The sequence below is a fragment of the Pleurocapsa sp. PCC 7319 genome (assembly GCF_000332195.1).
In the GTDB taxonomy this organism is placed as follows: domain Bacteria; phylum Cyanobacteriota; class Cyanobacteriia; order Cyanobacteriales; family Xenococcaceae; genus Waterburya.
The window spans coordinates 5,813,504-6,044,189 of the sequence record NZ_KB235922.1 but is presented as its reverse complement, the minus strand read 5'-3'; the positions used below and the strand labels follow the sequence as shown (position 1 = coordinate 6,044,189).

General features: G+C 38.7%; 188 protein-coding genes, 1 tRNA gene and 3 pseudogenes (2 of these 192 cut by a window edge). 89 read left to right on the top strand and 103 right to left on the bottom strand.

Annotated elements, in window-relative coordinates; genetic code table 11:
• Positions 1-1,690: the 3' portion of an NAD(P)/FAD-dependent oxidoreductase gene (locus tag PLEUR7319_RS0131435; RefSeq protein WP_019509219.1), read on the top strand. 317 nt of this gene lie to the left of the window's left edge; 1,690 of the gene's 2,007 nt are visible here — the last part of the coding sequence; its start codon lies beyond the left edge, outside the window; its stop codon occupies positions 1,688-1,690.
• 439 nt (positions 1,691-2,129) lie between these two features.
• A complete protein-coding gene (locus tag PLEUR7319_RS38720; protein WP_019509218.1) occupies positions 2,130-4,115 on the top strand; it encodes an ABC transporter substrate-binding protein in 1,986 nt (661 codons plus the stop codon).
• A 24-nt stretch (positions 4,116-4,139) separates the two neighbouring features.
• On the opposite strand, the gene PLEUR7319_RS0131425 is transcribed toward PLEUR7319_RS38720, so the two are convergent.
• From PLEUR7319_RS0131425 to radA, 7 genes are all read right to left on the bottom strand, one after another.
• Positions 4,140-6,287 (bottom strand): EAL domain-containing protein, encoded by a 2,148-nt coding sequence (locus PLEUR7319_RS0131425; protein WP_237743649.1) that lies wholly within the window; start codon positions 6,285-6,287, stop codon positions 4,140-4,142.
• A gap of 128 nt (positions 6,288-6,415) precedes the next feature.
• Complete coding sequence (locus PLEUR7319_RS37340) at positions 6,416-6,712, bottom strand: hypothetical protein (RefSeq protein ID WP_019509216.1); 297 nt, start codon at positions 6,710-6,712, stop codon at positions 6,416-6,418.
• Between the two features lie 34 nt (positions 6,713-6,746).
• Positions 6,747-7,247 carry a DUF427 domain-containing protein gene (locus PLEUR7319_RS0131415; RefSeq protein ID WP_019509215.1) on the bottom strand — a complete coding sequence of 167 codons (501 nt, stop codon included), beginning with the start codon at positions 7,245-7,247 and terminating at the stop codon, positions 6,747-6,749.
• 34 nt (positions 7,248-7,281) lie between these two features.
• Complete coding sequence (locus PLEUR7319_RS0131410; RefSeq protein ID WP_019509214.1) at positions 7,282-8,526, bottom strand: glutamate-5-semialdehyde dehydrogenase; 1,245 nt, start codon at positions 8,524-8,526, stop codon at positions 7,282-7,284.
• Positions 8,527-8,535: 9 nt separating this feature from the next.
• Positions 8,536-8,949: a hypothetical protein gene (locus PLEUR7319_RS0131405; RefSeq protein WP_019509213.1), complete on the bottom strand. Its 414-nt coding sequence runs from the start codon at positions 8,947-8,949 to the stop codon at positions 8,536-8,538.
• Positions 8,950-9,112: 163 nt separating this feature from the next.
• A tRNA-Gly gene (locus PLEUR7319_RS0131400) sits at positions 9,113-9,184 on the bottom strand.
• A gap of 147 nt (positions 9,185-9,331) precedes the next feature.
• A complete protein-coding gene (gene radA / locus PLEUR7319_RS0131395; RefSeq protein WP_019509212.1) occupies positions 9,332-10,849 on the bottom strand; it encodes a DNA repair protein RadA in 1,518 nt (505 codons plus the stop codon).
• 273 nt (positions 10,850-11,122) lie between these two features.
• On the opposite strand from radA, the gene rpaB reads away from it, so the two are divergent.
• Together rpaB and PLEUR7319_RS0131385 are read left to right on the top strand one after the other, a co-directional pair.
• The gene (rpaB, locus tag PLEUR7319_RS0131390; RefSeq protein ID WP_019509211.1) at positions 11,123-11,851 is read left to right on the top strand and encodes a response regulator transcription factor RpaB; all 729 of its coding nucleotides are present in this window, start codon (positions 11,123-11,125) and stop codon (positions 11,849-11,851) included.
• 188 nt (positions 11,852-12,039) lie between these two features.
• Complete coding sequence (locus PLEUR7319_RS0131385; RefSeq protein WP_019509210.1) at positions 12,040-12,690, top strand: cofactor assembly of complex C subunit B; 651 nt, start codon at positions 12,040-12,042, stop codon at positions 12,688-12,690.
• 113 nt (positions 12,691-12,803) lie between these two features.
• Here PLEUR7319_RS0131385 and PLEUR7319_RS0131380 read toward each other — a convergent pair whose 3' ends face one another.
• Positions 12,804-13,952 carry an alanine--glyoxylate aminotransferase family protein gene (locus tag PLEUR7319_RS0131380; protein WP_019509209.1) on the bottom strand — a complete coding sequence of 383 codons (1,149 nt, stop codon included), beginning with the start codon at positions 13,950-13,952 and terminating at the stop codon, positions 12,804-12,806.
• Positions 13,953-14,259: 307 nt separating this feature from the next.
• Here PLEUR7319_RS0131380 and cysH point away from each other — a divergent pair, with 307 nt between their 5' ends.
• The 4 genes from cysH (at position 14,260) to PLEUR7319_RS0131355 (ending at position 19,112) form a co-directional block, all read left to right on the top strand.
• The gene (cysH, locus tag PLEUR7319_RS0131375) at positions 14,260-15,018 is read left to right on the top strand and encodes a phosphoadenosine phosphosulfate reductase (RefSeq protein WP_019509208.1); all 759 of its coding nucleotides are present in this window, start codon (positions 14,260-14,262) and stop codon (positions 15,016-15,018) included.
• Between the two features lie 507 nt (positions 15,019-15,525).
• On the top strand, positions 15,526-16,014 hold the full coding sequence (locus PLEUR7319_RS0131370; RefSeq protein ID WP_019509207.1) for a TerB family tellurite resistance protein: 489 nt from the start codon (positions 15,526-15,528) through the stop codon (positions 16,012-16,014).
• Between the two features lie 476 nt (positions 16,015-16,490).
• Positions 16,491-18,344: an extracellular solute-binding protein gene (locus tag PLEUR7319_RS38715; RefSeq protein ID WP_019509206.1), complete on the top strand. Its 1,854-nt coding sequence runs from the start codon at positions 16,491-16,493 to the stop codon at positions 18,342-18,344.
• Between the two features lie 168 nt (positions 18,345-18,512).
• Positions 18,513-19,112, top strand: coding sequence for a Uma2 family endonuclease (locus PLEUR7319_RS0131355; protein ID WP_019509205.1), 600 nt, complete (start codon positions 18,513-18,515; stop codon positions 19,110-19,112).
• Positions 19,113-19,270: 158 nt separating this feature from the next.
• On the opposite strand, the gene PLEUR7319_RS37325 is transcribed toward PLEUR7319_RS0131355, so the two are convergent.
• Positions 19,271-19,765 carry an arginase family protein gene (locus tag PLEUR7319_RS37325; RefSeq protein ID WP_019509204.1) on the bottom strand — a complete coding sequence of 165 codons (495 nt, stop codon included), beginning with the start codon at positions 19,763-19,765 and terminating at the stop codon, positions 19,271-19,273.
• Between the two features lie 104 nt (positions 19,766-19,869).
• Positions 19,870-20,076 carry a hypothetical protein gene (locus PLEUR7319_RS0131345; RefSeq protein ID WP_019509203.1) on the bottom strand — a complete coding sequence of 69 codons (207 nt, stop codon included), beginning with the start codon at positions 20,074-20,076 and terminating at the stop codon, positions 19,870-19,872.
• 190 nt (positions 20,077-20,266) lie between these two features.
• Between PLEUR7319_RS0131345 and PLEUR7319_RS0131340 the strand changes: the two genes are divergently transcribed.
• Positions 20,267-21,670, top strand: a complete 1,404-nt coding sequence (locus tag PLEUR7319_RS0131340; RefSeq protein ID WP_019509202.1) for a hypothetical protein — start codon at positions 20,267-20,269, stop codon at positions 21,668-21,670.
• 8 nt (positions 21,671-21,678) lie between these two features.
• Here PLEUR7319_RS0131340 and PLEUR7319_RS0131335 read toward each other — a convergent pair whose 3' ends face one another.
• Positions 21,679-22,008 carry a hypothetical protein gene (locus PLEUR7319_RS0131335; protein ID WP_019509201.1) on the bottom strand — a complete coding sequence of 110 codons (330 nt, stop codon included), beginning with the start codon at positions 22,006-22,008 and terminating at the stop codon, positions 21,679-21,681.
• A 325-nt stretch (positions 22,009-22,333) separates the two neighbouring features.
• On the opposite strand from PLEUR7319_RS0131335, the gene PLEUR7319_RS42315 reads away from it, so the two are divergent.
• Both PLEUR7319_RS42315 and PLEUR7319_RS43255 read left to right on the top strand, forming a co-directional pair.
• Positions 22,334-22,525 carry a hypothetical protein gene (locus PLEUR7319_RS42315; protein ID WP_019509199.1) on the top strand — a complete coding sequence of 64 codons (192 nt, stop codon included), beginning with the start codon at positions 22,334-22,336 and terminating at the stop codon, positions 22,523-22,525.
• Between the two features lie 115 nt (positions 22,526-22,640).
• A complete protein-coding gene (locus tag PLEUR7319_RS43255; protein WP_019509198.1) occupies positions 22,641-22,763 on the top strand; it encodes a hypothetical protein in 123 nt (40 codons plus the stop codon).
• Between the two features lie 153 nt (positions 22,764-22,916).
• Here the strand turns inward: PLEUR7319_RS43255 and PLEUR7319_RS0131320 are convergent, their stop codons facing one another.
• On the bottom strand, positions 22,917-23,186 hold the full coding sequence (locus tag PLEUR7319_RS0131320) for a TatA/E family twin arginine-targeting protein translocase (RefSeq protein ID WP_019509197.1): 270 nt from the start codon (positions 23,184-23,186) through the stop codon (positions 22,917-22,919).
• Positions 23,187-23,309: 123 nt separating this feature from the next.
• Complete coding sequence (psbH, locus tag PLEUR7319_RS0131315; RefSeq protein ID WP_019509196.1) at positions 23,310-23,513, bottom strand: photosystem II reaction center phosphoprotein PsbH; 204 nt, start codon at positions 23,511-23,513, stop codon at positions 23,310-23,312.
• 83 nt (positions 23,514-23,596) lie between these two features.
• Here psbH and psbN point away from each other — a divergent pair, with 83 nt between their 5' ends.
• A complete protein-coding gene (gene psbN, locus PLEUR7319_RS0131310) occupies positions 23,597-23,728 on the top strand; it encodes a photosystem II reaction center protein PsbN (RefSeq protein ID WP_019509195.1) in 132 nt (43 codons plus the stop codon).
• 56 nt (positions 23,729-23,784) lie between these two features.
• Here the strand turns inward: psbN and PLEUR7319_RS0131305 are convergent, their stop codons facing one another.
• On the bottom strand, positions 23,785-24,675 hold the full coding sequence (locus PLEUR7319_RS0131305; RefSeq protein ID WP_019509194.1) for an alpha/beta fold hydrolase: 891 nt from the start codon (positions 24,673-24,675) through the stop codon (positions 23,785-23,787).
• A gap of 640 nt (positions 24,676-25,315) precedes the next feature.
• On the opposite strand from PLEUR7319_RS0131305, the gene PLEUR7319_RS0131295 reads away from it, so the two are divergent.
• Complete coding sequence (locus PLEUR7319_RS0131295; RefSeq protein ID WP_019509192.1) at positions 25,316-25,498, top strand: hypothetical protein; 183 nt, start codon at positions 25,316-25,318, stop codon at positions 25,496-25,498.
• Between the two features lie 59 nt (positions 25,499-25,557).
• On the opposite strand, the gene PLEUR7319_RS0131290 is transcribed toward PLEUR7319_RS0131295, so the two are convergent.
• Complete coding sequence (locus tag PLEUR7319_RS0131290; RefSeq protein ID WP_019509191.1) at positions 25,558-25,845, bottom strand: cupin domain-containing protein; 288 nt, start codon at positions 25,843-25,845, stop codon at positions 25,558-25,560.
• A 179-nt stretch (positions 25,846-26,024) separates the two neighbouring features.
• Between PLEUR7319_RS0131290 and clpB the strand changes: the two genes are divergently transcribed.
• On the top strand, positions 26,025-28,799 hold the full coding sequence (gene clpB, locus PLEUR7319_RS0131285; RefSeq protein WP_019509190.1) for an ATP-dependent chaperone ClpB: 2,775 nt from the start codon (positions 26,025-26,027) through the stop codon (positions 28,797-28,799).
• A 20-nt stretch (positions 28,800-28,819) separates the two neighbouring features.
• On the opposite strand, the gene PLEUR7319_RS0131280 is transcribed toward clpB, so the two are convergent.
• Positions 28,820-29,485 carry a pyridoxamine 5'-phosphate oxidase family protein gene (locus PLEUR7319_RS0131280; protein ID WP_019509189.1) on the bottom strand — a complete coding sequence of 222 codons (666 nt, stop codon included), beginning with the start codon at positions 29,483-29,485 and terminating at the stop codon, positions 28,820-28,822.
• Positions 29,486-29,586: 101 nt separating this feature from the next.
• Here PLEUR7319_RS0131280 and PLEUR7319_RS0131275 point away from each other — a divergent pair, with 101 nt between their 5' ends.
• Positions 29,587-31,047, top strand: a complete 1,461-nt coding sequence (locus PLEUR7319_RS0131275; protein ID WP_019509188.1) for a PLP-dependent aminotransferase family protein — start codon at positions 29,587-29,589, stop codon at positions 31,045-31,047.
• 128 nt (positions 31,048-31,175) lie between these two features.
• Entirely contained in the window at positions 31,176-31,325 is a 150-nt protein-coding gene (locus tag PLEUR7319_RS41520) for a hypothetical protein (RefSeq protein WP_019509187.1), read from the top strand.
• On the opposite strand, the gene PLEUR7319_RS0131270 is transcribed toward PLEUR7319_RS41520, so the two are convergent.
• A complete protein-coding gene (locus tag PLEUR7319_RS0131270; RefSeq protein WP_019509186.1) occupies positions 31,317-31,778 on the bottom strand; it encodes a VOC family protein in 462 nt (153 codons plus the stop codon). The two genes, PLEUR7319_RS41520 and PLEUR7319_RS0131270, sit on opposite strands and share 9 nt — an antisense overlap.
• 123 nt (positions 31,779-31,901) lie before the next feature.
• Between PLEUR7319_RS0131270 and PLEUR7319_RS0131265 the strand changes: the two genes are divergently transcribed.
• A complete protein-coding gene (locus PLEUR7319_RS0131265; RefSeq protein WP_019509185.1) occupies positions 31,902-32,285 on the top strand; it encodes a hypothetical protein in 384 nt (127 codons plus the stop codon).
• Positions 32,286-32,495: 210 nt separating this feature from the next.
• Here PLEUR7319_RS0131265 and PLEUR7319_RS0131260 read toward each other — a convergent pair whose 3' ends face one another.
• The 3 genes from PLEUR7319_RS0131260 to coaE form a co-directional block, all read right to left on the bottom strand.
• A complete protein-coding gene (locus tag PLEUR7319_RS0131260; protein WP_019509184.1) occupies positions 32,496-32,894 on the bottom strand; it encodes a hypothetical protein in 399 nt (132 codons plus the stop codon).
• 132 nt (positions 32,895-33,026) lie between these two features.
• The gene (locus PLEUR7319_RS0131255; RefSeq protein WP_019509183.1) at positions 33,027-33,212 is read right to left on the bottom strand and encodes a DUF4278 domain-containing protein; all 186 of its coding nucleotides are present in this window, start codon (positions 33,210-33,212) and stop codon (positions 33,027-33,029) included.
• Positions 33,213-33,426: 214 nt separating this feature from the next.
• Positions 33,427-34,041 (bottom strand): dephospho-CoA kinase, encoded by a 615-nt coding sequence (coaE, locus tag PLEUR7319_RS0131250; protein ID WP_019509182.1) that lies wholly within the window; start codon positions 34,039-34,041, stop codon positions 33,427-33,429.
• Between the two features lie 104 nt (positions 34,042-34,145).
• Here coaE and PLEUR7319_RS0131245 point away from each other — a divergent pair, with 104 nt between their 5' ends.
• Positions 34,146-34,628 (top strand): flavin reductase, encoded by a 483-nt coding sequence (locus PLEUR7319_RS0131245; protein WP_019509181.1) that lies wholly within the window; start codon positions 34,146-34,148, stop codon positions 34,626-34,628.
• A 69-nt stretch (positions 34,629-34,697) separates the two neighbouring features.
• On the opposite strand, the gene PLEUR7319_RS0131240 is transcribed toward PLEUR7319_RS0131245, so the two are convergent.
• Together PLEUR7319_RS0131240 and lipB are read right to left on the bottom strand one after the other, a co-directional pair.
• Positions 34,698-35,486, bottom strand: a complete 789-nt coding sequence (locus tag PLEUR7319_RS0131240) for an HAD family hydrolase (RefSeq protein ID WP_019509180.1) — start codon at positions 35,484-35,486, stop codon at positions 34,698-34,700.
• 6 nt (positions 35,487-35,492) lie between these two features.
• The gene (gene lipB, locus PLEUR7319_RS0131235) at positions 35,493-36,170 is read right to left on the bottom strand and encodes a lipoyl(octanoyl) transferase LipB (RefSeq protein WP_019509179.1); all 678 of its coding nucleotides are present in this window, start codon (positions 36,168-36,170) and stop codon (positions 35,493-35,495) included.
• A 519-nt stretch (positions 36,171-36,689) separates the two neighbouring features.
• On the opposite strand from lipB, the gene hpf reads away from it, so the two are divergent.
• On the top strand, positions 36,690-37,298 hold the full coding sequence (gene hpf / locus PLEUR7319_RS0131230) for a ribosome hibernation-promoting factor, HPF/YfiA family (RefSeq protein ID WP_019509178.1): 609 nt from the start codon (positions 36,690-36,692) through the stop codon (positions 37,296-37,298).
• 363 nt (positions 37,299-37,661) lie between these two features.
• Positions 37,662-38,174, top strand: coding sequence for a hypothetical protein (locus tag PLEUR7319_RS0131225; protein WP_019509177.1), 513 nt, complete (start codon positions 37,662-37,664; stop codon positions 38,172-38,174).
• Between the two features lie 8 nt (positions 38,175-38,182).
• Here PLEUR7319_RS0131225 and PLEUR7319_RS37315 read toward each other — a convergent pair whose 3' ends face one another.
• From PLEUR7319_RS37315 to PLEUR7319_RS0131205, 4 genes are all read right to left on the bottom strand, one after another.
• A complete protein-coding gene (locus tag PLEUR7319_RS37315; protein ID WP_019509176.1) occupies positions 38,183-38,788 on the bottom strand; it encodes a hypothetical protein in 606 nt (201 codons plus the stop codon).
• Between the two features lie 20 nt (positions 38,789-38,808).
• Positions 38,809-40,023 (bottom strand): type II secretion system F family protein, encoded by a 1,215-nt coding sequence (locus tag PLEUR7319_RS0131215; RefSeq protein ID WP_019509175.1) that lies wholly within the window; start codon positions 40,021-40,023, stop codon positions 38,809-38,811.
• Positions 40,024-40,094: 71 nt separating this feature from the next.
• Positions 40,095-41,204, bottom strand: coding sequence for a type IV pilus twitching motility protein PilT (locus tag PLEUR7319_RS0131210; protein ID WP_019509174.1), 1,110 nt, complete (start codon positions 41,202-41,204; stop codon positions 40,095-40,097).
• A gap of 48 nt (positions 41,205-41,252) precedes the next feature.
• Positions 41,253-43,259: a GspE/PulE family protein gene (locus PLEUR7319_RS0131205; RefSeq protein WP_019509173.1), complete on the bottom strand. Its 2,007-nt coding sequence runs from the start codon at positions 43,257-43,259 to the stop codon at positions 41,253-41,255.
• A 246-nt stretch (positions 43,260-43,505) separates the two neighbouring features.
• Between PLEUR7319_RS0131205 and grpE the strand changes: the two genes are divergently transcribed.
• The 7 genes from grpE to ruvA all read left to right on the top strand — a co-directional run bounded on the left by grpE (position 43,506) and on the right by ruvA (position 51,899).
• On the top strand, positions 43,506-44,267 hold the full coding sequence (gene grpE, locus PLEUR7319_RS0131200) for a nucleotide exchange factor GrpE (RefSeq protein ID WP_019509172.1): 762 nt from the start codon (positions 43,506-43,508) through the stop codon (positions 44,265-44,267).
• A gap of 135 nt (positions 44,268-44,402) precedes the next feature.
• A complete protein-coding gene (gene dnaK / locus PLEUR7319_RS0131195) occupies positions 44,403-46,403 on the top strand; it encodes a molecular chaperone DnaK (protein ID WP_019509171.1) in 2,001 nt (666 codons plus the stop codon).
• A 161-nt stretch (positions 46,404-46,564) separates the two neighbouring features.
• Positions 46,565-47,701 (top strand): molecular chaperone DnaJ, encoded by a 1,137-nt coding sequence (dnaJ, locus tag PLEUR7319_RS0131190; protein WP_019509170.1) that lies wholly within the window; start codon positions 46,565-46,567, stop codon positions 47,699-47,701.
• Complete coding sequence (locus PLEUR7319_RS0131185; protein WP_019509169.1) at positions 47,698-47,979, top strand: sulfurtransferase TusA family protein; 282 nt, start codon at positions 47,698-47,700, stop codon at positions 47,977-47,979. Before dnaJ ends, PLEUR7319_RS0131185 begins: the two co-directional genes overlap by 4 nt.
• Before the next feature lie 56 nt (positions 47,980-48,035).
• Complete coding sequence (gene rsgA / locus PLEUR7319_RS0131180; protein ID WP_036801171.1) at positions 48,036-49,127, top strand: small ribosomal subunit biogenesis GTPase RsgA; 1,092 nt, start codon at positions 48,036-48,038, stop codon at positions 49,125-49,127.
• 485 nt (positions 49,128-49,612) lie between these two features.
• Entirely contained in the window at positions 49,613-50,962 is a 1,350-nt protein-coding gene (locus PLEUR7319_RS0131175; protein WP_019509167.1) for an FAD-binding oxidoreductase, read from the top strand.
• A 295-nt stretch (positions 50,963-51,257) separates the two neighbouring features.
• The gene (gene ruvA, locus PLEUR7319_RS0131170; RefSeq protein WP_019509166.1) at positions 51,258-51,899 is read left to right on the top strand and encodes a Holliday junction branch migration protein RuvA; all 642 of its coding nucleotides are present in this window, start codon (positions 51,258-51,260) and stop codon (positions 51,897-51,899) included.
• Here the strand turns inward: ruvA and PLEUR7319_RS0131165 are convergent.
• The 4 genes and pseudogenes from PLEUR7319_RS0131165 to PLEUR7319_RS43745 form a co-directional block, all read right to left on the bottom strand.
• Positions 51,885-52,121, bottom strand: a complete 237-nt coding sequence (locus PLEUR7319_RS0131165) for a type II toxin-antitoxin system Phd/YefM family antitoxin (RefSeq protein WP_019509165.1) — start codon at positions 52,119-52,121, stop codon at positions 51,885-51,887. The genes ruvA and PLEUR7319_RS0131165 overlap by 15 nt on opposite strands.
• 63 nt (positions 52,122-52,184) lie before the next feature.
• Positions 52,185-53,045, bottom strand: a complete 861-nt coding sequence (locus tag PLEUR7319_RS0131160) for a hypothetical protein (RefSeq protein ID WP_019509164.1) — start codon at positions 53,043-53,045, stop codon at positions 52,185-52,187.
• A gap of 313 nt (positions 53,046-53,358) precedes the next feature.
• Positions 53,359-54,906 carry a bifunctional pantoate--beta-alanine ligase/(d)CMP kinase gene (locus tag PLEUR7319_RS0131155; protein WP_019509163.1) on the bottom strand — a complete coding sequence of 516 codons (1,548 nt, stop codon included), beginning with the start codon at positions 54,904-54,906 and terminating at the stop codon, positions 53,359-53,361.
• Positions 54,907-55,006: 100 nt separating this feature from the next.
• Positions 55,007-55,288: pseudogene (locus tag PLEUR7319_RS43745) on the bottom strand (septal ring lytic transglycosylase RlpA family protein); the annotation flags it as partial.
• Between the two features lie 586 nt (positions 55,289-55,874).
• On the opposite strand from PLEUR7319_RS43745, the gene purM reads away from it, so the two are divergent.
• Positions 55,875-56,888 (top strand): phosphoribosylformylglycinamidine cyclo-ligase, encoded by a 1,014-nt coding sequence (gene purM / locus PLEUR7319_RS0131145; RefSeq protein ID WP_019509161.1) that lies wholly within the window; start codon positions 55,875-55,877, stop codon positions 56,886-56,888.
• Positions 56,889-56,902: 14 nt separating this feature from the next.
• On the opposite strand, the gene PLEUR7319_RS0131140 is transcribed toward purM, so the two are convergent.
• The 3 genes from PLEUR7319_RS0131140 to proS form a co-directional block, all read right to left on the bottom strand.
• On the bottom strand, positions 56,903-65,395 hold the full coding sequence (locus tag PLEUR7319_RS0131140; protein ID WP_036801169.1) for a type I polyketide synthase: 8,493 nt from the start codon (positions 65,393-65,395) through the stop codon (positions 56,903-56,905).
• Positions 65,396-65,964: 569 nt separating this feature from the next.
• Positions 65,965-66,639 (bottom strand): CDP-alcohol phosphatidyltransferase family protein, encoded by a 675-nt coding sequence (locus tag PLEUR7319_RS38705; protein WP_019509159.1) that lies wholly within the window; start codon positions 66,637-66,639, stop codon positions 65,965-65,967.
• Between the two features lie 121 nt (positions 66,640-66,760).
• Positions 66,761-68,563, bottom strand: a complete 1,803-nt coding sequence (gene proS, locus PLEUR7319_RS0131130) for a proline--tRNA ligase (RefSeq protein WP_019509158.1) — start codon at positions 68,561-68,563, stop codon at positions 66,761-66,763.
• Positions 68,564-68,812: 249 nt separating this feature from the next.
• Between proS and PLEUR7319_RS42995 the strand changes: the two genes are divergently transcribed.
• Positions 68,813-69,106: a hypothetical protein gene (locus tag PLEUR7319_RS42995; RefSeq protein ID WP_019509157.1), complete on the top strand. Its 294-nt coding sequence runs from the start codon at positions 68,813-68,815 to the stop codon at positions 69,104-69,106.
• The gene (locus PLEUR7319_RS0131120; protein ID WP_019509156.1) at positions 69,085-70,317 is read left to right on the top strand and encodes an alpha/beta hydrolase; all 1,233 of its coding nucleotides are present in this window, start codon (positions 69,085-69,087) and stop codon (positions 70,315-70,317) included. The genes PLEUR7319_RS42995 and PLEUR7319_RS0131120 overlap by 22 nt, the downstream gene beginning before the upstream one ends.
• 28 nt (positions 70,318-70,345) lie before the next feature.
• Here PLEUR7319_RS0131120 and PLEUR7319_RS0131115 read toward each other — a convergent pair whose 3' ends face one another.
• From PLEUR7319_RS0131115 to PLEUR7319_RS0131105, 3 genes are all read right to left on the bottom strand, one after another.
• A complete protein-coding gene (locus tag PLEUR7319_RS0131115) occupies positions 70,346-70,816 on the bottom strand; it encodes a phosphate-starvation-inducible PsiE family protein (RefSeq protein WP_019509155.1) in 471 nt (156 codons plus the stop codon).
• Positions 70,817-70,974: 158 nt separating this feature from the next.
• Entirely contained in the window at positions 70,975-73,668 is a 2,694-nt protein-coding gene (locus PLEUR7319_RS0131110) for a PAS domain S-box protein (RefSeq protein WP_019509154.1), read from the bottom strand.
• Positions 73,669-73,839: 171 nt separating this feature from the next.
• Positions 73,840-74,586: a phycobilisome rod-core linker polypeptide gene (locus tag PLEUR7319_RS0131105; protein WP_019509153.1), complete on the bottom strand. Its 747-nt coding sequence runs from the start codon at positions 74,584-74,586 to the stop codon at positions 73,840-73,842.
• Positions 74,587-75,130: 544 nt separating this feature from the next.
• Here PLEUR7319_RS0131105 and PLEUR7319_RS0131100 point away from each other — a divergent pair.
• Positions 75,131-75,811: a response regulator transcription factor gene (locus tag PLEUR7319_RS0131100; protein WP_019509152.1), complete on the top strand. Its 681-nt coding sequence runs from the start codon at positions 75,131-75,133 to the stop codon at positions 75,809-75,811.
• Between the two features lie 95 nt (positions 75,812-75,906).
• On the opposite strand, the gene PLEUR7319_RS0131095 is transcribed toward PLEUR7319_RS0131100, so the two are convergent.
• Positions 75,907-76,521, bottom strand: coding sequence for a class II aldolase/adducin family protein (locus tag PLEUR7319_RS0131095; protein ID WP_019509151.1), 615 nt, complete (start codon positions 76,519-76,521; stop codon positions 75,907-75,909).
• Between the two features lie 151 nt (positions 76,522-76,672).
• Here PLEUR7319_RS0131095 and PLEUR7319_RS0131090 point away from each other — a divergent pair, with 151 nt between their 5' ends.
• The 4 genes from PLEUR7319_RS0131090 (at position 76,673) to PLEUR7319_RS0131075 (ending at position 83,263) form a co-directional block, all read left to right on the top strand.
• Entirely contained in the window at positions 76,673-79,039 is a 2,367-nt protein-coding gene (locus PLEUR7319_RS0131090; RefSeq protein ID WP_019509150.1) for an ATP-dependent Clp protease ATP-binding subunit, read from the top strand.
• Between the two features lie 454 nt (positions 79,040-79,493).
• Positions 79,494-80,672 carry a hypothetical protein gene (locus PLEUR7319_RS0131085; protein ID WP_019509149.1) on the top strand — a complete coding sequence of 393 codons (1,179 nt, stop codon included), beginning with the start codon at positions 79,494-79,496 and terminating at the stop codon, positions 80,670-80,672.
• 327 nt (positions 80,673-80,999) lie between these two features.
• Positions 81,000-82,061 (top strand): PstS family phosphate ABC transporter substrate-binding protein, encoded by a 1,062-nt coding sequence (locus tag PLEUR7319_RS38700; RefSeq protein ID WP_019509148.1) that lies wholly within the window; start codon positions 81,000-81,002, stop codon positions 82,059-82,061.
• A 200-nt stretch (positions 82,062-82,261) separates the two neighbouring features.
• The gene (locus tag PLEUR7319_RS0131075; protein ID WP_019509147.1) at positions 82,262-83,263 is read left to right on the top strand and encodes a tyrosine-type recombinase/integrase; all 1,002 of its coding nucleotides are present in this window, start codon (positions 82,262-82,264) and stop codon (positions 83,261-83,263) included.
• Positions 83,264-83,283: 20 nt separating this feature from the next.
• Here PLEUR7319_RS0131075 and PLEUR7319_RS37300 read toward each other — a convergent pair whose 3' ends face one another.
• Positions 83,284-84,414 carry a DUF3352 domain-containing protein gene (locus PLEUR7319_RS37300; protein ID WP_019509146.1) on the bottom strand — a complete coding sequence of 377 codons (1,131 nt, stop codon included), beginning with the start codon at positions 84,412-84,414 and terminating at the stop codon, positions 83,284-83,286.
• Between the two features lie 546 nt (positions 84,415-84,960).
• Between PLEUR7319_RS37300 and PLEUR7319_RS0131065 the strand changes: the two genes are divergently transcribed.
• Positions 84,961-85,311 carry a rhodanese-like domain-containing protein gene (locus PLEUR7319_RS0131065; RefSeq protein WP_019509145.1) on the top strand — a complete coding sequence of 117 codons (351 nt, stop codon included), beginning with the start codon at positions 84,961-84,963 and terminating at the stop codon, positions 85,309-85,311.
• Between the two features lie 107 nt (positions 85,312-85,418).
• Positions 85,419-86,498, top strand: coding sequence for a heat-inducible transcriptional repressor HrcA (gene hrcA / locus PLEUR7319_RS0131060; RefSeq protein ID WP_019509144.1), 1,080 nt, complete (start codon positions 85,419-85,421; stop codon positions 86,496-86,498).
• Between the two features lie 4 nt (positions 86,499-86,502).
• Here hrcA and PLEUR7319_RS0131055 read toward each other — a convergent pair whose 3' ends face one another.
• Together PLEUR7319_RS0131055 and PLEUR7319_RS0131050 are read right to left on the bottom strand one after the other, a co-directional pair.
• Positions 86,503-89,181, bottom strand: coding sequence for a CHAT domain-containing protein (locus PLEUR7319_RS0131055; protein WP_019509143.1), 2,679 nt, complete (start codon positions 89,179-89,181; stop codon positions 86,503-86,505).
• Positions 89,182-89,257: 76 nt separating this feature from the next.
• On the bottom strand, positions 89,258-91,750 hold the full coding sequence (locus PLEUR7319_RS0131050; protein ID WP_019509142.1) for a CHAT domain-containing protein: 2,493 nt from the start codon (positions 91,748-91,750) through the stop codon (positions 89,258-89,260).
• Between the two features lie 258 nt (positions 91,751-92,008).
• Here PLEUR7319_RS0131050 and PLEUR7319_RS38695 point away from each other — a divergent pair, with 258 nt between their 5' ends.
• On the top strand, positions 92,009-93,298 hold the full coding sequence (locus PLEUR7319_RS38695) for an SGNH/GDSL hydrolase family protein (RefSeq protein WP_019509141.1): 1,290 nt from the start codon (positions 92,009-92,011) through the stop codon (positions 93,296-93,298).
• Positions 93,299-93,342: 44 nt separating this feature from the next.
• Here PLEUR7319_RS38695 and PLEUR7319_RS0131040 read toward each other — a convergent pair whose 3' ends face one another.
• The gene (locus PLEUR7319_RS0131040) at positions 93,343-97,272 is read right to left on the bottom strand and encodes a filamentous hemagglutinin N-terminal domain-containing protein (RefSeq protein ID WP_019509140.1); all 3,930 of its coding nucleotides are present in this window, start codon (positions 97,270-97,272) and stop codon (positions 93,343-93,345) included.
• 307 nt (positions 97,273-97,579) lie between these two features.
• Between PLEUR7319_RS0131040 and PLEUR7319_RS0131035 the strand changes: the two genes are divergently transcribed.
• Positions 97,580-98,266 carry a DUF928 domain-containing protein gene (locus PLEUR7319_RS0131035; protein WP_158441898.1) on the top strand — a complete coding sequence of 229 codons (687 nt, stop codon included), beginning with the start codon at positions 97,580-97,582 and terminating at the stop codon, positions 98,264-98,266.
• Between the two features lie 52 nt (positions 98,267-98,318).
• Here PLEUR7319_RS0131035 and PLEUR7319_RS0131030 read toward each other — a convergent pair whose 3' ends face one another.
• Positions 98,319-101,024, bottom strand: coding sequence for a CHASE2 domain-containing protein (locus PLEUR7319_RS0131030; RefSeq protein ID WP_019509138.1), 2,706 nt, complete (start codon positions 101,022-101,024; stop codon positions 98,319-98,321).
• Between the two features lie 534 nt (positions 101,025-101,558).
• Between PLEUR7319_RS0131030 and PLEUR7319_RS0131025 the strand changes: the two genes are divergently transcribed.
• The 8 genes and pseudogenes from PLEUR7319_RS0131025 (at position 101,559) to PLEUR7319_RS0130985 (ending at position 108,600) form a co-directional block, all read left to right on the top strand.
• The gene (locus tag PLEUR7319_RS0131025) at positions 101,559-101,825 is read left to right on the top strand and encodes a hypothetical protein (protein ID WP_019509137.1); all 267 of its coding nucleotides are present in this window, start codon (positions 101,559-101,561) and stop codon (positions 101,823-101,825) included.
• A 3-nt stretch (positions 101,826-101,828) separates the two neighbouring features.
• The gene (locus PLEUR7319_RS41740) at positions 101,829-103,790 is read left to right on the top strand and encodes a hypothetical protein (protein ID WP_019509136.1); all 1,962 of its coding nucleotides are present in this window, start codon (positions 101,829-101,831) and stop codon (positions 103,788-103,790) included.
• Positions 103,791-103,832: 42 nt separating this feature from the next.
• Positions 103,833-104,644, top strand: a pseudogene (locus PLEUR7319_RS43740) (PAS domain S-box protein); the annotation flags it as partial.
• Positions 104,645-105,146: 502 nt separating this feature from the next.
• Entirely contained in the window at positions 105,147-105,413 is a 267-nt protein-coding gene (locus PLEUR7319_RS0131005) for a hypothetical protein (RefSeq protein WP_019509133.1), read from the top strand.
• A gap of 3 nt (positions 105,414-105,416) precedes the next feature.
• Positions 105,417-107,528 (top strand): hypothetical protein, encoded by a 2,112-nt coding sequence (locus PLEUR7319_RS42990; protein ID WP_019509132.1) that lies wholly within the window; start codon positions 105,417-105,419, stop codon positions 107,526-107,528.
• A 114-nt stretch (positions 107,529-107,642) separates the two neighbouring features.
• The gene (locus tag PLEUR7319_RS0130995; protein ID WP_019509131.1) at positions 107,643-107,906 is read left to right on the top strand and encodes a type II toxin-antitoxin system Phd/YefM family antitoxin; all 264 of its coding nucleotides are present in this window, start codon (positions 107,643-107,645) and stop codon (positions 107,904-107,906) included.
• A gap of 1 nt (position 107,907) precedes the next feature.
• The gene (locus tag PLEUR7319_RS0130990; RefSeq protein ID WP_019509130.1) at positions 107,908-108,177 is read left to right on the top strand and encodes a type II toxin-antitoxin system RelE/ParE family toxin; all 270 of its coding nucleotides are present in this window, start codon (positions 107,908-107,910) and stop codon (positions 108,175-108,177) included.
• Positions 108,178-108,246: 69 nt separating this feature from the next.
• A complete protein-coding gene (locus tag PLEUR7319_RS0130985) occupies positions 108,247-108,600 on the top strand; it encodes a hypothetical protein (RefSeq protein WP_019509129.1) in 354 nt (117 codons plus the stop codon).
• Positions 108,601-108,666: 66 nt separating this feature from the next.
• On the opposite strand, the gene PLEUR7319_RS0130980 is transcribed toward PLEUR7319_RS0130985, so the two are convergent.
• The 20 genes from PLEUR7319_RS0130980 to PLEUR7319_RS0130885 form a co-directional block, all read right to left on the bottom strand.
• The gene (locus PLEUR7319_RS0130980) at positions 108,667-109,563 is read right to left on the bottom strand and encodes a lipase family protein (protein ID WP_019509128.1); all 897 of its coding nucleotides are present in this window, start codon (positions 109,561-109,563) and stop codon (positions 108,667-108,669) included.
• Positions 109,564-109,575: 12 nt separating this feature from the next.
• Positions 109,576-109,914, bottom strand: coding sequence for a DUF2853 family protein (locus PLEUR7319_RS0130975; protein ID WP_019509127.1), 339 nt, complete (start codon positions 109,912-109,914; stop codon positions 109,576-109,578).
• A 151-nt stretch (positions 109,915-110,065) separates the two neighbouring features.
• A complete protein-coding gene (locus PLEUR7319_RS0130970; protein ID WP_019509126.1) occupies positions 110,066-112,369 on the bottom strand; it encodes an alkaline phosphatase in 2,304 nt (767 codons plus the stop codon).
• Between the two features lie 134 nt (positions 112,370-112,503).
• Complete coding sequence (locus PLEUR7319_RS0130965; RefSeq protein ID WP_019509125.1) at positions 112,504-115,857, bottom strand: PatA/PatG family cyanobactin maturation protease; 3,354 nt, start codon at positions 115,855-115,857, stop codon at positions 112,504-112,506.
• Between the two features lie 431 nt (positions 115,858-116,288).
• Positions 116,289-116,486 (bottom strand): DUF5837 family cyanobactin class RiPP, encoded by a 198-nt coding sequence (locus PLEUR7319_RS0130960; protein ID WP_019509124.1) that lies wholly within the window; start codon positions 116,484-116,486, stop codon positions 116,289-116,291.
• 207 nt (positions 116,487-116,693) lie between these two features.
• On the bottom strand, positions 116,694-116,888 hold the full coding sequence (locus PLEUR7319_RS0130955) for a DUF5837 family cyanobactin class RiPP (protein WP_019509123.1): 195 nt from the start codon (positions 116,886-116,888) through the stop codon (positions 116,694-116,696).
• A 204-nt stretch (positions 116,889-117,092) separates the two neighbouring features.
• On the bottom strand, positions 117,093-117,290 hold the full coding sequence (locus PLEUR7319_RS0130950) for a DUF5837 family cyanobactin class RiPP (RefSeq protein ID WP_019509122.1): 198 nt from the start codon (positions 117,288-117,290) through the stop codon (positions 117,093-117,095).
• Between the two features lie 134 nt (positions 117,291-117,424).
• Positions 117,425-119,704 (bottom strand): TOMM precursor leader peptide-binding protein, encoded by a 2,280-nt coding sequence (locus PLEUR7319_RS0130945; RefSeq protein ID WP_019509121.1) that lies wholly within the window; start codon positions 119,702-119,704, stop codon positions 117,425-117,427.
• 128 nt (positions 119,705-119,832) lie between these two features.
• A complete protein-coding gene (locus PLEUR7319_RS41040; protein ID WP_019509120.1) occupies positions 119,833-120,297 on the bottom strand; it encodes a cyanobactin biosynthesis PatC/TenC/TruC family protein in 465 nt (154 codons plus the stop codon).
• 29 nt (positions 120,298-120,326) lie between these two features.
• On the bottom strand, positions 120,327-120,569 hold the full coding sequence (locus PLEUR7319_RS0130935; protein WP_019509119.1) for a cyanobactin biosynthesis PatC/TenC/TruC family protein: 243 nt from the start codon (positions 120,567-120,569) through the stop codon (positions 120,327-120,329).
• A 117-nt stretch (positions 120,570-120,686) separates the two neighbouring features.
• On the bottom strand, positions 120,687-120,884 hold the full coding sequence (locus tag PLEUR7319_RS0130930; protein WP_019509118.1) for a cyanobactin biosynthesis system PatB/AcyB/McaB family protein: 198 nt from the start codon (positions 120,882-120,884) through the stop codon (positions 120,687-120,689).
• A gap of 50 nt (positions 120,885-120,934) precedes the next feature.
• A complete protein-coding gene (locus PLEUR7319_RS0130925; protein WP_019509117.1) occupies positions 120,935-122,947 on the bottom strand; it encodes a PatA/PatG family cyanobactin maturation protease in 2,013 nt (670 codons plus the stop codon).
• An 846-nt stretch (positions 122,948-123,793) separates the two neighbouring features.
• The gene (locus tag PLEUR7319_RS41035; protein WP_026102892.1) at positions 123,794-123,988 is read right to left on the bottom strand and encodes a hypothetical protein; all 195 of its coding nucleotides are present in this window, start codon (positions 123,986-123,988) and stop codon (positions 123,794-123,796) included.
• Between the two features lie 803 nt (positions 123,989-124,791).
• Positions 124,792-125,184, bottom strand: coding sequence for an AAA-like domain-containing protein (locus tag PLEUR7319_RS0130915; RefSeq protein ID WP_083892539.1), 393 nt, complete (start codon positions 125,182-125,184; stop codon positions 124,792-124,794).
• Between the two features lie 360 nt (positions 125,185-125,544).
• Positions 125,545-126,666 (bottom strand): pyrroloquinoline quinone biosynthesis protein PqqE, encoded by a 1,122-nt coding sequence (gene pqqE / locus PLEUR7319_RS37280; RefSeq protein WP_019509114.1) that lies wholly within the window; start codon positions 126,664-126,666, stop codon positions 125,545-125,547.
• On the bottom strand, positions 126,663-126,950 hold the full coding sequence (gene pqqD / locus PLEUR7319_RS0130905; protein ID WP_019509113.1) for a pyrroloquinoline quinone biosynthesis peptide chaperone PqqD: 288 nt from the start codon (positions 126,948-126,950) through the stop codon (positions 126,663-126,665). Before pqqD ends, pqqE begins: the two co-directional genes overlap by 4 nt.
• Complete coding sequence (gene pqqC, locus PLEUR7319_RS0130900) at positions 126,943-127,665, bottom strand: pyrroloquinoline-quinone synthase PqqC (protein ID WP_019509112.1); 723 nt, start codon at positions 127,663-127,665, stop codon at positions 126,943-126,945. Before pqqC ends, pqqD begins: the two co-directional genes overlap by 8 nt.
• A 14-nt stretch (positions 127,666-127,679) precedes the next feature.
• Positions 127,680-128,588, bottom strand: a complete 909-nt coding sequence (gene pqqB / locus PLEUR7319_RS0130895) for a pyrroloquinoline quinone biosynthesis protein PqqB (protein ID WP_019509111.1) — start codon at positions 128,586-128,588, stop codon at positions 127,680-127,682.
• Positions 128,588-128,776 (bottom strand): pyrroloquinoline quinone precursor peptide PqqA, encoded by a 189-nt coding sequence (gene pqqA / locus PLEUR7319_RS0130890; RefSeq protein WP_019509110.1) that lies wholly within the window; start codon positions 128,774-128,776, stop codon positions 128,588-128,590. Before pqqA ends, pqqB begins: the two co-directional genes overlap by 1 nt.
• Before the next feature lie 70 nt (positions 128,777-128,846).
• Positions 128,847-130,058 (bottom strand): PQQ-dependent sugar dehydrogenase, encoded by a 1,212-nt coding sequence (locus tag PLEUR7319_RS0130885; protein ID WP_019509109.1) that lies wholly within the window; start codon positions 130,056-130,058, stop codon positions 128,847-128,849.
• Positions 130,059-130,388: 330 nt separating this feature from the next.
• Here PLEUR7319_RS0130885 and PLEUR7319_RS0130880 point away from each other — a divergent pair, with 330 nt between their 5' ends.
• Positions 130,389-131,630 (top strand): RNA-guided endonuclease TnpB family protein, encoded by a 1,242-nt coding sequence (locus tag PLEUR7319_RS0130880; RefSeq protein ID WP_019509108.1) that lies wholly within the window; start codon positions 130,389-130,391, stop codon positions 131,628-131,630.
• Positions 131,631-131,689: 59 nt separating this feature from the next.
• Here the strand turns inward: PLEUR7319_RS0130880 and PLEUR7319_RS37275 are convergent, their stop codons facing one another.
• Positions 131,690-131,872, bottom strand: a complete 183-nt coding sequence (locus tag PLEUR7319_RS37275; RefSeq protein WP_371265390.1) for a toxin-antitoxin system HicB family antitoxin — start codon at positions 131,870-131,872, stop codon at positions 131,690-131,692.
• Positions 131,873-132,140: 268 nt separating this feature from the next.
• Between PLEUR7319_RS37275 and PLEUR7319_RS0130870 the strand changes: the two genes are divergently transcribed.
• On the top strand, positions 132,141-133,106 hold the full coding sequence (locus PLEUR7319_RS0130870) for an NAD(P)-dependent oxidoreductase (RefSeq protein ID WP_019509106.1): 966 nt from the start codon (positions 132,141-132,143) through the stop codon (positions 133,104-133,106).
• Between the two features lie 217 nt (positions 133,107-133,323).
• On the opposite strand, the gene PLEUR7319_RS0130865 is transcribed toward PLEUR7319_RS0130870, so the two are convergent.
• Positions 133,324-134,661, bottom strand: coding sequence for an MFS transporter (locus tag PLEUR7319_RS0130865; RefSeq protein ID WP_019509105.1), 1,338 nt, complete (start codon positions 134,659-134,661; stop codon positions 133,324-133,326).
• A 626-nt stretch (positions 134,662-135,287) separates the two neighbouring features.
• On the opposite strand from PLEUR7319_RS0130865, the gene PLEUR7319_RS0130860 reads away from it, so the two are divergent.
• Positions 135,288-136,613, top strand: a complete 1,326-nt coding sequence (locus PLEUR7319_RS0130860) for a DnaJ domain-containing protein (RefSeq protein ID WP_019509104.1) — start codon at positions 135,288-135,290, stop codon at positions 136,611-136,613.
• Between the two features lie 39 nt (positions 136,614-136,652).
• On the opposite strand, the gene PLEUR7319_RS0130855 is transcribed toward PLEUR7319_RS0130860, so the two are convergent.
• The gene (locus PLEUR7319_RS0130855) at positions 136,653-138,500 is read right to left on the bottom strand and encodes a bifunctional serine/threonine-protein kinase/formylglycine-generating enzyme family protein (RefSeq protein WP_019509103.1); all 1,848 of its coding nucleotides are present in this window, start codon (positions 138,498-138,500) and stop codon (positions 136,653-136,655) included.
• 310 nt (positions 138,501-138,810) lie between these two features.
• On the opposite strand from PLEUR7319_RS0130855, the gene PLEUR7319_RS0130850 reads away from it, so the two are divergent.
• The gene (locus PLEUR7319_RS0130850; RefSeq protein WP_019509102.1) at positions 138,811-140,496 is read left to right on the top strand and encodes a hybrid sensor histidine kinase/response regulator; all 1,686 of its coding nucleotides are present in this window, start codon (positions 138,811-138,813) and stop codon (positions 140,494-140,496) included.
• Between the two features lie 43 nt (positions 140,497-140,539).
• Here the strand turns inward: PLEUR7319_RS0130850 and PLEUR7319_RS0130845 are convergent, their stop codons facing one another.
• Both PLEUR7319_RS0130845 and PLEUR7319_RS0130840 read right to left on the bottom strand, forming a co-directional pair.
• Positions 140,540-142,003 carry a cyclic nucleotide-binding domain-containing protein gene (locus PLEUR7319_RS0130845; protein ID WP_019509101.1) on the bottom strand — a complete coding sequence of 488 codons (1,464 nt, stop codon included), beginning with the start codon at positions 142,001-142,003 and terminating at the stop codon, positions 140,540-140,542.
• Between the two features lie 72 nt (positions 142,004-142,075).
• Positions 142,076-143,392 carry a glycoside hydrolase family 10 protein gene (locus PLEUR7319_RS0130840; protein WP_019509100.1) on the bottom strand — a complete coding sequence of 439 codons (1,317 nt, stop codon included), beginning with the start codon at positions 143,390-143,392 and terminating at the stop codon, positions 142,076-142,078.
• A 225-nt stretch (positions 143,393-143,617) separates the two neighbouring features.
• Between PLEUR7319_RS0130840 and PLEUR7319_RS0130835 the strand changes: the two genes are divergently transcribed.
• Positions 143,618-144,124 carry a GNAT family N-acetyltransferase gene (locus tag PLEUR7319_RS0130835; RefSeq protein WP_019509099.1) on the top strand — a complete coding sequence of 169 codons (507 nt, stop codon included), beginning with the start codon at positions 143,618-143,620 and terminating at the stop codon, positions 144,122-144,124.
• 519 nt (positions 144,125-144,643) lie between these two features.
• Here PLEUR7319_RS0130835 and PLEUR7319_RS0130830 read toward each other — a convergent pair.
• Together PLEUR7319_RS0130830 and PLEUR7319_RS0130825 are read right to left on the bottom strand one after the other, a co-directional pair.
• A complete protein-coding gene (locus PLEUR7319_RS0130830) occupies positions 144,644-145,204 on the bottom strand; it encodes a COP23 domain-containing protein (RefSeq protein ID WP_237743645.1) in 561 nt (186 codons plus the stop codon).
• 373 nt (positions 145,205-145,577) lie between these two features.
• Positions 145,578-145,844, bottom strand: a complete 267-nt coding sequence (locus tag PLEUR7319_RS0130825) for a hypothetical protein (protein WP_019509097.1) — start codon at positions 145,842-145,844, stop codon at positions 145,578-145,580.
• 128 nt (positions 145,845-145,972) lie between these two features.
• On the opposite strand from PLEUR7319_RS0130825, the gene PLEUR7319_RS0130820 reads away from it, so the two are divergent.
• Positions 145,973-146,773: a creatininase family protein gene (locus PLEUR7319_RS0130820; protein WP_019509096.1), complete on the top strand. Its 801-nt coding sequence runs from the start codon at positions 145,973-145,975 to the stop codon at positions 146,771-146,773.
• 9 nt (positions 146,774-146,782) lie between these two features.
• On the opposite strand, the gene PLEUR7319_RS0130815 is transcribed toward PLEUR7319_RS0130820, so the two are convergent.
• From PLEUR7319_RS0130815 to PLEUR7319_RS0130800, 4 genes are all read right to left on the bottom strand, one after another.
• Complete coding sequence (locus tag PLEUR7319_RS0130815) at positions 146,783-147,496, bottom strand: hypothetical protein (RefSeq protein WP_019509095.1); 714 nt, start codon at positions 147,494-147,496, stop codon at positions 146,783-146,785.
• Between the two features lie 153 nt (positions 147,497-147,649).
• Positions 147,650-148,834: a S8 family serine peptidase gene (locus tag PLEUR7319_RS0130810; protein ID WP_019509094.1), complete on the bottom strand. Its 1,185-nt coding sequence runs from the start codon at positions 148,832-148,834 to the stop codon at positions 147,650-147,652.
• Between the two features lie 153 nt (positions 148,835-148,987).
• Positions 148,988-150,271, bottom strand: a complete 1,284-nt coding sequence (locus tag PLEUR7319_RS37270; RefSeq protein ID WP_063822254.1) for an RNA-guided endonuclease TnpB family protein — start codon at positions 150,269-150,271, stop codon at positions 148,988-148,990.
• Between the two features lie 207 nt (positions 150,272-150,478).
• Entirely contained in the window at positions 150,479-151,282 is an 804-nt protein-coding gene (locus PLEUR7319_RS0130800; RefSeq protein ID WP_019509091.1) for a hypothetical protein, read from the bottom strand.
• Between the two features lie 386 nt (positions 151,283-151,668).
• On the opposite strand from PLEUR7319_RS0130800, the gene PLEUR7319_RS0130795 reads away from it, so the two are divergent.
• From PLEUR7319_RS0130795 to PLEUR7319_RS0130770, 6 genes are all read left to right on the top strand, one after another.
• Entirely contained in the window at positions 151,669-152,679 is a 1,011-nt protein-coding gene (locus PLEUR7319_RS0130795; protein ID WP_019509090.1) for a DnaJ domain-containing protein, read from the top strand.
• Between the two features lie 60 nt (positions 152,680-152,739).
• Complete coding sequence (locus tag PLEUR7319_RS0130790) at positions 152,740-153,957, top strand: ATP phosphoribosyltransferase regulatory subunit (protein WP_019509089.1); 1,218 nt, start codon at positions 152,740-152,742, stop codon at positions 153,955-153,957.
• 38 nt (positions 153,958-153,995) lie between these two features.
• A complete protein-coding gene (glcD, locus tag PLEUR7319_RS0130785; protein ID WP_019509088.1) occupies positions 153,996-155,477 on the top strand; it encodes a glycolate oxidase subunit GlcD in 1,482 nt (493 codons plus the stop codon).
• 169 nt (positions 155,478-155,646) lie between these two features.
• Positions 155,647-155,946, top strand: coding sequence for a putative quinol monooxygenase (locus PLEUR7319_RS0130780; RefSeq protein WP_019509086.1), 300 nt, complete (start codon positions 155,647-155,649; stop codon positions 155,944-155,946).
• 58 nt (positions 155,947-156,004) lie between these two features.
• On the top strand, positions 156,005-156,505 hold the full coding sequence (locus PLEUR7319_RS0130775) for an urease accessory protein UreE (RefSeq protein ID WP_019509085.1): 501 nt from the start codon (positions 156,005-156,007) through the stop codon (positions 156,503-156,505).
• A complete protein-coding gene (locus PLEUR7319_RS0130770) occupies positions 156,453-156,995 on the top strand; it encodes a nuclease A inhibitor family protein (RefSeq protein ID WP_202804270.1) in 543 nt (180 codons plus the stop codon). Before PLEUR7319_RS0130775 ends, PLEUR7319_RS0130770 begins: the two co-directional genes overlap by 53 nt.
• Before the next feature lie 309 nt (positions 156,996-157,304).
• Here the strand turns inward: PLEUR7319_RS0130770 and PLEUR7319_RS0130765 are convergent, their stop codons facing one another.
• The 5 genes from PLEUR7319_RS0130765 to yqeK all read right to left on the bottom strand — a co-directional run bounded on the left by PLEUR7319_RS0130765 (position 157,305) and on the right by yqeK (position 161,113).
• A complete protein-coding gene (locus tag PLEUR7319_RS0130765; protein WP_019509083.1) occupies positions 157,305-158,111 on the bottom strand; it encodes a DNA/RNA non-specific endonuclease in 807 nt (268 codons plus the stop codon).
• Between the two features lie 413 nt (positions 158,112-158,524).
• The gene (locus tag PLEUR7319_RS0130760; RefSeq protein ID WP_019509082.1) at positions 158,525-159,478 is read right to left on the bottom strand and encodes an asparaginase; all 954 of its coding nucleotides are present in this window, start codon (positions 159,476-159,478) and stop codon (positions 158,525-158,527) included.
• A gap of 36 nt (positions 159,479-159,514) precedes the next feature.
• A complete protein-coding gene (locus PLEUR7319_RS0130755; protein WP_019509081.1) occupies positions 159,515-160,018 on the bottom strand; it encodes a CGLD27 family protein in 504 nt (167 codons plus the stop codon).
• Between the two features lie 12 nt (positions 160,019-160,030).
• Entirely contained in the window at positions 160,031-160,447 is a 417-nt protein-coding gene (rsfS, locus tag PLEUR7319_RS0130750; RefSeq protein WP_019509080.1) for a ribosome silencing factor, read from the bottom strand.
• Between the two features lie 99 nt (positions 160,448-160,546).
• The gene (gene yqeK, locus PLEUR7319_RS0130745) at positions 160,547-161,113 is read right to left on the bottom strand and encodes a bis(5'-nucleosyl)-tetraphosphatase (symmetrical) YqeK (protein WP_019509079.1); all 567 of its coding nucleotides are present in this window, start codon (positions 161,111-161,113) and stop codon (positions 160,547-160,549) included.
• 195 nt (positions 161,114-161,308) lie between these two features.
• Here yqeK and PLEUR7319_RS0130740 point away from each other — a divergent pair, with 195 nt between their 5' ends.
• The 4 genes and pseudogenes from PLEUR7319_RS0130740 (at position 161,309) to PLEUR7319_RS0130730 (ending at position 168,788) form a co-directional block, all read left to right on the top strand.
• Positions 161,309-161,986 carry a TVP38/TMEM64 family protein gene (locus PLEUR7319_RS0130740; protein ID WP_019509078.1) on the top strand — a complete coding sequence of 226 codons (678 nt, stop codon included), beginning with the start codon at positions 161,309-161,311 and terminating at the stop codon, positions 161,984-161,986.
• A 229-nt stretch (positions 161,987-162,215) separates the two neighbouring features.
• A pseudogene (locus PLEUR7319_RS43735) lies at positions 162,216-163,394 on the top strand (ATP-binding protein); the annotation flags it as partial.
• A gap of 138 nt (positions 163,395-163,532) precedes the next feature.
• Complete coding sequence (locus PLEUR7319_RS43310; protein WP_371265407.1) at positions 163,533-167,111, top strand: LAGLIDADG family homing endonuclease; 3,579 nt, start codon at positions 163,533-163,535, stop codon at positions 167,109-167,111.
• A gap of 315 nt (positions 167,112-167,426) precedes the next feature.
• Positions 167,427-168,788, top strand: a complete 1,362-nt coding sequence (locus PLEUR7319_RS0130730; RefSeq protein WP_019509076.1) for an AAA-like domain-containing protein — start codon at positions 167,427-167,429, stop codon at positions 168,786-168,788.
• A 198-nt stretch (positions 168,789-168,986) separates the two neighbouring features.
• Here the strand turns inward: PLEUR7319_RS0130730 and PLEUR7319_RS0130725 are convergent, their stop codons facing one another.
• The 3 genes from PLEUR7319_RS0130725 to PLEUR7319_RS0130715 all read right to left on the bottom strand — a co-directional run bounded on the left by PLEUR7319_RS0130725 (position 168,987) and on the right by PLEUR7319_RS0130715 (position 174,434).
• Entirely contained in the window at positions 168,987-172,394 is a 3,408-nt protein-coding gene (locus PLEUR7319_RS0130725; RefSeq protein WP_019509075.1) for a filamentous hemagglutinin N-terminal domain-containing protein, read from the bottom strand.
• A 426-nt stretch (positions 172,395-172,820) separates the two neighbouring features.
• The gene (gene hemE, locus PLEUR7319_RS0130720; protein WP_019509074.1) at positions 172,821-173,882 is read right to left on the bottom strand and encodes a uroporphyrinogen decarboxylase; all 1,062 of its coding nucleotides are present in this window, start codon (positions 173,880-173,882) and stop codon (positions 172,821-172,823) included.
• A 156-nt stretch (positions 173,883-174,038) separates the two neighbouring features.
• Complete coding sequence (locus tag PLEUR7319_RS0130715; protein WP_019509073.1) at positions 174,039-174,434, bottom strand: two-component system response regulator; 396 nt, start codon at positions 174,432-174,434, stop codon at positions 174,039-174,041.
• 216 nt (positions 174,435-174,650) lie between these two features.
• Between PLEUR7319_RS0130715 and PLEUR7319_RS0130705 the strand changes: the two genes are divergently transcribed.
• Positions 174,651-175,733: an acyltransferase family protein gene (locus PLEUR7319_RS0130705; RefSeq protein ID WP_019509071.1), complete on the top strand. Its 1,083-nt coding sequence runs from the start codon at positions 174,651-174,653 to the stop codon at positions 175,731-175,733.
• Between the two features lie 46 nt (positions 175,734-175,779).
• Here the strand turns inward: PLEUR7319_RS0130705 and PLEUR7319_RS0130700 are convergent, their stop codons facing one another.
• The 4 genes from PLEUR7319_RS0130700 to PLEUR7319_RS0130685 form a co-directional block, all read right to left on the bottom strand.
• Positions 175,780-176,442, bottom strand: a complete 663-nt coding sequence (locus PLEUR7319_RS0130700; protein WP_019509070.1) for a hypothetical protein — start codon at positions 176,440-176,442, stop codon at positions 175,780-175,782.
• Between the two features lie 231 nt (positions 176,443-176,673).
• Positions 176,674-177,474: a hypothetical protein gene (locus PLEUR7319_RS0130695; protein WP_019509069.1), complete on the bottom strand. Its 801-nt coding sequence runs from the start codon at positions 177,472-177,474 to the stop codon at positions 176,674-176,676.
• Between the two features lie 43 nt (positions 177,475-177,517).
• Positions 177,518-178,171: a hypothetical protein gene (locus PLEUR7319_RS0130690; RefSeq protein WP_019509068.1), complete on the bottom strand. Its 654-nt coding sequence runs from the start codon at positions 178,169-178,171 to the stop codon at positions 177,518-177,520.
• Between the two features lie 104 nt (positions 178,172-178,275).
• Positions 178,276-179,667 (bottom strand): RNA-guided endonuclease TnpB family protein, encoded by a 1,392-nt coding sequence (locus PLEUR7319_RS0130685; protein WP_026102398.1) that lies wholly within the window; start codon positions 179,665-179,667, stop codon positions 178,276-178,278.
• A 56-nt stretch (positions 179,668-179,723) separates the two neighbouring features.
• Between PLEUR7319_RS0130685 and tnpA the strand changes: the two genes are divergently transcribed.
• Positions 179,724-180,212, top strand: coding sequence for an IS200/IS605 family transposase (gene tnpA / locus PLEUR7319_RS0130680; protein ID WP_019504823.1), 489 nt, complete (start codon positions 179,724-179,726; stop codon positions 180,210-180,212).
• A 92-nt stretch (positions 180,213-180,304) separates the two neighbouring features.
• Here the strand turns inward: tnpA and PLEUR7319_RS0130675 are convergent, their stop codons facing one another.
• The gene (locus PLEUR7319_RS0130675) at positions 180,305-181,999 is read right to left on the bottom strand and encodes a SulP family inorganic anion transporter (protein WP_019509067.1); all 1,695 of its coding nucleotides are present in this window, start codon (positions 181,997-181,999) and stop codon (positions 180,305-180,307) included.
• A gap of 247 nt (positions 182,000-182,246) precedes the next feature.
• On the opposite strand from PLEUR7319_RS0130675, the gene PLEUR7319_RS43250 reads away from it, so the two are divergent.
• The 3 genes from PLEUR7319_RS43250 to PLEUR7319_RS0130660 all read left to right on the top strand — a co-directional run bounded on the left by PLEUR7319_RS43250 (position 182,247) and on the right by PLEUR7319_RS0130660 (position 184,398).
• A complete protein-coding gene (locus PLEUR7319_RS43250; RefSeq protein ID WP_256380652.1) occupies positions 182,247-182,381 on the top strand; it encodes a hypothetical protein in 135 nt (44 codons plus the stop codon).
• 313 nt (positions 182,382-182,694) lie between these two features.
• Positions 182,695-182,889, top strand: coding sequence for a hypothetical protein (locus PLEUR7319_RS0130665; RefSeq protein ID WP_019509065.1), 195 nt, complete (start codon positions 182,695-182,697; stop codon positions 182,887-182,889).
• A gap of 306 nt (positions 182,890-183,195) precedes the next feature.
• Positions 183,196-184,398 (top strand): RNA-guided endonuclease TnpB family protein, encoded by a 1,203-nt coding sequence (locus tag PLEUR7319_RS0130660; RefSeq protein ID WP_019509064.1) that lies wholly within the window; start codon positions 183,196-183,198, stop codon positions 184,396-184,398.
• Positions 184,399-184,577: 179 nt separating this feature from the next.
• Here PLEUR7319_RS0130660 and PLEUR7319_RS0130655 read toward each other — a convergent pair whose 3' ends face one another.
• From PLEUR7319_RS0130655 to ispF, 11 genes are all read right to left on the bottom strand, one after another.
• The gene (locus PLEUR7319_RS0130655) at positions 184,578-185,027 is read right to left on the bottom strand and encodes a hydrogenase maturation protease (protein ID WP_019509063.1); all 450 of its coding nucleotides are present in this window, start codon (positions 185,025-185,027) and stop codon (positions 184,578-184,580) included.
• Positions 185,028-185,049: 22 nt separating this feature from the next.
• Positions 185,050-186,159, bottom strand: a complete 1,110-nt coding sequence (locus tag PLEUR7319_RS0130650) for a pentapeptide repeat-containing protein (RefSeq protein WP_019509062.1) — start codon at positions 186,157-186,159, stop codon at positions 185,050-185,052.
• A 98-nt stretch (positions 186,160-186,257) separates the two neighbouring features.
• Positions 186,258-187,682, bottom strand: a complete 1,425-nt coding sequence (locus PLEUR7319_RS0130645) for a Ni/Fe hydrogenase subunit alpha (RefSeq protein WP_019509061.1) — start codon at positions 187,680-187,682, stop codon at positions 186,258-186,260.
• 147 nt (positions 187,683-187,829) lie between these two features.
• Complete coding sequence (locus tag PLEUR7319_RS0130640) at positions 187,830-188,378, bottom strand: oxidoreductase (protein WP_026102887.1); 549 nt, start codon at positions 188,376-188,378, stop codon at positions 187,830-187,832.
• Positions 188,379-188,440: 62 nt separating this feature from the next.
• Entirely contained in the window at positions 188,441-189,157 is a 717-nt protein-coding gene (gene hoxU, locus PLEUR7319_RS0130635) for a bidirectional hydrogenase complex protein HoxU (protein WP_019509059.1), read from the bottom strand.
• 111 nt (positions 189,158-189,268) lie between these two features.
• Positions 189,269-189,676, bottom strand: coding sequence for a hypothetical protein (locus tag PLEUR7319_RS0130630; RefSeq protein ID WP_019509058.1), 408 nt, complete (start codon positions 189,674-189,676; stop codon positions 189,269-189,271).
• A gap of 66 nt (positions 189,677-189,742) precedes the next feature.
• The gene (locus tag PLEUR7319_RS0130625) at positions 189,743-191,356 is read right to left on the bottom strand and encodes a NuoF family protein (protein ID WP_019509057.1); all 1,614 of its coding nucleotides are present in this window, start codon (positions 191,354-191,356) and stop codon (positions 189,743-189,745) included.
• A gap of 181 nt (positions 191,357-191,537) precedes the next feature.
• Complete coding sequence (gene hoxE, locus PLEUR7319_RS0130620) at positions 191,538-192,065, bottom strand: bidirectional hydrogenase complex protein HoxE (protein WP_019509056.1); 528 nt, start codon at positions 192,063-192,065, stop codon at positions 191,538-191,540.
• 713 nt (positions 192,066-192,778) lie between these two features.
• Positions 192,779-195,823, bottom strand: coding sequence for a peptidase domain-containing ABC transporter (locus tag PLEUR7319_RS0130615; RefSeq protein ID WP_019509055.1), 3,045 nt, complete (start codon positions 195,821-195,823; stop codon positions 192,779-192,781).
• Positions 195,824-195,836: 13 nt separating this feature from the next.
• A complete protein-coding gene (locus tag PLEUR7319_RS0130610; RefSeq protein WP_019509054.1) occupies positions 195,837-196,577 on the bottom strand; it encodes a peptidylprolyl isomerase in 741 nt (246 codons plus the stop codon).
• A gap of 227 nt (positions 196,578-196,804) precedes the next feature.
• Entirely contained in the window at positions 196,805-197,281 is a 477-nt protein-coding gene (gene ispF, locus PLEUR7319_RS0130605; protein WP_019509053.1) for a 2-C-methyl-D-erythritol 2,4-cyclodiphosphate synthase, read from the bottom strand.
• A gap of 58 nt (positions 197,282-197,339) precedes the next feature.
• Between ispF and PLEUR7319_RS0130600 the strand changes: the two genes are divergently transcribed.
• A complete protein-coding gene (locus PLEUR7319_RS0130600) occupies positions 197,340-197,744 on the top strand; it encodes a hypothetical protein (RefSeq protein ID WP_019509052.1) in 405 nt (134 codons plus the stop codon).
• 328 nt (positions 197,745-198,072) lie between these two features.
• Here the strand turns inward: PLEUR7319_RS0130600 and PLEUR7319_RS0130595 are convergent, their stop codons facing one another.
• The 3 genes from PLEUR7319_RS0130595 to PLEUR7319_RS0130585 form a co-directional block, all read right to left on the bottom strand.
• Entirely contained in the window at positions 198,073-199,632 is a 1,560-nt protein-coding gene (locus tag PLEUR7319_RS0130595) for a hypothetical protein (RefSeq protein WP_237743643.1), read from the bottom strand.
• Positions 199,614-200,270 carry a TetR/AcrR family transcriptional regulator gene (locus tag PLEUR7319_RS0130590; RefSeq protein WP_019509050.1) on the bottom strand — a complete coding sequence of 219 codons (657 nt, stop codon included), beginning with the start codon at positions 200,268-200,270 and terminating at the stop codon, positions 199,614-199,616. The genes PLEUR7319_RS0130595 and PLEUR7319_RS0130590 overlap by 19 nt, the downstream gene beginning before the upstream one ends.
• Positions 200,271-200,452: 182 nt before the next feature.
• The gene (locus tag PLEUR7319_RS0130585) at positions 200,453-201,706 is read right to left on the bottom strand and encodes an RNA-guided endonuclease TnpB family protein (protein WP_019509049.1); all 1,254 of its coding nucleotides are present in this window, start codon (positions 201,704-201,706) and stop codon (positions 200,453-200,455) included.
• Between the two features lie 282 nt (positions 201,707-201,988).
• On the opposite strand from PLEUR7319_RS0130585, the gene PLEUR7319_RS0130580 reads away from it, so the two are divergent.
• From PLEUR7319_RS0130580 to argJ, 14 genes are all read left to right on the top strand, one after another.
• Positions 201,989-203,479, top strand: a complete 1,491-nt coding sequence (locus PLEUR7319_RS0130580) for a pitrilysin family protein (protein ID WP_144054507.1) — start codon at positions 201,989-201,991, stop codon at positions 203,477-203,479.
• A gap of 634 nt (positions 203,480-204,113) precedes the next feature.
• On the top strand, positions 204,114-204,731 hold the full coding sequence (locus tag PLEUR7319_RS37260) for a calcium-binding protein (protein ID WP_158441897.1): 618 nt from the start codon (positions 204,114-204,116) through the stop codon (positions 204,729-204,731).
• A 374-nt stretch (positions 204,732-205,105) separates the two neighbouring features.
• Entirely contained in the window at positions 205,106-209,809 is a 4,704-nt protein-coding gene (locus PLEUR7319_RS0130570; protein WP_019509046.1) for a tetratricopeptide repeat protein, read from the top strand.
• Between the two features lie 48 nt (positions 209,810-209,857).
• Entirely contained in the window at positions 209,858-210,682 is an 825-nt protein-coding gene (locus tag PLEUR7319_RS0130565) for a methyltransferase domain-containing protein (protein WP_019509045.1), read from the top strand.
• Positions 210,683-210,917: 235 nt separating this feature from the next.
• Entirely contained in the window at positions 210,918-211,562 is a 645-nt protein-coding gene (locus tag PLEUR7319_RS0130560; protein WP_019509044.1) for a sulfotransferase family 2 domain-containing protein, read from the top strand.
• Positions 211,563-211,744: 182 nt separating this feature from the next.
• The gene (locus PLEUR7319_RS0130555; protein WP_019509043.1) at positions 211,745-212,497 is read left to right on the top strand and encodes a class I SAM-dependent methyltransferase; all 753 of its coding nucleotides are present in this window, start codon (positions 211,745-211,747) and stop codon (positions 212,495-212,497) included.
• A 114-nt stretch (positions 212,498-212,611) separates the two neighbouring features.
• Positions 212,612-213,550 carry a sulfotransferase gene (locus PLEUR7319_RS0130550; RefSeq protein WP_019509042.1) on the top strand — a complete coding sequence of 313 codons (939 nt, stop codon included), beginning with the start codon at positions 212,612-212,614 and terminating at the stop codon, positions 213,548-213,550.
• A 69-nt stretch (positions 213,551-213,619) separates the two neighbouring features.
• Positions 213,620-214,933, top strand: coding sequence for a Stf0 family sulfotransferase (locus PLEUR7319_RS0130545; RefSeq protein WP_019509041.1), 1,314 nt, complete (start codon positions 213,620-213,622; stop codon positions 214,931-214,933).
• A gap of 7 nt (positions 214,934-214,940) precedes the next feature.
• Positions 214,941-217,256, top strand: a complete 2,316-nt coding sequence (locus tag PLEUR7319_RS0130540) for a glycosyltransferase (RefSeq protein WP_019509040.1) — start codon at positions 214,941-214,943, stop codon at positions 217,254-217,256.
• Between the two features lie 15 nt (positions 217,257-217,271).
• Entirely contained in the window at positions 217,272-218,009 is a 738-nt protein-coding gene (locus tag PLEUR7319_RS0130535) for a hypothetical protein (RefSeq protein WP_019509039.1), read from the top strand.
• Positions 217,996-219,849: a glycosyltransferase gene (locus tag PLEUR7319_RS0130530; RefSeq protein ID WP_019509038.1), complete on the top strand. Its 1,854-nt coding sequence runs from the start codon at positions 217,996-217,998 to the stop codon at positions 219,847-219,849. The genes PLEUR7319_RS0130535 and PLEUR7319_RS0130530 overlap by 14 nt, the downstream gene beginning before the upstream one ends.
• Before the next feature lie 158 nt (positions 219,850-220,007).
• On the top strand, positions 220,008-221,687 hold the full coding sequence (locus tag PLEUR7319_RS0130525) for a WcbI family polysaccharide biosynthesis putative acetyltransferase (RefSeq protein WP_019509037.1): 1,680 nt from the start codon (positions 220,008-220,010) through the stop codon (positions 221,685-221,687).
• Between the two features lie 252 nt (positions 221,688-221,939).
• Positions 221,940-223,100: an SGNH/GDSL hydrolase family protein gene (locus tag PLEUR7319_RS0130520; protein WP_237743641.1), complete on the top strand. Its 1,161-nt coding sequence runs from the start codon at positions 221,940-221,942 to the stop codon at positions 223,098-223,100.
• 269 nt (positions 223,101-223,369) lie between these two features.
• Complete coding sequence (gene argJ, locus PLEUR7319_RS0130515) at positions 223,370-224,611, top strand: bifunctional ornithine acetyltransferase/N-acetylglutamate synthase (protein WP_019509035.1); 1,242 nt, start codon at positions 223,370-223,372, stop codon at positions 224,609-224,611.
• Between the two features lie 237 nt (positions 224,612-224,848).
• Here argJ and PLEUR7319_RS41735 read toward each other — a convergent pair whose 3' ends face one another.
• The 3 genes from PLEUR7319_RS41735 to petN form a co-directional block, all read right to left on the bottom strand.
• Entirely contained in the window at positions 224,849-225,025 is a 177-nt protein-coding gene (locus PLEUR7319_RS41735; RefSeq protein ID WP_019509034.1) for a hypothetical protein, read from the bottom strand.
• Between the two features lie 219 nt (positions 225,026-225,244).
• Complete coding sequence (locus PLEUR7319_RS41730) at positions 225,245-225,388, bottom strand: hypothetical protein (RefSeq protein ID WP_192816077.1); 144 nt, start codon at positions 225,386-225,388, stop codon at positions 225,245-225,247.
• Between the two features lie 3 nt (positions 225,389-225,391).
• Positions 225,392-225,481: a cytochrome b6-f complex subunit PetN gene (gene petN / locus PLEUR7319_RS39770; RefSeq protein ID WP_071592946.1), complete on the bottom strand. Its 90-nt coding sequence runs from the start codon at positions 225,479-225,481 to the stop codon at positions 225,392-225,394.
• An 87-nt stretch (positions 225,482-225,568) separates the two neighbouring features.
• On the opposite strand from petN, the gene PLEUR7319_RS0130505 reads away from it, so the two are divergent.
• From PLEUR7319_RS0130505 to PLEUR7319_RS0130480, 6 genes are all read left to right on the top strand, one after another.
• Positions 225,569-226,003 (top strand): hypothetical protein, encoded by a 435-nt coding sequence (locus PLEUR7319_RS0130505; RefSeq protein ID WP_019509033.1) that lies wholly within the window; start codon positions 225,569-225,571, stop codon positions 226,001-226,003.
• A gap of 18 nt (positions 226,004-226,021) precedes the next feature.
• Entirely contained in the window at positions 226,022-226,999 is a 978-nt protein-coding gene (locus tag PLEUR7319_RS0130500; protein WP_019509032.1) for an ABC transporter ATP-binding protein, read from the top strand.
• Positions 227,000-227,012: 13 nt separating this feature from the next.
• A complete protein-coding gene (locus tag PLEUR7319_RS0130495) occupies positions 227,013-227,807 on the top strand; it encodes an ABC transporter permease (RefSeq protein WP_019509031.1) in 795 nt (264 codons plus the stop codon).
• A 111-nt stretch (positions 227,808-227,918) separates the two neighbouring features.
• Entirely contained in the window at positions 227,919-229,427 is a 1,509-nt protein-coding gene (locus PLEUR7319_RS0130490; protein ID WP_019509030.1) for a Gldg family protein, read from the top strand.
• Between the two features lie 185 nt (positions 229,428-229,612).
• A complete protein-coding gene (locus PLEUR7319_RS0130485; protein ID WP_019509029.1) occupies positions 229,613-230,215 on the top strand; it encodes a hypothetical protein in 603 nt (200 codons plus the stop codon).
• A gap of 123 nt (positions 230,216-230,338) precedes the next feature.
• On the top strand, positions 230,339-230,686 hold the start of the coding sequence (locus PLEUR7319_RS0130480; protein ID WP_019509028.1) for a CocE/NonD family hydrolase. The gene runs 1,380 nt beyond the window's last position; the window shows 348 of its 1,728 coding nt (coding positions 1-348); its start codon is at positions 230,339-230,341; its stop codon lies beyond the right edge, outside the window.

Sequence of the window (230,686 nt, the reverse complement as noted above, 5' to 3'; positions counted from 1 at the left end):
GCAGTCGATTTTTGAGGCTTTAGCCGATCATTATCCGCAAACAGTTCACTTCTTTCAGAAAATGCCTAACGGAGAATACGATCTCAATCGGGTTTATTGGTGGGAGAAACGTTGGCGCGATAGTGTCAATCGTCCTCAACAGCCTAAAGAAGTAGTTTTTAAAAGTGATTTCTCTCAATCTTCCTCAGAGAAAAGAACAGATTATGACCTAATCTATATTGGTGGTGCTCTCGGGGTAATTCATGCGGCAGTAATGGCTCAAAAAGGTTATCGAGTACTGTTAATTGAAAGATTACCTTTTGGCAGAATGAATCGAGAATGGAATATCTCTCGAGACGAATTTCAGAGTTTGATTAATCTGGGTTTGTTTACTCCCGAAGAATTTGAATCAGTTATTGCTGCCGAATATGTTGACGGTTACAGTAAGTTTTTTGATGGGTACAATCCGCCTCATTTGAAAGCTGCTGTACTCCATACCCCTAAAGTATTAAATGTGGCAATTGATGCGGAAAAACTGTTGCGTTTCTGTGGCGATAAATTACTTCAGGAGGGTGGCGATATTTGGGATGAAACAGAATTTGTTCGTGCCGATGTTTCCCATAACGAAGTTACAGTAAAGTCAACTCATCTTCCATCTAATGAAGCCAAACAGCCAACAGCCAGATTATTAATTGATGCTATGGGCACTGCTTCCCCCATTGCTTGGCAATTAAATGGTGGTCGTACATTCGATAGTGTCTGTCCAACAGTCGGTGCAGTGATTGAAAGCGGTTTTGCTCCTGAAGTGTGGGATGAAGATTATGGAGATGTTTTAAATTCTCATGGCGATATATCTAGAGGAAGACAATTAATTTGGGAATTATTTCCTGCGGGTAATAAAGAATTGACTTTCTATCTCTTCCATTACCATCAGGTACATCCTGATAACCCCGGTTCACTACTTGAAATGTATGAGGACTTCTTTACAATTTTGCCAGAATACCGCCGTTGCGATCCAGAAGAACTGGTGTGGAAGAAGCCTACTTTTGGTTATATACCAGGTCATTTTAGTGTCAGCGATCGCGATCGCACGGTGGCCTTTGATCGTCTACTAGCTATTGGCGATGCCGCTTCTCTACAATCTCCTTTAATTTTTACTGGTTTTGGTTCCTTAGTACGTAATCTAGAAAGACTAACGACCCTGTTGCATACTGCCTTACAACACGATTTACTGACCGCAGAACATCTCAATCAAATTAGAGCTTATCAAAGCAATATTTCGGTCACTTGGCTGTTTTCCAAGGGGATGATGGTTCCTACGGGTAAAACCTTACCTCCTCAAAGAATTAACTCCATGTTGAACACCTTCTTTGGGTTATTAGCAGATGAACCTCCTGAAGTTGCTGATACGTTTATTAAAGACCGTACTGACTGGTTGACCTTTAATAGATTGGCGTTAATTGCTGCTCGTAAAAATCCTGCTCTATTAGTCTGGATTTGGGAAATGGCAGGAAGCAAAGATATGTTGCGTTGGCTAGGTTCATATTTTGCTTTTAACTTAGATGCTTTAAGAAATCTATTGCTAGGAGGTTGGTATCCTGGTTGGTTAAAACAATCTCAACCCTGGTTAGAAAAAAACTATCCTGGGTTATGGTTAAAGCTATTGAGCTTAAACTATCAATTACGGTTTTCTCCTCCAGACAACATGTAATATTACATCGGTTTGATAGATGATAAGTAGCTCCACCTAATAAAACGTCTAATAGAACAGTAAAAAAATTGAAGATGATTCTCCCTAATCCCTAACCCCTATCACCTAACCCCTATCACCTAACCCCTATCTTAACCATTCCATGTTTAATAAAGTGGATCTACTTAATGTTACCTCGATGGTATGCTTTATTTCATGGTTGCATCATATATAGATTACTTGGCTTAAATCAATAAGGACAACAGGATAATTTTTTATTTTTAGATCAAATCAATTTCATTCACTCTCTATTTAAGTTGGCTGTGTTGAATTACAGTTGATTTTAAAGACACCCTTTATATTATTTCTTTTATATCAGCGTTAGGTAACAACCATATTATAAAAGATATGAAATACCCGATATAAGTCTAAATATTTAAAATATCTTAATCGGAATGCCATGAAGCCAAATATAGATTTGCAGAAGTTTCTAGCATCGTTTGATGAATTTATTCAACAGATGCGACAATTAGATAAAGCAGATAACCCCAAGTTGGTTTTAAAGGAAGTAATAGGGTGGACAAAAGGTCAACCTTTATTAACTAAAAAACTTTTACAATACATCTTACAATCTCAGCAAAAAATCAGAGCGGGGAAAGAAATAATTACAGTTGAAAAAATTGTCAGACAACGGCTAGTTAAAGAGTTCAAAAAAGATAATTTAACTTTGGAGATCAGGGGATTATGCTATCAAAAAGATTTAGAAGCTATTTACCAAAAAAACAATGGACTAGTTGAGTCACAAAAAGAAAGATACCTCCAAAAATCTCAGCTTGAATTAGGGTTGTCAAATCAACAATGCAAAACTATAACTGACCAATATATAGTATCAAATTTAAAAACAATTTTTCAGCCAAATGCTAACTCTATCTCGGTAAAAAATAATCGACCAAAAATTCATAATTTAAATCAGTATCAATCTGAACTAAAGAGAAAACCTAGAAGTTTACTCCGTAAAAAAAAGTTATGGCTTTTATTATTGATACCTTTAATCTCAATAATCTCAACTACTATAATTTTACGCTCGCAAAGAGATTTTCGATATTCTAATTCTGTTGACTCTAACTCCCAAAAAAATATTTGTATTGATTTAAATAGTCGTCAATCACCAAGAATGAGTCTGGGAGAAAAATTACTTGCCCCAGACTATCAAAATGTTCGCTCTCAAAGTGTAATTGCTCTATATGAAGGGGTAGCATCTTTTGCACGATGTGAATTTTCTACTGCGGCTAAGAAATTTCAAGTATCTTTAAATCTCAATAAAAATAATCCCGAAGCTTTAATATATTTCAATAATGCTAAAGTGATTAGCCAAGAGCATTTCAAAATAGCTGTCAGTGTTCCCTTGGGTAATATGCCAGAAGTTGCTCGTGAAATCTTGCGTGGTGTAGCACAAGCACAAGCAGAATTTAATCATCAAAATGGTATTAAGCAAAAATTATTGTTAGTTCAGATTGTTAATGATGATAACGATCCTGCGATTGTTCGTCAGGTTGCTCAGCGACTTGCTGAAGATCCCAAGATTTTGGCTGTAGTGGGGCACAACATAAGCAATGCTTCTCTAGCTGGGTCAGAAGTTTATCAAAAAGAAGGTTTAGTAATGATTTCTCCTACCAGTGGTTCTACAGAATTATCAGGGATTGGTTCCTACATCATGCGTACAATTCCCAGCGTGGCACTTATGGCTAATACTCTAGCAGATTATGCCTCAGTTAATTATTTTACCAATATTGTCGTTTGTGCCGATTCTGGCTCTTCTGCCAGTAGTTCTTTTGTTGAAGAATTTATCTCTGAAATGAACAATGATGGTGGTAAAGTCGCAGGGGTTAAATGTGATTTTGCTCAGAAAAATCTTGACCCTCAATCAATAGTTAAGCAAGCTATCTCTCAAAATGCTGATGCTTTACTTTTGGCTCCTTCCCTCAACCATATCAGTAAGGCGATCGCTATCTCTCAAGCCAACCAAAATAGATTACCTCTATTGGGAAATCATTCTCTTTATACTTTTGAGACTATTAAGCAGGGTAAGGAGCAGGTAGCGGGAATGGTTTTGCCTTCTCCTTGGATTCCTACTGCCACCTCTGATAATGATTTTTCCCAGAAGGCGATTGAATACTGGGGCGGTCAAGTTAACTGGCGCACTGCAACGGCTTACGATGCCACCAAAGCCATTATTCAAGGATTAAGATCATCTCAAACTCGCTCCCAATTGCAGTCTGTAATCACCCAGTCGGATTTCGTGGTGAATGGCGTAACGGGAAAATTCCGTTTCGACCAAGGCGATCGCCTTGGTAAAACACAGCTAGCCTATATTACAAAAGCTGACAAAAACTCCGAACAATATCAGTTTGCCCCCTTAAATTTGAATATCAACCTGGAGCGTTAGAATCTACGATAATCTATTTTTCAATTATTTTTCACTTAGTCTATGCTGGCTATATCTACTCGATTTTAACATCCAGCCAGTAGCTTCAGCTACGGTGACAGGGGGGCTAAAAAAACGGCCCTGCATATAGTAGCAGTGCAACGATTCCAGTAAATTTTTTAATTGTCTTGATTCAACGCCTTCAATGACAATTTGGAGATTGAGACCTCGACTTAGAGTAGCAATAGCATTAATAATAGCTAAATCCTTGGAATTAGGATTTAAATCCTTAACCAAAGAACGATCAATTTTGATGGTATTAAAAGGAAACTCCTTGAGATAGCTGAGAGAAGAATATCCTGTACCAAAATCGTCCATTGAAAGAGAGACTCCTATTTGATTTAAATCTAGTAAGACTTGTTTGGTGAGATCGGTATTTTGCATGGTTGTGGTTTCGGTAATTTCCAACTCCAACCAACGAGGATCTAAACCAGTTTTGTTTAAAATCCTCCCTATTGTTGCTACTAAGTGATAGTTACGAAATTGTCGAGCAGATAAATTGACCGAAACTGTCAAAGGGGATAAACCCATCTTTTGCCATATTTTATTCTGAGTGCAAGCTGTTTGTAGAACCCATTCTCCGATAGGGACAATAAGACCATTTTCTTCGGCGATGGGAATAAATAAGTTGAGAGGAACTAAACCAAGATCGGGGTGCTGCCAACGTAACAAGGCTTCCATTTTAACTATCTTACCTGTGGTAACTTCAACGATAGGTTGATAGTAAAGAACCAATTCTTCTTTCTCGAGAGCGAAATGTAAATCATTTTCTAAATTAAGTAATTCATAAGCTTGAGAGTTAAGGGTTAGAGTATAGTATTGATAATCATTTCGTCCTTGTTCTTTAACTCGGTACAAAGCAGCATCAGCATTTTTCAGCAACGTATCAGCATCTTCGCCGTCATCGGGAAAAATTGCAATTCCCATGCTACAAGTAATGTGTAAATAATGTCCTTCTAAATCAAAACTTGGTTTGAGAATTTCTAAAATTCTGTTGGCGATCGCGGTGACATCTTCTCGACGACTAATTTCAGGCAGTAATAGGGTAAATTCATCTCCACCCCAACGAGAAATAAGATCCTGTTCTCTGATGCAGTGCTTAAGTCTTTCGACTACATTTTTGAGGAGAAGATCGCCCACTGCATGACCCAAGGTATCATTGATGGTTTTAAAGCGATCTAGATCTAAGAAGATTACTGCCACCATCGTATTGCTATGACCAGCTTGAGTTAAGGCCTGAGCTAGTTTTTGGTCAAATAAGACTCTGTTTGGCAAGTGGGTCAAAGAGTCATGTAAAGCTTGATGTTGAATCAATGCTTGAGCCTTCTTATGTTCAGTGATATCTCGAAAGCTCCAGACTTGACCAATAGTTTGTTCGTGAAGTTGCTGTGCTTGAGCATAACATTCCAAAATTTTGCCATTTTTCAATTCCAGACAATCATAGTTATTCTGTACAAATTGAGTTTTTCTCTCCTGAAAATTAATCCCATAGGGTTCAGAAAGTTCTTCTAAAATTGAGCTGAAAATTGTTTCGTGATCGAGCTCAACTATTGAGGATAATCCCCAAATGTCAATAAATTTCTGATTATAACTAACAATGTTACAATTGTTGTCTAAAACTAATATACCGTCTGCGGTGGCTTCTAGAGTAGCCTGCAGGAGAGAAATCGAGCCGGCTAATTTTTGATTTACCTGAATTAAAATTCTATTTTGCTGTAATATTTGCTGTTCTTGTTGGTAACGTTTTACAGCTTCTTGAACAGTTAAAATCAGATCGGTTTCATTCCAGGGTTTAGTCACATAACGATACAAGGCAGCTGCATTAACCAGATTTCCTACCGCATCGGCATCAGCTTGCCCGGTTAACAAGATTTTTAATGTATTGGGATAGAGAGCGTGTAGTTTAATTAATAATTGATCTCCTGGCATTCCAGGCATGATTTGATCGGAAATAATTACAGGAATATCAATTCCTTTAGCAACTAAATCGGCACACAATGCGATCGCTTCAGCACCATTATTAACTAATTCGATCTCATATTGTTGACCAAGATTGCGTTGTAGTTGTTCGCCCAAACTATTGAGGATGACAAAATTATCGTCAACACAAATAATTGCTGCTCTAGTCATCATTTATTTTAGTGCTATAGCGATATTTAGAAACAGTAGCCAGAATTTGTATATCATCATCAAATATTGGAATTACTTTCCTGACTTGTTCGGCACTTGAACAAAGATCTTTCTCATAAAAAGTCTAAGTATTAACCATTAGATTGCTGCTCATTTTGTGATTCAGGAAGAATAGAAACTTGATGATTATTGCTCTCCAAAGCTTGGGTCGATTTAATGAGAGTAGCAGTTTGGGTTAAAATATCAGAATTTAGAGAATCTTCCCGACGAAACATAGTCCAAAGTCCTTTTTCATAATTAGAGGCGATCGCTAAAAAAGCACCAGCTAAAATATAAATTGGTAACGGGAGCATGAACTGTTTAAGCCAAATACTCAATTCCGCTAATACAAACAAAATCGCCACACTAACTAACCAAGCCTTAATCATTACTCCCCTCAATTTTCATAAAATTAATTGATACCTACCATCCCCAAGTTCCGGGTTCTCCTTTAAATGGTCCGACGATATCTTGGGTAATCCAGCCACCATAGAAGTCTCCTGCTTGTGCCTGAACTAGCTCATCATCGACATAACAAGCATCCATTTTACTGGGATAGAAAGCAACATAATTTTTAATAGGAGTAAAATTAGCACTAGGTTGAGTGTAGTACCATGCTGCATTAGCTACTTGTCGATCTTCAACTATCAGATCGTAATAATTAGCAAAACCTTTCCATTCACAAAAAGAGCGCTGGGAGTTCGCTGGTTGAAGATATTCAATTCTAATCTCTTTTGGAGGAATATAGTAAACTGGGGGATGACTTGTTTCTAATACTCGATACGTATTGCAACTATTGGCAATAGTAATCCCATTAAATACAATCTTAATCTGCTTTGACGATTGTTCTAAACGTGGTGGACGAGGATAATCCCAAACTGATTCTTGTCCTGGCTTTGGTTCAATACGCTGTGAATGACTCATTTATAAATCTCTCTTGTGATCTCTAACTTCTGGCTTATCCTTGAACAACTTGTTTAATCGTGGTGAAAGTTTCAACGCTAATTAAACCCTGACGATATCCTTTCTGATTAGACATTCCTAAAAAAACATTTTCTCCTCCGTCGGGATTACGAGAAAATCTGGGTGAAGTATTGATATAGACTAAGGCACTATCAATTTCTTGCACAAATTGACGACTTTCTTGATAAGATTCTGTAACAATACAGTCTGCGTGACCACTACTATAACGATTAATCCAAGATACTGCTTGGGATAAATCTTCTACGTAACGAAAGGCTACTACTTTACGTAGATATGGTCTTCTCCACTCTTCAGAGCTTGCCAATCTCAGATATTCAGGAAATTCTTCCACCAGCATTTCATCTCCTCGGAGATGAAATCCCTGTTGTTGCAGATTATTAAACAAGGATTGTAATACTGAAGGCTTGGCATTTTTGTGAATTAATACTTTTTCAATCGCATTGACTGCATCGGGTTCACTATCATGGCTATCAACAATTGCTTGGCGAATTAAATCTAAATTCCCACTAACTGACCAATACAGATAACAGTTGCCCATTGTAGTTCTCAAAACTGTTGCTGTTGCCTGTTCTGCTACTTGTTGTACTAAGCTGGGACGACCATAGGGGATGACCAAATTAAGATAGCGATCTTGGGTAACTAATTCTGGAATCGAAATTCCTAAATCGGGAGAAATATTTTCCACAGAGCCGAGAGGCAAATCAGTAGCAGCCAAAGCTTTTTTTAAGATAGCTGCAATGGTTTGATTAGAATTACTAGCAGAACTACAACCTCTAGTAATTAAACTATTTCCTGTTTTTAAACATATTCCTGCGGCGATCGCTGCTAGTTCGGGAAAAGCTTCATAAACTAGGGCAATTGTTCCTAAAGGTATTAGTTGACAATAGGTCTGAGATGGCTCTAACTGATAAGGAGCATTAATTAAGCGTCGCGTAGGATCAGCTGATTTAGATAACTGTTTTAAAATTGAGACTGTCATCTCCAATCTTTCTGGAGTTAATTTTAACCAATCAATAATTGGTTCAGAGATCGCCATCTCACGGCTCATTTCTAGATCTAAAGTATTGGCTTCGAGGATTTCATCAAAACTGCTTTCCATTGCTTCAGCTAGCATCCTTACACCTCGCCTTCTTTGTGATCCTGATACCTGAGCTAGTTTAGCTGCCGCTTTATGAGATGTACGAACTATGGACAGTATTTGACTTGTAGAACTTTGCATTGTTTTTTACTAATGCCGATAGACTACTAGCAGTGTTAGTAGCAGCAGCATAATCAAAATTAGAAATATTACTGCCCAAGAAATGATACTCTGTGCCATTAGCCAGCGCAAGACCACAGGTAATATAACTACTGCAAAGATAGTTAAACCAAAGACAAAAGCAAGCATTGTTGGGAGATAGCTCTTTGTCCAACGATGATAAACATTTTTCCAGCGATTTCCTGTCCATTGCCATGATTTCTTCTGATAGATGGAGGACAACTGCTCAATTATCTGACCATCTTTTTTAACCACGAAAATTTGTTGACAACGATCGCACCCTAGAGCTTCTGTCAAAATGATAGGCTTCAAGTTACCTTTTCGCCGACAGGGACAGGGATATTCGCTGCTTAAATCTATTTTTTGTGTTTTGTAAGGACGCACAAGAATTTATTAAAAATTTGACTGCTAAATATACATTGCCAAACATTATTTAAAATAAATATATTATCTCATGGATATTTTCCTTGTACTCTTCAATCTAATTTTAATAAAGCCACAAAGTTTTATGGATAATATAACCAGTTAACTGCTTTAACTTTTTTTAAGCGGGTGACGCGATTCGAACGCGCGACATTCACCTTGGCAAGGTGACGCTCTACCACTGAGCTACACCCGCATACCTGCCTCAAGGTTACAGCAAGCCTCGTCGCCTTATTTATCCTTGAATGGGGACGGCGGCATAATCTGTGACCGACCTAATTATGATGAACGATTTTTATATTTATGTCAACTATATTTTAAAAATTTTCTCTACCTAAAATCTTTATTCTTCTCCCGAAATTACAGGAAAATCTGCCGATCGCTCGGAAGGAATTGCCGCAATAATAGCATCAATAACTTTGGAAATATAAATAATTTCTAAGCCAATATCATCAGGGAGACTTTGCCCTTTGGGGACGATCGCCTTTTTAAAGCCGAGTTTAGCTGCTTCTTTGAGCCTTAGTTCCATCTGCGAAACTAGGCGTACTTGACCACCCAAACCGACTTCGCCAATTAAAACAGTACGAGGGTCAACTACGCGATCGCGGAAACTAGCCACAATGGAGATCGCCACTCCCAAATCAGCAGCGGGTTCTCCTACGCCTAGTCCACCTACTGAAGCTACGTAAGCATCAAGTTTAGACAAAGGTACACCAACTCGTTTTTCCAACACCGCTAATATTTGCTGTAGACGATTGTAATCAATGCCAGTCGTAGAGCGACGGGGAGAAGTATAACTAGTGGGGCTAACAAGTGCCTGTATTTCTACCACAATGGGGCGAGTTCCCTCACAGGCGACGACAATCGCTGTTCCTGGGGAAGCCTCATCCCGATTGCCCAAAAATAATTCTGAGGGGTTATCAACTTCTACTAAACCCCGTTCTGCCATTTCAAAGATGCCGATTTCGTGAGTAGCTCCAAAACGATTTTTAACTGAACGCAGGAGACGATGGGAGGCATAGCGGTCGCCTTCAAAATAAAGAACCGTATCAACCAAATGTTCTAATACCCTGGGACCGGCGATCGCGCCTTCTTTAGTAACATGACCGACAATCAGTAAAGTAATATTTTCTCTTTTGCCTACTTGCATTAATGCCGAGGTGCATTCCCTAACTTGTGCTACAGAACCAGGTGAAGAAGTTAAGGCAGCAAAGTGCAAAGTTTGAATACTATCAATGACCGCTACCTGAGGTTTTAAAGATTCTAGTTCTCTTAAAATCTCTTCGAGATCAGTTTCTGGCATTACGTAGAGATTATTTTCTTTTTTGGGAGGGGATTTCCCATTTTTCTTGGGACTGCCATTTTTAGTAGCTTCTTCAACCTCCAAGTCAATCTCCGCTACATCTAGGCGGGATGCTCGTAATTTTACCTGTTGTCCTGACTCTTCTGCGGAAACGTAAAGAATACGGGGTAGATTGTAGGATAATTTATTGGCTACCTGTAATAGTAAAGTTGATTTACCAATACCAGGATCGCCACCTATTAAAACCAGAGAACCTGGAACGACGCCACCTCCTAAAACACGATCAAATTCTCCATAACCTGAAGGAAACCTCTCTTGGACATCATTACTGATTTCAGAAAACTTTAACGAGACTCTTGGTTGAGCTTCCCCAGAGGCTTTGGGATGAGAACGGGTATTGGATTGCCAACCGCCCCGACTATATCCTCCCCCAGAGGAAACTTTAATTGGTTCTTCAGAAATTGTGCCAAACTCATTACATTCTTTACATAATCCAAACCATTGACTATACTCAGCACCACATTCATTGCAGACATATATTTGTTTAGATTTAGCCATTTTCTTAAGAAAAATTAGAGATTTAAAGCAATAAACAAATAAATTAGTAAACTTTTATGAGTAATACCAGGTTAATCCTAAGAAATTTTAATAGCCTCAAAGATAAATTAAATCTGAAAAAACTTCTAAATTATACGAATTGTTAGGATAATCGCCCTAGAATAGACGTTTATCTTAACCAAATCAACTCCAACAGGATAATCTAGATTACAAGGCAATAAAAACTTAACTTAATTATCGGTAATTTAACTTAAATAAGGAGTGTATACTAACTTGGAAACGAATAAAGAGAAGATATTAGTAGTCGATGATGAGGCTAGCATCCGCCGCATTTTAGAAACTCGTCTTTCGATGATTGGTTATGATGTGGTAACTGCTGCAGATGGGGAAGAAGCCCTAGAAACCTTTCGTATTGCTGAACCTAGTTTAGTCGTCTTAGACGTGATGATGCCTAAATTAGACGGTTATGGTGTCTGTCAAGAATTGCGGAAGGAGTCGGATATTCCCATCATTATGTTGACGGCTTTGGGAGATGTTGCTGATCGCATTACAGGTTTGGAGTTAGGGGCAGATGATTATGTGGTAAAGCCTTTCTCTCCCAAAGAGCTAGAAGCTAGAATTCGCTCTGTCTTACGCAGAGTTGAAAAAAATGGTGCACCTGGCATTCCCAGCTCGGGAGTAATTCATGTCGGCTCAATTAAAATCGACACTAACAAGCGTCAGGTCTATAAAGGTGACGAACGCATTCGCCTAACAGGGATGGAGTTTAGTCTACTAGAATTACTGGTTAGTCGTTCTGGCGAGCCTTTCTCTCGTTCAGAAATTTTACAAGAGGTTTGGGGTTATACTCCTGAACGCCATGTAGATACCCGCGTAGTAGATGTACACATTTCTCGTCTACGTGCCAAATTAGAAGACGATCCTAGCAATCCCGAACTAATTTTGACTGCTAGAGGCACGGGGTATCTATTTCAACGTATTTTAGAGGCGGGCGAAGAGTAATCAAGCTAATCTAGATCGAGTTTGCAAGTTGTGGGTGATGGGGAAAACAATTACACCTTCCCATCTTATATTTTTGGTAAATCATAAATTTGGCAACTTGAAGTAGTTCAAGTTAGGAGCTAAAAGTAATTAGCTAAAAACTTTCCAGTCCTTGATAATTGATTATTGCTCACCGACCGTTGTTAAAGATGAGTAAAACTGATGCCAATTACATACTAAGGTTGTTACCCATCTTTGCTGGTGGATTAGGTGGTTTATTATTGTTGATTAATCGTCTGCTAACAATACAGCTGACCGATTCTCAGGCGCGTTCGGATGCTTTAGGGATAATTGAAGGAGCAGTATTAATTTTAGTTGGTTTACTTTGGCAACAAATTCAAGCACGCACTCCCGACACAGTAACTTTAGTCGGAGAAACTGGCTTAGAATTTGCCCCCGAACTTTCAGAAGTGGCTAAGACTGAGTTAGCCTGGGCTTCGCAATTACTATTGACAAATACAGTAACGCGATCATTAGTAGTTTACTACGATGATCAAACTATCTTGCGCAGAGGTGTTTTAGGTGAAAATTCTCAAGTAAAACCAGGAGCGATCGTTCAACGAGTTATATCTAAAAACAAACCTGTCTATTTAGTCAATCTGAATCTCTACCCAGGTAAAGTTGAATTTGATTATCTACCAGAAAATACCCAGGGGTTAATCTGTCAGCCTATTGGCGATCGCGGAGTCTTGATTTTGGGTGCTAATGCCCCCCGTAGTTACACTAAACAAGATGAGAAGTGGATTGAAGGGATAGCTGATAAATTAGCTGTAACTCTAGCCAACTCTAATTCTAAATGAGTTCGGAGTTTGGAATTCGGAATTCGGAGTTTGGGGTTCAGAGTTCGGAATTTAGGACTTGATTGTCGGCTGGGTTAGCGAGGGCATAACCCAAAGAAGCTGAGCTTTTAGAATTATGACTTCAGAACCTTTTCTAAAGCATCTAAAAGTAGCAAAACGTTTTCTGGACGGCTATTGTAACCCATCAAACCAATACGCCACACTTTACCGCCCAATTCACCTAAACCACCGGCAATTTCAATATTGTATTCAGTCAGTAGTCTTTGGGCGATCGCCTTGCCATCTACTCCATCAGGAATCCTCACTGTAGTCAGGGTAGGTAAACGAAACTCGCGATCAACATGACAAGTTAAGTTTAATTCTGCCAGACCCTCCCAGAGCATTTCCGCATTTTTTTGATGACGTTGCCAGCGTTGCTCTAGTCCTTCCTCTGCAACTAAGCGTAGTGATTCCCGTAAACCATAATTTGTGTTAATCGGGGCAGTATGGTGATAAACCCGCTGTTCGCCCCAGTATTTAGCTAATAGTGACATATCTAGATACCAGTTGGGGACAGGTTTAGTACGGTTATTTAATTTCTCCAAGGCACGATTACTCATGGTAAACGGGGAAGCACCAGGAGGACACCCTAATCCCTTCTGACTACAACTATAAGCAAGATCAATTCCCCAGTCATCAAGATAAAGGGGAACACCACCCAGGCTAGTGACAGTATCCACCAGTAACAAGCAATTATGTTGACGACATAATTCGGCGACCCCTTCTAATGGTTGACGAGCTCCAGTAGAAGTTTCTGCATGAACTAAGGCTAAGATTGCTGGTTTATGAGTTTCTAAATTAGTTTCAATATCTGCCAAGCTAAATACTTGTCCCCAGGGCTTAGTCATGGTGCGCACATCACCACCGTAACGCCCTGCCATATCTACCAAACGATTACCAAAGTAGCCTTTTACACCTACGAGAACCACATCTCCTGGTTCGACCGTATTAGCCAGAGTTGCTTCCATAGCAGCTGTTCCTGTCCCACTAACAGAGATGGTGAGTTCGTTTTCAGTTTGCCAAGCATAGCGCAAAAGATCTCCAATTTCATCCATCAACGCCAAATAACTAGGGTCGAGATGTCCTACCGGACCAATACTCATCGCCGCTAAAACTCTAGGATTAACATTGGCAGGACCAGGTCCTAATAACAAGCGGGGAGGCATATCCAGTTGTTTGGTTTTAATCCGATAGCGATCGCTAATTGCTGTAGTTGCAACCATATTTTTTCTAAATAGGTTATTTCATAATGTTTTTCTTTGCTTAGTGTACTTGATGAGCTTGAGAGAAAAAACTGCAACATTTAAAGACTTAAAGAGAAGCTCTCTGGAAGTTAATTGAATCAAGTAGTGATTCAGTATTCTCTCCACAGATATTGATTTATTGTTATTAAGAGTGGCAACATGGAATAATTAGGTCTAGCATAATAAATCTATTCAGTTTGCTATTAAGCAGACGAAAATACAGTTCACAATCGGTTACTCTAAGCCCTCAAATTAATCACTATCAGCATCTAGAGAGTTAGAATTAATGGTCTCTGCCACAGTTAAACTACCCACCCTCGATTTAGCCCAAATCAATCAGCAACTAGAAAATGCAGAAGCACTATCATTAGTTGAATGGAGTGCTGCCACTTTTGGCGATCATTTAGTCATGAGTACTAGTTTTGGCATTCAAGCGGCGGTAATGTTGCACTTAGTGACCAAGGTAGTGCCTAAAATTCCAGTAATCTGGATTGATACAGGTTATTTGCCCCAAGAAACTTATCAATTTGCCGAACAACTTACTCAAAGACTGGAACTAAATCTTCACGTTTATCAATCTCCTATTTCCCCAGCTCGTATGGAAGCTTTACATGGTAAACTCTGGGAACAAGATGATATAGAAGCTTTTAATCTTTACGATCAAATCCGTAAAGTTGAACCGATGCAACGAGCTTTAAAAGAACTTCGAGCTACTGCTTGGTTAGCCGGACTCCGCAAAGACCAAACTGAACATCGGCAGAATTTAACCAGAGTTGAACAACAAGAGAGTTTATACAAGATATATCCCATTTTAGATTGGAATGCTCGGGATATTTATCAATATTTAACTGCTTACGATCTACCCTATCATCCTTATTTTGACTTAGGTTATGTCACTGTTGGAGATTGGCATTCTAGTCGCCCTCTAACTGCTGATGATACAGATGGAAGAGATACTCGTTTCCGTGGTTTGAAACAAGAATGTGGTTTACACCTGCCCCAAACTGCTGGAGAAGAAGAAAGTCTCAATTCTAGTAGTCTTTAAGACAACTATTTTTCCAAGAGCGAACTGATCTCGCTCCATTCAATCTGAATTTTAGGAATGCTAGAACATCAATTTAGTATTCCTAAATTCTTGGTTGATTCAGAAAAGGAAGATAAGTAATACCGTTTTAAATTTAAAAGACAACAGTATCGTTTGTGTAGGGGCGCATGGCAATGCGCCCTTACGATCAATGTGTAGTCAAAGCTATTCAATTTGGTATAAGTTTGCATCAATCAATCTAGCGAACGATTGATGCGTTCTCGTTTGGCTATTTCCTCTAACGATAACTAAATATAGCCGTACAAAGTTACGTTAGGACAAGTTTATTTGATTGCTCGTAAGTAACGAGTAACGAGTAATGAGTGTCCTAATAAAAGTTCGTATTGCTATATAAAGAAATTTTATAATTCAAGATATGTATTTGTACTTTGAGATTTGCTAACTTAAAATAACCTGTCAATATGAATTGCGTATGCAAAAGACACTTGGCTATTCAAGGAGAAAACTATGACTACAACTGTAGCTCCAAAGGAAGGCTTATCTTGGCTATTTAGAGAAAAATTCACTTTTAAAGAATTGCCTAATGCTCAATCATTCGATGGTTATTTTAAGTCGCTTTTGATTTGTGTCAACGGCGATGACCAACTAACCTCCCAAGAAAGGGAGTGGGTAGTGGGATATGCTGCTGCTTATGGAGCATCAGATTCTCTAATCGAGGAGTTAAAATCCTATGCAGCATCTGAAGATATCGACCAAATTGTTTCTCAAAACAAAGTCTCGGACAGTTCTCGGCGTTATCTCATTTACGATGCTATTCAAGCGTGCGGTGCTGATGGTGAATATAGTGAACCAGAACAAGCTACTGTGATCAAAATGGCAGCTAAATTGGGCATTCCTGAACGTGTAGTCAATGAGATTGAATCTATCTATCTTGAAGAAGCTAAACTTCGCGAGAAACGTTTAGCTTTCATGTATCCTTCGGGAACTCCTATCTAAATGCTATCAATGCTATCAATATTAATTAAAGTTGAGAGCGTATGTCAGTTCTCAGCTTTATTAACTCTTTTTATGTCATTTATCAACATTAAAAACAGAAAGAAACGAGAACAATTTTTATCAAAATATTCTAATAAACTATCAATTTCAATTACAACTTAAATTACATTTCAGGTATTTTACTAATATTAATACCTAAACAATTCAGCTATGATGCCCGTGATTTCATTCAGATTAAATAGCAATAAAGCATCTATGGGGACATATTAGACATCCTCCTAATCACCGGCAAAGAAATTTTTGATTTTGTCCCCACATGAAAATTGCTTCTAAAAAATATAACCCGACAATGATATTTGGGAGTAGAAAGGTAACTAGAAGTGTAATTGCTTTTTTGCTCTCTCTGATATTGATTCTTAGTTTTCGAGCAGCAAAAATTTATTTCCGCTTTTATTCAGCTTCAACTAGCAAATGATGTGGGCGTTTTGAGTAATCTCAAGCAAGAGTTGGACTCTGGCAGAATGCTCCTGGTAGATGGCAGGTATATGCACAAGACTAATATCGTCTATACCGGGATAGATATTAATGAAATCAGAAATTTGGATGAAAAAAATTCATCCTATTTAGTTGATTTTTATTTATGGTTTCGGTTTCGAGGGGATATAGATGCAGATAATATCGAATTCACTAACTATGGAACCGATCGCATGGATTCAGGGGATAAACTGGAATTAGACGATCCCATTGATGAAAAAGTAGTTGACGGCATAACTTATCGAGTATATCGAGTCAAAGCCGATTTTAAAGAGAAATTTCGCTTTGATGATTATCCCTTCGATCTCCAAAGATTAGCAGTTCGATTTCGCCACGCCAACCTGACACGAGATAATTTGATCTATGTAGTTGATGTGGTGGGGATGCGGGATACTATCGCCCAAGAAGTAATATCCAATTGGCAGGAATCAAATGTATTTGAGACTATTAGCGATTGGGAAGTCAAAGAAGTCAGATTTTTTCAAGATATTCTTCGGAATGATTCAACTTTAGGCAATCCCAAATTTTTTGATTCTGATTCTGATTTAAAATATTCTCGATTTAATGCAGTGATTGACATTAAGCGAGATCGGGTCAGTTTTGCGATCAAAAATCTGCTGCCTCTGTTATTTTTTGTGGTTTTATCGTATTTACTACTGTTTTTACCGTTCGACCAAATTTCTGTTGAGGCAGTAAGTGGAACCCTTTTGGAGATCGTCTTTTTTCATCTTAGTCTTTTAGAGGGTTTACCCGAAGGAATCGGCTATGTCGTAGCCCTCGACTATGGTTTTTATATTATCTATGGGTTAATCGGCTTAGAGCTTTTACTAGTAGTCATTGGTAATAAACCAGGAATCAGAGAAAATCAAGCGGCAATTTATCGTTTAATAATCATTGGTAGAATCGTTTTTCCCACTATTTTGTTAATTAGTGCGATCGCTTTTTTCTATCAGTATGGCAACTTAAATCTGTTTACTAAAGAAGCAAATCAAAACCTAATGAATCTTAATTCAAAACCTCTGGTATCTAATGCTGATTTAGTAGATGAGGCTCGTAACCAAGATCGGGTAACTCTGACTTTTGGTTCATGGCGTACCGATGATGAATTACAAATGAGTAAGATATTAGCAGCTTTTAAGGCTAGGTATCCCAATATAAATATCAAATTTTTGCCTGTTCAAACCAAACTATACAATAAAGTTCTAGAAGATCGACTCAAAGCTAGTACAGCTCCAGATATATTTTATTTACGTTCTTTTTCTTTTTCTCAAAGACTATTTGACACTAGAGAATTAGCCATATTGACTGATTTACCAGGATTAAAGGAGAACTACACTTCAGAGGTTCTTGAGCCTTGGACAACCGAACAAGGAAATATTTACGGTGTGCCAGTGATGGCTGTATCTCATGGCATCTATTACAATCTTGATTTATTTGAGCAATTAAACTTAGAAATTCCTCAGAATTGGGCAGAATTACTCAGCGTTGCCCAAATCTTGAAAGATAACGGTTATATTCCTTTTGCCAATGGTTCGGCAGATTCCTGGGCAGCGGCAGAACTCATGTTGATGAATTTAGCTCCTAACTATCTTGGCGGGCGCGAAGGAAGATTAGAGTATCTCAATGGTTCGCGATGTTTTAACGATTCTCACGTAATTGCTGCCTTTAAGGCGATCGCCGATCTGCGACCTTTTCTACCAGATAATCAAAAAAACGTTAGTTACTACGATAGTCAACAGTTATTTATACAGGGTGAACCAGCTCAGAAGTGTCGACTTTTAGAGCCAATAAATTAATTCAATTTAGATTTTTGAGCAGTAAAATAACTAATATAGCCGTACAAAGTTACGTTAGGACAAGTTTATTTGATTGCTCGTAAGTAACGAGTAACGAGTAACGAGTAATGAGTGTCCTAATAAAAGTTCGTATTGCTATAGTTACAGTTAAATTTAAAATCGAAATAAATGTTAATATCTCCAGATTTACCAATTAATCGTGAAAAATTCCTTCGAGAAGATAGGGTATTAACGATTACTGGAGCAACATGGCAAGATTATCAAAATTTTAATTCTGAAGAATATCCAGGGTATCGAGTCTCATATTTTCAGGGAGAAATTTTTATCGTGTCACCAGGATTAAACCATGAAATCATTGCCTCTGTAATTGATCGTCTGATTCTTGCTTATTGCGATAAATATGAGCTTTTAGAATTCCCTTTTCGACAAACAAGACTAGAATTAACAGGTCAAGCGGGAAGAGAACCAGACATAGCATATAGTTTTCAAACCAGAAAGTCTCAGCCAGATTTAGTAGTTGAAGTAATTTTTAGCAGTGGCGATATTGACGAGCTGAAAGCAAGTTATAAAAATATTGGTATTCCCGAACTGTGGATCTGGAAAAAGAATAAAATTACTTTTTACTTGTTAAACTATAACGATTATCAGGAAATTAGATTCAGTCGATTATTGCCCAAAATTGAAGCAGATAATTTTCTTGAATTTATCAATCGTGCCTTCACCGAAAGCCCTGCTGTAATTAAAAAAGATTTTTTAAAAGTGATTTAAGTAAGCGGGCAATATTTTACTTACTTTACTGAAACAATGCTCAAGTTAAATCAGGGGCAACAATCCGAGAAATTATTTCTTGTAATGGTAAAGATTGATTTTTCATTTTTTAAGCTCTAAGCTTTAAGCTTTAAGCTTTTGGATAAGTCTAAAGTTCATCAATTATTCATTTCCCAGAGTTTAGAAGTTTCTGCATCGAGATGGTTAATTTGATTGGCTAAATTATAGTTATCTGTAGCCACAGCCAAGGGCATACCATGCATATTCCCTGACGGGGTCGTATATGGGGAATGAATATCGGCATGAGCATCAATCCAAACCACACCGAGACGGCGCTCGGGAAATGCTTTTTTGATTCCAGCGATTGTCCCCGCAGCTGTTGAATGATCTCCTCCTAGCACCAAGGGAAACAAGCCATCTTTTAGGGTAGATGCCACTATATTGGTAGTGCGCTCAAATACTTTGTAAATAGCATCGATATATTTAGCGTGAGTATACAGTTTTGAGCCTTTAAGGGCATGATTCTCGTTTTGTACGCTGCGGTTATCTAAACTAACAATACCGTTTTCGGCTCGCATTCGGGCAGTTTGTTTAGCGATCGCCACTTCTTTCAGAAACTCAATTCCTTTTTGATGCGCCTCGCTTGCCTGCACCTAAATCGGAATCGACTTCAATTAATGCAATGGAAGATACTTCAGCTACCTTGGCATATTGCAGCAAAATCTTCTTAAAACTACGTAGGGCATCTATAGTTATTTTAAGTATCGCGAGGGAGAACACCATCATAATTGATGCGGTTTAATAATTTCTGGCGATCGCTCGCTGCTATTCCACGTCCTAAAACCTCTAAGGCTTCCATAATTTCTGCGCGGGTTAATACTCCATCTCCATTGGCATCAAAAACTTGATAAACACGCTCAAATTCAGCCAGACTCTCAGCAGCAATATTGAGTAAAGTTGTCATTCAGTTCAGCTCCTCAGCCAGTATTTAATCTTCTATTTTTATTGACAAACTATGAAGACAATAACGAATCTTGTTCGTTTAACGCCCAACAACTATTATAGTTAAATAGCTTTTATTAACTGCTCATTTTAGCAGTACTTCGTAATTTCTCAATCAAGCTACAAAACCAATAAATTCCGTCAATATTGTCATGACTTCAATATCATCAGTTGCCTTGGAAAATCAGCAATTATTGTCTCCTACGTGGCGTTTGACTCCTGGCTACATTGAAGATAGTGGTTCGGATGTAGAGTCGGTACATATTTTGTTGGGTCGCTTTTTAACCGATCGAGACTCGGCAGATCCGTTACCAGAAAAAGAGTTATTTTCTGAAGATGGTCAGTTTGAATGGGGTTATGCTCAACCGTTAGAAAAAACGATCGCCTCTGAATCTGACTTAAATTTTCTGGCACAATGTCCCAATTTATTTCGCAATGCCATTTCGATCATTGAGCCTTGGGAACACGTGGGGATGAATGATCTTGGAGAAGAAGTAAGAGCTTCTAAAAATGTCGCTTTTATGGCACAAAAGATCGCTGACTGTGACTCGATTTTATTTCCAGTTTGGTCTACAGGCACATTCGATTTAAACAAAGTAGTACCGATAATCAGTTCTAGTATGGCAGTGGTATTAGAAGGAGGGAAACCTTCGGTTCACGATTCAGCTCAATGGACTAAACCCAACTGCTCGCGGGATAATATGTTTGCTTTGGTAGAAAAACTCTTGCTATCGCGATCGCCCCGTAGTGCGCCAGCTATTTTTATTTGTGTCAGTCATCAACTCGCGGCAGAATGTCATATTCGTCTCTTGCGTCAAGCAGTTAAAGCAGTCTTAGATACTGAAATCCTCAAGCGAGATGAAGGGGGTGAAGCTTTAGCTTCCCTCAAAGCAGCCTGTGAAAAAATTAAATCTGTAGGGGAAAACCTCAAAATTGAAAAGCGTGACGGTCGTATAGTCGCACAAGGCTGGCATGATGATAACTTTGCGGTAGTCCTCAATGAAGAAAAAGAAGTAGGCGATCGCGTTTTACTGCCTTACAAAACTCCCAAACAAAATGATTCATCAATTCCAATTGAACTACTCGATACTCATGAAGTGATGGCAGATGAACTAGAGGGAGTGATTGATAATGCGATTCTGCGTTATGAAAACGATATTAATATTGCCATGTTTCACTCTGATGAAGTGAATGAAGAAGCAATTCTGTTTGCCAATTGGGCATACATGACTTTGCATAATGCGATCGTTCCCCATCGCTATACCGTAGCGGCTAGCCCTCTATCCTGGCTCTTACAAATGCCTTATGCAGTGGAAATTTTGGCATCTACCGAAGCTAATGGGGAAATTTTGACTGAGTGTTCTTGTACCTGTATCAACTACAAGGATTTTGAAACTAAAAAGATTCGTCGTTCTTTTACCTGTCAGTTTCATCCAGAACTTCTTTCCGATCTTAGAGACATTGGCAAACGTTCCGCGCCATCTTACGCCGAACTCAAACAAAGCGACGGTATGCGATTGTTAGCGAGGTTGCTTTATGAAGGAATGCAGGAATAGTATTAAGCTCAATTTTTAAAGTGTGCCTTTAGACTAACACGCAGATCGGAAGACATGGAGATAGAGAGGTTACTTTTGACTGCGGTTTGAACTAGCATTTCGGCAACATAGTCTAAATCACTTTGAGTATATACCCCTCGTGGAATTGCCAGCCTTACTAACTCTAATTTAGGATGTACCATTTTGCCCGTTTCTGGGTCGGGATCGGCAAAGGCAAAAGAACCGATTTCCCCAGTGCGAATTTCTCCTTCGAGGTATAGCTGTACTGCTAAAGCTTGACCTGGAAATTGTTCTGGGGAAATATGTGGTAATAATTTTCCAGCATCAATGAATGGCAATTTCCCGCTCCTGGCGATCGAGCATTTTAATCGGCTCGACCATTTTGATCCAAAATGGTTCTGGATGATAAATAGTCATTTTTACTTCTGGTTTTATTAATTTTTTATTCTAAAAGAAAATATGCTACTTCATTCAAAGTCATACCTAAATTATGAATAGTAATGTGTTTTAAATTACATTGACGAAATCAATTTAAAAGAATTTTAATTATTTTTATAAAGGTTTTTATGATTTACTATTGTTGGTAGTTCTAAATGACTATTTAATTTAGAAGTTTCCGATCATCCATTAAGCAGATAATTTAACTACTTTAAGGAGAAAAGTATGACTACTGCTGTAGTTTCCAAAGAAGGGTTATCTTGGCTATTTAAAGAAAAATATACTTTTGACGGTGATGGTGAATTAACTTCGGAGGAACGAGACTGGGTGGTTGGCTATGCTGCTGCCTCTAGAGCATCAGACTCACTAGTTGAGGAGCTAAAATCTTGTACAGCATCCGAAGATATTGAGCAATAACTTGCTCAAGGAAAAGCTTCAGATGGTTCTCGACGGTATCTAAATTTATGATGCAATTAAAGCTCGTAGTGCTGATGGCGAGTATAGCGAACCAGAACAAGCTACTGTAGCTAAAATGGCAGCTAAATTGGGTATTGCTGAAGATGTAGTTCAAGAAATTGAATCTATCTGTTTAGAAGAAGCAAAGCTACGTGAAAAACGTTTGGCTCTGATGTATCCTTCGGGAACTCCTATTTAGGGTTGTCTCGATCAAGATTAAAGCACATAGGGAATTGGCTGTGTACCCTATGTGCTTTAAAGTAATTGATTAGAATACGTTGTGGTCTAGTTTGATTATCTCTTCTCCTACAATTTGTCAGCATCCAAACCACTTGCTAAACTGACTGTTATTCTAAGATTCAGAAGTAGATGGACTATCCACTTTATCCGATGGGTTTAAATCTTTTGCTGCTTCTAATTTCGCGCTCATACTGACAGATTCCTCAATTTTCTGCGCTTCTCGCTTAAATTCATTTTCAAACTCTTTAGAAGCGTCTTGGAAACTACGGAGAGTCTTGGCAACGCTACGACCAATTTCAGGCAATTTTTTGGGTCCAAATACTAAAAGAGCCACAATTAAGATCAGAGCCATTTCTGGTAATCCGATGCCAAAAATGTTCATTATATTAACTTCCTTGACCTAAATATTTAATTGATAATCATAATAATAGTCTGATCCTCAGCTCCTAGAGGATCAAACCAGATTATTAGCAAATTAATCTTTATCGATTTCAGAATATAGCGTTTATCGACTTAAACTTCTCCAATCCACATTGACTCCTTCGAGGATTAAGGAAGAATTATAAAGTTGCAAAATAATTAAGAGGAAAACTAGAAATAAAGCCATAAAGACTCCCATTAATATGGTTGTTCCCCAGCCTGGAGCGACTTTACCATATTCAGAATTTAAAGGCTTGAGAATATCTCCCAAACGAGTTTGCTGTGCCATAGTTCAATAATGATCTAATATCGAATTTTTCGTAATCTTCTGTAATATTATAAAGGAAGAGTAATCATAATTTATATCTACTTATGGAACCCGCAATAGTTCTTAGCATCAGTATAGGGGCTGTATTAGTCGTTATTACTGGGTATTCTATTTATACAGCTTTTGGTCCACCATCAGCTGAACTTGGAGATCCTTTCGAGGATCACGAAGACTAAAACGAGTTAATCAACTGTCAGGAGAAGTTTAGTTAATGTACTCCTGACTTGTTTGGTTAATTTAACCTAGACAGCCAATTAAGAATCTTTTCATTAACCACCTCAGGATTTTCATCGTGGGGGCAATGTCCTGCTTGGGGAACAATTTGAAACTGTACCTTAGGATTATTGTTGGCTAGGTCTTGATATATTTTGGCTCCTGAAACGGGGGTCCAAGGATCTTTTTCTCCCCAGACCACTAATAAAGGATGTTGCAGGTCAGGTAAAAGTTCTGCTGGAGATTTACCTGCTGGAGCAGTCAAAACCGAAGCAAAGACTTGTTGTGCTCCACGATCGCAAGAAGGTCGATAAAGCATTTCAACTAATTCATCAGTCACAGCAGTGCGATCGCTATAAACTTGATAGAGAGTCCGGCGAATTCGGTTTGGGCGACGAATATTATTAAAGATAAATTTTCCAGTAACAGGGGAACGGATTAATTTGGTGAATGCTCCCATGACCATACCCAAAATAGGATTAAGATCTCCAGGACGGTGATTTAACCCTCCTGCGCAGTTAATTAATACTCCGCCACTGGCAATTTCAGGATGGTTAGTAATCAGCATCAAGCTAATTAAAGCACCAATGGAATTACCAATAAAAACAGTCGGTTGGTTAATATGTTCTGACCAAAAATCCTTAATTTGTTCTTGCCAAAGTTCGAGAGTGTAATTTAATGGAGCTTTATCAGAACCACCAAATCCGAGTAAATCTAGGGCGAAGACTTGATACCCTGCCGAGGCTAGTACCGGTATATTTTTTTGCCAATGTCCGATAGATGCACCAAAGCCATGAATTAACAGCAATGGTTCTCCTTGCCCGGCAACAGTGTAGCGAATCTTATGACCTTGCCAAGTCCAGTCTAATTTTTGCCAACTGTAATTTTGGGTTAACGATTTTGTAATCACAATATTTTAATTATCTTGATCTTGAAACAGTCTTTTTTGATGATAAACCAATCAGAACTGTTAACTCTTTAACGAAAAGGGGGATAATAAATATCTCACTCTTGTTTTTAATTCTTTCTCTGATTCGACGTAAAGAAACGAGTGGGTTTGCCCTGCTTATTTTGACTTGAGCTTGTCAGCTGTTGATTATTAATTTTGCGATCGCTTCATAAGCTAAAGCTTTGAAAGATCCTTCTGCAACATTTTGCTGATCTTCCTCTTGCAAACTATACAATTTGAGTTTACAAAGACATTATCCAACAATCATGAGGGATAACACCGAAATTTTGGAGATTATCAGTCATAAAAGCAGTCTAGTCCCACTTAAATCTTATTTATCCTACAGTTGGCCATGACTCAGAGGATCTGATGCTTGAACTTTTTCAAATGCTCTAAATTCATTGCTCCTAACCCTGTATCTCTTTTATCAACGTTTTGGCAATTTACTGGCAGTCTACATCACTCCTTGATTAAACAAAAAAATAACTGTATCGCCTATTTTAACTTGAGTTAGTTCGGCAGATGATGAAATAATTGGACAATAGCCTAAGGTTAATTAGAGTTATAAAGCTAAAGCTAGCAGCTAAAAGCTACCTAAATCATGGCTAAATTAAAATCCAAGCCCTGTGATATTTGCAGCAACTTAGTAAATATTCGTTATCGCATTCAATACACAAAACAAGGAGACTGGGTAATGGTTTGTCCTGACTGCTGGGAACAAGTCAGTAAAAATAACCTTTACTATCGTTATGGGGGTACTTGGAAAGCAAAGTCAAGAAATTGAAAATGGAAAATTAACAATTGAGGATTAATCAGCAATCAACTTCAACTATCAACCAAAGTTTAACCAAACTTATAATGCTTTTTAACTGCTTTGTTGATCTTCCAGGTGCAAGGCATTCCCTCTGGAAAAGTAACCAGATCCCCTTTCCCCATAGTTACTGGTTCACCACCATCAGGAGTAACGACAACATCTCCTTCTAGGAAATAGCAAGTTTCGCGATCGCCATAGGTCCAAGGAAATTCAGATTCTTCTTTCTCCCAGATTGACCAGTTAAAAACACCTAATTGATTGAGTTGTTCGGAACTAGGTTGAGATGTAACAAAAATAGCTGCGGTTTTTTGACTCATAGAATTTGATTATAAATGAGACTAAGTTATTGTTGAGACATATTATTATATTAAGTCTCTAGTATGCGTCAAAAAAAGCTAATCTATGACTTAGTGTTTAGCGAATCTGGTAATTCCAGCCTTGCTATACTAGGCACTATAGACGCTATCAGTATTAACAAATCCTATTTAACTAAAGTATGCAGCCTACCGATCAAAGTAAGTTTACTGAACAAGCCTGGGATGCGATCGTTAAGTCCCAAGAAGTTGCCAAATTATTTCAGAACCAAAACTTAGAGGTAGAGCATTTGATCTTGGCAGCCTTGGAGCAAGAGGGGCTAGCTATAGCGATTTTAGATAAAGCCAACGTTGACCCGATCCGTCTCAAGCAACAGTTAGAGATGTTTACTAAGCGTCAACCCAGAATAGGTTCGTCTCAACTTTATCTAGGTCCTAGTCTTGACCGAATGTTAGATCGAGCAGAGGCTTGTCGTAGCAGTTGGGAAGATAATTTTATTTCGATTGAGCATTTCTTGATGGGTTTTGCTGAAGATGCGCGCATTGGCAAGAAAACTCTCCGTAGCTTTAATATTGATCCCCAAGACTTAGAACAGGTAATCAAATCTATTCGTGGATCCCAGAAAGTAACTAAACAAAATCAAGAAGAACAGTATCAGGCTTTAGAAAAGTATGGGCGAGATCTGACCGAAGAGGCAAAAGCGGGCAAACTTGACCCTGTAATTGGTCGGGATGAAGAAATACGTCGGGTAGTTCAGGTACTTTCTCGTCGTTCCAAAAATAATCCGGTTTTAATTGGGGAACCCGGAGTTGGTAAAACAGCGATCGCCGAAGGATTAGCGCAACGGATTGTTAATGGTGATATTCCCGAATCTCTGAAAAATCGTCAATTGATTTCCTTGGATATGGGTAGCCTAATTGCTGGGGCAAAATATCGTGGTGAGTTTGAAGAACGTTTACGAGCTGTTTTAAAAGAAGTAACTGAATCTAGTGGACAAATAGTTTTATTTATTGATGAGGTACATAATGTCGTTGGGGCAGGAGCGCGGGAAGGTTCTGGTTCAATGGATGCAGGAAATTTACTTAAACCGATGCTCGCGCGGGGTGAATTGCGTTGTATTGGGGCAACCACTTTAGATGAATATCGCAAAAATATTGAAAAGGATCCTGCTCTTGAAAGACGATTTCAGCAAGTTTACGTAAAACAGCCTTCTGTCGAAGATACTATTTCCATTCTGCGGGGACTTAAAGAAAGATACGAAGTGCATCATGGCGTGACCATTACCGATTCTGCTTTGGTTGCGGCTGCTACCTTATCACAGCGTTATATTACTGATCGCTTCTTACCCGATAAGGCGATCGACCTAATCGACGAAGCGGCAGCTAAGTTGAAAATGGAGATCACTTCTAAACCCAGCGAATTAGAAGATATTGATCGCCGCATTATGCAGTTAGAGATGGAAAAAGTCTCTTTAACTGGGGAAAGCCAACGTCCTGGAATGTTAACCATAGACAAAGCAGCCAAAGAACGACTTAGTAAAATTCAAGCTGAAATTGATTCATTAAAGGGTAAACAAGGTGGGCTTTCTGCTCAGTGGCAATCAGAAAAGAAATTACTAGACGATATTAATGCCCTCAAAGAAGAAGAAGAAAAAATACGCCTACAGGTAGAACAGGCACAGAGAGACGGGGATTTAACTCAAGCTGGAGAGTTACAATACGGTAAATTACCAGTCATCCAGCGAGATTTAGAAGCGAAAGAAACCAAACTAATTGATATTCAATCCCAGGGAACGACTCTCCTCAGAGAACAGGTGACAGAATCGGATATTGCCGAAATTGTCGCCAATTGGACTGGTGTACCGATTAATCGACTCTTAGAATCAGAAAGACAAAAATTACTCCAACTAGAGGGACACCTCCATCAACGAGTTATTGGGCAGCAAGAACCTGTAGCTGCGGTTTCAGCAGCTATCCGACGAGCAAGGGCAGGGATGAAAGACCCTGGTAGACCAATAGGTTCATTTTTATTTATGGGACCTACAGGGGTAGGAAAAACCGAATTAGCCAGAGCCTTAGCCGCTTTCCTCTTTGACAGTGAAGATGCGATGGTACGGATTGATATGTCGGAATATATGGAAAAACACGCTGTATCCCGTTTAGTGGGAGCGCCTCCAGGATATATTGGTTTTGAAGAAGGAGGGCAGCTAACGGAAGCAGTACGTCGTCGTCCCTATTGTGTTGTGCTGTTGGATGAAGTAGAAAAAGCTCATAAGGATGTATTTAATATCTTGCTTCAAGTTCTGGATGATGGCAGAATCACCGACTCTCAAGGACGAGTAGTAGACTTTCGCAACGCTATTATTGTCATGACTAGTAACGTTGGTAGCGAGCATATTTTGAATGTTCAAGGAGAAGACCAAGATTACGAAGAAATTTACAAGCAGGTGAATCAAGCACTGAGAAGTCATTTTCGCCCTGAGTTTCTCAATCGCATCGATGACTTAATTATCTTCCATGGATTGAAAAAAGAAGAACTCAAACAAATTGTCACCATTCAAATTGCAGGTATACAACGCTTGCTAAGTGAACAAAAAATCACGATTGAGCTATCTCCCGCAGCCCAAGAACGTATTGTCACGGTCGGTTACGATCCAGCCTACGGTGCGCGCCCTCTCAAACGAGCAATTCAACGGGAATTGCAAAATCCGATCGCTACGATGATCTTAGAGAATGCTTATACCCCAGGAGACAAAATTGTGGTGGATTGCGTGCAGGAACGTCTCACCTTTGGTAAAGAGTCGTCCCAAACTGTTGAGCCAGAATCAGCTAAGCCACCAGCCAAAACGAAAAAAACAACTAAAATCAACAAAGCTGTTGGAAGCAAAGAGAAATCTCAATCAAAATTACCATCAGAACCAGATGAAAAACCTCAAGTTGTTTCGTCTGAGACATAGACATAATTAAAGATTGCTTTTTATACTCCTCGGTGATAATTAGTTAGGTATTCAGGTATTGCAATATTCGAAGCAAGCTTTGGATCAAAAACTGGAACTCCTGCTGTTAATTTTAGGGGTAATTCCCCTGCCCAAATAGGTAAAGCATAGTCTTCTAAATCATCTGATGGTGGTCCAGTACGGACTTTAGCTGAACCTTCTTCAATCGGAAAAGAGAGAATTTTTGTGGCTTTTAATTCTTGGGAATTAGGAATACGGGCATCTGACCAACGTCCAGAAATCATTTGTTCTGAAAAAGCTTGTAGAGCATTCATTTTCTCGGCTTCACTTTCAACTAACTTTGCTTTGCCAAACAAGACTACAGAACGATAATTCATTGAGTGATGAAACAAAGAGCGAGCAATTACCAGTCCATCTAACAACGTCACGGTGAAGCAGACATCAACACCTTGTTCTAGGGTTTTAAGCAGACGACTAACAGAAGAACCATGAAGATATAGGCGATCGCCTTCCCTACCATATGCCATTGGGATGACGAAGGGCTGATTATCGACAGTGAATCCGACATGAGCCACCAGTGCTTCATCTAAGATATTGTAAATAAGTTCTCGCTCTTGACTACCTCGTTTGGGTAAACGTCTAACTTTACTCCGTTTAGTGACTTTAAGATTATTAGAATCAGACATCGGTTGTTTTGGTATTTATGTTTCTCTCACTAAAATAAGAAAAATATTGGTATGATTCAAGAGCCACTTTTGGCATTTTAGATCAGTCCACTTGGTTGATTATGGATTTAGCTATTAACCTAGATCGAATTTCTACAACGCCTCTGTATCAACAATTAACCGAGAAAATTCGACTGGCAGTATTGGAAGGAAAACTCAAGCCAAATCAAAAACTACCTTCATCTCGCAGCTTGGCAAAGTCTTTAACTGTTTCTCGTTCTACAGTTACTCAAAGCTACGAACAGCTAGAAAGTGAAGGTTACTTAGAAACTCGCCGTGGTAGTGGTACTTATGTCTGTCATCAAATACCTGATGAGTGGCTACAATCAACGCCAATAGAGCCTGTAATTAGCAAAACATTAGTAAAATCTTGCTTATCTCAATTTGCTCAAAATTTAACTTCTATTGGCAATTTACAAGTTTCAGAACCAGATCATGCTATTAGTTTTCGCTATGGCAATCCTGCGATAGAGTATTTTCCCATGCAACAATGGCGTAAGTTTCTGATTCGTCATTGTCAACAATCTCCAGCTCTGCTAAATTATGCTTCTGATGCTGTTGGATATTATCCCCTCCGAGTGGAAATTGCTAACTATTTAGGACGTTCTCGTGCAGTTCAATGTACTCCAGAACAAGTAATTATTGTTAATGGCTCTCAGCAAGCATTAGACTTAATTTCCCGTTTAGTATTAGAGCCTGAAGATTGGGTGGCAATAGAAGAACCTGGTTATCTTGGCGCACGCTACTGCTTTATGGGACAAAGGGCTAATTTGCAACCTATAACTGTGAACTCCGAAGGTATCGATGTATCTGTTCTTAATAAATACCATCAAAAATTTAAATTGGTTTATGTAACCCCCTCTCATCAATTTCCTACAGGGGTTACTTTGTCTTTACCTCAGAGAATCGCACTCCTTCAATGGGCGCAAGAGACAAATACGCTAATTATTGAGGATGATTACGACAGCGAGTATCGTTATGGAGAACAGCCTATTCCTGCTTTACAAGGAATGGATCGAAGCCAATCTGTAATTTATATTGGTACTTTCTCCAAAATTGTCTTTCCCTCCTTAAGAATTGGATATTTGGTTGTACCACAATCCTGGATATCTTTGGTGAGTCGTGCTAAATGGTTATGCGATCGCTTTTGTCCAATTTTAGAACAGTATGCGCTTAGAGACTGGATTGCCGAAGGAAATTTTGAACGACACATTCGGCGAATGCGGCATCTTTACAATTTGCGTCGCCAAGTTTTAATTAGAGCTTTTCAGAATTATTTTGGCGAGAGGGTAACTATCCTCGGAGAAAATGCAGGTATTCATGTAATGATCAGAATTAAAACGGTTTTATCAGATGATCTTGTCATTCAAAAAGCGTCAGCAGTCGGAATTGGCTTGATAAGTGCTAGAGAATATTATTTGCTACCTCAACACCAAGGAGAATTTATCTTTGGTTATGCTCAGCTAGAAGAAACTCAAATAGAGCAAGGTATCTTAAAACTATCTCAGATATTAAATCAATAAATAAAGTTCTTAGTCGTTAGTCATTAATTTTTAGTTTTTAGTTTCAAAAAGAGTGCCAAAAACTAAAAACTTCAGATAACGGAATTCAGCCATTTAAATACCTTTATACTTTAGTAATCCTATTTGAATTGGAAATTGCTGTAAATGGACAGGGAATAGGGAATAGGCAACGGGCAACAGGCAACAGGCAACAGGCAACAGGCAACAGGCAACAGGCAACAGGCAACAGGCAACAGGCAATTTTTCTCTCATTTCATTTAGGATTGCTATTACTTTAGAGGATCGCAGCGTATCTCGATCATAAAACCATCTGGATCGTAGAAATAAAAACCCCTACCAGTAGGACGAGTCACCACATCTAAGGCGATCGCGATTTGATTTTGTTTGATTACTGCTACAGCTTTGTCAAATAGCTCTGGTTTGATATCAAACGCTAAATGGTTGGCACGGGTAAAACCTCGATCTGGATCTGGATCTGGAGGTAATAAATTAGGCTCCCAAAATAAATCGATGATCGTCCCGTCAGGGGTTTGAAAATTGGTGACTTTTCCTGCTGCAACTAACTCAACTAAAGTTGAGGGAACTTCTTCTCCCTGTAGCTCATGCAAGCCTAAAATTTTTCCATAGAAATGCTTTGACGCATTCATATCTTGAACGTTGAGAGCAATATGATGTATCTTGCGTAAACTTCCAACCTTAATTCCAGCAGATTTCAATTTTGGGCTAACCATCGTATTTTTCTGGTGTTTTTATTGAATGCAACTTGATAGGACTCGATGTTATTTTTGGCCAACATCTATACAATTAACATAGATCCACTGATATCAATCAAGAAACCAACATTAATAAAAAGTATGTTAGGAAGTTTTCAGCAAAGTAATTTGCGCATTGAAGTAGACGCTAAAGAAGAAGCTATTCGAGAAAGTCTAATAGAAAGCGATCGCCTAAAACAGTGGATGTGGCCACAAAATTTTACTTCTCTATCAGGTCAATTGAACACTGGAGATACTTTTATTAGCTCTATTGGATTAATTGAAATTGAACATCAGGTAGAATTAGTTGGAGATAATTGTCTACGCTTGTTACTAAGCAAAGGCATAGATGGCTATCATGAATGGTCTTGGGGTGATGGATGGTTACAATCTCGCCTGGAAGGAGTATCCATGCTACCACTTAATCTTGGTCAAACTTTCAGTTTATTTCGTTTACGCCAATACCTGAATACCAAATCAACGTGAATTCGATAAGTATAAAATTCAATGGTAAGAAGTAGGCAATCGGCAACAGGCAACAGGCAATAGGGTATGTTTTTCGTTCTTGTCAGCATCAACAATTGGGGATATTTTCGAGAATTGCTACCAAAATATCTTTTGTCGAACTGGCGTAAATCAAACTAAGTGCCAGTAATTGTATTCAGACTTCAAACTCCTAAATTATCTTGAACAACATTAAACACTAGTTTCTAGTTGCTGAGACTCTTTTTGCAAGATATTAACTAGCGGAAGGTTTCCCTGAGCTATTGCTACTTGTAAACGGCGATTTAAGTTCCGACGTATATTTTCCAGATGTTTTTGTTTCGCTTGGCGATCGCTCAATTGATATTTTAAGATGTTTAATGGCAAGTTAGTCGTAGTCTGAGTTGTATAAGTATTCATCTGACAGACTTTTGGCGCGTAACTAAACTGATTGATGCTATTCCTATGGGATTTTGTTTCCCACTGAGATATATGACGAGGATAAAGATGTTGAGAATTCATGTTGTTTCTACAAACAGCAATCTCTGCATCGACTATTTCTAAAGGTGATTTTTCGCTTGTACAGTGTTGAGCGTGAGATAAATTTCGCATAAGTATTTCACAATACTAAATATTGATAGTAGTTTAATTTAAAAATTTTTGAATATATTTTATGTTTTGATCATCTTTATAGATTAACTGAGACATTTGGGTTAAATGTCTCTAGTGTACTTGTGAGTAAGATCAATCTTTAGTGTAATGAATACCACGATAAGTTAGTTTGGCGTGAGAGTGATTGTGGCGGTGTTTTTCTTTGAGGTGATGGACTTTCCAGGGTTTACCACGATATACTCCGCCAACTTCACCTTCGCTAACATCCCATTCTACATGGGGAGCTTCGTAAGTTTTGCCATGAAATTGTAGTTTCATTTCTATTACCTCTTAATACAACTATCTACAATGTGTCTCCCTTTTAAAGTTTGTAGATTGTAATCCTCAACTTGCTTAATTATGGAGACAAGTTAAAAAGCCAATTTTCGTTTGGCACTGGACGATTATTTTTTTAGTTTCCACATAAAGGATAATACATTTTTTCTGTAACTTTTGTTACACTTTTTCTAATAAAAGCAAATTGTAATAAAAATTAATATTTATTGTTATTTGATTGCATTGCAGTATCTACTTGTGAATACAGGTGTTCTAAATCGAGATTATTGTCCAAAACCACATCGGCTGCAGCAACTTTTTTCGAGAGTGGAATTTGACTATCAATTCTTGCTGCTGCTTGTTTAGAGGTTAATCCGTTACGCTGCTGTAATCTAGAAATCTGTAAATGGCGATCGCAAGTTACTACCCAAATTTCCGTTACCAGATCTGTTAGTTTGGCTTCAAATAATAAAGGGATAGCCAATACTATTGTTTTTGTTTTAGGCTGAGTTAGTTTTAATTCTCGTTCAAAGCGATCGCGTACATAGGGATGAATTTGGTTTTCCAACCATTGTTTTTCGGCTGAATTATTAAAAATAATCTCTCCTAGAACAGCACGATTAAGACGGAGATCTGGAAGTTTGATAACATCACCATAGCGACTAAAAATTGCCTTTAATATTGGTGAATTTTCAGTTACTGCTTCCCTAGCATAAATATCGGCATCTAAGACGGGTAAATTATATATATTTTTAAGGTAGTCCGACACAGAAGTTTTACCTGTAGCTATTCCTCCTGTTAATCCAATCAATCTGCTGGCTAAAGTTTTCATAGTTAATTAATTTAAAGCAAATATTTCTAACTCAGGAAGGTTTTTTGAGTTCCTGAAGCTTGATAAACTATTGCGAGACAATTTTAAATTAAGGAGTAAGACCTTTGTTGGATCAACAGGCAAAAAAAACAATGCTACGTAAGATTCCCCATGGATTATACATCTGTGGAGTGAAAGAAGGGGAGGAAATGAATGGTTTTACTGTTAGCTGGTTGATGCAATCTTCTTTTGAGCCACCTTTAGTGGTTAATTGTGTCAAAAAAGGTACTTCTTCCCATAAGATGATCGAAAATACCAAAGTATTTGCCATTAGTTTTCTCGAAGATGGGCAAAAGGATCTGGCAGCAGCTTTTTTCAAACCTAAAACTCGTGTTGGCAATAAATTTGAAGATGTCGAGTTTTATGAGGGAGAAGCTACAGGTTGTCCCATTATTAAAGATTCTCTCGGTTACATTGAATGTAAAGTAGTGAACACAGTGGAAGAAGGAGACCATACAGTGTGTGTCAGCGAAGTAATCGCTTCTGGTATCCACCGTGAAGGTAATCAACTGTTATTAGAAAGCACTGGCTGGCAGTATGGAGGCTAATAGAGTTACATCAAAGTAAAGGTCAGATAATTAATGAGTGACACTTTCTAACATTTTGTAGAGATAGGTTTAGGTGCAGGATTTATTTTGACGATGATTAATCACTAATTCTGCTAGTTCACAAAATCCTTCTCCTGCAAATTTATTAGTAATATATTTAGGGAGATATTGAAGGCGATCGCTGTAGCTCATGATATTAGCTACTCCCACCGAAAGAGGAAATTGCTCTGGATTAAATAATGATTCATCATTAGGGCTATCACCAATAGTCACTATTTCTTTTGGTTTGAGCTGGGGAAAATATTCTTGTCTAATCTTGTTTAAAGCGATCGCTTTATCCTGATGCAATGGTTTAATATGGCATTGCACCGTACTGTAAGTAAATCCATAGCCTTCAGCCTGGCAAATATGATTAAGTTGCTCTAATTCAGTTTGATTTAAATCTGCAACATCAAAAGTCCAATCAGTTAAGCGAAAATGATTATCAGCCGATTCTTTTATTTGGGGAAATTTACTTTTGAGTAGCTCAAATACTTGGCTTAATTGCTGACGATGTTGAGTCTGATTAATCTCGGTAATTAAATGTGGGTGGGGATCTTGATTCCAATAGAGTAAACCACCATTTTCCGATATTGCTCCTAATACAGGTAGATAATTGGCGATCGCTTGCACCCATCCAGCGGAACGTCCCGTTACAATTAAAACACTTACTTCACTAGCAGCTAATCTTGTCAAAGCTTTAAATAAGTTAGAGTCAAATTTTTCTGATTGGGTCAGGGTTCCATCCATATCGGTGGCAATTAATCGAATATTTCCCCAATGATAATTATCGATTGCTGTCAATCTGGCTGGACTCATAATTTCTTATTTCTTACCTGTGTCTGATGAAATTTCCTCAATTAACTTTACTTGAAATACTTCTGCAAAAGCTTTTGCTATGTCAACTCGAACACGATCTAACGTGATATGAGGTACAAATTCTGCTAAACTCCCCACGGGTCTATCGACAATACCACAGGGGACAATCCGCTGGAAACCAGTCAGATCGGGACAAACATTTAAGGAAAAACCATGCATCGTAATCCAGCGACGGACTTTGATGCCAATAGCAGCAATTTTTTTCTCTTCTAACCATACTCCTGTTAAATCAGGAATACGATAGGCTTTTAGACCATAGTTAGCAACAGTATTAATTATTACTGCTTCTAACTGTCTAAGATACCAATGCAAGTCTTGTTGATAGTAACGTAGATTCAGAATCGGATAGCCAACTAATTGATTGGGACAATGATAGGTAACTTCTCCACCTCTTTCGATGCGATGAACTTCAAATTCACTTACTTGCGGATCAAACTTCAAAAAATCAACTGTTGAACCTGTTCCCAATGTGTATACAGGAGGATGTTCTAGTAAAACCAAGACATCATTTAAATTGGGATTATTGATTCTCTTGTCTACTAGCGATCGCTGATATGCCCAAGCTTCAGTATATTTAACTAGTTTTAGATTTTTTAGGACACAATATCTTCGATTTGGTATCATATCGCAATTCCAGAATTAAACAAATGTCAATCAATGTAACAGAACATAAAAAGAATTGGTATATTTGATGTTTTGCACGATACAAAGTGTTAATCTTATAACTATAAAGCTATTAAGAAAAAAGCTATTGCTTGAGGAAATTGCAAGGAACAAATATAACTGCAAACTATCTCAAATATAAATATCTAAATTCAGTAAGTTTTCAATTAACACAAGTCTAATTTCAACCTAATCAGTTTAATTGATCATTCATAATTGTTTGGGTAGGAGGTGTTTTTATTCAACTCTAATGAAGACTATGGCGCGCTCTATGAAGTGTAGTCAGATTTTACAGTACCTAAAGAATGATGATTTTACAAATGCATTACTAGATCGAAAAAAGTAGTATTAGCTACTAAAAGTTCTTTAAAAGAGTTGGTTTTTCAGATTAGAAGACTTGTATATCTTACTACAATTTAGGAGCAGCATTGTATTAGCTTTTTTCTTGGCTTTTCAACTGTATTGTATGGAGTAACAAGTATGAAGCTTTTGATCCAAGGAAATAATATTGCAGTAACAGAATCGATTCATGATTACGTTGAACAAAAATTAGAAAAGGCAGTTAAACATTTTCAAAATATAACTAGCAAAGTAGATGTTCATTTATCTGTAGCTCGCAATTCTCGGATCGAAAGAAAACATAAGGCTGAGGTGACGGTATTTGCCAATGGGACAGTAATTCGGGCTCAAGAAGGAAGTGAGAATCTCTATGCAAGTATCGATATGGTTGCTGATAAAATTGCCCGTCAGTTACGCAAATATAAAGAAAAGCATCTTGCCAAAAAGACTCACTCTTTTGTACGCACAGATGAAATAATTGAAGAAGATTTAGTAGAAACAGAAGAACTAGATAGCGACCGAGATCCTGAGTTACCCGCAGCAGTAGTTAGAACTAAGTATTTTACTATGCCACCAATGACTACTTCAGAAGCCCTCGAACAGCTTCAGCTTATCGATCACGACTTTTACATGTTTCACAATAGCGAAACAGGGGAAATCAACGTTATCTACGTTCGTAATCATGGCGGTTATGGAGTAATTCAGCCTCGTTCAGATAGCAATGCCCGTCAAGGTAATTATCCTCATTAATCAATTTCCTTCCTTATAAATCTGAAGAAACTTTGATTCGTAGCTTAGAGCCAATCACTAATGCCTCTAAGCTACTATGAAATGAATTATTAAGAATTAAATGATTTAGCTGGAACTGTCTTAAATCAAGATATAAGATGATGATCCCCGCGAACTAAAAAAACTGTTTGCTTAGGGGGACCTATATTGTTACGGCAGTTCTCTTTTGTTTGAGGGAGCGATAGGGATTAACTTGTGGAGATGTACCTTAATGAGTTGAGTTAATAACTCGCAGGGTATTACCGTATCTAAACAACTTGCAACAATACCTTTTCTCTAAATTTCATCTAGGATTGCCGTAGCTTCAAAAAAAGCTCTTGTCCTATGAAAGAAACTCAAATTAGCTCTGTAACTGTCCAAAACTTAAATAACAAACCAGATAAATACGATACTGATTTCCCAGCAATTCTCGATATGGAAATCATTAGGCGCAATGCCTTAGATGCGATCGCATCCAATGAACGCATTCAAGCTTATGCCCTATTCGAGATTTACGCAAAATCTAACGAGACATTAACCGATAAAGAAATTTGTGAATTAATCGGCTTTAAACCACCGAGAACAGGATATAAATACGAGCGATATAAGTTTATCCGCTATAGCAGCATTCACGTGAAGAATAAGGATGGCAAGCTAGAGAAACAGTCAACTTGGCTGATTAAGAAATTTGATCCAATCGAAGAAGCAAAAGATAGGAAAAAGGCGCAGCAGATCAGAAAGCAAATCTTAGAACAGGGAGAAATTTTAAATCTGGAGATTTTGAATTTAGAAGATTTTGAAATTGATGAGGGATTAGAAAATCATCGTAATATGAAGAAAGTCATGGCTGAAGTTTAATCTAAAATTTACTGGTCATGTGGATATTGATCGTGAGGAGAGAGTCTACATTCATGGTCAATAATCTCCGACTCTACTGAATAATTGAGAGATTGCACAATAAAGGGAAACCCAGCTCCAGCTAAACCTTGCTTGATGCGATCGCTCGTCTCCTCAAAAACAACAAATAAGGGATTAATTTCTTCGGCTGCTTCGCTAAACATATGCTGTTCCTTGGGAGGCATCAACCATTCATAATCTCGATCTAGATAAACCTGGGTTTGTCGCCAACGATTAATTAGATCCGAAAAATCTTCTTCTGGACGATGAATAAAAACGATGATTTCTGCACCCATTTTGATTTTCCACTCAGGATCACACATCAAAATACCTAAGTCGCAGGGAAGAGAAGTAGCAATGCGGGTCGTTTTAGGTTGCAGAGGATTTTTCAATTCTAACTCTGGTCGGCGAATGCGGACTACAGGAAGAGGAATAGTAATTAAACTTTGTTCTGGTCGACGAATACTGGGTAATGCCTCTAGATAGGGACGATATTGCTTGAGTAAAGCGATCGCCCCACTACGAATGCTATATTCTGCCAGTAGAGTTTCATAATCAGTTTTTTTGACAGGCATGAGGTGATCGCTCTCCAAAATTAGGCTAACTGGTCGAAGATAGAGAACATTGGTAAGTACATTGAAAGTAGAATTGTACCGACCATTAGAGCAATACCCACCATCATTATCGGTTCAATCATGCTGGTCAGAGCTTTAACTGCCTGTTCTACTTCATCTTCATAAAAGTCGGCAACTTTCTCCATCATGCCGTCCAATTCTCCTGTTTCTTCCCCAATACTGATCATTTGAATCGCCAAGGCAGGAAAAACATTTTCTTTTTGGATTGCTAAGGAGATCATTCCACCTTGTTGAATGTCTTGTTTAGCAGCCATCACAGCGTTGATAATCACCTGATTACCAATGGTATTACAGACAATATCAAAACACTGCAATACAGGGACGCCCGAACGAGTTAAAGTCCCAAAAACACGACAAAAACGAGCTACAGCGATTTTTTCATTCAGATCACCAAACAACGGCATTTTCAACATAAAGCCATCAATTTGTAAACGACCGGCGGGGGTTTTATAGTAGGTGCGAATTAAAAAACTGACTACGACAAAACCGACAATCGGGATTAATACTTTCCAACTACGAAGTATGCCACTAATCGTTAGCATAGTTCGAGTAAGTAATGGTAATTCTGCCCCTAACTGCTCAAAAATTCCCCCGAAAACTGGAATTAGAAATATTGTCATGCCCAAAAAGGCAATTACAGCAAAAATTCCCACTGTCACAGGATAAGCCATGGCTGATTTAATTTGATTTTGTAACTTGGCCATGTCTTCCAGCAATTTAGAAAGTCGCATTAGCACTTCGTCAAGTACCCCACCAGCCTCCCCAGCTTCAACCATATAGACGTATAAATCATTAAAACATTCAGGGTGCTTAGTCATTGATTCTGATAGACTTGTACCCTGTTGCACCTCAGCACTAATGGCTAATAAAGCTTTTTTAAGTTTGGGATTGGGCGCTTGATCTGCCAGGATACCTAAAGCTCGAATAATCGCCACTCCAGCATTAACCATTACAGAAAATTGCCGTGAGAAGACTGCTTTATCTTTAACAGTTACTTTCGCTAAGGCTAATTCTAATTGAGACAGATCGATTTCAAAACTAGATTTATTAACTTTACCAACAGCTACGTATCTATTTTTTAGTACTAGACGAGCTTGTTCAGCAGAAGCAGCTTCAATTTTTTCTTTGAAAACTTTGCCAGAATGATCTTTGACCTTTGCTACGAATACAGACATATATAAACCAATAATTTAATTGAGTTGTAAGCAAAAAACTAGTTCAATTAGTTAAGTTAAATAGTTGTTAGTTAACGACGCTTGGCATTGGCTGCCAGACCCATCCCAGCAGCGGCACCAGCAAGACGCTGTAACTCATCGGGTCTGGAACTTTTAGCAATTCCCTCTTCCATACTGACCATGCCTTTTTTAATTAAGTCGGCTAACGCTTGTTCCATGGTCTGCATATCCATTTTGGCTCCTGTTTGAATTGCGGAATACACTTGAGAAGCTTTACCTTCACGGATTAAATTGGCGATCGCTGGCGTAACGATCATGATTTCCTGGGCCATCACCCTGCCAAACTCTCCAGGTTTAGGATTTTTCTTTTTAACTAAGGTTTGACTAAAGACCGCAATTAGAGAATTAGATAGCATAGCTCTAATTTGCGCTTGTTGACCAGCGGGAAAAACATCAATCATCCGATCTACAGTGCCTGAAGCAGAGTTGGTGTGAAGCGTGCCAAAGACCAAGTGACCTGTTTCTGCTGCGGAAATTGCCAGAGAAATTGTTTCCAAATCCCGCATTTCCCCGACCAAGATAATATCTGGGTCTTCCCGCAATGCTGCCTTGAGGGCATTAGCAAAGCTTTTGGTATCTTCCCCTTTCTGTCGTTGATGAAATAAACTTTTAACATTGTCAAAAACATATTCAATTGGGTCTTCGACCGTGAGAATATGCTCGGCTCGGGTGCGATTGATTAAATCCAACATCGCCGCCAAAGTTGTGGTTTTACCTGAACCGGTCGGTCCCGTAACTAAAACTAGACCCCTCGGTCTTTCTGTAATCCTCTTGACTACATCGGGCAAGCCTAACTGATCGAAGTTGGGAATTTTGGAGGACAATGCCCGTAAACAAGCGGCATAACAGCCTCTTTCTTTGTAGACATTGACCCGAAAACGGGCTAATCCTTTGACTCCGTAGGAACAATCTAATTCCCAATGTTGCTCTAATTCTTTTCTTTGATTATTATTGAGCATACTGAAAATGAGCCTTTGACACTCTTGGGGCGTAAGTTCTTCACCGATAGGAGTCAATTTCCCGCTAATACGAAAATAGACTGGGGAACCACCCTGGATATGCATATCGGAGCCACCCATTTCCACCAATTGTTCCATCAAATCTTCAATCATTAAATCCATAATTTTTGCCTCTTAAAATAGATATTTAAATGCAGACATACTTACTTATTAACTAAAGCGAGGAGTCATACAGTAGGGACAATCCAGCCATTCAGGTTGTAATTCTGCACTACAAGTACGACAAGTTAAGCCACTTTTACGCTTAGCTTTTAATTCAGCTTCCAAACCCGAATCGGTAAAGGTTACCCGTTCTACTTCTTCCAGGGTGGTATGACCTTCTTTAACTAAGTTCAAGCTATAGGCCAAGATCGTGATCATCCCTTCTTCTACTGCCGTTTCTTTGATGCGATCGGTATTTGCTCCCTCGTTAATCAAAGTCTGTAACTTTTCCGAATTACGCATGACCTCGTAAACCCCAACTCGACCCTTATAGCCAACTCCATTACACTTGGAACAAATAGAGCCATTGCTTTTAGCTTGAGAGAGTTGCTCCACATCCAATTTATTGGCTTTATAAAAGATCACTTCTTCTTCCACTGAAGCCGATAACCCAAACCTAGATAACTCTTCACGGCTAGGATTGTAGGCAATGCGACAATCGCTACAAACTCGGCGCATTAGTCTTTGAGCCAATACTCCTACCAAGGCCCCCGAAATCATAAATGGTTCTACCCCCATTTCATCCAGACGAGCGATCGCTCCTGCTGCGTCATTGGTGTGAAGAGTAGTTAATACCAAGTGACCAGTCAGTGCAGCTTCAATTGCTGTTTTAGCAGTTTCCGAGTCCCTCGTCTCACCTACTAGAATCACATCAGGGTCTTGTCTGAGAAAAGCTCTGAGAATTGAGGCAAAGTCCATGCCTTTTTCACGAATTACCTGTACTTGGGTAATACCGTCCAGAGAATATTCAATGGGATCTTCAGCTGTACTAATGTTAATGTCAGGACTATTTCTTTCGGCTAATACCGAATAGAGAGTAGTAGATTTACCTGAACCTGTCGGACCAGTTACCAAAATAATTCCAAAAGGACGTTTGGCCATATCTCTAACAATCTCTAGAGTTGGCTCGTGGGAAATAAGCTTATCCAAACCCAACTGAGTAGCTGAGTTATCTAAAATCCTGAGTACAACTTTTTCTCCGTAGCGACTGGGTAGAGTGTTCACTCGAAAATCTACCTTTCTACCCTGAAACATGCGGCGTATCTTACCATCTTGGGGTAAGCGTTTTTCAGCAATATCTAGCTCAGCCATGATCTTGAAACGAGCAACCACAGCAGGAATAATCTTTTTGGGCATAGAATCGAAGGGTTGTTGTAAAACTCCGTCCTTGCGATAACGAATTTTCAATCCTTCTTCTTGAGGTTCAACATGAATATCAGATATTCCGTCTTGTAAAGCTTTTGCCAGTATTTTGTTCACCAGAGTAATAATTGGTGCTGCTTGAGCTTCGTTAGCTGCACCTAAGTCATCGGCAATTTCATCGTCTGCCTCTTCTAAGTTGAAATCAAAATTGTCTAATTCTAGAGAAACGTCAACATTGACTTCTTTTTTCTTGGCAGTTTCCTTTTTAACTTGCTCGTCTAAAAATTGATCGATTAGTCTTTGGTAGTCGGCTTGAGTAATAACTTGCCGTTTAACATTAATTCCCTTAGGTCTGAGGATGCGGTTGAGATCATCCTGTGCCTCCAAATTTTCGGGGTCTACCATTGCCACCACTAAAACCGGTGTTTCACCCGATTCTTTTCTTAACGGGATCAATCGATAGCGACGACAAATATCCAGAGGAATTAAAGAATTAATTAATTCCTCCATCTGATCGCCGCTCAATTGATCACTATCTATTTCCGGATCAATAGATTCGACTCCATAAAGAACTTTGAGCTCAAATAGATGATGTTTCTTATACTGAAGTAATAAGTCTGGTGGCAGCTGCTTGCCTGTAGCTGATTCGATCACATCTACCAAAGAACGACCAGTTTTACGGCTTTCAGCTAGAGCCTTCTGCATTTTGTCGCCATCAATAAATCCCTTTTGCACCAATTGATTGCCAAAAGGGGATAAATTGTTACGTAAAGCGATCGCCCGAGTTCTTTTAGAAGAAGAAGAATAAGCCATAAAGCCATAAAAAGGTAAAACATCTCAGTCACGTTATTTAGTGTTCCCCAAAGTTTTATTAAAATTTCAACTGAAACTAACAAAATCATTATTTCTTGCGTTGAGACGAGGAATCGCACCGCAAAGTGCTACATTTGATTAGCGGCAAATTGATAGTTCGGCAAAAAGTTATTTATGATGACTTTAAAAGTATGATTACTTTTCAGGTAAGTAACTGATTTTGTATATGGAGGGATCGACATTCCGATGACTGAAGAGCAGAAACAACCAGAAATCATTGACCAGAACCCAGAAATAAATACTTCTGACGGTCCCGTAGATATCAACGATTCTGGAGCGGAATCGACTGAGGCTACTGAAGAATCTACCGTAGATGAATCACAATCTACAGAAGCTAATTTAGAAATAGAAGATGATGGTACAAATTCTCCTGAGAATGAGGAGATTTTTGCTGCTTTTCAACAGGAAAACGCCAATCTCAAAAAGCTTTTAGACGAAAAAAGTGAACAAGCTGAGCTAACTAAAGCACAGTACACTCGACTAGCAGCAGATTTTGAAAATTTTCGCCGCAGAACAACTAAAGAGAAGGAAAATTTAGAAGTACAAGCTAAAAAAAATGTAATAACCGATTTACTACCAGTTGTCGATAATTTTGAGCGAGCCAGAACTCAACTCAAACCAGAGACCGAGGGGGAAAAAGCAATTCATGGCAGTTATCAGGGAGTCTACAAAACCTTGGTAGATTGTCTCAAAAAAATGGGAGTATCGGCGATGCGACCTGAGGGAGAAGAATTTGATCCCAATTTTCATGAGGCAATGTTACGAGAGCAAACTGACGAGTATCCCGAGGGAACAGTAATCGAGCAGCTAATGAGAGGGTATGTTTTGGGAGATACAATCTTACGTCATGCCATGGTTAAAGTTGCTGTTCCCAAAGAACCTGTGATAACTTCGGAAGAGAAAAAGACGGAACAAGATCAGCAGGAAAATGAAAATACAGAATCCTAAATTTAAAACTAGCTTAGGATTTGGGATTATCTAGAAATATATTACATCGGCATAGAACGATGCCGATTGCTATTCAGATTTTTGCTGTCAACTTCTGTAATTTATAGATTAATTTAAAGTTACTGCCTAACCACTATGGCAAAAGTTATCGGTATTGATCTGGGAACTACCAACAGTTGTGTTTCTGTGCTTGAAGGGGGTAAGCCTGTCATAATTGCCAATTCTGAAGGTGCGAGAACAACTCCAAGTATGGTGGCATTTGCCAAGGGTGATACTCGTTTAGTTGGTCAATTAGCAAAAAGACAATCAGTTACTAACGCTCAAAATACTGTCCACAGCATTAAGCGTTTTATTGGTCGTCGCTGGGAAGATACAGAAGAAGAGCGTTCTCGTACTCCATACAAATGTGTTTCTGGTCGGGATGATACTGTCGATGTCAAGATTAATGACCGACAATATACCCCTCAAGAGATTTCAGCGATGATTCTACAAAAGCTCAAAGCTGATGCTGAGAGCTTTTTAGGCGAACCAGTAACTGAGGCAGTGATTACTGTTCCAGCTTATTTTACTGATGCCCAACGGCAGGCAACTAAAGATGCTGGTACGATTGCTGGTTTGGAAGTGTTACGTATCGTTAACGAGCCGACTGCTGCTGCCCTTGCTTATGGTTTGGATAAACAGGATCAAGAGGAACATATTTTAGTCTTTGACTTGGGAGGCGGTACTTTTGATGTTTCTATCCTCCAATTAGGAAATGGTGTTTTTGAAGTTAAGGCAACAGCTGGAAATAACCATCTTGGTGGTGATGACTTTGATAATGTCATAGTACGTTGGATGATTAAAACTTTTTATACTCAGGAAGAAATTGACTTAAGAACCGATAAAATGGCATTGCAGCGTATGCGTGAAGCCTCAGAAAAAGCCAAAATAGAACTTTCTGTTGCTCCTACAACTTCGATCAATCTGCCATTTATCACTGCTGATGAAACTGGTCCCAAGCATATAGAATTGGAATTGAGTCGGGCAAAATTTGAAGAGTTGGCCAAATCTTTGATTCAGAAAACTCTAGAGCCTGTCAAATTAGCTCTGAAGGATGCGGGTTTAAAACCTACTGAAATAGACCGTATTATTCTCGTGGGAGGTTCAACCCGTATTCCGGCAGTACAAGAAGCAATTCAGACGATTTTTGACGGGATGCAAATAGACCGTTCAGTTAATCCTGATGAAGCTGTAGCTGCTGGAGCTGCAATTCAAGCTGGAGTTTTGGGCGGTGAAGTAGAAGATGTCTTGCTATTAGATATTACACCCTTATCTTTAGGCATTGAAACTTTGGGTGAAGTGTTTACCAAAATCATTGAAAAAAATACCACTGTACCTACCAGTAAATCACAAGTTTTTTCTACTGCCGCCGATGGTCAAACAAGTGTCGAGATTCATGCTCTTCAAGGAGAAAGAGCGATGGCAAAAGACAATAAAAGTTTGGGTAAATTCTTGCTCACAGGAATTCCGGTAGCACCGAGAGGGATGCCCCAAATTGAAGTTTCCTTTGAAATTGATGTTAACGGAATTTTGCAGGTTTCGGCTCAAGACAAAGGTACTGGAAAACAGCAAAGTATTACTATTAGTAATACTGGAGGATTAAGCTCGAATGAAGTTGAGCGGATGCGACAAGAAGCGGAAAACTATGCTGAGCAAGATCGTCGTAACATTGAACTAGTAAACTTGAAAAACCAAGCCGAGAATTTAATTTATAACTACGAATCAACTCTCAACGAACAAGGTGATTTAATTCGCGATGAGCTTAAGGCCAAAATAGCTCGGATCAAAGAAGAATTTAAGATAGCTTGTAATAGTCCTCATACAAGCATTAAAGAAATTAGCGGTATTTTGGATACTTTACGTCAAACCTTGCTAGAAATTGGTACTGATGTTTACCAACAAAAGAATTCAGATGTGGATGATGCCTTTTTGTTCGATGATGATGATTTAGCCGAAGCCGCAACCCAAATGGATATGGAGCAAGATAATAGCGTTAAAGCTGTAGTAAGTGTTTCTAACGATGCCAAAGTTGAAGGTGGAGCTGATTTAGGCTTAGATGATGAGACATCATTTGATGATTATGAAACAGTTGATTAATATAAACTTAGACTGTGAACCGTCAAATTTTTGATCAGTGTCTCAGAAAGTTGGGATTGGCTATATTAAGAAAATTATTTCTTAGTAGTAACCGTACTATATTTTCTGGTTCTGATTTTGCTAAAGTAAATCAACAAACCATAGGAAAAAATTAAGATTTTATGGCAGGGGACTACTATCAAATTCTGGGCGTATCCCGCGATGTAGATAAAGATGAATTAAAGCGTGCTTATCGTCGTCTAGCTCGTAAATATCATCCCGATGTCAATAAAGAAGCGGGGGCTGAGGAAAAATTCAAAGAAATTAATCGTGCTTATGAAGTTCTTTCTGAGCCAGAAACTCGCGCCAGGTATGACCGCTTTGGTGAAGCTGGCGTAGCCGGTGCAGCAGGAGGCTCGGGATTTGATTATGGTGATATGGGCGGTTTCGCTGATATATTCGAAACTATTTTTAGCGGATTTGGCGGGGGTGTTGGTACTGGAGCTAGCCAATCTCGTCGTCGAAATGGGCCCGTTAGAGGGGATGATCTAAGACTAGACTTAAAATTGGATTTTCGAGAAGCTGTGTTTGGTGGCGAGAAGCAAATTAGAATTCCTCACCTAGAATCTTGCCAAACCTGCAACGGTACAGGAGCCAAACCAGGTACAGGAGTTAAAACCTGTAGTGTCTGTAGTGGCAGTGGTCAAGTGCGTCGTGCAACCCGTACTCCCTTTGGAAGTTTTGCTCAGGTATCAGCTTGTACTACCTGTAATGGTACAGGACAGGTCATTGAAGATAAATGCGGTACTTGTCATGGTGCCGGTCGTCAACAAGAAACTAAAAAACTCAAAATTACTATTCCTCCTGGAGTAGATAATGGTACCCGCCTTAGAGTTTCCTCTGAAGGAGATGCGGGAGTTCGCGGAGGTACGCCAGGAGATTTATACGTCTATTTATTTGTTGAGACTGATAAAGAATTTACCCGAGAAGGAATTAACATTAAATCTGAAATTTCTGTTAGCTATTTACAAGCAATTTTGGGCTGTAGTCTAAGTATAAATACAGTTGATGGCAAAGAAGAGTTAACTATTCCTGCGGGAACTCAACCCAATACAGTACTTACTTTAGAAAATAAAGGTGTTCCTAAGTTAGGTAATCCTGTTAGCCGTGGTAATCACTTGATCTCAGTTAAAGTCAACATTCCAACCCGAGTCAACTCCGAAGAAAGAGAGTTACTGGAAAAATTAGCTGCTGTCAGAGGAGAAGTTACCGGAAAAGGAAACAAGGAAGGATTTTTGGGAGGTTTATTTCAAAAATGACCTCTGCTGACTCGTATCAAGGTACGGATAATTCTACCTCCAATCTTGCCGATGCTCATTTAGATCTACGTGGTACTCCCTGCCCCATTAATTTTGTCCGCACTAAGTTACGCCTGGAGCAAATGCCTGCTGGCTCTTTATTAGAAGTCTGGCTCGATCCTGGAGAACCAATTGAACAAGTACCAAACAGCCTCATTATGGAAGGCTATCAGTTAGAAAACATAGATGACCGTCAAGACTACTTTTGTTTGTTAGTTCGCCGTCCTGCCAAATCTTGAGGGAGTTAAATTTGACAGGTGCAGAAGAATTAAACAGCGATTCTCAAGGTCAGCTCATTAAAAGCAATTACGCTTTGAATAAGTCACAAAATAGCCAAATATTGGGCACAGTGGTTGCTGTTCAGGCTAACTTTTATCAGGTAAAGCTAAAAACAAACTTAGATACAGAGTATTTGCTCTGTACTCGACGTACTCGCCTCAAAAAAATTGGACAAAAAGTGATGGTAGGCGATCGCGTATTAATTGAAGAACCAGATTGGCAAGATGCTAGAGGAGCGATTGCTGAAGTCTTACCACGTTCCACGGAGTTACAGCGTCCGCTAATAGCTAACGCTAATTGTATTTTGTTGGTGTTTGCGGTCGAAGAACCTCCTTTAGATCCATGGCAACTAAGCCGTTTTTTAGTTAAGGCAGAATCTACCTCCCTCAAACTGTATTTATGTCTGAATAAATGTGATTTGATTACAGAAGCGCGACGACAACAGTGGGAACAACGTCTGACGCAATGGGGTTATCAAGCAAGTTTTATTAGCGTTAAACAACAATTGGGCATCAGTAATTTATTAGAGCGATTGAAAGGTCATATTACCGTCGTAGCAGGACCTAGTGGGGTAGGTAAATCTAGCTTAATCGATGCTCTGATTCCAGAAATAAACCTACGGGTAGGCGAGGTATCAGGCAAGTTACAACGGGGTCGTCACACTACCCGTCACGTAGAGTTGTTTGAGCTTCCTGAGGGTGGTCTCTTAGCAGATAGTCCCGGGTTTAATCAACCGGATTTAGACTATCTTCCTGCTGAATTAGCACAGTATTTTCCTGAAGCCAAAGCTAAGTTACAAGCAGGAAACTGCCAGTTTAGCGATTGCTTGCATCGAGACGAACCGAACTGTGTAGTTAGAGGGGATTGGGAGAGATATGAATATTATCTTGATTTCTTAGATAAAGCGATCGCCTATCAGGAATCAATGCAACAACAACCCGATGAAGAATCAAGTGTGAAATTGAAGGTCAAACGGTCAGGTAGGAGCCAATACGAGCCTAAATTACAAACAAAAAAATATCGCCGTACCTCCCGCAAAACTAAACATCAAAATCTTCAAAATATATACGAACAACAATTGAGAGAAGAAATTGAAGATCAATTGTAGGGAGTTTATGGATTCAGCGGCTTACACATTAATCTGAGACTATGGATATAAATTGAGAATAATTATATAGAAGTCAAAGCAAAGATCGAGACATTTTCTGTTCCCTTTGAACCAATTTTTAGTATCCTACTAACTAAACTATAGTTCGATTGCTAAAAAATCATTTATAGAAAAATCCTTGGTCAATAGAATCATCGCCTAATTGTAGATTATCAGAGCAGAATTAATAAAAAGGGAAAATTAAATTGTCATCATTATATAACCAAATAAATAGAGTAAATTTGAGTATAAACTGAAAACAAACTAAAATTAGTCTATATCGTGCTTTAAGGTACAGATATAAAGGATTTTATTACTGTTAGTTAATTAAAGTTACTTGGCTAGCAGTATTTTTTTTATTTATGCTTACGAAAAATTACAGGAATTGGCTGTATGTTAAATAACTAATACCATTGCACGGAAGTCATAGGTCAGGAGTCAAAGTAATGAATACCGATATAAATTACCAGACTGTTGTTCGGGAACTAGCAGGAATCGAAACCACTAGCGATCGCGATCGCCTAACTAAGTTATCTTTAGATTATTATCACTTCAGCCCGATTCTGACGGATAAATTACAAAATAAACGCGGTGATTTAGCTGTTTTTCCCACTACAGAAGCAGAAGTACTACAAATTGCAAGGCTTTGCGTTAAGTATAAACTTCCCTTAACTGTAAGGGGCGCAGGTACTGGTAATTATGGTCAATGTATCCCTTTAGAAGGGGGAATCATTCTCGATATCAGTAAAATGAACCAGATTAAATGGTTAAAACCTGGAATAGCTTGCGTGGAACCAGGAGTCAAAATGGCAGCCTTTGATAAAAAAGCCCGAGAAATAGGCTGGGAATTACGCATGGCTCCTTCTACCTACCGTACAGCTACTATTGGAGGCTTTGTCGGTGGCGGTAGTGTGGGGATGGGTTCTGTTAACTATGGACAAATTAGCGATCGCGGTAATCTGAGACGAGTGCGTATAGTGACTATGGAAGAACAACCACAAGTCATAGAATTACAGGGAGACGAGGTTAAAAACGTCCTTCACGCCTATGGAACGACAGGAATTATAACCGAATTAGAAATTTCTTTAGCCCCTGCTTATCCTTGGCAAGAGGTGATTGCTGTCTTTGATGACTTTATGACTGCTGCCAAATTTGGACAGGCTCTTAGCGATAGCGGTGGTATTGTCAAAAAATTAGTTAGTATTCATGCCGATCCTATTCCCAGATACTTTACTGCACTGCAAAACTATCTACCTCAGGGAAAACACTGCGCTCTGCTCATGGTATCAGAATATGATTTTGCCCCTTTTCAAGATTTAGTTAAAGAATATCAGGGAGAAATAACTTACAGCAAAAGTGCATCTGAAGCCCTAAAAGGCACTAGTTTATTAGAGTTCACTTGGAATCATACTACCTTGCATGCTCGTAATGTAGATACCAATTTAACTTATTTACAGACCTTTTACTTTACCTTAGAAAGGCTGGAGAAACTGTATCAACAAGCAGGTGATGAGATTATGATTCATCTAGAATTTCTCCGTGCGGGAGATAAGGCTGTTCCTGCGGGGCTGCAACTCATTCGCTATACCACCGAAGCAAGGTTGAATGAAATCATACGCGATCGCGAAGTAGAAGGGGCATTTATTGCTAATCCCCATGTATTTACAATTGAAGATGGTGGCAATAAGCAAATCGATCCGCAAAAAGTAGCTTTTAAACAAAAAATCGATCCTTATGGTTTATTAAATCCAGGAAAAATGCGTGGCTACCAAAAACCTGTTGAAAGTAGCTTATAGTAATTCTAAGACTCATGAGGTACAGAAGTTATTAGTTTCAGAAAGTAAGGATTGGAGATTAGGAAATTAACAAACAATAACTCCTAACTCTAAATTCGGAATTCCGAATTCCGAACTCAGATTAACTTAGTAAAGTCTAGACTGACATCAGCCCTATGATACTAAATCCGATTGACAGAGTTTATGTAGGCTGACTAGGAAACTGGAAGACTAGGGTAGTAACCAATACTTGTTACTTATTACTTATTACTTATTACTTTGTTTATTAAAGTAACCTACACCAACAGGATTTAGTATGATTAGTTACCTGAAGGGTAAAAAAGTAGAAATTGTTAAAACTACTCAAAATCGTCTCTTTCTGATTTTAGAAGTTAATGATATCGGTTATGAAATGCAGATTTACTCGCGTTTTGCCCGACAGTTAGACGAAGGGGAAAATCAACCAATCCAAATTTTTACTCATCTACAGATACAGGAAGATAAACAGATTCTGTATGGGTTTCCCTCAGCAGCAGAACGAGATTTATTTCGTCAGTTAGTAGCAGTAAGTGGAATCGGCATGCAGTTAGCGATCGCTTTAATTGATACTTTGGGAATTTCCGAGTTGGTTAGTGCAATTGTCACTAGTAATATTCCTACTCTGACTAAAACTCCTGGGGTTGGCAAAAAAACTGCTGAACGAATTGCTCTAGAATTAAAGACTAAACTGGCTCAGTGGCATAAACTATCTGGAGTGGAAGTTCAACAACCGCAAGCTGTATTTGCTCCTCAACCTGAAATTAAAGAAGACTTAGAAATGACTTTATTAGCCTTGGGCTATTCCAATGAGGAAATTGAACAAGTTTTAACTGCTCTGTGTCAAGATGAGCAATTACTTAAAAATTCTAGTGCGGAAGAATGGATTAGAAGTGCGATCGCTTGGCTAAGCGGAGAGTAACTCACCCCATTCTTCGGTTGTGCTGGCAGTTAGATCTTCAAAGTATTTGATTTTGCCTCGTAGATCTTTAAATAACTCTTCAGTCGGAGGTACTTCACTGAACTTCGAGATTTTGGCTACGAGTCTACCACGATCTGTCACAATAATTTCCTGATTATCAGACTCAACTAATCTCAAAATTTCCAGTAGTTTACTTTGGAGCTTACTTTTAGAAATATTCATTTATAATTCTAGTCACATATATAGCAGTAATATAAAAGTGCCTAAACTCCATAACATTGAATTCTAGGCAAAGCTTTGTTCAAGCCAATCAAGCTGCTCTTGAGTGCGCTGCTGAATTTTGCCTTGAGTTTTTTTAATTTCTTGTTCATGATGTCGCAAGATTTGATAAATTTCATTAGCTAAGGTAGCTCCACCTATTACCCATAAAGCAGGATTAATTGCTACTAATGCTGCTCCTACAGCAGGTACAGAATATGCTACTGCCACTATAGGGACAGCTGCTATACCTCCAACTGCACTAGCTACAGCAACTTCTTTGCCTGTTTCAATAACCGCCTCTTCTAAATTAATTTCTCCTCGTTTCATGCGCAAAGAATATTTTAAAGCAGCAGGAGGAAGCTTTACCGCTGCTGCAAATGCTGCGGCTTTAGGTGCTGCTTTTAAACCTGCTTTAATTCCTCCACCAATATTTTTCAGCGCATTCTCAAACTTTAATTCTGCTAGCTCGCTGGGAGTCATATTTTCCTTTCCACGAGCGCGATTCAAACTTTTATCCTCCCAGTGTAAGTTACTCGGATTGTCACTACCTCCATTCGCAAAGGATTTTACGTGACTAGCATCTTTACCACGAAGATACTCTAAGACATTCATGGCTGCTGAACCAGCATCAGCACCCGTTCTAGAGGAATCAGGTATCTTTTCTAAAAGTTGCTGCATCGCTTGTGGGCTATGAACGCCACTACGTAAACCTGAGTATTTTAAGCGGTTAAAAGCTTCGGGTGCATATATCGCAAGCTCCTCTAAACTTATGGCGTATACTTTAACTGCTGCTGCTGCGACAAATGATCCTGGTGCAAACGCAGACTTTTTGTTAAATTGCTTTACTTCTTTCTTTTTGTAGAAATTAGGATCGAATTTAGCCATTTTATTTCTTGTTATTTGTAGTCGTAAAATATTCTTAGTATATGCAATAATTCAAGTGTAGTGAATGATGGATACAGCTAGGTAATCAGAAATCACTTGCCAAATGTGATAGTTGATTGGCAAAAGCCATCAATAACTAATACTTCTTTAATTCTTATTTCTCTCATTTCTCTAAGCGACCAATTTCAACAAATTTCATGCGCCATTTCTAATTTCGCTATCTTTCCCCAACTGCTTCTACTCTAAACAGCTATGCCCACAAACCAAGAATATTCGGAGGTTTATCGTGACTTGGGGATTAGCTTACTAGCTATCATTTGATTTGATTGTAGAGGTTGATAATTTTGGCGATCACTTCATCGATAGTGAGATTATCAGTGATTAGTTCAATTGCATCATCTGCTTTTTTGAGTGGTGCGATCGCTCTATTACTATCCTGCTCATCTCGTTGTTGAATATCTTGAGTAAGCTGTTGCAAATCGATATCGTTTCGTCCTTGGTTTTGCAGATCTTGCAATCTTCGTCTGGCTCTCTCTGCAGCTGAAGCAGTTAAAAAGATTTTTAATTCGGCATTAGGAAACACATTAGTGCCAATATCTCGACCTTCAGCAATGATGCCTCCTTTTTCTCCCCATTGCTGCTGCATTTCTACTAATTTTTGACGCACAGCAGCTTGAGCAGCGATCGCCGATACGTTAGCAGTAACTTCTGGAGTGCGAATAGCGTTGGTTACTTCCCGATCATCAATGTAAACGATAGTAGGTAGATCAAATGCTGTGGGGGAAGTTAATTCCAGGCTGACATTTTTGATTAAGTTAGCGATCGCTTCGTGATTATCTATAGCAATATTAGATTCCATTACTAACCAAGTTACCGCCCGATACATGGCACCTGTATCTAAATAGAGTAAACCCAGTTGATGTGCCACGCGGCGAGTAACTGTAGATTTTCCTGCCCCTGCTGGACCATCAATAGCTACGATGGGCTGACGTTTTTGCAACACAATATTATCTATGAGACGAGTAGAACCAACATAAGCTGCGATCGCTAGTAATCCAGCATCTTTAATCTGCTCTAGGGGCTGGAGAGTATTAGGATCAACTAACTCAACATATTGAATTGTAACCCCTGCAACGGGACTTAATTTCTCTTTGACTAAATCTATTAGAACTTTAGCTTCTAACTTCCCTTGATTAAAAGCTGTTGCTGCTTGTTGTAAACTGCGATAGATTTGGGCAGCATCTTCTTTTTCCCTTGCTGTTAGATACTGATTGCGAGAGCTTAATGCTAAACCCGATGTTTCTCTAATAATGGGACAAGCAACAATTTTTACAGGAATATTTAAGTCGGCTACCAAACGACGAATAATTGCTAGCTGTTGAGCATCTTTTTGTCCAAAATAAGCGCGATCGGGCTGAAGGATATTCAATAGTTTGGTAACAATAGTAGCAACCCCTGTAAAGTGACCAGGGCGAAATTTACCACACAATACATCTGTCATATTTTGAGGAGGAATCACAGAAGTATTATCGTCTAGGGATGTGGTATCTCCACTACTATTCATTTCCTGATTTTCAGGGGCAAAGACCAGATCGACTCCTAATTTCTGACATAGCTCAAGGTCTTGCTGTAGTTGACGAGGATACTGAGCTAAATCTTCTGTGGGAGTAAATTGTAGGGGATTTACAAAGATGCTGACAATTACGAAATTATTTTCGGCGCTCGCTCGTTTGATTAAACTCAAATGCCCCTGATGAAAAGCTCCCATAGTAGGTACTAAACCGACTTGGCATTGCTGTTTCTGACGATGAATCGCGATCTGAGAGCGTAATTCTCGAATTGTTTTTAACAAAAGCACCATAATCGGTTCGTATCCTGCAAATGTTTAGTTTAAAGTTAGTCGATTTCTCATTTTAAATGAGCTTGCTACCTAAAAACTAAACATTGCTTACCAAGGTTTTTTATCTTCCTAAAATAGTTACCTCGACTGGAGCAACTCCAGAGCTAATCATACCTAAGGATTGTGCGGCAGCAGCAGATACATCAATAACTCTTCCTTGGGCATAGGGACCACGATCATTAATCCTGAGGACAACAGAGCGGCCATTATTGAGATTTCTCACTTTTACTCTCGTGCCAAAGCCTAAACTAGGATGGGCAGCGGTCAAAGCGTTTTGATTATATACTTCTCCACTAGCAGTGAGGCGACCATGGAATCCAGGACCATACCAAGATGCCTGCCCACCAAAAACATTAGCGATTATGGTTTGCTCACGGAGCGGAATTGTCTGCTCTGAGATTTTCAAACTCTTGTTATCGGAAACTTGGTTGGGAACTGCTTCCGCTTTTGAAGCAACTCCACCGATATTAATTAAAATACCTAAAAGAGCTGATAAAACTAGAAAATTTTGATTTTTAAGGTAGTTAATCATCATTTTTTTGATCCTCACACTTTATTTCGACAAAAATGTCAAACGTATTTCATTTTTGTCAATGCCAATCTTAAGTTTGACAAAGTTAATTTGCAAATTGTACAAATACCTAAATCAATCTTAAAGTTTCGATAAACTTCGTCAAACAAATATACAAAATACTAGTTATTACAACTTTTTAATGTCATAAAAATCAGTAAAATGTTCTGGTGATTAGTGATTAACCAGAACTAAAATTCAATAATCATAGACAGACAAAGAAGTCTTTGATAGGTAAAGTTATCAGGAAATTGTAGAGATTGCGGTTAAGAGCAAATCAAGTTTGTTTGAGCCAATTTCTTAAACAACATCACTCACACTATATTTAGTAGTTATTTTGACTTAAGCAAAAATACTCATGGACTATAAAGAAGCTGGTGTTGATGTCGAAGCGGGGCGCTCCTTTGTCACTCAAATTCGTCAAGAAGTTGAAAGTACTAACAGACCAGAAGTTTTGGGAGGATTAGGAGGATTTGGTGGCTTTTTTCAGATGCCATCAGGTTATCAAGAACCAGTTTTAGTCTCTGGTACGGATGGAGTTGGCACCAAACTAAAAATTGCTCAGGAATTAGATTGCCACGATACAGTAGGCATCGATCTAGTAGCAATGTGTGTTAACGATATTTTGACTTCTGGGGCTGAACCTCTATTTTTTCTAGATTATTTAGCAACAGGAAAACTTAATTCAGAACAACTGAGTAAGGTCGTTAAAGGTATTGCTCAAGGCTGCCGTTTAAGCGGCTGCGCTCTTCTAGGAGGAGAAACCGCAGAGATGCCTGGTTTTTATCAACTAGGGGAATACGATTTGGCGGGATTTTGTGTGGGAGTAGTCGAAAAGACTAAACTTCTGGATGGTTCAAGAGTGCAGGTAGGAGACGTGGCAATTGGTCTTGCTAGCTCAGGGATTCACAGCAATGGCTTTAGTTTAGTAAGGAAGATTATTGAGCAAGGAGATTTTTCCTGGTCAGACACTCCCGATATTTTGAATGGGAAGAGTTTGGGTGCAGAATTGATTACGCCAACTCAAATTTACGTCAAACCAATTTTAGAGTTTCTGGCAACGGAAATAGAAGTTCACAGTATGGCTCATATTACTGGAGGGGGTTTACCAGAAAACCTCCCCCGTTGTTTAAATCAAGGTCAATCAATAGAAATTGATCTAGATAGTTGGACTATTCCACCAATTTTTCGTTGGTTAGCTGAAGCAGGAAAAGTGCAACAGGAAGCAATGTTTAATACTTTCAATATGGGTATCGGCTTTGTCGTAATCGTACCTGCTACTCAAGCAGAGTTAGCTCTCAAATGGTTTCAAGATAAAAATATTGCTAGCTATCAAATTGGTAATGTAGTTACCAGCTCCGAAGGCAGCTAAAGTCAAGTATTGTCTTAAGGAATTAGTTTGTTAGTAAGAGCTACTGCACCACTAATAATTTTGGCTAATGCGGAGGGGGCCTCTAAGGGTAAATTATGTCCACCAGAAACCACTACTTTAGTAGCATTAGGCATGGCTTCCTGCTGTTTGTTTAAGTCTTCGGCACGGTTAAAGTTACTCTTGTCACCATAAACAAGAGTGATTGGTACTGTGATTTTTTTCAACAGATTTAAATAACGAGATCGCCCGATTCCATTTAAGCTAATACCCGCCCTAGTACGCAACAGAGGCTCCCAACGCCATCTCACCCCACCCTGACAAGGTTCAGTGATTCTTTCTGCAAGTAACATCGCTAAGGATTTAGAAATTGCTGGAGTCGCTTGGCGTAAACGTTCGGCTGCTGCTTCCACATCAGGAAATACGGGATGTTCAGGAGGAGCAGCGATATAATTCAACTGGTTAGTTAAGGTGGTAGTAGGATCTTCCTCTTCGCTAGCAGTCGGCAGAATAGTTTCAACTAAGACGATATTTTTGATTCTCTGAGGTCTAATGGTAGCAAAAATAGCCCCTAATACTGACCCTAAGGAATGCCCTACCAAGATAAAAGCTTTACCTGCTAAGTTCTCGACAATAGCATCAATATCTCCTAAGAAATCGATTAGATTATAAGAACTACTTTTATCGACGCGATCGCTTCTACCGTGTCCTCGCAAATCGGGTGCAATTACTCGATAACCTTTCTGTGCCAAGCGGATAGCCACTTCTGACCAGGCTGCTCCCTGCTCTAGAATGCCATGTAAACAGAGCACAATCGGTCCTTCTTCTGGACCCCAGGTACAGAGACAAATTCTTAAACCTCTGATATTGAGCAAAGTTTCCTGCATCGGTAACTCTGCCACCTCCGCAGTAGCTTCTTGGGGTAGTTCATATTGCAAATTACGAGCAATTTGTTGTGTATAGCTATTCAATGTGGAAGGAAGTTCAATTTCTCGCCAAGCTTCTCCGAGCTGGGCATTAATTTGCTGATGATTACGGAAGTTCGGATCGCCCAAAGACATCGCCTTATTATTCACACCATCGGTCATGCGATCGCCCTGATAGGGAGTCAACATTGCCTGGTCAAAGGGAATTTCTAAAAAGTCACAAATACTGGTCATTATCTCTTGGGGTTTGCTTACCAGGTCTTCGTAATAAACCAAATGATATCGCTCAGGAGAAACTTGCTGCGCAAAATCGAGTATGTTTTGGTTGCTGTCCTTCCAAATTAATTCTGCTAGCTGATAGGGATCGGAATTACCAGAGCTGATGAGCTTATCCATTCGCATCCGGGCAAAAGATTCAATTACGGCATAGGGATGGCGTACCAAATGGATATATTTGGCATTATTAAACATAACCTCAGCTCTTTCGAGAGTTTGGCGCTTGCTGGCATAAGTAGGAGACTTATCGACTAATAGGCGATCGCCTGCTAGCTGTTGCAGCATTTGATAAACTTCAGCAATGGAAAGGTCTTCTTCAATCAAACTGGCAACTAGTTGTTGACTTGCTTCAGCATCAATACCTTTGAGTGTCATCAATGCTCTTTTGAGACCTTCTCCTAGTTGAGAGATCCCTAATTCTTGTTCCCGCTCAGACATCGTTGTAAATGGCAACAAGTGTAATTCTGGGGGAGAAGATAATTGAGGATGTCCTGCTAGCATGACTCGTAATAAGGTAGAGCCTGAACGAGGACTAGAGAGAATGAAAGCAGCGGGAGGCAATTTGTCTCTTAAGACCTCAAGCTTTGGTTTAGGATTAGCTCCAGAATGTTTTTTGACTGTTTTTTGGTGAGTTTTAGCAAATTCCACTGCCAAATATTCTGCTAAACCACTAATTTGAGGATGTTCATAAAATTCTCTAGGATAGAGAATCAACTGCAAATCAGTTTTTAACTGGTTAATGGCTTCCATTACCATCAAGGAATCCATGCCAATATCCAAAAGACTGTCATTAATGGAGAGTTTTTCCGGAGATATCTGTAGAATTTTAGCGATCGCCTCTTGTAAATAGCGAGTTAAATAAGCGGGTCGTTTTTCTGGCTTTGTAGCGAGTAATTCAGTCAAAATCTGATTTTCAGCTTGAGCCTCGGACTCCTTACTCATCCCTGGTTCGTCAATTAATTGCGCAAAATAATTGGATTGACGCAGAAAAGGGAACTTCTGACTTAACTGTTGCCAATCGGCACTCATGACACCTACTTGAGTTAATTCACTAGTGATTAACTGTTCAAAAGCGCTTAATCCCGTCTCAGGTTTAATTAAATCTAATCCTTGGAGCTTAAATCCCTGTTTTACCGCCATGCCACTTTCTCCCCAAGCACCCCAATTGATACTTAATGCCGGTAAATTAAGACTACGACGATAACGAGCGATCGCATCTAATCCCGTATTAGCCACACCATAATTACTTTGTCCTGGGGAACCGATCAGAGAAGCGACGGAAGAAAACAAGACAAAAAAGTCTAAAGAGATATCTTTAGTTGCCCGATGCAAATTCCAAGCTCCAGCAACTTTAGGTGCGATCGCTCTCTCAAATTTGCTCCAAGTTTGTCTCTGTAATAAACCGTCATCTAAGACCCCTGCGGCATGAATTATCCCCTTGATAGGAGATGGGGAGATGGGGAGATGAGGAGATGGGGAGACTGAAGAAGAATTGAGCTGAACTTTTAGATTCTGACTTCTGACTACATGGGGCAAACCGAATCGCCTTTGTGACTCCTGACTTCTGATATGCGAAGCGGTATCCTTTAGGACTCCTGACTCCTGACTTCTGACAATATTTTTTAATACGTCATAATCGGTGATATCAACCTGAATGACATTGACGTTAACGCCTTGTTGTTCTAGCTTGTTTATTTCTTGTTGAGCATATTCTGAAGGTTTACTTCTACCTAAAAGTAAGAGATTTTTTGCTCCCTTATTGGCGAGCCATTGAGCGATTTTCAAGCCCAATGAACCTAATCCACCTGTAATTAAATAAGAATTTTCTGCTGCCAATTCTAAAGTCTCAACTGGATTTAAAGGTGCAGTTTTTTGAAGACGAGGAACGTAAACTTCATCCTGGCGAATGGCGACACGATCTTCTTGATTCTGAGCGGCAATTATCCCCAGCAAACGTTCCGCTTCCTTGGCATCAGGTTCCTTAGCCAAATCAACAATTCCGCCCCAATATTCAGGATGTTCGATGGCGATCGCATTAGCCAATCCCCAGATACAGCTTGAAGCAACTGCACTACTATCCAAACTATTATCAATCTCTTGGTATCCTCTGGTGGCAAACCAGATTGGCGTATTTACAGAGTTTTGATATAAAGCTTGAACTATATTTAAGACGTTAGTACAGTGTTGTTGTTGATAGTTGTTGATTTCTGTAATAGTTGGCTCAGGAGTATTATCTAAACCTGTTAAATAAATAATTCCTGCTAGTTCTGGGTGTTGTTTAAATAACTGAGTAAGTTGGTCAAGATTTACATGGCGATTAGCTTTGCTAGCCTTGGGATTGCTATATAAATCGCCATATAAAATGACATTTTGTTGGTGTTGCTCTAAGGTAGATGCTATTTGCGCTCCCAATCCATTAGCATCAGCAAAAATGAGCCAAGGTTTACTATTTTTGTACTTTACAGATTTAGTATTTAATTTCTCTTGCTCAACTTGCCACTCTATTTGATAAAAATCAGGTTGTTTAGACTCTGATTTGTTGGCAGATGGTAAAAACACTTCAACTTTACTGTTAATAGACTTAGTGTTTCTAGTTAACCAGTAGCTTTGTCTTTGAAAAGGATAAGTGGGTAAAGCTAGCTTCTGTCTGTTGTAACCTTGGTCAAAACCATGCCAATCAATCGCTACCCCTCGTGTATATAAACAGCCCAAACTTTGTAAAACTTGCTGCCAATCTTTTTTTCTAGGACGTAAGCTGGGCAACCATTCAATCTTGGTTTGATTCGGTTGCTTGTTATCAGTTGCTAATGCCGAACGTCCCATGCCTAATAGAATAGGTTTAGAGCCAATTTCTAAAAAGATTTGACAGTTTTCTCGCTGTAAAGTTTGTATGCCGTCAGCAAAGCGTACGGGGGCAACTACATGATTTACCCAATAGGTAGGGTTAGAAATTTCTGTTGTTGCTATATGACCGGTAACATTGGAAATGACTTTAATTTGGGGCAGGTTATAACTAACTGACTCTGCAACCTGACTAAATTCTGCCAAAATAGGATTCATTAACGGCGAATGAAAAGCATGAGAAACCGTTAATTGTTTGCTCTTAATCCCCTGAAGATCAAACTTACTAATTACTTCTTCTACCGCGATTTTGGCTCCCGAAATCACAATACTTTGCGGGCTGTTTATGGCTGCGATCGCTAATTGCTCGCCAAACGGTTCAATTACAGATGTAATAGTAGCTTCATTAGCAAATACCGCATACATTTCCCCTTCATGGGATAAATTCTGCATCAATTTACCTCTTGTCGCCACTAGTTTTAGGCCATCAGCTAAACTAAATACTCCTGCAACGGTAGCAGCCACATACTCTCCTACACTATGACCAATTAAGGCTGCTGGTTTGACACCCCAATCGAGCCACATTTGGGCTAGGGCATATTCCAAAGCGAAGATTGCTGGCTGGGTATAAACAGTCTTATTGAGAAGAGATGAGGGATGAGGGATAAGGGATGAGGAATCAGGATAAAGGACGTGGAGGAGAGGTTCATCTAGATATGATTCTAGGATCTCTGCACACTGGTCAATTGCCTTTTTAAAGACAGGTTGGGTTTGATACAGTTGATAACCCATGTTCACATATTGTGAGCCTTGCCCTGTAAACAAAAAGGCTATTTGATTATTGCTATCTTGGATAGTTTCTCCATTAACAATACTTGCGTTTAGTTTTCCCGTGGTCAAGTCAGCTAGGTGTGACTGAAGTTGGGCAGGGGAATCAACTGCGATCGCCAGACGATGATTAAAATGAATACGTCCAGTGTTAGCGGTATGGCAAATATCGGCTAAGTTTACTGCTGAGTTATCTTGCAAATAGTTTTTATATCTCAAAACTAAATCCGCTAATGCAGCTTCGCTTTTTGCGGACAAGGTTAACAGGTGTAAAGGGCGTTCAGGTATTTTTGTTCTCTTCCCATTACCCGATTCCCCTAAGTCCCTCTTGTTCTTAGGCAAACCAGTCGCTTCCCCTACTACTAAGTGGGCATTAGTGCCACCAAAACCAAAGGAGCTAACTCCAGCATATTTATTTTTATCTAAGGTTTGCCAGGGCTGTAATTGATTGGGTATAGAAATTCCTGAATCTGATAAATCTATGAGGGGATTGAGCTGCTTAAAGTGCAAATTAGGGGGAATTGCTTGATGCTCAAGACAGAGAACAGTTTTGATCAATCCAGCAATACCTGCTGCTGCTTCTAAATGCCCAATATTGGTTTTAAGGGAACCTAAATAACAAGATTGAGATTGATCGCTTTCTTGGTCTAGTATAGCCTTAAGGGAATTGACTTCAATCGGGTCGCCCAAAGATGTCCCAGTGCCATGAGATTCAATATAGCTAATCTCTGCGGCAGTAAGATTAGCATTAGCTAGTGCCTGACGAATTACGGCTTGTTGTGCCAGTCCATTAGGTGCAGTTAAACCATTACTTTTCCCATCTTGATTGATAGCCGAGCCTTTAATTACCGCTAAAATGCGATCGCCATCTTGTTGAGCATCCTCCAATCGTTTGAGAATCACTACCCCACAACCTTCTCCCCTTACATAACCATCGGCAGCAGCATCAAAAGTTTTGCAGCGTCCATCCTCCGCCATCATTCCTGCTAAGGAGAAAGTTCGAGTCAATTCGGGTGATAACATCAAATTAACTCCACCAGCGATCGCCTGGTCACATTCCCCTGTTTTCAGACTTTGACTAGCTAGGTGAACTGCCACCAGAGAGGAAGAACAAGCGGTATCTACAGCCAGAGAAGGTCCTTTAAGGTCTAATAGATAGGAAAGGCGATTAGCAGCGATACTATGGGCATTTCCCGTTCCTGCATAAGCATCAACATCTACCCCATAGTGAAATCTCAATTGGGAATAGTCGCTACTACTCATGCCAATAAAGACACCAGTGTTACTCCCTGCTAAATTATCATTGGCGATCGCCGCATTCTCCAAAGCAGACCAGCTAACTTCTAACAAGAGTCTTTGTTGGGGATCAATGCTTTGAGCTTCCCGAGGAGTGATCCCAAAAAACTGAGGGTCAAATTGATCGACGTTTTCAATGAATCCACCCCAACTCTCTTCTTGCCAGCGATCGCTCTTGGTAATTGCGTCTTTACCGTCTCGTAATAATTGCCAGAATTGCTCAGGATTGTTGCCCCCAGGGAAACGACATCCAATACCAATGATGGCAATGTCTGACTGTGCGTTAGGTTTCAGCTTTTGGGTTTTGGGTGTTGAGGTGTGAGATTGACTATCTGCTAAATATGCAGCAAGTTCGGCGATATTGGGATAGTCGTAAACGATAGTGGGTGATAGTTTAATATCCAGCCAGTCTTCTAAATCAGCGGAAAGACTAATAGCATCAACAGAATTTAAACCTGAACTAGCAAAAGGTTCATTGATCTCTATTTCTGAAGTAGATATTCCCAAACGCCGGGCTAGATTCTCCACTAGCCAGCTTTGGATAAGATGCTGTTTTTCATTCAATTGTGGATGGGAAAAGACCGCTTTGTCTTGAGCAATGACTTCTGACTTCTGATTTCTCACTTCTGCCTTATATTCCCCAACAGTATTTAAACTGCCATTCAAATATCCTGCTTTACAGGCATGACGCTGAATTTTACCACTAGAAGTTTTGGGAATACTACCTGTTTTTAGCAATACTATGGCGTGGGTTTGCAGTTCATGGTTTTGAGAAATCGCTTTTCTGACAGCTTTAGTAACCTCTTCAACATTGAGTTTACGCAGATGAGTCCGCTTGATTTCTGAAGTAATAACCAGTTCTTCTTTTCCTGCTACTTCTAGGGCGAAAGCTGCTAAGTTACCTGCTCGAATAGCCTCATGGGCATTATCTACAGTTAGTTCAATGTCTTGAGGATAATAATTGCGTCCGCGAATAATGATTAAATCTTTTAAACGCCCAGTAACAAACAGTTCTCCGCTCTGTAAAAATCCTAAATCGCCAGTGCGAAGCCACCCAGCTTCTTTAGTATCAGCTAAGACAGCATTAAAGCAAGAGCTAGTTAATTCAGGTCGATTCCAATAACCTTGAGCTACACTATCACTTTTTGCCCAAATCTCACCGACTTCTCCCTCTGAACATTGAGTTTGGGTTTCAGGATTAGCAATTACAATACTTTGTCCTGGTATATTGCTACCACTACTAACAAGAGTAACTTTACTATCTTCATTACCTGGAGCAACGGCACGATTTTGTTCTAACTCTTTACTGTCAAAAGTAGCAGTAATCGGCTCCTTATGTTTATCTCCCCCTGTAATCATCAGGGTAGATTCTGCCATGCCATAACATGGATAAAAAGCCTGACGACGAAAACCACAGCTACGAAAATATTGACTGAAGCGTTCAATAGTTTCGGCTCTAACTGGTTCGGCTCCAGAAAAAGCCAGCTCCCAACAGCTCAGATCGAGGGTTGCTTTTTGTTCTGGGGTAATTCGCTCAACGCAGAGATCATAGGCAAAGTTAGGACCTCCGTTGGTAACTCCTTGGTAGCGAGAAATTGCTTTTAGCCAATGATACGGCCGCTGCAAGAAAGTAACGGGAGCCATCAAATACATCGACAATCCAATGTACATCGGCTGAATAATACAGCCAATTAAACCCATATCATGATAAGGAGGCAGCCAGGATACGGCGGTATGTTCCCGACTATTTTGGAAACAATAATTGATGGTGTCAGAATTAGCCAGTAAATTGCCGTGATTAACCATCACGCCTTTGGGTGTCCCTGTTGAACCACTGGTATATTGCAGAAAAGCTAAATGATCCTTAGTGATTCCTGGATGCTGCCAACCTGAAGCTATATTTAGTTCAAAGGTATCAGTGGCGATAAATTTAATTTTTTCGGTACCATGATTACTCGGTAACTTGCTGGTAATTTGCTCTTGAATTAAATTTGTAGTAAGAGCTAAACTAGCCTCAGCATCAGCAATAATTGCTAGTAGACGGTCAAGAGAACGATTGGCTCGGGGTGGATACACTGGTACAGCTACGACTCCTGCATATAAGCACCCTAAAAAAGCCGTGATAAATTCTAGCCCTGGTTGGTAAAGTAATAACGCTCTTTGTCCCTGAGCATTATCCTCCTGTAACACAGAGGCGATCGCCTTAGCTTTTTCGTCAAGTTGGTGATAGGTAAGACTATCAATCTCAGTTTCACCATCAGCTAAGAAAGTAAATGCTCTTTTGTGAGGCTGTTTACTTGCTTGTTCTTGTAATCGTTCTATTAGGGTCGTTTGCTTGCTCAATCGATTCCTCTCTTTGCCACCCACTAAGCTAGATACATTTAACTAGCTTATCCAAAAGCGAGGTATGTTTGTTACCTTCGCTAATTAATTAAAGATATCTCAGACAAAGAATAACCGATAAAGGTAGAAAAATACAGTAAAAGGTAGAAAAAGAAAGATGGATAAAATAGATGAAGTTATTACTCTTAGGGCGTTAGAGCAAGTACATATCCTAAAGTAATGATACTGTACAATGCCTTCGCCAAATCATTAAGGAGTTTCAGTGGGTTGTCTAGGGTGTACAGCGCCTAGATTAGCAACTTTGACCAAGATCTGCGCCAAAGAAATTGGGTTGGGCTTTTGCGGAAGTAATTTCAAGACCTCCTCAACGTACTTGTAGCGCCGAAAGCAAGCCTTTAGGTCCAGAAGACTGAACTCTGAGTTGTCAGCCGCGGCGGTCTCGCAATAGACGGTAGCACCAATCACTATTCACTATTCCCAAAAGAACCAGGACTTATCTCGTTAAATACGAGAAACGCTATATATTTTTATATTACTAAATCGATTCATTAGATTAAGTTTTCAGATTATTACTTTTCTATAAATTGATTATTTTCAATTTTATTATTCAAATCCAAAATAGCTATTTCTTGTGCAGAATTTTGTAACTGTAGAATATTAGTAGCTTGTTTTAATAAATAAATTGGTAAGCAAATTATGATGAGTAATTGCCAAATATCGAAGCTCCAAGCATTCAAAGTGAAACTCAGCCCATTGAGATAAAAATTCAGATATAACAGCATATAAAATAATTCATTTCCAAGAATCAAAATATCCATAAATGATTTATTGCCATAATAAAGTTTCATCAGTCCATTGGTTGCCCACTCTGATGAGTCTTTATGACTCGCTTTGCCGAGCATTCCTGTAGCGTAAATTAAATAATAATGGCTACTAATATCAAGAGCGATCGCGACAATAAAAAATAACAAATATTTGGGATACAATTGCGCCAAAATCAAACACAAACCTGCTGTAGCAGAGCGATCTGCCACCATATCTAGAGCTGCTCCAAAATTACTACTTTGGTTATAAGCACGGGCAGCACGCCCATCAAATTCATCTAAAATAAAGGCGATTGCATAAAAGCTAATACACAATTGCCAGTTACCTAAACTATGACTAATAAAGCTGATTAGATAAAAAATAAATCTGACATAGCCAATAATATTTGGAACGTATAAAAATACTTTGTTAATGGGCATATTTAAAATATTTAATCTATTAGGTAAGATGAAACTATTTCATGTTATTAATGACTAATAAAAAGACAAATCTTGTAAAGGCAAATCGTGATTCACCCTTACAATTCAATTTCGTAGGATACTAAATATTTTCTTCAATCCATCTTTTAACGGTTGATACCACTTCTCCAATGGGTATGTCTTGAGATTCTTTAGTGGCTCTTTTAACAACTTCCACTTTTCCTTCAGCCAGAGATCGCCCTGTAACTACTCGATAGGGAATACCCACTAGTTCACTATCTTTAAACTTAACCCCTGCTCGTTCTTTACGGTCATCGAGTAGAACTTCTACTCCAGCTTGTTTAAATTCCTCATATAGTTTTTCTCCCGCAGCCATTTTTTCGGCATCAGAGATGTTGGGAACTATCACGACTACGTGATAGGGTGCGATCGCTACAGGCCAAATAATACCATCCTTGTCATAAGACTGTTCTACTGCTGCCTGAGCCAATCTTGATACTCCAATACCGTAGCAACCCATCCATAAAGGTTCTGTCTTACCCTGTTCGTTAGTAAAGTTTGCCCCCATCGCTTCGGAGTATTTTGTTCCTAACTGGAAAATATGCCCCGCTTCAATACCCCGCGCACTCATCAAAGTTTGACTAGGATCGTGAATAGCGCGATCGCCTGCTTTAGCTTCTTGAATATCTACTTTTAAGTCAGGTAGCACAAAATTATCTCCCCAGTTTGCCCCGACGACATGATAGCCAACTTCATTTGCCCCAGTAACAAAGTTTTTAATATCTACTGCGGTTCGATCCACTAGACGCAGAAACTTCTTAACTACGTTTTTAGAAGCACTTATATAATCATCATCGAGATCGGGGGCGATATAACCTAGAGGAAGTGGTTTTGCCGCCCATTTCTGCTGGGCAGTAGCATCAGGTACAGTGAGAGAAATAATTGTCTTAGCTTGATACTGAGGTGCCAGTTTAGTTAGTTCGTTGGTTATTTTGACTTCATTAACATCGCGATCGCCACGAATACTAATCAAGACTAAAACTGTCATGCCATTGTCATAGACAACTTCGTATAAAACATTTTTAACGATTACCGTAGGAGAACAGTTGACTACTTCGGCGAGCTTAGCAATAGTTTCTGTATCAGGAGTAGCGAGCTTTTTGTAACTGTTAAATGGAGATTGTTCAACATCTGGTGGCAGGGAAACTGCTTTTTCAATATTTGCTGCGTAGCTGCCATCTTCGGTATAGAGAATTTCATCTTCTCCCGCTTCCGCCAAAATCATAAACTCCTGAGAACCCGAGCCGCCAATTGCTCCAGAATCTGCCTCTACAGGGCGAAACTTTAAACCACAACGAGTCATAATATTGCGATAGGCTCGATCCATTGCTTGATAAGTCTTTTTCAAACTTTCCTCATCGGGATGAAACGAATAAGCATCCTTCATAATGAATTCTCGACCGCGCATTAACCCAAAACGAGGACGAATCTCATCACGGAACTTAGTTTGGATCTGATATAGGTTCAAAGGCAATTGACGATATGAACGAATGGTTTCCCGCGCAATAGTAGTAATAATTTCTTCGTGGGTAGGTCCTAATCCCAATTCCCGCTCACCGCGATCAGTCAGGGAAAACATAATTCCTTCTGCTTTGGTATAGGTATCCCAACGTCCTGATTCTTGCCAGAGTTGTGAAGGTTGTAATTGTGGTAATAAACATTCTTGCGCCCCTGTGGCATTCATTTCTTCTCGCACAATCTGAGAAACTTTTTGCAACACTCGCCACATCAAAGGCATATAAGCATAGATACCACTACCAATACGACGAATATAGCCAGCACGAAGTAACAACTGATGGCTGGGTATTTCTGCCTCTGCCGGAGTTTCTCGCAGTGTCACAAACAGCATCTCGTTTAGTCGCATTGTTATTTCCTTGGGTAAAATTCCAGAATTTTTATTTTATCAGTCGTGGTTCTCGTAGTCTTAGTTTCTAGAATACCGATTCATTAAATAAACTTGTCCTAATACAACTTTGTACGGCTATAGTTGTCAACGCCTTAAGACTGAAAATACTTTATTCATTGAACGGCATTTAAGGCGGCAAAAAAAGGTAGATAAAGTAACTATAACTGTTATCATTCATATGATATAAGCATCAAAACAAACGGCAAAATGCCTGAGTCAATTTCTTTATTAGAGCCACTAATGCCACCGGCTGGCAACAAAAAATTAGAAAATTTGGCATCGGAACTAATTGCCGCTGCCGCCAGATTAAATCAAAGTGTACATCCGATCTTGAGACAAGAACTAGGTAAACTAGTGCGCTCAATAAATTGTTATTACAGCAATCTCATCGAGGGACATCGAACGCTATTTTCCTTCATTGTTCTAATTACAGTTATTTGTATTGAACGGATTAATCTTAGTTTCCAGTTCAGCCCCATATGTCTTCAATTCACTTATTAAAGTTTAGTCAATTATGGCAATTTATCCCCTTGCTTTTAACTGGCTTCGGATTTTTCCTCAGTCTCTGGATTATAGTTCCTGCTCCTACTTTTTCTTTGTTGGTTTTTGGTGTCGGTGTACCAGAACTTAGTCCTTGGGTGACAGGGCTAAATGCGATCGCCTTAATGTTAATTCTGGTTAGGTTTCAGCTCAACTATTTCAATGCTTTAACTTTAGTAATAACTCTGATTGCTCTTGCCCTGAGTCTTTTGCCTTTAATTCAGTTCTCCGCAGCTAATACTCGTTTTCAGTCAGAAATCGAAAATGTGTTAGGCAAAGACTATCTTCAGCAAATTCCTCCAACTTTAAGGGCCAAAATGCGTCCCCAACCTTTAGTTTTAGCTGATGTCTTTCGTGGTGTTACTCTTCAAGAAGTAAGGATTGAGCGTGATCTTCAATTTGCTAATCCCGATGGTCAAGAATTAAAACTTAATGTTTATCGACCTTTAAGCTCAGGCAAATATCCTGGTCTAATTGTTATTTACGGAGGAGCTTGGAGACAGGGAAATCCCAGTGATTACGAATATTTTAGTCGTTATATTGCCGCTCAAGGCTATTCTGTGATTGCGATCGATTATCGTCATGCTCCCCAATACCAGTTTCCCTCACAGCTAGAAGATGTGCAGACTGCTCTAAACTTTATTAGCGATCGCGCTGATGAACTGGAAATAGATCTACAACGGGTTGCCATAATCGGGCGATCGGCAGGAGCACAATTAGCTAGCATAGTCGCTTATCAAAACCAGTCTCAGATTAAGTTTCAAGCGATTATCAACTACTATGGTCCAGTAAATTTAGTATATGGATATCGTAATCCACCTTCTCCTGATCCGATTGATACTCGTCAGGTTCTGGAAGATTTTTTAGGTGGTACACCAGAAACCAAACTAAAGCTCTATCAACAGGCTTCGCCGATTAAATACCTCAAGCCTAATCTACTTCCATCTCTATTGATTTATGCTCAGAGAGATCATTTAGTGGAGGCAAAATATGGCAAGCTTCTCTATGAGAGGTTACAAATTACGAATAATTGTGCAGCATTGTTGACAATTCCATGGGCAGAACACGCTTTTGATGTTGTTTTTTCTGGTGTAAGTAATCAGCTTGCTCTATATTACACGGAGAGATTTTTAGCTTGGAGTTTATACAGAAATCAATTAGCCAACAATTGAATAAGCGTTTCTCAACACAAACAAAGATTTAAGATTTATTTTGCAAATTGATTCTGCGAACTAACCAATAACTGGCAGCCAAACAAACAATGGCTATTCCTAAAGCCATTAAGTCTAGGTTAGAGTACTTTTGAAAATCAAAAATAATTATTTTGCGAGCTACAGCAATTAGGGACGTAACGATCACTAATTCCAGTTGAACAATATGCTTTTTCAAATAGGCAGTGATATTTTCTAATAATTCCAAAGCGATTAAAATATTTAAAAATGAACCAAATAATTCGATTAGACTCTTTCTATAAAACCCTAGAGGCTCGCTAATTATATCCTTAATCAAAAGAACCACTAAATCTGCCACAGCAATTAAGATAATTATCGATAACGTCAAAGATAATGTTTTGGCAACAAAATTTTCGATCCAGTGAATTAATTTAAGATAGCTTCTATCCTTAGTAACTTCCTTAATCAACCCAAATAAGCCTCGTTTGGAGTCTGTCATTATGTGAGATATACCCAATCAGTTTAATTAAATACGCCTTATGTAAACTAGCTCGTTCATGGCGATTTTTTAAACTATTGGCTAATAGCTACCAGTGAAGCGACTTTAATTCACACCAGACGTAAAATAAATATAGAATAATTTAAGCTATTTAATTCTCAATTTTCACAACTAACTTTAGGGGTTATGAGGGGCAAGGTAACTTTAACTGTTGTTCCTAAATTTAGTTGACTAAATAAATCAATTTGACCGTCATGAAGATCAACACACTTTTTGACCACGACTAATCCTAGTCCCGTCCCAGGGATGCGACGGACATTTTGACCACGATGAAAAGGTTCAAATAACTGTTTTAGATCGTCTGGAGCAATACCAATCCCATTATCTGTAATTTGAATTTGAACTCGATCTGTAAAGAATTTGAGTAAGACTTTAACTTCTCCACCTTGGGGCGAATACTTGATGGCATTAGATAATAAATTCGCCATAATTGAGCGCATTAATTTTTCATCTAGACATATTCTGACTCCCTGCTGAGGACAGTCAAAAGTAATTTGATGTTCGCTCCCGGCACTAAGCTGTATTTCTTCAACACAATGACGAATTAGCTTTTCCAAGCGCAGCATTTTGGGATTAAATTCTAGTTTACCTGTCTCTGCTCGATTAATTGTTAAGATATCGTCTAACAACTGCACCATATTTTTAACTGAGTTTTGAATCCTTAGCAGATTACGCGATCGCTTATTAGCATCTTGCCAGACACTAGGAGAATTTTCCATGAGCTGAGCTGCTGCTAGCACGGTACTTAAAGGAGTACGGAACTCATGGGATGCCATGGAAAAAAAACGAGTTTTAATCGAGCTTAATTCTCTTTCTCTTTCCAACGCTAGACTCATCTCTGATAGACGTTTTCGTTCGGTGATATCTCTAGAATTAACCAAAATCCTAGGTTCTGGGGCATCATCAATAAATTTCTGACTAACTGCTTCTAAAACTCGCCATGAGTCATTATGATGTCGATAACGGAATTCAATTGGTAGGACTGTGGTGGAATTTTGCCAGACATCAACTACCCCATGAGAGGCTTTACCTAAATCATCACGATGAATATAATCAAAAAAGTTTTGACCAATTAATTCTTCAGGAGCATAGCCGATGACCGTGGTAACGGAAGGACTTGCGTAGTAAATATATCCTTCAGTATCAATAATCGTAATAATATCCAGGGCATTTTCCACCACTCGGCGAAAGCGTTCATCACTTCTTCTTAGTGCTTGTTCAGTGCGTTTGCGTTCTGTAATGTCCCGCTGGACTGAAATCCAGTGAGTATAAAGACCTTGTTTGTTAGCAACGGCAACAATACTAAATTCGACCCAAAATTCTGAACCATCTTTGCGATAATTGATCGTCTCTACTGTTATAGGTTGCCACTTAGCCAGAGCCTTTCTAACTTTAGCTAAGGCTTGACGGTTTGTCTTTGGTCCCTGGAGGATGCGAGGAGTTTTGCCTAAAACTTCTTCTAGGGTATAACCTGTAGTCCGAGTAAAAGCCTCATTAACATAAATAATTCTCGGTCCTGGTTCATCAATGGGTTCGGCTTCTGTAATTAAAACGGCATCGTTAGTATTGACAACCACCGATTGTAATAAACGTACTTGTTCAGCTTGCTGCTTTTGTTCGCTGATATCCGCTACGACTGCTACGATACCACTAACTCGATCTTCAGTATCCTTTAATGGTGCAGCAGAGAAGACAATGTCAATTTCCACACCATCTTTTTTTGGCCGTCTGATTTCTAAACTGGGTGGGGTAACTCCTTGGAGAATTTTTTGCCGAAGTTCATGATATTGATGAACTTCGGTGGTGTTAATTACAGGGTTGGGTTGACCAGATATCTCCGCTTCTTGCCAGCCAAACATTCTTTCCGCAGCAGGATTCCAGATTTTTATTCGTTCTTCTAAATCTAGAGTAAAAATGGCACGGGGGGAAGCGGCAATTAAAGATTGAAGAGTTTGATTAGTGCGCCTTAAAGCTTGTTCGGTGCGTTGACGCTCGACTATTTCATCTTTTAATGCCTGATTAGTTCTAGCTAATTCCTGGGTACGGCATTGAACCCTATTTTCTAAATCTGTATTGAGTTGCTGTAATTGGGTATAAAGTTCTGATTGTTGAATTGCGATCGCAACTTGAGTGGCTAACTGCTGCATTAATTGCACTTCTAAAGGTTGCCATTGTCTGGTCTGACTGCATTGATGGGCAATTAAAAGTCCCCAAAGATAAGGAGCGGTAGTTTGTTTCTCTTCTGACAGAGAAATATCTCGGGTTTCTTGAATGATGGGAACAACTAACTTTGCCTGAACCCCAAATTGTTTAACAAAATCTGCTAAACACTCCTCAACATCATCTTGTTCGATATTGGTGATGGTACGACTTTTGCCTTGAATGTATGCTTGATGGTATTCGGTAGGAAATACTTCTTCGGGAAATGTTTGTCCCAAAATAGCGGGGTAGGGAGATAATACCGTTTCTGTAATCGTACTACCTGTCCCATCTTCCCTAATACGATAAATCAAAACGCGATCGCAATCGAGAAATTTTCTGACTTCTTTTACGGTTGTGCTTAATACTTCATCCAGATTTAGGGATTGTCGGATTTGTTGGGTAATTTGATTAATTACTCTTTCTCGTTCACTTTGTTTCCAGAGAAAAATCTCTGCCTGACGACGACGAATAATTTCTCGGCAAATAAGATAATAAAAACCAAATAAAATTATCAAACCTGAGCCAAAACTAAACAGTGGAGGCAAGAATTGCAAGCTATTAAAAATAAGATTAACTTGGCGATCAAACATAGAAGCTATTAGCTATTAGCTATTAGCTATTAGCTACGAATAATATTACTTGCAGTGTCACACATTAAATCAGCAACGTCTTAAAAAAAACAGGACTGTTTCGTCACGCACAGTCCTGGGGAGGAATCAAGTTGAGTAATCTTCAATTAAAAGTTGTCAAAAGTTGCTTAGCTAAATGCTAATTAAGCCCCAAGCGGCTAATGCAACTGCTAAGGTTAACAAAGTTAAAAAACCTGCTCCAGCAAAGGCTAAAATCTTGGCAACCAACAAAACTCGCTCTGGTGGATAGTAAGGTTGACTACCCCAACCATAATCTCCCTCTTTATGGGCAAAATAGCCAATTGCTTCTAGTTTGGAGCGGTAATCTGCTCCGTAACGGGGCATTCGGGCAAAAGGAGATTCGCCCACTGTGCGTTGAGGTAGGATACGTCTTCTTTGATAAGGAACAATATCATCACCAAAGTTATTAATATATTCCTCACTATCTAATAGATCGTCAATAAATCCTGCTAACCCTTTTGTTGCCAACACAATTGACCAAGCCAGTTTTTCGCGATCGCTATATACGTTGCGTCCTAACACTCTTTGAACGCACATTTCGACAAAACGATAATTACTATTGGGCTCATAATTACGTTTTCTAAAAGTGTCTGAAAGCAATAAACCTCGAATAAATTCTCTGACGGTGATTTGACCAGCCTTTAGTTGAGATTCTAAACCTTTCTCGCGATTACTAGCTAAAATCTGCTGCTCATTAAAAATCTGTCGATATGCTGCCCAGATTAGATCTTGAATCTCGGAATCAGAAAGAAGGTTTTCGGCATTATAAATCCAAGACTGCTCATCACCAGGAATTTCGTAATTTAGAACTCGCTGGTTTTGACTCGAAGGGGAATATTCTAGTAAAGGAATTGCCATATTATTACTTTTTTTAAATCTCTGATTTTAGCAAGGGATCTTAAACCTAAAAAGCGCGACTAAGCGTGGCGAGGGAAATCTCAACCTCATTTAAGCTATTGTCGCGGGAAGCTGCTAGCTAAAAGCTTTTAGATACTGATATCAGAATTAATAGCTGCACCCTATTAAGCCTTATTACCTAGAACACTAACAAACTAGAAGTAAGTAAACTACTGAGGAAAGGGTAAAGAAATCGGAAAGTTTTTGAGTTTATCAGTTATTAGTTACTAGTTATTAGTTATTAGTCTTCCGCGCTCTGTTCGTAGGATGAGAGTCGAAAGGAAATTATCTTTTGAATCTTGGATTTAGTTGATTATCTGAATCTAGCCAAATAACTCAAATTAATAGCTAATAATCCCAAGATCAAGTTTTGTACGATCAAGAATTTTTTTGTCACAACTCCAAAACATAACTACTTTTCTTGTAAGTTAGAACTGGTTGCTTGAAGATATCTTTGTTTTACATAACAAAGTCTGGTTTAATTTGGTGATGGCAATATTCTAGAATGCGAATTCTTTTAGTTGAGGACGATTTTAATTTAGCAGAGACTCTGGCAGAAGCAATTACTGACCAAAGATACGTTGTTGATGTCGCTAACGATGGCGAGTCCGCACTGGATTATATTAAAGCTCTAGATTACGATCTAATACTCCTCGATGTCATGCTACCTGATCTTAACGGGATCGATCTCTGCCACAAATTGCGATCGCAGGGTCATCAGATGCCTATACTGATGATTACTGCTCTAGATACGGTTAGCGATAAAATCACGGGACTAGATGCCGGAGCAGATGACTATATTATTAAACCAGTCGATCTAGGAGAATTGTTGGCTCGGATTCGCGCCTTATTACGCCGAGGCAGTACTTCCGCACCACCAATATTAGAATGGGGAGAACTACAGTTTAACCCCAGCACCTATGAAGTAAGCTATTCTGAACAACCACTACGTTTAACTCCCAAAGAATATAGTATTTTGGAGCTATTAATCAGAAATGGCAGACGAGTCCTTAGCCGCTCAGTGATGATCGACAGTATATGGTCCCTCGAAGATCCCCCCGATGAAGACACGGTAAAAGTGCATATCAGAAGCTTACGTCAAAAATTAAAAGCGGCTGGTGCTTCAGGAGATTTTATTGAAACTGTTCACGGCTTGGGATATCGACTAAACAAGATTGAAAATTAAATAAAGTGAGTTAGGAGTTAGGAGTTAGGAGTTATAATTTTTTCAATGAGATGATTGAGAATATAGGTATCCTTATTTTTTGGTGATAGACGAACTTAGAGATTCTGCTGAACCCGTGAAAAATAACTGAGCAAAGTATTTCCTGCCTCGTCTAGACTATTGCCAAAAGTGAGAATTCCCTCTTCATGTCCACTCATAACAATAATTTTTTGCTGTTGAGTTTCTTGTTGTTGACATAATCGAATAATTTCTGCTGCCATTTCAGGTGTACCATAAGCGCAATCTGGGTTTGTAGTTGGAACACGCTCTAATAATTTGTGCCATAGATTGGCATGATGAACATGAACTACCGCATTTACTTGAGGTTCGGCAACATAAATCGCAGCATGGGTTAAAGTCTCGGAAGACGCCCTAATTAATCCTTCGCAAGTAACGTAATTTTTTTGCCAGTCAAAATCAGTAACTTTGGTATAGTGCTGTACTGTAAGCTCAGGAATTCCCCCTGTTTGTGTTCCAGATATTATGAATTGCTGAGACTGAGGAATACGAATACTAATGTTGCCAAAGCCAATCCCATTGTCGTACTCGCCAATTAATCCCAATTGATATAACTTAGTGCGCCAATGGTTTAACTCAACGATGTCTCCATCAGTGATTGCAGGTTGCTGATGCCAATGACATTGATATTTAATGTAGCCTTCGTCAATCATAAGGCGTAGTGAAAATTACAGATATTACAATTTATTTAGTGGAAAATCTGGTAAATATTACGGCTTTTACCACTGTATATGGGTAACAAAAAAAGATACATTAAATACTGAAGATAAAGAAATATTAACAAGAAGAGGAGTTTTCTTAAAGATGTTTGAATATTTCAACGAAAAAGCAATTAAGAATGTTGTCCTTGCTCAAGAGGAGGCTAGAAACACGGGACATAATCTTGTGGGGACGGAACACATTTTACTGGGGGTGATTGGGGAGGGAACATCCACAGCGGCAGAATTATTAGCAAATCTAGGTATCGAGCTAGACAAAACTAGAGAGCTAGCGATTGAAATTATCGGTAAAGGTTCTGGATTTATCCCCGCTAATATTCCCTTTACACCTAAAGCCAAAAGAATTTTAGAGCAAGCTTTTAATGAAGCACGTCAGCTAAAAAGTAATTTTATCAGTCCAGAACATATTTTATTAGCAATTGTTAAGCAAACAGATAATATGGCAGCTAAGCTGTTGACTAATCAAAATGTCGACCTTAGACAGCTACGGACAGATTTAATTAAAAAATTAGGCGAAGCTGAGGTAGTTACTGCTGCTGCTAGTAAAGATAGTCCTTTTGGTTTTGGTGGTGGTAGAGAAAAATCAGCTAAGTTAAAGGAGTTCAGTATTAATCTGACCGAACTAGCTAGAGAAGGTAAACTCGACCCTGTAGTCGGTAGATCTCCAGAAATTGAAAGAGTTGTTCAAATCTTAGGCAGACGAACGAAAAATAATCCTATTTTGGTTGGAGAGCCAGGTGTTGGTAAAACCGCGATCGCCGAAGGGTTAGCCCAGCGCATTGTTAATGGCGATGTTTCGTTTCTGTTAACCGATAAAGAAGTGATTAGTCTTGACATGGGTTCGCTTTTGGCAGGAACTAAATTTAGAGGGGAATTTGAAGAACGTCTCAAAGCAATTGTGGAGGAAGTTCGTGCAGCGGGCAACATTATTCTCGTGATCGATGAAATCCACAATATCGTTGGCGCAGGGGCAATGGGTGGCGCAATGGATGCTGCTAATATGCTCAAACCTGCCCTAGCTAGAGGTGAAATTCAATGTCTTGGTAGCACTACCTTAGATGAGTATCGTCAACACATTGAGCGTGATGCTGCTTTGGAACGTCGTTTTCAACGGGTAATGGTCGGTGAACCTTCTGTTGAAGATGCGATCGCCATACTTCAAGGTCTGCGTAAAACCTATGAAGATTTTCATAAAGTCAAATATACTGATGCAGCGATTGAAACGGCAGTAACTTTCTCTGAAAGATACATTACCGATCGCTTTTTACCTGACAAGGCAATCGATTTAATTGATGAGGCTGGTTCTCGAACTCATCTCAACCATTGCTTACAACAAGGCAAAGAAGAAACTCAAACTGATGTGCCCACAATTAATCCTCAGGCTTTAACTCCAGTAGTCGATGAAGAAGCGATCGCCAAGATTGTTGCGGCTTGGACAGGTGTTCCCGTTACCAAAATGACGGAAACTGAATCAGAAGCTTTGCTTTATCTGGAAGATAATCTCCATGAACGGGTCATCGGTCAAGACGAAGCAGTTAAGGCTGTCTCGCGGGCACTACGTCGCTCTCGTTCTGGATTAGGCGATCGCAATCGCCCTATTGCTAGCTTGTTTTTCTCTGGTCCTACTGGAGTAGGTAAAACCGAACTAGCTAAAGCCTTAGCAACGCAAATGTTTGGTTCAGAAGAAGCAATTGTGCGAGTGGATATGTCTGAATACATGGAATCTCACACCGTTTCCAAGTTAATTGGTTCTCCTCCAGGGTTTGTCGGTTATGACGAGGGTGGACAGCTAACTGAAGCAGTACGTCGTCAGCCTTACACGATAGTTTTGTTTGATGAAATTGAAAAAGCTCATCCCGATGTCTTTAATCTGATGCTCCAGTTGCTTGACGATGGTCGTCTTACTGATGCTCACGGTCGCACAGTTAGCTTTAAAAATACTGTGATTATTATGACCTCCAATATTGGCTCGAAAGTTATCGAGAAAGGTGGCAGTGGCTTAGGCTTTGATTTCTCTGGCGATCAAGATGAAGCACAATACAATCGCATCAAAGATTTGGTTAACCAGGAACTGAAAAACTATTTTCGTCCTGAATTTATTAACCGTTTAGATGAGATTATAGTCTTCCGTCAATTAACTAAACCCGAAGTAAGACAAATTGCCAATATCTTGCTCCAAGAAGTGTCTAGTAGACTAAAACATCAACGTGATATTAATCTTGGGGTTTCAACTTCCTTTGAAGATAAAGTAATTGAAGCTGGCTTCGATCCTAGTTATGGTGCTAGACCACTACGTCGGGCAATTATGCGTCTACTAGAAGATAGTCTTGCTGAAGCAATTCTTTCAGGTCGAGTCAATGATGGTGATAATGCTCTCGTTGATATCGATGAAAATGGTAACACTACTGTCTCAGCAGTAAAGGAACAAGTTTTAGTAGAGGCAACTCGTTAATTAAAGTTCGTTAATTAAAGTTAGCTAAATAAATAAAAAAGGTGGGCAAAAGCTCACCTTTTTTAATTTCAATAGAAGACTATGGAGCTCCTCGGCGATCGCGAATGCCTACTATGAGCTAAAAATGGCAAATTCTTCATGCCTAGTTTACAAAATATATATATTTAGCACACATTTGTTAGAGAATAAATTATACAATTTCACTAGTACTTGCTCACATTAAGTCAAGCTATTTCAATTTCACATAAAACAAGAGTTGGAATTAATAGAAGTAGGTAAGTAGTATCAGAAAAAGTAGGGTAGATTTAAGCAAATATAGTACTTATGAACCTGGAAATTATCAATGAAATTGCTGCTCTATAAGATAACAACTAGAAGGCACTGTACTATTAAGGATAGTTGTTTCAAACTGCTGTGCAGATAGATTTGATATAGCTGTAGTCCAGGAGCAATTATGGTACTAAGGAGAAGATCTTCAGAGACAGATTTTATAACTACGATTGATACGGTAGCAACTAGCGATCGCTTTGAACTGAGTTCACAAGAATTTAGTGACAAAATCGCAACCGAGCAATTTTCTTTTATAGAAAATTGCAACTATCTCTTAGCAGCAGAAATAATTAATTTTTGGTTAATAAATCACCAGCACAATCTTGATTTCAAAAATACTTTAAAAATTTTAGGAATTACAATTCAACTTAACAATAATCTGGATGATTTTTCTATTGTTAATAAATTGGAATTCGATTGTATCAATACATTAATACAAAGCAATACTGAGAAATTAGATTTATTTGAGATATTAGAAACAAGATTCAAATATTTATTTAAAAATTTACCAGTTTCTCTTGATTCTCTTAAATATCTAGAAGAGAATACTATTCAATGGTATAAAGGTAATAAATTATTAGATAGACAAAATACTTGTACCTTTATTTTAAAGAGAAATTCAATCATATTAAGAGACGAATTAAAGAAAAGATATCAAAGTTTAATTGGTTCTTTTTGGCATCATACATCTCTGACATCAATTTTAGAGCATTTGAAAATGCTTGAACTTTTTTTATTTAAATCTATTGGACAATTTTCAGAGAAAAGAAAAGAATGTATTCTCAAAGAGAGAGGCTGTTTGAAAGTTTACAATAAGTGCGTATTAGCAATGAATTCCGGAGAAAATCTAGACTGGAACTACAACATATCTATAAAGGCGTTGTCGAACTTATATACTTTTAAACTTAAAGCAGAAATATATTGTCGAGCTGGTCAAGCCTTGAAAGATATTATGAGACTAAATCAACTTTGTATTTATGATTTGAATAATACTTGTTCCTTTTTAACTCAAATTAGAGATGACTTTTGCACTGTAAGTAATAGAGATATTCATTCTCTTTCGCCACTTCTCTTAGAGCAAATGTTGAATCGAATAAATATAGCTAAATTACGTCATGAAATGGAACAAGAACTTGGTCATTCGCTACATAAATGGGGAGCTTCTGGTAGTATTACAACTAATAAAATTGAAAATACTTTTCTAAGGAAATTAGAGCCTTTTACTCAAAAATTTTGCTCTCAAATATTTATTCAGCTTGCTCAGGAATTTGGAAGAAATGACTTAAAAGGCACATTGCTTTAATTATCAAAGGATCCTAAAGGCTGATTAAATACAATCAATACCTTAATAGTTACTGAAGTTAATTACCTGTCATTTTACCTTAAAAAGCTTTAAGCTCTAAGCCTTAAGCTTTAAGCTCTAAAGTTTACGCTTGGTAAACGGCTAACAGCTTATAGCTATCGGGTTTAATGCCCCCAGCAAACGAAGTTTGGTGGTCTACAATTAGGAAGAGGTTAAAGCCTCTTATAATTGGCTTACAGCTTACAGCTTACAGCTTATAGCTGCGGCTCTGCCGCTTTACTGATTAATGGATTTTTTAGGCGTTATAAAATTTTTTGTTGATTTAAAATGAAACAATATAAAATTTGTCATAATTGCGAATTTTCCTATAATGAATTACGAGCCAAAAATTGTGAATTATGTGGAAAAAGCCTCGATCAAAGTAAATTCAAGGTCAAAGCTAGCCGCCCTAAGAAAAAGATTAGTAACGTTAGTAAAAATAATAAAATTAAGATAAATTTGATTGCTGCTGCTATTTTAATGATGGGGTTAGGGGCAGTTCTATACAGTTTTACGAGATCTGTTGCTCAAACAAGCGAGACCAAAGAACTTCCTACTGGTCTTCTTCCTTACTGGGGACCTCCTTGTAGTGTAAGGTTGATGTCTCATAAAATTGCTACTGAAATTAAACATGACCATCCTGATTTTAGGCTGAGGTTAACAGATAATGATGAAAATAAAGATCCCATAGAGGAACTGCTTGACGATCAGTTATTTTTGGTTCTTTCTGAAAAACCGTTTCTAGATCAACATAATGAAATGGCGCAAAAGAAAGGATTTAAATTAACAGGAACTCCTTATGCCATTGACGGGATTGCCTATATAACGAATAAGAAAACAAACGTTGAATCTCTGAACATTAAGCAATTAAAAGCCATCTATGAAGGAAAAATATCTAATTGGCAACAAGTTGGAGGAGAAAATAAAACAATCACCCCTATACTACTTTCGGGTCTAGGAAGAAATACTTTGTTTCTATCTCTACAAGAATTAAGTAAAAATACAATGTATGTCCAGGATCGACAAGAGGCTATGTCCATTCTCAAGAAAGAGTCAGGTGCTCTTTTCTATACTTCAGCAACTCTGGCAGCGATCGAAAAGGACGTAAATATCATTTCTCTGAAGAATCAAGAAAATCAAATTGTGTCTCCAGTTATCGATGGCATCCCAAATCAGGAGGCTTTTAGCAATGGACAGTATCCCCAGACCAGAATGATGTATGCGATACAGAAAGAAGGGATAAATGGTCCAGTTCAAAACATGGTTAATTCGTTCGTCGCCTATCTGACTTCACCAGACCTCGGACAGCCAATCATCGAAAAGTCTGGCTTTGTACCTCTCTATCACTAATTGATGTTACTTACTTACTACTGCTGCGTCAACTAATTAATGATGGATATATTTTTAAAGTTAAAAACTATCCTTTAACCTTTTCCCTTTTCCCGTCAATTTTTAATTGACAGAATACTACTGCCTCTTGGCAAAAGTAATAATGGCATTATTGATTGTTGGTCAATGTTATAATCGTGCCGAACTTTGGTCAAAAACTTATGTTTGCTGCTACTGACTCCTCAAAAATTAGCACTATTACCACTAACAATTTATTGGTAGTTTTTGCTGAGTTTCTCGATCTAGATGTAAGCGCTGGAGATGCAGCGATGGATACCCTCAAAACCTATACACGGCAATTACAGCAATTTCTGGCTTGGTGCGATCGCCGTCAGTTAAATCCAGTAGCAATAGTTAAAAATGATATCAAAAAGTACCGTCGCTGGATGATCGAGCAAAAAGGATACAAGCCAGCCACTATTGCCCTCAAATTAGCCGTTGTTCGCCGCTTCTATCAAGCTGCGGTAGAAAAAGGTTTGATTCCCATTAATCCAGCTGCGGGAGTTAAACCACCCCGAGAAAAACAAGACCCCGCAGAAAAAATAACCTATTTAGAACAGGTAGAGGTGGAAACCTTGTTGGCTACTATCCCCAATGATGGCAAGCTAAAATCTGCTAGGGACAAAGCCATGTTGGCAATTATGGCACTAGAAGGAACACGCACTATTGAATTACACCGTGCAAATATCTCTAGTCTAGTCAGACAAGGTAGAAATATTGGTGTTCGAGTTGAAGGTAAAAGAAGTATTCGAGTTGTTCCTCTCACCCCCGATATTGCTAATCTTTTGGTTAATTATTTGCATTTAAGGGAAACTAGAGGAGAAGTATTAAAGCCAGCGAGACCATTATTTATTGCCACAGGCAATAATTCTCGGGGCAAAAGAATTTCCCGTCGTGGTATTCGTTCAGTTGTCGATCAATATCTTAAGCAAGCATCCCTCAAGCATACTCCTGGTAGAACTATTTCTGCTCATAGTCTTAGACATACGGCTGGTACCTTAGCTCTACGTTCTGGTTCGGAATTGCGTCAAGTACAGGATTTATTGGGACATAGCGATCCTCGTACTACCTCCATCTATGCTCACGTAGCCGATCGCTGGGAAAATAATCCGGCACTCAAACTCAATATCGATATTCCTGTTGCGTCAATGCCTGACATTTAACATTTAATTTATCAAGTAACTTAGTCTAATTTAAATAAGATATTGGCGCGATTAATACCGTCTTCCTTGCTTGAATTCTTGATAGCGATCGCCTTTAAATGAGGAAATAAAGACTGTATTGCCAGTTTTAGGACTTTGTACAGGGGAATCTGTTCTGCCAATAAAGATACTCCATCTTTGATATCTATATAAGCAGAGTTATGACGATCAAAGGGGAGGGAATTAAAAATTTGCTGTAATTCAGGTTTATTGAGAAAAGATTGATATGTTTGAGAGTTAGTTTTGGGTTCATCAATTCCAATTAGAGCAGTTTCAGCTGCTAGTCCAGATCGGTAAATCGATAAAGATGCACTTAAAATCTGTTCTGTCTTGAGCTTGGGCAATACTGGTGATTTATCCAACCAAGCTGATGTTCTCAAAATATTGAGATAAGCTATTCCTACATGAGGTGGTTTGAGATTGTTTAAAGCTGTTTGAAAGTCGTCTGAATGTTCTAAATTTAGATTAACAGCTTGGGCTTGATTAATTGCTTCTTTAATAATTGAAGACTGATTGGCAAATAAGACAAAATTGCCGACGACTGCACTGGCCCATAGAGGTGGGTTAGCATCGGTATTTTCTGAAGCAAGAGAAATGATCTTTGCTCCCCTATATTGTTCGGTAATGGTATTATCCTGCTCGGCAAATGAATTTTCCAAGGATTTATGAGCTAATCGCTGATTTTTAGTTTCAGTTGCCAATAGATATCCTGGTTGCGCTCCATTTTGTGGATTGCGATCGTAATCTAGACTGGTAATCGCAAAGGTGATTTCGTCTCCCAACCAAGGCTTAAGATCATGTCGATAATCAAGTCCTATTTTGCTTAGTAAATTTGTTTCCCATTGCTGCCATTCTTGGCGATCGCTTTGACGACGCTTGAGAGGCAAAGATACTTGCCTTAGGGCATACAGCTTCTCCGGATTAGTTAGCAAAGAAATCATCGCGGGAGCTTGTTTAGGAATAAATGCTGCTCCTTGGGGAAAACCGTTAACCCCACCCCGAAAAAGATTGATCGAGCTTTGAGTTGCAATCCAGCCTAAACTAGTAACAGCCACGAGAAATATAACTACCGCTCCAATTGCTATGGTCCAGAAAAAAGAACGAAATTTCATCAAATAAGTGCCAAGTAATATGAATTATGGTCGTGGGTAATATTATAGATATTGTTAGATTATTGACATACTCCTCTAGCTGAAGCTAGAAGATTCTGGGATACTGGCGCAAATTGCAGTTCAAGACTGTCTAACATTTGCTCTCCCACTAGACAATGCCCTCTCTAGTTGGATAAATCCAAACTACCAGAACTGGTTTTTTTCCTTTAGGCTTTGTAGAATTTAAATCTTGGATTTTACCCCTAGCGATTTATTTGCCCAGTTAAACTATTTAGCTACGCTTCCAAGTGTTGCTCGAAGTTTTACCCAAAAGACTCGCTTTTAGAACCCCATACTTCAACTTTATTAGGTTGCTTATGAATATAATACAGCGGCTATAACCATTGTTATATAAAGATTGTGTTTTGAAAGTGTATCTAGAAGTCGTCCTTCTAGAACGAGGCTTTAGACCCAAGATTTTCGGTTAAAAAAAAACAATTTATTGAGATAAATCTGAGAGAAAATTAATTTATAGTAAATTTTTTCAACAATAATCCTGTACCAAAAATGTTTGAATATTCTGCAATTCCTGAAATCGATGTTAACCAGTTAGCTGTTAGATTGGCCGAATCGTCTCCATCTCTGCAATTAATTGATGTAAGAGAAAAAAATGAGGTTGCGATCGCCTACATCGAGGGTTTTGAGGTGTTTCCCCTCAGCGAGTTTGAACAATGGTCATCAGAAATATTGCTTAAGCTTGACCCAGAGACAGAAACCATAGTTATATGTCATCATGGTATGCGTTCGGCTCAACTCTGCCAGTGGCTTAAAATAAGAGGCTTTAGTAATGTCCAGAATGTGATCGGAGGTATAGATGCTTATTCACGATTAGTCGATTCCAGCATCCAACGATACTAGTTTAGTTACTAATTTACTTTTAAAAGCCATACTTTAGAAGCTATACTTTACCCAAAAATTGCCATTCGCAATCGCGATTTACATAATTATATTAATGACATATATTAATGGCACATCAACCTCATCTGAGTGCAAGACATCAAAATATCCTCAAAGCCACTATAGAACACTATATAGCTACAGCTGAACCAGTTGGTTCTAAGACTTTAGCTGAAGAATACAATTTTAATGTCAGTTCGGCTACTATTCGTAACGCGATGGGACGTTTAGAAGAGGCTGGATTACTCTATCAACCACATGTATCGGCGGGAAGAATTCCCTCCGATTCAGGCTATCGCACCTACGTTGACCATCTAATAATTCCTGATCGCAAGATTAACAAGAAGATACAACAATCTCTCCAACAAGAATTACAGCTAGCCAGAGCTAGTTTTGCCGCTTTATTACAGCGAGCAGCGAAAATTCTGGCTGCTTTAAGTGGTTATATCGCTTTAATTACTTTTCCGCAAAATCTCGATAGTACTTTGCGCCATTTGCAGCTAATGCGAGTGACTGCAACTCAGGTCATACTGATTATTGTACTTGAATCCTACCAAACTCAGTCAATTTTGATGGAGTCTCCCATACAAAGTGACGATGTAGATGAGTCTCTTATTGATCGTGAGTTGCAAATTTTATCTAATTTTTTAGATCGGGAACTTAAAGGACGATCTTTAAGAGAAATTTCATCCCTAAACTGGTCAGAAATAGATCGTGAATTTGCTCAGTATACTGATTTTTTAAAAATACTATCAGAACAATTAAAACTTTCTTTCCAGACTAGCAATTCTAGTCCCATAGTTATTCACGGTGTAGCTGAATTTTTGCGTCAGCCAGAATTTTCTCGACTTCAACAGGTACAAACTCTGCTCGCTTTATTGGAGGATCAACCAGATCAACTTCTCCCAGTGAAGTTTACTTTCCCCGAAAAGGACAATTCCCTCAAGGGAGTAAGTATTAAAATTGGGACGGAAAATTCCCTCGAACCAATGCATTCCTGTACCCTAGTATCAGCTAATTATTATCAAGATGATACTCCAGTGGGTACCGTAGGTATTATTGGACCGACCAGAATGCTATATGAAAATGCGATCGCTTTGGTAGAAAATACGGCTAACTATCTTTCTAATCCTTTTCAAGTAATATAAATCTTTAATGCCAATTGCCGATCATGATATAAGCTGACCAGAAGGCTGGTACTTTCCAATCTTTGTCTACTGTTTGCCACAGTTTTAGTTGGGCTTGTCTTAACTTTTCTGCTTTATTTAATTGCTTGTTATTTAATTGCTGATAGAAATTTTCCATCAATACAGTCGTAGAATAATCATTAACCCGCCATAAAGTTGCTAATGTGCTTAAAGAGCCACTTCTAACTGCAACACCGGCCAATCCTAATGCCGCACGGCGATCGCCAGAGGCTGTTTCGCAGGCACTAAGTACCAACAGCTCGATTGGATTAGAAACTATATTGGTTCGACTTTGCAAGAGATTACTAAAATCCTGAATAGTCAATAATTTTTGCCAGAGAAGTAAAAAAGTTTGGTTCGGATTCGAACTAAATTGCCCGTGAGTTGCGATGTGAATAACAGAGGCGGAAGTAGAATTAAGTTTTTGGAGTAAGTTTGTGGCCGTAAATTGAGCATTCAAAAGAACGGAACTACTGTCAAATTTGGTAAAAATATTTAGCTCATTGGCTACACTGCTGAGACGGGAAAACTGCTGATTAGCAACTTTTAGTGGTTCACTTATACCCCCGGCTAAAAATTGTGCTGGCTGAGAATTCACTTGGGGATTTAGTAGCCGTAAACCAGGGGTTAGCGCGATCGCATATTTTTCGACTAAATACTGTTCTCCATCATATAAAACCGACATAGGAATATTTTGTAAAATGCTATCCAACACAAAAACTAGGGTTTTCGGTTGTTGGCTAGCTAAATCTGCTGTAAGAGGTCTAATCAACCAATCATAGATTTGAGCCGACAACTGTTGCACTTCTCTCAGGCGATCGGGCTCAGTAATATATTGACGGAGTTGTTCAACTGTAATTCTTAGTTGCTCTTGAGAGATTGCATAGGAATGATGATGAAATACCTGACCTGAGGGAGTTTTTTGGCTGTTACCCATTGCCATAATGACTTCTAGTCGGTCTGGCAAAATAATTGTGTAGATAATTGCCGCATCATTATCTATTTTCTCAATACTTTTTTCCTCAAACGTTAAACAAGCATCTTGAAAATAATTATCTAATTCAGCTACTTGCAAGGCCTCAATTACGTTGCGAGCTGATTCTAAGTCAAGATCCGAGGGAAATTGGCTATCCAATAGTAAATCGACATATTCTCGATATATTGGTTCAATCTGTTCGCTAAAATCAAACTGAATTTCTCTAGTTAGAGCAACTAGATCACTACGTAAATCATTCAGATTAGCTAGCGCTGCTTGATAACTGGCGATCGCTTCCTTTCTTTTTTCCTGTTGACGGTAAATTCTGCCTAATTTCCATTGCCAACGATAGGCAATCTCTGGAGCATGAATTGTTTGAGCTAAATTAAGAGCTTGTTCAATTAGTTGTTGGGGAGCAACTCCTAGCTCTAGAGTATTTCTTTGTTGTTGTAAGTTACCTAAATACCCCAGAGCATAAGATTCAATGCGATGATTTTTAGTTGCTCGAGCCTGTGCGATCGCATCGAGATAAATATCAGCAATATCCTGCCAAGAGTATTTTAGGGGGATATTTTCCTGCTTGAGTAATTCCAGACTGCGAGCAAATTTTACCTCAGCATAGAGATTTGGTTTGAGGAATTGACGCTCGAAATTTAATTCAATTTTGTTGGCTAGCTTCTGGGCTGTTGTCCATTTTTTAGTATTAATCAGTAAAGATAACTGGTTTAACTGTGCTAAAAGCCGATATCTATTATTAAGATGAGAGGCTGCTGAAAAGTTATTCAGTTTTTGATAGTAATCAATTGCTTTTTCTGAATGATAGGTAAAGCTTTGCTCATTTTCTTGCTCTCTTTCTTTAAGGGCGATCGCTTTATTAATATTGCCTAAGCCTAATAAAATTTTTGCTTCAACTTGGGGAGAAGGATGAGCTAAACTTTGGTTGATAATTTGACTGGCCTCAATAAACACTTGAGCTTGGGATAACTTACCCATCGATAACAAGCTATTACTGATACTAATTAAACCTTCTAGTTGCCAATCATCAGCTTGACTTTCCACCTGATGAACAATTGTCGCGAGTTGAGTTGCAGTTAAATTAGCGCAGTTATAGTCTGGTTGGTTAAACGCCTCTAATACTCTATTACAAGAACGACGATGAAAGCCCATTTTTTCTAGAGCCTGTGCTTGACCTAGTAAAGTTCCCGAAATTCCCAAGCGATCATCTATTTCACGATATAGCTCTTCGGCTTTTTCCCAATTACTCAAAGCTTCATTATTTTGTCCTGTTACAAGCTGAAAATGACCTTTACTATTCCAAATTTGAGCTAGTACTTGAGTTTTATATTTACTTGGTGCTATAGACTTGACCAAAGCAAAACTAGCAATAATATTCTGGCGGGCTAGTTTCCAAGCACCGAGCTGTTGTTGGGCTAGAGCGGTTAAAGATAGCACTTGAGCTTGTTGCAGATTTTGCTCTTGGCTTTGGTAAACTCGATTTGCTTGCTCTAATAGATTAATAGATTGTTTAAAATTTCCTGAATGATAGTATTTTTGAGCTTGTTGCACCAATTGTGATGGTAAAACCTGAGCCGTCAAACTTTGTTTAAATCCCAGGCTAAGACTCAATCCTAGAAATACAATAATCAAAAATCGCCACCATTGTTTCATATTTAAGACGAAAAATCTAATCTACCCTAGCAAGGCATCATACTCGTGGTGTGTGCCGATCCAGAACCAATAATAATCATAGCCAGTTTCCGATTAAGACAAAGGACGACCAATAATAAGGATGATTATATTGGGGATTATTTAACAAAGATAACTGCGCCTGACGCAAAGCTTCGGCTTTGGTAAGTTTGGCTTGAATCAGATTGCGATAAAATTCCCTCATCAGCAAAGCTGTAGAGTCATCCTCTACCGTCCACAGACTCGCAACGGTACTTCTAGCACCAGAACGCACCGCTACCCCTGCCATACCTAAGGCTGCGCGGTTGTCCCCCTCGGCAGTTTCACAAGCACTAAGAACTAAGAGGTCTAAGGGCTTATCCCCTTGTTGTCGTAGTACACTATCTAAATCTTTAACGTTAATTCTATCCGCCCAGGTTAATAAAAATGTATCTTCCGCTTGGGTACTAAACTGTCCGTGTGTGGCTAAGTGTATAGTAGAAAAAGTTTCTCGTTCTGTTCGAGTTTGAAAATCGCTGCGGGTAAATTCTTCGTCGATCAGAACTTGGGCTGGAATAATGGTGTTTATCTGTTTTAGTTCTTGTTTGACAGAAGGTAAAGGCGGAAAACCCTGACGCGCTATGGTTAGTCCTCCTGTAAGCGTTTTGTATTCAGCTAAATCCTGGGCAGGTGCTAATAGTTGCAAACCAGGAGTCAAAGCAATGTCATACTGTTCGATTAAATAGTTTTCGCCATCGTGTAACACCGACATGGGAATATTACGCAGCAAATCGTCTAAAACAAACACCAAAGTTTTAATTTCCTGCTGTTCCAAACTTGCCTTCCCCGGACGAATTAACCAGTCGTATAGCTGTTGGGCGGGGGGCAAGATTTCATCGGGAAGAAAAACGGGATTGAGAGTTTGATTGATGTCGCGGAAAATTTGCTCTTTTTGACTGGTTGTAAGATTGCTACCGTAATACTGTAGGGGTTGGTTGGGTAAAGAAAGAATTACCTCCAAACGATCCTCTAGCAGGATAGGATAAATAACTGCTGCTTCGGGGTCAATTTCTTCTATTTCTCTCGGTTGATTGAGGACACAGGCTTGGCGGAAATAGTTTTCCAACTCAGCTAACTGCAAAGCTTCGATCGCCTCTCTAGATTTTTGGAGATATTCCTGTTTTTTTTCTTGAGGTAAACTATCTACATCCTGTAATAGTAACTGAACTAGCTGACGATATACTGGTTCGACTTCATCGCGATAATCAAAGCGGACATCGGGACTAACTGCAACTAAGTCTTGACGCAAAGATTGTAAATTATTTACTGCTTGTTGGTATGCTGCGATCGCAGATTCAATTTTTCCTAGAGCTTTGAGTATTCTCCCCTGTTGCCAATTGGTATTAGCAACTATATCGGTAGCGCGAATATTTTGAGCCAATAGTATTGCTTGTTGGGTAAATTCTGACGCTTTTATCCACTGTTGCTGTTGTTCGTAAAAATAACCCAATTCTCCCAGTACATAAGATTTAGCGCGGTCGTTATTTAATTTTTCTGCTTCTGCTTTAGCTGCGATTAAAATATTTTTGATTTCGTTTGAATAATTGATTTGATGCGAATGCCATTTATCCAGACCAATAAAGCTGTGTGCCAAATTTACGCGATTGTATATTTTATTTAAACTTAAAGATAAACTATCTATCTCGGATGCAATTGCAGGAAACAATTCTCTAGCAACATCGGTTTGTTCGGTTGTAATTAATAAATCTAGTAAATCTAAAGATGCTTTTATTTTCGTTTGTAAGTCGCTGGTTTTAACTCTTATCTGTTTATAGATTGTTTGTGCGGTTCGATAATCTTGTCTGACTTTTGCGGTATTAGCCAAACTAAGCTTAATTGATTCAGTTGGTGCATTAATTTGGCTAGCAATATTTAAACTTTGTTTTAATACTTTTTCAGATTCAGATAAATCTCCCATCGCTCTCAAAGTTACACCTAAACTTTGTAAAGCTTTAGCTTTTAATAAAGAATCTGGTAACTTATTTAAATCTTCGTTAGCTGTTTCTAAAGTGTTTTTAGCTCTGGGATAAAATCCTAATGAACGTAATGCTTGAGCTTGATTTATTTGAGAACGTAGTAAAGGTTCTGCTCCATTCAAATCTCGATAAATTACTTCTGCTTGTTGCCATGTTTGCAAAGCATCTTCTACCTCGCCAGTTTTATATTCTAAGCTACCTTTAGTATTAGAAACTTGAGCGTATAAAAAAGAATTATTGACATTTTCTAGTAAATCAAAAGCGCGTTCAATCGCTCCTGCCGACTTTTCCCATTCTGCTAAATCTTGATAGGCGATCGCTTGATAATTGTAACCAATAATCTTATTTTCTATATCGTCATCTTGATTAACTACCTGTTGCCATAACTGTAACGCTTCAGAATATTGACCGCGATCGTAATATTGTTTGCCTTGAATTAAATAACTATCGATATCTTTTGCCGTAGCGATGGAGGTGCTAATAATTGCGATCGCAACAATCAAAATAAGTATTAAATGACGAAGTTTGACAAGCATTATTAATTTTTTCTAGTAATAGCTTTAGCTGTCATTATTAAGTTTTTTATTCCCACGGACTTAACCAAGAAAAACTTACTTTCTGACATTTTTTAGTTTTTATTTGTTAGTCAGATTACAGACAAAAATAACTAACTCAAAAGTTAAAAAACAAATTAATAAATATATAATCTTTCTACATGTAGTCCATGATTAAAAACTACTTAACATAGTATTAATCATAGTTCAGCTATTACAATTAGCATAATTTAAAACAACATGAGTTTATCTGAAGTTAGCTTGATTCCAGAAACTTTAATCACCACCGCAGGAAAAACTTTTAAATTGGCAACTACTAATGATGAATCAATTTCTCAAATTTATGCTTTTGGAGATAGTTATTCCGATGACGGACTATCCTTGGAAATTTCGACCGCTGCGGTAGAGGCGGGAGTACCAGATTCTTTTATCCTGCCAGCCGATCCCGAATTGGGACTTTACGATGAATCAGGACGTTGGACTAACGGACTGACAGCCGTTGAAGTATTATCGGAAAACCTGGGGGTAGATTTAACCGATTATGCAGTCGGCGGTGCTAAAAGTGGCGATGGTAATTATTACAGTTGGTTAGATTCTTTTCAAAATACGGGGGCATTTGGTCAAGTAGACCGATTTACCGCCGAACTTGCAGGACAACCTGCGGATTCTGATGCGCTTTACTTTATCTTTGCTTCGGCAAACGATCTTTTTGAATATACCGATTTCGGTTTACCTGGAACAGTCGAAGAGTTGGCAGAACAAACTGTAGAGAATATTGTTGAGAGCGTATCCGATTTAGCCGAACTAGGTGCGGAAAAATTTCTGGTGGTTAACTCTTCTGACCTTGGTATTTTACCTGGTGTTATTGAGTTCGGTCAGGTTGAGGAAGCGACCTTGTTTACGGAGGAAGTTAACAATCTTCTGCCTCAAGAATTAGAAACTCTAGAATCAGAATTAGCCATCGATATCGAACTTTACGACCATGTTGCTATTAGCGATGAAATTCGTTCTAATCCCGAAAATTACGGTTTGACGAACGTAGACGCTCCCTGTCAACCTGTTTTTCCCGTCGAACCTCCCTGCGATAATCCCGACGAGTATTATTTTTGGGACGAGTATCATCCCACCCGTCGCGTACACGAAATTATCGGTGAAGATATGGCAGACTTCGTCGATTTGAATTTTGAAAGTAATGTTATCGATGGAGGCAATGGCAAAGACGAACTTAATGGTGGCAGAGGAAATGATACTTTAAGCGGAGAAAACGGTGCGGATACTCTCCGTGGTGGAATTGGAGACGATCTTCTTACAGGCGGTAACGGTAGAGATACATTTATTTTGGCAGCAGGAGAAGGTACTGATACTATTACTGATTTTAGTAACCCCGATTTATTGGGCTTGACTGATGGTTTGACTTACGATGATTTATCTTTCTCTGGGAACGAGATCGTCTTGGGCACTGAAACTCTAGCAGTCTTGACGGGAACTGATACCACTACTCTTACTGAAAGTGATTTCGTTGTTTTGTAACAAAATGTTATTCAACTCAAGGCGATCGCTTTTTACAAAAATAGCTACCGATCGCAATTCAGACTCTCTTGCCTAATATTTACATTATTCATCGAACTTGCTACTAGTTCTACTTTGCCTCTTTCGTTAACGATCCAGCCTTGAGCCTCAACAATAGAAGGTTGAGTATTTTTAGTTATGGGCGAATGCCATTCGCCCCTACTCGTACCTGTTTCAAACGCTTGTAAGATTATTTCTTCTGCTACTTCCTGACGGGGATTATAGGGCAACCCACCTCTTCCCGTAACGGTAAAGTTCGCACCAGTATCGGCGGGACATCCTACGACGATTTGGTTACTAGAATCGTTTAAAGTTTCGGGGAGTTTTACCAAGCTATTGGTAGGATCGAATTCGAGGATTTCAATTTCTATGTTGCCATCGATACCAAATTCGGAAGAGGCAGTAATGTCGCTAAACTGGGTAAGTTCGGGGCGAAATTCTAAGCCAAATAGTTGTTGGGTAGTAATGTTGATGTTTCCCCCGTCACCAGCAAAAGCATTAGCAGTGATATCGCTGTTTTCTGTAGGAGCGGTAATGATAAAATCAGCTGTAATGTTAATATTACCACCGTCGCCACCTCCTGTAGTTTCCGTACCCGCACGGGTAGAAATTTGACTGTTGTTATTTAAAATTAAATTGTCTGCTATCTGTAGGGTAATGTTACCCCCTTCTCCAGAATTACTTTGGGCGATAATCGAACCATTGTCTAAGAATATGGAAGCAGCAGCAATATTAATATCCCCTGCATTGCCTTCCCCTTCTCCACTGACGGAAACCGCAGCCCCATCGGTAATGTTTAATTCCCCTGTAGTAATAGTAATATCGCCTCCCGTACCCGAAGCCGTTAAATAGGAAGAAGCAAATAAGCCTGAAGCAATACCCGTCTCTGTCGGATCGATCAGGTTAATCTCTTCAGTAACGTTAACCGTTAGATTTCCTGCCGTACCCGCACCAAAGGTAGTGGTAATTGCCTGTGCCCCTCCCGTAGCGTTAAGTTGACGGGCATTGAGGTTAATATCTCCCGAAGCTGCATCGGTAAACGTACCCGTAGCGAGTAAAGAGTTTTCTAAATCAATTGTGTTGCTAGCATCAACAGTAATATTGCCTCCCGATCCCGCGCCTAAAGTAGTAGTAGAAATTAAGCCACCGTTACTAAGAGAAAAATTAGGCGTTTCAATAGATACATTGCCTGCTGTACCCTCACCCGCGCTAATGGTATAGATGCCTTGAGTAAAGTTCTCAAAGCCGATCGCACCTGTAAAACTAGGATTGACAATATTTTCTAGTAAAGCATTAAATCCCGCCCCTTCAACATCGACAAAATCAGTAGCGCGAATGGTTATATTTCCACCAGGGGAAGCAGTGACAGTAGAGGCGTTAATTCTACCGTTGTTTAGTTGTAGAGTACCCGTATCAAGATCGATATTACCTCCCGATCCTCCATTAATAGTTGCAGTAGTAATTTCTCCTCCCTGACTTAAGGTAATGCGATCGCTTTTGATCTCGATATCTCCTGCATTCCCCGTACCAAAAGAAGTGGCATTAATCCCATTGGAAATAAGACTATTGGTAGAAGTACCAATTATCTCAATCAGATCGGATTCAATACTTAATATCCCGCCATCTCCCGCGCCAAAACTATTTGTACCAATAGAGGAATTTGCACCAATACTTAATTCATTTACCTTCAAATTAAAGTTTCCTGCATCTCCTCTCCCGAAAGTAGTCGTACCGACTCTGCCTCCATCTCTCAAGGTAAGGTGTTCGCTTTCTAGCTTCAAATCTCCTGCATCTTGTCCTAAAGTTCCTGTACTGATGCTAGCTTTACCCTGTAAAAATATTTCTTCCGCGTTGATGGTTAAATTTCCTCCTTCACCGACAAAAGGAAAGGTGGTAACTGTAGCGCGATCTCTTACTAGCAAACGCGGTGTATTGATAGTTAAATCCCCCGATGTTCCCGACTCTTGAGTACTGGTAGCAATCAATGCACCTTCTAAGACAACCAAGTCTTCGGGGCTATTAGCTACAAAAACTCCAGGGCGATCGCCAATAACTTCTACAGACTCAGACGCATTAATAGTTAAATCCCCTCCATCTCCACTGGTATTATCTCCTGCCGTAGTAGAGATGCTGGAAAAATCCTCAAGAAATTCAGGAAGTTCTTCATTTTTAATCACTTTGACGCTACGGGCATTTAAAATCAAATCTCCCGCATCGGCAGTACCAAAATCTGCCCTGGTAGAAATATTGCCGTTGCGTACAATTACATCATCTGTAGCCTGTACGATAACATCTCCGCCTCTAGCGTTTTGTATTTCTCCTAATTCCGACTGGGTTTCATCTCTAGTTAGAGTAATAATTGAAGAACTTTCGACTAAAATCGATTTACCCGTTAAAGTAATATTTTTCGGTTCTCCATCTCCACCAATACGATTGAGTATCCTTACATCATCAAACAGCAAAGTTTCACTACTGGTAAGATTTATTTCTCCTGCTAACATCCCAACGGAACTAAGATTACCAATTCTACTTAGTTCGCCAGGGGCGGTAAAAGTAAGATTTCCCGCAGCATTAAAGGTGATATTTCCCCCTTCTCCTAAAGCATTTGCCAGTACGAAATTAGTTGAAGATATTGCACCATTGCTACTGATTACATTGATATCTCCCGCCTTATCCGTACCAGGTAGAGTGTTAATCGGTACAAAATCGCTAACTTGCAAAGCTACGCCAGGATTATTGATAAACCCGCTAACTAGAAACCCTGTAGTAATATCTCCCGATGCAGAAAGAGTAATATCGCCTCCGTTTTCATTGGGATTTCCCGTAATTATTGTGCTGTCGGCAGCCATATTTATTTGACTGTTATTGCTAATTCCCGCTTGAACTGTGACATCTCCCCCATTGGTAATAATCGCCGAAGTAGGGTTCATCGTAAAGCTAGCTATTTCAGTATTTCCGTTACTCCCTAAAGCTGCATCGCTAAACTGAGTAGTAAAATCCCCGCCAGTTAGAAAGATAGTGTAGTTGTCTGAGATTGAGAGCGATCGCCCTGCTTGAAAGGTAAGATTATTATCAGTCAGGCTGGTAATATTATCATCGACAGTAATATCGTTATCTGCTTGCAACACTACATTACTATTAGCCAAAGCCTGAGAAATCGATTCTCCGCTAATAGTTTCTGCCGATCCGATTGAGATATTATTAGAATCCAGTAAAAAAGTTCCGACATTTCCATCGGGCGATCGAGTATCTACATCCCCCGTAAAGTCTATTTCTGCACCAGAAATTTCAGTAAATCCATTAGGAACGATTAAAGAACCCGCCTGTGTTACTTTACCTCCTACTAGAGATAAATTTTGTCCGTTGCCGACAGCTAAAACTCCTTGATTGCTTATTTCACTATTAGGATTTATATTGCCATACTGTAAACCAGGATTAATGTTTACAGTTAATAAAGGTGGCGCATCGGGATTAATCGCACTAAATTCGCGATCGTCAAAAATCAAACTCTCAGCAGTAGTAGCCGTAAACGAACCCGCTACATCTAAACTGGCATTTTCGCCAAAAACAATTCCGTTAGGATTGAGTAGGAATAAATTTGCTGCGCCATCTACCCCCAACGTACCAAAGATTTCTGAAACATTATTTCCCGTAACGCGAGTCAGAATGTTAGTAATATTGTCTGGATTGGCAAAATAAACCTGTTGCCCTTCAGGTATACTAAACTCACTAAAGCTATGAAACAGATTTTCGCCCCGAATTGCACCTGCTTCAATCAGATTACGTAGCTGTAGTGGGGTAACTACCGAACTTTCTTCTCCTAATGTATCGTCAGGAATAGTCTGGGCTTTAACAACAGAAGAAAACAGAGTTGTACCAATTAAAACATTAGTAAAACTGCAAATTAGAGCGAAGTTTGAGCGATCGCACTTCATTATGGCTAATAAACTGTAAATAGTAAGTTTGTTGTATTATGCTAAGTATCTATATATCATTTAAATTGATATTATTTATCTTTAACATAATTGTTTGCTTTAAAAAAGTCTTAAAAGTAAGAAAAGCAAGCACGAATAACAGACAAATTCAACAAATTAAGTCTTGTTCCACGACTTGGAAGGTTAGCATATTCATCCACCGCTAAAACAACGTACTTTCGTCAAAATAGTATTGATGTTCTATTCTCAAAATCCTCTTTGTGCAAAGATTTCGGAGAAACCTTCCAAGTCGTGTCTTGTTCAAGGATTGATAAGCTTAGTTATTGGCTTATGTTCGATTTCATTTTTACTAACAACAGTTAAAGCAGAATCAAATAAGGAACAAACAAATTCTGATTCTGAAGCAAAAATTGTTTTTGTAGATAATTTTGAACCTCCAGGTGATGATAAACCCCAAGATACTGGTGCTGGTGGTTCTCGCGATGGGCTGAGATGCAACGCAGACGAACAACCGATACGAGCTTTGATGCCAAAAGGTAATTTTGGACTAACTCTTAGAAAACAACCCTCTATTTATCTCCACTTACCACAAACATCCGCTACCCAAGCTGTTTTAGCGATGCAAGATGAAGCAGGTACCGAATACGCTAGAGCTTTTTTGCCTATCGAAACTAATTTAGGTATCGCTAGTTTTTCCTTACCTAAAAACAAAATGACTCTCCAAGCAGGTAAAAACTATCAGTGGAAAATCTCGGTTGTCTGTGGCGAACATCTGAAACCAGGCGATCCTACTTTTACAGGTTGGTTACAAAGAGTAGAAGCAACAGCTATTCAAAAACAGTTAAACAATAAAACCACCAAAGAACAAATTCAATATTTCGGTGAATATGGTTACTGGTACGATCTTTTAGATGCGATAAGCCTGAGGCAACGCTCCGCGAACGTTTTAGAGGATGATTGGCAACAAGTTTTGGAATTGGAGTTAAACAATTAATTATATTTGCAAAATTTTAAAAAATATTTATCAATAAAAATAGAATTAGTAGTCAATAACGACTAACTATTCTTCCAATCAACACTTTATTTTTCTGACTTTCTCCTTGCTTAAGATATTCCAGAGCAATTTTCTTCACAGTAGGTTGCCGAGCGCAAATTAAACTAAGTTGCTTGACGGTTTCAATTAACCGCATTCTAGCTAACAGTCTTGGGGTGATTACTGCGATCGCTACTGTCGCTAAAATAAGAGCGATCGCTATCGGCACGACAGGCAACCACCAACCTTGTAAAAAAGCTATATATGTACTGACAACCGTGATGGTAACGCTAAAAATCGCCACAATTGCTCTGAGCCAGAATCTTCTTACCCACCAGCCTATATATGCTCCAGCTACTGCACCGATAAAAATATACAACCATTCTTTAGTTTCCGATATTGTATATAGCATCGTCTCACCATCAATTGCTGCATCTAATAATTGAGCCACAATATTAGCGTGGATCGTTACCCATGCCATTTGATGATTAGATCCAGATAAAAAACGACTATAGGGAGTTGGAGACAGATCGCTAATTGTCGCTGCTGTCGAACCAATTAAGACAACGCGATCGCGAATTATCTTAGCAGGAACATTATTTGCTAATAAATCGGATAAGGAATAGTGAGTAAAACGATCTAAAGTACCGCGATAATTAATTAAAGTCTGATAACCTCCCGCGTCGGCGCGAACATAACCGCCATCATTCGGTTGCAAGGGAATCAAAATGGTTTTGCCCAACTTAATCTGAGAACTATTGTTAGCTAAAGGTTTCGGCGTAATATCTTCTACTTGTAAATATTCCAAAGCCAATCTTAAAGCAAAACTATAGTCAACGCCATTATCGCTGCGTACAGACAGTAAAGCACGGCGAATTGCACCGTCGCGATCAAATATTAAATCTGCAAAGCCGATCTGGTTCAGTTTATCTAACGAAGGTGGTGGAGAAATTTTTACACCGACTACTTTTTCAATTCCAATGAGGTTGGATGTAGCTGCAAACAACTTTTGTAGTTTTTCATTCCCTGGCGGTATGGGTAAATCTCGATATAAATCTAGTCCAATTACTCTGGGCTGATGGCGAATTAAATTATTAAGAGATCGCGCTACGAGCCGATCTGATAGGGGAAATTGTCCGATATTCTGAATGTCAGATTCATCAATTGTAATAATTGTTACACGAGATGGAGCATCTATTATGAGACGCTGTTGAGTATAAAGATCGAATGCTGTTAATTCTAATCCCTGTAAAATTCCCGTAAAACGTAGCGCAATAACAGACACAGTAAGGGCGATCGCCACTATCCCAATCCAGCTTTTGGACAAACGTTGTTGCTTAATTTTTTGGCTAGCATTTCGTCGCGCTACGGTTAACAAACGATTGGCTTCTCGTACTGCGTATAATGCAAACTGCGCTTTTTCTTTTTCTATTTCAGCACGGGCTAAGTCTAGTTCGGTTTCTTGTTGTGTGAGTTTTTGACTTGCAGCTAAAAAGCGATAATCTAGGTCACTTAGCTGTTTATTTTCCGCCCATGCTAGAGCTTCTTTTAATTCTAAACCCCTTAATAAATGCGCCTCATTTTCATCTTTTAGCCAAGCATCAAAGTTAACTCCATAAAGACGTAAACTAGCTAACTGTTGTTCTACCCAACGAAGGTTAAAAACTTCTCGATAGATGCGGTTTTTGATCTTCAGGTGATTTTGAGCGACCACAACTAAACCAGATAATAACAGTTCAGTTTGTTCTTTACTATTGTCTCTGGCTACCGACCTAAATTGCCAAATTTGTTGATAAATACCTAGTAATCTGCCTGCGTTTTTAGGATTATATAATAGGCGATCGCGTATAGTTTTTAAATGCTCTGGTTCGTCCTGAAACTGCCAATTCTTAATGATATATTCTCGTACAATATTATTGATAAAATCTTCTGCTTTTAAAGGTTGTTCGCGAACTTTACTTACAGATAACTTACAAAGCTTTTGAGTTAAAAAAGGTTGTCCTTCTGTCCAAGCTAGAATTTCTTGCATTATGCGATGGGCATTGACAAATTTAGAACTCAATCCTGCAATTAATGGTTGAACTTCTCCCAGTTTAAAACCATCCAGAGCGATCGCTCGACCAATGTTAAAAGGAGTAAGTTCTTTATTTAGAATTAAATTGAATGGTGCAGCTACTCCAAACAAAGCAAAAGCAATCCGCTTATAATTTGAATTAATTGCTCTTTGGTTATAGCAATAACGAATTAAAGCAAAAAAATCATCAACAGAGAAATTAAGGCTTTGGATGCGATCAATTTCATCAATGAAAATAAATAATTTTTGGTTCGGGAAGAAATTTAAGAGTAATTTGATAAATTCGCCTAACTTCTGTACATGGGATAATTCTTGCTCTTGCCACCATTCTTTTAAATTTATTGTTTTAGTTAAATCTAATTCCGTCCATAATTGAGCAACCAAACCTTTATACCATTGTAATGGAGTAACAAATTCACTACCTAAATAGGTTAAATCGATACCAACACAAACATTTCCTTGAGCTTGCAATTTATAAAAAGTACGCACCAATAAAGAAGATTTACCCATTTGTCGAGAATTTAGCACATAGCAAAATTCCCCTTGTTGTAGAGCATTGGCAAGTTCTAGATCGGCAGACCTTACTATATAACTCGGTGCATTTTCCGGTAAACTACCTCCCACTTGATAGGTATGATCGCACATAGTTTAATCAATAAATAATTAATTGGAACTAAAAAATGAACCTATTCCAGTTTCCGTGATCGCAATTATTATTGTGTCTCAAATCGATGAAGATTTATAGTTTGTAATATAAAAAAATAAACTTGTTTTAATCAAAAATCAAATATTTTTAATCTTTGGTTTGCTAGTTAAACTGTTTTTTTGCGAATATAGATTTTCGACAGACTAGTATACTTATTAATATTTATCTTTTAAATATTATACTATCTTACTTTTCTTACATTACCTTTTTGTTTAAATTACAGACAAAACTAATTATTTATTAGGTAAAAATGTGAGCAAATAAGTATAAGATTCTTTTACAAGAATTAGCGATATATCTTTATCAATAATGCTTGTCAAATTGTAATTGATAAAACTCATAGCAGCGATCGCCATCGGCAGCAAATTTAATTAGTTTCCAACGCTTGAAAAAGAGGGTCAACTTTGTAATGGCTGTTTTATTTGAATGGCAAGCGATCGAGTGCGTATCTATTTCGTAACCAATCAAGAGTAATGAGTGAAAATTTACCCGTAGTTAGCTTTACTGCCGCTCGCACCCAAATTACCGAAGGAGGTCAGCCACAGCATTTAACTTTCCATCTCAGCGAATCCGCACCAGCAGGAAGCTTAACCGTCAAATTAAATATCGGCACTCTCGATGGTGAAGGGGTCGATCCCGAATTTCTTCCCGAACTGATTAGCAATATTGTTGATTTCGGACAGGTTGAATCAGACGGCACAAATATCGCCAGTTTGACCATTACTCAAGGTGCTACATAAGCAATGTTTGGTATTTCCGCGATCGCAGACGATCTTGACGAAGGTGATGAAACCTATTCTCTGAGTCTATTGCTAGACGAAACTTACATTGCCGATCCTAATTCCACCACTATTGAGGACAATATGACTTCCCCTACAGTTAGCATTACTCCAGAAAATGTCAGTGTTACCGAGGGAGAAACCTTTAGCTGGAATATTAGTCTTTCTCAATCCGCACCAGAAGGAGGTTTAGCTTTATCTCTCCCAATTACCTTTAATAATGACCCCGCCCCAGGAGACGTAGAGTATAACATCGATGGCAGTAGCAATATAGCCGATTTTGAGTTTGTTGTTGAAGAGGGTGTATCCGAAAGCTTTAATATCACGATCGCCGAAGGAGAAACAGAAGCAGTCTTAGTCTCTCAAGCTATCAGTGATGATGTAGCTGAAGGAGAAGAAGTATTTACTACAGTGATCGCCGAAGGAGATGGTTATCTAGTCGATTCCGAGAACAGTGAAGTAACTACCACTATTGAAGATACTTCCTTCGGTGATAATGCTGTCTCCATCGAAAACTTCAGTTTTGAAATTCCTGCTTTACCCTCTCCTGAAGAGTCGCCAGGTAATTTCTTTCTTTCGGTTACAGAATCGCCTACCCAAGATTCTGTTCCAGGGTGGAAAGCATATAATCCTAATGGTTTGCTTACAGGTATTCCGCTTACTCCTGGTGCAGTTAATTTTACAGATGCAGGAATATCAAATGTCAGTAACTTTTACTCAGAGGACGCTCCTGATGGCAAAAACGCTGGCTATAGCTTTATCCTCGATGAAGTTGGTAGTGGTGTTGTCGGTTTAAGTCAAACTCTTGACGAACAGTTGACTGCCAATACTCGCTACACCTTACAGGTTGATGTTGGCAATCCCGCACCAAATCCCTTTGTTCGAGCGGATTTGTCGGGTTTCCCAGGCTACCGAGTAGAATTAGTTGCAGGTGGAGAAGTTCTCGCTCAAGATAATAACAGCCTCAGTATTGCAGAAGGAGTATTTGAAACCTCTACTGTGACCTTCACTGCCCCTGAAATGCACTCTTCCTTGGGAGAAGAATTAGAAATCCGCTTGGTTAACATTGCAGAAACTTCTGGTTTGGAAGTTGATAATAATGTCAAATTAGTTGACTTTGATAATGTTAGATTATTTGCTGAAACCATCGAACCCACTCTACCAACTATTAGTGTAGTAGCAGAACCAACTGAAGTAGAAGAAGGTTCGCAACTGCTATGGAACTTTGAGCTTACTGAACCTGTAGGTGAAGGCGGTTTGACTGTCGCACTGGATTTAGTCGAGGACACCGATCCTTTGCCTGGGGATATTACTTACTTTGTCGATGATAGTGAAAACGTTACCGACTTTGAACTAATAATTAATGAAGAATCTGGTTTAATTGAACAGGCATTAGTTACTCTGGCTGAAGGCGCAACCGAGGCTACTTTAGTTAATGACATTATTGCCGACAATGCAACAGAAGGTGAAGAGAGCGTTAGCTTTGCTTTATCCGAGTCTGATGAATATGGTATTGATTCGGAAGTCAATGCAGCCAGCTTTACCATCCTCGATACTTCCACCGATTTAAATACATCCACTTCGACCTCAATTTCTTTTGAACTAAACGATCTTCTGGTTCCTGCACGTGAAGCAGTGGTTGATGTAACATTCGATCTCAACTATGTTTCAGGCATTGAAGATAGTGAGTTTTTGTCTGTTGGCGAAATAGCTGATTCTATTGAGAATTATCTTGCTGATAATTCTGCTGATGGCGACTTCTTGGAAGTCATAACTGAAGATCTAGCTGAATTTTTAGTAACTGATGCTGGTTTGGGTATTGGTGATGTAGCTGACTCGATTACTGTGGAGTTAGATATTGAACCTAATTTTGATATTCCTTTACCTTTTTCAGTTACTTCTACTGTTGAAATAGCTGAAATTTAATCTACAGTATAGCGATCGCTTTTCTAATATCGGAGGTGCGATCGCTATTATGCTCGTGTCGTGCCGATAAATGATGGACGAGGTATAGACTGGTTGACGGTGGTGGTAGTGCCAGAAAAAGACTTTATGGCGCAGATACATGAAAATACCCGCAATACAGTATTGTTGTGTTCGGCTGCTTTAATAGGAGCGATCGTTATTGGTATTGCTACAGCTCGTTGGGTAACTCGTCCGATTTTGAGAATTTCTGATGCTTCGGATAAATTAGCCTTTATTTAGATGGCGTAATCTTCGATATCAGCGATCGCAAGCGTGCAGAAGAGGCTTTAAGAATTGCCGAAGAAAACTACCGCAGTATTTTTGAAAATGCTCTCGAAGGTATCTTTCAATCTTCACCCCAAGGCTACTACGTAAGCGTCAATCCCTCACTGGCAAAGATATACGGTTACGATTCGCCCCAAGAATTGTTAGAGAGTGTTACCGATATTAGCGAACAGGTTTATGTCGATCCCGAAAAAAGAGCCGAGTTTAGGAGATTAATGACCAAAGAAGGTAAAGCTAAAGACTTTGAATATCGCTGCTATTGCAAAGATGGCAGCATTATCTGGACGCAAATCGATGCTCGCGTGGTTCAAGACGATCGCGGTCAGGTTCTCTATTACGAAGGTATCGTTCAAGATATCAGCGATCGCAAACGTCGCGAAGCGGAATTAAGAAAGCAATTAAAGGAATTAAAGATCGAAATCGACCACAACAAACGAGAAAAGGAAGTAGCTATGCTGACTAAAAGCAATTACTTCCAGCAGGTACAAAAGGAGATTGAAGAAGTAGATTTGGATGAATTCTGGAACTAAAAAATGAACCTATTCCAGTTTCCGTGATCGCAATTATTATTGTGTCTTAAATCGATTAAGGTTTATGATTTACAATATAAAAAATTAAACTTGTTTTGATCAAAAATCAAATATTTTTAATCTTTGGTTTACTAGTTAAACTGTTTTTTTGCGAATATAGATTTTTGATAGACTAGTATACTTATTAATATTTATCTTTTAAAGATTATACTATCTTACTTTTCTTACATTACCTTTTTGTTTAAATTACAGACAAAACTAATTATTTATTAGGTAAAAATGTGAGCAAATAAGTATAAGATTCTTTTACAAGAATTAGCGATATATCTTTATCAATAATACTTGTCAAATTGTAATTGATAAAACTCATAGCAGCGATCGCCATCGGCAGCAATTTTAATTAGTTTTCAACGCTTGCAAAAGAGGGTCAACTTTGTAATGGCTGTCTTATTTGAATGGCAAGCGATCGAGTGCGTATCTATTTCGTAACCAATCAAGAGTAATGAGTGAAAATTTACCCATAGTTAGCTTTACTGCCGATCGCACCCAAATTACCGAAGGAGGTCAGCCACAGCATTTAACTTTCCATCTCAGCGAATCCGCACCAGCAGGAAGCTTAACCGTCAAATTAAATATCGGCACTCTCGATGGTGAAGGGGTCGATCCCGAATTTCTTCCCGAACTGATTAGCAATATTGTTGATTTCGGACAGGTTGAATCAGACGGCACAAATATCGCCAGTTTGACCATTACTCAAGGTGCTACATAAGCAATGTTTGGTATTTCCGCGATCGCAGACGATCTTGACGAAGGTGATGAAACCTATTCTCTGAGTCTATTGCCAGACGAAACTTACATTGCCGATCCTAATTCCACCACTATTACTACCACTATTGAGGACAATATGACTTCCCCTACAGTTAGCATTACTCCAGAAATTTTAATTGCTACCGAAGGCGAAACCTTTGCTTGGAACTTTAGCTTAGACCAACCCGCACCAGCAGGAGGTTTATCCCTATTTCTGCCGATTACAGTTAATAACGACCCCGCACCTGGGGATGTGGAATACAACATCGACGGTAGCGAGAATATTTCAGATTTTGAATTCGTAACTAATAATGACTTATCTGTTGGCTTTAATCTGACTATCACCGAAGGCGCGACAGAAGCAACCTTAGTATCCGAAGCGGTAAGCGATGACATAACAGAAACTGATGAAAGCTTTACTACTGTTATTGCTGATGGCGAAGATTATCAAGCAGATTCTGAACAAGATGAGGTGACTACAATTATCACTGAGTTACCTGTGGTTAGTTTAGTGACGGAAGAAGCAACCGCAGCAGAAGGCAATACTTTTACTTGGGACTTTAGTTTGAATCAACCCGCACCAGAAGGCGGACTGACTTTATTCCTTCCCGTAACCGACAATAATGACCCCGCACCTGGGGACGTAGAATATAACATCGACGGTAGCAGCAACATTAGCGACTTTGAATTTGTAGTTGAAGATGATGTTTCTATTGGGTTTAATCTGACTATTGCAGAGGGGGTGACAGAAGCTAGTTTGGTTTCTGAGGTTGTAGCAGATGATGTTGAAGAAGGAGAAGAAGTTTTTACCACCGTAATAGCTGATGGAGAAAACTACCGCGCTAACCCTGCGCAGAATAATGTAATTACTACTCTTACTGATGCCGATACCTCTACTGACTTACCTACAGTAAGCATTACTCCAGAAAATGTCAGTGTTACCGAGGGAGAAACCTTTAGCTGGAATATTAGTCTTTCTCAACCCGCACCAGAAGGAGGTTTAGCTTTATCTCTCCCAATTACCTTTAATAATGACCCCGCTCCAGGAGACGTAGAGTATAACATCGATGGCAGTAGCAATATAGCCGATTTTGAGTTTGTTGTTGAAGAGGGTGTATCCGAAAGCTTTAATATCACGATCGCCGAAGGAGAAACCGAAGCAGTCTTAGTCTCTCAAGCTATCAGTGATGATGTAGCTGAAGGAGAAGAAGTATTTACTACAGCGATCGCTGAAGGAAATGGCTATTCGATCAATCCCGACCAAAATGAAATTACCACCACTATTTCCGATGCGGATACTTCCACTGACTTACCAACAATAAGTGTAGTAGCAGAACCAACTGAAGTAGAAGAAGGTTCGCAACTGCTATGGAACTTTGAGCTTACTGAACCTGTAGGTGAAGGCGGTTTGACTGTCGCACTGGATTTAGTCGAGGACACCGATCCTTTGCCTGGGGATATTACTTACTTTGTCGATGGTAGTGAAAACGTTACCGACTTTGAACTAATAATTAATGAAGAATCTGGTTTAATCGAACAGGCATTAGTTACCCTCGCAGAAGGCGCAACCGAGGCTACTTTAGTTAATGACATTATTGCCGACAATACAACAGAAGGTGAAGAGAGCGTTAGCTTTGCTTTATCCGAGTCTGATGAATATGGTATTGATTCGGAAGTCAATGCAGCCAGCTTTACCATCCTCGATACTTCTACCGATTTAAATACATCCACTTCGACCTCAATTTCTTTTGAGCTAAACGATCTTCTGGTTCCTGCACGTGAAGCAGTGGTTGATGTAACATTCGATCTCAACTATGTTTCAGGCATTGAAGATAGTGAGTTTTTGTCTGTTGAAGAAATAGCTGATTCTATTGAGAATTATCTTGCTGATAATCCTGCTGATGGCGACTTCTTGGAAGTCATAACTGAAGATCTAGCTGAATTTTTAGTAACTGATGCTGGTTTGGGTATTGGTGATGTAGCTGACTCGATTACTGTGGAGTTAGATATTGAACCTAATTTTGATATTCCTTTACCTTTTTCAGTTACTTCTACTGTTGAAATAGCTGAAATTTAATCTACAGTATAGCGATCGCTTTTCTAATATCGGAGGTGCGATCGCTTTAGTAGTAAAGATAAGATAGTATTAATATTAGGGTACACTATGTACATAGAGTACAGAGTTTAAATTATGCGTTCCCTATCTTCTGGAAAAGCGAGAAATCATTTTGCCGATACACTGAATCATGTAGCTTATGGTTCAGAGCATATTGCGATCAAGCGTTCTGGGAAAGAGCCTGTTTATATGATTCCAGCTAAAGACTACGAATTATTTCAAAAACTTTTACAGCAAGCAGAAGATCGAGCCGATATTCAAGAAGCAGAACTGCGAATGACTGATTCAAAACAAGAGAGATTGAGTTTTGACGAATTTTTCTCGGAATTAGAGGTCTAATGTGAGTCGCTATCGGATCGAGTTTGATCGCCGTGTTAAAAAAGATTTGCGCTCGATTTCTGCTAAAGAAATACAACGAATCAAAATGGCAATAGCAAAACTTGCCGAAAATCCTCGACCTTTTGGTTGTAAAAAATTAAAAGGGGAAAATAACGAGTATTTTAGAATTAGAGTTGGCAATTACAGAGTTATCTATACGGTTGAGGATAACGTTCTGCTAATTGTAATAATTCGTGTGGGGCATCGTCAGGAAATTTACGATAATCTCTAATTTCAAAGTTTAACTCTTAATAGAAACTTGTTAAGATGGACGATCGCCATACTGTAACTAGCTAAAAATATGGGTATTGCATTTGAAATAGCCATCAATGACGAGACAAAAATTGTTGCTGGAATGGAGGAAATTTCAGTACTTTCCTTTATCCTTTGTTACCACAATGCTTTGAGAGATAAGAATGAAAACTTAGATAGTATTGAGCTACAGGTAGGCGGTTTGCTTCATCACGCCAGACACGATGACGAGCATTTAGATTGGATTAAACGTCATTTGAAAATAGGGGATGAAATCAAAATTCGCGTGGTGGAAAGTTCGGATCTAACGCAACCTATTGCTAGACGAAGGCAAGACCCGAAGTTAGTAGAAAAAGCTCAACGAAAATATTATGAAAACTTGAAACAAGAATATGGAGAATAGTTATTACTGGGTTGATATTCTTGTGATAAACGCAGGGGGACAATATGGCGATCGCCTTAATTCAATCTACAACAACGACATACATAAGTTTTTATAGTCGTCCATGCTGTGGTCTTCAATGCTGTCGAAATCGAGCTTGCCATTAAAAAGATTATTTTTATAACCTTCAAAACGACCAATTAAACGATCCATAAACGTAGCATCATGGATTAGTTTGCCGTTAGCATCAAAATATAGTTGAGTTCCCATGTGTTCGTAGGAATTGATATCGTGGATGGCTTTAGCCGCCATAGTTAGGATACTTGCACCTTGTCTGACTACCTTAGAGGGTACGCGAGGCACAATATCATTGTTGTTTACTACTCGAAAAAAGCGATGTTTGGAATCTGCATCGAAATTCTTACAAAGAACATCATCGCCAATACGAGGCTGTCCGAAGGTATAAGCACCAGCTAGTTCGTATTTTGGTTCTTGCAGTCTTAAGGTAGCATAAGCTAGCGCAGCCAAAGCCCCACCCAAACTATGACCAGTAATCCAGACTGGTTGTTCGTTGGTTTGTAGTTCTTCAAGATGTTCGATAACCACCGACCAAACCGAGTTGAGGCTTTGAAAAAATCCGCTATGGACTTTACCAATGTTGGTAACAGAAGACCAAGATTTTTGAATAGTAGCTGCATCAGTTAACCAATCTTTTTTATCGCTAGTTCCGCGAAATGCCATGATGATTTTATGGTTATCTCCTGTAATAAAGCCTTCTGTACCAGTTTGACGAGAGTTAAAGTATCTGATGTTTTTGGCTATTTCGCTATCAATATTGGCGATCGCTTCAGTACATTCAGAGTCAGGTTTATAGATCGCTTGGGCGCAGTGCGCTAGATAAGCCATGTTTGCTGCACTGAAACCTTGAGCATCGGGATTAAATATTTCCGCGAAATTAATTTGTGAATTCGATTCAACGGTCATAATTATCTCCTCCTATTTAAATAAAGATAGTTTGTCAAATTTCTCCGCCAGCAAATAGTAGAAGGTGACGCGAGACTTATTTCTGGTATCTTTCATCGTGGTACAGACTTCATTAATCGCCCGATCTAAATCTGCATCGCTAGCAGTAAGCTGTAATTTCTTTTTCAAAAACTTTTCTCGAACGCGATCTAACTCTGTTTTATCGCTACAGGAAACTAAGGAGGCATCTCTGTTGGTCAAAGCAATGCCTAAATGTTTGACAATTCCTTTAACTACCTCTTCACTGACATTCTCGGTATATTTTTGAATGTTACTGGCGTATTCGCTGATGCTTAATTTTTGTACTGTCATAGTTTTAACGATTAAAGGTAACTTTGTAGGCGCAATCGCCTGAAGGAACGTTACGATTAACTAGATCGTCTACCGTTTTGGTGTTTTGAATAATTTCCCAACCCACATCAGAAAAAGTCTCTGGTTTAAAGATCTTGTCTGATAAAGGATATTAATCATCCAGCGTGATGGTATCTGGATAATATTTCATCGATTTGGCAAGATGCTTACGCGCTCCTCTTTTGGATATGTTGCGACCATCGTCTGCGACATCATAATCTGACTTGTTGATTGCAAATACTTCCCATCTCATTTCGGAAGGTGTGAACTCAGCGATCGCATATCCGTTAATTGATGAGTCATAGTGTTCGATATGGGGACTAAAACGCTTGGTCAACTCTGCTATAGACGCTTTATGCAATTTACTTCCTTCACCAGCATCATCACTGCTGTCATTTGAGAAAAAAGGTAAATTGGGCAATTTTTCAGCAATTTTAGCAATATCAGAGGTAATTTCGGTAGCACCTGCCACAGTAGATACAAACTTGTCTATTTCTGAGCGAGCTCCTTCTGATACTCCTGGTGAAGTTAAGGCTGGAGTCATAAATTCTACACCAGCAAGTTTGCTATAATCCATGTTAATTTTGTTTCTTTTTCCTTCAAAATCAGTCTTCAGATAGGAAATCATCGAAGTGTGCATATCTCCCGTAAAGACCACAAAACGACTTGCTTTATTAGTGTTGTGTTTTTTGGTTTCACTGTCTTTGACGGCTTGCAAAATCTCACGACGTTCACCCATGTATGCTTGCCAGTCGTCAATTAAATCGGGCTTATACCAAGCATTGAACCATGCAGTTGCTAAAAGTGTTTGATTTCCCCACACCTTCCAGGCAGCATTGGAATTTTTAACGCCCTCGATCAACCATTTTTTTTGATTTTTACCCAACATAGTTGCTTGAGGATTTGGATTGTCGGAGTCTAGATCGGGCTTACTTCTAAAACTACGGCTATCGGTTAGGAAAAAATCGACCAATGAGCCAAAGCGGAACCGTCTATAGATTAGGTTCTTATGAAGTTCGAGTCCTTCGAGTATTTCTGGTTCTTGGGTGTTACTTGATTCTACTTCTTTAGTGTCAGCTTTTTGGAGTCGAGCAGGAACATAATTCATCCACGCTTTAATCGCGCTGTTATAGAGTTTAGCCCTTGCTTTTCTTTTCTTTTCAAGACTTTCGTCTTTTGTCTTTTCCGCAACAGGGTGTCCATCTACACTTATGGTTTCAGCCTCTCGATCCCAATACCAGTTATCGGCGACTTCGTGATCGTCTAAAGTTATCATCCAGGTATGCTGTTCCATCGCAGCCTGAAGCGCAAGATCTTGACGATAAGTACGATAAATTTGCTGGAAGTTTTCTAATGATGTGGCTCTTTGAGTTTCTGAAGAAGATTGTCCGTAATCGTCTTCTTCCCAGTAAATATCTTTACGGTAGACCTCTCCATAATTAGGAGGATATTGGGAATATTCATAAACAAAGTCCCCCAAATGAACTACAAAATCAACATCTTCTTCTGCTAAATGATAAAAAGCGTTAAAGTAACCAGTGCTGTAATCGTTACAGGTTATAACTGCTAGGCGGAGCTTTTCGATTCGCTCATTTTCTCTAGGAAGGGTTTTGCAACGACCAATGGGGCTGGTTGCTTCACCATAAATAAAGCGATAAAAATAAGTCCGATCTGGCTCTAGCTTTGTATCTAAATCTACCTTGACCGTATAGTCGGTTTCTTTGCCAAATTTTGAGTTAGGAATATCTTCTGAAATGACAATATCGGTTTCTTTAAATTCTCTCTGGCGAGAAACTTCATATTTTAAGGTAATATTTCCGTCACAAGCTTCAGGATTAATTCTCGTCCAAAGGATTACCCCTGTAGGTGTCGGATCGCCTGATGCTACTGACAAACCAAATACACTAGATTTGGGAGTGCTAGATACTACAGTAGGACTCTGCTTCTGGGTAGTTTCTAAAATCCAGACTTCTTTAGCATTTTTAACGGTAGTTAGATAACCTGGATTCTTGGGATCGATAGCTAAAGTCTGATTGTCGTAATGAACGTTAGTTAGGTAAACTTCATCTCCATAACGTATCTTACCTCTTTCGCCAGACGCGTTGGTAATCTTCCAGTTTTGTTTGTCTTCGTCGTAACCATCATCCCAGTAATAACAGTTACGACTATCGCTGAAAGCACCTAAAATATTGCGATCGCCTAACTGCGTTTCTAAAGACCTAATTTTTATATTGTCATTGTGCTGAAGCTCTCCCGTCTTACCTTTAAGCTGTAGCTTTGTTTGACCACTACGATCTAACTGAGGAAAAAAATAGCGTCCATTATCGGCAGCAATTAAGTATTGACCGCTTTTATTTTTGAGATAGAAGGTATCGTCGAATTTAACAACTGTTTGAATCTTATTTTTGTTAGTCATGGTGTTATTCCTGAAAAGCTAAATGTTTTTAATAATCGATATCTGTTCTATAGTTGGATTTTTTTAGAGCATTGGCAAAGAATTGTTTGATTGTTTCTCAGATCATGATTAAATTTTCTCTTTGAGAATTTTATTTAATTGGGTATTGACCAGGATTTCACTTCACCTAGAGTCACAGGAACCCAATCTGCTACATCAATGGTGAATCGGTATAGTTTACGGGCGCGACGACTATTTTCGGGATCGAAAAATTTGAGTTTGACATCCCAACAATCACTGTGTAAACGACAATACGGACTTTTTTCCACTTCGATGGTGTCTAACTCCCGTCCTTCAGCGATCGCTTGAGCAAATACAGAGGCAGCTTGAAAAGCATTGGTAGCAGCAAAGTTTAAAGCGCGATCGCGGGAAGTTTGTCCTAAGTTACGCAGGTCGTAGTAGACTCGATTGAGAAAACTAAAGAGCGATCGCCGTATATCATCTACCTCGCTTGATTCTACTATTGTTGCTAGTGCTGCATCTACCAGGGTATTTACCTTCCAGCCATAGATGCCTCGGAGGTTACGTAATTTGATCACAGGCACTACCTGACCCGAAAACAACTCGACAGTGCGCGAAGTAAGACGGGCGGGAATGCTAACTCGCTCCACAAACTCGTCGCTATCTTCTGGCTCTATTTGTCCTGCAAGCAGCATTAGAAGTATTTCGTAAATTTCCGCTCCGAAAGGATTTTGAGGTTCGATGGCGTAAATGGGAGTTAAATCCATATTTACAGTCCAGATCAAAGAGCGACTTTCAGACGGATTGCGGTCTAAATAATCCACCATTTGGCATGCGTCATAGGGATTAGCTGGAACCAGTAGACTATCCACATTGACGGCGGACATGAGTTGTTTGAAAGAATCCCGTCGGGCTTCGCTACCAAAATCATAACCAAGAGTGCCAAGGGCGTAGATCTGTCCGCTGTGAGCGGTGCTAGGAGTTACACCAGATGGGGCTACGGTGATGGACGATGGTGTAATTTGGGCTTGAGGGTTGGATGCTGAGTCAGGTTCTACTCGAACCGAAGCACTTTCTGGAATGGGCGAATTAGATAAAATGGGAGCTGCCGAACCACTTACACTTGAAGGTAGATAAGGAGTAGCTGGCAAATTGGGATTGAGGGGTGGAGCGTTATTTAAATCCTCGTTTTTACCAGAAGCTGCGATAAAATGACCGTCATCAATGCGAGTAACGCTGTTGCCTGTAAAGGAAATGCTGACCGAAGGTTGCCCAAATAACAAATTCATTGCTCCAGGGAGATTGAGCTTACCATTGAGGCAGCGTTCTGGTTCTTCAACCTCTTGAGCATCGCAGACAATTGCCGTGTTAAGCAAAGCAGCGCGGATCGCTTCAGCATCAATCGGCTTACCCTGTTGTAGTTTCAAGCTCATCAGCAGTGCAATAATACCCGTCATTACTGGTGCAGACATACTTGTTCCCGTTAGCCGTTTGGGTTCTTCTGTACCTGGTTGCGCCCCTAAAATCTTCTCCCCAGGAGCTAAAATACCTTCAAGTTGGTAGTTACCGCCCCAATTACTAAACTTAAACGGTTTACCATTATCTTTCATTGCCCCTACGGCTAAAACTCCTGGCAGCACTGCGGGAATACACCAGCATTCGCCTTTATTATTCCCCGCTGGCGCAACTATTAAAATGTTGTTGTCTAAACATTTTTTAATTGCCTGTTTTAGTAAATCCTGAGCTTCACCTGTTTGGGTAGGACGACAAGCTGCACAGTGAATGATGTTTGCGCCTAATTCTAGGCCTAGCTCAAAGCCACGAGCTAAGTTAAGAACCGAAATAAATTCTTCGTTGTCACCTGTAGTGTTGAGCGGGATATTAATAACGCGACAATCGGGAGCGATACCAGGAGCTGGGGTATTTTCCTGACCCACTATGGTGCTGGTGATATGGGACGCATGATGATCTCCTTTGATCCGATTGATGATCTCTTCAGGCAGAACAGCCCTAATTTTTGCCAGCTTTTCCTCTTTTTTGAGGTCGCTATTATCAATGTCTCGATAAATGGCGTAAGCTTCGGCAGAAATAGGCTCTGGAGCTTCATGCCAATGGGGAAATACTTTAGAAAGGTTAGCCCCCTCAAAGCAAGACAGTTGGTTGTTGGGATTGCTGTCGAGAATTACCACTGTAACACGAGAATCGCCTAAAGTGCGATCGCGTAAATTGGCAAGTCCTGGTAGGCGATCGTCGAGGTCGTGGGGATGTAGTGCAATAGGTTTGGTGACAGTAGTTTCTGTTTCGGGTTTAGTGGTATCCCGACGGGGTAGAGAACCTAACATAAATTCGCCCACGGAAGATTCTTGGATATAGTCTAAGCCTGTGGCTTGGGCAAAGCACTCGCTATCCCCATTGCCTAACCCACAGGAAGCTAACCCCATACTATTGGCTACCAGATAGAGATTTTGATACAGTACGCCAACGTGCTTTGCTATTAAGGCATAAGCTCCAAAGGCATACTTCCAAAATAGTCGTTCAAAACGGGCTGTCATTACCAGCAGCACTTGAGGCTTATCGTGTTCGCCACTAGTTTTATATGCGTGAGTAATCAAAGAATCAATGTGGGCATTGTTGTCTGTAAGTTTTTCTAGCTGATGATTGAGGGGGTCGTAGTGATAAAGACCCGATTCGAGTCCTTCACAGTGACGCACCACGGGGTAAATTTCTAGTTCGTAGAGGCTACCTCCATTAGGATAAGGACGATGGGTAAGCTCGCAGTCTAGTTGCGATTCATCTAATTGATAAATATCTTTAACACGAGCGGTACGATATAGCAGTTCACCTAATTGTTCTAAAGTTATGGGATGAGTATCGTCGTATTCCCTAATCGACTGTCGCGTCTCGATCGCCTCGGTTAAAGTTAAATCTCCTTGAGTAATAATTGCTAAATTGGGTCGCGGTAAAGGGACGACTTTATCGCTCATTGGTGGTTTCACCGCTGAAATTTGAGGCAGTAAATCGGTAAATTGCTCTCCGTGAGTCAGAGGATAATCGTGACGACCCGAACGACTGCGACTGTGAAACAGAAGATTATGAAATTCCCAAACCTGAAGCGATAAGCCTGACGGCATGACTTCGTTACGCGGTTCTGATTCGGTAGTCAGAAACTGTGTCGCCCATAGTAGATGTAAAAATTGTTGGATAATTTCAGGAGATAAATCCGCAAAGGCGGTAAGAGTAGCAATTGACTGGGGTTGAGCCAAAAGAGCCAATAAACCGCTAGCCCGCCAGTCCAACAACCTAATGCGGAATTTAGATAGGGGGGACTCTAGCACCATTTCACCATCGTATTGGCGTTGATAAGCAAAGCGAGATAAACTAACCGCAGTTTCGCTCCAATCAGGCGCGATCGCGTTTAATTCTGCTGTGTCTACCATTGGTATGGCGATCGCTAATGTCCCTACTTCTAAATTGCCGTAATCTAGCATAATGCCCTATCTCGCTGGAAATTGCTTGTAAAACCTGAAAATCATTAGTGTTTATCAAAAGCTTTTAGCTCTAAGCCTTAAGCTCCAAGCTGATACTTATTAATGCTCTTTCGCTTGTCAAAAACTTAAAAAGCTCAAAGGGGTTAATACCAAGCGCGTCTATACTTTGTCCGTCAATCAGTTGGGATCTAAAACTCCATGCTGATTTGATTGAAGTTTATAGCCTATAGCTGGGGCGAAGCCCTTTATGGTGCGTTAAAGTGATTAGCTAACGCACCAGTTTCGTAAACTCTTAAGAGTTTGCTGCTTAGTTACCAGGTATAGTTTAAGACTCTATTTAATTGAAGCTAATAGCTAATAGCTAATAGCTAATAGCTAACGGCTAAAAGCTTTTTGATAACCTGGAATCAATCAAACGAAACAGTAGCTAACTATTCCGCTTCATCTCCGTCATAGGAACAAGCACAATAGCAAGCTAAGGTTACGTTATTTGTAACTAGTGAAGCAGTCGCTCCAACTGTAGTGCCGAGATTTTCTTCGGTCAACTCAGCTAGTAAGTCGGCTTTTGTTCCCTGAGTTACCCTCACTACAGGCTGTGCCTGTTGGGGAATGATGTTTTTCTTATCCATGAGTTTTTCCTTTGTTTGAGCCGATTAGAAAAGCCAGATATTTGAGTAACATCGGGTTTGCCCTAAGGAATTGGATATTACCCAAACAACTTGGCTACCGTATATAATCGAGCTTTAAGTTCTACATTATTGGTCAGAGATACCCCGCCTTTTAACAGTTAAAATTGGGGCTTTCTCTGATTTCGTCAAACGAAACAGTAACAGCTATTACGCTTCATCTCCGTCATAGGAACAAGCACAATAGCAAGCCGTTGAGACTTTATCTGTCACCATAGAAGCAGTTGCTCCAGCTACAGTGCCGAGGTTTTCTTCAGTTAATTCAGCGAGTAAGTCGGCTTTAGTTCCCTGAGTAGATCGTTGTACGGGCTGTGCCTGTTGGGGAATGATGTTTTTCTTATCCATGAGTTTTTCCTTTGTTTGAGCCGATCGCGGAAGCCAGATATTTGACTAACATCGGGTTTGCTCTAAGCGAATGGATGTTACCCAAACAACTTGGCTACCGTATATAATCGAGCTTTAAGTTCTACATTATTTGCCAGAGATACCCCGTCTTTTAACAGTTAAAATTGGGGCTTTCTCTGATTTCATGAAACGTAGCACTAACAGCTATTCCGCTTCATCACCGTCATAGGAACAAGCACAATAGCAAGCCATTGAGACTTTATCTGTCACCATAGAAGCAGTTGCTCCAGCTACAGTGCCGAGGTTTTCTTCAGTTAATTCAGCGAGTAAGTCGGCTTTAGTTCCCTGAGTAGATCGTTGTACGGGCTGTGCCTGTTGGGGGATGATGTTTTTCTTATCCATAAAATTTTCTCCAAAGAGAGTGTTAGTTTAATCTGACCGCTTATAGGTGGGTCTAACCTCTCCTTCTTATTTGGGAAGAAGCTTGTCAGCAGCATTATTTGAAGCGTATATAAAGTGGCTGCAAAAACCGTTCGTTAAAAAGGCATCGGAATTGAATTCATTTGTGCTTCTGGTAATGGTGTATCCCGCCAGCCCAGCTTTACGGGTATGTCATACAGTCGCCCTGCACCAAACCGCGACCAAAAGTGGCGCATTCCTGGAATGATTACCTTGACTACGTTCAAACCAATATCGGGTCGCGTCTGATCTAGCACCAGGGTTTCTAACCCCGCTTGCCGAGCAATTTCGATACAGGTCATGACATCTGTATAAATATCATTGCTCCAGCTTTGAGGATAATCCTGAGCAGTCTTCACTGGAACGGTGGTATCGGGAGCGAGATAGAGCTGATTCTCTAGAGTTACGCTCAGCATCCACTGTTTGAATTCTGCCCCTAGTTCCTCTGCGGGAATTTTGTCTAACTCTAGACCGAGTTGGTTTACTTCAGTCAAGGCTCGTAAAATAGCAATTTTAGGATCGAGGTGGCAACCAAACCCAGCAATAATTCGCTCTGTGTTGCCATCGGTACGGCGAGACAAGGCAGTAACGGCAGGAATCCCTAAATCGGCAGTTACATCTAATACCCAAAGTTCGCGGTTGTTTTGCCGATAAAATTCTTGTAGTTGTAAAAAGTATGGCTCGTCAAAGCTAGCCAAATTTACCTGGGGTCGCTGTAGACGGTTGTACCACCATAAACCTACGCTATCCCGTTCTACCAGTTCCAGAAATCCTTGTAAAATTGCTTCTTCTAAAGTATTGCCAGCAGCATTACCGTTAGAGTCGGCTTTGCAGAAACGATGGTCTTTAGGTAAGGGATAGGCATAATAACAAAAAGCGGTAGGTAAGTACTTGTGAACCTGTTCTGTCAGCGACCATACTGGTGTCCAGTCGATCGCCTGAGTCGGATCGAACCGTTGGGGTATCCAGTCGTGAGCGACGGTCTTTTGTTGATTTAAAATCTCGCGGTTGGCGTACTGGCGATCGCTAAACAGCAAACATTGTTCGGGATGTATTGCTCCCTCTAACTCGGCTAGGGTTGCCCGAATCCGAGGCTCATCTCCCTGATAGATACCAGAATAGCGTTCTACTGCCTCGCAAAAACCACTGGCTTGGGACTGGCGATCGCTTTTTCCTTTACCAGAACTTTTATAGCGTAGAGCATGACGCAAACCCTTTAGGGAAGTAGCATTACCAAAGCTATGACTGGCTCGATAGGTATGCACCAACGGATTGCTAGGGTCAGAAATTCGCACCAACTCGGTTACAACTCCCGAAATTGGGCTAATTAAATGTCGATGCTTCTCTACGGTTTGGCTGGGGGTTACAGCCCGATGACCGCCATCACTAGTAAATTGCTTGAGGCGAGAACGAAGTTGAATCGGTTCAAAGCCCCGTTGGTGCAGTAGTTTCGGATTGCCACAGGTAGGGCATTGAGGACGATAGGGCAGGGCGTGGGTTTTAAGCTCTAGAGAGATACAATCGAAAGTAAGAATATTACCTTCTAAGGTCGATAGAGTCTTCTCTTCTAGCTCTTGTTTAATTAACCACTTTGCTACCTCCGTCGTTGCTAACTGCAACCCCGTCTGAAGGGTTGAAGGCAACATTACTGGGGTCATCGGCAAACAGCCAGATATTTTATCCTGCTGCTTTTGTCGCAAAATCATAGTCTCAAGCTCCCGATTGCCTCGCAGTCGATGCGCCAAACAATCCCAACAGCCCGTTCCCGCTTCAAAAATTGGTCCCAGCCAAAGTATTCTGCCTACGGGCTTCACCAATAACCAGGGTTGTCTAGTTTGACAAGCTTGTTGGTTAATTTCGGCTAACTCCTGTCGCAGATAGTCATCGGTTAGCACCACCGTTAATGTTGGTGACTCTGAGGAGCGATCGTTATTGCTTTGAGTCTGAATTCCTACCGCAGCCAAGGCAGCAGCTAACGGCTCTGTATCCACCTGCCCTAGAGCCTTCAGGACTACTCGCGCCGATCGCATACATCGGACTGCCTGAGACGGTGCTATCCCCAAAGCACTCCAAAATCCTGCTGTTTGAGGAGACAAATTTGTTGACCCTTCAGTTAGATAGCCTTTATTCTCCAGGCGATCGAGGACGTGGTCGATATGTTCTGGTAAAACCTGCCCCTCTAACTTTTGCACGATCTGCTCTAGACTATGTTCTCCAGTTAACAGAGGCAAAATTTGACAATAAAGTTGTCCAGTCAGCACATGGGTAGATTGTTCGCTCAACAGGTATACCTGTTTTGGTTCGACAACCTCAATCTGGTAGTGAGGCTTGATTTGAGGAATGGTAGTCAGTTTCATAACACTTTTACTCCATAGCATCATGTATCAGCGTTAGGACATCCTTTAAAATTCTTACTTGCTACTTGCTACTTGCTACTTTCGAGCAGATAACTAATCTGTCCTAACGTAACTTTGTACAGCTATAGCTATGCCCAAATGCGACCCCGACGGAAGGGTGGCTCATTTTCTTGGCGCTGATGGTCTTTATACATGGCTTTCCACTTGCCATAGTCCTCTAGTCCAGTCGCCAGTATGGTTGGTTTGGGACGCGATCGCATTATCTTAGAAGCAGAATTAGCAGCAATGCCTAACTCAAAATTGATTTCCGTATCGCCTGAAGGAACATTTTTACGTACAGCGTCTTTGGTACTCTCAACCTGCTTATTTCCCTGGAAAATTTGCAGATAAACATCGGGTAGAGTATCCTTTGGCGAATCTTTAAAAGCAGATTCGTCGAATACGATCTCGTAATTGCCTTGAGCATTAGTTACCGCAGTTCCGCATAAATCATCGTGTTTGACATCTTTATCCCAAACTTCAACACGGAGATTAGGAATCCCCGAACCAGAACCGCGATCGACGATACGACCAAAAATACGAAAGTTAGACATATTTATTCTCTGCAAAATTAGATATGATGCTACGACCAAATGCGTCCCCGACGGAAGGGAGGCTCATTTTCTTGACGCTGGTGGTCTTTAAACATGGCTTTCCACTTGCCGTAATCTTCTAGTCCAGTCGCCAAAATTTTAGGTTTCTTGCGCTCCTGTATTTTTGGTGGCACTGAAGCTTTTTCTTCTGGTTGAGTTGGTTCTGATTTAGCTTTTGCCGTGGTTTTCTTCCCACGAGTTTTCCGACGGGTTGGGGTTACTTCTTCTGGCATAGTTATTTATTCTCCTAATTAGTTTTTAGGTAGTGGGTAGTGGGTAGTAGGAATTTCTCATTTCATTTAGGGTTGCTATTGATGCTATTGAATTAAGGGTCAACAGTCACAACAGTCTTAACCCCAAATAGAAGTCATAACCTGCTGATAACTGGGATAGCGAAATTGGGGTGGATCGTTATAGTTAGCCCCATGCATCAAGTCCATCCGAATATGTAGGAGGTCTTCACCTCGACCATGAACAATATCTACCGATCGATGGGGGAAAATAAGATCGGGTCTTTTTACTGGAACTGCAAGTTTTGGTAATCTCATGATTTTGAAGGCGTTTAGCTATTTGATTTCCAACAAAGCGCGATCGAGAATTAATAAGGAGTAGACCAAGAGCGAACTTCGCCCAAAGTAACTGGCACTAGGTCACTCACATCGATAGTAAAGCGGAATACTTTTTTAGCTCTGCGACTATTTTCTGGGTCGAAGAATTTTAACTGTACGTCCCAACAATCGCTATCCAGACGACAGAAAGGACTCTTTTGGACGTTAATGCTATCTAACTCCATTCCCGTTGCCACTGCCTCTGAGAAAGTAGAAGCAGCCTGAAAAGCATTGGTAGCAGCAAAATTGAGTGCGCGGTCTTGAGAAGTTTGACCTAAATTCCGCAAGTCATAGTAAACGCGGTTGAGGAAACTACCAAGAGATCTTCGCATTTGCTGTTCATCAACATCTCCTTCTTGAGTTCTTACTGCTTCAAGAGCCGAACCAACTAAGGTGTTAACCTTCCAGCCATACATTCCGCGAGGACTTTCAGGTTCGATTACTGGCACAATCTGTCCTGAAAACAGCCTTACTGTCCTTCCCGTGATGCGTCCAGGAATACTGACTCGCTCGATATACTCGTCGTTGTCTTCAGCCTGTACCTGTCCCGACAAAAATTCTTGAAAAACTTCATAGACATCACGAGCAAAAGTACCTACAGGCTCGATCGCATAAATAGGAGTCAATTCCATATTCAAAGTCCAAATCAAAGACTTGGCTTCGGAAAGATTCTCTCCTAAGTAATCCACCATCTGACGAGCATCATAGGGGTTAGCTGGCACTAAAATGCCAGGTTCGATTGCCACACCCGACATAAATTGTTTAAAAGAGTCTCGTCTAGCTTCAGAGCCAAAATCGTATCCCAGTGTACCAAGGGCATACACTAAATTTACTTCGGATATATTGCTGGGTGCTTGACTGGCGTTAACAAAGTTAGCAGATTGAGTAGGCATAGAAGTTGTTCGATCGGCAGATGTATTAGAGGTATACATAGTTTCAGCAGCAGAAGCAGTAACTAATTCGCTTGATTTGACTTCTCGATCTTCGCTATTGGAGACAACAGTTTGTTTTGACTCGGTTTCTAACTCGTTGGAAACTGCTGTATTAGCTAAAACTTCAGTACTGGTGTTATCGTTGCCACCGCAACCGCAACCCGAAGCTTCAATGGTTTGTAATTCTTTCGTCATAATTTCTCCTGTTAAATATTTAAGCGCACTAAAAATATCCAGCTTTCCTACTAAACAACGCTGATGGTCGTTTTTCAAGCTAAAATCGCAAGGTAGAGCAGTCTTTAACAAGGCAGTGCGTACCTGCTGTGGATCGATTTCTCCGTATTGATGTTGCAAACTTAGTAATAAAGCAGCAACCCCAGTAACAATCGGCGTAGCAAAGCTAGTGCCACTTAGCCTTACCGTCCCCCCTCCTGGCTTTGCCCCTAATATATTTTCACCTGGGGCAAGAATGCCCTGACTTTGGTAGGTTTTCCCCCAGTTGCTAATTTCTAGAGGTTGTCCTAAACCATCCATTGCCCCTACTGCTAAGACTGCTGGGAGTGCTGCTGGAACGTGCAAACACTCACAGCCATCATTGCCCGCTGCTGCCACAATTAAGACATTATTTTCCTGGCACAGACGCACTGCACGCTTGAGCCAATCTTCGGCTTCGCCGTCATCAGTTAGTTGTCCCCCACTAATATTAATAATGTCTGCGCCAGCACTAACTGCTTGTTCGATCGCACGAGCTAAATCGAGTTGAGACAGGCTACGTTGTCGGTCGGAAAATACAGGAACGATCGATCCTTTACATTTAGGGGCAATCCCAGGAAGCGCAGAATTAGGCTGACCAAAGATAATGCTAGTCACATGAGTTCCATGGGTAGACATAGTGCCATCAAGACTAGCTTCCCCTTCAACCAGAGTAGGCAATCGAGCCAAATTAGCTCCCTCAAAACAGGGATGAGTTTGGTCAACTAAACCATCTAAAATTGCTACGCAAATCTTGGGGTCACCTTTAGTTTTTGACCATAATTGTTGAATACCAGGTAGCTTAGTAAGATCGAACATTTGAATTATTTTATACTTTTAATTGATAAAGTTATTTTCTAGATATATTTGATCTATATTTCTTTTTTTTGTTAAATAATAATGTCAATCAAAAAAATATAATTGATACTTACACGACACTCACTATTGCGCGAGCCTACAGACTATTTAATTATTTTTTTAATATTACAGATTAAGGATGTAATGTTTGGCGAACCCGCTAGTTAATGACTTTGTATACTGCATTTCACTATCTCGCTTCAATTTGTATTTTTAATTGGTCAGTATAATATATCTGACTTTTTAATCTTAAAATACTGTCGAATTCATATCAATTACTACTAGTTGTTTAACCTTTTTATTTGTAGCTAAGGATTATTTTATTACAGAATCGATCTATTTTTTTCTACAATTAATAATTCATGATTTTACGACTTTATATATTGCTATTTATTCAACACTATATATAAAAGTAAGAAAGATCGTTGATCCAAAATGTGTTTGTTTATCTTAAGGTTTTTGTCAATTTTTTATAAAATAAAGGAATAGAAAAAAAGCAATAATTCATTAAAAAAAATACGAAATCTAATAAAGACTACAAGGGGAGCATCCCAGTTATGCAACTGAGTAATTGTACTTGATTACTGAAACGACGTTTTCAACGTGAGTTCGATGAGTTGTAAGAAGACGTATAAATATAGGAAAAAGGTAAAGGGGTAAGGGTTAAGGGAACGATAGAACAACCTTTTCCCGTTAACCTTTACCCTTTAACCCAGTCCTAACTTGTCTAATATTTCTTCGTCGAACTCACGTTTATCTGTATTTTGGCTCTCGCTACCGATCAATTTATCTAGCAATTGCTATGGTTTAAAGCGCACTATTCGATCTTGTAGTGACGCTGCTATCAGAAGGTGCAATTTGATTTTGCACCAAGGTTGCTGTCATCGGTGTAAAACGACTGGGTTGAACACAAGGGGCATTATCCAATTCGTCTCTTAGTTTGCCAGCAAAGGATTCAAACATATCCGAGAGAGTTTGGCGATCGCTCAAACATCCTTGCAAGACGGTTAGTTGTTCTATCGTTCTGGTTATTTACGGAGGAATTTTTCATATTGAGTTTAGGTTTAAAGAAAGAAAAAATATTGTTGGGTATGGAAAACATAGCTATCCCCAGATAACTTAATTTGTATATTGCAGTAGTAATCGCTAATAGTTTTAGTGTGTTTTTTTGGGTACAGTACCAACAAATAGTACCTAAGGTTTTGTCAATCAGCTTTTTGACAAAAAGTAGTCTAACTCATACCTTTTCTAAAGTAATGAACAAAATTAAGTATTGATTTTTCCAGGGGTTTTATCCGCCTCTGTATTAATGTCAAACGATACGCTATTTGTTTGCTTATTTTTATCGGGCTAAATTTAATTTATAGCTATTTCACTTATTTAAAGCTGTTTTTTACATTTATTAATTTTTATTTTCGACAAATAAAAAGTCAGATTGTTAGCTTATTTAACAGGCTTTATTACATTATGTTTTTGTCTTGGTAATTGATCGCAAAGGCAAATTTTTAATTAAAATATTTGTCAAATTATATTTGTAACTTGTTTGGCAATTATAAATAAATATAATAAATAATTGCCAAATACATTTTATTAATAGAAAAACATTATTTTCTCGCTAAATTTTACTGTGAAACTTTCTAAAAAATACCTGAAAAGCTAATAGCTAATAGCTATCCTAACCAGTTAATTCTCTTAACCCGAAGTGAGGTTAGTTACGATTGAGTTTTTCTTAGAAGCATTTAGTGATCGCTTCGATAGAGTTCTAAGACTTCCTGAAAATAAAGACGATACAATTGACAACTAACTTAGGCAAAAAAACGATCTAACTCAATTAGTCCCAGACTTTCTAGTTTATAGGCTACTAGCACATCTAACCTTATCGGTTCGCTACTATTAACCAGGTTATACATTGCGGATATTAACTGCGGTTCTTGTTGCAATAGGATTAAATAGCTTTGCAGGTGTTGGCGATAAATTCCTGTAGGTTTGGGTGCATCTGATAATAGCCGTTCGAAATCTATAACTTCGTGGCTGAGATAATATAAGGCAATGTTAACTAGATAAGGATGTCCCCCTACCAAAGACATTAATTGTTCGACTTCGTTACCTTGCCAATTTAGTTCGTATCTTTGTGCCAAATCTCTAACCTGTTGGAAATTAAATGGCGGTAACTTTAAGCATAAGCCAAGTAGAAGAATAGATTGATGTTATCCAGCTTTATTCAGTCTCTCACGATTTAGTAGCTTGAAAGCAAGTGATCGTTTAGGTCTGACTTTCTGACTTTTCAATAAAGAGATCGATATGAGGGTGATCGCCAACGTGAACTTCTACAATTTCTTGGGTTTTAACAATGATTATCTAACATTTCACTTGATACTTTAACCGACAAGAATTAAATATCGAGATCGTCTAGATTCAACTTAGGTGCATGAGTTTCAATAAACTCTCTTCTTGGTGCAACGCGATCGCCTGTTAGAAAATGATTTTTTGATCTACTGAAATTGGTATTATGCCATGTTTGGTTTAAACTGATTCATCTTAAGATGCGTTTGCCCTGGTTACTGACCCGATCTGTAATTGGTTGTTAATTTTTGCTTGCTCGATCTTGAACGATAAATAAAACTCTCAGATGCCAACTGCGATTGTTTTTTAGCCAGTGCGATCGCCTGATTATCTGGTGCGAGATGACAGACAGGATCGGTAGCCGTTGCCGATCCTGTAAGCATAAAAGCCTGACAGCGACAACCACCAAAGTCAAGTGTTTTGCTGGGACAGCTTCGACAGGGTTCTTCCATCCAATCAGTACCGCGAAAGCGATTGAATGCTGTTGATTCGTACCAAATCCAATTCAAAGAACGATCTCGAACATTATCAAAGGTTAGTTCGGAAATTGAAGTAGCTGCTTGACAGGGTAAAACATCGCCATTGGGAGCGATTACCATCGTGCGGTTTCCCCATCCTCCCATGCAGGGTTTGGGATACTGTTCGTAGTAATCGGGTAGGACGTAGACGATACCCATCGGAAATTGTTGCTGTCGAGCGGCTACTGCTTGTTTGGCTCGTTCCAACTGTTCTAGGGTGGGCAATAAAGCATCTCGATTGTGTAAAGCCCAACCATAATATTGAGTATTAGCCAATTCAACACGATCTGCTGCTAAAGTTTGGCACAAGTCTAAAATCTCTGCGATTCGATCTAAGTTATGACGATGTAAGACAACATTAATCGTCAGTGGAAATCCCAATTGTTTAACCAAGCGTATCGCAGCTAGCTTAGACTCAAAACAAGCAGTTCCCGCAATATAGTTAGATTTGTCGGCTTGGCTGTCTTGAATGCTGATTTGGATGTGGTCTAATCCGCAGTCTCGTAGTTTAGCTGCCCTTGATTCGGTTAATAGCGTACCTGCTGTAATCAAGCTGGTATATATTCCCGTTGTTGCTGCTGCTGCCACCATCAGTTCTAAATCTTGCCTCAAAAGAGGTTCGCCCCCAGTAAAACCAAGCTGCAAAATTCCCAGATTAGCAGCCTGTTGAATGGTATCAAGCCAGTGTTCGGTGACTAATTCTTGTTGGTAGTTACTGCTGGCGTAATCTGTAGGATTGGAACAGTAAGGACAACGCAGAGGGCAGCGATAGGTAAGTTCCGCTACTAAGGTTAAAGGTGGCTCGATGGTTATTGTCATGACTGAGAAATTAATAATCCACGTCTCATCATCTGTTGCAAAAAATCTTGGACTTGGCTGATATTTACCTGGCAAAATTGGCTTTTAAGAATTTCCGCGATCGCCTCAAAAGAACGATCGCCATTGCAACTAGAAAGCACTGCTGTAGCAGTTGGATTTAGCGCGATCGCACCTTCGGGAAATAGCAGCCAGTGTTGTTGTCTGACTTGGCAGTAGTGTAAACGCACACCATTGGCTAAACCAAGATTGTCTAACACATAAACCCTATCTTTTTTACTAGTCATACATCGGACGTGTTTCCCCTCGCTCGATCGCATCTAACTGACTCCAAAGTAAATCGCATTTGAAAATCAAGGCTTCAACTGCTCGTTCTTGACTGGAACAAGTTTGACAGCGATCTAGAACTAGATTTAGAGCATAATTGGCATCGCGGGGTGCTTGTTGTAGCCTGACGCGAAAATATTCTAAACCCGCAGTATCGATCCAAGGGTAATATTGTTCTAAGGCTGCCAGTCTAGTTTTAATTGCGCCTGGACCAAATAATTCTGTAAGAGAAGAAGCGATCGCGATCAGATACGGTTGAGTACGACAGAAATTAATATAGGCATCAACCGCATAGCGTACCCCAGGTAAAACGTATCGCTCTTCTACTAATTCGGTACGAGATAGCCCTACGGCTTCTCCCAATCTCAGCCAAGCTTCAATCCCACCCTCTGTATCTTTGCGTCCGTCGTGGTCGATAATGCGCCCAATCCATTCCCGCCTGATGGTTCTTTCGGGGCAGTTGGATAATATAGCAGCATCTTTAAGAGGAATACTTTTTTGATAGTAATAACGATTTGCTGCCCACAGTTTTACTTCTGTTGGAGTCAGTAAACCCTCATTCATCCGACGATGAAAGGGATGCAGATCGTGATACCGAGATTTTTGGGCGTAAAGTTGGGCTTGGAATTCCTCTTTTGTCCACAATGATTCGGACTGTTTGGGGATTGTTTGCATGATATTTTTGATTTTTACAGTTCAATTGTCAATCCGTCGTTACCCACCTCTACACCAACAGCTTCCACCATTTGACGTTCTGGAGAATTAGGAATCAGAATTGGGTTAGTGTTATTGATGTGGACAAATATTTTGCGCGGACAGGCTACCTGAGCCAAACGAGCCAAACTACCGTTATCTCCCGCTAGAGGTAAATGTCCCATTGCCAAAGCTGTACGGGTCGAAGTTCCGAGTTTAGTTAATTCGTCATCTTGCCAAAACGTACCGTCTACCAAGATACAGTCGCTCGCTTCAAACCGCTTGATGATTTCGGGTGTGAACTCAGCCAATGCTGGAGTATAGGTAACAACTTTGTCACTGACGCGATCGCGAAAAGTAAATCCGACGACCCAATTTTCTTCAGTTGAAATCGAACTTATGTATTTGGGAGGTGTACCCGTCACAGCAAAAGCTTCTACTGTAAGACTAGATTTTTCCTTACTGCCCAAATTTACAACCGTACCCGGTTCGATAACAGACCATTCAACCCCACAGTAATTCTCAAGCACTCTCAGCAAAGAAAAGCCTTCTGTCAATGCTTGTTTCACAGCGTTTGTGCCGTAAATTTGCAGTGGTTCGGTAGCTTCTCGTAGGATAGTCAATCCTGCGGAATGGTCGATCTCGGCATCGCTTAGCAGTACCCCCGCAATGGGACTAAAACGAACCGAAGTAGATTCTCCGTCTCGAAGTCGCTCTAACTGTTGGCGCACATCGGGAGAGGCGTTGACCAAAAACCAGTCCCCTGAAGAACCACGAACAGCCAAGGATGATTGAGTGCGGGGGTTTACCCCTTTGTCACTACGAGCAGCCTGACAACCCGCACAATTACAGTTCCATTGAGGAAATCCGCCTCCTGCTGCCGAACCTAATATACGTATCAGCATTAGTCCCAGTGTTGAATGTAGGCTGTTACTTCCATGCCAAGATCGAACTCTTCAAACTCTGGTGATTGCCAAACTGCGGTTGGTTTTCCCTTACTAGAAACAGTATCCGTCGTGTTTTTGACTTTGTTGTTATTGGCAGTATCGCTTTCTTTTTTACTAGAACTTGAATAGTCTTTTGCTCTTTCCATTACGTTACTCCTAACTGTTTGTTTATTTACTATACTTACTGGTCTGGAAGATGCTCTTGGGATGACAAATCTATTCAGGTTCAATACTTATCAAACTTCCATTTTGCTCGTCCGTTAGAACATAAAGTCCGCCGTCGGGACTCTGCCTGACATCGCGTACTCGTTGACCTATAGGAATTGATTCCTCACCTAAAACATTACCCTCCCCGTCGAGATCGATGCGACGAACATCGCGAGAAACCAGACCTCCTACAAAGAGATCTCCCTGCCATCCAGAAAAGCGATCGCTGCTGTAAAATGCTAGTCCTGAAGGGGCGATCGATGGTGTCCAGACTACTTTTGGTTCGGGGACATCGGGACGAGAGCTAATTTCTGCTACTCTACCACCAGTATATTCATCGCTATAGCTTACTTTAGGCCAACCATAGTTTTGACCAACTTCCATTAAATTTAACTCGTCACCACCTCTCGAACCGTGTTCGTGCGACCAAACGCGATTTGTAGTCGGCTCGATGGTCATTCCTTGGATATTGCGGTGTCCGTAACTCCAGATAGCGGGATCAGCATTACTGTCGTTAACAAAAGGATTGTCTTGGGGAATCGAGCCATCATCGTTAATTCGTACTACTGAGCCAAGATGAGAACCGAGATTTTGAGCTTGATTGCGTATATATTCACCGTTAAATCGAATTGGAGGATTACCACCGTCGCCAAACGCTACCAGCATAGTACTATCGGGCAACCAGACAATGCGAGAGCCAAAATGTTGACCATCTGACTTAGTTGGAGTAACTTCAAAAATATCTGACCAGTTTTGTAAGCTAGTTCCATCAAAAGTCGCTCTAGCAACACGAGTATGGTTTGCCTGATTCGTACCTTGAGAATAAGTAAAGTAAACCAAGCGATTTTGCTCGAAATCGGGATGGAGGGAAATATCCATTAAGCCTCCTTGATTGACGGCAAAAACTTCTGGAACACCTGGTATCGGCTCTAAATCTAACTTGCCGTTTCTAACAATCCGCAGTTTTCCTGGACGTTCGGTAATCAAAATCGAACCGTCGGGCAACCATGCCATCCCCCAAGGACGTTCTAGCCCTTGTAAAACGGTTCTGGTACTAAAACCTTCAGCGACGGCAACCTCGTTATCGGAGATAAGAGGACTATTTGGCGATGAGTTAGCCGTACTTTGAGCCGAAGTGGAATTTTCGGCAACGGAACAACCTGCCAAAACCACAAGGAGACTAGCTCCTAATAATTTTTTCACCTGACAATTAATTTTCATTCCTGTTGCTTTAACGCGATCGCGCTTTGATAAGTAAACAAGACGTTTTAAGTCTTGTTAGCAAAATAAATTATGTTGACCAACTATCATTGAGCATGACAGAAACTTGTGACAAGAAGATGTTAACATCGTCCATAGTCTATCTTAGATGCAAAAAGAGGACTCCCGTTAAAGCCGACAGGCTTAGCGGCGAGATGATGCGGGCGGTCAACATTCGCGGGGAACCCACGAATTACGCCCTTAGAATTTTTGCCAGCGACACAAATATATTTTAGCCTTACTTTGAATTTTCTACACAAATAACTGCTCTGTGTAGGCTAAAATACAACTATGCTGACATTAACTTACGAGTACAAGCTAGAACCAACTGCCGAGCAAATTTCGTACATTGAGAACACGCTTGATGTATGTCGCTCTGTCTGGAACTTTGCACTCTTGAATCGCAAAGACTGGTGTAAGTCTCGTAAGTCGGCAATTAACGCTTGCTCAATTGAACGTGAATTGATCATGTCGGTTGATGAGCCATTTCCTAATTACCACGTACAGGCGAAACAGTTAACAGAAGCCAAGAAAAATAATAACTTTCTTAAATCTGCTAATGCTCAGGTTTTACAGCAAACACTGAGAACATTGGATAGAGCATGGGATGACATGAAAGCTAGAGGCTTCGGATTTCCAAGGTTTAAAAATAAATACCGATTACGGTCGTTTGTTTTCCCTCAATTAAACAAAAAGCCGATATCTGTTGACTCAATTAAACTACCTGGACTCAAAGAGATTAGGTGGAGAATGTCTCGTCCAATTCCTGATGGCTTTGTTCCTAAGCAAGCAAGAATAGTCAGAAAGGCATCTGGTTACTTTGTGATGCTGTCACTACAGCTAAATATTGATGTCCCCAATCCATTTCCTCATGGTCATCCTAGAGGATTAGACTTGGGCTACGACAAGTTTGTAGCTACTAGTGACGGCCAAGAAATTAAACGACCTCGGTTTCTTAAGACTCTACAATACAAGCTTAAATTGCTGTCCCGTAGACTGAAAAACAAACAGAAAGGATCGAATAATCGACACAGGTTAAACCAGAAAATAGCCAGACTGCATCAGCGTATATCTGACACTCGAAAAGATTGGCACTTTAAATTAAGCCACCAACTAGTGCAAGACTCTGGCATGATATTTGTCGAGGAGATCAACTTTGTCAGTTGGCAAAAAGGGATACTCTCGAAACATTCAGCCGACGCTGGTTTTGGTCAGTTTGTAAATATCCTTGAATGGGTATGTTGGAAAACAGACACTTATTTTGCCAAGGTAAACAAAGACGGAACAAGTCAAACTTGTCCCAACTGTGGCGCACATACGGGTAAGAAACCTTTAGATGTTAGAATTCACCACTGTAATGAGTGCAATTACCACACCACAAGGGATATAGCAGCTAGTCAGGAAATCAGAAATCGTGGAGTAACAGCCGTCGGGCAGACGGTATTGGAAAATGTCTGTGGACTCAAAGCGACGGGGAGCATCAGTCATGATGTTCTAGTTGGCGGGGGACGAAGCAGAAAACTAGCATCGTGAGGTGTTAGAATCTCCCGTTAAAAATCTTTGATTTTAACGGCGAGAGTATGTCAATTACCTCAATCTGTTCTCTTTCCCTCACTCGAAAGTTGCTCTAGTTCATCCAGTAATTTTAAACCTCGTCCTCTACTTCCTCTTGCTGCCATTGCCTTGAACTTAGTTTCTGCATCAAATTCTGCTAGAGCGATCGTACCCAGTTCGTCTATCAACTTATTCAAGCTCATTCCCCTCACTTTTGCCAATTCCTTTAGTCTTTAGTGCTTTTCATCACGTATATAGCAATTCGCGGACTTGTGAGGTACATCTTAATTAACAATGGACAATTAGCCATTAGCCATTAGCCATTAGCCATTAGCCAAAATCAGGATTTTAGAGTGTACCTCATAACTATGAGAACCGCTATATGTAGTCAGTATTAGTTTTTTGCCAAACTGACAAAGTAAAGTTACTCTTAGTTTGAAATAAATAAAGCTATCTATAGACATTGTTTAGCAAAGGTTTTTAATATTTATGAAACGGATTTTCATTACTGGCGCGAGTGGTTGTATTGGTCACTACATGACAGAGGCACTGATTCAAAACACTAACCACGAACTATATTTGCTAGTAAGAAATCCTGATAAACTCCAATTTAATTATCAAGCTCGTCCAGGAATTCATATCTTGAAGGGAGATATGTCCCGCATTGAAGAATATAGTGACTTATTGCTCAAAGAAATTAATGTGGCGATTTTAGCAGCCACGGCATGGGGAGGAAAAGGAGAAACCTACGATATCAATGTGGTGAAAACCCTGGCTCTGATTAATCTTCTCAATCCCAAAATTTGTGAGCGCATAATTTATTTTTCCACCGCTAGTATTTTAGACCGTAATAATCAATTACTGTTGCCTGCCATTCAATTTGGTCATGATTATATTCGCACCAAGTATCAATGTTTCTCTCAGTTACCCAAACAAGCGATCGCCGATAAGATTATTACTGTGTTCCCGACTTTAGTCTTTGGTGGTGATAAAGATAAACCTTATTCTCATTTGAGTGCGGGGATTACCGACGTAACTAAATGGATTAATCTCATTCGCTGGTTTAAGGTTGACGGCAGCTTTCACTATATTCATGCCCAAGATATCGCTGGCGTGATTAGTTATCTGGTAGATCATCCTGATTATTCTCCTCAGCCAGAAGAACCCGATCAAGGAGTAGATTGTTTAGTCTTGGGTAATCCAGAAATTACCGTGGATCAGGCGATCGCCGAAATATCCTCATATTTTGGTAAAAAGGTTTATTTTCGCTTTCCTCTATATATATGGTTGACAAATATTTTGATCAAAATTTTTCGCATTCAAATGGATTCATGGAGTAGGTTTTCACTTGATTACCGACATTTTACCTATACTAATCCTGTTACCCCTGCTAGCTTTGGATTAAAAAATTATTGCTCTACTGTCGAAGAATTGATGAGAGCGTCAGGAGTGTAAGTCAATTTAGACCTATAGGGAGATGGATAGATATAGCCGTATAAAGTTGTATTAGGACAAGTTTATTTGATTGCTCGTAAGTAATAAGTAATAAGTGTCCTAATGTAAGTCCGTATTGCTATACTTTTAGGCTTGAGGTATTTTTCATTTTATTCCGAACTCCGAACTCCGAATTCCGTTGCGTAGCTTCTCGCGTAGCGAGTACTCCGAACTAACTTTAAGCAATAGTAGTCTTAGTATGATTGTTAGTTTGGTTAAATTGATTGCGGTCAGGTAGCTCGGTTTCTAAATGGCGCAGACGCGGTTCTCGATAGGCGATCGCTACCACCATTAAATTGATAATTCCTAGTAAGACTAACAGCAAAGTGACTCCTTGACCCATACCTGTGTTGACAAATTTGCCAATGATGTGAGCCAATGCGCTTCCTTCAGCCATTAAAGGATTTAAAACATTATCTACTAAAGGACCAGCAAACAAATAGGCACAAATAGCAAGGGAACGTTCTAGAGTTTGTTGTAGAGCAAATACTCTCCCTTGTAAACGACTGGGAACTTTACTTTGCCAAATTGCCTGGTTACAGCTAACAATGATTGGCTGAGAAAATAAATAACCAAATATACCTATTGCCAGAACAAAAGGCGAAATTTTCATGCCACCAAGCACAATAATTACTCCTTGAAGACCGACAAAGCCAATGATTGCCCGGACACGGTTTTTCGGACCCGACCAAATACTCATTAAGACACTACCCAGGAGCATTCCACAGCCCCCAACAGACAAAACAAATCCCAATTGTTCAGTAGAGTCGGGTTGATATAATAAAGGCCACAAAACAACCTCTAGCATTCCCATAGTAAAGTAGCTAATAGCGATAAAGCTAACTAAACGAGCTAGACCTGGTCGAAGGACAATGTAATTCCAGCCAGCAATGGCATCGGTAATTACTTGATTGACAATTCGTTTTTTGGGCTTAGTAAATCGCTTGATTTTAGGAATTTTGACACTAACTAAACTAATAATAGCGATCGCAAAGGTAGCTATATCAATCAATAAAATTGTTTCTAAGCCCAAGAACTTCATCAGCAAACCAGCGATCGCCGGAGCGGCAATTTTGGCGATCGCAAAGGAAGCTTGAACCATACCATTGGCACGACTTAAATTATTCCGTGGCACTAACTGGGCGATCGCGGCAATATAAGCTGGCTGCTGAAAAGCGTTGAGACTAGAAGAAATAGTCAGAGCAAGGTAAATATGCCAAACTGCCAAATTGTCAGTTACAACTAAGGAAAGAATTACTAAAGTAACTATTCCTGTACCCAGGTCGCTCATGATCATGGCAGAGCGACGATTCCAACGGTCGACCAAAACCCCTGCCAAAGGAGAAATGATTACTTTGGGTAGGTACATGAACAAAATGGTCAGGGCAAACTGGGTAATTCTGCCTGTACCCTGATATGTTTGTTCTAGAATCCAAAATCCTAGAGCGAATTCCGTGAGTTTTGAACCCAGTAAAGAAATAACTTGCCCAATCCAGACAATAAAAAAGGTTTGCATATAAACAGTACGAAATAATAAGATGTCTAGCCGATATAAATAAATCCCATCAGGATTCAGAAGTACTAATAGTTAGTAGTCAGGAGCAAGCAATGGCTTCAAGCGTACAAAGTTGCAACAGTATGCCTCAGCTATTCTTTCGTGCCATAGGGCTAAAAGCTTCGTTGAGGTCGAATGCTAGGCAGTATACATCTATTTTTTGAGTTTAATATGTATTTTCACCCAGAATATGCTGGCAATATACAGGTAATTTAACATTTTCGGTCTGAAATTCCAGCTCAGTGAGTGTTGATATTTTAATTGTCACAAGTTGAGAGATACTAGATTATTCCAACTAATAGCCATGAGCAGACAAATCTAATCTAGTTGGTGTAGAACTATTGATTGTTAATAACGTCATTTGACGCTTTTCTAGAATCAATGTCGTAAACTATGATGATGAAAAGAAAATTCACTTTCTTAAATTTTAAGATCAATAACTTAAAAACTCATAAGTAAAAAGATTAGGTTTGTTTTAATGCTGTCACCAAGCATAGTACAATAAACCAAAATCTATGATGGTAAAAGAGCGAAGCTAATAGCTGAAAGCTAACAGCTGTTAAAGATAAAAAAAAAACTGAAAATCAATGGCAAGGGCGGAGAATTATTATTCAACTTTAGGGGTATCCCAGAAAGCGACTATCAAAGAAATCAAATTAGCTTTTCGTCGTCTGGCTCGTCAATATCATCCTGACTTAAATCCAAACGATCCTGTTTCGGCAGAAAAATTCAAACAAATCTCTCAAGCATACGATATTTTATCAGACACGACCAAGCGCCGTCGTTATGATCGTCGTATTCCTGTTAACGGCAGAGAAAAAACAGCCAAAAAACGGACAACTCCTTCTCAACCAAGGCGAAAAATGACCCATCCGCAAACGGCTCAAGAGTTTTATAATCGAGGAACTCTGCGGACTCAAACAAAAGATTATCAAAGAGCTATTGAGGACTATACCCAAGCAATCCGACTTGACCCCAAATTTATCGATGCTTATCTTAAAAGATGTGAAATGCGCTATAAGCTTGGAAACAATCAGGGAGTTTTAGACGATTGCTACCAAATATTTAGCATAGATTCTAAAGTTGCCAAGGCTCATTACTATCAGGGAAGAGCCCGCTATAGTTTAGGTTATACTGAACCAGCGATTGAGTCTTATAGTCTGGCGATCGCACAAGACAATCATTATCCTCAAGCATATTATTATCGAGGCATAGCTTATAAAGATCTGCAAGTTGCTGACTCTGCCATCCAAGATTTAAATCAAGCAGCAGAATTATTCCGTACTCGTAAAAATTATGAAGCCTACCGTCGTAGCCTAAAAGTTATTAATGAAATAACCAAAAATAAAAATATTTTCGGATGGATGGATAGTCTAATTCAAAATTCTTTGGTAACTATGAGTCTCTCTTTCTTTAATCCTGGAGGAGGTTTGTTACCTGCTTTTTCAAGGTTGACTAGTCGGCAAGCGAATCAAGTAGGAACTACATATGGTTTATTTTCTGCTCTATGTTTTGTATGTACTTATTTTATGACTGGCATCCCCATAGAACTAGGTGTGTGGCAGATATTTTTGATTGGTATGATTCCGTTTGTCAGTTTTGTAGTATCAGGAAGCATGATGCGCTACTTATTACACCGTCGAGGTCATTTCTCTATCGATGTTTTTATTGCAGGAACTGCGATTGTTCCCCTTGCTCTTACTTCGATCTTAGTCGGATTTATCTCCTTTACCGCTTTCTCTTTGATTATTCCTATAATACTTTGGGGTTTTTCTTATACAGTGCTAACTTTATACACTGGATATAGTCAATTGTTAAACATTACAGAAGCCAAATCAGCCATAATCGTTGCTTTGATGTTGGTAGCTAACAGCTTTGTCTGTTTTTCGTTGATAACGAAATTTATTACTTAAATTATTACTTAAATATATCTGGTAGATATTGGAACTACTTTAGACGCTGGAAGCAATACGGAAGCCAAAAGCATCCGATTTATTTTTAGGAGAAGATTGAAAGCGTTGAGCAGAACGGCAACTTCCAGGAAAATGTAACCAGGAACCTCCTCTTAACACACGATCATCTTTGGGGTTATTGCTTGTCCAAGCACTGCCATCGCTAGGAGCGTTTTGATAGTTATCGTGCCAAGTATCAGCACACCATTCTGCCACATTGCCATGAAGGTCATATAAACCAAATTTATTAGCAGAAAAACTATCAACATCAGTAGTTTGATGGCGATTTTCTCCCACAAAACCTGAGCCATAAGCATCTTCACCGTTATAGTTAGCTAGTTCGGTGCTAATTGTTGAGCCAAAGTGAAAGGGTGTTTGGGTTTTTCCCCGACAGGCATATTCCCACTCTGCTTCTGTTGGCAATCTAAATTCTCTACCTATTAGAGCCGAGAGTTGGTCACAAAACAAGCAACAGTCAAACCAAGAAACTCTCTCTACAGGTTTTTTGCTCTGGGCGATCGGCAAATCTTTATTTACGAAACGAGCTGGATTTTCGCCCATAATTGCCTGCCATTGAGCTTGAGTTATGGGGTATTTACTGAGTAGAAAAGGGCGAATAGATACAAGATGTTGAGGAGCTTCTTCTGGTTCTCGTTCTGATTCACTTTCTGGAGAACCCATCAAAAACTTACCTCCAGGGATACCAATTAAATCTAAAGTTACATCATTGCCCAAATCAAGAGTTATGTACTTCGCTTTCCCTGAATGGCGACGAGTTGGTAAGCTAAATTTTTTACCTACAATCAGGCAGGGATCGTCAGAAATAGTCACAAAGTCATATTCAACTACTTTTAATTTTAATTTGTGACCATTTTGGTTAATTTTCTGTCGCTTTTTCGGGTGAGATTTTTGATGTTTGTAATTGCTTTTTACGGTTTTGGGACTGGAAGTCTGTAAAGCTGAAGTATTTTCTGCTGATAGACTTTGTAAGACCTCTTCTACAGATTGAAAACGACGTTTAGTTGCTCCTTCGACCAATTTATCCAGAACATGACTTAATTCATAATCAATTTCATTATTTTGAAGATAATTACGCCACATCCATTCACCTTCATTAGTATCAAACAGTTCTGTTGGTTCAACATTGGTCAATAAATGAAGACAGGTTGCACCAAGGCTATAAAGATCGCTGGCAAATTTGGCTTTTCCGACAGCCTGTTCTGGAGCAATATAAGCGACTGAACCAATTATGGTGCCAACTACTGATGTGTCAGCACCAACTGCTTCTTTGGCAGCACCAAAATCCACCAAGACTAGTTTTCCATCTTTTTTTCGCCTGATAATGTTTTCGGGCTTAATATCTCGGTGGATAACGTTGTTCTCATGAACAAATTTAAGAACTCCTAATAAATCCTCTAATAATTCTTTTATTTGCTGTTGATTAAAGACTCCACTAATTGCCAGTTCTTTGGCTAGATCATTCCCATCAATAAATTCTTGAATTAAATATTGGCGATCTTCTTGATTAAAAAATGCTAGTAGTTCAGGAATTTGTTTGTGTTTACCTAATTCTTCTAAACGCATTGCTTCCCGTTCAAATAATTCAGCAGCTTTTTTGAGGGCTTTTTTGCCTTTAACTTCAGGTAAAAACTGTTTAACTACACAACGGGGTTTAGATGGTTTTAGTTCATCAATTGCTAAAAATGTTCTGCCAAAACCACCTTGACCAAGAAGACTAATAGCACGATAGCGATCTACAAGAACTAACTGAGAATTGCATTTTTCACATAACTCTGTGTTTTCCAGATTTACATGAAGACAATTTGGGTTAAGACACTGACTAATCATGCTATTAATTAATCGAATAATTAGGCTTTAATTATAAACGGCGAGATAATATTCAAGCCTAACTATGATTCAGTATTTATACGATTTATTTTCAATCAAATAATTCAAGATACGTATTTTTTCTGAAGCTCAAAATATTCTTTTACTTTGACTTATAGATTTTTATTTGTTTAGGGAACTCTAACTAACATAGATGTTTTTAAGATCTATTCACCAGTATCGTTGATTAGCTAAAACTTCTTCTTCTGTTTTGGCCTGGGTTTATATATTGGTTTAGCACTCATTATCAATTTGATTATTACAGAATTCTATGAATAGCAACTCGCCTCTAAATAATATTTTCAAATTGCCTTTACGTACTGTACTTATCTTGCCATTCGTAGTTCAATTATTAGTAATTGCTGTCAGTTTTGGCTATTTATCTATAAGTAATAGCCAATCTAATAATTCTTCTATCGAAATGTCTCAGCAAGCTGAAAATAATCAGGCTAAATCTACTGGTGTTAGCCCTCAATTAATGATGTTAATGTATCTCAGCATTTTGGGAGTAGGAGTAGGTTCAAGTATTTATATTTCTGGTCGTATTAGTCAATCAATTTCCCAATTAGAACAAGCGAGTCAAGCGATCGCCTTAGAAAATTCAGAACCAGAAATAGATGTTGAAGGAGTAAAAGAAATAAGCTCATTGGCTAAATCTTTAAATCAACTCATTCAGCGTTTTCAAGCATCTGTACAGGATAAACAAGGAATTAATGAACAGTTAGAAATGAGACTTGAGGAAATAGCTGGCGAACTTAGCAAGTCTCAGAAAGCCTTACAAAAAGTTGAAGATACTAACAAAACTAAAGAGAACATCTTAGGAAATATTAGTCAACAGTTACGCACTCCTTTAAATCAAATTTTAGAGCAAGCCCAAAACCTACAAAGCAATATAACTCAAATCAATGAATTGAGTTGGCAAGACGCTAAATCAAATCAAGTTGATGGCTTGAAAATTGTTGAGGAAACAGGAACTAATTTATTATCTTTGTTGGACAATTATTTGCACTTATCCCAACTAGAAACAAAAACTCTGAAACTAAAACCGCACAACTTACATTTTTCTGGGTTTTTACAAAAAATAAAAGCAACAGCACAAAATATAGTTAAAAATTATGATGGTATTACTTTTAGCTACGAGATAAATGGACAATTACCTTCTAACATCAAAGCCGATGCTGAGCGATTACAGCAAGTATTAGTCAATCTAATTACTACGGGAACCACCTCAATTACGGAAGGCACAGTCACCTTAATAGTCAGCATCATTAAAACTATTGAACCTCAGTCATCCGATCTTTTGCCCCAGAAAATAATTCGTTTTGAAATTGTCAATCGAGGAGCTACGAAAAAACGACCTCAGCAGGAACAGGAATTTGTCGATGTCAATTTAACTATTAGCCAAGAGATAGTTAGCTTGATGGGTGGAGAATTAGAAATTGGTTCTCAATCTAATAAAGGTTCAATATTTTGGTTTGATAGCACTTTCTTGGTGACAGATGTTTTGAGAGAATTCAAACATAACGATATTACTGAAATCATTAATCAGCTCAGTCAAAAACCCAAAATTCTAGTGGTAGATGATACCGAGGAAAATCGTTTACTTTTAGTTGATATTTTGGAACCGATGGGATTTAAAGTATTACTTGCGGAAAATGGTAACGAAGGTATTGAAGTGGCTTCTCAAAATCATCCCGATATAATTCTGACTGATTTATTTATGGGAGGAAAAACCGGCTTTAGTATGGTAAAAGATCTGCGGAAAATGCCTGAATTTGTCGAATTACCTATTATTGCTATTTCTGCCAGTGGTTTTGATGTGGTTGCAGCTAAAAGTAAGGAGTCTGGATGTGATGCGTTTTTACAAAAGCCCATCGATCAAGCGGAGTTAATGTCTATGCTCGTACAATATCTACAGCTAGAATGGCGTAGTATTGAAACTTCTGCTAATTATTAAAACTTATTTTTAAGTTAGTTGCGTGCAGTCATTTCTGAGCTAGTTAATCTTGCCAAATTTTAGTACAGACAGCAAATAACTCAGCGCCATATTCATCTGACTGTATTTCTATGGGAAAAGAACGGAATTTGGAATGAGAAAATAATTTTCTTAGTTCTTCGGTTGTACGATAAATCAAGTGCCACTCTAAAATATGCTCTAGTAATACGCGATCGGGATTGGCCGCGTAAAAGTTGCCTAAAATAATTGTCCCGTTAGGTAAAAGACGGTCATAGATCCAGTCCAGAAGGCGAATTAACTCGCGATCGCGCAGATAATTTGCCACACTAACGCTATAAACCATTTGTTGGGGAGGAATATCAATATGACTATAACCCTCAGCTAATAGAAAAAGATTATCCTGAATAAAAGTCAAATTATCCTGAAAACCCCATTTATGGGCCATATTAGCAGCGTCAGATAAATCCTGATGATTAAAATCAATACAAGTAACATGAACGTTGGGAGGCGAACTCAGAAAATACAAGTCTAAAATTTCTGAGGCTGAACCACTAGCTACACTAGTTACAGGCATCGGAGTATCAACAACCCAATTTTCTCCTAGTTCCTTAATAGTAGCGGTGATGATGCCGCCACGATTTTTGAGAGCAATACAGGTAGGTAAAGAACGAATCCAACGATCTAAATAAATCCCCAGATATCCATCTCCTTCCGGCTCATTCTGGGATAGTAACTCAGTAATATAACAATCACTGACATAGCCTCCCGGTTTACGAAAGGCTCGGTCAAAAAAGCTACTGAGCATAAAAAAAGGAAAAGTCTCTCGGAAGATGTAGGTTCCGATCGCCTTTTGAATTTTTGGTTCTTGAATTATTTGCTCTCGAAAAGAGCTAATTAGCATATTGCAGATTTTATTGATTTTTTCCTGAGCTGCTGTTTCACTTAGTTGTTTACCGCGAATATCTTCCTCAACACTGCAAAGGTTCTTTTTAAACAGCTCTGTTTCTCCTATCAGTTCTGGGGGAATAGTATTTTGTCCCACATGTCCAGTGCGCTGGGTTTCGAATTCAGGCGAAACACTCACCCGGCGCATTAAATGAGCAACTAAAGAAGAAGTTTCCCGTAAACGACTAGATAAATTATGAGCCAGAGATTGATAAAATCGATCCGATAAACCTGGTACAGAGGTTAGCAACGAATAAATATTTTGCTTGTCTAGAATACAAATTTCCACATCTTCCTGGGCAATTGCCGCTGCACTAGTAGGAACGCCTTCCAAAAAAGACATTTCACCAAAAACTTCTCCTGGCTCTAGAAAGGAGATTGCTACTCCTCTACCCGAAGCTGCCCTTTCAACCCTAACTAGTCCTTTTCTGACTAGATAAATTGATTGGGATAAACGCCCTTCCTTAAGAATGACTTCGTGTTGTTTGTAGGTCGCAACCTGAGCTTTTTCTAGCAAAATATTGTAGTCATCAGAAGTGAGAAATTTTAGTTTACTGTCCATTTAGTTCAGGTTCTCCATGCTGCACCTCATGTAATAATTCCCAAATTGTGACTACTGGTTATCATTGATTATTCACTGGGATGAGAATTCGCAGTCCGACAGATTAGGTCGTTGAGCTTGATGGTGAAATAAATTTTTCAAGGCAGCTTGTCTTCTCTGAGGAGATTCGGTTGCTAGATTCCAGAGACTCTCGTAAAAGAAAAAGGATATTCCCGCAAAGTTACGCTCGCGGGCTATTTTTACTTGCTGATAAATTTTATGCCAGAGAATTGGGCGACCTTTTAAGCCCGATAAAACTCCAATCCCGACCGGAATATGTTCTTTAGCTGCTAAAATCGCCGGTTGTTCTAGTTCCTTAATAAAGCTATCCTGGCGATCGCGATAAACCTGGACAATTAATTCCTCAATTAAACCTTTCCTCTCCCACTGATACCAATCCAGCAAAAACGAATTAAGTGAAAAATCCTGTGGGTTGGGTGATACGGAAACAATTGCTTGAGGGTTATGGCTCTTAATCTCCTGAAATAAATTTTCGACATAAACAGTAATTTTATCAGCGCGCCAGCGAACCCAATCGGGATCTTTCGGATCTTGGGGCGGTAATTTACCTTGATGTTCCTGTTGATAGAGCTTGACTGTGTATTCGTCATAGCCAAATTCCGAGGGATAACCAAAGTGATCATCTAACTGAATACCATCGATGTCATAGTTACTGACAATTTCCACAATTAAATCGGTCATGAATTGCTGCACATCGGGTCTAAGAGGATTTAACCATACCCTTTGGTGTACATTCCCTTCCCACCAAATAGTGCTATCATCTGCTCGTTTAGTTAGCCATTGAGGATGACGTTGAGCTAATTCTGAATCGGCAGGAGCCATAAAGCCAAACTCAAACCAGGGAATTACACTCATTCCCTGTTGATGTCCAGCCGTGACAATTTCATCTAAAATATCTCGGTTCTTTAATCCTTCATGGGGATCGAGAGCTAAACCCGTAACATCCTCAGAAACTTTAGAAGGATACAGAGTATAACCCCAATTCCAGACTGTAGGATAGAGAGTATTAAATTTGGATTCTGCCAACAGAGCGATCGCCTCTGTGGTTCGTTTACGATCAAACAGAACGTCGCTATCTACATTGGTTAGCCAGACTCCTCGTAGCTCCCTGAGATCTTTTACATTATCTGCTGGACAACTTCTAGTTAAAGTTAAAGTTTCGTTCTCTGCTGGTAATTGCTGGGAAAGACCAGAAAAAGGCGTAATACATACAAGAGTACACGCCAAAAGAAACAGAAAAATCAACCAAAATTGACGACCATTAGCTTGACTAAATTGCACCAATTTATTGGCATAAATATCAAATGACTTGGCGATGCGTTCTTTCATGAAGACGTTAACATATCAAAGATATAGGGATTATAACTGTTTATTTTTCAACCTTCTCTGAATGTCAAACTAAATTTAGTTTTATCAGAAATACGCTTTTAAGTAGGTAGGCAGAATAATTTATAAAACCAGACTATTAAGCTATTTCCCTATTCCCTATTCCCTATTCCCTATTCCCTATTCCCTTACCGTAGGCATTTTATATTTAATTACACCCACCTACTTATGTACATTCGTAATGCTGTAACCCAAGACTTACCAGCAATTGTCAATATTTACAATCAAAGTATTCCCAGTCGTCAAGCTACTGCCGATACTGAGCCAGTCACAGTTGCTAGTCGCTTAGATTGGTACCGAAATCGTTGTAGTAATCGTCCCTTATGGGTTGCTATTGAAGAAAATGAAATTCTAGGATGGTTGAGTTTTCAGAACTTTTATGGTCGCCCTGCTTATCAGCATACTGCTGAAATTAGTATTTATGTCCAATCACCATATCATCGTCGAGGTATTGGCAGTAGACTTTTAGAACAAGCGATCGCCCAAAGCCCACAATTACAATTAAATACCCTATTAGCTTTTGTATTTGGTCACAATCAACCTAGTCTCAATCTATTTTCCCGTTATGGCTTTAGTCAGTGGGGTTATCTGCCAGATATTGCCGAACTTGATAATAACACCAGGAGCTTAGTAATTCTAGGACTAAAATTGACACCTTCTCCGTCTAAATATTAACGCGCAATAGAAAATTTTAGTGATATTGCGTAAGGGCGAACAGCGGTTCGCCCTTACAAATAATCTGTCTTATCTAAAAACTGAAATGATATTACAACCTTTATATTCACTAAACTATTAAGCAACAGTAAGTAGCTCCACCTAATAAAACGTCTAATAGAACAGTAAAAAAATTGAAGATGATTCTCCCTAATCCCTAACCCCTATCACCCAACCCCGATCTTAACCATTCCATGTTTAATAAAGTGGATCTACTTATTATCAGCATAAGCTTCTCGTCTTGCTCTCAAATACTTCCACAGGAGAAAGACGGGTGAGCGAAATTTACGGTGGCAAAACTTTATTTTCGCGTTGTTTAAGTAACAAGTAACAAGTAACAAATAGCTTTGTGCCGTTATTCGTTACTCTTTACTCTTTACTCAAAGCGACTAAGATTGTTTAATTCCCACGCCTTTTTTCGTTCACCCGGAGAAAGACTAACTACCGTTGAAGGCACTATGGCGATAATCTTGATCGCAATTATTCTTCTTGCTTCAACCAGCTTTCCATATCAAAATATGTTTCACCATTGACTTCAAAAATCAATTGGCGATCAGCTTTGCTGGTACGCGGAGCGTAATCGCTATTGCCACCACTAAGATTAATTGGTTTACCAGATACCCAAGCACGACGATCTAGCAGTCTGGTTAGAGTAAGGTTCGGATCGGTGCCAGGTTTAAAAGTTACCAACAATCCATTGGGCAAACAGCCTCCTCCCTTATAACCAGCGACACACAATACAGGATGATTGTTTATTTCTGAGGCTTTAATATATTTCAAAGTCCCATTGCTATTAAATTGTTCAAATCTAGCAGATACTTGATTGCATCGTTCAATGGGAGTCCAAGGAGGAGGAAAAGAACGATCAAACCAGCGAATTATAGGAACTTCTCCTCTTTCTGTCCGAACATTGGTCACTAGTTGCTCCTCATTACAGAAAAACCGCCCTTGAGCGTAACTAGGCTGACTTAGAGTAGCGATCGCACCTAGAGTAACACCAACGCTAACTAAAATTTGAGTAGACAAAGAAACTTTCATCATGATACTTCCCGAATAGAGACTTCAATAGCTTTTTGAGTAACTATTGTTTGCTCTTGTTTTTTTTACACGACTTATCTATTACAATTGTATAGTTTTTTTAAAGTTTGACGATTCTATATCTGTTTAAAAATTATTTGTTTTTTATTTAATTTAAAATTCAATTAATTGCTATTTGTGCCATGGTGACTATTTCAATGGCGATCGCATATAGCATTAAGGTAGTCCTGAAACAAAATAGTCGTTATGTGATTGGCTGGTGAGGGTTATTCAGAGTTCTGAAGTCGGAATTTTGATACTTCCTACAAAAAAACTGAATTCAAAGCAACCATCGCTTGAATTCAGTTTTTTAAAAACAATTGTTTAAAAATTAAATTTAAATTGTGTTGCTTGTTTGCCCTATTGCTTGAATACAATCAGCACAAGAACAACCTAAATGCTCATTTAAAAGATTGTGGGGCTGATTGATTAATTGTAAAGTAGGGCTAATAACGTTTAAACTAAATTGCCGCAATTCTGGTTGATTAATAGTTTGAGTCAGAGCGCTATCTATTTGAGGAGCAGCAATAGCCGTATTGGCAACTAATAATAAAACCACAAAGCTAGTAGAAGCAGCTAAAAGACGTAGTAAATAATTAATCATAAAAAGTTCTCTTTAGTTGATAGTTGTACAGTAGATGATTTAAGCAATTATAGCGTTTGTCATCAATTCTTGTTACGTTACTAAAACAGTTGATTAGACCATCAATTTAAGATTAATGGTGATATTTTATGATGCACGGCTTTATTCCACCTCAACGCTATTTTCCCTATCTAACCTGGACCGAAATAGAGCAAATGCCCAATAAAAAAGATGTGGTTATTATTCAACCGATTGGGGCGATCGAACAACATGGTCCTCATTTACCTATTGCTGTCGATTCTGCTATCAGTTTAGGAGTATTAGGTAAAGCTTTAGAAAAATTGGAGTCCAATATTCCTGCTTATGCTTTGCCCTGCCTTTATTACGGCAAATCTAATGAACATTGGGGTTTTCCTGGCACCATTACCCTTAATGCCACAACTCTACTAGCTGTAATTACAGAAATGGCAGTCAGTATTTATCGTTCAGGTTTTCGTAAGCTAGTGTTGATGAATTCCCATGGTGGGCAACCACAAATTATGGAAATAGCTGCTAGAGATATTCACCAACAATTTCAAGACTTTGCTGTATTTCCTTTATTTACTTGGCGAGTGCCCCATATTGCAGGCGATCTGCTCACTTCCCAAGAATTAGAATATGGCATTCATGCAGGAGATGCGGAGACCAGTATTATGCTTTCCCTCTTGCCCGATCAGGTACACATGGATCGAGCAGTGAAAGAATATCCTCAAGGTTTACCAGAAGATAGTCTATTAGATATGGAGGGTAAGTTACCATTTGCTTGGCTCACCAAAGAATTAAGCAAAAGCGGGGTTATGGGAGATGCTACTGTTGCCACTAAAGAAAAAGGCGATCGCATTTTACAATCAGTTGCTGACGGTTGGGTACAGGTAATTCAAGATATTTACCAATTTCAACAGCCTAAATAAAGTCTGGTATTAACTAGCGGCTTGGTTGACAGTTAAAAGTTCACTGTCAGCATCGCAGTTTTTTTGTATTACTGCACAACATTCTTCTACAGAAGCATTCTGTTTCATAGCTTCGATCAAAGCTGTATAAGATTGTTGGTGTCTAGTTAATAAATTAGTTGCTTGCAACTGCGCCCAACGTTCTTTTAGAGGATAAGCGGCTTCAGGTAAGCCTGCCATCATCAATGCTTGTTTTAACTGCGATCGATCTTCCTGACCTCCTTGAGTGTCACCATAAGCGAGTTTTTCGGCAGCAATTCCCGCCATCCAAACAGTACAAAAGCGGTCTAAAGTTAAACGCATTTGTTGGGGATCGAAGGGTTGGATGGTCAAAGCTTCAGTATCAAAACTAACTCCACCTCTACCTAGCTGTCCTTGTTTGATAACTTCCCAGGCAGATAAGGTATATCCAGTGATGGGAATACCCAAAAAATAAGCAGTTAAAAAATGTCCTGCTTCGTGCTGAATAATTCTTTGACGTTGTTCAGCTGATGCAAACAGGTCTAAGAGTAAAGAAACTCCTCGACTATTCCAACTTAGAGTATCAACAGTAGCTAAACTCAGAATTCCAAAGGTGGCAGCAGCAGGGACAAAAGGAGAGATGTTAAATATTGGTCCTAGCAGAGTTGACATGGTCATTGTAAAAATTCCGACCGCAACCAAATTTAAAGCAGTTTGAGGCATTATAAATTTTTTTATTTTATTGTTTAGTTATATGTAAGTATATATTCTCTATTTAAAATAAGCTTTAATTATTTCGGCGACACAACTCATCATTGACGAAGTAATAAGAGCTAAAGCTATGTCGCCTATCAACAGAAACTGGTTAACTTAACTCTAAGGAGCTTGTACCATTCCTGTGCCAACATTATCTATTTCATAACCAGGAGCGAGAGGATCAAGTGTTCCGCTAGCAATCAATTGAGCCATTAATACTTGATGGTTCACTCGACCCGTCGTACTTAACTGACGTTGCCCCCATAAAGCAGCCACTCCAGCAACATGAGGAGTTGCCATGCTTGTTCCACTCAAGCTCCTCAATCCTCCACCTACTTTGGCTGATATTACATTTACTCCTGGTGCAGAGATATTTACTTGGTCGTTAGAAAAGCTGGCGACAGAAAAGCCACTAGAACCTTCTTGTAAAGCTCCGACTGCAATCACCCCAGTGCCAGCAGCAGGGGGAGCTACAGAGACTTCGTAACTAGGACGGTTACTTTCATTTCCTGATGCGGCAACGATAATTGTTCCCTGTCCAAATAAACCTTGTGCTTGGACAAAGCGAGAGAGTTCGGTGAAAAGATTGATATTGGCACGATAACCTTCTAAAGCGATCGAGGTTGCTGGTTCAATCGCTAATCCTTGAATATCTGTCAAGGATCTAACATATCCTGGAAAATCAATACCCAGAGACATGGAGATTACGTGAGCTCCTTCATTAACTGCCCATTGAATTGCTTTAGCAATAGTAAGTGATGAATTTCCTCCTGCACCAAGGACTTTGCCAATCAAAGCTCGTCTGACATTTCGGGCAACTCCGATACGAGTATTCTCAACATCTTTGCCAAAGATTGTTCCAGCGCAATGAGTCCCATGACCATCCAAGTCATTATCTGACTCAGTAGTAAAGTTCTTTTGAACCAGATTAACTCCTGCAAAAGCAGAATGAGATGGATCAATTCCTGTATCCAGAACTGCAACTGTAATATCGCTACCATCAAAGGGAGAACTGGTTGCGCCAACGGCTTCTATACCCCAGGTTGAATCAGCAGCAGGAGTGGCTACATCCTGCGATTCTACTGGTGCGATCAGTTTCAAGGGAAAAGCTGGTGCGATCGCCATAGTTCTGGGGTCACGACGTAGATCGTTGCGTTCGGAGAGACTGAGTTCAGTTGCTTCGATTTGCATTTGCTCAGGATCTAGTGCAAAAGTATTAGCCCCTCTTCTGACACCTAGATTGTCTGTTGTCGGTACCAAAATTTCTTGGCTGCGAAGAATTACATATTTTGTATCCTTTAACATGATCTTGCTCCATATCTTCACTATTAATTAGTCAGATAAAAACTAGCGTTTTAGGCGATTTTTAATAATTCTTTATTAGACTTGTTGCTAAACAAAAGTCTATTGTTTATTTTGCTTAAGCACTTATGACTGGGTACGATTAGTGACATCCTCCTACGCTGACTGCTTCGCAGTACAGGCGTAGGCTTCCAACTTTCGCAAGTTGAAGTTCCTGGATCGGCACTTATCTAGGCACTTGACCCCCGACAGTACGCCATTACCAGGCAGTTTCCGTTCCGACTCGTCCAGCCGTACTTTAGACAATCCTCGTTGTAAAATCACTCTTCCACTAGCATGATCCCTAGTAGTTTGGTAGCCACATTCAGAACAAATATGCTCACGCTGATTGAGTTCTTTTTTACCTGTATGAGCATTGCATTCAGGACAAATTTGACTAGTGTATTTATGGTCAACTTCCTGAAAGTATTTTCCTCGTTTCCAGCATACCCAAGACAGCAATTGTCTGAATTGACCAAACCCTCCGTCGAGCATATGTTTTCCCACAAAGCCTTTAGCAGAGAGCCGAAAATCGATATCCTCAGCAAAAATCATATCTGCTTGATCACAGAGTTGATGGCTAGTTTGAAAGTGAAAATTCTTACGAGAATTAGCAATTTTATGATGATATCTAGCTACTTTAAGCTGTGCTTTTTCCCAGTTTTTAGACCGCTTCTTTTTACGAGAGGCTTGGCGTTGCAGCACTTTCAGCCCACTTTGCCAGTCTCGAAAAAATCTAGCAGGTTCAACACGGAAGTTGTCGCTAGTTACCAAAAAAGATTTCAGTCCAATATCAATTCCAATCCCACGACCAAAAGGCAATGGAGCGGGTACTTTGACATCACATTGAATTGTGACTACTGCATACCAGATAGTTCCTCTTGCTCTAGCTACAATCCTGACTCCTTTAACGTTAAAGGAGTCAGGTATTGGTCGATGCTGATTGATTTTAATCTCGCCAATCTTAGGCAGTTTTACCATCCCATTGTTGATGGGATTTTCTTTAAACTGAGGAAACAAGAAAGACTGGTATCTCCCAAATTTCTTAAAGCGAGGAAAGCCAAAACCTCTATTCTTAAAAGCTTCCCAGGTGTTATGCATTCGCTTAACTACATCCTGAGTTACTTGAGAATGAACTTGTTTGTACCAAGGATTAGTCTTTTTCCACTGAGTAAGTTGTCGCTTCTGTTCCAGATAGCTAGGAAAAGGAATATCGGGAGACATTATATATTCCCGATTAATTGAGCAAGAGTACAAACTACATTTTCGAGCGTGCAGCCAATCTTTGAGGTCGCGCAAGCATCTGTTATACAGTCTTCTGCACGTCTCCAGCCAACCAAGCATCATCGCTTGTTGTTTGACAGTTGGTTCAATTCGATAGGTGTAATTCATAGTCAACATTCGGGTATTTTAGCACAAGATATGACACGCGATAAAATTTGTCACAATCAAAAACCCTGGGTCGACTCTCATGAGGGGCTGTGGGCGTAATCGCATTGCGCCCTTTATAAGCCCCGTCGCACGCTGACACGCTATCGCATTACAGACGTGGGGCTTCCCGCCGACAAAGCTAATTTAGCGATCGCCATTACTACTTAAATAGACTAGTTATGCTGCTTGATTATTATTTTCTGCCAGAACTTTTGCTGTAGTAGTCTCCAGCTCAGTTAAGTAATGTTCCAAATTCCAAGAAATTTTAGAACCGCGATTGGCTTCGCCACTGCGCGGAGCGCAATCGCACAGTTCAATGCCACAGATTAAATCTTCGACTGTGGCAAACTGTACCTCAGCATTAGTAGCAATTTGTTCTTTAATAGCTGAAATTAGACGAGCTTTTTTAGCGTCATCAATCACAAAAGAACTGCGGATGATAATTACATGATCAGGATTAGGAATGGGTGCGTCACGAATCGCTTTTAGTTGAGAATCATCTAGGTTATGGAGGCGGGCGATAAATGTTTCAATAATTTGTGCTTCTAAATTAGCGTTAGCTAAATCCAATAAAGCTTTGCGAGCCGTTAAAGCAACCTGCTGACTAAGGCGATCGCGCAGTTCGCGGGTAAATTTGTGTCTGTCTTGTTTAAAGCTTTCATACCATTGCAATTGAGCCAGATTTACTTCAGTTTTTGCTTGCTGTCTGAGTCTTTCTTGTTCTCGATCTACTTCTTGTTTAGCTTCTTCTAACCAAACTTGCTTTTGGGCTTCTAGTTTCTGTTGTTTTTGTCGATATAATTCTTTTTCCGCCTCAGCATCTTTCTCTTTCGCTGCTGCTGTTGCTAGCTGACGTTCGATTCTCTGCGATCGCGCTTCCATCGCTTGAGTGATGGGTTTATATAAAAAACGCTTCAGCAAAGCAACCAGAATCAGAAAGTTAATAATTTGAGCAATAACAACAAAAGGATCGATTAGCATCAGTGAGTTCGGAGTTCGGAGTTCGGAGTACTCGCTACGCGAGAAGCTACGCAACGGAGTTCGGAGTTTAAAGTTCTTACTTATTCCTAATAATGTTGCTTAAAAGTTTTGTCAGTCAATCAGGTATTAATCATACTAAACCGCATTTAGTTTGAAACCTGTAGTTTTTAATGTAACTGTTCGAGAGCGTTCGCGATCATTCCAGCGACGGTGGTGAGAATATCTTTAGCAGATTTCTTGGAGATAACTTTGATAATCAGAAATTATTTAATTACTTGTTAGTTCAATCAGAATTAGGGGAACTATAACAATACAGCTACTATCTTAGACGACATTTCCCTGACAAAAACATATTTTTCTGCTGATTATTGATATCTTTATCTCTTATGTCTTTCGCGATTAAACACGGACTTTTCAAGCTTAATATTACCGATCATCATGCAATTCTAGGAGTGTCTTTAGATGCTGAACCGAAACAAATTCGTTTGCGATATTTAAAAATAGCTCAAAAACTACATCCAGATAAATGTCGAGCAGATCAAGACAAAATGAAAACGGCAGGTCAAATTTTATCTAAGCTAGTTAATCCTGCTTATGAGCAGCTATCTAAAAAAAACAGCTTTGCTGAACATCAATTAGTTTTAACTCAATTAGGCAATCGATTAGCTGAAAACAAATCAAAAATCAAACTAGAAACTGAATCTGCTCAAGAGCTACTGAAAGCTGGAGGTAGTGCCGAATTAGTTTATCCTAAGTTATTAAAGAAAATTACCTCCGAACAGTACAATGCTCTAGAAGAAGCGACACATAATATTGGCATAATCAGTGAGTTAAATTTAGTGTATTTGATGCTTAAGTGCGAACAGGGAATTAGCAGAAGTAAATCCGTATCTTCCACCCCATCAGCTACACCCAATCCAACTACAGCTCAAAGCAAGGCTCCTAAGGCTCAAAGCAAGGTCACTAAGGCTCAACCTTCACCTCCCGCTTCATCATCTGAGACTCAAGTCAAAGTAGAGGAACCCAGCACTGAATCCAGAGTTGCTGCTTTTGTAGGTCGCGCTCAACAGTATATATCTAGAGGAGAATACGATCAGGCGATCACAGAATTACGAGATGCTCTTAGAATCGATCCTAACAATGGTATTGCTCATGCTGTGATGGGACAAGCTTATATCCGTATCAAGCAGTTAACCATGGCAAAAGTTCATATTGGCAAAGCCAGTAAAGCCGATCCTCACAATCCCATCGTCATTGAAAGTAAAAAAGAACTGGACAAACTCACCAAAATGGTTAAAAAATCAAAAACATCCAGTCCTAATTCTACTCAAAAGTCTGCTAGTAAATCTGGCAACAGTGGTTTCTTTAGTGGTATTTTTGGGTCGAAAAAAAAGTAAGATGGCACTTGTAGATATTAGTAGTAACAATATCGCAAGCAAATCTGTACTTAACTTGAAATGATTTATCAACCCCCTGCTGGAGCTAGAGATTTATTACCCTTAGAGGTAGAACAAAAACGTTGGATTAACGATCGCCTGCAAGATATTTTCCAGCAATGGGGCTACCAGCGGATTGTCACTTCCACTTTAGAATGGCTAGATACTCTAACAGCAGGTGGGGCAGTTCAACCCGATAAAGTTATTCAGTTACGCAATAACGAAGAAAACTCTTTAGGGTTACGTCCGGAATTAACTGCTTCCATTGCTCGTGCAGCGGTAACACGGATGGCTGGCAATACTTACCCTCAACGCCTTTGCTATCGCGCTAACGTGTTTCGTAATCCCCCCCAAAGTCATCATGGTCGTCAGCTAGAATTTTATCAGGCTGGAGTCGAATTGTTATTTGCAGGTGGTGTTTTAGCCGATGCGGAAGTAATTCTACTGCTAGTAGATTGTTTACATGATTTGGGCATACCAGATTGGTCAATATTATTAGGAGAAGCAGGATTAACGCGATCGCTTTTGGCAGCGTTTCCAGAATCGATTCGTCAACAGGTACGTAACTGTATTGCTAATCTTGACCATATTACCTTAAATAATCTGGAATTAGACGCAGATTTAAAAGCCCAAGCTTTATTTTTATTTGATTTAAGGGGTAAGCCAGAAGAAATTTTGAATAAAATTTTGACCTTAAGTTTAGATGATGAGGCAAAAGCAATAGTTGATAACTTAAAGTCTCTAATTGAACTGCTTAATAATAGCTGCGACCGAGCCTTACCCATAACTTTAGATTTGAGTCTATTGCAAACTTTTGATTACTATACAGGTATTGTTTTCAAAGCTGTCAGCTTCCAGGATCATCAGTCCTATATTTTGGCAGAAGGTGGACGTTACGATCGCTTATTAGGGCTATACGATCCTCATGGGAAAGCTTCACCAGGAATTGGCTTTTCCCTTTACATTGATGATTTACATTCTTGCTTGTTATCAACTGAACAACTACCCAAACAAGCTCCTAGCAGCGATTGTTTAGTAATTCCTACCACCATAGAAGTAGAAGCGATCGCTCTTAAATATGCTCGTCAGTTAAGAAATAAGGATAATTCTGCCAGGATTGAAATTGATTTGGGCGATCGCTCGGAAGCGGCAATTAAACAGTATGCTCAAACTTGTCGTATTCAACAATTAATTTGGATACTGGAAGACGGTACTCCCAAAGTCGAACTTCTAAACTAAATTATTAATAGGGGTGAACAATTAAAAAATGAAAGGCGATGGTATTAAGCAAGCTTTTTCAATCCACTAATGATAAATGGCAGCCAATTATTAAACAGCTAGAGACCATAGTTGGCAAAGATGGAGTCGTACGCCGCAAGGAAGAATTATTGACCTATGAATGTGATGGTTTAGCTAGTTATCGGCAACGTCCAGCTTTAGTTGTTCTACCTAAAACTACAGAAGAAGTCGCTGCCACAGTTAAAATTTGTCACGATCAGAATTTGCCTTGGGTTGCTAGAGGCGCAGGCACAGGTTTATCTGGAGGGGCATTACCCATCGAAGACTGCGTGTTGATTGTCACAGCCAGAATGAATCGAATTCTAGATCAGGATTTAGATAATCATTGTATTACCGTTCAGCCAGGAGTAATCAATAATTGGGTTACTCAGGCAGTTAGCGGTGCCGGTTTTTATTATGCTCCCGATCCTTCAAGTCAAATTATCTGTTCAATTGGCGGTAATGTGGCAGAAAATTCTGGGGGCGTACATTGTCTCAAATATGGGGTAACGACTAATCATGTTCTAGGGTTGAAATTAGTTACGACTGACGGCTCAATCATTGATATTGGCGGCATAGTTGCCGAAATGCCTGGATATGACTTAACAGGTTTATTTGTAGGTTCTGAAGGGACTCTAGGCATTGCTACCGAAGTAACTCTCCGCATCCTGAAACGCCCAGAATCTGTATGTGTTGTGTTAGCCAATTTCCCAACTATCGAAGACTCAGGGGCAACCGTAGCGGATATTATCAGCGCGGGTATTATTCCTGCTGGCATGGAAATCATGGATAATCTTAGTATTAATGCGGTAGAAGATATTGTTGCTACGGGTTGTTACGATCGCCATGCTGGAGCAGTACTACTAGTAGAATTAGATGGCTTAAAAGTAGAGGTTAAAGCCTACAAACAAAGAGTTGAAACAATCTGTCGGCAGAACAATGCCACTGGTATTACTACTGCGAATGATATTGATACCCGCCTGAAACTCTGGAAAGGCAGGAAAGCTGCTTTTGCTGCTGCTGGACACATTAGTCCCGACTACTTTGTACAGGATGGAGTAATCCCCCGTACTAAGCTAGCGGAAGTATTGCAAGAAATTAATGCGTTAAGCGATCGCTATGGCTATAAAATTGCTAATGTCTTTCATGCTGGAGACGGCAACTTACACCCATTGATTCTTTATGATAATTCTGTCCCTGGAGCATTTGAGACAGTAGAAGAAATTGGTGGCGAAATACTCAAACTATGTGTAGACGCTGGAGGAAGTCTATCTGGGGAACATGGAATAGGTGCTGATAAGAATTGCTATATGCCCTATATGTTTAATGAAGTCGATCTAGAAACCATGCAGTATATTCGCACAGCTCTCAACCAAAAGGGATTAGCTAATCCCGGAAAGATTTTTCCGACCCCTCGCAGTTGTGGAGAGGCTGCTAATGCTCAGAAAATGAAGCAGTTTAATAATGCAGAACTTTATTAAAATTCCCAGTGTTTTGATACTGGTTCAACTATGTAGACGAGCTGAGATGAGAATTAAGAAAAACAAGAGAATTAGGATTACTAAAGCTGAGTTAATCTCAAAAAATTTAGCTTAACGGCGAGAAGTCCCACGTCTGTATTGCGAAGCGTGTCAGTGTAGGAGAAGCCACATGTCACAACAGTCTTTATTCGTGTTTGCTTGCATCACTCCCAAGTCGGAGCATTTTGAAGATGCCCTTTCTGCCGTTGAAAGTATCATTGAGCGGACTCGTGCAGAAGCTGGCTGTCAAAACTTTTCACTTTATCAAGCCTTGGATCGATCCTGTTTTTATCTTTTTGAGGAATGGATTACACAAGAAGCTTTGAATACTCACTATGAAAAGCCTTACACTAAGGCTATTTTTGAAAAATACAAGACTTGGCTTGCCTGTCCCCCGGAGATTAGGAAAATGAACGCAGTAAAGGGATAAAGTAAGTCGTTAAAATAGCGAAAAAAGAACTTTTTTTCTAATTGATAACTCCCCCAATATGACAGAAGTAGCTCAAATATATCTAGGGAATATTAATCACAATTCTGATTTATTTGAATTAGTTCAAAAAGAAACTTGTCTGGAAGTTTTTTTAACAGTAAGCGATCGCCAGAAAGGAAGAATTCACACTCATACTGACACTGGCGTTGCTATCGGAATTATTAAAAGTCGCGATCGCGCTTTACAATCTGGAGATCTTTTTCAGACAGAATCAGGAGATTTGATACGGGTTCATCTTCAAGAGCGAGAGTTAATGGTGCTAAGTTTTTCAGAATCAGTAGCGGTTAATGTTCCAGTAAAATTAGTTCATCTCGGTCATATTTTAGGTAATCAACACTATCCAATTGTGGTGCAGGATAACAAAATATATGTGCAGTTAGTTACAGATGCCAAAATTATTGAGAAAACTATTAAAGATTTGCATATTGCTGGTTTGGAAATTAACTATGAAATGCGATCGCCCAACAAACACCTGGACTTTTCTGCTCATAGTCATTAATCTTGGGAAAAAAGATTTTTCTGAGTCTGGTCATAAGTATAAATGTATGGAAGATAATAAGATTACTGACTGCAATGATTCATTAGATTCAGTCCCTGATAATCAATTCATTAAAGAATTAAAAATAGCTGTTCAAGATTTACTTTGGATGAGTGAATCGGAATATCCATTGCAAGTTGTCTATTTGCATAATTGGGATGATCTTAGTCAGGAAAATTTATTGCAGCACTATGGCTATAATCCTGATACAAAAGTTGCAATCAAAGATTTTACATCTTTTTTTAACTCTGTTACGAGAGAACAAGAGTGGCATAATGAAGAGGAAGCAGCAGAAGTAAAACGCTATCAGTTTTTAGTGAATTTATTAACCAATAATTTGCACAATATTCAGGTTTATCGGCTAGGAGCAGTCGAAATTGATGTCTATATTTTAGGTAAAACAGTACATCAGGCGATCGCTGGATTGTTTACCAAAATCATTGAAACATAAATAACGTCTAGTGTGAATTAAGTTCACTACATTAAGTTATTGAAAAACTTGATTGTCAAAGATATTCAGGAATTTAATTAAAATAACCAATTGCCAATTAAAAATTGGGAACAAAAGACGATTACGAAGACAGATATCGTAGCTAAATTCCTTTTATAGCAGGGGGTTGGGGAGGCTATTTCCTCCCCAATGGGGGGTCTGGGGGGTTAATCCCCCAGGAACAAATGTGGTTTTAAGGATAAATTATCTATAAAAACAATCGTATCAAGCTTTTTTAATTCACACCAAGCGTAAATAATTACTTTTGATTTAATTTCTGTAATTGGCTTTTTCTATTCTTTTCTGTATTCCTTTTGGTAAAACTGCAAAAAAGTTGTAACCTGTTTTCTTTTCTACTTCGTCTACAGATACAATATAGTCTCGCCAGTCTGTATTATTCACTTTTTCCGAGTTAGGTATCCAAACAGCAATGGTTTGGGTATTTTCGTCGATCTCTTCACTGGTTCGTTCTAAAACTAAAATAACTTTCCAAGTGTATTTGGGAACAATTATTTTGCTGTTGGCAATCTTTTCGGCTGTACCGCTTCCTCCCGCCACAATATATAGTTCTTTACCCTGGTCAACTAAATCTCGGCTATATTCTTCTAATTCTCGCCATACTTCCCGATTGTTCGCGGGGGACTGGGGAATCATGTTGCTCATCAAAAAAGTGGCGCTATTATCTGATTTACGGCGAGTGCGATCGCCACTAGGAACTAGATGTCCCCGATCATAGCCACTACCACGGTAGTCGTTTGGTCTGACTGCATAGCAATTTTCGGGCAAGCTGGCATCGGGACGAAAATCATTGGAACGTTCTACTTTACCTAACCAATTCCTATTTAGTTGCCAACTTACCCAGTTAGGTGTTCCTTTGGAGCAATTATAGGCAAGAGCATACTGAGGTTTTTCAATTAAGTAGTTACGCTGATTACTAGTATTGGCTTGACTGGGATTGCCAAATTTTAGATGAATATTTTCCGAAACTTGAGTAGAGCAACCGCTTAACAAAAAAATTAAAATCAAAGCGGTCACTAGCCAAAATTTAGGAATAACTAATTTGGAGTCAATTTTCATGAATTATGACAATCACTTTTTTACCTCTGACTAGATACAGCACTATGAGAAAATATCAGGACATTTTTTGTTGCCCGTTGCCTATTCCTTGTGCTTGATGTGGATTAATAATGCTTAATTCTGAACTATTTTGTTGGTAATTTATCCTTCAAAACTAGATTTATCTCTGGGGGAACTTTCCCCCAGACCCCCTGTTGGGGAAGTGACGGCTTCCCCAAGCCCCTTCGTAACTAAAGTTCAGTCAATATATCTACTTTGATAGCTAATTTTTACTTGAAATGGCGAGTTTGATTTACATAAAGTGTATTGCTTAAATTCTTGCAGTAAGGGGAAATTATGCAGCTTATAGCTTATAGCTGAAAGCTTTAGTACAAAACTTTTCACTCCTTTAGGCACATATAGTCAAACGTATCTTATAAAATCGACATTTCGCCAATAGTTTCTAGGCGTTTAAAATCAGTTAACTGGACAAATTTATCTGCCAAATTTTCGGCGATCGCGGGGCTAATCCAACCCATTTGCTTTAACAAGTGAATTGCTACTGCATACTTTGCTCGTTTAGCTCCATCTTTTACTTTAATCGCTAGCCCCATTCCTTCGCCAATACGACCAAAACATTGAATACCTTCGGCACCAGATTTACTAACTAGCTCTCCTTCCGTTAAACGCATCAGTTCGGTATCAAAAGCACCCTCTCCAGCAATCATACGAGGATAGTAGGTCATAGCCCGGGCAATACGCTCAAGATCTAAGCTACTTCCTGCTGCTAACTGTGCATAGAGATGAGCCATCTGTTGCAGTTGCATCAAGTAGGTAGGCATTCCACAATCATCATGAGCACCAATCAACTCATCTCCAGGCATTTCCAGTAGTTCAGATATTTGACTCAAGATCAGCTTTTGTACTGGATTAGAACGATGCATATAAGTATTAAGCGGCCAGTTACGATTTTGGCAGACTGCTAATGCCCCCGCGTGTTTACCGGAACAATTGTGCTCTAAACGGTTCTTTTTTCCTTCTGGAATAGGACATTGTAAAGCACTAGGATCGACATCTGCCCTCCAAAGCACGTTAAATGCCTGTCTTGCTTGCTCAATTGTCCCTCGATGGGAGCTACAGATAATCGCCAAGTCGCGATCGCTCAAGTCATATTTTTGCAGCGTTCCGGTGGTAGTTACTGCTAATGCCTGAAATGGCTTTAAAGCCGAGCGAATAAAAGCTGATGTTTGAGAGCTGCCGGCTACGAGCAAAACCCGTCCCCGATGATCGCAAACTGTTGCTTCTACTTGATGGACTGATTCTACAATGCCTTCTCGGAGGAGATGGACTTCTAACGCTGGTGCTTGAGTTCGTTTTCCCCTGGTCATGCGATATTGAATTTACAAAAAATAGTAATGACGAGTTTAACCGAAAATCAGCCAAATTAAACTACTTAGTCCGGTAATTATCGCCAGTAGACCAAAAGTTTTACGTAACCTAATTAATATTGGCTCTATTTCATAACTGACTACCAACCGATCGCGATTTAACATTGTGGTGGGTTTGAGCCAGGTTTGTCCATCGTACCAGCCAGATTCTTCATAAAATATGCGATCTCTTTTGAGACGATTCCTGACATATTGCCAACCCAGATAGATTCTCGATAAAAACAATCCAGTTAGTAAACAAACACCAATCAAGCTAGACAAAAAAAACTTAAGGGGCTCTTGTGCAGGAGAAAAGATCGACATTGCTAGTGGCGCAGCTAAAATCAGACTCCAAAAACAAACCCAAGCAATTTTCTTGCTATATTTACCTATGGCTAAAGTTCCCCAGTCAAATAACCACGATTCTTTAAGCTGTTCATATTCGTGGATTGGTTGTTGCTCTCTGGGAACGGGACAAAAATTAATGGTAGATTTATTCATGGCAGCAAAATCCTAACTGTGCTGAGAAAATTCAATGCGTTCGGCATGTCCCCAAAACGCTTCTAAATTATAGTATTCTCTCTCTTCAGGAAGAAAGGTATGGACAATCACGTCTTCAAAATCTTGAACCACCCAGTTTCCTTCTCTTTTACCTGAAACCCTTACAGGCTGAAGATTATACTTTTCATCAATCCTTTCTTCAATTGATTCGGCGATCGCTTGTAGCTGAGTTCGCGAGAATCCAGTAATAATTACAAAATAATCGGCTAAATAAGAGATGTCAGTAACTTTTAACAGTACAATATCCTCAGCTTTTTTGTCTTCGGCGGCAGCGGCTATCTCCCATGCTAATTCTTTACTGCTGACTGTTGACTTAATATGAGATGTTTTTTTAGAAGTGATCGTCTGTTTTGATGATAATTTATTCATTAAATATATAATCGAAGATTTTTTAATTCTCGTTGAGTAATTTATGCGTGTTTGGCAAAAATTTGATTGGCAGCTGATTATTCTTTAGATTCATGTGTTTTATCGAGCTAGAGTCAAAGCCCAATTCCTAGTTAAAATAGTGCGGGGATGAATGATTTTTTGATTACTTACTAAATATTTTAAAGAATAATCACTGGTTTGTTGTACACATTTGTAAAGATTTTTCTGAGCAACATTGCGCATCGCTTCTAATTCTGTATTGTCTCCACGGTTTGGTTCGAGAGCATCGGCAATAAACACCACACAGCTTAATTTGTTCATTTGTGGCGATCCCAGAGTATGATTAGCAATTGCCGTGAGAATTTCGGGATCTTTAACTCCAAATTCCTGTTGAGCAACCACTGCCCCTACTTCTGCATGAATGAGATGGGGGTGATTAATGCAGATCTCGTCTAATGGGAGCTTAGCTGCTTTCGCTATTTTAAGTAATTTACGAGGAGAAAAAAACTTTGCCAAATCATGCATTAAACCAGCCTGGGCTGCTTGCTGTTCATTGAGTTGGTGACGACGAGCCAAGTCAATACAAGTTTGTTCTACTCCCAGAATATGTTGTAGACGATGATTAGAAACATTTTTCTCCAGCCAGGACAAAACGCGATCGCGCATAAAACAAATGATTAGCAGCTATAAAAAGTGATATTCAGTTAATTTTACAAAATTAATTTCTGATTGCGGAAGTTCTAAGTAAATTCCAAGCTTATAAGCTTAAGCTGATTAGAGCAAAAATGATGAAGCTATTTCTAGCCAAGTTCCATTCACCATTAATCAATAATCGACAATTCTGGGTTGTGATGTTTAATAATGCCAAGAAGATTTAAGAAAAACAACTGTGCGATTAATTTATGTTTAGGATTGGTAATTATTCTCTTAATCCTGTTATTTCTTGGTGTTAATAGTCCTTTGAAGGCAGTCTTTGATCCTATTTACTTAGAGAGCTATTTTCAACAATACGAAAATTATCTAGAAGTCTTATTTATTTTTGTTTATACAGTTTTGACCGTTGTTGGTGTTCCCGGAACAGTCTTAACCATTGCCGGAGGTGGGCTATTTGGTCTGTGGCACGGTACTCTAATTTCAATTATCAGTGCAACTTTGGGAGCATTGTGCAGTTTTTGGACAGCCCGCTACCTATTACAAAACTATGCTCAACGTAAACTTAGCCAAAGCAAACAACTAATTAGATTTCAACAAGCAGTTTTAGATCAGCCTTTTACATTCGTCCTGGCAACTCGTTTTATTCCTATTTCTCCTTACAATTTGGTTAACTATTTATTTGGTTTAACCACAATTAACTGGTTTGATTATACTTTGGCTACCTTTATTGGGGTAATTCCTGGTAGCTTTGCCTATACATGGATCGGAGTGAGTGGTAAGGTGGCGATGAGTGGAGGAGATCGCCTCTCATTATTTTTAGCTTTAACTTTTTTAGCTTTACTGACGATAATTCCTTTAGTGCTTAAAAAACAAAAGAAATTTTAAATTATTAGTTTGAGCAACCAATCCAACTTGACAATCAGGGCGATCGCTTTAAACTTAGATAAAATAATCACTCAAAAACATCCGTCTAAAAAAGGGGATTGACCCTACACACAAAAATCATTACAGAAAGCTTTAAGGCGGTCGAGAACCCTTTTATGTTAGAATTTTTGAGTATTTTTTCATAACGCAACAAAACCAAAGCTTTAAGGCATTTTTTCGGAGAGACTACATGACTAGCACTTACGATGCAGATCAGATTCAGGTTCTTGAGGGTCTAGAGGCAGTACGCAAACGCCCAGGGATGTACATTGGTTCAACGGGACCAAAAGGACTGCATCATCTAGTATATGAAGTGGTGGATAATTCCATCGATGAAGCACTGGCTGGTTATTGCACTCATATAGAAATTGACATTAATGCCGATGGTTCAATTACTGTTACCGATGACGGAAGAGGTATACCTGTCGGGGTTCATACCAAAACAGGAAAATCCGCTTTAGAAACGGTAATGACTGTCTTACATGCTGGCGGTAAATTTGGTGGAGCAGGAAGCGGTTACAAAGTTTCTGGTGGTTTACACGGGGTTGGTGTATCAGTAGTTAACGCACTTTCAGAATGGGTTGAAGTCACGGTTTGGCGGGAGCAGAAAATTCATCTGCAACGTTATGAAAGAGGAAAAGCGCAGGGGGAGTTAAAAGTCAAGCCAAACCAAAACAATCCCAAGCAAACAGGAACTTCTGTCCATTTTTTCCCAGATAACACAATCTTTACCGAAACTACTGTCTTTGAGTACGAAGTGTTGGCGAAAAGGTTAAAAGAATTAGCCTATCTCAATGCGGGAATTAAAATTACTTTTACCGATAATCGTGGGGAAGAAATACATCAGGATGTCTTTTGTTATGAAGGTGGCATCAAAGAATACGTCAGTTACATGACACTGGAAAAAGACCCCCTACATGAAGACATTATCTATGTCAGCAAAGAAAAAAATGGCGTAACTGTAGAAGTTGCCTTGCAGTGGTGTATCGATTCTTATAGTGATAACTTACTAGGTTTTGCTAACAATATCCGTACCATTGATGGCGGTACTCACCTCGAAGGTTTAAAAACTGTCCTCACCAGGACAATGAATACCTTTGCTCGTAAACGTAATAAACTCAAAGATGCTGATAAAAACCTTGGTGGGGAAAATGTTCGAGAAGGCTTAACAGGGGTGATTTCTGTAAAAGTACCCGAACCAGAATTTGAAGGACAAACCAAAACTAAATTGGGTAATACAGAAGTTAGAGGGATTGTAGATTCTCTCGTTGGGGAAGTCCTAAACGATTATTTGGAATTTAATCTTAATGTCGGCGATGCCATTATCGAGAAGGCTGTACAGTCTTTTAAAGCAGCAGAAGCAGCTCGTCATGCTAGAGAATTAGTTCGCCGCAAATCAGTATTAGAGTCTTCTCCTCTACCTGGGAAATTAGCAGATTGTAGTTCTCGCGATCCTCAAGAGTCAGAAATATTCCTAGTTGAAGGCGATTCAGCCGGTGGCTGTTTTGTGGGAGAGACTGAGATTACCCTGGTTGATGGACGTTCCTTAAGCTTTCAAGAACTAGTAACTGAGCAAGAAGAAGGTAAACAAAACTTCTGTTACACAATTCGCCATGATGGCAAAATTGGTATTGAAAAAATTATCAATGCCAGAGTTACTAAGAAAAATGCCGAAGTAATTAAATTAACCTTAGATAACGGTGAAAGTATCACTTGTACACCAGATCATCGTTTTATGTTGCGAGATGGTAGTTATAAAGCAGCAGCATTTTTAACTCCAGATGATTCATTAATGCCACTATATCGTAAGACTTCTAATATTAATGAACCTGGCATTACTGTCGACGGTTACGAAATGGTTTGGGATAATCGCTCTGATTCTTGGTTATTCACTCATATACTTGCCGATTGGTACAATCGTTGGCAAGGTATATATGTCAAAGAGGATGGAGAACATTGCCATCATCTTGATTTCAATAAACTTAATAACAATCCAACAAACCTAAAGCGTCTTCCCAAAGAAGAACATCTGGCTTTACACCGTCGACATATCAGTAAGACATTGCATCGACCTGAAGCGATCAAAAAATGTCGTCAAATTAAGCAAACAGATAAGTTTCGTTCAATGATGAGTCAAAGAATGAAACAACCTGAAACAGTCAAGATATTATCTGAACAAGCTCAAGCACAATGGCAGGATGAAGAGTATAAGGCTTATATGACTGCTAAATGGCGAGAATTTTATGAAACTAACGAAGAATATCGCCAGCAAAATAAAGAACGATTAAATAAGGCACAACGGGAAGATTGGGGAGAAGAAAGTAATAGAATTGCCCAAGCTGAAAGAGTTCATAACTATTTTGCTAATAATCCCGATGCGAGAGAAGAACTTTCATCAATTGCTAAAAAACAATGGCAAGATGAAAAATTGTTAGCGTGGCGCAAGGAAAAAACTAAGCAGCAGTGGACACCTGAATTCAGGGATAAACGTCGTCAAGCTTTAAATAAAACTTACTACCGTAAGACACTAGCTGCCTTAAAACAGATTGAAATCGAACAGGGAAACTTAGATTTAGAGAGTTACTATCAATACCGTTTATCAACTAAAGATAAATCGTTGCTTAAGTTTGATACCTTTGTCAATCGATATTTTGATGGGGATAAAAATAAAGCTTGTGAAACAGTAGCTAATTACAATCACCGCGTTGTAAAAATTGAATCAGTAGCTGAAAAATCTGATGTTTACGATATAGAAGTACCTCACACTCATAACTTTGCTCTAGCAAGTGGTGTATTTGTTCATAATAGTGCCAAACAAGGAAGGGACAGGCAATTTCAGGCAATTTTGCCCCTAAGAGGTAAGATAATCAACATTGAAAAGACTGATGACACCAAAATCTATAAAAATAATGAGATTCAGTCGATGATTACTGCTTTGGGATTAGGCATCAAAGGTGATGAATTTGATCCTTCTCAACTACGCTATCACCGCATAGTAATTATGAGTGTAGCGGGAGATGAACCCACTCTTGTATTAGACGAATATACAGGACAGACTGAGTTTGTAGAAATTGGTAAATTTATCGATGAATGTGTGGAAGGAAAACGCACTACTGAAAGATATCAGGTGGTTTGTTTTGATCCTGGTACCAATGAAACTCGTTTTCGTCCTCTGAAAGCAGTCATCCGTCACGGTCACGAAGAGCCGATGTATAAGATTACTACTAGATACAATCGCTCGGTTAAAGTGACTTCTTCTCACAGTGTTTTTGTCTATGAGGATGGAGAAGTAAAACTAAAAAAAGGAAACGAAATCCGAGAAGGGGATTTATTAGTAGCCAGTCGTCGTTTACCTCGTCCCGAAAATAGTCCGACTCGGATTGATTTACTCAAGATTTTCTACGAAGCAGGATTAACTAATTCTCTCTATTTACAGGGAGAAGATGTTCGGAAAATAGCTGCAAAAAGAGTTTTGGCAAAAGTATCTCAGCCTGAACAATGGAGTGAACCCAGGGTTAAATTGGATCAAGCTGGCTGGCAGGAATTAGTTTGCCAGCGTCAGACAGCAGGTATTTCGCAAAAAGCAGTTGCTACTAGCTGTGGAGTTAAGCAACCGATCACTATTAGTCATTGGGAAAGGGGTATCAATCGACCTACTTTAACTGATTTTCTCGGTTATCTTGATGCGATTGGCGGTAACGACAATGTTATCTATGAGACTTTACCTTCAAAGATCGATAATTTATTAACTCAAGATGACAATAGTAAAAATGCACGTTGGCGCGAAGTCAGTGCTTATAAACCTATTAGTTTCTTTACTCCTAACGAATTAAATCAATTAGGAGAAGAAATACACATTGTTCCCCAAGCTCATATCGATAAAGCATTTAACCGCTATCTACCGATTAACCGCGACTTGATGTATTTCTTGGGTTGGTATGTGGCAGAAGGAACTTTAAGCAAGCATCAAGTTAGTTTGAATTTGGGTCAAAAAGACCAACCTTTTATTCCTGAATTGATTGCAGCCATTGAACAAGTTTTTGATGAAACTCCTCGTCTTTATCAAGATCCTGATAGCGAAGGAATTAAACTCTACTTCCAAAGTGTTGCAGCAGCTAGACTATTGAGAGCTTGGGGATTAGCTAAGCTAGCTCATCAAAAACAACTCCCCGATATTGTTTTAAGTCTGGGTGAAGAATTACAATTAGCCTTTTTAAAAGGTTATTTCCTTGGCGATGGTACAACAGTTGGTCAAAATATTTCTTTTACTACTAACTCCAGTAAGTTAAAAGATGGCTTATTGTATTTATTTGGTCAGTTGGGTTTAATTGCTAGTCATACCCATCATCAACCTTCAACAGCAGAGAATGCAGCAATTCAAACTCGCCGTGATTACTACACTATTGCTATCTGTGGTAAGAAACAATTAGATTACTGCCGTCCAATCTGGCAAAATCACCCTAATGCCGATAAGTTAGAAGCACATCTGACAAGATCCACCCGTAAGTCTCAAGCTTATGTGGCTATTAGTGAAGACTTAATGGGATTAAAAGTAATCTCTAACGAAGAAATAGATTTGGTTGGTGATTATGTCTATGATTTTTCTGTGCAAGACGATGAAAACTTTGTCTGTGGTACTGGTGGTTTAGCTTGCCATAATACTGATGCTGATGTAGATGGGGCACACATCAGAACCCTTTTGCTTACTTTCTTCTATCGTTATCAGCGAGAATTAGTCGACCAGGGATATATCTATATCGCCTGTCCTCCCCTTTATAAACTAGAACGGGGGCGCAACCATCAATATTGTTATAGCGATCGCGAGTTGGAACAGCGCATTAGTGAGTTTCCCGCCAACGCTAATTACACTATCCAAAGATTTAAAGGGTTGGGTGAGATGATGCCCCAGCAGCTTTGGGATACGACCATGAATCCTGAAACCCGTGCCATGAAGCGGGTAGAAATCGATGATGCTGCCGAAGCCGATCGCATTTTTACAGTTTTAATGGGCGATCGCGTTGCACCAAGAAGAGAGTTTATTGAAACTCATGCACCTAAGTTGAATCTAGACGATCTCGATATTTAATTCTTGGTTAATCAATAATTTAATTCATTATACGGTTAGTATCATCTTGACCGTATTTTTATTTGTTGATAAATCTTATTCGTTATTACTTATGGCTCGTGATCGAGATAAAAATGACACTACATTGTTAGATCATCATTGTTAAAACCCAAGAAATTGTAGAAGTTCACGTTGGCGATCGCCCTCATATCGATCTCTTGATTGAAAAGTCAGAAAGTCAGATCTAAACGATCACTTGCTTTCAAGCTACTAAATCGTGAGAGACTGAATAAAGCTGAATAACATCAATCTATTCTTCTACTTGGCGATCGCTCGATGGATTCTGAAAAGGTCTTAAAAACTGTAGAACAGTTGTTACAAAGACAACTTACCCAGATAGAACAAAGAGTTTTAATTCTATCTTGGGAAGGTCAATCTTATAAAGATATTGAGGAGAATACGGGATACGTAATTGGCTATCTGAGAGATATTGGTTCGAGTATGTGGAGGCAACTATCAAACGTACTGCAAAAGCGGGTCACTAAAAAAAATCTACCGATAGTTCTCGAACAATTCCAGCCAAACAAAGATTTAGTATTGCCAAGTAACCTTCCGCCACAGACAGATAGTGACGATCCAGACAACATGAATGCTCACAGTGATTTGAGTTTTCCCAGCGCACCAGTATCGTCTAATTCTCGTCTATATATCAAACGTCCCCCCTGCGAAGAACTAGCTCGCAACGAAATTGCTCGACAGGGTTGTTTGCTGCGAATTAAAGCACCTCAAAAGATGGGTAAGAGTTCTTTACTCAATCAGGTAATTGCTCAAGCCAATAGTTTGGGCGATCAAGTTGCTTATTTAGATTTTAAAGATGCAGAATCAGCAGTTTTTAATTCGCTAGATTGTCTGCTTCATTGGTTTTGTGCTGCTGTCTGTCAGCAATTAAATCTTCCTCCTAATTTAGATTATTACTGGGACGAAGATTATGGCAGTAAAATGAGTTGTAAAATTTTTTTTGAAAGCTATATTCTCAAGCATACTGATCGCTCTTTGGTTTTGACTATTAATGAAGTCAATCGCATTTTTGAACATCCTCAGACGGCGGCAGATTTCTTACCCCTGTTGCGCTCGTTTCACGAACAGTCTCGTCGCAGTGTAACCTGGCAAAAGCTGCGTTTAGTACTCGTATATTCAACTGATATTTACGTTCCCCTCAATATCAATCAATCTCCTTTTAACATAGGCTTATGCTTAAAGTTACCGCCATTTAATTTCCAACAGGTTAGAGATTTGGCACAAAGATACGAACTAAATTGGCAAGGTAACGAAGTCGAACAATTAATGTCTTTGGTAGGGGGACATCCTTATCTAGTTAACATTGCCTTATATTATCTCAGCCACGAAGTTATAGATTTCGAACGGCTATTATCAGATGCACCCAAACCTACAGGAATTTATCGCCAACACCTGCAAAGCTATTTAATCCTATTGCAACAAGAACCGCAGTTAATATCCGCAATGTATAACCTGGTTAATAGTAGCGAACCGATAAGGTTAGATGTGCTAGTAGCCTATAAACTAGAAAGTCTGGGACTAATTGAGTTAGATCGTTTTTTTGCCCAAGTTAGTTGTCAATTGTATCGTCTTTATTTTCAGGAAGTCTTAGAACTCCATCGAAGCGATCGCACTGGCTAAAAAACAATCGCAGTTGGCATCTGAGAGTTTTATTTACCGTTCGACGTGAGTTCGACGAGGTGGAAAAAGCTTAAATATTTCCCAACTTTCTAATTTTTAGATCTCTAAAGTCCTGATTGTTTCGTTAAGAAAAACATAACTCCTAACTCCGAATTCCGAACTTCGAACTCACGTCGTTCGAGATCGAACAAGCAAAAATTAACCACAGTTGAGCTTGATTTCAGGAAGTCTTTCCCCTGAATTATCAGTTCGATATGCCGTTAAGATTACTTCTCCAGACTCCGTTACTTTAACTCCTCTAGCTGGTTGAATTTTACCTTGGGCTGTTTCAATGGGTTCGGGAACATTAGCGGTAGGGTTCACTTCTCCATTGACTGTGACATTGAGAGAATTCAAAGGAAGTCCTGGTTCGGGAACGATTCCACCTTTACCTGAAATAGCCAGACCATTCTGAGCTGCTGCTTCACGATTAGCTTGGCAAGCTTGAGCAGTTGTTTGTTCAGGTTCTACTATGTTTTGTGGTAGTTCAATTGCTCGCTGCACAGGATTAATCCTGGAAGTATTGATATTGACAGTACCATCTAAGCCTAAAACTTGAGAACTAGCATCAATATCGTTGCTATTATTATTGATGAAATCACCAGTCTCGTCATCAATCCCGTCTCCTATTGCCAGTCCAAAGATTTGTTCGACATTGAGATTAATATTTCCACCTCTTCCTCGATTTGCAGTAGCAATCAAATCATTACCAATACCATTGCTAGGGAAAGCCAGAATAAACCGAGCATCAATATCTAAGTTGCCACCATTAGCATTACCAAAGGCTTGAGCAGAGATAAAACTGTTATCTCCCAGGGTAATGTCTTCTGCAATTTGTAAATCAATATTACTATTTACTCCTGTTTGTGATTGAGTTGCAGCTTCAATTCTGGCTGTATCTACTAGGTCAAGATTCTTAGCTTCAATCAAAATACTTCCTGGTTGTCCTGTACCTGGAGTTCGTTCTCCTATATTGTCAAAATTACTGACTTCAATGGTGCCACCACTAGCAATAGTTAGTTGCTCGGTAAGCACATTAACATTACCGCTATTACCATTGTTAATTAGGGCATTAGCGGATATGCCACTGCGAAACCGTTCAATTGCACCGCTGATGAAGATAGATTCTGTAGCATTGATGGTTACATTTCCTGCATTACCTTGACCAAAAGTACTAGTAAAAACCCTTCCCCCATTAGTTAGAATTAGATTAGCAGTATCGATAGTCACACCTCCTGCATCTCCTACTGCATCTGGACCAACACCACTATTAGCACCACTAGGAATACCTTCTGAAGTTTCACCTTCAATAATTATGTCTCCTGTAGCGGTAATGTCGACGCTTCCTGCATTCCCTTGACTTCCTGTACTAACATCAACGCTTCCCCCATTAGTTAGAGTTAGATTAGCAGTATCGATAGTCACACCTCCTGCATCTCCTACTGCACCAAAATTAACAGTACTAGTAGCACCACTAGGAATACCTTCTGAAGTTTCACCCTCAAAAATTATGTCTCCTGTAGCGGTAATGTCGACGCTTCCTGCATTCCCTTGACCTCCTGTACTAGCATTAACCCTTCCCCCTGCCGTTAGAGTGAGATTAGCAGTATCGATAGTCACACCTCCTGCATTTCCTTCTGCATCTGTACCAACAACACTAAAAGCACCACTAGGAAAACCTCTTGAAGGTTCACCCTCAAAAATTATGTCTCCTGTAGCGGTAATGTCGATGCTTCCTGCATTCCCTTGACCAAAAGTACTAGCATCAACTAGTCCCCCATTAGTTAAAGTTAGATTAGCAGTATCGATAGTCACATCTCCTGCATCTCCTACAGCATCTGAACCAACAACACTATTAGCACCACTAGGAGAACCTTTTAAATCTTCACCCTCAAAAATTATGTCTCCTGTAGCGGTAATGTCGATGCTTCCTGCATCCCCTTGACCAAAAGTATTAACATCAAGTTGTCCCCCATTAGTTAGAGTTAGGTTAGCAGTATCGATAGTCACACCTCCTGCATTCCCTTGACCAAAAGTACTAGCATCAACTAGTCCCCCATTAGTTAGAGTTAGGTTAGCAGTATCGATAGTCACACCTCCTGCATTCCCTTGACCAAAAGTACTAGCATCAACTAGTCCCCCATTAGTTAGAGTTAGGTTGGCAGTATCGATATTCACACCTCCTGCATTCCCTACAGCATCTGGACCAACAACACTAGTAGCACCACTAGGAAAACCATTTGAACCTTCACCCTCAAAAATTATGTCTCCTGTAGCGGTAATATCGACGCTTCCTGCATTCCCTTGACCAAAAGTACTAGCATCAACTAGTCCCCCATTAGTTAGAGTGAGATTAGCAGTATCGATATTCACACCTCCTGCATCTCCTTCTGCATCTGGACGAACAACACTAGTAGCACCACTAGGAGAACCTCCTAAATCTTCACCATCAATAGTTATGTCTCCTGTAGCGGTAATATCAATGCTTCCTGCATTCCCTTGACCAAAAGTATCAGTGAAAACTAGTCCCCCATTTATTACTTCAATTGAACTAGTATTAATCGTGATATTGCCTGAATTGCCGACTCCACCAATATCAACTTGATTAGTAATACTACTATCATCAAGGGTTATATTTTCAGCAACATCGATAGTCACATCTCCTGCTTGTGCCTCGGCAGATGTGGATTCAGCTCTAATTCCTGCGATAATGAAACTACTACCAAATTCTCCTGCTGATAAATTCAAGTTGCGAGCGTTAACGCTAACACTTCCACCCCCTGTTCCACTAACATCTACAATGGATAAATTGCTCAAATTGATATCTGCTTTGGTTACTTCTTCAGGAAAACTCAAACTACCATCAGGATTAATCCCAACTGTTCCTGCTTCAGATAATCCTCCTAATTCAATATTGCCTCCTCTAGCAATAGCAAAACCCGTCTCAAAGTTAATATTACCGCCAACCAAAGCTAGATGATTACCAGGGTCAACTTCCAAACCGACTAATTCTTCTGCACTATTTTGAGTCAAGGAACGATTGATTATTTCTCCTGGTTGATCCCGAAAACCTAAACCAATGGGAGCATTAATAGTTAATAAAGGAGGATTTTCTAAATCGGCAGCACTAAATTCCCCATCTTCAAACAGAACACTAGTGGCACTACTGCCATAAAATGAACCTCCTATATCTAATCTGGCATTCTCTCCGAATATAATCCCTGCGGGATTAATCAAGAACAAACTAGAATTGCCATTAGCCCGAATTAAACCATCAATATTAGATACATTACCGCCAGTAACCCGACTAAAGATATTAGAGATATCAGTCGCATTATTAAAAAAGGCTTCATTCCCTGTCGGTACAGAAAAGTTTTGAAAGCTATGGAAGAGATTGCCACCCCTGGTTTCTCCACCTGTAATTTCTGCTACATTACCATTTTGATTTACTTGAGTATTAACTGTGCCATCGGAAGTAACTTGAGCTAAAGATATATCACTAGTGGCGTAGAGGCAGCCAAGAGTACAGAGAGAAAGTTGAAATAAAGGAGAAAAAGATTTGGACACGATAGTAGTATAGTTGAATCAAAAAAAGGCTTCAAAAATACTACCATTAAGAGCAGTTATTTTAACTTATTTTTCAAGATGTTTTTAATGTTGTCAAAATTGTCACTGCTATGAGAGAGAAATGATGGAAGTTGAGGAGATTTGCGAAAATGGAGTTTGATTAACTCTTGCTGTAACTGGTCATACCGAAAATAAGACAAGCAAGAGAAATTTCCTAGTTTTCCCTTGCTTGTTCTGATTAAAGTAACTATTGTTTATTACAGATAACTAGAGCTAACAGCTAATAGCCAGTAGGGTGAGCGAAATTTACGGTGGCAAAAATTGTAATTGCCGTTACTCGTTACTTTTTACTCGTTACTTAAAGCGTCTCTATTATTTAACTCCCACACCTTTTTTCTTCACCCTAGCCGATAGCTAGTAGCTAATTTAAGCGTGAGCTAATAGTTGGTCTGCTTGTTTAGCAGTTTCAAAGAAATAACGAACATTATCTTCAGGAGTACCAACCAATACACCGTGTCCTAAGTTGAGGATATGCCCTTGGTTTCCTGCCTTACGAATAGTATCCAAAATGCGATCGCGAATTACATCATGAGAACCAAATAAAACACCAGGATCAATATTTCCTTGCACTTTCATATCTTTACCTAGTCTCTGTCTAGCTTCTGCCATGTCTACTGTCCAGTCAACATTGACAATATCCGCCCCAGAAGGAGTCATCCGCTCCAACAGACCAGCACTACCACTAACTAACAAGATTAGTGGTGTATCGGGATGAGTTTCTTTAACTTTGCGGAATACCTGCTGCTGATAAGGTAAAGCAAAAACTTCGTAATCTTGAGGACATAATTGTCCTGCCCAGGAGTCAAACATCTGCACTGCCTGTGCCCCGCAATCAATTTGATAGCAGATATAAGTAGCGATCGCATCTGCCAGCTTACTCAATAACTGATGCAAAATAGTTGGGTCGGAAAATGCCATACCTTTGATATTGGAGTAAGTTTTAGAACCCTTTCCTTCCACAGCATAAGCAGCTAAAGTCCAAGGCGCACCCACAAAACCCAAAACAGTCGATTTATTGCCCACTTCAGAACGTAAACTTTGCAAAATAGTTTTGATGAAGGGTAAAGACTCGTCTGGATTTAAAGCTTTTAGTGCATCCACTTGTTGCTGACTGCGGATAGGAGAACTAATGATCGGTCCTTTTCCTTCAGCAATATCCATTTCGATGCCCAAACCAGGTAGAGGAGTAACAATGTCAGAAAACATAATTACACCATCAGGTTGAAAAGCTTTCCAAGGCTGTAATGAAATCTCGATCGCCACTTCAGGTATTTCGGAGCGTTCACGAAAACTGGGATATTTTTCTCTAATATCTCGATATGCTTTCATATATCTACCCGCCTGACGCATCATCCACACAGGAGGGCGTTCTAATATTTCGCCACGGGCTGCTCTTAACAACAATGGCGTTTCATTTGCTTCGCTCATTTGTATTAATTCCTTGTAATATTTTTTTTAAAGCGCAACTGCTAGCTTACCATTGCACAAGGGTTCGATCGCTCTGAGGCATTGTTTAATTATGTGAAGATTAACAGAACAATGCCATTGGTTAGGCATTGAGGAACAGAAAGTGGATCTACTTACCTAAGATGCACTAACACTCAATTCACAATCAGGAATCGGCACTAGGGAACAAATAACTCTTTCTAATTCTTGGAGTGAATAAGGCTCAACTAAGCAAGCATTAAAGTCCAAATTGGTAGTGGCAAGTTTTTGTTGGGATGCCAAATTGGTAATAATAATAATAGGAATATTGCGTGTGAGCCAATCTAGTCTTAAGACGGAAATCAACTCCATTTTCTTGATTTGAGATATCTCAAAATCCAGCACAACTAGATCGGGTTGATGTTGTTGTATCCAAGATAATATCGTCGTCGTTTTTTTTGAGTAAATATAAACTTGGTCATACAAAGCTAATATTCTCGAATTAGCTCCCAGTCGTTTCTGACCGCGGTTATGTGTGGCGATTAATATGGTCATTATAGGCAAGATATGTCGGACTTCATCTCAATTCCTATGGGCATAGCCCAAAATTATGTTAGCTAGATAAACCTCACATCTAAACATAGTGTAACGTTTATTTCTTAGAAGCAAAAACTATTTTTATGAAACCTGAGCTTGGTAAAACAGATACTATTAATTTTAAAGCTTTCACTAAAATTTCTAAAACTAAAATAGGAAAAATAACTGACTCGAATGAACAGTCGTCAAGTTAAATTAAAACCTAAAACTTATAATTCATCTCCAAGCCAAATTAATCCAGTAGTATTACTAACTGTAATCTTCCTGTTTATAGTTTTACTATTGCATCATGGCAATTATACTTATGATTTTCTTGATCCTCTTCGTGACTTTGAAATCAATAAACCATTACAAAAGTTCTCAGTAGGGGGATTTCTGTTTCTTTCAGGCTTTAAACTTGTAAAATCGAAATTATCTGTACCAGCCTCGGATTTTTGGGTTAACAGATTTTCAAGAGTTTATCTACCATATTTATTCGCCGTAATTATTTTCTCATTTGTAGTTTATCCAATTGGCAATAATAGTAATTTTCCTTCTATACCTAATTTTCTAATCCATATTTTGTGTTTGCAAGCACTATTGCCCAATTTTTTTCAACCAAACTATACTACTATTTGGTTTGTTAGTATTCTTTTTTGTTGTTACGCTTTCTTTTTATCAACTAGAAGATTATTAGTACGAATATTTGATTTTTGTCTCGTATTATCACTAACAATTATCTCTATTTATTGGCTAAGATTATTGGTTTTAAGATGGGGAATAGCCATCTTTCGGGGTGACTTTGAAATATATTTATTATTTTTTGCTCTGGGTATGCTCTATGCTCAAACTGAATATTTTTTTAAGAAAACAAAAATCAAAGTTCTTTTATTAATAGCAACAGTAAGTGTCTTAAATTCAATTTTATATTATAATTTTATCGCCTTGAGTTGGAATATATTACCTTGGGAAATAATCACTATTATTGGTACTAGTATTCCTCTATATTTAGTTGGGTTTAAAATTGCTCCTCGTTTATCTTGCAACCACAAAATTTTGACTTTGATGAACCTGGTTGCCTATTCTTCTTTTTGCACGTTTTTATTTCACAGACCAATTTGGACTATGTTGAGATGGATCTGGTATCAAAAATCTCTACCTCAAGCTGCTTTTATTGTGATTCTGGGAATACCATTGATTCTGTTTATTTCCTATTGGCTTCAGACATTATATGATCGAATACGATCGAGATTATCAAATTTTCGGCAGGTAATTTAACTCAATCTATCAGTTCTAAGTTAAAGATCAACTTGTGATAATTAATTTAAAAATTTGCTTTTTTAGCTTTAAATTCTAATAAATTCACCTGCTTTTGCAAATCCTTATTTTCAGTTTTCAAGTAAGCAATTTTCTTTTGTGCCTTTTTAAAATGACCCTTATAGGCACCTAAGCTTTTATTACTTTTACCTAGTTTTTGGCGATGCTTTTTCTCTTTTACCAATTGACGCTGTAATTTTTTATATGCAGTTTGAAGTTCTTGTAGTCCACCTTTGCATTCAGATTTAAGCTTTTTTAATTCGCGATCGCGGGTGGCAACCATTTTATTGAGACTATCAATCTTGACCAACATTTGCCGATCAAAATTATTGGTTTTTACATTATTAATTAATCCTTGATAGCTGTTGTGAATCCACTCATGCTGAGTTTTAAATGCCCTTCTGGTAGCTTCATACTTGATGGTGTTTAACACTGCCTCTTTATAAATTCCCGTATGATTAGCTTTTATTTCCATTAATAATCTGTCGTAATTAGTCGCGTTGTGTCTCAAACTGTCACAATTAGCTTCAATATATTTCACGCGATCGCCCGTATTGGAATTAATAATATAAGCCTCTGCACCTTCTCCACGAGGAGGATGACAGACAATACGATCTTTCCAACTTTGAATAACTTCCTGTAAGGTAAACTGTTGGGTGATAATACTCATTTGCGTTTAGATTGTTATATAGATAGATCCAATCAAGCTCAGACTAATAAAAAATCTATCAATTAGTCAGACTATGGCAATAACAACTATTCATAATCAAGCTAGTTGTGAAAATGCCATCTAGGTCACGACAGTTTTAACAAGCAAAACAGAAATACGCCACTGTAATTACTTAAAACTACAAAAATCACATTTAATGCAACGAGGATTGTACTGATATTACCGAGTGAATCAAACTCTAAGCATTTTCATTTTACTTTGCAGATTGGCATTTTCTTGTTGAAGAAGTTTATTTTCACACTGCAATAGAATAATTTGTTTTTGTGCTTTTTTGAATAGATTTTGACAACTCTGTAAGCTCTTATTATGATTATCTACTTGCTGTTTTTTAGTTCGATCTTGAATAAACTGTGTAATCAACCATTTGTATTTTAGCTTTAGTTCATTTAGACCATTCTTTAATTCTGATTTAAGGATATTTATTTCGCGATCGCAGTTCTGTAAATGCTGATTTAGTCTAGCTATTTCTTGATTTTTCTGTTCGATTTCTGCTTTCTTTTGTTGGAAGATATTTTCAGCCTTGATTATTGCCAATTTTCCTCGACATTCGCGTTTAATAGTAGCTATTTCCCGTTTCTGCTCACTAATTATTTCTTTAAGTTGTTGAATTTCCTTTGTTTGTTGCTCTGCATCAATCTGTTTTTGACTTATCGATATTTTATAGCTATCTTGAATCCATTCATGCTGTTTTTTAAAGGCACGTCGAGTTGTTTCGTATTTAATTGTATTCAGAACCGCTTCTTTCAAATAACCATTATATTGCGCCTTGATTTTAACTAATAAAGAATCATAATTAGTTGCTAGATGTCTTAATTCATCACAGTTAGCATGAATATAATTAATTAAGTTATTATTGTTAGAATCAACCACGTAGGCGTTATAGCCATCTCCTTTAGGGGAAAAACAAATAATTTGATCTTTCCAAGTTTGAATGATTGCTTGCAAACTTCCCCTAGTTTCGGTTGAATTCATGATACTCATCACTGTTAATTAGCTGTCTATAAGTTACTAGCAATTAATCAATTGGGCTATATTTAAGTAACGTGCCTAAATTATGTTGGTTTAAATATTGCTCTAACCAAGCTCTTTTCAATAAATCTAAGGTAGAAGGTTCTCTAGTTAAAGTATATTCCCACTGTGCGCCTTTCCACCAACTGATATAGTTAGCTAAATCATCATAAGCTTCTTGTACCGCTGTTTCTCCTGTCAACTGATAATATTTCTGTTCTTGAATAGAAACAATAAATGCTTGGATTTCTTGTTTGAATTTGGCAAAATCTTGCGAATTTTTAGTCAAATTGTCTATAGAATAAGCACATTTTGACCAAGAAATTTTGGTTCTAAAATCATACTGTTTATCTTTGAAAATTGGAAAGGCTAGTTTTAGTTCTTGAAGATTCTGAACTTGTCCTAAATTATAGGCTTTAGCTTTAATAAATTTTAAGGGAAATTGATTGGGAGCTGTGTAAATTTCTAAAACAGAAATAAACTCTACATATTCAAAGTTTTTGATCGAGGCTAATTGTTCTAATTCACTTTGAGAAAGCCCTAACTGCAAGCATCGCTGATACTCTGACTCTAAAACCGATTTAGGAGAATTTAGTTTAACTTTGACTAATCCTGCGACTTGATATTGTTTTAATCTTTGTTGCAGGTCTACATATTTCATTAGTTCTCATTTTACTGACTAAAAATAGCTATGATTTTGAGAGCTTAGTACAAGTTATAGCTTTAAAACTTGATTATACTCAAGAGTATTTATATGTGATGTACCTACACTGACCCTTCGGGTACAGATGTAGGCTTCTCCAAATCCCGAAGGACAGAGAGAACTTGCTTCAAGGTACTATTAGTAGTAGATGCGACTATTACTGGATTCCCTTTACGCCGTTTTAAAGTTGGAAACACATCCAGTCCAACCCTCTTGGTATTTATTCCAGCCGAGATGTCTCGGTCTACCAAAAGTTGATATTCTTCATCCCAATATTCTCTGATGCTGCAATCGGTAAAAACAAATTCATCTTTGTACGGCAGCAATTGAGATGTGTATTGTGGATTAACAGGTATTACCAAAGCACCAGCTTTCTCGGCTTTGAACTTCAGTATGTTGAAAAACTGACCAAAGGCAGCATCAGCCCAAGACTTATTTAGTCCTGATTTAGCTGACTGTCCATTAGGTAAAAACTTACCCGTCTCATCAGTTTTAACTTTATTCCTCCGACTCAACCCAGCAAGATTGAGTTGTTCATGAAAGAAAACTTTTTTGCCAGTATTAAGGAGAGCCTGGGCAGTATTGTAGGCATGATCTTTTCTAGCTCTCGCTATTTGCTGATGTAGCTTGGCTTCGCGCTTCGCCAGCTTACGACGAGATTTACTACCTCGTTTTTTTGTAGATTTACGCGCCTGAATCTTGGCTAGTTTGCCTTGAGATTTCCGAAATGACTTAAGACTAGGTAATTTAACGCCTTCGCTCGTAGCCAAATAGTCATTTTCATGAAGAACAGCGTCCATGCCCAATGAGTTATCCCAAGTAGGAGTAATATCGGGCTGGAAATCAGGAACAGAATCGTCTTGTAATCTTAGGTTGATGTACCAACCATCGACTTTCTTGATTACCTGAGCTTGCTTTAATGTTGCACCATCAACCAGTTGTCTATGATGTCGCACCTTGACCATACCTATTTTTGGCAAATTAATATGCAGCCATTTACCACCAACAGAGCAAGAATGAAGCTTTACCCCGCTCATAACCATCGATCTGAAACGTACGCTTGTTTTGAATCTTGGTTTGCCCGAACGCTTACCGTTTTTGTCTCCCGATACGAAACGACTGAAAGCTAGTTTCACCCGTTTGCACACCTCTTGCAGAGTCTGTGAGGGAACAGAATTGAAGTCCAACAATTCACCACTCCAGCCAACAGAAACCAAATCTTTTTTGATTATTGGTAGCTGCTTTTTTTGCCCATAATATTCAGGTTTTTCTTTTAACTGTGGCAAATGACAGATTAATGGGCATCGGTCAGTGTAGCTACGATTCTTCGACCACCAATCAAACCTTTCTCTCAGTTGGCGGTTGTACCAGTACCGACAGATACGAAGCCAGTCATTAAGGACAAGCTTTTGTTCTGTAGTTGGTCTTAGTCGGTACTGGTAGTTGTATAGCAAAATTAGAGTTGTTTATTTTGATACACTGATATTAACATATTTATCTCCACCTATTCATGAAGAAAGATTTTGTATCAAGAGGGCGTTCTGTATCTGATTTAAAAGCTCATTTAGTTTTAACAACCAAATACAGACGTAAAGTTTTGACTGCGCCAATGATAGATAGGCTTCATGAAATCTGGGAATCTTTGTTGGATAAATTTGACGGCAAAATCGTTGAGTTCAACGCAGAGAGTGACCACGCACACTTGCTTTTTCAATACCACCCAGAAATACAATTAAGCAAACTGGTTAATAGCCTTAAAAGTATTTCTAGTCGTAAGCTGAGGCAAGAATTTTTACCAGAACTAGAGAAAACATACTATAAAAAGAAAGTGGTTTGGAATAGTAGCTACTTTCTCGCGTCATGTGGTGGAGTTACTATTTCAACACTGAGAAAATATATAGAAAATCAAGATTCTCCTATAGCTAGTCTATTACTGGCGATTCATCCCACACTCATTGCTGTCGTAATAGAGATGTGGGGCTTCTCGCCAACTAGCTAAATTAGCTATCAGCTAATAGCTAATAGCTTTTTAAATTGCAATCAAGCTGCATTACTTCATCTTTCATATCTCGATTCAGCAACGCCGATTAATTAAGTCTTGAATTTTTCTTTACTTGGTTTCTTGTTATCTTGCATCTTCATGTTCACCGATTCAATATAAGTTCCAGCTTCTTGTAGAGCAAAAATTCGCTCACTATAGCGATTTTCGGGTGGTAGTAGCTTTAATAATTTCATTTTTTGTAACCTTTCTTTCACCCTGCCTGTTGCACCAACTAGAAATACTTTGCGATCGCGATCGCAAGCATCCTTAATCATGTTTTCAATTGCTAGAGAAGCAGTTACCCCAATTAAAGGTACGTCACTTAAGTCTAAGATTAAGACCTCAAATTTACTGACGATACCCATTCTCTGAGAAATGGTTTTAGCAGCACCAAAACTCATTGGACCACTAAGATTAAACAAAAGGATTTTTCCTTGGGCTTGTTTGAGAATATGTTTCTCAGCCATGGTTAAATCTGTATTTCCATCAGGATCGGTAATCGCCTGTACTCGAGTGCTTTGAAGATCGCTTAAACTTTTAACTGTCAGTAAGTTAGCAAAGAATACTCCCACAGCTACTGCCGTAATCAGATCGACAAAAACCGTGAGAAAAATCACCAGATACATTAAACCTGTTGCTTTGACCGAGATTTGGTGAGCTCTTTTAATAAAACTCCAATCAATGATATCAATGCCAACTTTGATTAAAATTCCGGCTAAAACTGTATGGGGAATATTTTCAGTGAGACTTCCTGCTTGCAGCACAATGATTAGTAAAACTAGGGCATGAATCATTCCCGAAATAGGAGTTTTGCCACCAGTTTTGACATTAATTACGGTTCTCATGGTTGCTCCTGCCCCTGGAAGCCCCCCAAACAAACCGGAAATTAAATTACCAATGCCCTGACCAATTAGTTCTCTGTCAGAATCATGGCTCGTACGGGTAATATTATCGGCTACCAAAGAAGTAAGTAAAGAGTCAATTGACCCCAAAACTGCCAACATCAAGCCATAACCCATGATGGATCTAAGTTTAGCAATATTAAATGTTGGCAATTGTAAACTAGGCAGTCCTTTGGGTATTTCACCTATTAAGGGCAGATCGCTATCAGGTAAAAAATATATTGCTACCAAAGTGCCAATAATCAATGCTAGTAGAGGAGAAGGAATAAACCGTGTTAATTTAGCAGGAGAGCCAAAAACAATTGCTAAAGTTAAAATGCCTAAAGCCGCAGCAGCGACATTAACATGAGTAAAAAAATAGGGAAATTGACTAATTGACTCAACTACATTGGCTGAGGGGGGATGTCCGAGAAAAGGGCCAACTTCGATAAAAATAATAATTAGACCAATCCCAGACATAAAACCTGAAATCACTGTATAGGGCATGAGGGTAATGTATTTACCCAACTTCATCACCCCAAACAAAATTTGAAATATTCCCGCCAACATGATCACGGTAAATGCTATGGCAACGCCATTTTCGGAATCAGTTGCCAAACCTGAAAAAACCGTAGCTATAACTACGGTCATGGGACCTGTTGGACCAGAAATTTGTGAAGGGGTACCACCAAATAAGGCAGCAAAAAAGCCAACTATGATCGCTCCATAAAGACCAGCGATCGCTCCTGCCCCAGAAGATACACCAAAAGCCAAGGCTAAAGGCAATGCAACGACTGCTGCAGTTATCCCGCCAAACAGATCGCCTCGTACGTTCTTAAAATGTAACCCATTAACCAGTTGCATAAGAATTTAGATAATTGCCAATATAACCAATACTTTACCGCGAATTTACTCTTAATAACTGATAGAAAGGTTACTATATAACTGCAACTAATAAAGTTATGGCAATTTCACGCTCAACACCACTGTAAAGGGTGCGGAATATCTAAATCTGATTTAAGAAAAACCGCGATCAAAACTATTTTTCTGCATAAAACTCAAAATATTTACCTAATCATAAACAAGAACGAAAAATTAGGTTGAAATAATAATGATGAAAACTTCTATACAGTTTAAAAGTTCTAGAAAAAGGCGCTCTGACTGGTATTTTTTACCTTCAATGTTCAGTGGTACAGCAGGCATAATTATTGGTTTGGCGATCGCTTCAGTAGTGGGCTGGGTTTAGAGACACTTCTCTTCAAAACTAAAGCCAGAAAATTTAGTTTACTTATAGCGTTTCTCAAATAAGTGAGGTACAAATATAAACTTAGTCAAAAACCTTAAAACCCCTATTCCCTATTCCCTATTCCCTATTCCCTGACTCCACCAAGGTGTATCTCATTAATACGAGAAACGCTTATTTTTAGTATCTTTACATCTTGAGGACTACCTATAAGTTTTGTCAGTCAATCGGGTTTTTATATCTTCAGATAGGTTTATTAATTGGCAGTATTTCTAATAATGTTAATTGTCAAAATAATTATTGATCATTAAAAACAATGGCAAATCCAAGCGATCAAGAAAAAACTACCCCTACAGCTGATGGTGGGAAACAAACTCCTGTAAATCCTAGCGAACGTAAAACAGGACAAGGAACTAGCCAAGATACGCGTTCTGGTGCAGAACCCGAAGCTCCAGGATCCAAAAATACTGATACCCCAGGCGATCCTAATCAAGGTACAGAAGCTCGTTAATTGAAACACTAATTACATCAATCAGGTCAGTAGTTTGTCTTAAAAAAAGATTATTTACTGACCTATTTATTGTTACTAACTTAGAGATTTATCTTAGTGAGCGAGAAGACCTCTTCCTTCAGGTGGAGGATGATAGCGAAACGAGGCTTATAAAAAAGGCAGCGCGTTGGCGGGGTACATGCGGCTAAAGCCTTTGTCCCGCTTGAAGTGACTGCCGCAGCCCAATGCGATTACGCCCACAGCCCCTCCTCTCCAATGAAGGGTTAAGTTTTTACAACGCAGATAAGTTCATGGTAAAATATTATTATGAAACAATTACGCGGATTTAAATACAGATTTTACCCGACTTCAGCGCAGCGATTAGAGCTGGCGCAAACGTTTGGCTGTACTAGATTCGTTTACAATTGGGCATTAGCTCTTAGAACCAATAGCTATTACCAAGATCAAGTGTCTCTTAGCTATACTGACACCTCTAATGCTTTAACTAAGCTCAAGAAAGATCCAGAAAAACCTTGGCTTAAACAAGTTTCATCCGTACCACTACAGCAAGGTTTGAGACATCTAAATACTGCATTTAAAAACTTCTTTGCTGGCAGAAACAAATATCCTCGATTCAAGAAAAAGAATAATCGACAATCAGCTCACTACGCGCCTAATGCTTTCAAATGGGAAGATGGCAAGCTAACTTTAGCTAAAATGTCTCAACCATTAAAAATTAGGTGGAGTAGATATTTTACAAGTGAACCCAAAAGTGTCACTATCTCTAAAGATCCAAGTAATAGATACTTTGTCTCATTTTTAGTTGAAGAAGAATTGGAGCAATGGAATTCTAGCACTGAAGAAATAGGTATAGATCTAGGCATCAAAGATGTGGTTGTTGCTAGCAATGGCTTTGCTTCAGGCAATCCTAAACACTATCAAAAATATCAAGCTAGACTCAAAACTTTACAACGCAGACTAGCCAGGAAAAAGAAAGGTTCTAATAACCAATATAAGGCAAGGCTATCTGTAGCCAAACTACACGCTAAAATAGCTGATTGCCGACTTGATTTTTTGCACAAGCTGAGTACAAAACTAGTTAGTGAAAACCAAGCTATCTATACTGAGACTCTAGCAGTAAAAAACATGATGGCTAACCATAAATTAGCCAAAGCTATTGCTGATTGTGGTTGGGGTGAATTTCTGCGGCAACTGGAATATAAAGCAAAATGGCATGACCGTAAGATTGGCGCAATCAATAGATGGTTTCCATCATCTAAACGTTGTTATACGTGCGGTCATGTTTTAGATAAGTTACCACTGGAAATTAGAAAGTGGACTTGTCCTAGCTGTAACTCTCACAACCTGAGAGATCAAAATGCAGCCTTAAATATTTTAGCGATTGGGCGCAGTCTTGGGGGTTTCCCCCATACGCGACCCAATCAAGAAGCGGTCGGGCAGACCGTGTTTGCTTGTGGATCAAGCTCTGGCGGGGATGTGTCTTTGACAGATCTAGCTATCTTGGGATGAATCAAGAATCCCCTCGCCTTTAGGCAGGGGAGTGTCAAGTTTGTTTCTAAGATCACCAATTGCTAATCAATATTTTCACCTGAACTGCGGAAGTAGCGATTGCGCTCCGCCCATCGCCAGAGGCGATTGAACTCCGTCCAGGCTCCGCGATCGCAAATCAGTGTAAGCTAACATCAATATTAAGCTTTGGCTAGAGCGATCAATTGTTTGACTTGGTTAAAGGCATGATCTATTCCTCGTTGTGTAATGAAAGAGAGTTGTTCGCCAAAATCAAAATTAACAGCAGGAATTAAAATCCAATAAGCTTTGATAACTTCGCCATAAAGTATTTGAGTTAAAGAAAGTAGCGATCGCGGATTGCAAGTGTGTCCGAAACTAGTGTTGTCATCTTCTGCTTCAAGTTGTTTTATTTGAACTGAAATGGGATTTTCCAAATTGGTTGCTATCGCATCGATAAAGATAACAGCATCAGCCTGAGCAATGATTTCGGCAAGTTCGGGTGTCAGTTGATGTACTGCGAGGGAGCGTACTCCAGGCAAATCCCATTGTGCTATCTTTCTAGCTAGTATTTGACCAGCACCATCATCGCTGCGAAGAGTATTACCATAGCCGATGACTAAAAAATTCATTCAAACCGATGATTAATAGTAGTTATTCAGAAGAAATAGTTTCTTTTGCGCCTCCTTGTTGAAGATTTAGTTTCATTACCTCAGAAAGACCAGAATTTTTGCCAAATTTAGTTCCTGTCAATATTGAGCGACTGAGATTGGCATTACTTAAGTTAGCTTCTTGTAAATTAGCATTACTAAGGTTCGCACCAATTAAATTAGCTAAGGCTAAACTTGCGCGATATAAGTCCGCATTGCTTAAATTTGCATTCTCTAGATAAGCTCCACTTAAATCAGCCCCACTAAGGTTGACATAGCCAAGATTAGCTTCACTTAAATCCGCATCGGTTAAGTCAGCACCTCTCAAGTTAGCCTTTTCGAGATTAACGCCATTTAGCTCCAGACTACTGAGGTTAGTTGCCAGTAAATTGGCTCCCGCCAAGTCAGTCTTTAGATCTAGCTTTGCCAATTGAACTAATTCTGCCATCTCATCGGTGTTGGCTGTGTAGATTTGTTGAATTAGCTGTTTGAGTTCATCTTGAGCTGGGAAATCTATCTTAGGTTTGTTCACTTCTTCCCCAATCTCTTTAGTTTCTAAATTAGAAAATCCTAATTGTGTGCGACTTAGAGAAGATGATAGTTGATTTTTACAGAGGAAAAAAACGATAGTTCTCTCTAATACTCCATGCTTATTGGGACTGAGATCGTGTCGCCATAGATCTTCGGCATCAATTAGAGTAACATCGGCTGGAAAAACATTCCAAGTGGCTTGAAGGATAGGCGATTGAGTAGTGTTCTTAATAGTCCCTAGCTTGACTCGCTGCAGAGAATCGACCAAAACTGATATTGGTGTTTTGAGGGTAAATATCCAGGTCGGTTCAGTCTCAGAAGCTGGAGTTATAATCTCAAAGTAATCATCTAATTGGGGATTGATTTCATCCAGTTGGCTATTTTTAAGTTTGAGTTTTAATTGACCGCCTTTTAAACCTATCTTGATGCGACCATCAAGTAAGGAGAACCATTGTTGATTAAAGTTGAGGCTTAAGTAAAGGTCATACTGATTACTATTGGCTGAATTAGAAGGAATAGGAACGGCTTCTAATGCCATTGATAACAAATCTGGGAATAAGTTCTGAGACTTCAATAACTGCATGACCACTACTACTTTGAAAAGTTGAAAAGGATTGCTTGTAAGATTGTAGGATTTATATTTGCATTGTTTTGAGAATTTACAGTTTAATTTACTAATTCTTAATTCCGATAAACCTCATTGAGGACGCTTCCGTCAGCTCCGACCAGTTGAACGTGTAAAGGCATCTGCCCTGCTGCATGAGTAGAACAACTCAAACAAGGATCAAAAGCCCGAATTCCCGCTTCGACTCGGTTGAGCATTCCTTCCGAAATTTCTGTTCCCTGAATATAATGTTTGGCAATTTGAGCCACAGTTTTATTCATTGCCAAGTTATTTTGTCCAGTAGCAATGATTAAATTAACTTTTTGGATTAAGCCATTTTCATCGACTTGATAATGGTGAAATAGAGTACCTCTTGGGGCTTCGCTGACCCCAATGCCTTCCAACTGATTAATTCCAGCAGTGGCGCGAGTACGTTGGGAGGTAATCTCAGGATCGTCAATTAGCTGTTCAATTCGTTCTAAAGCTGCCAAGATTTCAATCAGACGGGCATAGTGATAGAAGAAAGAAGAATTAGCCACTCTTCCAGCCCAATCGCGAAATTCTTGTAGTTCTCGATCTGCCTCTGGCGTCCCAAAATGAGAGCAAATATTAACTCGTGCCAAAGGTCCAACGCGATATATACCATCGGGATAACCCCAAGGCTTGTAGTAAGGGAATTTGAGATAAGACCATTTTTCAACTGCTTCTCCTAGATAGTCTTGATAATCATCTTCGCTAAGTCCGTCAGCGATAATATTACCCTGACTATCAGTAAAACGAATCTTCCCCCCGTAATGTTCCCAGAGACCATTTTTACCCACTAAACCCATAAATAAAGAAGGGAAATGACCAAATTGCTCGATTTCAGTAGCCAAGCTTGCCATTAAGTTTTTAAACAAGTCCAGAGCCATTTTTACAGTAGCGCGAGATTCTGGCAGGCGATCGCGTATCCAAGCAACTCCTTCTGGTGATAAAGGCGATCGCACTCCACCAGGAACAGCCCAAGCAGCATGAATTTTCTTCGCTCCTAATAGTTCAATTACGGTTTGTCCAAACTGTCGTAAGCGAATTCCTGCTCTAGCTAAATCGGGATCGGCAGCAATTAAACCAAATACATTGCGTTTAGCGGGATCGCTATCCCAGCCTAAGAGCCAATCGGGGCTACTAAGATGGAAGAATGAAAGGGCATGGGACTGAGTAATCTGTCCCAAATTCATCAGTCGTCGTAGTTTTTCAGCAGCAGCAGGAATTTTGACTGCCAGAATTTTATCTCCAGTTTTAGCAGAGGCGAGGAGATGACTTACTGGACAAATTCCGCAAATCCGAGCCGTAATACCTGCCATTTCGGTAAATGGTCTGCCCTCACAGAATTTTTCAAAGCCTCGATATTCAACTACATGAAAGCGAGCATCATCAACTTCTCCTGCATCATTCAAATAGATAGATATTTTGGCATGACCCTCAATGCGCGTAACTGGATCGATTACGATTTTTTTTGTCATAGCTACTTCTAGAGTTCGTAGTTAGTAGTTCGGAGTTCGGAGTTCGGAATTCGGAGTTCGGAGTTTGGAATTCGGAGTTCGGAGTTTGGAATTCGGAGTTCGGAGTTTGGAATTCGGAGTTCGGAATTCGGAGTTCGGAGTTGGTAATTAACCGAATTTAATCATTTCTCTTCCTTCCATTTTGGGTTGTTCTCCTTTAAGTAATGGCTCAATAGTTGCTTTGATGCGCTCGGCAGAAGGAGGACATCCAGGCATAAAAATATCTACAGTCACTACTTCGTGAAGAGGAAGCACTTGATCTAATAATTCGGGGACAATTCCTGGTTCATGGGGTAATTGAGCTGTTTCATCTGCTAATTCTAGATAACCTCGCTTTAGTACTGGTTCAGAACCACCCAACATATTTCGCATTGCTGGCACATTAGCTGTTACTGCGCAGTCACCAAAAGAAATTAGGGTTTTGGTTTTAGCTCTAACTTCACGGATTAATTCGAGATTATCCTGGTTAGCTACTCCACCTTCAACTAAGCAAACATCCACATCTTCTGGATATTCTTTAAGATCACAACCTACTGGACTGTAGACTACATCAACATATTTAGCCAATTCGATTAACCATTCATCCATGTCAAGAAACGACATATGACAACCCGAACATCCCGCTAACCAAACCGTAGCAAATTTTATCTTGTTCATTGTTAATTATTTTATTCTCTTGCTCAACTCCCGTAAGGGCGGTTCGCGAACCACCCCTACTGTTATCTCGTCCATTCTCGTTTTTCCCTAGCATTAACAACAAATTCTAATTTGGCGCGATCGCGTTCTTTTTCGGCAGAGGTTGTTCCTTTACGGAAAATTGAGCCTGTGGGACAAGCATCAACGCATTTTCCACAAGACGTACAAGCATTTACTTCCCCCCAAGGTTGGTTCAAACCAGATACGATATAAGCCTCAGCACCTCGTTGAGCTATATCCCATACATGCGCTCCTTCAATTTCATCGCAGACACGTACACAGCGAGTACAGAGGATACAACGGTTGTGATCGATGCCAAACTGCGGGTGAGATACATCTACATGGCGATCGGGAAAGCGATAAGGGAAACGAGTATGATCCATGCCTACTTCAACGGCAAGATCTTGTAGTTCACAATTACCATTAGCTACGCAGATCGAACAAACATGATTACCTTCTGCAAAGAGTAATTCTATGACCATGCGCCGATATTCTTGCAGTTTGGGGGTATTGGTATGCACCACCATCTCTTCAGTTACTTGAGTGACGCAAGAGGGTAAAAGTTTATTGATTCCTTCAACTTCTACCAAACACATCCTACAGGCAGCTACAGCAGCAACTCCTTCTAAAAAGCAAAGAGTAGGGATATGAACACCTGCTTCCTTGGCAGCTTCAAGGATAGTCTTACCTTCTTCGACAGCTACAGGAATATTGTTGATCGTTAAGGTTCTGACAGACATATTTTATTATCCTACTTGAATTGGCTCAACCTTTTGGTTACAGAATTGATGATGGCTAGAGTGATGATAATCTATACCTGATTGCCATATTAAAAAGTGTGTGGGAAAAGTTCAGTAGCCATTGATTAACCAGGCTATTGTCACGGGCGCGATCGCTTCAGTTATTAATACCAACAACCACAACCGTCCCTGCCAAATTCGGTAATCGGCGATCAAGACTTCCCAGGAATTTCCGAAGACATAATGACCGAAAACGAATTCAAACAGAATTGTTAAACCGATCCAAAAACAACTAATAAACAAAGCACTAGTTAACCATGTATCTCCCCTAGTAGCATTCGCATATAACCAAGAGAACAGGAAAATTACGGGTATAAAGAAAAGTGTCTTATAAACATGATTGCCATAATCTCCCAGTCGGGGAGCAACATAAGTCTGACCGATATAACCATTAGCGATCGCGATAATAGCCATCCCTAACCACATCCCCAGAGCGAGCACGTAATTAATACTTTTCATTGTTGGTCTGCTCCTAATTAGATAATATCAATGGCAGAATAAAAAACTCAAAACAAACACTATGAATTAACTGGTAACTTTGCCCTTGAGACTTTCTTGGGGAATCAATTCTTGATACTCTTCTGGGAAATAACGTAGCGTACTTAAAATAGGGTTGGGTGCGCTAGTACCTAGACCACATAAACTAGTTTCTTTAACCATTTGACACAAGGCTTCTAATTTTTCCAAATCAGCTTGAGTCCCTTGTTTATTGATGATTTTGGTTAGTAAACTATGAAGCTGCACTGTTCCTGCACGACAGGGAACACATTTCCCACAGGATTCCTCGCGACAAAACTGCATATAAAATTGAGCTACTTCTACCATGCTGGTAGCTTGATCCATCACTACCATTCCGCCAGAACCCATCATGGAGCCGATTTTACTGAGAGAATCATAATCAACAGGGATATCTAGCATCGATGCCGGGATACATCCTCCCGAAGGTCCCCCTGTTTGTACTGCTTTGACTTCTCCATCGGGAACGCCTCCACCCATTTCTTCAACAATTTCTCGTAAAGTAATCCCCATGGGTACTTCAATTAGACCATTATTGCGAATTTTCCCTGTGAGAGCAAAGATTTTAGTCCCCTTGCTATTATCGGTGCCAATACTAGAGTACCATTCTGCACCTTCTCGGATAATTGCTGCAATATTAGCCAAAGTTTCCACATTATTAATTAAAGTCGGACACTTCCATAAACCAGATTCAGCAGGATAAGGAGGACGAGGAACTGGATTGCCCCGCTTACCTTCAATTGACTGAATGAGAGCCGTTTCTTCCCCACAGACAAAAGCTCCAGCACCAATACGGATATCAATTTTAAAGTCAAAAGATGATTCAAAGATCTGACTACCTAAAATACCGTATTTCTTGGCTTGTTTAATCGCTTTTTGTAGACGTTCAATGGCTAGAGGGTATTCAGCGCGAACATAGATATAGCCGTGGTTAGCACCAAGAGCATAACCAGCGATCGCCATTCCTTCTAAGACGAGATGAGGATCGCTTTCTAAGACACTGCGATCCATAAATGCTCCTGGATCTCCTTCATCTCCATTGCAGATAACGTATTTCTGCTCTCCAGGCATCTTAGCTACTGTTGCCCATTTCAAGCCAGTAGGATAACCGCCGCCGCCTCTGCCTCGCAAGCCACTTTTACTAATCTCATTGACTACTTCAGCAGGAGTCATGTCGTAGATCGCTTTGTACAGAGATTGATAACCACCAACAGCAATATATTCTCCGATACTTTCGGGATTGACTTTTCCCGTATGCTGCCGAACAATTCGCATCTGCCGAGCAAAAAAGGGGTGTTGAGTGTCCCCTTGAATCGACTTGGCTACTCCTCCGTTTAGAGCATCAATTATACTTGGTGCATCATCTGGGGTTACTTCTTCATAGATAGTATCTTCAGGATCTACCTGTACCAAAGGACCTCGCCCACAAAAGCCCATACAACCCACCCCGACTACCTCCACGCGATCGCCTAATCCTGAGTCTTGCACTGCATTGGTCAGATTATCTTTGACCGACAGAGAATTAGCTGCTCGACAGCCTGTAGATGTACAACAATGCACCCGAATATTTTTATGTTTCTTTCTTTCTGTGTCGGCCAATGTCAGCAGTTCATTTAAGTCCATATCTGGTTTCGTAGTTCGTAGTTCGTAGTTCGTAGTTTGTAGTTCGTAGTTTGTAGTTCGTAGTTTGTAGTTCGTAGTTCGTAGTTCGTAGTTAGAGGTTATTAGGTTGTTTTCTCATCTCTACCATCTTCCTCATCCTCCTTGTCTCTCATCAAGCTATTATTTAAAAATCGACGAATCATTAAGCGTCAGATTGCCAAGCTTTGATTTTTTCAAGAACTTTTTCTGGGTCTTGTTTTCCAGTCACAGTACCATCAAAGACCACAGCAGGGGCGATTCCACAAGCTCCTATACATCTTGCTGTCATTAGAGAAACTTGGTTGTCTGAAGTAGTTTCACCAGCATGAATGCCCAATTCTTCTTCCATAGCAGAAATTATTTCTCCCCCACCTTTAACATAACAAGCAGTCCCCAGACAAACAACGCAACTATGTACCCCACTTGGTTTTAGAGAAAATAGATGATAAAAAGTGGCTACACCATAGACCCGACTTAGAGGTAATTTTAACTGCCTGGCTATATGTTCTAAGATTTCTGGTTCTAGATAACCAAAGGATTCCTGTGCTTTATGCAGAATCTCAATCAGGGCATCTTGACGATAGTGATTTCGCTTCATGGAAATGTCTAATGCCTTGAGCCGCTTATCCACTAGAGGTTTTTGTGGATTGCCAGCTTGAGCGGTTTTGGTTCCAGCAGCGATCGGTTGCATAGATTTTAGTTGATAACTAGAAAGTTTAACCCGATTTTATGATTTTTGGCATCGTAACTTTGCTTTTTTGATGCTCTTTTTTAGAAAAATAATACACAAATAACTATATCTATATAATAGTATTTGAAATTGACTATTAAACTAGGTATTTGAAAAAACTTAACTAAGTTAGCGAAAACTAATTTTTAAAAGTTTTATCTTAGAGGTGATGCTCTAGATGATTTTAGCGATCAAGAGATAATTAAACAATAGTATTGTTGTTTTACTCTAATTCTCAGTCTGATTTGAATCTAAAAATATTATCAAAAAATTATTTACATTAATTTTACAAGAATTGAAAATTATATTTTTTTGACTATAAAAATATAATAAATCAATATTAATACTTGCCTGTAGCCAAAGATATTATTAAAGATAAAAATACTTGAAATATAATTCAAATATTCAAACCAATGTCAATAATTATGATTTTTACGATCTACTAATAATTATTGTTGTTGTTGTTGTTGTTGTTTTAAAAGCCAATAGAGCAAAAAAGCTAAAATTACTTATTCATAGCTGCCAGCAACGTAATTAGATGTCTTAATCTGTGACTTTTAGTCGAAAATATCATTGCGATCGCAGTTTGTCTATTTACCATCGACTCAATTAAAAAAGTAAAAAGCGATCGCTTGAGCAAGCGATCGCCCTAAATTAAATTTAACTAATCCTTTTTAAACAGAGGATTCTTGTTGCTGATAAAGATAGCAATAACGTCCTTTTAACGCCATTAGTTCTTCATGAGTACCACGTTCGACGATTGAACCAGAATCCATCATCAGGATGGTATCCGCATTCTTAATTGTGCCTAAACGGTGAGTAATAAAGAATACTGTGCGCCCTTTAAGAGCTTCTTTAAGATTTCGACATACTTCCTGTTCAGTAGCAAAATCTAATGCACTAGTCGCTTCATCCAGAACCATCATCGCTGGAGCTTGCAAAATCGTACGAGCGATCGCAATCCTTTGTCTTTGTCCCCCAGACAATGCCGAACCTCGCTCCCCAACTCTGGTGTTATAACCATTAGGCAGAGTCATAATAAAATCATGAGCGGCGGCAATTTGAGCGGCAGCAATAATCTCTTCGGTAGTAGCATCAGGGTTAGTTAAGGCAATGTTATCTAAAATGGAACCCTCAAATAAGAGTGTCTCTTGAGGTACAACACCGATCTGACGACGCAGGGAGTATAATTCCACACGATTTATATCATAGCCGTCGACTAAAATCCGACCTCCTTCTGGTTCGTAGAGACGAGATAGCAGCTTAGTCATGGTACTCTTACCGGCACCACTTTCTCCCACAATTGCCACAAATGTACCAGGAGCGAACTCGGTGGTGACATTTTTCAACTGTAGAGGACCACTGTTTTTAAAGCGGAAGGAGAGATTATCGTACTTCACTTTACCCTTAATAGCAGGCATGGGAATATTGTTACGGTCAGCTTCTCCTTCTTCGGGATGATCGACAATATCAGCCAACCGTTCTAAGGATAGAGCAGTTTCTTGGAAGTTCTGCCATAAAGTTGCCAAACGCATAACGGGAGAAGTTACATAGCCCCCAATAATTCTAAAGGCAATTAATTGACCTAGGGTAAGTTTGCCATCTAAGACCAAATAGGCACCCATACCAATAATAATTACCCGAGAAAGCTTGTTGAGAAAATCACTGGCGGACTTGGCGAGGGTAGAAGTAATAACAGTTTTAAACCCAGTGGAGATATAGCGGGCATAACGCTCTTGCCATTTCCAACGCGATCGCAATTCAATGTTTTGGGCTTTAACGGTTTGAATTCCTGTTAGTACCTCAACTAAATAGGATTGTGTTTCGGCATTGCGTTCTGCTTTAGTTCTCAGTTGTCGACGAATTGTGGGAGAGAAAATGAGAGTCAGGGCAATAAATACAGGAATAATAGCTAGGGATACTGCTGTGAGCAATGGGCTGTAGAGCATCATTACTACTACATATATCACGGAAAATATGCAGTCTAATACTACCGTCAGGGCTGTTCCTGTCAAAAACTGACGAATACGCTCCAGTTCGTTAACACGGGTCGAGATCTCCCCAACTGGTCGCCGTTCAAAGTAGCGCAGAGGTAGTCTCAGTAAGTGATCGATAATCTCAGACCCCAAAGTTAAATCGATGCGATTGGTCGTATCCACAAATAGATAAGTACGGAGAGTGGTCAGCAGGGCTTCAAAAATATTGATCACAATCAAAAAGAAGACCAAGTAACCTAGAGTACTAGGACTATTTTGACTAATTACCTTATCGATAATTACCTGAATCATCAAAGGATTAGCCAATTGAAATAACTGGACAAAAAATGAAGCAATAAAAACTTCAATTAGAACTTGCTTATATTTTTGTAAGGCAGGTAAAAACCAATTTAAACCAAATCTTTCCTGAGGAGTTTCTTTGGTTTTTTTCAATAAAAGTACTTCTCCGCCTTCGCCCCAAGTTTCAATAAAGTCTTCGGGCTTATAACGACGCACCCCTAATTCAGGAACGGCAATTACCAATTCTGTTTCGCTGAGCTCGTAAATTATTGCCAAGTTATCTTGCCAAGTGACCAAACAAGGACCTTCAAGGCGAGTAATTGCCTGGGCAGGAATATTAATCAATTGGGGGTTTAGCCCCATTAATTCCGAGACCGCACCACATAAAGGCAAAGACAAGCTGGGAGTTCGCTCTAGCTGTTCCTTAAGAACGCGCTTGATTACTTCTTTCCGGAAAGGCATTCCGAAATACTTACTCAACATCTGAAAGCAAGCAACTCCAGCATCTAAAGTAGTTTTCCCTGCCACAAAGGGATAATTTTTTTGTTCGAGGGCGATGGGTTCTTCTTCGTCTTGGAAAGTATATCCTTCCCCTAAACCCTCGGAGTCATCAAAATCTGTTTCATCAAAATCTAGACGGGAGATGATCTCTGTGGAATCATTGCTAGATTGCCCTAAAGGTTCAACAAACGCCGTTGTTGGTTCTGCTTGACCATCAAACCAATGCTCTTGAGGAATTGATATCAGTCGAGCTGGTTGACTACCATTGACGGTTATAGCTTGACGATCTCTGGTCAGTTCGATACGACTACCAACTGGAAATTCTTTGATTGCGCCTCCACCACTAACTAGCCACACCAAGCTGGGATCTGTTAAAGGTTTAGCAATTTCGCCATTTAAAAGATGTTCTCCAGGAGGTAAATAATGGACTTGGGAAACTTCTGTGATTTTATCAGCCAATTCTTCTAGTTCCCAATCTCCTTGAGCCTTTTGCTCCAATTGAATTCCTAATAGATCGAATACTTCTACCTTGGCTGGTTTGAACTTATATTCTGCTGCTAACTGGGGATACTGCTCAATTAAGTCCAGGAAATCTTGATTATCTAAAGCCAGACAAACTACTTCGGTACTTGCCATCGCCGTTTCACAGGGTAATCCTCTGGCCAGATTGACCCAACCAATAATTTTTCCAGGTTTGAGCTTATCAAGAGTAGTGGGCATTTTAGTGCGAGGATCGTAACCTAGCAATCTAACTTCCCCTTCGGAAATAATTGCGATCTGCCCCTGCATTTTTTCGCGCATGATCATCACTTTTCCCACCCCAAATCGCAATGGTTTGAGTTTGGGGGCAAGTTTAGCGATTACCTCGGGGGCAAGTTGATTGAATTGAGGAACAAGGGAAAGAAACTGTTCGACAATTTTAGTCGTATTTGTATTGGTCATAAATCAAATAAGCCTAACTGCTGACTGGGCTAGATAAGTAAGATACTTTTTGCTTAATTGCTTGATTGAGCCATTCACGAAATAGTTCATCTAGCATTCTTTGACGCATGGGAAGATCGAGTTTTGCCGAAAGGTAGTTTTCCAGTCTAACGATGACAATCCATTCCCCGACACGAGTTGGGGGAATTAGTTGACCAGGTTGACAGGTAGCTAGTATCTGGGCAATTTTGGGATGAGGAGCATTAAGTTCCACAGGTCCTATTAAACCGCCAGTCTGAGCTTCTGTACCCTGAGAATATTCCATTGCCAAAGTACTAAAAGTATTCTCGTCGTCTTTAATCCGAAAATATAATTCTTGAGCTAGCTCTGGTTTTTCGACCCGAATCAAAGAATAAACGATGCGATCTAGTTGAGATTTTCGTTTAATAAAATGAGCTTCTACTTGATCGCCCCAATTTTGCTCTTTAAATTTGTCAATTCTTAATCTTTTGGTAATCAGATTTTGTAACTGCTCTCGACTCATTCCTTGCTTATTTAACCAAGTTTCTACCTGTTCTTCGGATGTAAGTTGATTTTGTTGACAAAACTGGTTATAAGTTAAGGTATTTTCTTCTTCTGTGCATTTAATCTCAGCAATTAATTTATCAATTAGAATTTCTTGTGCTAACTTTGGTAGCATTTGATATTGGGTCAATAGAGGAACTAAATCTTCCGCTGTGTATACTTGATTATCTACTTCTAAAACTACACTCATATTTTTTTGAGTTAGGTTAAAAACTTCAATCTAAACAGATAATTACAATCGATCTTATAATTACGGCACTAAAATAAAATTTACTCGCTGCTAAAAATTATTAATTGCAGGTTTCCAGACTTCCCCCCCTGGCTCGATTTTGCTACCCTAACTTAACCTACTTTAGATAGAATGACACACCAACTCAAGTTTTTAAGGAGTCTGGGAATTTAGCGAAAAATTTTAAGTTAACTTATTAGTAAGGCTACGGAATAGGCACAAATTCCCTCTTCTCTACCAACAGGACCTAATTTCTCATTGGTAGTTGCTTTAATGCTTATTTGATCTATTTCAACTCCTAAGGTCTTGGCGATCGCAGACCGCATAGACTTTAGATGAGGCTTCAGTTTAGGCTGTTCAGCAACGATAGTAGAATCTATATTGCCAACTTGCCATCCTTGAGAGTGAATGATATCCGCGACTTGTTGTAGTAATACTATGCTATCGGCTCCTTGCCATTTGGGGTCACTCGGAGGAAAGTAATGTCCGATATCTCCCAGCCCCAAAGCTCCTAACAAAGCATCCATAATTGCATGAGTCAGAACATCAGCATCACTATGTCCTAGTAATCCCAGATGATGGGGAATATTGACTCCCCCTAAAATCAATGGTCTATCTGCTACTAATCGGTGAATATCGTAACCATTACCAATGCGAATGCTCATTTTCTGAATGAATTATCCTATATTAGTTATGTTTTTTTAGTGTTGGAGTGTTAAGAATATGCAACATCGACTTCGTGCTTTTGCTCAACAAACAATTTTAACTGGCATATTAACAGCCTGTGCTTCGACCATATGCGCTTCTCCTGCTTCAAGTCAACTATTACCTGAAATTTGGGCTACTGTTGGCTCAGTCGATGACTTGATTAGTTATGGTGCTGGGGTAAGATTTGCTGGCGTAGGTATTGAAGTTGGTACAGGAGAAGAAGGAGCGACTGGAGCAGATTTTCTTAATTTTTTTAGCTTACCCATTGTGTCTCCTTACCTAGGACTTGGTTATTACTCTGGTGACGAGACGATCGGATTCTCCGGGGGAATACACATCAATGCTGGACGCCGTCTAGTTGTGGGGGGTGGATATCATTCAATTAGGGGGATTAACGGTCAATTAGGCTTCAAATTTTAATCTAAGAGAACTATTTTCCAGTTCCTTAACTGATGTTACGCGATAACCTATTTGTAAGGACTGGGGAATGGTTAAAGGGAAAAGGGAAAAGGATCGGTACAAAAAGGTAACAATATTTTCATACTAAATTGAATAGCTTTGACTACACATTGATCGTAAGGGCGCATTGCCATGCGCCCCTACACAAACGATCTGTTGTCTTTTAAATTTAAAACGGTATCAGATTGGAAGAACGGTATCAGAAGAATCAAAGAAGCACCAGAATACTCATAAATTTGTTGATTAAGTGGCAAGGTTATGGTTTGAGTCACAGAGAATTAGATTAGATTTAGAATTTATCAATTTCTGATTTATGAGTAAGCTTACGTAAGCTGCGAGTTTGTTCCAGAATATCTTCAATATCTTCCTGGGAGAGACGTTCGACATAATTGATTTTAATTTCTTCGAGTAAATCAATTAGTAGAAGCTCAATTTTATTCATGCTTTGTTGTGCTTGTAGCTCACTCGAAATTGATTTACCAATATTACTGACTAAACTTTCTAGGAGATGATCGAACTGTTCGTCCTCTGCCAAAGCGGCCTGTAGTGTACTGCTAAAAGCACTATAAGTCTGTGATACTAATTGATGGCTCAAAGTGCTCAAAGTGCGATCGCCTCCGGGTAATAGTTTGATTCCCCGATAAGCGGGGCTGTTTCTGAGGGCTTTGTCTACGCTATATTGCAACAGGCTTTCGGCTTCTGGTTGGATTGCTGGTAAAACACGATCGGCTATTACCTTGGCCAAAATTCTCACTATTTCCGCAGTTTCATTAGTGTTGTTAATATCAATATAAGGATTAGCAGTTTGCTGAGATAGCAATCTACTGATATCGCCATTACGTATTGAAGCTTGAATTTGATTAATGAGCCTAATAATTACCACCTCGGTTACATCTTCCGCAATTCCAGCTACTAAACCTTGACTGACCTGTTTTTGAATTAAATTGAGGTTAATGATTCGAGCCTGACTTAAACGAATCGTTGTAGGTAAGATCCTCAACCACCGCCAAAAAGGAACTAGAAAGAAAATATCGTACCATCGCCAGAGCATTGCATCTAACCAGCTCACCCCAATGCGCCGACGGCTAATAAACCAAGTACGTCCCAAAAATTCTAAGGCAAAGACTACTCCGAAGGGAAAATCAATCAAGCCAAAATAGTCAACATATCCTCCATTCTCTCCAATAACGCGATAATAGTTAGTCGCTATCAAAGGTTTGATTTCGGTATCATAAAAACCTAGTTCCTCAGTTACTTTTCCCTGAAAATGAGCAACTGTCCAATATCGCCAAAATGCTGTCTTCGCTGAATTTTCTTTATTAGGAAGATGCGATCGCATTCTGTTTTTAATTCTTTCCAAATTTCCCGTTTTGTTTGCCTCAGAAAAAGCATCGGTTTGGATTATTTCAATACTGCGACGACGTAAATCCCCCAGAAGGTTCTTAGCGACAGGAGAATCAACTCCATTAACAGCTAATTCTTGCTTTAACTGTTCTACTTTATCTAAATACTCTTCTGTGTCTCGGTTGGGAATTATGCCCTTGACTGCATCATATTGAGTAATAAACTGAGAAGCACTTTGCGGAATTAGATCGAGCTTGATTCCATCAAGTTTGATGTATGCAGAATTAATTCCCCCCACCGTAACTTGTCCCGATAACCAAAAATCCCTCAGGGGAACATAGCTCAGATCGAAAGTGACAATAGCTAAATTAATCACAGCTACCAGAGCCATAAATCTCTCTAACCACAGTTTGGGTCGATATTTTCTTACTCTTCCAGCGGATCTTTGGACAATAGTCATTTTAGTGAATATTGAAGGCAGAAATACTAATTGTTGGTTGCGCACTGCTCATGGTTTAAAACTCCTCGCAGGAAAATGTCAGAAATACCTTCTGCCATTTCTTGCATGGCTTGCGGTGACGCTTCAGGATCGAGGATAGTTTGTTCTGAGAAACCAGCGATCGCAAATATACCCAAAAATACCTTAGCCACAATTTTGGGATTCATCTTACGATAAATACCTTTTTCCATGGCGGTTTCAAAAAAAGCCTCTGCCACATCAGTCATTTTGCCAATTACCTCAGCTTGAATACTCTCTTTTAATTCAGGATGATACTGGGCTTCAATAAAGCAAACGCGCATTAAATCACTATTTTTGCGCATATTGAGCATTCTCCGGCGCATTACTTGAGAAACAGCTTTATAACTACCCATTTCGCTGAGTTCTGTCAGTAAATCTGTGAGAATATCCACCCATCCTGAAGTAGCTATCTCGATCAAAAGGGCTTTTTTATTGGCAAAATGGCGAAATAAAGTTCCTTCAGCTACCCCTGCTACCTTAGCTAAATCTTTGGTTGTCGTACCATCATAACCTTGCCGCGCAAATAGTTGCAGTGCCGCCTGTAAAATTTTAGTGCGTGTATCTTCTTCTGTTGAAGAAGTTTTTCGCATCTCTTTCCAGGCTTGCTGAGAAAAAACTTGCATAGTGGTGATGATAAATTAAATACTATCGTGGGCTTAATGATATAGCATTATCGCTTATATATAGCAATTCTCGATTGGATGAGATACATTCTTTGACACTCTAAAGTCAGAATGAGGTTAGCTTTCTTGCTCCCATACTATCTGTAACAATAATTTCTGAGTAGAATTTGACACTCCCACAGCTAGAAGCAGTGGGATTCTTGATTCAGCGACTCGCCGTTAGACAGCAGGGTTGCCCCAACCGCCCAAGAGGGCAAATCTCTCCAAGCGTAGATTCCCGTATGCCCTACGGTATTTAATCCTTTCTGTAGAATATTGATACTGGCTGCTACATCTCTATCCTCAACATAGCCACACTCACAAACATGAGTGCGTGTTGATAGAGATTTTTTGACTCGCTTACCGCAAGCAGGACAATCTTGAGAAGTATAGTGTGGTGGAACAGCAATGGTTATTTTGCCCATTTTCCAGCCCAAATATTCTACCCAGTTACGAAATTGAGTCCAGCCAGCATCAGAGATACTTTTCGACAGCTTACGATTTTTAACTAGATTACGAACACTTAAATCTTCATAGACGATGCAATCATTAGAAGCACATACGCACCTTGCCAGTTTCACAGCATGGTCTTTGCGTTGTCTACTTACTTTCAAGTGTTGTTTAGCTTTAGTTACTCTAGCTTTATGGTAATTGTTAGACTGTCGTGTCTGAGGATTTTTGATCATCAGCTTTCCCGACTTACCCTTATTGGGGTTACGGTACTTACGTGATAATCTTCTGCCTAGACGATTAAGACGTTGTTCGCTTTTTCGATAGAATCTGGGGTTTTCTTCTGTATGACCAAATGAATCGGCATAGAGGTATTTAAGTCCCATATCCAAACCAATGACTCTACCAGTAGGCTCTAATATCTCTTTCTCTTCAATAGAGATACAGAACTGGCAGTAGTAGCCATCAGCACGACGAACTAATCTTACCCGCTTGATTAAATCTGCACCATAGTAGTAGATGTCTCTGGAACCAACCAGCTTAACTCGACCAATATTATTCTTATCGGTAAAGGTAATATGCTTTTTGGTCGTCTCATCTAACTTCCAGCCAGATCGCTTGTATTCAAAAGAACGAGAATGTTTCTTGAACTTAGGAAAACCTTTCTTACCTTTAATTTTCTTCTTACAGTTATCCAAGAATCTAGCTATTCCAGACCATGCTCGTTCAGCAGATGATTGTCTAGCAGTGGAATTAAGTTTATTGGCAAAATCAAACTCTTTGGCTATGACGGCAGTATATTTATTAAGGTCATACTTGTTGACTCCCTTATTGTCCATCCAGTAGCGCAAAGCTTTGTTTCTGACAAATTGACCAGTGCGAATAGCCTCGTCAATTGCAGTCAGTTGATATTGTTTAGCTCTAATTTTATACTCTAGTACAATCATACTTTGTTAGGCTATCATGATTGGTACAAAAGGTAAATCACCTATACTAAATGTGTGGTTTTTCATCCCACGGCTAAAGCACGCTTTGCTCGTGGGTTTTCAACTTCTATAAACCGCAATGATCATTGGGGGCTAATTTTGGGGAACTATTGGGGATCTTCGATGAAATCAGACAAATTGAATAGATTATTTGTTCAGTTAAAAAGTTATTACTTAATCAAAAGACTGCGGTGGATTACTTTAATAACGATTCGTAGGTTAGTCTTATGTTTAATAGCTGTAATGTTCTGGAACTCTTGTAGCTTATCTATCTTAGCAGCACCTAAAGACAATCAGCAGAATTCTTCTATTCAGCCTTACTTGAATCGGGTAATGGAGCAAATTACAGAATTCACTCTAGATAACGGTTTGAAATTCATTGTCTTGGAAAATCATGATGCCCCGGTAGTTTCTTTTGTCACCTATGCCAATGTTGGCGGTGTAGATGAACCCGATGGTCAAACTGGGGTAGCTCATTTTCTGGAGCATCTGGCATTTAAGGGAACAAAACAGATCGGCACAACTAACTATCGTGCTGAAGCTAGGGTATTGGATAAGTTAGATCGATTATTTACTGATATTCAACAGGCACAGAAATCCGAAAATAAGGAAAAGTTGGCTCAACTCACCGATAAATTTACCGCTACTCAATCTGCTGCCAGTAAATATGTCAAGCAAAATGAATATGGCGAAATTGTTGATACCTCAGGAGGAGTAGGCTTGAATGCAGCAACCTCAGCCGATTACACTAGCTATTTTTATAGTTTTCCAGCTAATAAATTAGAGTTATGGATGTCCTTAGAATCGGAAAGATTTTTAGACCCTGTATTTCGAGAATTTTATAAAGAAAAGCAAGTTATTTTAGAAGAAAGACGTTTACGCACAGATAATTCTCCCGTCGGTAAGATGATTGAGGAGTTTTTGGACACCGCTTTTACAACTCATCCTTACAAACGACCTGTAATTGGTTATGAAGAAGATATTAATAATTTAACCCGGGATAACGTTAAACAATTTTTCCAAGCATACTATGCGCCGAATAATTTAACTATGGCGATCTCGGGGGATGTCGATCCAGAAGAAGTAAAATCATTAGCAAATATATATTTTGGACGTTTTAAAGCTCAACCTCAACCATCCCAAGTCACTAAGGTTGAACCTCGCCAAACCGAAACTAGGGAATTAACTGTTGAGTTTCCCTCCCAACCTTTATACCTCGAAGGTTATCATATCCCTGCTTTAAGTCATCCTGATTATCCAGTTTATGAGGTGATTTCTGAATTGCTCAGCAGCGGTCGCACTTCCCGTCTGTATAAATCTTTGGTAGAAGAAAAACAAGTTGCTCTCTCAGCACAAGGATTCAGTGGATTCCCGGGAGACAAATATCCTAATTTAATGTTAGTCTACGCTCTTACTTCTCCCGGAACTAGCATTGAACAACTGGCGATCGCTTTAAGAGCTGAAATAGACCGTCTTAAAACTGAACCTGTTCAAGCAAGAGAATTAGAGCAGGTAAAAACTCAACTCAAAGCCGGGTTATTACGAACTCTTGATTCTAACCTGGGGATGGCGAGAATTTTGGCAGAATACGATGCCAAAACTGGTAGCTGGAGAAATATTTTTGATGAGCTAGCTAAACTTGAAAAAATCACTCCTGAAGATATTCAGCGAGTTGCACAAACTACTTTCACTTCAGATAATCGAACTATAGGACGTTTATTGTCTTCACAATAAGGCTATTTACTATATACCTTTTCTCAATATAGATGAGGAACAAAATTGTCCGAACTCTGAACTTATCTTAATCGAGGTGTAATTCACTAATTCGAGAACCGCTATGTATGAGTTGCCTTAAGAGCTAATCCGTAAAAAGAATCTAAAGATCTCACGGGGTGACAAGCTAATTGAAAGTGTTGCAGGGGGTAGGGGCTAAGGAAGATATCGGGGTCGAACAGGAGCAATTAGAACGATAATATTGAGTTTTTTGTTCCATAATGGCTGTGCTACTCGAATTCCCTAGGTAAATTTTCCCCAACACCCGATATGCGAAGCGGTATCCTTTAGGACACCCAACACTCCATCTACAGTTCAGCACTGTTGTCACCCCCTGAGTCTAAAGATAGAAATAGGTCAGTAATTTCACATAACAAAATGTCATGATTTTGTGAAACTTTCAAGACAATTTGAGTTAATAAACCTGATCTTCTTCATGCTTATTTTAAATATTCAGTATATACAACAATTGTCAGATATTTGATGAGGGAAATATAACTGAAAAAGTTCATTTTCTTGGAAGTATTATACGAGTATGTCCGCAGTAATTAGCGTGATTGATGTATCTGAATTCGACGGTGATGGTTTAGATGTAATGGGTACAGACGGATTCGACCTACTAAATGGTACGAATCTTGGTGATTTAATTGATGCCAAAGATGGAGGTGATGTTGTCTTCGCTGCTGGAGGTGACGATTTAATTATTGGCGGAGCTGGCAATGATTTCATTGGAGCTGGTAAGGGCAGCGATAGTGTCCTTGGCGGTGATGGTGACGACATCATAATTAGTGATGCGATGGGTGATCCTGGTGATGATGTAATTCAAGGGGAAGGTGGAAACGACCTTATATTTGGTAATGGAGGAGATGACTCACTGTTTGGAGGCGATGGTGACGATACACTGTTTGGTAATGATGGCGACGATACACTTGAAGATAGTGCTGGTTCAGATGTAATGTTTGGCGGTAAGGGGGCAGATGTGTTTGTATTTAATACCGCCAATTATGATGATGGTTCAATGGATATAATTGCCGACTATGACCCTGAGGAAGATAGGATTGACATAAACATAGAAGGTTTTGGTCCAGGTGATAATTTGATTTACGGGGCAACTACTATCTCATTGAACGGTGTCGATATCATTAGTTTGAATCCTGAAGATATGTCTGGCATAGAGGAAAGTGAAGATGGTGATGGTTTTGAAGTAGTTTAAGTCACTTTAAAAGGCTAAGTGTTGGGCCATTATTTTTTACGTTCACATTGCTTCAATTCGGAATTTTTAAGCATAAAAATGCTGAGTATTAATTTATTTTACAAAATACTCGGCATTTTGTTTTTTACGTATAATCACTGAAGTTTTGTGGCTCAATATAGACTATTAATATATAGGAATAGTCGTTATTATTTACTTGAGTTAATTTAGATTCACGGCAAAAAAATAAGCGTATTTATAGGCTGACATTATTAAAATAGCGATATTTTCTCTCATCTCAAGCAACTTTGTTTTTAGATAAAGCTGGCTAGAACTGTTTTTGTTAATAATTTAAATGAAATTTTAATCACCCCAATTTTTTAACTAATTGTTAGATGTTACAAAATCTATTTGATTTATCAAATTCCAATAAGAGTCTTGACCAAAAACTAGATGAAAGAATATCTTTTAATTTGAGTGATAGTTACCAATATAAGAATGAGCTGAATGCTGAAAATATAGCAACCACCGAAAGAGCTGAGTACGAAGTTTGGCAGGGGAAAAAATCAGAAAGAAATGGTGATTTAGAATTAGCAATTTCATATTATCGGCAAGCAATTAAGTCTGATCCAGAATGTGCTAAAGCCCATCAATTTCTGTCGATCGCTCTCAGAAAAGTTCGTGAACAGCGTCAATTTAGAGTTAGACGTATGGATTCAAATAAGAGGGAAATTGAGGAACCATCAATCAATATAGACATCTCGTCTGAAAGATTAAACATCTCGTCTGAAGAAATTGTAGATGCTAAACGAGTGAATGCCAGTAGATATGACAATTCTCAGCAATTAGATCAAGATAGTGAATATTCTACTTCTCAATCTACCGATCTTCAATTTGCACCTTTAACAGAAAGTAATTCTAAGGAGTTGGCAACTCCCGATTTTTCTAATTTAAATTTAATTCAGACGAACGTGAATAATATTAATGCGGCAGAACAACAATCTAGAAGCGTTGTACTTTTGCCTAATGTCGATGTATCGTCATCAGGAGAACTTGTTGTACAAGAAAACTTCTCAGTAGCTCAAGTTTATATTGAGCAGGCATTAGCTCACCTAGAGCAGAAGCAATGGGATAAAAGTATTGCGGCTTGTCAAGAGGCTTTAAGGCTTTATCCCAGCTTTGGAGAAGCTTATAAGGTATGGGGGAACTGTTTACAGCTCTCTGGAAATAGTGCTGAAGCAATAGGTGTTTATGCAAAAGCCTTGGAAGTCCACCCAGACATGGCAGAGATTTATTGCAATTTGGGAAGTATCTATGCAAAGCGCAAAAAATGGCAACAGGCAATTGAGCACTATCAAAAGTCGACCATCATTGATCCCAATAATGCAGCATTTCATCGTAATTTAGCTAGAGTCTGGGATCAGCTAGGTGAATACGAAAAATCAGCAAAATGTTTTTTTAAAGCATTAGAAATTGATCCTAAATTACTCTCCGCTCAAAATCATTTTGATTTAGCAAATAACTTGCTTGAGGAGGAAGAGTTAGAGCGGGCAATTATGTGTTACGAGAACTGCATCGGTTTAGAACCCAGATTTCTTAAGGCCTATGCGAGATTAGCTGAGGCTTTGGAAAAAAATGGACAGGCAGACAAAGCCCTCTTTTATTATAAAAGACTAGCTAAACTGCAAACTGATAACAAGGGACAAGATCATCATTCCAAGATCAGAAAACAAATTCGTGAGTTCTTAAGTCCCACATCTAAAGCGGTAATACCATCTCAAATATCCGGTCAAAAAAAAGCTATTAGTCTTCAGGGTCAAACTTTGGCAAAGCCTACACCTCAACTGCAACCGGCTAAAACATTGACGATCGCAGAGGAAATCGCTAAATATCGTCAAGCTGTACAAAAGCAGCCTAATTCGTCCTTAATTCAAAGTAAATTAGGTGATCTTTATTTTCGCAGTCAGCAATGGCAAAATGCCACTGCTTGTTATATAAAAGCAACCAAACTTGAGCCTAAAGTAGCCAAACATTACATTAATTTGGGCAAGGCTTTGGAAAGGGGGGGAGATAAAGTCAAAGCCAATCAGGCTTTTTATCAAGGATTTAGTCTGGAACCGGATCGGGTTTCGGCACAGAATCATTTTTTGTTAGGAAACAAATTACTAGAGCAACACCAAGTTAAACCAGCGATCGCTTGTTATCGTCGAGCAATCACCTTTAAGCCAGATTTAATTGATGCTTACTGGCAATTAGGAGCTATCTTAACTGCTATCGGTAATCTGGAAGCAGCAATAGCTTGTTATCAGCAAGCTTTAAAAGTTGCTCCTAGCCAAGCTCGAAGCTATTTATTGTTGGGTCAAGCTTTGTCTACCAAAAAACAATGGCAAGCTGCTTTAAATTGTTACCAAAAAGCAGTTGCTTTAGAGCCAGATAATGCAGATATACAGCATAATTTAGGCGAAATTCTCGCTCAGGAAAAACAATGGGAGGATGCCGTCACAGCATATCGTAAGGCGATCGCCTTAGACTCTAGCAACTCTTGGTCTCATAATAACTTGGGCAACGTCCTATTGAAGATGCAGCATTGGCAAGAAGCATCAGAATGTTTTCGTACAGCAATCAAACTTAAACCTGATTTTGTCTGGTCACATTACAATTTGGGAGAAGCATTAGCCGAATTAGGAAAATGGGACGAAGCTGAGAAAGCGTATAAGTCAGCACAGGAAATTCAACCAGATTTACCAGAAGTACAAGCCAAAATTGGTGCAGTTTTACATCATCGTACAAAGTATTCTCAACAAGAAGCTTTAATCTTCTATGAGCAACAAATAGCTCAAGATCCAGATAACGTGGATTTATATCATCAAGCTATATCTTTAGATCGAAAAAATCATCAGCTTTATCTGGGTTTGGGAAAAGCTCTAGTTAAACAAAAGAAATTTGATGAAGCGATCGCCATTTATCAGATGGGTTTGGAAATACAACCGAGAAACATTGAATTAGCTATGGGCCTAAGTGAAATGCTCTTGGCCAAAAATCCAGAACTGGGTTTTCAAGATATTGCAACTCAAATTGGTGGAGGAGAGAGAACATCAACAGTTCTTTCTGAGTCAACTGTAAAAAAGTCTTTTAAGGCAGGAATGGTGGACTACGCAGTTCAACTTCCCTGTCACGATTTACCCCAAGTCTCCGTAATCATCCCTGTATATAATCAGGTTGATTACACTTTTAGATGTCTGCAATCTATTGCTAATCATGTTAAGTCTGATTTGGCCATAGAAGTAATCGTGGTGAATGATTGTTCTACAGACAATACCCAAAAATTATTAGAACCTATTGTCGGACTTACTTTAGTTAGTAATACAGATAATTTGGGATTTATTCACTCTTGTAATAAAGGTGCTTCTTTAGCTAAAGGCGAGTATCTGTATTTCCTTAACAATGACACGGAAATTCGTCCTAACTGTATTGAAAGTTTGCTCGAAGTATTTTTCCACGACAAAGACGTTGGTGCAGTTGGTTCTAAGCTACTCTATCCTGATGGTTCCTTACAGGAAGCGGGAGGCATTGTTTTTAATGATGCTTCAGGTTGGAATTACGGCAGAAACGATAATCCTCATGAGCCTCAGTATAACTATCTAAGAGAGGTGGATTATTGCTCAGGGGCAAGTTTAATGGTGAAAAAAGCCGTATTTGAGCAACTGGAGGGATTCGAGCGGGATTTTGCGCCTGCTTATTATGAAGATACCGATCTCTGCTTCGCTATTCGTTACCAGTTAGGTTTGAAAGTAATGTATCAACCTCAATCGAAAGTCGTTCACTATGAAGGAGTTTCTTCAGGCAAAGATATCACTAAAGGCGTAAAACAATATCAAGTCGTTAATGCCAAGAAATTTAAACAAAAATGGCAACAAGTTTTAGCAACTGAGGATTATCTAGCTAGTAAAGAGATAGATAATATACCTTTATTAGCCAGAAGATATCAAGGAAAATCAACGATTCTTGTCATTGATACTTATATGCCTTGTTATGACAAGGAATCTGGTTCGCGCCGACTATTTCAGTTACTAAAAATATTTAAAGAGTTAAATTATCATGTCATTTTCACAGCAGATAATGGAGTAAAAGAGGAACCATACAATTCAGAATTACAAAATCTCCAAATAGAGACAATTTATACTCAAGTGGGTTACGGTACATCTATTGAAACCCAAATAGAAAACCGCTTACCTTTTATCGATATTGCTTGGATTTGTCGCCCTGAAATTAATGAGAAATATATCCCTTTAATTCGCCAGCAACCTAATATTAAACTAATCTACGATACTATCGATTTACATTATCTAAGATTGCAGCGAAGTTGTGAATTGTCTAATGACAAGGATGAAAATAATATAGCTGAATGGCAAGATATGCAGAGGCGAGAATTAAGAATAGCCAATCAAGCAGATTTAACTATTACTGTTACTCCTGTTGAACAATCAATTTTACAGCAACAAGGAGTTTTTAATGTCGCAGTTGTTCCCAATATTCATACTCCTTATCAAGAGAAAATAAAAAGTTTTGCCGAACGAAAAGGTGCCTTATTTATAGGTAGTTATAATCATCCACCAAACGTAGATGCAGTTATTTGGTTATGTCAAGAAATTATGCCTTTAGTATGGTCAGAAATTCCCGATCTTGTGTTAACCTTACTAGGGAATAATCCTACAAAAGAAGTTAAAGAATTAGCAAGCGATCGTGTGATTATTCCTGGCTATGTTCAAGACGTAAGTTCATATTTTCTTAATAGTCGTATCTTCGTTTCTCCTCTAAAATATGGGGCAGGAATGAAAGGAAAAATTGGACAAAGTTTAGAATATGAATTACCAATTGTTTCTACTTCTATTGGTATAGAAGGAATGAATTTAATTCACGAGAAAAATATCTTAGAAGCGAATAATACAGAAGTTTTTGCTAAAGAGATTATTTGGCTTTATCAAGATGAAAATATTTGGAATCATTTGGCGATAAATAGTAGAAAAGCGATATTACAATATAGTCCTAAGAAAGTTAGAGCAACCATAGAGAATTCAATCAATAAGATAAATAAATAGTAAGACTATATTGTTTATTTATTGGAGTCACTTTACATAAGAAAGATTATGCTAACTATACAGTCCTTAGAATATCTAGATGAAAAAGCTGCTACCACAATTTTTAATAATACATTTAATAAAATTCCTGCAAATCATTGGCGAAGAAACTATTTCAAGCTTCATCAGATAAGACTGATTAAAACTTTAACAGAAATACCTCTGGCAAAGGAAAGTGGATTACAAGCTCTGGATGCAGGCACTTCTGGCTTTATGTTGCAGTGGCTGACCGACAACTTAAACTATAATAAATCTTTCGGCACAGTCTTCAATGAAGATCATGTTAAATTTAAGCAAATGAGCTTTGATTACTTGAAGACCGAAAGAAAATTTGACACTTATCATTTAAATATTGAGCAACATTCACTTCCTTGTGAATCAGATAAATTTTCACTAATTGTCTCTTGTGAAGTGTTGGAACATTTTCAAGTTGACCCGATGTTTTTTCTGATTGAAGCTAATAGAGTATTAAAATCTGAAGGATTGCTTTTTATAACAACTCCCAATTCTGCAAGCCAACGCTGTTGCAATTTCATCTTAAACGGAAAACCTCCTTATAACTATTACTCATACAATAGACATGGGCAAAGAACTGGTCATAGATTTGAATATACTCCTGAAATAGTAAAACTTGCATTAGAATCTTCAGGATTTGAAATCATCAAGCTTACGACTCCATATGATACTTACGAAAAAGATGAGAAGCTAGAAAAGTTTTTAGCTAGCGGAAACTATAGTACTGAGCTCAGAGGAGAAAGAATTTCTGTTTTAGCTAAAAAGAATTCTGTTCCTAAAGAAAGATATCCTTATCCACTATATAGAAAAAAACTATAGTACCGAGCTCAGGGGAGAAAGAATTTCTGTTTTAGCTAAAAAGAGTTCTGTTTCTAAAGAAAGATATCCTTATTCACTACATAGAAAAAATAAAAAGTATGAAACCCTACTGAATATTATGATTACAAAAGCTAATAATTGAATGCTCGATCTAAAAGGGGTGTCATTATTTATATTTACGTAAATTGATTTCAAATAGCTAATGCAATAATAGAGAGATGTTTTTAACACAATTATGATAATATCTCACTCGAAGAAATTTATTTTTGTTCATATTCAAAAAACAGCAGGAACAGCTATTACTATCTATTTAGATAAATATTTAAATTACCAAGATCTGATAATAGGCTCAACTGAATTTGGGGAAAATATTCAGCCTTTTTTTAAGAAAAAGTTTCGTTTACATAAGCACTCGTATGCTAAAAGAATAAAATCTGTCACTGGTGATGAAGTGTGGAATAATTATTTTTCATTTTCATTGGTTAGAAATCCTTGGGATCGAATGGTTTCTTTATACAATTGGTGTTGTAAAGGAAAATATAAGTTCTCAATTTGCGAAGAAGCAATAAAAGCAGGTAGTTTTTCACAATTTATTCGAGGTGAATGTTTTCAATCATTACCACAGCAAATTGAGTATATTACGGACAATAAAGGCAATATATTAGTTGATTTTATAGGAAAACAAGAATCAATTCAAGAAGATTTTGATTATGTATGCGAACAACTTCAATTACCATGTACTGATATGCAAAAATTCAAACACAATGTGAGAAAAAGATCTCATGATAATTATCAGAGCTATTATAATTCCGATAAAGATATAGACATAGTAAAAAATAAATTTGCTGCAGATATAGATATCTTTGAATATAAGTTTTAGTTAAAATATATGACTGAAATATATAACTAATTTGTGGGTTCAATCTACGGTCTCAATTTATTATCTAGTCATCGAAGCAAAAATATTATTTCCTAATCAACTATTCGTATGAGAACAACATAAGTTAAATACAAACTGACTTATGTTCAGAGGTAAAACCAATTATATCAGCAGAGGTGAAAATGCTAAGAAAAGGTCAAATATCAGCAGTAAATAATTTATCTGATATATCTGATATTAGAGGCAAGAAAATATTGGAAATTGGCGGAGATATTAGACATGAGGTAGCCAATTATCTTATTGAAAGAGGTGCTCTACACGTAACGAGTATTAATATTAATCCCAAAATTAAAACTCAAGAAATCAATAAAAATTTAAGTACAGTTAATTTAGATGCCACCAAGTTGACAAGTTATTTTGATACTGAAACTTTCGATATGGCGTTTGGAGTTGCTATTTTAGAGCATATAAAAAATACAAAGCTATTGTTAGATCAAGTATATTCTGTTTTAAAGTCTGAAGGTTGTGCTCTACTTCATGGAGGTCCTATTTGGACTTCCTCTATAGGACATCATACCTGGGTTGATTGCAATACAAAATCTTATCGATTTAATGATCAAACAAATCCTATACCTAACTGGCACCATCTGATTTTAGATTTCGATGGAATGATTGAATTTTTAATAAAACAAAAAGACTTACCATATCAACATGCAGAAAAAGTAGCAAAATACATATATAACGATTCTGATTTATCGAGAATGAGTTATTTGGATTTTGTTAATACTTTTAATAATAGTAAATTTAAAATAATTAAAATCTTGGAAAATATCGGTCCCTCACTTCCTAATAATATTCTAAAAAAGCTAAAGAAAACACAATACAAAAAACAAAATTGTGAAGTTATAGGATTAAAGTTTCTTGTTAAGAAATAACCAATAATCTTGATATTAACTATTTTATTTTTAGTAAAATAAAATAGTTAAATTTGAAAATTGTTATAAACTTAAATTGCTTATTTACTAATAATAAGTTGTTATAATTAGGTAATGAGAAATCAACAAATAGAGCCTCCACAATTTCTTGTCATTGGTGCACAAAAAGCTGGAACAACATGGCTGTATCATCAACTATCTAAACATCCAGATGTGTTTATTCCACCCGTAAAAGAAGTTCACTATTTTGATCGAGATAAAGCATACAATAGTCCTAATCGATTGGCATTAGCGTCGGTAACTGAGCGTATTAATAGTAATTCTAGTTCGGCTAAGGAATGGAGAAAGCATTTACTTAATCATGTGATAAATCAAGATAGAGAAAGCATTTTCCAATCTCAATGGTACTTAAATTACTTGTTTGGTAACTATGATAATGATTGGTATAAATCTCTATATATTGGCAATAAAAGTAAAATCTGTGGTGAAGTAACACCATCTTACTCAATACTTAATAATTCAGATATTCAGAATATTAAGAAACTGTTTCCTGAAATAAAAATTATATTTTTAATGAGAAATCCTATAGATCGTGACTGGTCTCATTTTAGATATGATTGTCATCAAAGAAAAATACAACCATCAAGTGTACCGACTAAAGATATTCTAAATTTTATGAATAAAGATGGTGTTCGAGCGAGAAGCGACTATGCAAAAATTCTTAAAAGATGGACAGAGATTTTTAGTCAAGAACAAATACTAATTGGTTATTATGACCAAATTAAAGATCAACCACAAAATCTATTGAGTGATATTTGCTCATTTTTAGGTCTCGATTACTCAAATCATTTTAGGGAGCAATTAGTTACTAGAAAGTTCAATCAATCTCCTGATGCAGAAATCCCTATAGAAGTTGAGTTTCAACTTTTGCAGTTACATATTAATCAGCTACAAAGTCTTTCTCAAGCTTTAGGGAGTTATTCTACCCAGTGGTTATTAGATTCAAAAAGTAAACTAAGTAGAAGTAATTATCCTACACATCTAAAAATCTAGAAGTAATTGCAATACTCAAAGATTAAATATTCAGTAATTCTTTCTGATTAAAATTCAAACCCAATTAAAATGACTCAGTTAAAAAAAATTATTTTAATATTTTCAACTCAAAGAAGTGGTTCGACAATGGTCACTTCTGACTTTGCTCAGACACAAATATTGGGAAATCCAAGTGAATATTTTACTGAGAAAATTTTACCTAGTTCAAAGTTTAATAATTGTTCACTATCTATTGAAGAGATTAAAAAAGAAATAAATGATATTTTAGTAAAAGCAACGACTTCAAATGGTGTGGTTTCAATCAAAATAATGTCTGATTATATAATTGAAATTGCCAAAGCAATAGAAAAAACTGGTGTCCAAATCAATGAAACAGATCTTGACAAACGCTTAATAAATCTACCAAGAAAAGTGTATTTGCAAAGACTCTTTGTTGATTTCTTTAACAGCCTAGATGTAAATAATAAATTTATAGCTTTTCGTGTATACAGAAAAAACAAAGTTAAACAAGCAATTTCTAGATTTGTAGCTGCAAGAACAGGGCTTTACCACGTATGGCAAAATGATAAAGGAGAACTGGTTAATCACTACGATCGCCCAGCAGGTAAGGCGACTCCCTTTTCTTTGGATCTAGAAAAGTCATATGATTACAATCAAGTTTCGTCCATCATAGATTCTATTTATCAAGAAGAACGAGAGCTTGATATTTTATTTGAAAATTTTCAAATTTCACCTATTAATTTGATTTATGAAGACATTGTAAAAAATACAAGTTATCTTAATAATGTAGTTAATGAAATTGAATATTTGCAAAAGAGCAATTCTGTTAGTGATATTAAGAGGAAAACAATTAAAACGGCATCTGCTATAAATGCTGACTTAATACAAAGATTTAGTAATGATGGTGGTTATAATGGCAAAATTGAGTGTGTATTTCAACTACAAAATAATATTTTGAAGCATATTGCCTCACTTCCAAATAATATTAAGTGTTTTTGGAACAAGGAGATTATAGATCTAAAGGTTGATACACCATGTTTAAAATCTAGTGATAGCAGTCTTTTGATTGTAGCTGGAGTTTTAATCAGCCGCCTCAAGATAGATAGTATATCTGTTTACGATCCTAAAACTGGAAATCGATATCATGCAGAAACAAATTTAAAATCTGAGTTTTTTGGCACTGTTTACTGGGGAATTGATGCGAGTAATTATTCTAGATTTCGTTGTTTAATACCGTTGAATAACTATTGTTTAAGCAATCAAGAAACTTACAATTTGGAGCTTAACTATTCAATTGATGAATCATCTGCTATCAAGTTCGCGCAAATAGATATTTCCAGTTTTCTAAACTTAAATTCGCCGAATTTCGTAAATACTAATTGAACCGAAAGTGAGCAAAAACATTTTAGTACTCTCACCCACTCCTTCCCACCCACAAGATGCAGGTAATAGAAAGCGAATCTTCGCTCTTACAAAATATTTGCAAGAACTTGGTGCCACGATTTACTTTGTTTACTGTCCTCGTGAATGGGATCGTGAAATACCCAAAGATGCCTATGATGGAATGAATCGATGTTGGGATTATTTTTTCATCGCTTATCCTGTGCAACCTGCAGTTCATAGAACTGATAATGAATATTTTGAGCTTGATGCCTGGTGGGATGTAGGAATCGAGTTTGCAGTTAACTGGATCAAGTTAGCTGCTGATATCGACATGGTTTTATGCAACTATGTATTTTATAGTAAGGTACTAAAGTTATTTGACCAAAGCATTACTAAAGTTATCGATACTCACGATATTGTCAGCAATCGTAATTATCTTTTAGACAAAAGGTTGGGCTATCGAGATTTTTTCTATGTCTCTCCCGAATCCGAAAAAAAAGCATTAGACCGCGCTCATCTTATTTTATCAATCAAAGACGATGAATCTAGTTGGTTTAAGTGTCTATCGCAAACTCCTGTTTTGACTATTGGTCATCTAGAACCAGAACCATCTGAGATTCTTAACAGAAAGGTTGATTACAGCAATCTCAAACTAGGATTTATTGGTAGTGCGAACCCGATTAATGTCAGAAATTTGGAAACTTTCCTCGATAAGTACTGGAAAATTCAAAACAAATATAGCGACAAATTAACTTTTATTGTCGGCGGAAAAGTATGTGATGCTTTAGATTCTAGGTTTCACAGTCAAGTTCACATATTGGGAAAAGTAAACAATGTTTCAGAGTTTTATGATCTAGTTGATATCGTAGTGTTGCCATTTGAGTTTAGTACTGGACTAAAAATTAAAACTGTAGAAGCTTTATCTTGGTCTAAACCTTGCATCGGTACTATTAATGCCTTTGAGGGTTTAGGATCAGCTTGTCAATACCATAGTTTCAAAACTATCAAAGAATTAGCTCTCGGAGTTGAAGAGATAGTTCAAGCTCCCCAAACTACACTTCCAAAACTGCAACAAGACAGCAAAATTGTCTTCTCGAATTATACTAATAGCGTTAAAAAATCTATAGAAAAACTTTATCAAGTTGATTGGAAATCCATCAAAAAACATCAATTAAGTTTAGCACCTAATCGGACTCCAGAAATCGACAATGAAAGATTAAGTGTAAAGAAAATATATAACTTCAATATCATTACTAATGTTGACTTTTGGAATTCAAAAACCAATGAAGATCTCTGGATTAATTATTGGATAAATAACGCCAAGCAAATTGGTAATATTGATATATATCGAACTAAAAATTTTAAGGATTTAGAAGCCGATAAATTAGAACTCTATAAACTGGGATTAGTTGACAATGTTCATCATAGAGAACTGTATCAAATCATCCACCTATTCAAAGTAAACCACGATCAAAATCAGATATTTATTAACTTGTTAGATTTTAGCTCAATTATTTTTGATGATGCCTGTTTAGGAGAGCTTGAACATTTAGAATTAGTAGCCAATCACTATTTATTATACTTATTTAATAAGTCACACATTAATTCTAATCACACAATTAACAAAAATGTCTGCCATCTACTGAAAGAAGATAATAGTCATAGTAGTTTTTATCTTTGGGATTTAAATTGCGGTTTTTCCTTAGAAAGGGATTATGAAAAATCTCGTAATAGAAATATTTTATTAACAGATAATCCTATAACGTTAAATAAAACAGAATACAGCTCAAATAATTTAGAACAGATAGTCATTGGAACTTCTTTTATCAACGAAAATTATCGATCAGAATTAAACAAACTAATTCTCTGTTGCCAAGATTTTCTGCCACAGCATTTTAAATTAGTTGTCTTCTCTAATTTAGATGTAGAAATAACCAACTCTGCTTTTACTGTTTATTCTCTAGATGATGTAATTAATATAATACCAACAATTGATATGTTTATTTATATTGATGAACCTCAATCAATATCTTTTCTAATTTATCTTTGTATTTGCAATAGTATTCCAATGTATACCATAAATGAAGAGTTTACTCTCGATTTATCTGTAAGCAACTTAATCAAACTGATAGACAACTTCACTTTTATCCCGCAAGCTTATCAGGCATTTCTTGAACAATCTATTTTTGGACAAGAAGCCAATCGAAACTTAACCCATCATGACTCTTGGGAGCTTTTTTTAGAATACTGGTTAGCTAAAAATAAAAATAATGAGTCTAAAATTTTAGAAATGAATTCTCAGGAATTTGCCAGCAAAGTATAGTAACGAAGGAGTAATATGGATTTTTTACCCGAATCAGAAATAGTTAATCTTAAATACCAACTAGCACAGCAAATTAAGGCTAGTATCAATCGGTCTGCCTCTAATAAGAAATCGAATACACCTTTCCTAGAGAGCTGTGTAGACACCTTAGTTGACGAAATAGCGGAGTTGAAAATTGAAGTTTCTAAGTTAACTCTAAATTTATCTAGTCTAAAAAATGGTAATAGCAGTTATCACTCATCTTCCTCAGATCCTCTTTTTAAATCTTCTAGCGGGTCTAAGAAGATCAAAAATGATTTATCAGAATTTCCCATACAATTAACTCCAGAATTTTTACAAAATATTGATAACTTTTACTATCCTGAAACAGCGCCAAATGATAGTACTTATATCTGGCTTGGTCCTGAAAACAAGGCAACTATTGAGTTACCAGTAAGTATTACAGTTCCCATTAGATTAGCTCTTAACAACGTTAGATTTATAACTGACGACATTAAAGACAGCTTGACAATATTCATTAATGAAGAAAAACTCAAATTAGAACTATTCAAACAGAATGATGATTATACAATAACAGCATCTTGGTTGCCTTTAAATAATAGTATTAAAGATAAATGCATTATAGATATATGCGTAGACCAAAGTATTAGCGTAAAAGATTTATATCCGGAAGCCAGTGACACTAGAAAGTTATGTCTGGCTTTAAGTGAAATTGAAATTAAAACTAATTCTTTAGAATATGTCAATTCATAACTCCTTACCTAAAATTGCCATATTTATTCCCTCTTCTGTTATTGGAGGAGCCGAGCATTACATTAAAAATATATTGTATTTAATCGAGGAAATTGGCTTTGAACCAACATTAGTACTGCCCAAAAATCATAAAATTATTAACTTTTTTTCGGATCTAGCAGTAAACTATTTAGTTGCTGATATTACTTGGTCAGGAGATGCCGAAGATCTTAGTATAAGTGCAAGTTATCTTGATAAGCTATCTAGACAATATAGAGAATCTATCAAGATTTTAGAATCATTAAACCCCGATTGTGCCTTTATTAATCTTCCTTGGGTAGATTTTGGATTAGGAATATCTCTCGCTTGTCATGCTCAACGAATTCCGAGTACTAACTTAGTACATCTTTGTCCTTGGAAAGTTGATTTAAACGACTTAACTAAGCAGTTATTGCAGGATTTAGCAAAAGTCAACTCTAACTTCTTTACAGTATCTAACGATAATAGAATTCAGCTGGCTTTATCCACAGGAATTGATTCCAATCTGATCAAAGTATTTTATAATTCGCGAGATATTGAAAGTGAATATGTTTCCTTGACCCCTAGACAGCACAAAACTTATCGCTTGGAATTACTTGATGAACTGAAATTACCGTTAAACTCTTTTTTATCCATTTCTGTAGGACGGTTTTCTCATCAAAAAAATTTTCTAGATATTATTACTTCTTTTTCTTTGGTACATGATAAGTTGCCAAACTATTATCATCTGTTCTTAGGTGAAGGAGAATTAAAAGACTATTATCAAAAAATTGTTCTAGATTTGGGTTTATCTGATCAAATAAAGTTTTTAGGCTACAGGAAAGGTGTTGCAAAATTCCTAGCACTTAGTGACCTATTTATTTCTACAAGTTTATATGAAGGACTTGCACTTAGTATCTTAGAAGCTGCTCAATTGAATTGTCCAATAGTCGCCACAAATTCATCCTCTGCACAAGAAATAATTCCTTCTTCAGAGTATGGACTACTATATAATCCGGGTCAATATCATTTACTAGCAAAATATATTGAGTTTGCTTATTTTAATCCCAATAAGATGAAAAATAAAGCTTTTAAATTGAACTCTTGGTGTAAAGAAAAATTTTCTCTAACTCAATTTGAAAGCAATTTAAAAAGTATTCTCCAGGAATCAGTTAATAGTCAAATTAGCGATAAATCTAGTATACCAGTATCTTATAATCCTGAAACCAATTATCTTCAATTCAATAGAAGCTTTAATATTAGTAAATATAAGTATCAAGGACTCCCTAAAGAGATTATAGAAGCAGGTAGTGAGCTACCTTTATCTGTTCATAGCTATAGTAATCAAATATTAGAAAAAAGTCATCCTAAATATCTGCACTGTATATACAAAATTGCTAAAAAATTTTTATATACTAAAGTAATTTTATGTTTTGGTTCTTTCAATAGTAACTTTTTTCGAAATTACTATTTAAAAGGAAAATACTTATTATTTATTATCTCTTTGGATAAACCTAGTTGTGTGACCTTGAGTTTGCACCATATAAATCATACTTATTGGGGACAAGATTTAGAACCGGATTGTCTGGCTAAATTTACTACATATGAAAAAGTAACTAATTTAGTAGAATTAGAAAATATTAACTTAAATAAAACAAAAATCAATCATTGTTTCACGTCAAAATATCTACTTAATTCCCATTTGAAATTGCCTAAGAATAATAATTTAAATAATTTAAGTATTAATTTAAAAATGATTGAAAGCTTATTTGAACCTACTCATTATTACTTGATAGAAGAAGATCCTATATCTAACAGCATGAAAATGAAACTAGCGCATTAGTTTATTTAAAATCTAGAGATAAATAGGACCAAAGTTAAATTATAAATCGAAATTAAAGTTTATTATTAACTGTTATCAAAAATAGATATATAACTTGACAATAATTTGTTATTTAAATTCCCCAAGATTTCATCATAAACTCAAATAAATTAATAAATATGAAAAAAATTTGCATAATCTACGCTAACTGTCAAAATAAGTTAATTGCACAATATCTAGGTAGATCACAGCAGTTTAATCAAGAGTATCTAATTAAAAGATTCCCTGTACATCAATTGATGGAAAAAGGTTCAACAATAATTCCCAATCGATTACTTAAACAAGCTAAATTATTTATTTATCAACCAGTCAAAGATATTCATGGCGATCGCAGTACCAAATATATACTAAGTAAACTATCTTCTGATTGTCAGTGTATATCTTTCCCCCCACTTTACTGTACAGGTTATTTCCCGCAGTATTGCAAGAATCCTGTTAATAAAGTAATTAAACCAAATTATCCTTTCGGTGTATTTCCTCATGGGGATACTAATATTATTTCGCTGTTAGAACAGGGAAAAAGTGTAGCAGAAATTACTGAAATATTAAGCGATCCCAATTTTTACACTCAAGAATTCTTGCTAGCTAATATCAATGAAACTTTAAACGAACTTGCTCGACGAGAATCCCAATTAAGCATTAAAGTTACTAGTTTTATTAAAGCACATTATCAAAATCACTATTTGTTTTACACTCAAAATCATCCTAGTGATATTCTGGGAATATATGTCGCCAATCAGATATTAAAGCTGCTGAATATGCCTCCCTTGGGTGATGAGCTATCATTATTCAACCCTGTGCGGGGAGTATTAGATAATATTCAAATACCAATCTACCCCAGTGTCATTAAACATTTAGGACTTACTTTCGCTAATCAAAAAAATGTTTACCGAAATGCTAGTTTTTGCACTAACCAAATAACCTTTGAAAGATACATATCGGAGTATGTAGATCTTCATTTATCAGATTCAGAAAGTTCTATTTTCTATCATTTCCAAGGCATAAAATTTTCTAAACAAAACAAGCTTGCTAAAGCATCCGCTGTTTTAAAAAAGGCAATTACAATCCAACCTAATAATGCAGCTTACTATGGAGAGTTGGGTAATGTCTTGCAAAAGCAAAATAATTTTACTGATGCCGAGGATGCATACCAAAAAGCTATTGAGCTAAGTCCTAATTGGGAATACTTCTATAAATTACTGGGTGATGTTTTAAGTAAAAAAGAGGATTTTACTGGAGCAATACTTGCTTATAAACAAGCGGTAGCATTAAATCCTGAAAATGCAGATTTTTATTGCTCACTTGGCGACACTTTTGTGAAGCAAAATAATTTTGATGCTGCCGAACAAGCTTATCAACAAGCTGTAGTAATTGATCCAACTAAAGCTTACTACTATCAATGCCTAGGAAATATTTTTGATAAAAGGAACAATTTGAATTTAGCGATTTCTAACTACAAAAAGGCAATTGAAATACATCCTAACAAAGCTTATTTTTATTATCTTCTGGCGAATGCTCATTTAAGGCAAAATAATTTTCGTGAAGCAATCACTGCCTGCCAAAAAGCTATTAAGCTAAATCCAAAAAATCCCAATTTTTATTGTGTTCTAGGAAATATTCAGTTACAAAAAGGAGATTTTGATGATGCATCTAAGGTTTATCAGCAGGCAATAAAATTAGATCCTAATCAAATGACACAAATCTTTGCTAATTTGGGTAACTTTATTAAAGAAAAAACAACCACAGAAGTAACTTCTTATGAAAATGTATCAGCCAAACTGGTACAAGCAAACAGTTAAAACTTCAAGTAATTTGTTTAAGTTGATTAAGAATTACGATTGACTTGATGGTTCTGGTTCCTACACTTTTTTATCTAGAGCTTGAATACCTAGATTTTCCGTCATAGATTAAATTAATTTGAAGTCTATCGAACTTTTAGTTTTCTTTGTCGTCAAAAAACTGTCCAGAGTGTTGTTTACTGAAAAATCATCCAAAGCGGTTTACTTCAAAAACATGACTACAACTATGCTGTCAGCATTCCAATAAACAGTTTGCAACTTAATAAAATTTCAAACTTAGAAAAGATGATTGATTTTGAAGAGAAAACACTATCGATAAACTCTCAAAAACATCTAAAAATAGCAATTGTTGGTGGTAGTAATTCGGTAATGCGATCTGGTTATACTAAGTATTTGCAAAAATATATTGCCGGGGAAACAGGTGAAAATGTAGAATTTTCAAACTTTTCCCTTGGTGGAGTAACTAGTCTCTGTGGAGTAATTCAAAATTATAGATATAACATTGCGAAAAACTACGACATTATTTTCTTTGAATACTGTGTCAACGATCGCTCTGCAGTTATTGCTGGAAAATATTCGGTAAGAAAAGCTGGGATGGCATTAGAAGGGTTGATTAGACAGTCAAAGTCTATGAATCCTAACTGCGTAATCATTATACTTATATTCGGAACGAACCTTCCCATATATTACAATAATTGCTGTCAAATATCTGCTACTTATGAAAGTATAGCTCGACGGTACGATATCCCTGTAATCAACATTACTGAGATTTTGCTAGAAACCAAAGGTATTAAATTTGTCAAAAGTCTCTATAAAAAAGACGATTCATTCCATTATGCGCGTCCCAAAGGAACCAAAATAATTGGAAAATTAATTGCTAAGCAAATGATGGCAAATAATTGGTTAATCCCCAAATTCCAACAAATCAATAAATACTATAGAATGTACGCCGGACATCTACAAAATTTGAAATTTTCTAGCGATTTTGATTCTCAATTGAATCAAAACAATATCAAAAAATCAACCTTTAAAAATAGTCTTTTTGAAGAGGAAATATATACTATCAAGGCTGACGCTTCTTTGAATTTTCAGTTTAAAGGCAGATTATTAGGTATAATGCTTAAATCAGATTGGTATGATGGACTATTCAAAATTAAGTTGAAAGAGCAAGAGTTAGTTACCAGTTCCTTTTCCGCTTGGGTTGAAGAAGAGGGAATGAGTAATATTAATTTGATAAGTTTACCGTATCAAAAAAATATTAGCTGCAACGAATTAACTGAACTATCTATTTCTGTTTGTCAGAAAAACGTTGAGAATTACGAATTAGATGTACGTAAAAGAAAACCTAAAGTAAGTCCAGAGGAATGGAAAACAAGCATAATAGGAATTGCATATATAGGAGCAATAAATTAGGGCGTTGCTGATCTAAGGTATGAAACTCAAAAGTATTTTTTCGTAGGTCTAAGCTTTTTGCAAAGAGATAAATTAACCTCGATTCAGCAACGCCTAAATTAGCTAGGGTTTTTCTGATTTGATGATAGGTCTACAATTCTTTTTCCAGATAGCAAGTTAAAAAACTTTCACATTAGATAAATTTTAGAGTCGAACTAAGTTACAAGAGTCGCCGGTTATTTGTATTGCTATAATCAGCTTTATAGCAAATCTTCAAGAATTTTGTACACATGGCAGACTGGCAAGTAGTTAGTGGCGGAGTAACTGCGCCCAAAGGATTTAGGGCAGCAGGCATTGCTGTAGGTTTAAAATCTTCTGGAGCAAAAGACTTAGCGTTGATTTTATCGGAAACAGATGCGATCGCCGCAGGGGTATTTACAACTTCTCAAGTACGTGCAGCTTGTGTTGACTATTGTCGTCAACGCCTTCAAGCTAAAGCCAGTGCCAGAGCTATTTTGTGTAATGCAGGGCAGGCTAACGCAGCAACAGGAGAACCAGGTTGGGAAGATGCCCAAGAAAGTGCCAAATTATTAGGTCAAGAATTAAATATTGCTCCCGATGATGTTCTTCTTGCTTCTACTGGGGTAATCGGACAAAGGATTAAAATGGGTGCGTTGCGTAAAGGGATTCCTCAGGTTGTCAAGGCAGCTACCAATGACGGGGGGGCAGATGCTGCCCAAGCCATTATCACTACTGATTTAGTGCCTAAAGAAATTGCCCTCGAAACTACCATCGACGATCGCCCTGTTAGAATTGGAGGGATTGCCAAAGGCTCGGGGATGATTGCTCCTAATATGGCAACGATGTTGGGCTTTATTACCTGCGACGCTGCTGTATCTACTAATCTTTGGCATGAGATGCTTAAACGGGCAGTAGATAAAAGTTTTAATCAGATTACTGTTGATGGCGATACTAGTACCAATGATTGTGTAATTGCACTGACTAATGGACAGTCTCGTACTCCTGCTATAACTGCTCAGAGTCAAAATGCCCAAAAGTTAGAAAATATGTTAATAGCAGTCTGTCAGTATTTAGCTAAAGCGATCGCTCGTGATGGAGAAGGTGCAACTTGTTTAATTGAGGTACGAGTATCTGGAGCCTCTAACGATCAAGAAGCTTCTCAGGTAGCTAAAACCATTGTCGGTTCATCATTAGTTAAATCTGCTATCTTTGGACGCGATCCTAACTGGGGTCGAATTGCTGCAGCAGCAGGTAGGGCAGGAGTTAAATTTCATCAGGATCAATTGAATATCAAGTTAGGAGACATCCTACTCTTGAAAAATGGACAACCACAGGACTTTGATCGCGATGCAGCAAGCAATTATCTAAAGCAAGCTGCTGCTGGAGAGTATTTAAAAACAGATACAGTACTTATTGCTGTCGATATTGGCGTAGGTTCTGGTCAAAGCACTGCTTGGGGTTGTGACTTGACTTATAAATATGTAGAAATCAACGCTGAATATACTACTTAGTCAATTTTGATGGTTTTCCATCTAACTTTGATTACAAGAAAGGCGATCGCCATATATCAATCTAGATATCAGGATCACCTGGAATAATTTTCTCTAACTTTTAACTAGTTGTCAGCTTATAGCCACCAGCCTGGTTTTAACTCCTTCACGTCTATAAAGTAAAAAAATAGAGGTGATTTGACGCCACCTCTATGCCAATCTAGTTAAAAGCTATAAGCTTATTTGAGCGCAGCGAGTTTAACTTTCTTCTTGTCTATTTTGCCGTTCCATTGTGTCGATCGCGGCGTTAACCGCCGCTAATCGTGTCTCTAGTTCGTTGCGCATGGATTTAAGAAAATTGAGTCTACTTTGTCTCCAAGTTGCAGCAGAATTAGACTCGGGATTAAAACAAAATTTGTGCCAAGGAAAAAACATCTCTGTACCTCCAAATGGAAAGCTCGGTGTACCTTTAATGTAAGATAATCTCCAAAATTCGGCAGAAAAGAAAAATATCAATACTATTTCTAGATCTCAAATAAGAATCGACAAAAATTATAGGGATGCTAAGTTGAACATCCCTATAGTTGGCAGGTATTGCTTTTTGTTGAGCTTTTTACTTCGGTACGTTTTCCTGTGCGGAAAAGTTTTGCACCGCTAAACTCCACCTCGTTTATCGCGACTCTGGCGACGGCGATCGCGCCATTGAACTACGGAGAGATAAAAAATCCCCAAACTGAGTAGCCCAAGTACACCTATCGCGACGAGAAATAGAGTGTTGAGTAATTCGTTTGTTTCCACGATTTAGAATCCGTTACGACCCCAGACAACCATTGCGATTGACCATGTAAATAAAGCTAGCATAGAAACCCAGCCTAATGTCAAAATATCCATATCAGTATTTTCGTTTTGAAATATGTATTTAATTTGGCAACTATAAACCCTATCATACTTCGTAAGTGCTCTTTTTTGGTGTAGATTGTGCCTAGTTTAGTTACGGAAAGAATAGAATCTGTCAAAGCGGGAATAGTTGGCGCAGGGGCGTTTGCGATCGCAGAATTGGTGATTATTTTAGTTAAGACGTTTACGATCACCATGGTTGTCGAATTTAGCCCAGCAGCCGTAATCGTCAATTGGGAATTAGCTTTCCAGCTTGCGATTGGTGCTATTAGCGGTTTTTTATTTGGAGTTACCTATCGCTATATTATCCGAGAAGATCGTAACTCTCACCTCAACGATGGTGCAGTAATGGCTTTTGGTCTAGTCAGAGGACTAGCTCTCGTTGAAGGAAATTTAGTTTTATCTGAGTTATTATCTTTAGGTGTTTTAATTGTACAAAGCATTATTTGTTTTGCGATCGCTCGTTTTACTATTGACTTCGCTATCTCTCGTAAACTTATAAAACCTTTTATTTGATTACTGATTACTGAAATTATGTCCCAACAGACAACGATAGAGGTTGAACACTTGAGTAAAGTCTATGGTTCGACTGTTGCCATTGAAGATGTCCATTTTTCAGTAGATGCAGGAGAGATAATTGGCTTTTTAGGACCAAATGGTGCTGGAAAAACTACCACTATGCGTATTTTGGCGGGATATCTCCCTGCTACTTCAGGAACAGCGAAAATTGCTGGTTATGATGTTCATCGAAATTCAATGCAGGTGCGTAGTCGTATTGGTTATCTTCCTGAAACTCCTCCTTTGTACACGGGTATGACTGTAAAAGGGTTTTTGCATTTTGTAGCTAAAATCAAGGGAATCAGAGCCGGCGATCGCCACCGAAAAGTTGACAATGCCATGGTACGTTGTCAGCTAAAGGAAAAAGAAAATGTTGCTATTCGGAAACTCTCTAAAGGCTATCGACAACGAGTCGGTATTGCTCAAGCAATTGTCCATGAACCTCCGGTCATTATTTTGGATGAACCAACAGTAGGGCTAGATCCGCGTCAAATTATTGAGGTCAGGAATTTAATAAAAAGTCTGGCAGGAGACCATACCATTATCCTTTCGACGCATATTCTACCGGAAGCTAGTATGATTTGCGATCGCGTTACCATTATTAATCGCGGTAAAGTAGTTACAACTAATACTCCTAGCGATCTACAGGCACAGTTAGAAAGTAGTGCTGGTTATGAAATAGAAGTAGCAGGAAATCTAGAGTCTATCTTACCTCTACTGCGGGAAATTCCAGGAGTAACAGAGATAAACGAGTCAGAAAATTCTTTATCTGCTTATTCTGAGCATAATTTCCTCAATATTAGCTGTGATTCTGACACTGAAGTAGGAAAAGATATTGCAGCAGTAATTGTTCAACAAGGATTAGATTTATACGAATTACGTCGTACTCGTCCTAGTTTAGAAGATGTCTTTTTGGAGTTGACTACAGAAGAGCCTTTAGCAATTGATAATTAACAATCACTGAGACATGATATTTTCCAATATTATCGCGATCGCCCAAAAAGAATTACAAAATTACTTTGCCTCACCTTTGGCTTACATTGTGGCGGCAGTTTTTTGGTTAATTTCCGGTTTGTTTTTTGTGGAAATATTAATCGGCGAACAGGGCATCATTCAGCAGGTAGCTTTGAGCGAACAAATGGGGGCAGATATCGGTTCAATTGATGTTGCCTCTGAGTTGCTTAACTCTTATTTGGCTATTTTGGGAACTTTATCATTGTTTATTATCCCTATGTTATCGATGGGACTTTATGCTGAAGAAAGAAAACAAAGAACGCTGGAATTATTGGCAACTTCTCCAATTACTAACTGGGTTGTGGCATTGGGTAAATTGTTAGCGGTAATCATCTTATTCATCTTTATGATTTTGCCCTCTTTAGTTTATGAGGCGATCGCTTTTAGTGCTGCCGCTCCTCCTCTTCCCCCTGCTGTTCCCCTCTTAGCTCATCTAGGCTTGGTCTTGTTTGCGGCATCATTACTGTCTCTGGGGATGTTTATTTCATCTCTGACCAATAGTACGATTCTGGCAGCAATTCTAACTTTTACGGCGATTCTACTACTCTGGATGATTGATTTGATTGCCAATAATTTAGGTGGCTGGTTAAGTGAAAACTTAGAGCATATTTCTTTACTGAAGAGCTATAACAATTTAGTTCAAGGAGTTAGTTCGACCAGCGATTTTGTTCTATTTTTCAGCTATATTTTCTTGGGGTTATTCTTAACAGCTCAATCTATTAATTTATTTCGATTTAATCGTCAATAATGCTGGTGTTAATAATTAATAATTATGTTTAAGCTTTCTAATGCTTTTTACTAATAGTATTTTACGCCTATGTCTACTAGGCTGATTTGTAGTTACTAAAATCAATTGATAATGACCAAAATCTTATTTTTTCTTGGTATTGCTTTTTGTGTGGCAGGAATAGTGACCGGTAATATTACTGCTAACTGGTCAACTATACCCATAACACTTTTAGCCCTTGGAGTAGGATTATTTGTGATTGATTTATGGTTGTGGGGCAATAAACACAAATTCTGGCAAAAACGCTCAACTAAGTCAGGGACAAGTGCTATGGTCAGCACTTTAATAGTTTTAGTGTTGCTGGGAGCAATTAATTTTTTGGCAATTCGCTACGGAATGCGCTGGGATTTAACAGAAAATCAGCAATTTACTCTTTCTGACCAATCTCAGACAATCTTGCAAAACTTAGACAAGCCTTTAGAAGTATTGGTATTTGACCGTAACAATAACTCTGACCTGGAAAATTTACTAAATAATTATCGTCGTCAAAGTGAAAAATTTACCTACAAGTTTATTAATCCTGAACAAGATATAGGAATTGCTCAACAGTTTGGCGTGGAATCCTTAGGGGAAATATATTTGCAATATGGTGATAAGAAACAAAGATTAAATACCAATAATGCTGCTTTGGGTGAAGCTATAACTGAAAGTCAATTAACTAACGGCATCGAGAAAATAAAGCGTGATCGCACTACGAATATCTACTTGCTTCAAGGTCACGGAGAAGCACCACTAGAACCAGTTGAAGGTGGCTTGATTCAAGCTATAAACACTCTTAGAGATAAAGGCAATACGGTTCAAGAATTAAACTTAGCTAGTAGCGGCACAATACCTGAGAATGCAGATTTAATTATTATTGCTGGTGCTACTAGAAAGCTATTCGCGGCTGAAGTTTCTAGTCTGCAACAATATCTGCAAGCTGGGGGCAATTTGTTACTCATGTTGTCTCCTAACGCTGATATTGGTATTACTCCCTTACTTCAAAAATGGGGAATAGAACTCGACAATCGCTTAATAATTGATGGTTCTGGTGCAGGAAGTCTTATGGGGTTTGGTCCTGGAGTGGCAATAGTTAACAACTATGGCGACCATCCCATTACCACCAGTTTTCGCAATGGCATCTCCATATTTCCTGAATCTCGACCTCTCACTACTACCACTAACCCAGACATAGAGAGTACTCCCTTAGCGATTACAACTAAACAAACTTGGGCAGAAAGTAACCTTGCTAGTGAAGAAATTACTTTTGATTCGGCAACCGATCTATCTGGTCCCTTGAATGTTGCGATCGCCCTTAGCCGCAATCAACCCCAAAAATCTCGTTTGGTCGTTTTTGGCAGCTCTACTTTTGCCACCAATGGCTGGTTTGAGCAACAGTTAAATGGTGATATTCTTCTCAATTCAGTTAGTTGGCTCATTGGAGAAGATCAAGATACTCTTTCTATTCGACCCAAAGAAGCTGCAAATCGTCGAATTAATCTTAGTTCTGCTCAGGCAGGAGCGATCAGCTGGTTGGCTTTACGTATTATGCCTCTTTTGGCATTAATTATCGCTGGTGTCCTGTGGTGGCAACGCAGGTAATTTGGTTATTGGCTAATGGCTAATGGCTAATGGCTAATGGCTAATGGCTAATGGCTAATGGCTAATGGCTAATAGCTAATGGCTAATGGCTAATGGCTAATGGCTAATGGCTATTTGATTTAAAACTTTAGACGATCAAGTAGTACAATAATATTAAATATTGCAAATTAAATATTTTTCTCGAAATGGTCAAAACCCCAGCAGTTTCTCATTTTGTTGCTGTTAGCGATCTCTCTAAACCAGCAGCAGAGCAAGAAGGAATATTAGTCGAGGTACCAGGAACAGCCGGAGATACCAAGAAAAATCGTGCTAAAGCTCTAGAGATTGTGCAGGAGATGTGGGAAAAAGAGGAGATTGATGTCAATCGTTTTCCCGATGGTCTTACTCAAGATCATATTTTTCATGTACCCTCAAATAGTACTCAAGTTAAATCTTCCAAAAACGTGCCAGATAGTCAGGAACTGCTACCCATTATCAAGGGGGCGCAAGAAATTATTCAACTAACCAAATTACAATTAGAAGTTCAAGATGCTTCGGAACAAGCAGCTCAATATGTACCCATTATTAAAGTTGTTTTGGAGCGATCGCGTCCTTTAACCTCGGAAGAAAAGGACTTGGCTAAGGATAAGAAATACGGCAAAACCATCGAAAAGCTAGGTTCCCTGGTAGCAGCCCAGGAGGAATATCAAGAAACTTGTTCTGGTTATGGAGATTTGGTATTAAATGCGATCGCCTGGCAGCTTAATCAAGGTATTGAAACTCAAGTAGAAAACAAAGAAAAGAAATAGTAGTATCGCTGAGTGGCTATTAGCCATTAGCCATTAGCTATTAGCCATTAGCTATCAACCATTGGCTAACCCCTAAGATGTGTTTAAGTCAAACACTGAAATGATGTTATTTCTGATTCTCTGATGGTAAAAATTAATCAGCAGACAGCATCAATGCATACTCGGGACGGAGTGAGATTAGATGCCGATATTTATCGTCCCGATACCGCAGAAAAGTTGCCCATCTTACTGATGCGTCAACCCTATGGTCGAGCGATCGCCTCGACGGTAGTTTATGCTCATCCCCGTTGGTATGCAGCTCAGGGTTATATAGTGGTGATTCAAGATGTGCGGGGTAGAGGAACCTCTGAGGGCAAGTTTGACTTATTTACCCACGAAGTTGCAGATGGTTTAGACACACTTAACTGGGTGTCTAAATTACCCTACAGTACTGGAGAAGTTGGAATGTACGGCTTTTCCTATCAGGGCATG

Excerpts from the sequence above, each read along its gene's own strand:
- PLEUR7319_RS38720 (WP_019509218.1), top strand. The coding sequence starts at position 2,130 with ATGAAGCCAAATATAGATTTGCAGAAGTTTCTAGCATCGTTTGATGAA.
- PLEUR7319_RS0131425 (WP_237743649.1), bottom strand. The coding sequence starts at position 6,287 with ATGATGACTAGAGCAGCAATTATTTGTGTTGACGATAATTTTGTCATC.
- PLEUR7319_RS37340 (WP_019509216.1), bottom strand. The coding sequence starts at position 6,712 with ATGATTAAGGCTTGGTTAGTTAGTGTGGCGATTTTGTTTGTATTAGCG.
- PLEUR7319_RS0131415 (WP_019509215.1), bottom strand. The coding sequence starts at position 7,247 with ATGAGTCATTCACAGCGTATTGAACCAAAGCCAGGACAAGAATCAGTT.
- PLEUR7319_RS0131410 (WP_019509214.1), bottom strand. The coding sequence starts at position 8,526 with ATGCAAAGTTCTACAAGTCAAATACTGTCCATAGTTCGTACATCTCAT.
- radA (WP_019509212.1), bottom strand. The coding sequence starts at position 10,849 with ATGGCTAAATCTAAACAAATATATGTCTGCAATGAATGTGGTGCTGAG.
- PLEUR7319_RS0131385 (WP_019509210.1), top strand. The coding sequence starts at position 12,040 with ATGAGTAAAACTGATGCCAATTACATACTAAGGTTGTTACCCATCTTT.
- PLEUR7319_RS0131380 (WP_019509209.1), bottom strand. The coding sequence starts at position 13,952 with ATGGTTGCAACTACAGCAATTAGCGATCGCTATCGGATTAAAACCAAA.
- cysH (WP_019509208.1), top strand. The coding sequence starts at position 14,260 with ATGGTCTCTGCCACAGTTAAACTACCCACCCTCGATTTAGCCCAAATC.
- PLEUR7319_RS0131370 (WP_019509207.1), top strand. The coding sequence starts at position 15,526 with ATGACTACAACTGTAGCTCCAAAGGAAGGCTTATCTTGGCTATTTAGA.
- PLEUR7319_RS0131355 (WP_019509205.1), top strand. The coding sequence starts at position 18,513 with ATGTTAATATCTCCAGATTTACCAATTAATCGTGAAAAATTCCTTCGA.
- PLEUR7319_RS0131345 (WP_019509203.1), bottom strand. The coding sequence starts at position 20,076 with ATGACAACTTTACTCAATATTGCTGCTGAGAGTCTGGCTGAATTTGAG.
- PLEUR7319_RS0131340 (WP_019509202.1), top strand. The coding sequence starts at position 20,267 with ATGACTTCAATATCATCAGTTGCCTTGGAAAATCAGCAATTATTGTCT.
- PLEUR7319_RS42315 (WP_019509199.1), top strand. The coding sequence starts at position 22,334 with ATGACTACTGCTGTAGTTTCCAAAGAAGGGTTATCTTGGCTATTTAAA.
- PLEUR7319_RS43255 (WP_019509198.1), top strand. The coding sequence starts at position 22,641 with ATGGCAGCTAAATTGGGTATTGCTGAAGATGTAGTTCAAGAAATTGAA.
- PLEUR7319_RS0131320 (WP_019509197.1), bottom strand. The coding sequence starts at position 23,186 with ATGAACATTTTTGGCATCGGATTACCAGAAATGGCTCTGATCTTAATT.
- psbH (WP_019509196.1), bottom strand. The coding sequence starts at position 23,513 with ATGGCACAGCAAACTCGTTTGGGAGATATTCTCAAGCCTTTAAATTCT.
- psbN (WP_019509195.1), top strand. The coding sequence starts at position 23,597 with ATGGAACCCGCAATAGTTCTTAGCATCAGTATAGGGGCTGTATTAGTC.
- PLEUR7319_RS0131295 (WP_019509192.1), top strand. The coding sequence starts at position 25,316 with ATGGCTAAATTAAAATCCAAGCCCTGTGATATTTGCAGCAACTTAGTA.
- PLEUR7319_RS0131290 (WP_019509191.1), bottom strand. The coding sequence starts at position 25,845 with ATGAGTCAAAAAACCGCAGCTATTTTTGTTACATCTCAACCTAGTTCC.
- clpB (WP_019509190.1), top strand. The coding sequence starts at position 26,025 with ATGCAGCCTACCGATCAAAGTAAGTTTACTGAACAAGCCTGGGATGCG.
- PLEUR7319_RS0131280 (WP_019509189.1), bottom strand. The coding sequence starts at position 29,485 with ATGTCTGATTCTAATAATCTTAAAGTCACTAAACGGAGTAAAGTTAGA.
- PLEUR7319_RS0131275 (WP_019509188.1), top strand. The coding sequence starts at position 29,587 with ATGGATTTAGCTATTAACCTAGATCGAATTTCTACAACGCCTCTGTAT.
- PLEUR7319_RS0131270 (WP_019509186.1), bottom strand. The coding sequence starts at position 31,778 with ATGGTTAGCCCAAAATTGAAATCTGCTGGAATTAAGGTTGGAAGTTTA.
- PLEUR7319_RS0131265 (WP_019509185.1), top strand. The coding sequence starts at position 31,902 with ATGTTAGGAAGTTTTCAGCAAAGTAATTTGCGCATTGAAGTAGACGCT.
- PLEUR7319_RS0131260 (WP_019509184.1), bottom strand. The coding sequence starts at position 32,894 with ATGCGAAATTTATCTCACGCTCAACACTGTACAAGCGAAAAATCACCT.
- PLEUR7319_RS0131255 (WP_019509183.1), bottom strand. The coding sequence starts at position 33,212 with ATGAAACTACAATTTCATGGCAAAACTTACGAAGCTCCCCATGTAGAA.
- coaE (WP_019509182.1), bottom strand. The coding sequence starts at position 34,041 with ATGAAAACTTTAGCCAGCAGATTGATTGGATTAACAGGAGGAATAGCT.
- PLEUR7319_RS0131240 (WP_019509180.1), bottom strand. The coding sequence starts at position 35,486 with ATGAGTCCAGCCAGATTGACAGCAATCGATAATTATCATTGGGGAAAT.
- lipB (WP_019509179.1), bottom strand. The coding sequence starts at position 36,170 with ATGATACCAAATCGAAGATATTGTGTCCTAAAAAATCTAAAACTAGTT.
- hpf (WP_019509178.1), top strand. The coding sequence starts at position 36,690 with ATGAAGCTTTTGATCCAAGGAAATAATATTGCAGTAACAGAATCGATT.
- PLEUR7319_RS0131225 (WP_019509177.1), top strand. The coding sequence starts at position 37,662 with ATGAAAGAAACTCAAATTAGCTCTGTAACTGTCCAAAACTTAAATAAC.
- PLEUR7319_RS37315 (WP_019509176.1), bottom strand. The coding sequence starts at position 38,788 with ATGCCTGTCAAAAAAACTGATTATGAAACTCTACTGGCAGAATATAGC.
- PLEUR7319_RS0131215 (WP_019509175.1), bottom strand. The coding sequence starts at position 40,023 with ATGTCTGTATTCGTAGCAAAGGTCAAAGATCATTCTGGCAAAGTTTTC.
- PLEUR7319_RS0131210 (WP_019509174.1), bottom strand. The coding sequence starts at position 41,204 with ATGGATTTAATGATTGAAGATTTGATGGAACAATTGGTGGAAATGGGT.
- PLEUR7319_RS0131205 (WP_019509173.1), bottom strand. The coding sequence starts at position 43,259 with ATGGCTTATTCTTCTTCTTCTAAAAGAACTCGGGCGATCGCTTTACGT.
- grpE (WP_019509172.1), top strand. The coding sequence starts at position 43,506 with ATGACTGAAGAGCAGAAACAACCAGAAATCATTGACCAGAACCCAGAA.
- dnaK (WP_019509171.1), top strand. The coding sequence starts at position 44,403 with ATGGCAAAAGTTATCGGTATTGATCTGGGAACTACCAACAGTTGTGTT.
- dnaJ (WP_019509170.1), top strand. The coding sequence starts at position 46,565 with ATGGCAGGGGACTACTATCAAATTCTGGGCGTATCCCGCGATGTAGAT.
- PLEUR7319_RS0131185 (WP_019509169.1), top strand. The coding sequence starts at position 47,698 with ATGACCTCTGCTGACTCGTATCAAGGTACGGATAATTCTACCTCCAAT.
- PLEUR7319_RS0131175 (WP_019509167.1), top strand. The coding sequence starts at position 49,613 with ATGAATACCGATATAAATTACCAGACTGTTGTTCGGGAACTAGCAGGA.
- ruvA (WP_019509166.1), top strand. The coding sequence starts at position 51,258 with ATGATTAGTTACCTGAAGGGTAAAAAAGTAGAAATTGTTAAAACTACT.
- PLEUR7319_RS0131165 (WP_019509165.1), bottom strand. The coding sequence starts at position 52,121 with ATGAATATTTCTAAAAGTAAGCTCCAAAGTAAACTACTGGAAATTTTG.
- PLEUR7319_RS0131160 (WP_019509164.1), bottom strand. The coding sequence starts at position 53,045 with ATGGCTAAATTCGATCCTAATTTCTACAAAAAGAAAGAAGTAAAGCAA.
- PLEUR7319_RS0131155 (WP_019509163.1), bottom strand. The coding sequence starts at position 54,906 with ATGGTGCTTTTGTTAAAAACAATTCGAGAATTACGCTCTCAGATCGCG.
- purM (WP_019509161.1), top strand. The coding sequence starts at position 55,875 with ATGGACTATAAAGAAGCTGGTGTTGATGTCGAAGCGGGGCGCTCCTTT.
- PLEUR7319_RS38705 (WP_019509159.1), bottom strand. The coding sequence starts at position 66,639 with ATGCCCATTAACAAAGTATTTTTATACGTTCCAAATATTATTGGCTAT.
- proS (WP_019509158.1), bottom strand. The coding sequence starts at position 68,563 with ATGCGACTAAACGAGATGCTGTTTGTGACACTGCGAGAAACTCCGGCA.
- PLEUR7319_RS42995 (WP_019509157.1), top strand. The coding sequence starts at position 68,813 with ATGCCTGAGTCAATTTCTTTATTAGAGCCACTAATGCCACCGGCTGGC.
- PLEUR7319_RS0131120 (WP_019509156.1), top strand. The coding sequence starts at position 69,085 with ATGTCTTCAATTCACTTATTAAAGTTTAGTCAATTATGGCAATTTATC.
- PLEUR7319_RS0131115 (WP_019509155.1), bottom strand. The coding sequence starts at position 70,816 with ATGACAGACTCCAAACGAGGCTTATTTGGGTTGATTAAGGAAGTTACT.
- PLEUR7319_RS0131110 (WP_019509154.1), bottom strand. The coding sequence starts at position 73,668 with ATGTTTGATCGCCAAGTTAATCTTATTTTTAATAGCTTGCAATTCTTG.
- PLEUR7319_RS0131105 (WP_019509153.1), bottom strand. The coding sequence starts at position 74,586 with ATGGCAATTCCTTTACTAGAATATTCCCCTTCGAGTCAAAACCAGCGA.
- PLEUR7319_RS0131100 (WP_019509152.1), top strand. The coding sequence starts at position 75,131 with ATGCGAATTCTTTTAGTTGAGGACGATTTTAATTTAGCAGAGACTCTG.
- PLEUR7319_RS0131095 (WP_019509151.1), bottom strand. The coding sequence starts at position 76,521 with ATGATTGACGAAGGCTACATTAAATATCAATGTCATTGGCATCAGCAA.
- PLEUR7319_RS0131090 (WP_019509150.1), top strand. The coding sequence starts at position 76,673 with ATGTTTGAATATTTCAACGAAAAAGCAATTAAGAATGTTGTCCTTGCT.
- PLEUR7319_RS0131085 (WP_019509149.1), top strand. The coding sequence starts at position 79,494 with ATGGTACTAAGGAGAAGATCTTCAGAGACAGATTTTATAACTACGATT.
- PLEUR7319_RS38700 (WP_019509148.1), top strand. The coding sequence starts at position 81,000 with ATGAAACAATATAAAATTTGTCATAATTGCGAATTTTCCTATAATGAA.
- PLEUR7319_RS0131075 (WP_019509147.1), top strand. The coding sequence starts at position 82,262 with ATGTTTGCTGCTACTGACTCCTCAAAAATTAGCACTATTACCACTAAC.
- PLEUR7319_RS37300 (WP_019509146.1), bottom strand. The coding sequence starts at position 84,414 with ATGAAATTTCGTTCTTTTTTCTGGACCATAGCAATTGGAGCGGTAGTT.
- PLEUR7319_RS0131065 (WP_019509145.1), top strand. The coding sequence starts at position 84,961 with ATGTTTGAATATTCTGCAATTCCTGAAATCGATGTTAACCAGTTAGCT.
- hrcA (WP_019509144.1), top strand. The coding sequence starts at position 85,419 with ATGGCACATCAACCTCATCTGAGTGCAAGACATCAAAATATCCTCAAA.
- PLEUR7319_RS0131055 (WP_019509143.1), bottom strand. The coding sequence starts at position 89,181 with ATGAAACAATGGTGGCGATTTTTGATTATTGTATTTCTAGGATTGAGT.
- PLEUR7319_RS0131050 (WP_019509142.1), bottom strand. The coding sequence starts at position 91,750 with ATGCTTGTCAAACTTCGTCATTTAATACTTATTTTGATTGTTGCGATC.
- PLEUR7319_RS38695 (WP_019509141.1), top strand. The coding sequence starts at position 92,009 with ATGAGTTTATCTGAAGTTAGCTTGATTCCAGAAACTTTAATCACCACC.
- PLEUR7319_RS0131040 (WP_019509140.1), bottom strand. The coding sequence starts at position 97,272 with ATGAAGTGCGATCGCTCAAACTTCGCTCTAATTTGCAGTTTTACTAAT.
- PLEUR7319_RS0131030 (WP_019509138.1), bottom strand. The coding sequence starts at position 101,024 with ATGTGCGATCATACCTATCAAGTGGGAGGTAGTTTACCGGAAAATGCA.
- PLEUR7319_RS0131025 (WP_019509137.1), top strand. The coding sequence starts at position 101,559 with ATGAGTGAAAATTTACCCGTAGTTAGCTTTACTGCCGCTCGCACCCAA.
- PLEUR7319_RS41740 (WP_019509136.1), top strand. The coding sequence starts at position 101,829 with ATGTTTGGTATTTCCGCGATCGCAGACGATCTTGACGAAGGTGATGAA.
- PLEUR7319_RS0131005 (WP_019509133.1), top strand. The coding sequence starts at position 105,147 with ATGAGTGAAAATTTACCCATAGTTAGCTTTACTGCCGATCGCACCCAA.
- PLEUR7319_RS42990 (WP_019509132.1), top strand. The coding sequence starts at position 105,417 with ATGTTTGGTATTTCCGCGATCGCAGACGATCTTGACGAAGGTGATGAA.
- PLEUR7319_RS0130995 (WP_019509131.1), top strand. The coding sequence starts at position 107,643 with ATGCGTTCCCTATCTTCTGGAAAAGCGAGAAATCATTTTGCCGATACA.
- PLEUR7319_RS0130985 (WP_019509129.1), top strand. The coding sequence starts at position 108,247 with ATGGGTATTGCATTTGAAATAGCCATCAATGACGAGACAAAAATTGTT.
- PLEUR7319_RS0130980 (WP_019509128.1), bottom strand. The coding sequence starts at position 109,563 with ATGACCGTTGAATCGAATTCACAAATTAATTTCGCGGAAATATTTAAT.
- PLEUR7319_RS0130975 (WP_019509127.1), bottom strand. The coding sequence starts at position 109,914 with ATGACAGTACAAAAATTAAGCATCAGCGAATACGCCAGTAACATTCAA.
- PLEUR7319_RS0130970 (WP_019509126.1), bottom strand. The coding sequence starts at position 112,369 with ATGACTAACAAAAATAAGATTCAAACAGTTGTTAAATTCGACGATACC.
- PLEUR7319_RS0130965 (WP_019509125.1), bottom strand. The coding sequence starts at position 115,857 with ATGCTAGATTACGGCAATTTAGAAGTAGGGACATTAGCGATCGCCATA.
- PLEUR7319_RS0130960 (WP_019509124.1), bottom strand. The coding sequence starts at position 116,486 with ATGGATAAGAAAAACATCATTCCCCAACAGGCACAGCCTGTAGTGAGG.
- PLEUR7319_RS0130955 (WP_019509123.1), bottom strand. The coding sequence starts at position 116,888 with ATGGATAAGAAAAACATCATTCCCCAACAGGCACAGCCCGTACAACGA.
- PLEUR7319_RS0130950 (WP_019509122.1), bottom strand. The coding sequence starts at position 117,290 with ATGGATAAGAAAAACATCATCCCCCAACAGGCACAGCCCGTACAACGA.
- PLEUR7319_RS0130945 (WP_019509121.1), bottom strand. The coding sequence starts at position 119,704 with ATGAAACTGACTACCATTCCTCAAATCAAGCCTCACTACCAGATTGAG.
- PLEUR7319_RS41040 (WP_019509120.1), bottom strand. The coding sequence starts at position 120,297 with ATGTCTAACTTTCGTATTTTTGGTCGTATCGTCGATCGCGGTTCTGGT.
- PLEUR7319_RS0130935 (WP_019509119.1), bottom strand. The coding sequence starts at position 120,569 with ATGCCAGAAGAAGTAACCCCAACCCGTCGGAAAACTCGTGGGAAGAAA.
- PLEUR7319_RS0130930 (WP_019509118.1), bottom strand. The coding sequence starts at position 120,884 with ATGAGATTACCAAAACTTGCAGTTCCAGTAAAAAGACCCGATCTTATT.
- PLEUR7319_RS0130925 (WP_019509117.1), bottom strand. The coding sequence starts at position 122,947 with ATGTTCGATCTTACTAAGCTACCTGGTATTCAACAATTATGGTCAAAA.
- pqqE (WP_019509114.1), bottom strand. The coding sequence starts at position 126,666 with ATGACAATAACCATCGAGCCACCTTTAACCTTAGTAGCGGAACTTACC.
- pqqD (WP_019509113.1), bottom strand. The coding sequence starts at position 126,950 with ATGACTAGTAAAAAAGATAGGGTTTATGTGTTAGACAATCTTGGTTTA.
- pqqC (WP_019509112.1), bottom strand. The coding sequence starts at position 127,665 with ATGCAAACAATCCCCAAACAGTCCGAATCATTGTGGACAAAAGAGGAA.
- pqqB (WP_019509111.1), bottom strand. The coding sequence starts at position 128,588 with ATGCTGATACGTATATTAGGTTCGGCAGCAGGAGGCGGATTTCCTCAA.
- pqqA (WP_019509110.1), bottom strand. The coding sequence starts at position 128,776 with ATGGAAAGAGCAAAAGACTATTCAAGTTCTAGTAAAAAAGAAAGCGAT.
- PLEUR7319_RS0130885 (WP_019509109.1), bottom strand. The coding sequence starts at position 130,058 with ATGAAAATTAATTGTCAGGTGAAAAAATTATTAGGAGCTAGTCTCCTT.
- PLEUR7319_RS0130880 (WP_019509108.1), top strand. The coding sequence starts at position 130,389 with ATGCTGACATTAACTTACGAGTACAAGCTAGAACCAACTGCCGAGCAA.
- PLEUR7319_RS0130870 (WP_019509106.1), top strand. The coding sequence starts at position 132,141 with ATGAAACGGATTTTCATTACTGGCGCGAGTGGTTGTATTGGTCACTAC.
- PLEUR7319_RS0130865 (WP_019509105.1), bottom strand. The coding sequence starts at position 134,661 with ATGCAAACCTTTTTTATTGTCTGGATTGGGCAAGTTATTTCTTTACTG.
- PLEUR7319_RS0130860 (WP_019509104.1), top strand. The coding sequence starts at position 135,288 with ATGGCAAGGGCGGAGAATTATTATTCAACTTTAGGGGTATCCCAGAAA.
- PLEUR7319_RS0130855 (WP_019509103.1), bottom strand. The coding sequence starts at position 138,500 with ATGATTAGTCAGTGTCTTAACCCAAATTGTCTTCATGTAAATCTGGAA.
- PLEUR7319_RS0130850 (WP_019509102.1), top strand. The coding sequence starts at position 138,811 with ATGAATAGCAACTCGCCTCTAAATAATATTTTCAAATTGCCTTTACGT.
- PLEUR7319_RS0130845 (WP_019509101.1), bottom strand. The coding sequence starts at position 142,003 with ATGGACAGTAAACTAAAATTTCTCACTTCTGATGACTACAATATTTTG.
- PLEUR7319_RS0130840 (WP_019509100.1), bottom strand. The coding sequence starts at position 143,392 with ATGAAAGAACGCATCGCCAAGTCATTTGATATTTATGCCAATAAATTG.
- PLEUR7319_RS0130835 (WP_019509099.1), top strand. The coding sequence starts at position 143,618 with ATGTACATTCGTAATGCTGTAACCCAAGACTTACCAGCAATTGTCAAT.
- PLEUR7319_RS0130830 (WP_237743645.1), bottom strand. The coding sequence starts at position 145,204 with ATGATGAAAGTTTCTTTGTCTACTCAAATTTTAGTTAGCGTTGGTGTT.
- PLEUR7319_RS0130825 (WP_019509097.1), bottom strand. The coding sequence starts at position 145,844 with ATGATTAATTATTTACTACGTCTTTTAGCTGCTTCTACTAGCTTTGTG.
- PLEUR7319_RS0130820 (WP_019509096.1), top strand. The coding sequence starts at position 145,973 with ATGATGCACGGCTTTATTCCACCTCAACGCTATTTTCCCTATCTAACC.
- PLEUR7319_RS0130815 (WP_019509095.1), bottom strand. The coding sequence starts at position 147,496 with ATGCCTCAAACTGCTTTAAATTTGGTTGCGGTCGGAATTTTTACAATG.
- PLEUR7319_RS0130810 (WP_019509094.1), bottom strand. The coding sequence starts at position 148,834 with ATGTTAAAGGATACAAAATATGTAATTCTTCGCAGCCAAGAAATTTTG.
- PLEUR7319_RS37270 (WP_063822254.1), bottom strand. The coding sequence starts at position 150,271 with ATGTTGACTATGAATTACACCTATCGAATTGAACCAACTGTCAAACAA.
- PLEUR7319_RS0130800 (WP_019509091.1), bottom strand. The coding sequence starts at position 151,282 with ATGCTAATCGATCCTTTTGTTGTTATTGCTCAAATTATTAACTTTCTG.
- PLEUR7319_RS0130795 (WP_019509090.1), top strand. The coding sequence starts at position 151,669 with ATGTCTTTCGCGATTAAACACGGACTTTTCAAGCTTAATATTACCGAT.
- PLEUR7319_RS0130790 (WP_019509089.1), top strand. The coding sequence starts at position 152,740 with ATGATTTATCAACCCCCTGCTGGAGCTAGAGATTTATTACCCTTAGAG.
- glcD (WP_019509088.1), top strand. The coding sequence starts at position 153,996 with ATGGTATTAAGCAAGCTTTTTCAATCCACTAATGATAAATGGCAGCCA.
- PLEUR7319_RS0130780 (WP_019509086.1), top strand. The coding sequence starts at position 155,647 with ATGTCACAACAGTCTTTATTCGTGTTTGCTTGCATCACTCCCAAGTCG.
- PLEUR7319_RS0130775 (WP_019509085.1), top strand. The coding sequence starts at position 156,005 with ATGACAGAAGTAGCTCAAATATATCTAGGGAATATTAATCACAATTCT.
- PLEUR7319_RS0130770 (WP_202804270.1), top strand. The coding sequence starts at position 156,453 with ATGAAATGCGATCGCCCAACAAACACCTGGACTTTTCTGCTCATAGTC.
- PLEUR7319_RS0130765 (WP_019509083.1), bottom strand. The coding sequence starts at position 158,111 with ATGAAAATTGACTCCAAATTAGTTATTCCTAAATTTTGGCTAGTGACC.
- PLEUR7319_RS0130760 (WP_019509082.1), bottom strand. The coding sequence starts at position 159,478 with ATGACCAGGGGAAAACGAACTCAAGCACCAGCGTTAGAAGTCCATCTC.
- PLEUR7319_RS0130755 (WP_019509081.1), bottom strand. The coding sequence starts at position 160,018 with ATGAATAAATCTACCATTAATTTTTGTCCCGTTCCCAGAGAGCAACAA.
- rsfS (WP_019509080.1), bottom strand. The coding sequence starts at position 160,447 with ATGAATAAATTATCATCAAAACAGACGATCACTTCTAAAAAAACATCT.
- yqeK (WP_019509079.1), bottom strand. The coding sequence starts at position 161,113 with ATGCGCGATCGCGTTTTGTCCTGGCTGGAGAAAAATGTTTCTAATCAT.
- PLEUR7319_RS0130740 (WP_019509078.1), top strand. The coding sequence starts at position 161,309 with ATGCCAAGAAGATTTAAGAAAAACAACTGTGCGATTAATTTATGTTTA.
- PLEUR7319_RS0130730 (WP_019509076.1), top strand. The coding sequence starts at position 167,427 with ATGGATTCTGAAAAGGTCTTAAAAACTGTAGAACAGTTGTTACAAAGA.
- hemE (WP_019509074.1), bottom strand. The coding sequence starts at position 173,882 with ATGAGCGAAGCAAATGAAACGCCATTGTTGTTAAGAGCAGCCCGTGGC.
- PLEUR7319_RS0130715 (WP_019509073.1), bottom strand. The coding sequence starts at position 174,434 with ATGACCATATTAATCGCCACACATAACCGCGGTCAGAAACGACTGGGA.
- PLEUR7319_RS0130705 (WP_019509071.1), top strand. The coding sequence starts at position 174,651 with ATGAACAGTCGTCAAGTTAAATTAAAACCTAAAACTTATAATTCATCT.
- PLEUR7319_RS0130700 (WP_019509070.1), bottom strand. The coding sequence starts at position 176,442 with ATGAGTATTATCACCCAACAGTTTACCTTACAGGAAGTTATTCAAAGT.
- PLEUR7319_RS0130695 (WP_019509069.1), bottom strand. The coding sequence starts at position 177,474 with ATGAATTCAACCGAAACTAGGGGAAGTTTGCAAGCAATCATTCAAACT.
- PLEUR7319_RS0130690 (WP_019509068.1), bottom strand. The coding sequence starts at position 178,171 with ATGAAATATGTAGACCTGCAACAAAGATTAAAACAATATCAAGTCGCA.
- tnpA (WP_019504823.1), top strand. The coding sequence starts at position 179,724 with ATGAAGAAAGATTTTGTATCAAGAGGGCGTTCTGTATCTGATTTAAAA.
- PLEUR7319_RS0130675 (WP_019509067.1), bottom strand. The coding sequence starts at position 181,999 with ATGCAACTGGTTAATGGGTTACATTTTAAGAACGTACGAGGCGATCTG.
- PLEUR7319_RS43250 (WP_256380652.1), top strand. The coding sequence starts at position 182,247 with ATGATGAAAACTTCTATACAGTTTAAAAGTTCTAGAAAAAGGCGCTCT.
- PLEUR7319_RS0130665 (WP_019509065.1), top strand. The coding sequence starts at position 182,695 with ATGGCAAATCCAAGCGATCAAGAAAAAACTACCCCTACAGCTGATGGT.
- PLEUR7319_RS0130660 (WP_019509064.1), top strand. The coding sequence starts at position 183,196 with ATGAAACAATTACGCGGATTTAAATACAGATTTTACCCGACTTCAGCG.
- PLEUR7319_RS0130655 (WP_019509063.1), bottom strand. The coding sequence starts at position 185,027 with ATGAATTTTTTAGTCATCGGCTATGGTAATACTCTTCGCAGCGATGAT.
- PLEUR7319_RS0130650 (WP_019509062.1), bottom strand. The coding sequence starts at position 186,159 with ATGCAGTTATTGAAGTCTCAGAACTTATTCCCAGATTTGTTATCAATG.
- PLEUR7319_RS0130645 (WP_019509061.1), bottom strand. The coding sequence starts at position 187,682 with ATGACAAAAAAAATCGTAATCGATCCAGTTACGCGCATTGAGGGTCAT.
- PLEUR7319_RS0130640 (WP_026102887.1), bottom strand. The coding sequence starts at position 188,378 with ATGAACAAGATAAAATTTGCTACGGTTTGGTTAGCGGGATGTTCGGGT.
- hoxU (WP_019509059.1), bottom strand. The coding sequence starts at position 189,157 with ATGTCTGTCAGAACCTTAACGATCAACAATATTCCTGTAGCTGTCGAA.
- PLEUR7319_RS0130630 (WP_019509058.1), bottom strand. The coding sequence starts at position 189,676 with ATGAAAAGTATTAATTACGTGCTCGCTCTGGGGATGTGGTTAGGGATG.
- PLEUR7319_RS0130625 (WP_019509057.1), bottom strand. The coding sequence starts at position 191,356 with ATGGACTTAAATGAACTGCTGACATTGGCCGACACAGAAAGAAAGAAA.
- hoxE (WP_019509056.1), bottom strand. The coding sequence starts at position 192,065 with ATGCAACCGATCGCTGCTGGAACCAAAACCGCTCAAGCTGGCAATCCA.
- PLEUR7319_RS0130615 (WP_019509055.1), bottom strand. The coding sequence starts at position 195,823 with ATGACCAATACAAATACGACTAAAATTGTCGAACAGTTTCTTTCCCTT.
- PLEUR7319_RS0130610 (WP_019509054.1), bottom strand. The coding sequence starts at position 196,577 with ATGAGTGTAGTTTTAGAAGTAGATAATCAAGTATACACAGCGGAAGAT.
- ispF (WP_019509053.1), bottom strand. The coding sequence starts at position 197,281 with ATGAGCATTCGCATTGGTAATGGTTACGATATTCACCGATTAGTAGCA.
- PLEUR7319_RS0130600 (WP_019509052.1), top strand. The coding sequence starts at position 197,340 with ATGCAACATCGACTTCGTGCTTTTGCTCAACAAACAATTTTAACTGGC.
- PLEUR7319_RS0130590 (WP_019509050.1), bottom strand. The coding sequence starts at position 200,270 with ATGCAAGTTTTTTCTCAGCAAGCCTGGAAAGAGATGCGAAAAACTTCT.
- PLEUR7319_RS0130585 (WP_019509049.1), bottom strand. The coding sequence starts at position 201,706 with ATGATTGTACTAGAGTATAAAATTAGAGCTAAACAATATCAACTGACT.
- PLEUR7319_RS0130580 (WP_144054507.1), top strand. The coding sequence starts at position 201,989 with ATGTTCTGGAACTCTTGTAGCTTATCTATCTTAGCAGCACCTAAAGAC.
- PLEUR7319_RS37260 (WP_158441897.1), top strand. The coding sequence starts at position 204,114 with ATGGGTACAGACGGATTCGACCTACTAAATGGTACGAATCTTGGTGAT.
- PLEUR7319_RS0130570 (WP_019509046.1), top strand. The coding sequence starts at position 205,106 with ATGTTACAAAATCTATTTGATTTATCAAATTCCAATAAGAGTCTTGAC.
- PLEUR7319_RS0130565 (WP_019509045.1), top strand. The coding sequence starts at position 209,858 with ATGCTAACTATACAGTCCTTAGAATATCTAGATGAAAAAGCTGCTACC.
- PLEUR7319_RS0130560 (WP_019509044.1), top strand. The coding sequence starts at position 210,918 with ATGATAATATCTCACTCGAAGAAATTTATTTTTGTTCATATTCAAAAA.
- PLEUR7319_RS0130555 (WP_019509043.1), top strand. The coding sequence starts at position 211,745 with ATGCTAAGAAAAGGTCAAATATCAGCAGTAAATAATTTATCTGATATA.
- PLEUR7319_RS0130550 (WP_019509042.1), top strand. The coding sequence starts at position 212,612 with ATGAGAAATCAACAAATAGAGCCTCCACAATTTCTTGTCATTGGTGCA.
- PLEUR7319_RS0130545 (WP_019509041.1), top strand. The coding sequence starts at position 213,620 with ATGACTCAGTTAAAAAAAATTATTTTAATATTTTCAACTCAAAGAAGT.
- PLEUR7319_RS0130535 (WP_019509039.1), top strand. The coding sequence starts at position 217,272 with ATGGATTTTTTACCCGAATCAGAAATAGTTAATCTTAAATACCAACTA.
- PLEUR7319_RS0130530 (WP_019509038.1), top strand. The coding sequence starts at position 217,996 with ATGTCAATTCATAACTCCTTACCTAAAATTGCCATATTTATTCCCTCT.
- PLEUR7319_RS0130525 (WP_019509037.1), top strand. The coding sequence starts at position 220,008 with ATGAAAAAAATTTGCATAATCTACGCTAACTGTCAAAATAAGTTAATT.
- argJ (WP_019509035.1), top strand. The coding sequence starts at position 223,370 with ATGGCAGACTGGCAAGTAGTTAGTGGCGGAGTAACTGCGCCCAAAGGA.
- PLEUR7319_RS41735 (WP_019509034.1), bottom strand. The coding sequence starts at position 225,025 with ATGTTTTTTCCTTGGCACAAATTTTGTTTTAATCCCGAGTCTAATTCT.
- petN (WP_071592946.1), bottom strand. The coding sequence starts at position 225,481 with ATGGATATTTTGACATTAGGCTGGGTTTCTATGCTAGCTTTATTTACA.
- PLEUR7319_RS0130500 (WP_019509032.1), top strand. The coding sequence starts at position 226,022 with ATGTCCCAACAGACAACGATAGAGGTTGAACACTTGAGTAAAGTCTAT.
- PLEUR7319_RS0130495 (WP_019509031.1), top strand. The coding sequence starts at position 227,013 with ATGATATTTTCCAATATTATCGCGATCGCCCAAAAAGAATTACAAAAT.
- PLEUR7319_RS0130490 (WP_019509030.1), top strand. The coding sequence starts at position 227,919 with ATGACCAAAATCTTATTTTTTCTTGGTATTGCTTTTTGTGTGGCAGGA.
- PLEUR7319_RS0130485 (WP_019509029.1), top strand. The coding sequence starts at position 229,613 with ATGGTCAAAACCCCAGCAGTTTCTCATTTTGTTGCTGTTAGCGATCTC.